Genomic DNA, 167,959 nt, shown 5'->3' with positions numbered 1-167,959 from the left:
AGCAGCGGGTGGAGGAAACCCTGCAGCGGCTGCACCTTGATCCGCATGCGGTGGTCGGCACGCTGTCGGGCGGAACCAAAAAACGCGTGGCCTTGGCACAGGCCTTGGTGGCACGCCCAGACGTACTGTTGCTGGATGAGCCGACCAACCATCTGGATCTTGATTCGATTGAATGGCTGGAGGACCTTCTGCTCGACTTTCCCGGCAGCGTTGTCACCATCACCCATGATCGATCATTCCTGGACCGGGTCGCCACGCGCATTGTGGAACTCGACCGAGGCCAGCTCCGGTCTTACCCCGGAAACTTCGCGCAGTACCAGATACAGAAAGAAGAACAGCTGGCGCAGGAGGCTGTCATCTCGGCCAAAGCCGACAAGCTTTTGGCGCAGGAAGAGGTCTGGATACGTCGTGGCGTCGAAGCACGCCGTACGCGCAGCCAGAGCCGCATCAGCCGCCTGGAGCATTTGCGTGCGCGCCGCGAAGCACGTCGCGAGGTGGTCGGCAGCGTTCGCATGGATGTGGCAACCGGTGGTTCCAATGGCTACCAGGGCAAGATCGTCGCTGAACTGGCCGGGGTGGGCAAATCGTTCGGCGACAAGACCATTGTTCGCAACTTCACGGGGACCATCCTGCGCGGCGACAAGGTGGGACTGATTGGCCCCAATGGTGCAGGCAAGACCACGCTCCTCAAGATGATCCTTGGCGAGCTCGCGCCTGACGAGGGCACCATCCGCCAGGGAGCCAACCTGCAAGTTGCGTATTTCGACCAGATGCGCCACGCGGTCAATCTGGATGCCACGCTGGAAGACTTCATCAGCCCGGGCAGCGAATGGATCGAGATTGGCAACCAGCGCAAACACGTGAAAAGCTATCTGAGCGATTTCCTGTTCTCTCCGGCCCGCGCGCACTCTCCGGTTCGCTCGCTATCGGGTGGGGAACGTAACCGCTTGCTGTTGGCGCGGCTGTTCGCCCGTCCTGCCAACGTCCTGGTGCTGGATGAACCCACCAATGATCTGGACATCGACACGCTGGATCTCCTAGAAGAGCTGCTGGAGAACTATGAAGGTACGGTCTTCCTCGTCAGCCACGACCGAACCTTTCTCGACAACGTCGTCACCAGCACCATCGCATTTGAAGGCGATGGACTGTGGCGAGAGTACGAAGGCGGCGTGCAGGACTGGCTGCTGCAATCCAAGCGCAGCAGGGCTCTCAACGCTTCAGCACCCGCCACCAAAAAGGTTGATGCGGAAAGTTTGAGCCAAAATGCCGATCAGCGCTTATCCAACAAGCCCGAACAGCTATCAAAAAAGAAGCTTAGCTACAAGGAGCAGCGCGAACTGGATCAGCTCCCGGCGCAGATCGCCAGCCTGGAATCTGAACAGCAGGCGCTCCAAGAGGCGCTGGCAGATGGGACCCTCTACAGCACCGATCCGGCGCGGGCAGCAGTCATGACCGCGAGGGCGGGCGCGATCGAAGACGAGTTGATGGCCGCACTGGAGCGCTGGACAGCCCTGTCCGCATAGCGTTAGCCGGTCGGGGAACATAGCGCGGCCCGCAGGAAACCATCCAGCCTGCAGCGCTCAAGGGCCGCGTTATTCCATCAGATGCGGTGGTGCAGCCGATCCGTAGCGCCGCGCAGACGGGTGATCAGCGCAGGCGCGATCTGCCCCAGCGGCAGAACCTCATCAGCAGCGCCATGGGCAATGGCCTCACGCGGCATGCCAAAGACAATACAGGTCGCCTCATCCTGCACATAGTTGTAGCTGCCGGCGTCCTTCATTTCGCGCATCGCAGCCGCTCCATCATTACCCATTCCAGTGAGCATGATGCCGAAGGCGTTGCGTCCAACCACTGCGGCGGCAGATTTGAACAGCACTTCCACCGAGGGCTTGTGACGATTCACGGGCGGACCATCATCCACCACCGCCACATAGTTGGCACCACTACGTGCTACATGGAACTGGGTGCCACCCGGCGCGATGTAGGCATGGCCAGGCAAGATGCGCTCGCCATTGACCGCCTCTTTGACCGTAATCTGACACAAGCCATTCAAGCGGGCAGCAAAGCTGGTGGTGAACCCTGGAGGCATGTGCTGGGTAATGACAATCGCGGGCGAATCCGCCGGCATTTGCACCAGCACCTCCTTGATAGCCTCCGTCCCCCCTGTGGAAGCACCAATGCAGATCAGCTTTTCGGTGGACAGACGGCCCAGGAGCGCCGAGGCTGGGGGCGCGACAGCAGCCCCGGCGCCGCCCCCTGCTGGCGCAGCGTCACGCACGGGTGCACGGCGGACCTGGGCGACCGCAGCCACACGGATCTTGTCCACGATCTGCGCAGCGAGATCATTGAGGCCGCTGGCCAGCCCCACCCGGGGCTTGGCCACAAAATCGACGGCCCCCAGTTCGAGCGCCTTCATGGTCACCTCGGCGCCCCGCTCCGTCAGCGTGGAAATCATCACCACTGGCATCGGGCGCAAGCGCATCAGACGCCCCAGAAAATCGATGCCATCCATCCGTGGCATCTCAACATCCAGTGTGATGACATCAGGATTGAGCTCGCGGATCATCTCGCGTGCCACCAAGGGATCGTTGGCCGTGCCAATGCACTCCATGTCCCGCTGCCGGTTGATGATCTCGGACAGCAGACTACGGACCAGCGCCGAATCGTCCACCACGATCACCCGGATTTTCCTGCTCATTAACTCACGCCTTCCTCAAAACAGATCGACAGAACCGCCCGAGGTAGTCTTTGCCACAGTAGCTGCATTGCCACGCACTTCCTGGGCCACCAGGGTTTCGGGATGTGCGTGTGCCAATCGCTTGACCATGGCCTTCCCCGTGATGGGGAAAAAAACCACCTTGCGCGGATAAATATCCAATACATCCTCGGAGACGATGGGAATCCGCTCCGTGTGCAGGTAGTTCAAAACAAAATTGGTGTTGCGCTCACCGACGTTCATGGTCGTGAAGTTGTGCATGACCTGCGCCCCGCCAAATATCTTGGCCTGCATGGTCTCGCGCCGGGCGCCCAGCTTGAGCATCTGGTTGATCAGCAATTCCATCGCGTACGAACCATAGCGGCCCGACGCATCCGCCACGTCACCATCGGGCAGCATGAAATGGTTCATCCCTCCCACATGCGCGCGGCTGTCCCACAAGCAGGCGGCAATACACGACCCCAACACGGTCATGATGATCATGTTCTCGTCGCCGACGAAATACTCACCAGGAAGCACCTTCACAGCGTTGTGCTGGAAATGATGGTCCAGGTAGAAAAAGGATGCCTCCCCAGGCTTGCGGCTGCGCGCTTTGAGATCTTGCAGCGATGATTCCCTTGCAGGACCTGCCCCCGCAGAGTAGATGTCCGCACTCAACGGCGCAATGCGAGGGGCACGGCGCCGCTCGGACGCACCAGAAGAGGCGGCGGCCGGAGAAAGAGAGGATCCTGATGGAATATTGGTCATGGGCTAGGTGCGAGGCAACATGGCAGGTCAGCGACGCTCGTACACGGTCTTGCCACGCAGCGTAAACAGGTCTCTGGACTCGCTAAAGTTTTCGGCATGCCCCACAAACAGCATGCCCCCGGGTTTCAGGACCCGGTGAATCCTTTCCAGCACGCGTCGCTGCGTGGCGGCGTCAAAGTAGATCATCACATTGCGGCAAAAGACCACATCGAAGGGCTCTTTGAACGGCCAGTCGTCCCGGATGAGGTTCACGCTCATAAAGTCAATAGCGCGGCGCAACTCCGGCTTGGCCCGCACCATCCCCAGGTTGCCACCCTTTCCCCGCAGAAAAAACTTTTGCAGGCGCTCCGGGCTCAGCCCCTTGAGACTGTCAAGGCGGTACACCCCTTGCGCCGCCGTCGCCAGCACGCGGGAATCAATGTCACTGGCAGTCAGCTTGAAAGAAGCGTTGGCTCCCAGCGCCTCGAACGCGGTCATGACAATGGAATAAGGCTCTTCTCCGGTGGATGCCGCGTTGCACCAAACCTTCCAGCTGGCAGACGGCTTGCTCCGCAGGTGCGAAGCAAAAATCTCAAAGTGGTGCTGCTCGCGGAAGAACGCAGTGAGGTTGGTGGTCAGGGCATTGATGAACTCCTGCCACTCCGGCCCGTCGTGCGTCTCCAGCCATCCCAGATAGTCGTGAAAGCTGCTGTGGCCCGTGTCCCGCAAGCGGCGTGAAAGGCGGCTATACACCATGGCGTGCTTGCCATCGTGCAAGCTGATCCCGGCCCGTTGATAGATCAAGGCCTGCACCCGCGCAAAATCTGCATTGGTCCAGACGAATTCACGCCCTTGAGCCAGCGGCCCCGACGGCGCTGCAGCAGCGGCAAACGCTGGATCCGCCCTGCCAACGGGAGGCCGGGCTATTGAAGAGGCACTGGTGGGTTGGGCCATATTGATCGTCCGACGGGAAATCCTGTTCGCTCCTAGAGATCTGCAAGCCACACCTGAAATCTGGCAGGTGCCGGGTCCACCACGTTGGTGACGGAGGAGTCCTACTCGTTGGCAGTCACCAGCCCCATGTCTACGCCGGACATGAGTTTCTCGATGTCCAGCAAAATCAGCATCCGCTCCCCCACCGACCCCAGCCCCAGGATGCAGCTGTTGTCGATGGCGCTTTCGATATCAGGCGCCGAACGGATGCTCTCAGGTGTCAGCTCCATCACGTCGCTGACGGAGTCCACCACGATTCCGACCACCCGGTTGCGGAGGTTCAGAATGATGACCACCGTGAAGCTGTTGTAGTCGGCTTGCGCGCAGTTGAACTTGAGCCGCATGTCAACGATGGGCACGATGGTGCCGCGCAAATTGACGACACCCTTGATGAAGTTAGGGGCGTTCGCAATCCGTGTAGGTGGCTCATAGCCACGTATCTCCTGCACCTTCAGGATGTCGATACCGTACTCTTCCTGGTCGAGACGGAAAGTCAGATATTCACGGGTGCCCGTTGGCACCGCCTCTGCTGTTTTACCCATCACACTCATGGTGCTTCTCCTTTCGTGACAGCGCCGTGCCCCTGGAACGGCCGCTTGAATCTAGTGGCGCGCCCTGCGCACCAAGCCGCCTGTGTCCAGAATGAGTGCGACCGTGCCGTCACCCAAGATAGTGGCCCCCGATACGTTGGGAACCTTGCGGTAGTTCGACTCCAGGTTCTTGACCACCACCTGGTGTTGGCCCAGCAACTCATCAACCAACAGCGCCACACGGCTGCCATCCGCCTCAACCACCACCATGATGTTGCTGGATTTGTTGGGATCGAAACGCGGCACCTGGAAAATTTTCTCCAGCGCAATCACCGGCATGTATTCATCGCGCACTTTCACCAGTTGCGAACCTTGGGCCACAGTGCTCACATCGTCTGCATTGACCTGGAAGGACTCCACCACCGAAGACAGCGGAAGAATGTAGACCTCATCACTCACGCCCACGGACATGCCATCCATGATGGCCAGCGTCAGCGGCAGGCGCACAGAAACCTTCATCCCGTAGCCTTCAGCGGAATCTATTTCGACCGAACCATTGAGTGCAGCGATGTTGCGCTTGACCACATCCATTCCCACTCCACGCCCGGACACATCCGTCACCTCGTCAGCCGTGGAGAAGCCGGGCGCGAAGATCAATTGCCAGACCTCCGCGTCGCTCATCTGCTCGGACACTTCAATGCCACGCTCTTGGGCCTTGCTGAGAATCTTTTCGCGCGAGAGCCCACGGCCATCGTCGCGTACCTCAATCACGATCGAGCCGCCTTGGTGAGAGGCAGACAACGTGATGGTCCCATGCTCGGATTTGCCTTTGGCCAATCGGTCTGCGGGCATCTCAATACCGTGGTCGCAACTGTTGCGCACCAAGTGAGTCAGCGGATCGGTGATCTTTTCCACCAGCCCCTTGTCCAGTTCGGTGGCTTCGCCCAGCGTCACCAGTTCCACCTTCTTGCCCAGCTTGTTGGCAAGGTCCCGGAGCATGCGGGGGAAACGGCTGAAGACAATGGACATCGGAATCATGCGGATCGACATGACCGACTCCTGAAGATCGCGGGTATTGCGATCCAGGTCAGCCAGCCCTGCCAGCAACTGCTGGTACGCCCCAGCATCCAGGCCCCGGCTGTTTTGCGCCAGCATCGCCTGGGTGATCACCAGTTCGCCCACCAGATTGATGAGCTGGTCGACCTTTTTCACATCGACCCGAATGGTCGTGGACTCCATCTGCGCCTGCATGGCAACCTTCGGCTCGCTGGCCTTGGGGGCTGCAGCAACCTTCACAGCTTGGGTTGGGGCCTGCGCTGCGTGAGGTGCATCCGCACGTGGGGCGCCAGGCGCTTCGCTGAAGAAACCGTAGGCCTCACCCCCAGCGGCGCCAGCAGCAAGGACCGTTTCTTCATCCTCGTCGGCGGCAGCGCCGGACGCTGGCGCCGCAGCTTCACGGATCAGCACCTGTTCCTTGGCCACATGAAAGGCAAACAGGTCGAGCAGATCGTCATTGGTGGAGGTGGTCTCCACCGCGAAACTCCGCGTATTGGCCTGTGGACTTTCTATGTCACGGATCGCCCCGAGGCCCGGGATATCCCGAAAAAGCTCCTTGATGGCATCCGCCTGCTCCAGTCGATCCAAGGGCCCAATCTGAATCTCCAGGGTCCGCGCCTGTCCGGCTACCGACGGTGTCACTACCTTCGGTGCTGGCGCTGGTGCTGCAGCCTGTGGAGCTGGAGTTGGAGCAGGTGCGGCTGGCGGCGGGGGCGGAGCGACAGCAGGGGCATCCCCGGGGACCAGCCCTGCAGCAAGTTCACTAATGCGACGCACCAGTGAGGTGGTGGAAACAGCTTCGCCCTGCCCACCTGCTTGGTGGCGGGCCAGCAGGCTCCGTGAGGCGTCGGCAGATTCGAGGAGCACATCCACCATCTGCGGAATCGGCTGGAGCTCGTGGCGGCGCAAGCGGTCCAGGAGAGACTCCATCTGGTGGGTCAACTCCGCAACATCCGAGAATCCAAAAGTGGCTGAACCACCCTTGATGGAATGGGCGCACCGGAAGATGCCATTGAGTTCTTCGTCATTGGCGCTACTCAAATCCAGATCCAGAAGCATCTGCTCCATCTGGTCCAGGTTTTCGCCCGCTTCCTCGAAAAAGATCTGATAAAACTGGCTCAGGTCGAAGTCAGCACCTGCACCCGATCCTTCTTGGTAAGTTTCCGCCATCATGGGCTCCTGTGTACTTGGTGATCCCGGACAACCCGACTCAGCGGATCACTTTCTGGATAACTTCAATCAGGCGATTGGGATCGAAGGGCTTGACCAACCAGCCGGTCGCGCCAGCAGTACGTCCCGCCTGCTTCATCTGATCACTGGACTCGGTGGTGAGGATCAGAATGGGAATGGTCTTGAACTTAGGGTTCTCACGCAGTTTCCGAGTGAGCCCGATCCCGTCAAGCCGGGGCATGTTCTGGTCAGCGAGCACAAGATCAATATTGTGGCTCTCGGCCTTTTCCAGGGCATCCTGCCCATCCACCGCCTCCACGACGTGATAGCCGGCACCCGTCAGAGTGAACGACACCATTTTCCGCATGGACGGTGAATCATCTACGGCAAGGATCGATTGCATGTAAGGCTCCAACTGACTTAAATATATAGGTTAACCAGTGATGTAAAGATCAGAACAGGTCCACCGAACCGGCATCCATCTCGCTCTGCGTGACAGGGTTAGGCCGGTCGGGCGCCATCTCCGCAAAGGGCGCCGCTTCTTCGCCATCTTCATTGCCCATGGCTTCGGAAGCCAAACGAAACGCGCATCCTTGAAGCACCTTGGTCGTGTGCCATATCAGCTGGGACGCCATATCCTGGAACTGCAACTCAGTCACTGCACTGCGCAGCGCAGCGCGGGCAGCTACCAGCTCCGGGGAATCTGCAACGGCAGCATCCGTCAGCACCGCGTTTGCCTCCCCAAAGCGTTCCAGCAGGTTATCGGTAGCATGGTTGAGCAGTCCTTCCAGGCGATGCAGGTCATGCATAACGACCAGCAACGAATCCTGCAGTTCTGCCGCCACCATGACGGGAACCTGGACAGCAGGTCCTCCAGACGTTGTTAGCGTAGATTGCATCGTTTCTCCATCGCGGCACGCAGCAGCAAAGCACGCAAAAACACAGAACTACGACACCCGCACAGTGGCCCCAAGCCCGTGTGCACCGTGGTGTCAGCGCCCATTGGACGCTGACGCTGAAACCATCCCAATCGGACAAACACCCTTGTTTGTTCCAATTTGTATCCTATGATAGCGCTCCTATGGTCACCATAGCATCAGACCAGACCCTCAACATCCTGCATCTTGAAGATTCACTGGCAGATCATGAGTTGACCGCATTGACCCTGCGGCGCTCCGGTCTCCACTGCCACCTCCATCGGGTGGATTCGCTCTCCGAATTCCAGCGGCTCACAGATATCCAGCCGTTCGACATCATCTTGGCAGATTACCGGCTGCCCGGCTTCACGGCATTGGACGCGTGGGCACATGTGGTGCAAAAGCCGCAACACCCCCCCTTTATCCTTCTGTCGGGAGCCATCGGCGAGGCAGCAGCTGTAGATGCGATCCGCCTGGGCATTGCCGATTACCTGCTTAAAGACGACCTTCAGCGGCTGCCGCATGTCATTGCACGCGCCCTGGAGGTTCATGAAGCCCGTCAGGCGCGCGAACTGGCTGTCTCGCAACTGGAAGCCTCGGAGCGCCGACTGGCTGACCTGACGGAACATCTGCAAACCTCGATCGAGCAGGAACGTGCGTCCATTGCCCGCGAGATCCATGACGATATCGGCGGCGCACTGACCGCCGTCAGGTTCGATGTGGCATGGATCGGACGCCATTGCACCAATACGGAGATGCAAGAGCATGCAGCCTCAGCGGCAGAGATGCTGCAGCATGCCATTGGAGCAAGCCAACGCATCATGATGAACCTGCGCCCCCCGATTCTTGAACAGGGACTGGTGGCAGCGGTGCAATGGCTTGCCGCCGGATTTGAGCGTCGCTCGGGCATTCCCGCCCGGGTTATCAGCAGCAGCGAATCTATCCGGGCCACCGCAGATATTCAGCTGGTTGCCTATCGCACAGCGCAGGAGGCGCTGACCAACATCTCCAAACACGCACATCCCCGCACAGTGCACATTGATCTCTCCGACAAAGAGGATGTCCTGACATTGGAAGTGACTGACGATGGGCAAGGCATTGACCCCTGCATGCTCGAAAAACCAAAAGCCTTTGGGCTCAAAGGCCTGCATGAGCGTGCCCGGACCGTGGGGGGATGGCTGGACATCAGCAGTCGGCCCGGCCAGGGCACGTCGGTGATCCTGTCCATACCGCTAACATCGCACGCAACACCACCAGCTCCAGGAGATGCGCAGTGATTCATGTGGTCCTGTGCGATGACCACGCCGTCTTGCGGCGTGGAATACGCGACACGCTGGCCGACGCGCCCGACATCCAGGTAACTGGCGAGGCCGGAGGATATTCCGAGTTGCGCGAGGTCTTGCGCTCCGCCGCCTGCGACGTATTGCTGCTGGACTTGAATATGCCGGGCCGCAGCGGCTTGGAGGTGCTCACCAGCTTGCGCGAAACCCATTCCGCCATCAAGGTGCTGGTGGTCTCGATGTATCCAGAAGATCAGTACGCCCTGCGCTGCCTGAAAGCTGGCGCGCAAGGATATGCCAACAAGGCAGGGGACCCGGTCGAGCTGATTGCTGCCGTGCGGACCGTCATGCAGGGACGCAAGTACCTCACGGCAGAAGTGGCGCAGATGCTCGCGGACAGCCTGGCACAGCCTACGCCGGAAGCGCCACACACGGCCTTGTCGGAGCGGGAGCTGCAAACGCTGGTCAAAATCGCGTCCGGACGCAGGCTGTCGGACATTGCAGAAGAGCTGATGCTGAGTCCAAAGACAGTGAGTGTCTACCGTTCACGGGTGCTGGAAAAGCTCAAGCTGTCCAACAATGCGGAGCTTACCGTCTACGCCATCCGAAACCAGCTGGTCTGAACCTGCCCCCAGCGCCACCTATGACTACCGCTGAGCAGCAAACAGATCGACTGCCTGCTGCATGAGCGCGAGCACGGGTTGCTCCAGTAGCGGCAGTGTGGCCACAATACCCAGCATGCCTACAGTCAACGTCACGGGGAAGCCGACCGCATAGATATTCATTTGCGGTGCCACGCGGGAAATGATGCCCAGCGTCAAATTGACAAACAGCAACAGCGCAATCATCGGCAGGGCAATCCAGAGCGCGCTGGCGAACAGCGACGAGCCCAGTTCATAAAGGCGCATCTGCCCGAGCGCCTGCAAAAAGTTTCCATCGACAGGAAAGCGGTCAAAGCTTTTCACCACGGCCATCAGGATCAGCAAGTGACCATTGATGACCACAAAAAGCAGCATGGCCATATGCCCAAAAAACCGCGCAACGGCGCTGATCTGCGCATTGGACGACGGGTCAAAGAACGACGCGAAATTCAAGCCCATCTGCAAACCGATGATTTCACCCGCCAGTTCCACGGCCGCAAACACCAGCCTGACAGAGAAACCGATCGCAAGGCCCACGGCCACCTGCTGAGCAACAGCACCAAACGCCTCACGACCATTGACGCTGATGACCGGCTGATCACCCAGCACACCCTGCGCGCACAGTGCCACCAGAAACGCCAGTCCAATTTTGACGCGCATGGGAACTGTGCGCATGGAGAACACCGGCGCGACCGAAAACACGGCCAGCACGCGCAAAAAGGGCCACAGAATGGGCGAAAGCCAAGCCATCAGCTGAGCCTCGGTGAAAGTGATCACACGATCCTCAACGGGCTTTGAAGCGGGCGTCTGGAGGACCCGGCTTCAGGAAAAAACCCATAGCTCGCCCTCTCACCGGGCTAGCCAATCATCGAAGGAATCGATTCGATGGTCCGGCGGATAAAGTCCACCAGGGTGCTGAGCATCCAGGGGCCTGCAATGGCAAAAACCACCATCGCAGCAATCAGCTTGGGAACAAACGCAAGCGTCGCTTCGTGGATCTGGGTTACGGCCTGAAAAATGCTCACGAGCAATCCCACCGCCATGACGACCCCGAGCACGGGCATCGAAATCATCAGAAGCAATGTCAGCGCGTCACGCCCGATGGTCAGCACCATTTGTGAAGTCATTGGCAGCTCCTTCAGGGTACAAAACTGGCAGCCAGCGAGCCGATCAGCAGGTTCCAGCCGTCCGCAAGCACAAACAGCATGAGCTTGAACGGCAGTGCCACCAGCACCGGAGACAACATCATCATGCCCAAAGACATGAGGATGCTCGACACCACCATGTCGATCACCAGAAACGGAATGAAGATCATGAACCCGATCTGAAACGCCGATTTCAGCTCACTGGTGACAAATGCAGGCACAAGCACCCTGAGGGGTGCAGTTTCTGCGGTCACACTGGAATCCAGTCGCGCCAAGCGGGAAAACAGGGCAAAGTCAGACTGCCGGGTCTGCTTGAGCATGAAACTGCGCATCGGCGCTTCGGCCTTTTCCAGAGCCTGTTCAAAACTGATGGTGTTATTGGTGTAAGGCACATAGGCATCCTGGTACACACGGTCCAGGGTAGGCCCCATGACAAAAAAAGTGAGAAACAGCGACAGCCCGATGATGACCTGGTTGGGCGGCGCGGACTGGGTGCCCAGCGCCTGGCGCAACAGCGACAAAACAATCACGATCCGGGTAAAGCCGGTCATCATGAGCAGCACCGCTGGCAAGAAGGAGAGCGCCGTGAAGAACAACAGTGTCTGAATAGGCACCGAGTAGCTGTTGCCAGACGGACCGCTCCCCACCACCAGCGGCAGGGACCCGGCAGACGCCTGCGCGAAGGCCAGGTCATGCCCCATGAACCCCACAGAAGCGACCGCTCCCAGCAGCGCCACGCGACGGGTGAACGATACATCAGCCATTGGCGGTGCTTCCTGGGGCGTTCACGGCGGACGCGACTGCCTGCGCGAAAGAAGGCTCCGCTCTGGGTGCCGAATGGGGGGCAGCTGACAGACCAGCAGGAAACACATGCAGACAGCTCACTTGCTGAGCGGTAACGCCCAGCACCAGCCAGGTTCGCGCATGCTCGGGCCCGACTTCCACCGTCACCACGCGCTGATGGGGGCCGACAGCCACTGCGGACAGTACCCGGGACGCGGCTCCCACACCAGCGCTGCCTGCAGCCTGCCGCTGCTGCAACCGGCGGACAAGCCAGGGCAGTAGAGCCATGGCCCCCACAAAAAGGACGACCACGACCAGCGTCTGGGTCATGCTGCCACTATCCACGACTGACCCGCCGCAAACGCTCGGAAGGCGTCACCACGTCCGTGAGGCGAATACCAAACTTGTCATTCACAACCACCACCTCGCCCTGGGCAATGAGATAGCCATTGACCAGAACGTCCATCGGCTCACCCGCGAGTGCATCGAGCTCCACGACCGAGCCTTGCGCGAGCTGAAGGATGTACTTGATGGGTACCTTGGTGCGCCCAAGCTCCACCGATAACTGGACGGGTATGTCCAGCACCATATTGATGTCGTTGACCGTGCCATCGCCACCACCGGAGAAAGGGCGTACAGGCTCACCAGACAACGGGCCACCCTGCTCCCCGTCGCCAGGCTTGTCGTCGGTGCGCTTTTGTTCTTCAAGCGCCTCGGCCCAACCCGCAAACGGGTCGTCCGCGCCAGCATCCTTGTTATCTTCTTCAGTTGACATCTTTTTCTCCCAGCCAGCTCATGTCGGCATTGCGCAGGCATTCTTCGATACGAATGGCGTACTTGGAATTGTGCGTTCCGTACTGGCACTCAAAAATGGGGACCCCACCAATCGATGCGCGAATGCGGGGTTCTCGGTCCAGCTCGATGAAATCGCCAGGCTTCATGGCCAGCAACTGCTCCACGGTGGCGTCGGCGCGTGCCAATTCGGCCACCAGGGTCACTTCGGCTGCCTGGATTTCCCGGGTGAGCACGCGGACCCAGCGGCGATCCACTTCAATGGAGTCGCCCTGGGTGGACGAATACAACACGTCACGGATCGGCTCCAGCGTCGCGTAGGGCATGCAGATGTGGATGGCGCCCGAAAGGTCCCCGATTTCCAGCTGAAACGCCGTGGATACGACGATTTCGCTGGGGGTGGCAATGTTGGCAAACTGCGGCTGCATCTCAGACCGCTGGTACTCCAGCTCCAGCGGGTAAATGCCCTGCCAAGCCTTTTTGTATTCAGCACAGATCACGTCCACCAGGCGGTTGATGACCCGTTGCTCCGTGGGCGAAAAATCCCGACCTTCAATCCGTGTCTGGAACTTGCCCACGCCGCCGTACAGTGTGTCGATGATGCCGAAAACCAGCGAGGGCTCGCACACGATCAGTCCGCTGCCGCGCAGCGGACGGATGGCCACAATGTTGAAGTTCGTGGGTACTGCCAGTTCACGCAGAAAGGCGCTGTAACGCTGCACGGATACTGTGCCCACCGAGATTTCAGGACTGCGGCGGATGAAATTGAAGAGCCCGATGCGGAAGTTGCGTGCAAACCGCTCGTTGACGATTTCCATCGTCGGCATACGCCCGCGGACGATGCGCTCCTGGCTGGAAATATCGTAGTTGCGCACGGAGCCCGCCTCCGCAACCTCCTCGACCGACTTCTGGCTCTCACCAGTAACCCCTTCGAGAAGGGCATCAACTTCTTCCTGGGAAAGAAATGAATCACTCATGACTGGTCCTCGCCCGGGTCATTGGATGATGAAGCTGGAAAAAAGCACACGGTGCACCGGGTTGCGCTCTGTGCGCCGACGCGAAGGCCGGTCCTCCGCATCCTCTTCCTTGTCGGCCGCCGCAGCGCGTGCACGCTCCGTCGGAACCGTGTAACCCAGGGGGCGGGAGACTTCCCGCAGGATGTCTGCAGCCAGCTTTTCCTTGCCTTCCCGCTGCAGCAGTTCAGTGGAAGTCCGCTGGGAAACCAGCATCAGGATGCCACTGCGTATGGAGGGCAAATACAGCTTCACCTGCTCTGCTGTCTTGGCATCTTCCAACTCCAGGGTGATACCAATCTGGGCAAACCGGTCACCGCCAGGGTCTGCCAGGTTCACCACCATGTTCTCCATGGGCAGGAACGTGGGGGCCACCTTGGGGGCCTCCTTGCGGACTGGTGCAGCCCCATCTTCTTCGTCGACATGGGAGCGGCTGGAAATGAACCAAGCCGCCGCGCCGCCACCAATCACCAGCACCGCCACCACAACGCCGATGATGATGATGAGCATCTTCTTGCTTTTGGCCGGGGCCGCTGCGGGAGTATTGGCTGACACGTTGCGGATTCCTTGCGGTGGGAGACGGGCCGGGCCCGCGCAATCCATGGGCGAGCAAAACCGGATGGCCCATTATTGGGCGGGGCTGCAACCAATAATAGCCAGAATAAAAGCCCAAAACCATGGCATTCACTGCGCTATGGACTCTGCACGCAAGCACCGGAACGGCGTTCGGTCGCGCTGCAGCAGCAAGACCTGATGGAATGCAGGAGTAGCCACCGCTGCAAAGCAACCTATCAGAAGTGCTCTGGGGTAGGGAGTAACACGGTACTCGCGTACCGCCAGCAGCGTAAAGACGCCGCGCGAGCGAGTTCCTGACCGGGGGGGCGACGCGGGCGGCAGGCGGGTAGCCCCGTCTGCCCGCCGGGCTCACACAAAGACGTCTACTGCGCGATCCGGGGCGCCACCGCGCAGCAGTGAAGCCGTGCCAGTGGGCGCTGCAGCGACCACCTTCGCCTGGCGAGCGCCATCGCGCTGGCCCTGCCGCTCAGCCCCACCCGCATCGTCACGCTGCCCCGCCGAGGTGCCAACCGACATACCCGACAGCACGAGGCCCTCACTGCGCAACAGCTCACTCAATTGCGCCATGCTGCGGTCCAGCAGCTCACGGGTCTGCGGCTGGTCGCTGCGGAACGTCACGTGGGCCTCATTGCCCGACAGTGACACCGACACCTCTACCGGCTGCCCGTCGCGGTTGAGCGTCAGTTCCGCATTCTGTGTTTTCTGGTTGACCCAATAAGCCACCTGCTCGGCGACCTGCTCCTCAACACCTGCCTGTGCGGGGTCGGCAAACACCGTGGCCCCATCCAGGGAGCCCGGCTCCACCGGCGCAGAACCGCTGCCGCTATCCAACCAAGCCCCGGCGCTGGAACGCCCCTCGCCAGAGCGGCCTCCAGCGTCCGCACCTCGCGCGGACGCTACCGGGGACAGCAACCCCTCTGCAACGGAGGCGACCACAGCGCCACCCGCCGGGTCCACCATGCCCCCAGGACTGCGATCCGATGCGCCAGCAACTGGCATCCCCACCATTCGCTCGCTGGCCATCTGCACCGCAGCCAGGGCCACGCCTTGATGGCCCGGCAACTGCTGCGCAGCGCCTCCTCCGAGGGAGCGACCTGTAGACATTTCCACTGCATCTGCCTTCTGGGCCAAGGCACTTTGCATGCGGGAGAACATCCGACCCTGCGCCATCCCGCCGACCGGCGGGAGCCCTTCCTGCAAGTCTGCCGAAGTGTCGAGCCTGGCTGTTTCAGCCACGATGCCTTGCGAAAGACCGTCCGTTCCAGGAAGGATTCCCGCCAGGGACGCCAGCCCCCCTTGGGCGCTACCCCCCTGCGCTTCCAGCCCCAATACCGCTCCGGTCTGCGCTCCGGCACTCAAAATGCTGCCGCCCTGCCCGCGCTCTGCCGCAGCAGCATCAACCCGCACATTGGCGCCGGGCACCAGCAAACCCTGCCAGGCAGCCATGGCGGAGGCCTCCATGGCCGCTTTTGCAGCGTCCGTCAAAGCCACATCGGAAGGAGCGGCTCCGGAGGCCGCCAGATCCAGCGGAGCGCCATCGCCTCCGCCCATCGCCCCATCGCCCAAAGCTGCCAGCAGCGCCAGAAAGCCGCCAGAGCTCGGTTCGTTCGCGTCCGGAGTCTGCGCTGTGGAGCGGTGCCGAGCGGCATGGGCGGACTGGGTGCCCTGGGGAGAAGAAATTTTGGTGGGTTCCATGGTCAATACTCCCGGCCCTCAGAGCCCTGAATCGCACTGCGGTACTGCAACGCAGCCCGCTCATCGGTTTGTTTCTGATCTCTTCGCATTTCGGCCAACTCCAGGTCGTGGCGCCGCTTTTCCATGACCTTGCGCAGGCTTGCCAGACGCAATTCCGCCTCCAGCAAGGCGCGCCTGGCGGCCTCCACCCGATGGGCGTGGTCTCCCACCACACCATTCTGGACACCCGCCGCATGGCCCAGGCGGTCCATGAACTGGTAGTGGTGGTACATCACCTCGGGCTTCATCGTGGTGTCGGCCTTCATGCCCCAACGCGCCTGGGTCTCCCGGGCGTAATCTTCCAGCTGGTCGAGCTGGGCACGCGCCGCCTGCTGCGCAGCCAACATGTCCTGCAGCGCCTGGCGCGCGTCGTCCCGCTTGCGTGAGGCAACTTCCACAGCGACGGCGAGCGAGTTCAGGCTGGACATGGCTGACTACCCAAGGTGTTCAATGGTCCAACACCGCTGCCATGCCCGCCACGCTCTGGTCCATCGAGGCGGCCTCGAACATGTCCTGCTGCAAGAAGGCGGCCATCTGCGGCTGCAGGCGAATGGCTTCGTCCAGGGCAGGATCGGAGCCGCTCATGTACGCCCCGACCTGCACCAGATCCCGGCTCTTCTGGTAGCGCGAATACACTGCCCGAAAGCGTCGCGCCAGATCAAAATGCCCGCGCGACACCACGTTGTGCATCACGCGGGATGCAGACTGCTCGATGTCGATGGCGGGGAAATGCCCCGTCTCGGCCAAAGCCCGCGACAGCACGATGTGCCCGTCCAGAATCGCACGCGCCGCGTCAGCGATCGGGTCTTGCTGGTCATCGCCCTCAGACAGCACCGTGTAGAAAGCCGTGATCGAGCCAACCCCGTGCAGCCCATTGCCACTGCGCTCCACCAGTTGCGGTAGCTTGGCAAAGCAGGAGGGCGGATAGCCCTTGGTGGCGGGAGGCTCACCGATGGCCAGCGCAATTTCGCGCTGCGCCATGGCATAGCGGGTGAGCGAATCCATGAGCAGCAGCACATGCTTGCCCTTGTCCCGAAAGTGCTCGGCAACCGCCGTGGCATATGCAGCCCCCTGCATGCGCAAGAGCGGCGGCGCATCAGCAGGCGCCGCCACCACCACCGATCGCGCACGGCCGTCCTCACCCAAAATGTCTTCCACGAATTCCTTGACCTCGCGCCCCCGCTCGCCAATAAGCCCCACCACGATCACATCTGCCTGTGTGTAGCGGGCCATCATGCCCAGCAAGACGCTTTTGCCCACCCCTGAACCGGCAAACAAACCCAGGCGCTGCCCACGCCCCACGGTAAGCAGGGCATTGATGGCGCGCACGCCCGTGTCCAGCGATTCGCGCACAGGGTCCCGGTCCATGGCATTGATCTGGCGGCGCCCCATGGGCTCAGACACCACGTCCTGCACGGGCCCGCCATGGTCCAGCGGCAGTCCCTGCGCATCCACCACCCGGCCCAGCAGGCCTTCGCCCATCGGCAAGCGCAGTACACCCGCACGCTGGATGGCCCGCGCGGGCTCGCCGAGACGGGGGATGGGGATGTAGGGCGCAGCGGGCACCACACTGGCACCACTGGAGAGTCCGTGGATATCTCCCGCAGGCATCAGAAAAGCGCGGTCCGCAGAAAAACCCACCACTTCTGCCAGCACGGGGGCATGCCCCGGCATCTGGACCATGCACTGCGAGCCCACGGGCACGCGGATGCCCACAGCCTCCAGCACCAGGCCCGTTAGCCGGGTCAGCGTGCCGCGCGTCTCCAGCGGCGCGCCTTCAGCGACGCGCGCACGCGCGTCGTCCATCAGGCGTGTCCAGGCAGAAGGAGATTCAACGGCCATCACTGCCCTCTTCTTCCTCTTGCCATGGCGACTGGAGCCCCAGTGCGGCAATGGCCCGCTGCCAGCGTTTGTCAAGGCTGCCGTCCACCGCCGTACCGGCTGATTCCACCAGGCAGCCGCCCGGCGGCACCGCAGCATCCGCCATCCACTGCACACCGGGGGCATCGATTTCTTCGCGCAGAGGCTGGGCCATCGCCTCCATATCTGCAGGGTTCAGGCGGACCATGGCAGGTCGCCCCTCGGTCACCAGCATGCCTACCGCCTCCCTCACCACGGGCTGCAAGGCGTTGGGGTTGACGGACAGTTCCTGGCGCACCACCTGGCGCGCAATGTCACAGGCCAGCTCCAGCAGTTGCTGGGCCATCTGCTGCTGCATGTCGATCAGGCTTGCATCGAGGGTCTGCACCACGCTCTGCAGCCGCTGCGCCGTTTCATGCCCTTGCTGGGCAATGTATTCGTCCATGCGCCGCTGCCATTCCAGCGCCGTTTGGGCCTGCCCCTGGGCAAAGCCCTCAGCGTAGGCGTCATCACATGCCTGCTGAATCAGTGCCTGCTGCGCAGCCTCATCAATTTCGGCCGGAATCTCCGCCACAGGCTCGGGCTCCGCTGGTTCAACCAGGTCGGAGCCGTCCACCGCACCAAACTTCCACTGCGTGAAATCGCCCACTTCCTCGCTGGGAATGAAGCGCGAATAAGAGCGCTGGCTAGACGAAGGCATCATCACCGCCGGATCCAATCACGATTTGACCCTCGTCGGACAAGCGACGCACGGTCTTCAGGATTTCCTTCTGCTGAGCCTCGACCTCGGACAACCGCATCGGGCCGCGCGATTCGAGGTCTTCGCGCAATGCCTCGGAGGCACGCGAGGACATGTTCGACAGGAACTTCTCGCGCAGCTCGGGCACTGCTCCCTTGAGTGCCACGATGAGCGTTTCGGACGCCACTTCCTTGAGCACAGTCTGGATCGCCTTGTCGTCGAGCTTGAGCACATCTTCGAACACGAACATCTTGTCCATAATCTTCTGGGCCAGATCGGGGTCGTAACCCCGGATGGATTCGAGCACCACGGCATCCATGTTGCCACCCAGCAGATTGATGATCTCGGCCGCAGCCTTGACACCACCCAGAGAGCTTTTGCGGATCTTGTCGCCACCCGCCAGCACCTTGAACAGCACCTCGTTCAGGTCCTTGAGCGCCGTCGGCTGAATACCTTCCAGCGTGGCCACGCGCAGCAAAATTTCACTGCGCTGACGGTCAGTGAGGTGCATCAGGATGCCCGACGCCTGGTCGCTGTCCAGGTGCACCAGGATGGCTGCGACGATCTGGGGATGTTCGTTGCGCAGCAGTTCAGCCACCGACAGTGGGTCCATCCACTTGAGGCTCTCGATGCCCGACACGTCGCCGCCCTGCAGGATGCGGTCGATGAGCAGGCCCGCCTTGTCGTCGCCCAGCGCGCGGCGCAGCACGGCGCGCACGTAATTACCGGTGTCGGACACCAGCAGGCTCTGCGCAGCAGCGGCGCCGGAGAACTTGTTGATGACCTCGTCCACTTTCTCGCGCGATACCGAGCGCATGCGCGCAATGGTTTCGCCGAGTTTCTGCACTTCCTTGGGCGAGAAGTGTTTGAACACTTCGGCAGCCTCTTCCTCGCCGAGGGACATCAGCATGATCGCGGCGTCGTTGAGTCCTTGGTCGTCCATGGTCGTCGTCCGTGGTGTCGGTGATTAGACCGGCTCGCCGTTCAGCCAGGTCTTCAGGATATTGGCCACAGCCACCGGGTTCTCCTTGGCCAGCACGCGCGCCTCTTCCAGACGCAATTGCTCCGGCGTGGCAGGAAGCACCTCGTTTTTCTTGGCCGGCGCAGGCAGCGCCGGGCGTTCGGGCGTTTCGGACTCCACGGCATCCAGCTGACCACCGGCCACCGGGATGGCACGGGGCTTGGCCGCCGCGCCAGTACCCTTGAGGGCCGGACGCACCAGGCCCATCAGCACCAGGGCCGCAAACAGCACCGCACCCACCGGCCAGGCAAACGACTTGGCCAGATCGATCACTTCAGGCTGCTTCCACAGCGGAATGTCGCTGGTTGGCGTTGCGGTCACCTGGAACGGGGTGTTCATGAGGTTGACGGAGTCGCCGCGATCCCGGTTGAAGCCAATGGTCTCGCGCACCAGCGCCGTCATCTGCTCCAGTTGCTCGGGTGTGAGCGCCTTCGACACGGTCTTGCCCTTGTCTTCCGTGGACTGGTAGTTGACCACCACCGCTGCGCTCACCCGCTTGAGGGCACCACTGCCGCCGCGCGTGACGCGCACCGTCTTGTCAACCTCGTAATTGGTGATGGATTCGCGCTTGCTGCCCACTGCTTGGGCGCCCTGAGCCTGCTGGCCGGCGGCGGTGGGCGGCGGGTTGGCGCCATTGATGGGCGCGGCAGACGGTGCAGGGGGCTGATTGGTCGTGGCGCCCGGCACGCCAGTGGGCGGCAGATTGCCTTGAGGGCCTGTGCTTTCCACCACCTGCTGGCTGCGGATGGCGCTGGCATCGGTGGCCAGGTTGGGCCGGTGCTGCTCGGAGGTGGATTCGGTCTGGGTGAAATCCACCTCGGCCGTCACCTGCGCCTTGACGTTGTCTCGGCCCACAACGGGCTCCAGGATGTCCAGGATGCGGCGGGTGTACTGCTGTTCGATCTGCTGCACATACAGCAGTTGCTGCGCATCCACACCGTTTCCAGCAGCGGTATCGGGCGACTGGGACAGCAGCTTGCCTGTATCGTCCAGCACGCTCACGGCGGACGGAGACAGCTCCGGCACGCTGGAAGCCACCAGGTGCACGATGCCCGCCAGCTGCGCCCGGTCCAGAATACGGCCCGGGTGCAGGCTCACCAGCACCGACGCCGAAGGCTTTTGCTGCTCCCGGAAAAATCCGTTCTGGTTGGGAAGCGCCAGATGCACCCGCGCACCCTGCACCGACGACAGCGCCTGGATGGAGCGCGTGAGTTCGCCCTCCAGGCCCCGCTGAAAGTTCAGGCGCTCCTGGAACTGGGTCATCCCAAATTTGCTGGATTCCATCAGTTCGAAACCCGCCACCGAACCCTTGGGCAGGCCCTGGGTGGCCAGGCGCAGGCGCACATCGTGCACGCGGTCTGCAGGGATCAGGATGGCACCACCGCCATCGGCGTGCTTGTAAGGCACATTCATCTGCGACAACTGGGCCACGATGGCACCGCCATCTTTGTCGTTCAGATTGGCAAACAGCACGCGGTAGTCAGGCTGGCGCCCCAGCACGATGGCCGCAATGGCCACCGCCACCAGCAGCGCCGCGCCCACACCCAGCCGCATGCGCTGCGCCCTGTCCAGGGCAGACAGCCGCTGCAGCCAGTTCGGGCTGGCAGGGGGGGTGAGAGGAATTTCAGCAACTGCAGACATCTTGCTTTCCAGTAGGGTGGCCCGGCAAGGACCAAAGCGTGGGGTCGATTATTCGGTCACGCCTCCAAAATGTTCGCTGGATAAGCCGCGCGTTTGGCCATCAATTCAGAGCGATGGGTCCCGGCGCGATGGCTAGGATACGCAGCATACCGCCATTCCCACGGATACAGCCATGGACCTTCGCATCTCAAGCTCTACCGCCCCGCTCACGGGCGCTGGCGTGGCGCGCCGTGCTGCAGCGCCGCAAAACGACGCAAATGACGTGGGTTTCTCGGGGGCGCTCAAAGGCGCACTGCAGTCGGTCAGCGCCGCACAAAACCGCTCTTCGAACCTGCAAACCGAGGTGCAGATGGAAAACCCCTCTGTCAGCCTCGAAGAAACCATGGTGGCGATCCAGAAGGCCCAGATCGGCTTTCAAGCCACGCTGCATGTGCGCAATCGGATGGTGCAAGCCTATACCGACATCATGAACATGCAGGTATAGCAGCGGCACGCCCCCGAGCGGCTGCGCCGCTTCCCCTCGCTCTCACAGCGCTGCGCGCTGTGGGCAAGGGAACGATGCCCTCGCTGCGGGGCGGACCTTGCTGGGCATCCCTCGCGTGGGGCGGACCTTGCTGGGCATCCCTCGCGTGGGGCGCGCCGGTATCGAGCGGTAGGGGCCTTCTTTCACTCCTATTTTTGTAGCATTTGCGCTTTGTAGGCAAGCGCTATGGGCACTTTTTATCCCCAAAGACACGCCACGCTCTTGGTACCAGGGGCTGAGCGATGCATCGCTGGCCGCGGCGAGCTGGATGCCAAGCGCCAGGAACCGTCCGCTCTCAATTTAATAGCTCCCTGCGCTTGATAGATAAGCGGCATAGCCCTATTCGCCCATGAAAAAGCCGACCTCGTGGGGTCGGCTTTTTTGCGGCTCAGCGCACGCCTCAGTGCATCATCTGCGGCTGGCCTTCGAACAGGTGTTCAAACTGCGCCAGCCAGGGCTCAGCGAGGCAGCGAATCTGGGCATCGTTGCGCAGAATGCGCTGCATGATGCGGGTCTTCTCACGTTTGTGCTCAGGCAGCAGTTCGTGCTCTTGCGATTTGAAGCGCAGTTGCTCGATCAGCACGGCGCAGGCGCCTTCGTAGCGCACCACCCCATCCCAGTCCTTGAGCTTGGCGGCCTCCAGCATCTTGGCGCTGCTGTCTTCAATCGCCTTGTAATAGTCAATCAGCATGTGTGACATGGTTATGCCTCCACCAGCACAGGCTGGCCAGTGGCGGCGGGCGCATCGGACGAAGCCGCGGTGCCGGTTTTCTTGATTTCATTCCAGCCTTGGGCCACGGGTTCGATCAGGCGCATGACTTCTTGCATGATGGCGTCGTCGTTGCGGGCGTTGGCCAGGATCAGGCGGCGCATGCAGTAGTCGTACAGCGCACCCAGGTTTTCGGCCAGTTCGCCCCCATCGACTTTGTCGAGCGAGGTGCTCAGGCCCTCCTCCAGAATGCGCACGGCCTTGGAGATGGCATTGACTTTGGCCAGCACATCACCACGCGCCAGGGCGCCACGTGCCGTGGCGATGGCATTGAGGACACCTTCATACAGCAGGCTGACCAGCTGGTGCTGGTCCATCGTGTGCATGCTGGTTTCCACATTGATACGCTGGTAAGCGTTGGCTGCACGGGGGCTGTAGGCGCTGAACATGCTGACAATCCTTCCGAGGTATTACTTAAGTTATCGGCATGTGCCAGAAAAACTGAAGCCCCTGATTAACCAGTCGATTTGTTCCAGGCAGTGACCTGCTGTGAGATATACGCGTTCAGGCCATTGAGGCTGCTCAGCTGGGTATCGAGTGCGTTATACCGCTGTGTGATGCGCTTTTCAAATGCCTCAACCTTCTCATTCACCCGCGTCTGGTCCTGGCTGTTGCGCTTGAGGCTCAGCTGCAAGGTGGCATCCTTGGATTTGAAGAAACCATCGTTGGAGAGCAGGTTGGTGGTCAGCGCCTTCAGCTGGACGGCAATGCCATCTGCAGCGCCGCCGCCGGTATTGCGGAACAGGTTTTTCACGTCGTCGGGGTTCTCGGACAGCGCCTTGGTGAGCTTGGAGGAATCAACCACCAGGTCTCCGCCCAGCTGCTGGGTAATGCCAATGTCCGCCAACCGCTGGAAAGCACCGCCCCCTGTAGTGACCGACTGGATGGCATTGCGCAGGGAGTTTTGCAGCGCCACCGCCGTCGAGTCGCCTTGCAGCAACCCTGCCGACTTGGTAGCGGCGTCGTATTTGGTGGCGTCCTGCAGCAACTGGTTGATGGCGTTGTAGGCCTTCACGAATCCATCAATGTTGGACTGGATCGCGGAGTTGTCCTTGCTCACGGTGATATCAATGGGAGCCGTCGTCACTTGCTCGGCCTTGAAGGTCACGCCCGAAATCGTGGAGGCAAACGTATTGGTGGCCGAAGACACCGCGATCCCGTTGACCGTGGCCTTGGCATTGGCGGCCGCCTGCGTGACCGTGGCACCGTTGACGAGGCGGGACAAGCCTGTGGCGTCGGTGTTGCCCGCACTCTGAGGGTCGGTGTCGCCGTCCTCCATCACACTCAGGCGAAACCCGAACTCCTCGCCGGTGCTCTTGCTGCGCAGCAGCAAGCGCTCGCCCGACGCATCACTGAGTACAGACGCCGTTACCCCTGCATTGGCCCCATTGATCTTGCTGGCCACGTCCGACAGCTTGTCGCTCGCACTGATAGTGATGTCTACGGGCTGACCGCTGCCAGGTGTGAACGACGCGGGCGCAACACTCCACTTGCCCAATTCGAGGCGCAGCGTACCGGATCCGAGCGCTCCGCCCACGGGCAGCAAAGCAGCCGATGCGGTGGCCTGCGCCTTAGCAAGGCTCTGGACCTCGACACTGAACGTGGTGGGCAGCGTGCCCCCTACGGCGGTGGCGGAAACAAATTTGGAGTCGGACGACGTGGTAGCCACGCCATTCCAACCAGTCACGCTGGTGAGCTTGCCCGCTGCATCCTGCAGCGTGGACACCAGCGACTTGATCTGTCCAAAGGCAGAAATCTTGGTATTGACCGTGGCCGCTTGCAATTTCAGCGTGTCCAGGGGCCTCTTTTCCAGGGTGACCAACTGGGAAATGATGCTCTTGACATCAAGTCCGTTCGTGCCGACGCCTGGGGATGAAATGGTTGCCATACAAACCTCCTGAACTGGTCCAACGGAAATTATGGCGCCGAACGGCGATCAAGAACGTCCGTAAACACGCCAGGAAACCCGTCTTATCCAGCGGTCCTGGCACCCGCCTTCCAAAAAGCCAAAGGGCGGCGACAGAAATCTGCCGCCGCCTGGGGTCCACCAGGGCGCTGCAACGCCCTGGCTGCCATGCCCGCCGCTTAACGCAGCAGGGCCAACACACCTTGGGGCAGCTGGTTGGCCTGGGCCACCATTGCCGTACCGGCCTGTTGCAGGATCTGGGCACGCGACAGGTTGGCCGTTTCTGCGGCGAAGTCGGCATCCAGAATACGCGAACGCGAGGAAGAAAGGTTTTCCGACGTCACTTGCAGGTTGCTGATCGATGTTTCAAAGCGCGATTGCAGAGCACCGAGCTTGGCACGCTCACCGTTGATGAAGGCCAGTGCAGAGTCCACCGTCTTCAGGGCATTGGTCGCGTTGCTGAACGTGGTCACATCCAGGTTGGCCACGGTTTGCAGGGCAGAGCCACCGTTGTCCAGCTGGTTGCTGGCCGAGGTCACAGCGAAGGACTTTTCCGAGTCCAGCGTGATGTAGCCGCCGGTGCTCACGCGCTCCGCCGTCGTGTCGGCGCCCAAAGTGCGGGCAGTACCGTTGCTAGCGCCTGCTGCGTCGTAGCCGGTCACTGTCACAGTGGCGACGTTGGCATTGGAGGTGTCGCCCACCACGATGTCATTGCCAGTTGCGTTGGTCAGGATGATCTGGCTACCGTCCGAGCTCAGCGAAGCGTTGATCCCGGTCTTGGCGGCCTGATCGTTGATCGCGGACACAGCGGCCGACAGACGGTCCGTGCCAGTGGCCGAAGTCAGCGTGAACGACACGGTACGGGCGGCACCCACGTTGTCGCCTTCCAGCGTCAACGAGTAGGAACCGGCCGATGCCATGCCGCCCAGGCGCACTTCACTGCGTGCCGTGGCAGTCACACCGGTGTCTGCCTTGAGGGCATTGATCTGGTCGGCCGTGGCCTTGGCGGTGGCGCTGGAGGTCACCGACAGAGTGCCTGTGCCCAGGTAGCCGCTGATGGCCACGGAACCGGCGGTCACGCCGTTGGCATTGGCCGTCGTACCACTGACGGGAGCCTGTGCGCCAATGCCCGAGCCGTTGGAAGCCACGTTCTGGTTGTTGCCATAGACGCTGGTGCGCAGGTTGCCTGTTGCCGCCACGATGGTCTGGTTGGCGTTGGCGCCCACTTGGAACTGTTGCGTGCCGAACGAACCGTCCAGCAGCTTGGCGCCGTTGAATTCGGTGGTTTGCGAGATGCGGTCCAGTTCGGCGACCAGCTGGCCGACTTCCGACTGCAGGGCTTGGCGGTCGCCGGCGCTGTTGGAAGCGTTGGCCGACTGCACAGCCAGTTCACGCACACGTTGCAGGATGTCGCCGGAAGCCTTCAGTGCGCCTTCAGCCGTTTGCGCCAGGGAGATACCGTCGTTCGCATTGCGAACCGCCTGGTTCAGGCCGCGGATCTGGCTGGTGAAGCGCTCCGAAATCGCCAAGCCGGCGGCATCGTCCTTGGCGCTGTTGATGCGCAGGCCCGACGACAAGCGTTGGATGGAGGTGTTGAGGGAAGTCTGGCTCGTACCCAAGTTACGTTGGGCGGTGAGCGAGGCGATGTTCGTATTGATGGTGGAAGCCATTGCAAATCTCCTGAAAGAACTGACTGAATATGGCGTTGCCGCCGACCGGGGTCGCCAGCAACACGCTGGCCTCCTGGGGTTCGCCAGTGCTCTCGGGCCATCTGGTGAACGGCGGGCCGCTTACGGACCGTTGCAATTGTTTTCGGGTTGCCGCCGGAAAACTTGAGGGGCAAACGCACAAGTTGTACGACTTTTTTGCCGCTTATCCCCCAAACGCCCAAAAGCAGCGTCTCCACAATTCATCCATCGTTCCCCCATTGACAGCCGGACGGGTGCGCTTGAACCGGCAAACAGATCCGTCTTGCGACGTTAAGGAGTTTCGCCATGGCAGCAACCATCAATACCAACATCAGCTCGCTGACCGCCCAGCGCAACCTGGGCACCAGCCAGGCGTCGCTGAACACGGCCATCCAGCGCTTATCATCCGGGCTGCGCATCAACAGCGCCAAGGACGATGCCGCCGGCTTGGCGATTTCAGAGCGCTTCACCAGCCAGATCCGGGGCCTGAACCAGGCGGTTCGCAATGCGAACGACGGTATCTCCCTGGCCCAGGTGGCCGAAGGTGCCATGGGAGCGGCCGGAAACATCCTTCAGCGTGTGCGGGAACTGGCGGTGCAGTCGGCCAACGCCTCCAACAGCGCTGGCGACCGCCAGGCCCTGCAACAGGAAGTCGGCCAATTGGTGGCAGAACTTGACCGGATTTCGCAAACCACCGAGTTCAACGGCCAGAAATTGCTAGACGGCACCTTTGGTACGCAGCAGTTCCAGGTGGGCGCCAACGCCAACCAGACCATCGTGGCAGCCACGGCCAACCTGCGCACCAGTGTGTATGGCAACAACCAGAACATTGCCTCCAACGGCTCGGGCATTGGCGCGCAAGCCGCTGTCAGCGGCACGGCCGCGGTCGTCAACGGCGTGACCGCCGGTTCCGTGGCCATCAGCGGCTACCTGGGCACAGGCACGATGTCGGTGGCATCGAACGCCACCGCCAAGACCACGGCCGACCAGATCAATGCCCTCAAGGCAGAGACCGGTGTGACTGCCACGGCACGCAGTGAAGTGCGCCTGGGCGGCATGGCCTCAGCCGGTTCCTACTCGCTGACGCTGGAAGGCGACAACGTGGGTGCTGCCCGCACCATCTCGTTCACACTGACTTCCGGTACCGGCACGGACCGCCTGTCGCCCGCCGTGTCTGCCATCAACGAGCAGTCGGCCAAGACGGGTATCAACGCCTCGCTGAGCTCGGACGGCACGCAGATCATCCTGACCAACGCCACCGGCAACAACATCGTGATCGGCGACACCGTGAATGCCAATGCAGCCACCGTGACGGTGACCGGCTACGACGCCGCCGGGGCCAGCAACGGCACAGCGCAGACACTGGCAGCCGACGCCACGGCAGAAAGCATCGCAACAGGCGGCTACATCACCCTGGATTCGGAGAAGTCCTTCGCCGTCACCTCGGCCAGCAACCAGCTGGACAATGGCGGCTCCAGCCTGCACACCGTCGCCAACCTGGATGTGACCACATTCACCAATGCGACGGACGCCCTGAAGACGGTGGATTCGGCCCTGGCCTTCATCAGCGGAGAACGAGCCAAGCTCGGCGCCATGCAGTCGCGCTTTGAGACCAGCATTGCCAGCCTGCAGATCACTTCGGAGAACCTGTCGGCATCGCGCTCGCGCATCCAGGACGCAGACTTTGCGGCAGAAACCGCCAACCTGTCGCGCGCCCAGATCCTGCAGCAGGCCGGCACGGCCATGGTGGCCCAGGCCAACCAGATTCCCCAGGGCGTGCTGTCTCTGCTCCGCCAGTAAGAAACTGTTCAAGGGCGGGCAGCGCCACAAAGGGCGCACGCCCCGCACCGCCGTGGCACACTGTGCCGCCCAGAGTCCTTTTGGTCAAAGACCGGCAGTAACGTGCACTTCAAAGCCCCTGAACAGGACGACACCCGGCTGCGTGCGGCCCTCGCGAGCGCCGACTGGCCCCTGCTGACCCGACTGTGCCGCCAGGCACTTCGTAAGAACGGCCGCAACCTCACTGCGCACCGGCTACTGGGCTTCTCGCTGAACAAGCAACGTGAGTTCGAAGCGGCGCTTCAAGCCTACCGGCAGGCCTACGTGTACTGGCCGGGCGATGCGGAACTGCTGGTCAACTACGCCAATGTACTCATCGAGCAAGCATGCAACGCCGACGCCCTGCCCCTGCTGGAAGAAGTGTGCAAATTGCGCCCCGAGCAGGCCATTGGCTGGATCAAGCTGGCCGAATGCTGCTACCTGCTGACCCAACACGACAAGGGTTTCGACGCCAGCCAGAAGGCAGCTGCCCTGGCCGAGACCCTGCACGACCGCGTTGCAGCACTCATGCAAAGCGCCATCCACCGGCGCGAGCTGGGCCAGGTGCGCGAGGCGGTCAAGGACTGCGAAACCGCCATCGCCATGCGCCCCAGCGACCCGGGCAACTACACCAACAAGCTGCTCTTCATGCTGGCCGACCCTGCGGTGGACGCCGCCCAGCTGTCAGCAGCGGCACGGCAGTACGGCACCACGTTCGAGCCACCCCTGCGGTCCGGGTGGCCGAGTTTTGCCGAGCACCGGGGATCGCCCTGGAAGCGCCTGAAGATTGGGTTCCTCTCGCCCGACTTCCGCGTGCATTCGGTCATGTACTTTGTGGAGGGGCTGCTGGCGCAGCTGGACCGGCGGCAGTTTGAAGTGTTTGCGTTCTACCTATTCCCGCGCGACGACCACGTGACCGAGCGGGTGAAGCGCCACGTCGACCATTTCGTGCGCCTGGCGGGCTTCAGCGCCCAGCACCAGGCCGAGGCCATCCGCGCCGAGGGCATCGACATCCTGATCGACCTGGCGGGCCACACAGGACTCAATGGTCTGCTGACCCTGGCCCAAAAAGCCGCCCCCGTGCAGGTGTCCTGGCTGGGGTTCCCGGCCACGACCGGGCTCACAGCCGTGGACTACAAGTTCACTGACGAGATCACCGACCCGCCTGGCGCCGAAGCACAGTACACCGAGCAGCTCTACCGCCTGCCCACGCTGTTTGCCTGCTACCGCCCCATGAGCCGCAACCCGCTATGGCGCTACCAGCCGCGTTACCAGGTGCGCCCGACCCCTGCGCTCGCCAATGGCTTCATCACCTTTGGCTCGTGCAACAACCTGGGCAAGCTCACCGACGAGGTGCTGGCCCTATGGGGCCGCGTACTCGCCGCCGTACCAGGGTCGCGCCTGCTCATTGAGGGCAAGAACCTGGACCGGCCCGATTTTGCGCAGGCGTACCGAGAGCGCTGCGAGCGCCTGGGCCTGCCCCCGGCACAGGTTGATCTGGTCGGGCTGCACAACGACAACCAGTACCTCACCTACCACCGCATCGACATCGCGCTCGACCCCTTCCCGCTGACGGGCGGCACCACCACCTTCGACGTGTTGTGGATGGGCCTGCCCATCGTGTCGATGGTGGGCGAAAGCTTCAAGAGCCGCATGGGCGTGGGCCTGCTGGCCTACCTGGGCCGCACCGAGTGGCTGGCCGAAACGGCCGAGGACTATGTGCGCATCGCCACCAGCCTGGCGGCCGACGCGCAGGCGCTGAACACCCTGCGGCAGGGGCTGCGCGCCGAGGTGGAGGCATCGGCCCTGATGCGCGAGGACATCTTCAACCACCACTTCGCCGAAGGCCTGCGCGTGATGTGGCTGCAGTGGCTAGCCCGGGCCGAACACCCGGACGACCCCGACGCCCAGGCCCAGGCGATCCAGGACTGGCTGCCCCAGCTGCCCGAGGCCTGGACCCAGCCGCCCGTTCCCGGCGTAGGCCTGAAACCCGGCCAGCGTGTGAGCCTGCACGAGGCCCACCAGCGCCTGCAGGACCTGGTGGACAAGGCCAAGGCCGCCCCACCGCCCACACCCGCCACCGGCGCAGACACCAGCGCGGGCCCAGCCCTCAAGGACCGCCACTGGATCGCCGTGACCGAGCTGGCCGAAACCGTGCTCAGCGCCATGCCCAACGACCCGGTGGCCCTGGCCTGCCTGGCCGAGGTGGAACACGCCCACGGCCACACCGAATTTGCCGTGACCTATTTGCGGCATGCCACGCAGGCGATGGGCCTGGGTTCCGGTTCCGCAGCCTGAAGCGCTCGGAGCCTGGACACAGGGATTGCCCCGACCAGACAAATGCTTCAAATTTGATAGCTGCTAGCGCTTACTCCAAAAGCGCTAGCCGGTGTTTTTATGAGATTTCCGGTCCCAAGGGGCGCGCCATCACCCCTTGCGGCGCAGAAACCCGTGCGGCGCTACCGTGACCTGCAGGCGCTGCTCCATCTCGGCGTCGATCTCGAACTCCGGGTGGTCGGCCAGCCACTGGTGCACCGCCGTCTTGGGGTTGTTGCCCACGTCCCAGGGTCGGTCGGCAAAGAACTTGGGCGGCATGTCTTCCACAAAGGTGTCGAACACCACGCAGTAGCTGCCGGGCGTCACCAAGGGCGCGTAGGCGTTGAGCTCGCCCAGCACATGGTCGTGCGTGTGCATGGAATCCAGGCACACCAGCACGCGCTGGTAGCCCTTGGCAAAGTCGCGCACCTCATGCACCACCTCGGGCGCCACAGCCGATCCCTGGATCATCGCGATGCGGCTTGCCATGGGGTGGGCTTCGATGGCGGCGCGGTTGTGGGCGCGGATGTCGATGTCCACCCCCAGCACCTTGCGGCGCGAGGCGCGTGGGTCCAGCGTGGTGCCTGCCTCGATGGCATCGCTCATGTCGAGCAGCGCCAGCAGCGAGGCGCTGAGCACCAGCGATCCGCCGTGGGCGATGCCAGTCTCGATGATCAGATCGGGCCGCACGCGCCACACCAGTTCCTGCATGGCCACCATGTCCTGCGGGTACTGGATGATGGGCCGGCCCATCCAGTCGAAGTTGTAGACATACTGCCGCTGCATGGAAGCCTGCAGCCAGTCGCGCGACAGGGTCTGGAACGCCCCATCGCTGGCATACGACTCCAGACGCGCTTGCCGCTCCAGGCGAAATTGTTCTGATGGATGCATGGTCACGCCTTTCATTTGATCAACAGGCCCTGGCCGGTGGGCATTTCCAGCACACGGTACCCGTACTTGGCAAACCAGGGGTCCTCGGCCAGCTTTTGCGCCCGGTACGCGAGCCAGCCATAGTCATCCAGAATCAGTACGGCCCCTGGAACCATGCGTTCAAACAGCACTTCCAGCGCGCCAACCTCAGCCTCCGCATTGTTCATATCGAGGTGCATGAAGGCGATCTTGCGGGGCGCGACCTCGGCCAGCACGTCGGGCACTTTGCCTTGCGTCACGGTCACGTTGCCGAAGCCGGAGAACCGCTCTTTCACCTGCGCATACAACTGCTTGCTGTGCTCCGGCATGGCATGGTGCGGGAGCGAGGGGTCGTGATCGAACAGGTCGTACAGGTAATAGTGGCGATCCTGCCGGCTGGCAAAGTCCACCGCGTCGCACACAATGCGCGCCGTTGTGCCCTTGTAGCAGGCACATTCCACAAAATCTCCCTCCAGCCGCAGCCCATTGCGCACACCCCACAGCACTGTGGATATGCGCCACAGCACGGCCTTTTCGATTTCCGTACCGGCGTGCGCATTGAACGCGCGCATCAGTGGCTCATCTTCCAGAAAACCCAAATTGCGGTGGTAGGTGAAAAGATTGTCACCCGCGTAGATGCCGTCCTGGCCGCTGATTTGGTTCACCGCTTGCTGAATGCCTTGCAGGAAGGCTGCGGGTTCCGTGGTTCCGAAAAATACCGGGTGCAAATGGTTTGCCATATCCGTTTCCCTTCTCTGTCGTAAAAAATTACCACGCCTCGCCGTCAACCAGGATGCGACGGGGCTTCCAAGCGAATTCATCGCGCAGGCGCGTCACATCGATGGGTGCGAACCCCTGCCACGGCGCAGGCTCTGTGATGGCGAAGGTCGCCGCGTGGGTGCTGGCCAGCCACTCCAGCCACTGCCGATGCGTTATCTGCACGCCGCTGGCCACGTTGTAGACACTCGCGCGGCCCGCCAGCGCAATGCGCGGCAACCCGTCGAGCAGGTCGTCCACGTGCACATAGTCCTTGGCGGACTGCGGATCGGAGCGCAGCACGATGTGGCCTTGCCGCGCCTGGCGCAGCAGGTCGGCCACCAGGTTGCCTGATGCGGTGTCCATCCCAGGGCCCACCACGTTTGACAAGCGCGCCACGCGCACCCCGGGGCGCCCGCAGGCATGGCACAGCGATTCGCCGGTGAGCTTGGTCAGGTTGTACAGGTATGACGGGTCACCCGGCAGCACGGACAGCGGGGCGTCCTCGTGCGTGGAGGCCGCCCCCATGTAGACCCGGGTGGACGACAGGTACAGCAGCGAGTCGAACTGCGCGCGCCGCAGCACCTCGGCCAGCAGGCCCACATGGGCGTCCACGGTGTCGAACGGGCGCGTGCGGAAGTCGGCGGTGAGCCCCACGCAATAGATCACATGGCCCAGCGGGCGGGTGAACACCTCGGCATCGCCGCGCGGTGGCGCCCACACGGTGTGGCCCTGGGCCCACAGGTGCGCCACCAGGCGGCTGCCGATGTAGCCCGAGGCGCCCAGCACCGTAAACGTCGAAGGGGGCAGGTCCGTCACCGACGCTCCCCCACGGCCGCCAGCGGTTGGCCCGCGTAAACGGTGTACGCCCGCAGGTCGCCGCGCACGATCGAGCCCGCGCCCACCACGCAGCCCCGCCGCAGCACGGCGCCGTCGAGCAGCACGCAGTTGGCTCCGATCCACACGTCGTCCTCAATCACAATGCCACCCTTGCTGGGCAGAAAGCCCTGCTCGCGGATCAACCGGCCACGTTCGGCATAGGCATGGTTGACCGGCGCAAAGGTGCAGTTGGCGGCAATCGCCACGTAATTACCGATCTGGATGCCGTTGCCGGTGTAGAGCACGCAGCCCGCGTTGATGACCACATGTTCGCCCACCACCAGGTCGCCGCTGCCACCCGCAGGCTTGACCTTGACGAAGCTGTCGATCAACGAGTGCGCGCCCACCACGATGCGCGTGCCGCGCACCGAGTCTTCGATGTCGGCCAGGTGCGAAACCTTGGCGGTGGGGTGCACTTCGATCACCTAGAACACCTCCAGGCGCGGCACGGCCACCACCATCTGCGCGCCCCAGCTGCGCGTGTAGTCGAGTTGCTCGGCCACCTCGCTGCGCAGGTTCCAGGGCAGGATCAGGATGCGCTGCGGCTTGTGGGCGCGCAGGTGCGCCTCGCTCACCACGGGGATGTGGCTGCCCGGCAGGTACTGGCCCTGCTTGGCGGGGTTCTTGTCCACCACGTAGGGCAGCAGGTCGGGCCGCACGCCCGCAAAATTGAGCAGGGTGTTGCCCTTGGCGGCCGCGCCGTAGGCGCCCACGGTGATGCCGTCGGCCTGGCATTGCAGCAAAAATATGAGCAGCTCGCGCTTGACCCGTATGGCCTGGGCCTGAAAATCGCTGTAAAAACCGGCGCCCAGCATGCCCGCCGCTGCCTCGGTGGCCAGCAGTTGCTGCACGCGGACGGCGCCTTCGGTCGTGGCCTGAGGGTGGCCGAGAGCGTCGGCGCGGGCGGCAAACACCCGCAGGCTACCGCCGTGGGTGGGCAGCTCCTGCACATCGATCACCACCAGGCCGTTGGCCTCAAAAATGCGCTGCACTGCCGTGAGCGACAAATACGAGTAGTGCTCGTGGTACGCCGTGTCGAACTGGCAACCCTGCACCATGCGCAGCAGGTGAGGGAACTCGAACGTCGCCACGCCATGGGGCTTGAGCAGCCGCGTGAAGCCGCCCACAAAGTCGTTGATGTCGGGTACATGGGCCAGCACGTTGTTGGCGGCGATCAGGTCGGCCTGGCGGTCGGCGGCTGCCAGCTCGTCGGCCAGCGCCACGCCAAAGAACCGATCCACCACCGCTATGCCTTTGGCGCGAGCCGCCGCCGCCGTGCTGGCCGTGGGCTCCACGCCGTAGCAGGGGATGCCGGTCGCCTGCACGTACTGCAGCAGATAGCCATCGTTCGACGCGACCTCGACCACGCGGCTCGCGGCGGTGAGGCCCAGGCGCTCGCGCATCCCCTCGACATAGGCCTGGGCATGGGCCAGCCACGACGAGGAGAACGAACTGAAATACGCGTAGTCGTCGGTGAACAGCGCCTCGCGCCCGGCGTGGTCTTCGGTCTGCACCAGCCAGCAGGTTTCGCACACCAAGAGGCGCAGGGGGAACCAGGTTTCGGGCGCGCGCAACGCGGCCTCGCTCAGGTAGGCATTGGACGGGGGCGCGCTGCCCAGGTCCAGGAACGTGAGTTGCAGCGGGCTGCCGCAGTGTCGGCACTTCACAGGCGCACTCCTTCGAATTCTTCGGTCATCCCGGGCTGGCCTGCGTCGCGGGGCGACATTTGCCCCACCGGCAGCGGCCAGGCAATGGCCAGGCGCGGGTCGAGCGGGTGCAGACCCACCTCGGCGGCGGGCGCGTAGGCCGCAGAGTGGCAATACAGCAGCTCGGCATGGTCGCTCAGCGCCTGGAAGCCATGGGCAAAACCGGGCGGGATCAGGAGCGCGTTGCCGTTGTCTGCCGATAAATGCTCGGCATGCCACTGCAAAAAGGTGGGCGAGCCCTGGCGCAGGTCCACGGCCACATCCCAGACCTCACCGCGCAGGCAGCTCACGAGCTTCATCTCGGCGTGTGGCGGCTTTTGGTAGTGCATGCCACGCACGGTGCCTTTGAGCGCCGTGTAGCTCTGGTTGATCTGGGCGATGGGCGCCGTCCAGCCCGCGCCCGCTAATTCCTCGGCGCAGAACAGGCGCGCAAAAAAGCCGCGCTCGTCCACCAGCGGCTGGCGCTGAACACGGAAAAGCCCAGCCAGCGGCAGTGGCGCCAGGGCCAGTCGGCTCATGGGCGCGCCTCCCAGGCGTCGATGTCGGCCAGGCACAGCGCGCGGGCATCGGCGCCGCCGTGTTGCTGGCGGTACCAGTTCATGGTGCGGGCCACAGCGGTATTCAGCGACCAGTGCGGGGCCACGCCCAGCACCTGGCGGGCATGGGCGGTTTCGAGCGCGAGCCAGCCGGCTTCGTGCGGGCCTTCGCTCTCGTTTTCATAGCTGGTAGCGCTTGCTGGATAGGCGGTGGAGGCCAATTCAACGACATTTTTGACCGTGGCCGCCTCGTGGGGCAGCGGGCCAAAGTTGTAGGCACCGGCCAAGGCGGGAGATTCCCACAGGCGCTGGGCCAGACGCAGGTAGGCGGCCAGCGGCTCCAGCACATGCTGCCAGGGGCGCGTGGCCTGGGGGCGGCGGATGTGCAAGGTTGCGCCCTTTTCCCAGGCGCGCACAGCGTCGGGCAGCAGGCGGTCTTGCGCCCAGTCGCCGCCGCCAATCACATTGCCCGCGCGGGCGGTGGCCACGGCGATGCCCTGTGCGGCCAGGAAAGAATCGCGGTAGCTGGCGGTGACCAGCTCGGTGGCGGCCTTGCTGGCGCTGTAGGGGTCGTGCCCGCCAAGGGCGTCGTCCTCGCGGTAGGGGTAGGCCCATTCGCGGTTGCGGTAGACCTTGTCGGTGGTGACCACCACGGCCACGCGCACGCCAGCCAGCCCGCGCAGGGCATCGAGCAAATGCGCCGTGCCCATCACGTTGGTGGAAAAGGTATCCAGCGGCGCTGCATAGCCGGGCCGCACCAGCGCCTGCGCGGCCAGGTGCAGCACGACCTCGGGCCGGGCGGCGCGCACGCGCATGGCCAGGGCCTGGGGGCTGCGGATGTCGCAAAAATGGCTTTCGATGCCCGGGATTGCCTGACCTAACTGGGCCAGCGTGAACAGATTGGGGTCGGTGGCGGGCGGCAGCGCCACGCCAGTGACCTGCGCGCCCAGGCGCTGCAGCCATAGGGCCAGCCACGCGCCCTTGAAGCCGGTGTGGCCGGTGAGCAACACGCGCTTGCCGCGCCAGAAATCGGGATCAGGGCGCATCGGGGTTACCAGCACTTCCAGGGTGCGCGGCCCGATTGCCACAGGTCTTCGAGCAGGTTCTTCTCGCGCAGCGTGTCCATGGGTTGCCAGAAGCCGGTGTGCTCAAAGGCGCGCAGCTGGTCGCTGCTGGCCAGACGGGCCATGGGTTCCAGCTCCCAGCTGGTGGCGTCGCCTTCGATGTGGTCGATCACCTCGGGCTGCAGCACAAAAAAGCCGCCGTTGATCCAGCCGCCGTCGCCACGCGGTTTTTCCTCGAACCCGGCCACGGTGTCGCCATCGCGCACCAGCGCGCCATAGCGGCCCGGGGGCTGCACGGCTGTGACTGTGGCCTGGCAGCCGTGGGCGCGGTGAAAGGCAAACTGGGCCGTCATGTCCAGGTCGGCCACGCCGTCGCCATAGGTAAAGCAGAAGGGCTCGCCCGCAGGCAGGTATTCCTGCACCCGTCGCAAACGCCCGCCGGTCATGGTGCTTTCGCCGGTGTCCACCAGCGTCACGCGCCAGGGCTCGGCGTGGCGGTGGTGCACTTCCATGCGGTTGTTGGCCATGTCAAAGGTCACGTCCGACATGTGCAGGAAGTAGTTGGCGAAATACTCCTTGATCACGTAGCCCCGGTAGCCCAGGCAGATGATGAAGTCATTGACGCCATGGGCGGCATACATCTTCATGATGTGCCAAAGGATGGGCCGCCCACCGATCTCGATCATGGGCTTGGGACGCAGGTGCGACTCTTCCGAGATGCGGGTGCCCAGGCCCCCCGCGAGCAGTACGGCTTTCATGCCCGCAGCATAGTGCAGGCCCTGCGCCACCAAAAGGCCCTGTCACTGTGGAAATACGGGCCAAATGCAGGGATTGGCACCGCGCGCCGATGGAGAGGGGTGCAAACTATTGGAATATTGCTATATTTTATATAGCAATAAACCTTCTACCACCAAGCGACAGAGGCTTTTTTTACATAATCCGCGCCCCAGAACAACCGTCAAAACTCCGGCAAAAGAGGCAAAGGTGTGGCGCTGGCGCCATTTCCCGAAGAAGGCCTGTGTTGATGGCGCTCTTGAGTGCATTCCACACTCATCAATCCGATACATTTACAGTAACCTTCGGTAAGCCGCGTTGCCAGCGGCTCCGCCCGCCCACCTGTTTAGCCCCGGCTGCCGCCCAACACGTCTACAGCATGTTCGTCATCATTGGTTACGTTGTCTGCCTAGGCTGCATCTTCGGCGTGTACATCGTGCACGGGGGAAACATCAGTGTGATCCTGAAGGCCCTGCCCTTCGAGATCGTCACCATTCTGGGCGGCGCACTGGGCGCCTTCGTGGTGAACAACCAGCCCAAGGTGATCAAGGCCACCCTGGCGGCCATTCCGATGGCACTCAAGGGCTCCAAGTACACCAAGGCCCGTTACATGGAGCTGATGGCCATGCTCTATGACATCCTGCAAAAGGCCCGCAAGGAAGGGCTGATGGCCATCGAAAAGGATGTGGAAGCGCCCCACGAGTCCGAGATCTTCAAGAAGTACCCCACCGTGGGCAGCGACCACCATGTGATCGAGTTCACCACCGACTACCTGCGCATGATGGTGTCGGGCAACCTCAACTCCCACGAGATCGAAGCGCTGATGGACAGCGAGATCGACACCCACCACCAGGAAGCCCACGCCCCCGTGGCCGCGCTGGCCCGCCTGGCCGGTGCCCTGCCCGCCTTCGGGATCGTGGCCGCCGTGCTGGGCGTGGTGAACACCATGGGCTCGGTGGGCCAGCCGCCCTCGGTGCTGGGCGGCATGATCGGCTCGGCGCTGGTGGGCACGTTCCTCGGGATCTTGCTGGCTTATGGCGTGGTGGAGCCCCTGGGCGGCCTGGTCGAGCAAAAGACGGAGGATGCCGCCAAGGAATTGCAGTGCATCAAGTCCACGCTGCTGGCCAGCATGCAGGGCTACAACCCCGCCACGGCCATCGAATTTGGCCGCAAGGTGCTTTTCTCCAGCGTCCGCCCCAGCTTTACCGAGCTGGAGGGGCATGTGAAAGGCAAGAAGTAGCGACGTCCGCGCCGCGAAACCCCAAACGCCATGGCAGAAAAAAAACTCCAGCCCATCATCATCAAGCGCATCAAGAAAGGCGGCCATGCGGTGCATGGTGGCGCCTGGAAGATCGCTTATGCCGACTTCGTGACGGCGATGATGGCGTTCTTCCTGCTGATGTGGCTGCTGGGCTCCACGGCCAAGGGCGAACTGCAGGGGATCGCCGCGTATTTCGCGTCGCCGCTCAAGGTGGCAATGACTGGCGGCGACGGCGCGGGCAACAGTTCGAGTGTGATTCCGGGCGGCGGCAACGATCTCTCGAAGGTGCACGGGCAGGTGCGGCGCTCTGATGTGGAAGAGGCCAAGCAGCGCCGCATGAGCATTGATGCCGCCCGCGCCGAGCGCGCCAAGCAGGACCTGGACCGCATCAAGGCCCTGGAGGCCAAGATCGACGCGCTCATCACCGAAAACCCGCGCCTGAACGAATACAAGTCGCAGATCCGCATCGACATCACCCCCGACGGCCTGCAGATCCAGATCATCGACGACCAGAACCGCCCCATGTTCGACAGCGGCAGCGCGTTGGTGAAACCCTACATGCGCGACATCCTGCGCGAGATCGGGGCAGCGCTGGGCGGGGTGGAAAACCGCATCAGCCTGGCCGGGCACACCGACGCCGTGCCTTACGGAAACAGCGACCGGGGCTACAGCAACTGGGAGCTGTCGGCCGACCGCGCCAATGCCTCACGCCGCGAGTTGGTGTCGGCCGGCATGCCAGACGCTAAACTGGGACGTGTGGTGGGCTTGGCGGCCAGCGATCTGCTGGAGCCAAACAACCCGCGCGCACCCGCCAACCGGCGCATCACCATCACGGTGCTGACCCGCGAGGCCGAAGAACGACTCATGGGCAAAGGGATTCCCGAAATCACTTCCAAAGAACTGCTGAATGAAAAGCGGGAAAATCCCCCCCCAAGCAGGTAACAGTTACGACTTGTCACCAAACCTGCCACCCATGACAATGCCCACAGTAATTCTCGACCGAAAGGGTCCCAAGTGACCACAGCCCTTCGTTTTTTGATCGTTGACGACTTCTCCACCATGCGGCGCATCGTGCGCAACCTGCTCAAGGAAAGCGGCTTTGCCGATGCCGACGAGGCCGAGGATGGCGTGGCCGCACTGAACAAGCTGCGCAACAGCAAGTTCGACTTCGTGGTGACGGACATCAACATGCCCAACATGAACGGTTTTCAGCTGCTGGCTGAAATCAAGAAGGACGACAAGCTCAAGCACTTGCCCGTCCTCATGGTCACGGCCGAAGCCCGCAAGGAAGACATCGTGGCAGCCGCCCAGGGTGGTGCAGCGGGCTACATCGTCAAACCCTTCACCAAGGCCACGCTGGAAGAAAAAGTGACCTTGATCCTGAAAAAGATGGGGCTATGACACCATGGACGACACACCGGACAACAGCCAGCCGCCTGCCGATGTACACCACAAGATTGGCCTGCTGACCCGCCAGCTGCACGATTCGCTCAACGAACTGGGCTATGCCGACAAGCTACGTGGCTCCATGGGCGAATTGCCCGACGCGCAAAGCCGCCTGTCGTACATCGCGCGGTTGACGGGGGAAGCGGCCGAGAAGGTGCTCAACCGCGTCGAACAGGCCAAAGCCCAGCATGACTACATCGCGGCCGAGACGCGCCGGGTCGTCAACTCGCTGGTGGCCGACCCGGTGGCGGCCGTGGCCAAGGGCGAGATCTTCAACTTCCTGACCGATGTGGAGCGCGTGACCAAGGAAGCCGACACGCACCTCACCGAAATCATGATGGCGCAGGACTTTCACGACCTCACGGGGCAGGTGATTGCCCGCGTGGTCAACCTGGCGGCCACCATTGAAGACCAGCTGGTCCAGCTGTTGATTCAAACGGCCCCACCCAACGCGCAGGTGCCCGTCGAGCCACCCCGCCCTCAGCATCTGCAGGGCCCCGTGGTGGACCCCGAGCACACCCCCGACGTGGTCACCGACCAGTCCCAGGTGGACGACCTGCTGGCCAGCCTCGGGTTCTGAGCCCGCCCGGGGCTTTTTGCGGTCAAAATGGCTGCTAGCGCTTGTCCACAAAGCGCTAGCAGCTATCTTTTTTAGTATCCCATCCCGGCACCATCCACCCTTTTTCGGGTGAGGCCACGCAGGCAAGGCCCCTTCGGCCCGCATGGAAAAGAGGGGGCTGCAGCCCCCTTATCCAGCTTTAGATTTCCGGGCTGCTCACGACAATGGCATGACACCAGCCGTCATGCCACCATGGAATCCAGCCAAGAAAAAAGCCTACCCGCGTCAGAGCGCAAGCTGCAGAAAACGCGCGAAGACGGCCAGGGAGCACGCTCGCGCGATCTCTCCCACCTGGCGATTCTGGGTGCCGGGGCCGCCTGCCTGCTGGTGCTGGCGCCCCAGCTGATGGACCACATGCAGCTGGCCATGAGCCAGCAACTGGCGTTTGACGCCGCCACCGTCATGGCGCCAGGCACCATGCTCAAGCGCCTGCAGGACATGGTGGTGGTGGGCCTGGTGGCCAGTGCAGTGTTTGCCATCCTCACCAGCGCCGCCGCCCTGATCAGCGCCATTGGCGCTGGCGGCTGGATCCTGAGCCTCAAGCCCATCACGCCCCAGTTCAACCGGCTCAACCCGATCTCGGGCCTGGCCAACCTGTTCTCCAAGCAGCAGATGGCCAACGTGGCCAAGATGGTGCTGATGACCGCGATCCTGAGCTATGTGGCCTGGAAGTTCATGGGCAACAGCATCGACACCGTGGCCATGCTGGTGCTGCAGCCCTCCCCCATGGCCATTCGCCAGCTGGCTGACTGGCTGACTTCGGGCATGAGCCTGCTGCTGCTGGTCGTATTCCTGGCCGCGCTGGTGGACGTGCCGCTGCAGGCCTACTTCTTCAAGTCGCGCCTGAAGATGTCGCACGAGGAAGTCAAGCAGGAGCACAAGGAATCCGACGGCAACCCCCACACCAAGGGCCGCATCCGCCAAAAGCAGCGCGAGATTGCCGACCGCGCCAGCGTGGGCGCAGTTCCCAAGGCCGATTTCGTGGTGATGAACCCCACCCACTATGCGGTGGCACTCAAGTACGACGAAAAGACCATGAGTGCCCCCCAAGTGATATCGCGCGGCACCGATCTCATCGCGCTCAAGATCCGCGACGTGGCCAAGGCGCACGACGTGCCCGTGCTGCAGTCGCCCATGCTGGCCCGCGCGTTGTATGCGCATGCCGAACTGGACCAGGCCATTCCCGCCACGCTCTACACCGCCGTGGCCCAGGTGCTGGCCTATGTCTACCGCCTCAAGGCCGCCCTGCGTGGCGAAGGCCGCATGCCCGACAGCCTGGTGGAGCCCTTCGTTCCGCCTGAACTTGATCCGCTGAACCGCACTCCCGTGCAAGGCGCCGCCGTATGAACACCTCCGTAACGTCTCTTCGACAATGGGCGGGCACCAATGCAGGCGCCCTTCAGGGCCTATCGGCACCACTGCTGGTGGTGGCGATCCTGGCGCTCATGGTGTTGCCCATCCCGCCCTGGCTGCTCGACGCGTTTTTCACGCTCAACATCGCCGTGGCCCTGATGGTGATGATGGTGGCGGCCTACATGCTGCGGCCGCTCGATTTCGCAGCCTTCCCCTCGGTGCTGCTGCTGACCACCCTGATGCGCCTGTCGCTGAACGTGGCCTCCACGCGCGTGGTGCTGCTCGAAGGCCACACCGGCCCCGGCGCCGCCGGTGCGGTGATCGAGGCCTTCGGCCACTTCTTGATCGGCGGCAACTTCGCCGTCGGCCTGATCGTGTTCGCCATCCTGGTGGTGATCAACTTTGTGGTGATCACCAAGGGCGCCGAGCGCATTGCCGAAGTGTCGGCACGCTTTACCCTGGACGCCATGCCCGGCAAGCAGATGGCCGTGGACGCCGACCTGAACGCGGGCCTGATCGACGAAAAGGAAGCCAAGCGCCGCCGCGCCGAAGTGGCGGAAGAAGCCAACTTTTTTGGCTCCATGGACGGTGCCTCCAAGTTCGTGCGCGGCGATGCGGTCGCCGGCATCCTGATTTTGCTCATCAACATCATCGGTGGCTTTGCCATCGGGGTTTTGCAGCACGACCTCTCGGCCAAGCAGGCGGCTGATAGCTACATCCTGCTGGCCATTGGTGATGCGCTGGTGGCACAGATTCCCGGGCTGCTGATCTCGGTGGCTGCGGCCATGGTGATCTCGCGCGTGGGCAAGGACCACGACATGGGCCGCCAGATCGTGCAGCAGCTCTTCATGTCGCCCCGCGTGCTGGGCGTGACCGCCGGCATCCTGCTGCTGCTGGGCGTGATCCCCGGCATGCCCCACATGGTGTTCCTGACCATGGGTGGCCTCTTGGGCTACGCCGCCTGGGTGCTGTACGAACGCCAGAAAGTGCCGCCCGAAGTCGAAGCACCGCCCGCCCCGGTCAGCGATGGCGAAGCCACCTGGGACGACCTGCAACCCATAGACCTGCTGGGCCTGGAGCTGGGCTACCGCCTGATCAGCCTGGTGGACAAGAGCCGCCAGGGCGACCTGCTCACCCGCATCAAGGGAGTGCGCCGCAAGTTTGCGCAAGAAGTGGGCTTCTTGCCGCCCGCCGTGCATGTGCGCGACAACCTCGAACTCAAGCCCAGCGGCTACCGCATCACGCTGCGTGGCGTGGTGGTGGGCGAAGGCGAAGCCTTCCCCGGCATGTTCCTGGCCATCAACCCCGGCGGTATCACCACGCCCCTGATCGGCACGCCCACCACCGACCCCGCTTTTGGCCTGCCAGCCCACTGGATCGACGAACGGCAGAAGGAAGCCGCACAAATGGCGGGTTTTACCGTCGTTGATTCCGAAACCGTGATGGCCACCCATTTGTCACACTTGATGCAAGTGCAAGCCGCCAAGCTTCTGAGTCGCACAGAAACCCAGCAACTGGTGGAGCACGTGGCCAAGCTGGCCCCCAAGCTCATCGAAGAAGTGGTCCCCAAAATGGTCTCCATCGCAACGTTCCAGAAGGTCCTCCAGCTGCTGCTGGAAGAGTCTGTGCACATCCGCGATATCCGGACCATCATCGAAACGCTGGCCGAGCACGCTGGTGGCATCACAGACCCGGTCGAGCTGGCCCGCCGCGTGCGCATTGCGCTGTCGCCCGCCATCGTCCAGCAGATCTACGGCCCCACCCGCGAACTCAACGTGATTGCGATCGAGCCTGGCCTGGAACGCCTGCTGGTGCAAGCCCTGGGCAACGCAGCAGGACCGGCTCTGGACCCCGGCGTGGCCGACATCCTCACGCAAAAGGCCGCCGAGGTGGCCCTCAAGCAGGAAGAGATGGGCCTGCCCGCCTGCCTGCTGGTTCCCGACCAGATCCGCAACGCCATCTCCCGCCTGGTGCGCCGTGTGGCGCCCCGGCTGCAAGTGCTTGCGCACAGTGAAATTCCAGAGACCCACACCATCCGCATTGGGCCGATCCTTAGAGGTGCATCAGCATGAACATCAAACGCTTTACCGCCCCCACCTCCCGCGAGGCATTGGCCAAGGCGCGCATGGCCTTTGGAGAGGGCACCCTCATCCTGTCCAACCGCCCCACGGCCAACGGCGTCGAGGTTGTGGCCACGGCCGAAGACACGCTGTCGGCCCTGGATGGAAGTGCAGGCGCGTCCAGCAACCCGCCCTTGCTGGCCCCCACACCGGCGCGCAGCGCCCCCCAGCGCGCCAGCCAGACCGCCGCAGCCAGCACCCTGGGCCGCAACGCAGTCGAGGAAGACACCGAGCAGCTGGCGATGAGCACGCTGTCGTTCCAGGACTACGTGCGCGAGCGCATGCTGCGCCGCCGCCACGAGGCGCTCAACGGCCCGGCCGAACCACAAACCTTGTCGGAGCGCAGCCGCGACCAAGAGCCCGAGCGCGAACGCATGCCAGCACCCGCCGTCGTGCGCCACAACCCGCTGCGCAGCATCCCCATGGACATTCCACCGGAGCCTCCACGCCGCCGGCAGGAAGCCGCCAGCGCCCACCTGGCCCAGTCGAACAACAACCAGCAAAGCGTGATGAATGAACTCCATGCCATGAGGGAGTTGATCGAAGACCGCTTTAACACCATGGCCTGGCTGGGCCAGGCGCGCCAGAACCCGATCCAGTCCAACCTCATGCTCAAGATGATCCGTGCAGGCTACTCCCCATCTTTGGCCCGCGCCGTGCTCGAGCGCATGCCGGAAGACCTGTCGGCCGCCGAGTCGGTGCGCTGGCTGATGGATGTGCTGGAGCGCAACCTCAAGACCGACCTGGCCGAGCCTCCGCTGTATGAGCAAGGCGGCATCTTCGCGATGGTGGGCTCCACCGGCGTGGGCAAGACCACGACCACGGCCAAGCTGGCCGCGCTGTGTGCGCGCATCCATGGCCCGGGCAGCGTGGGCCTGATCACTCTGGACACCTACCGTGTGGGCGCGCACGAGCAGCTGCGCAGCTACGGCCGCATGCTGGGCATCGTGGCCCATCTGGCGCACGACCGCGCCGCGCTGCAGGACCTCCTGGGCCTGCTCAGCGGCAAGAAAATGGTGCTGATCGACACCACCGGCGTGGCCCCCCGCGACCCGCGCAAGCGCGACATGCTGGACGTGCTGGATCTGCCCCACGTCAACCGCCTGCTGGTGCTCAACGCAGGCTGCCATGGCGACACGCTCGATGACGTGCTCACCGCATTCAAGACCGAAGGTTCCCAGCAAGCCATCCTGTCCAAGGTGGACGAGGCCGTGAAGCTGGGCCCCGCCATCGACGCACTGATCCGCCACCAGATGGTGCTGCGCGGCGTGACCAACGGCCAGCGTGTGCCGGAAGACTGGGAACGTGCCGATGCGCACAAGCTCATCAGCACCTCCATGCGCGCGCCTGCCAAGTCGGCCTTCGACCCCAAGGCGACCGACCTGAATTTCTTCTTCTCGCATTCGCCCGACACCATGAACGAACGGGGGCTGGTCGATGCTTGATATCGGTTTTCACCAGGCAGCCGGCCTGCACAGCTTCACCCCGCAGTCAGAGCTGCGCGTGGTGGCTGTTGCCAGCCAGGACAACGCGGGCACCGGGCTGGAGACGCTCTGGCAGATCTGCGCCAGCCTGCAGCGCCTGGGCTACCCGGTCGTGGTGCTCGACGGCACAGCGCAGGAGACGGATGAGTACCCGGGTTTGCTGCACCTGCTGCAACAAGCGCCGTGGAACGAGGGCGTCAGCCTCAACATGGGGGCCATGGCCTCATCGCTGGCAGTGATTCCCGCAGCCAAAGGCCTGCAGCGCATCAGCCGCGAGGCCAGCCGCAACGAGACCGCACCCCTGCCCTGTCTGCTGCCCTATTTCCGAACCTACGGGCTGATCGTGCTGCACGCGCCTGCGGCCACGCTGGGGCCGCTGCTGACGCACACCGCCACCGTACCGCTGGTGGTGATGGGCGACGGCTCGGCTGGTGTGCTGACCAGTTACAAGAGCCTCAAACAGATCGCGGTGCACACAGGACTGCCCTGTATGGTGGCGGCTTTGCTGCGCGGCACCACGCCCGCAGAACGGCGCAAGACCCAGCATGCGCTGATGACCTTGCAGGACTGCGCGGAACGCCACCTGGGCGGCCCGGTCCGCACGACCACCATCGCCACACAGAACCCTCAGGACCTCCAGCGCCTGGCCTTGCAACTGCTGGAAAATGCGGGCACTATCAGTGAGTCGCTGACAGCGCTGCCACCCAGCAACTTGGCAGCCATGCCTGCGCATTTTGTCCGGAGCCATTGATCTGATTTGTCCGGAGCCGTTGACTAGAGCGTGTTATGCACTTTTACGTACCCACGTTGACCCCAGAGGCCGGTGATCGCAAGGCGCAGTGCGCAGCCGAGGCCGGGGCCTTGGCAAGTGCTGCAACGCGGCGAGTGCCTGCCTCTGGGGTCAACCCGGAGGGAAAGCCGGGGCAAGGCCCGGCCACGTCGTTGCAGGCCGCTGGCAGTATTGATACTGCGGCGCGTCCTGCGTCTCGTTGTCGGGCCTTGCCCCGGCTTTCGTGGGCACGTAAAAGTGCATAACACGCTCTCTATGTACACCGCCAAAGGCCAGCTCGATCGTGATGCGATGATCCGCCAGCACGTCCCGCTGGTGCGAAGAATCGCGCACCACATGATCGCCAAGCTGCCTCCCAACGTGGAGCTGGACGACCTGATCCAGGTTGGCATGATGGGCTTGGCGGAAGCCCTGTCGCGCTACGAAGTGGCCCAGGGTGTGCAGTTCGAGACCTTTGCCACCCAGCGCATCCGGGGCGCCATGCTGGACGAACTGCGCGAGGGCGACTGGATGAGCCGCAGCTCCCGCAAGAGCCAGAAAGACATCGAACACGCCGTGCACCGGCTGGAGCAGAAGCTGGGCCGCAGCCCGCTGGAGTCTGAAATTGCCAGCGAGATGGGCATGAGCTTGGTCGAATACCAAAGCCTGCTCGGCAAGGTTCGGGGTACACAACTGGTGTATCTGGAGGACATGACGCATGGCAACGAGGACGATGACGGCTTTCTGGACCGCCATGTGGCAGACGCCGACGCAGACCCTCTGGAATTGCTGCGCGACCAACGGCTCAAGATGTCGCTGGTGAATGCCATCAAGACCCTGCCCGAACGCGAGCAGCACATCATGGGCATGTACTACGAGCACGACATGAATCTCAAGGAGATCGCGGCCGTGCTGGGGGTGACCGAATCTCGGGTGTGCCAGCTGCACAGCCAGTCCATCGCACGCCTGCGGGCCAAGATGCGGGCGCATTGACTACCCCCTGAGTCGCCTTCGGCGCCTTCCCCCTGAAGGGGGACGCCACCAGTGGCCTGGCGGAGCCAGTTCCACGGTGGCACTGGTCGGGGGCTGCGACCGTTTCAGGGGTAACCGCGCCGAGCAGACATCGAAGTTCAATCCTCCGGCCTTCACTGGTAACGGTCAAAACAATAGCTGCTTGCACTTGTAATCCGTGGCTTTGAGAGGATTTTCCTCTCAAAGCCAACAGGGACAAGCGCCAGCAGCTATCTTTTTTTGGCTCAACCAGCCGATTTGTAGATACGGGCCACGCCGGGCTTGCCGGCCTGTGCGCCCCGACCGTCGCCGTAGGTGGAGGGTGTGCCCGCCTGCGGCACCAAGCCTGCCACCTGGCGATCGGCATTCACGGCCAGGCGCGCCAGGCTTTCGCGGTGCACGGCAAGCATGTCGTCAATGGCACGGGCTCGTTTTTGCAGCTGTGCAGGCACGGGCAGACCCCTGGCTGCAGTCTGCTCAAGAACACGCGCGAACTGGGCCGCTGCATCCCGCAGGGCCACACTGTTCTTTTCCAGGGATTGGGGGTCTGCCGCGAGAAGGGCGGCGGAGACTTTTTCGATCAGCTGTTCAACAGCCGAGAGGGATTCTTCCAGGGACATGGCGCATTGTGGGGTGGATAGCGCCTGCCTGCCAAGTCTGTCAATAAAGGTGCGTGCGGGACGCTGAGGAATCAACCGCGCGAGCGGGCCAGGATTTCCTGGGCGTTGGAGAGCATCTTGTCGGCAATGGCTTCGGCGTCCACCGAGAAAGTGCCTTTTTCGATGGCAGCCCGCACCGCCTTGACCTTGCTCGCATCAAAATCACCTGTGGAACGGGATGTCTGGTCCAGCGCACGGGCAGCGGTGGAGACGGTGACGGGCACACCGGCGGTTGACACAGCCGCAGCGTCTTTGGCGGCTCCTTCAGCAGCGCTGGCAGGACTTTTGGCTTGCTTGGCAAGCCCCGTCTGCGCCAAGGCGCCCGGGAGTTCCGGTTTTTGACCAATCTTCATCGCTCTCTCCACCACCCCGTTTGATGTGGGGCACAGTAGCAATGTTTTCGACCCATTTGGCCCGGACTTTAGCCATTTATCACCGCCCCGTCATCAAAGAGCGACGACCACCGTCCCAACCTCATTCACAGTTCCACTTACTATCCTGCCATTATCCATGCGGATGCGAACAATCTGCCCCGCAGCGCCTGCCGACATGGCCTGCCCTGCGGAGGTGACTGCATAGCCGGGGCCCTGGGCAATCACCTTGACCTGGGCGCCTGCGCGAAAGAGCTGGGGGGGCCGCACCATGGTCTGGCGCAATGCCTGGCCGGCCACCAGCTGGCGCGCGGCGACCTGCCCGACCCACATTTCCGGGTTGGCCATCACGGCTGCCGACTCTTCGGCCCAGTCCACTTCCGCCTCGGTGGCGTCATTGGCGGTCAGCACCGTCCCCGGAGCCACCGGGCCGGTCAGCACCCAAGCCGGGCCAAATGCCTTGACGGTCACCGGCAGGTAAACGTTCCATGCGGTTTGCCCCTCGACACAGCGCAGCCCCAGGCGGGTGCGGCCCCACAGCCGGGCGCCCACTGGCAGGTAGGGTTCGACCCGCGCACACGGCGCCAGCCGCAGCCGCGAGTCGAGTGAGCCAACGCTCACTTCCATGCGCAGCGGCAAGCCGGAGGCCTGGTTGCGCGACATCGCGTCATCCAGCCAGCGTTGGGTCAGCGGGCCCAGGTCGGCACTGGGGTCGGCTGCCGCCTGGGCCAGCGCGGCCCCGCTGCTGCCAGCCACTGCAGTCAACCCCAGCACCACCGCCAGAGCGTGCCGAGCCACAGCACGCCGCCCGGCGATCGCCAGAGCGCCAGCGCGAACCAAAGGGGACACGAAGGGGAAAACGAAGATCGATGGCATGGGGCCTCCTGGGCATCGCAGGTCAACAGGTCTGACCGCGCGGGGCGGCAAAGACTCTTTCACGACTGGAACTATAGGCAGGCGAGCCCTGCGCAAAACCCGAAACTGCGCACCCATTTCCGCGTTCTTCGCGCTTTAGAAAAAAGCGGCGGCTTTCACAATCGAACCACGCCGGAAACCCCCAACCGGCTCCTATTGCAACCCAGGGTGTGAGGCAACCATGCTTGACAAGATGACCAACCGGCTGGACTTTCTCGGCAACGCGCTCGTGCTGCGTGCCGAGCGCCAGCGCGCCATCGCCAGCAACATCGCCAACGCTGACACCCCGGGCTACGTGGCACGCGATTTCAGCTTTGGCGATGCGATGCGCGAAGCCACGGGCTTGGGCTCGGGCGTGACCCGCCTGGCCACGGGTGGCTCGGTGGGCACCACGGGCAACCTGGGGGCCAAGGGCGCCACAGACCCCCGCCACATTCCGCTGCCAGCGGCCAGCACGGGCACCGGCGCACCCGGCACGCTGGGTTATTCCGTGCAGACCCAGCCCAGCCTGGACAACAACACGGTGGACCTGGACCGCGAGCGCGCCAACTTTGTCGACAACGCCGTGCGCTATGAAGCCACGCTGCGTTTCATCAACGGCAACGCCAAAACCATGCTCAGCGCGATCCAGGGCCAATAAGCCATCCGCAGTGCAGCGCAGAAAGCGAGTCTCCCCATGTCCATGTTCTCCATCTTCAGCGTCTCGGGCAGCGCCGTCAGCGCGCAGTCGCAGCGGCTCAACGTGGTGGCCAGCAACCTGGCCAATGTCGATGCCGTGGCAGGCCCCGACGGCCAGGCCTACAAGGCGCGCCAGGTGGTGTTCCAGACCGCCCCCATGGGCGCGGACAGCTCGGCCGGTGTGCGCGTGAGCTCCATCAACGAAAGCAACGTTCCCGGCCGCCGCGTGCACGACCCCAGCCACCCGTCGGCAGACGCGGAAGGCTATGTGACGCACTCCAACGTCAACGCCGTGGAGGAAATGGTCAACATGATCTCCGCCTCCCGCTCTTACCAGAACAACGTCGAGGTCATGAACACGGCCAAGTCGCTGCTCCTCAAGACCCTGCAGATGGGCCAGTAACTCTAGGACGCCACCATGATCCTCAACTCCGCCACCAGCGCGCCCACGGTCACCGATGCGACCGGCACCAAGGCCAACGCCGCCACCGACCCTGCAGCCGCGCAGGACCGCTTCCTGAAACTGCTGGTTGCTCAGCTGAACAACCAGGACCCGATGAACCCGCTGGACAACGCCCAGATGACCTCGCAGATTGCGCAGATCAACACGGTGACCGGCATCCAGCAGCTCAACCAGACGATGGAGAGCATGTCGGCGCAGTTCAACTCGCTGCAGGTGATGCAGGGCACGGCCCTGATTGGCCGCAACGTGATGACCGAAGGCTCGACGCTGGCTGTGGCCGACAAGGCCGGCAAAGGTGGCTTTGAGCTGGCCTCGGCCGCCACCAAGGTGAAGGTCGAGGTGATGACCGCTGGCGGCCAGGTGATCGAGACCATGGACCTGGGTGCCAAGGCTGCAGGGCGCCACACCTTCGAGTGGGATGCCAGCAAGTACACCGGCTCCACCGAGGGACTGCAGTTCCGCGTCAGTGCCGTCAATGGTTCGACCAAGATCGACAGCACGTCGCTGGCCCTGTCCAAGGTCACGGCCGCAGGTGCCGAGGACGGCCAGCTGGTGCTGACCCTGGCCAACGGAAAAACCATCAACTACAGCCAGATCAAGGCCCTGGTCTAACCCGGCCGATTCAGTGATAGCCCCCATCAGGAGAACACCATGAGTTTTCAGCAAGGCCTCTCTGGCTTGAACGCCGCCAGCAAGAACCTCGACGTCATCGGGCACAACATCGCCAACTCCAACACCGTCGGGTTCAAGGCCTCGCGGGCCGAGTTTGCCGAAATGGTGGCGTCCGCCATCGGCTCGTCCGGCGGCACCAATGCGGGCATCGGCGTCGAAGTGGGCGCGGTCTCCCAGCAGTTCACACAGGGCAATCTCACGATCACGGGCAACAGCCTGGATGTCGCCATCAACGGCAACGGCTTTTTCACGCTCACGCTGCCCGATGGCACACCCGCCTACACCCGCTCCGGCAACTTCAAGCTGGACAAGGAGGGCAACATGATCACCAACGACAACGCCAACGTGATGGGTTACCCCGTGGACCCGGTCACCGGCCTGCGTTCGGGCACCGACCCCATCCCTATGGTGTTCCCCACCTCCGAGCCCATCCCTGCCAAGCAGACCACCACGATCACGGCAGCATTCAACCTGCCGGCCACGGCCACCGATGCGGCCGGCGACCCTGCCGCCACGCCGCCCATCCCGGCCACACCGCGCGCCACCTACGGCACGTCGATCAACGTGTTCGACAGCCAGGGCGTGGCCAAGCCAGTGAGCCTGTACTTCCAGAAGACCGCCACCGACAACACCTGGGACGTGTACGACCAGCTGGACGACCCCACGGCAGTGCCTCCCGTGGTGGCAACTCCTATAGGCCAGATCACGTTTGACAACAATGGCGCCATCACGGCCCCCGTGGCCACGCCCCCCGCCACGGGCTTCGCGCTCACGCTGAACGTGAACCCGACCCCGCCCAACCCCAACAACCTGCCCGCGTTTGATGTGGCGGTGAGCCTGGACAAAGTCTCACAGAGCGGCAACAAGTTCTCGGTCTCCAACCTGAGCCAGGACGGCTACACCACGGGCGAGCTCACGGGCATCAACATCGAGAACAACGGGATGATCATGACCCGCTACTCGAACGGCGTGACCCGTGCAGAAGGCCAGCTGGCGCTGTCGAGCTTCCGCAATACGCAGGGCCTGGCTTCGGTAGGCGGCAACAACTGGGTCGCCACCTTTGAATCCGGCCAGCCGGTGGCTGGCACGGCCACCGACGGCAACTTCGGGTCGCTGCGCTCGGGCGCGCTGGAAGACTCCAACGTGGACCTGACCGCCGAGCTGGTGAACATGATGACCGCACAGCGCGCCTACCAGGCCAACGCCCAGACCATCAAGACGCAAGACCAGGTGATGTCCACCCTGGTGAACTTGCGTTGATCGGGAACGGTTCGTAAGAACTCTGCACTGAAACAGCCCTGGACAACGGAGAGCCCCCATGGACCGCATCATTTACACCGCGATGACGGGCGCCAACGCGGCCGCCCACCGGCAGGCCGTGTTGTCCAACAACCTCGCCAACGCCTCCACCCAGGGGTTTCGTGCGGAGATGTCCACCTTCCGCTCGGTCCCCATCCAGGGCGATGGCTCCAAAACCCGTGTGTTTGCGCTGGAGGCCACCTCGGGCCACGTGAGCACGCCCGGCCCCGTGCAGCGTACCGGCCGCAACCTCGACGCCATGGCCGTGGGCAATGCCTGGTTTGCCGTGCAGGGACTTGACGGTACCGAGGCCTACACCCGCGCAGGCACCTTTGAGGTGTCGGCCACGGGCCAGCTGCTCACCCCCACCGGACTGCCTGTGCTGTCCGATGGCGGCGCGCCCATTGATGTCCCGCCGGGCGCCGAAGTCACGCTGGGCTCGGATGGAACGGTCACCGCCAAGGCAGCGGGCCAGCCCGCGCAGGCCATCGGCCGCCTCAAGCTGGCCACCCCCACACCGGAAGACCCGCTCAAGCGCGGCGACGACGGCCTGTTTCGCGCCACATCGGGCGACCCCATCCCGAGCGACCCTAACGCCCGCATGCTGGCCGGCGCGGTGGAAGGCTCGAACGTGAACCCGGTCGAAAGCATGGTCGGGATGATTGCCGCATCGCGCCAGTTCGAGCAGCAGATGCGCCTGTTGCAGTCCGCCGAAACCAACGACAAGACCGCCAGCCAGTTGCTGAGCATGAACGGCTGAGGTCGCGCCCCGCGCCGCCACGCCAAAAGGAAGCACCATGATCAACTCCCTCTGGATCGCCAAGACCGGCATGTCTGCCCAGCAGACCCAGCTCGACGTCATCTCGCACAACCTGGCCAACGTCTCCACCACCGGCTACAAGCGCAACAACGCGGTGTTCGAGGATCTGATCTACCAGAACCTGCGCCAGGTGGGTGCCAACACCACCGAGCAGAACCAACTGCCCACCGGCCTGCACCTGGGCCTGGGCGTGCGCACGGTGGCCACCAGCCGCAACTTCGTTCAGGGCAGCCTGCAGGAGTCCAAGAACAACCTGGACGTGGCCATCAACGGCAATGGTTTTCTGGAAGTGACCATGCCCGACGGGACCATCGGCTACACGCGCGACGGCTCGTTCCAGGTCGATTCGCAAGGCCGCCTGGTCAACTCCAGCGGCCTGCCCGTGGCCAACGGCATCACGGTGCCCGCCAACGCCACGAGCGTGACCATCAGCGCCGATGGCGTGGTGTCGGCCACCGTACAGGGCAACACCCAGCCCCAGCCCTTGGGCAACCTGGCGATGTCGGCCTTCATCAACCCGGCCGGCCTCGAGCCCATTGGCCAGAACCTGTTCAAGGAATCGGCCGCCTCGGGCCAGCCCCAGCAGGGCACGCCCGGCACCAACGGGCTGGGTATTCTCAAGCAGGGGTTTCTGGAAGCCTCCAACGTCAACGTGGTGGAAGAGCTGGTCACCATGATCCAGGCACAGCGTGCCTATGAGATGAATTCCAAGGCCATCCAGACTTCGGACCAGATGCTGGCCAAGCTCAGCCAGCTGTGATCCCGATGCCGACACCAGGAGCGTTCGCCATGCTGCCGTTCACACGCCTTTTTGCCCTGCCCGCCGCCGTGGGCGCGCTGCTGCTCACGGGCTGCGCCGCCACCCTGTCGCCGCCGCCGCCGGTGGACATCCTGCCGACCACCCCACCACCACTGGCCGCAGTGCACCGTGCACCACCGCCCGTGACCGGGGGCCTGTTCCACAACGCCAGCTACCGCCCCGCGTTCGAAGACCGTCGCGCACGGCTGGTGGGCGACAACGTCACGATCATGATCGTCGAGAACGTGACGGCCAGCCAGAAATCCTCGTCCACCGTGGACCGTACCTCGGAGGCCTCGGCCGGCATCACCAACCTGCCTTTCGTGAAAAAGTCGCTGGCCGACCGCACCACGCTCGGCGCCGGTTCGGAAAGCACCTTCTCGGGCAAGGGTGGCACCGAAAGCGCCAACACCTTCACCGGCTCGATCACCGCCACCGTGGTGGACGTGCTGCCCAACGGCCACCTGGTCGTGACGGGCGAGAAGCAGATCGGCGTGAACCAGAACGTGGATGTGCTGCGCTTCTCGGGCACCATCGATCCGCGCGCGCTGCAGCCGGGCAGCATTGTCAACTCGACCCAGGTGGCCAATGTGCGGGTGGAATCCCGTGGCCGTGGCGCACAGAACGAAGCCCAGGCCTTGGGCTGGATGAACCGGGTCTTCAACACGATCACGCCGTTTTAGGGTTTCACCCCCTGAGGCGCTGCGCGCCTTCCCCCTCTCTCTACGCGCTGCGCGCTACGGGAGGGGGACGCCGCCAGCGCGGCGGGGCGGCCCTTGCGCGGCGGCCCGCGCTTTGGCCGCGCCAGTTTTGACGAGCACTGGGCTGCGGGATGGCTGCGATTGTGTAGTCGATCTCAAAATCGCTATCTTATTTATAGCTATTTACGCTTATCTATTAAGCGACAGCGGCCATTTTTATTCATATTTCACCTTGCAGCTTGACCCGGACCAACCGCCTAGGCGCACGGTACGCCACCGCCGTTTCCCACCCGCTCGGGAACCCATGCAATAGGCCGGTGAACCCGCTTCTTTTTGGGTTTTAGTTCCTGGCGGGGCCGCCCACAATCGGTGTCATGAAAGCCTTGTCCCACTCCCTCTTGTCACGCCCCGTGCGCGCGCTGTGGCTGTTGCTGGCCCTCGTGGCTGCTGGTGTGGCGGTGCCTGCCCATGCCTTGCGCATCAAGGAAGTGGCGGCGGTGCAGGGCGTGCGCAGCAACCAGCTGACGGGCTATGGCCTGGTGGTGGGGCTGGACGGCACGGGCGACCAGACCACGCAGATGCCTTACACCACGCAGGCCATGTCCAACTACCTGCAGCAGATGGGCATCAGCCTGCCGCCTGGCACGGCGAACCAGTTGCAGCTCAAGAACGTGGCGGCGGTGATCGTCACGGCACAGTTGCCGGCCTTTGCCCAGCCCGGGCAGATGATCGACATCAACGTGTCCTCCATGGGCAACGCCAAGTCGCTCAAGGGCGGAACGCTCATCGTCACGCCCCTGCGCGGCGCCGACGGCGAGATCTACGCCCTGGCCCAAGGCAATGTGGTGGTGGGAGGCGCGGGCGCCTCGGCGGGAGGCAGCAAGGTGCAGATCAACCACCTGAGTGCAGGCCGGGTTCCGCAAGGCGCACAGGTCGAACGCGCCGTGCCCACACCCCTCAACGAGGGCGACACCATCAACCTGGGGCTCAATGCCTCGGACTTCCAGACCGCACGCCGCGTGGCGCAGGCCATCAACACCAAACTGGGTAGCGGCCTGGCCACGGCGCTCGACGGGCGCACCGTGCAAGTGCGCGCACCGCTGGACCCCGGCGCCCGCGTGGGCTTCATCGCCGACCTGGAAGAACTGCCCCTGGAGGCGTCCACCCCCTCGGCCAAGGTCGTCATCAATGCACGCACCGGCTCGGTGGTGCTGAACCAGGCCGTGACGCTGGGCCCCTGCGCCATTGCACACGGCAACCTGTCGATCACCATCAGCTCCACGCCCGTCATCAGCCAGCCCGCTCCACTCTCGCAAGGGCAGACCGTGGTGGCGCAGCAAAGCGACATCCGCATCAACCAGGAACCGGGCAACATCATCCAGATGCCGGCTTCACCCCAGCTGGCAGACGTGGTCAAGGCGCTCAACACGCTAGGGGCCACGCCGGGCGACCTGCTGGCCATCCTGCAGGCCATCAAGGCCGCCGGCGCCCTCAACGCCGAGCTGGAAGTGATCTGACCCCGGGGAGCAACCATGGCCCTCACCCTGCCCTCGTCCAGCACCACCAGCAGCACGTCCAATGCGCTGGCGGTGGACATCCGCTCGCTCAATTCGCTCAAGTACGACGCGGGCACGGCCAACAACGCCCAGACCACGCGCGAGGTCGCCAAGCAGTTCGAGTCGCTGTTCATGCGCGAGCTGATCAAGAGCATGCGCGACGCCACGATGAAATCCGGCCTCATGGAAGGCGAGCAGGCCAACCTGGGCCAGGACATGCTGGACCAGCAGCTGTCGGTCAGCATGTCGGGCCAGCAGGGCGGGCTGTCTGAAGCGATTGCACGCCAGCTCTCGCGGCAGATGGGCGGGGCCGACGCCAATTTCTCCGTGCCTTCCACACTGAGCCTGCCGCAGGCGCTGCCCCGCACAGCGTCCTCGGCCACCGGCACACCGGCCGAGGCCACTGGACCCGCGCCCAAGGGCCGCGATGGTTTTGTGCAGCACCTCTCGGGCACCGCCGAGCGCGTGGCCCAGGAGAGCGGCATTCCGGCCAGCTTCATGCTGGGCCAGGCTGGCCACGAAACCGGCTGGGGCAAAAGCGAGATCAAACACAAGGACGGCTCCAACTCGTTCAACCTGTTCGGCATCAAGGCCGGCAAGGGCTGGACAGGCAAGGTGGCCGAGATCACCACCACCGAATACATCAACGGCAAGGCCCAGAAGGTGACGGCGAAGTTCCGCGCCTACGACTCGTACGAGGATTCGTTCCGGGACTACGCAAAGCTCATCAAGGACAGCCCGCGCTACGAGAAGGCCGAATCCGTCGCCCAGTCCGGCTCGGCCATGGCCTATGCCTCGGCGCTGCAAAAGGCGGGCTACGCCACCGACCCCGAGTACGCCAAAAAGCTCGGCGGTGCCATCAATAGCGTGCTGCGCACGCTGCGCGCGCAGGCTTGACCATGCAAACACCCCCTGAGTCGCTTCGCGCCTTCCCCCTCTCTCGCTTCGCGGGAGGGGGACGCCCCCAGCGCGGCGGGGCGGCCCTTGCGCGGGGGCACTGGCTAGGGCCGCGCGAGTCTCACGCGCTGGGGGTGCAGGCAGCGCTGGGGATCACTGAAATGCGAGGTGAGTCATGAGCTTGCTCAACGTCGGCGCCCGCGCCCTGTTGGCCAACCAGGTGGCGCTGCAGACGGCGGGCCACAACATTGCCAACGTCAACACGCCCGGCTATTCGCGCCAGACCGTGGTGCTGCAGACCGTGCAGGGCCAGTTCACGGGCGGCGGCTACATCGGCCAGGGCGTGGATGTGCAGACCATCCTGCGCAACCAGAGCGAGCTGCTCACGCGCCAGTCGGCCACGGCGGGCTCGGTGCAGTCGTCCGACATCGTGCGGGCCGAGCGCCTGCGCCAACTGCAGGAGGTCTTCAGCGGCGGCACGGCGGGCCTGGGTGCAGCCATCAATGACATGATGAATGCGTTCTCGGACGTGGTGAGCGCCCCCACGGACATCACTGCGCGCACCGTGGTGCTCACGCGCATGGACGAAACCGCCTCGCGCATGCGTGCGGCCGCCGACCGCATCAACGAAATCCAGTACACCGTGACCGAACAGCTGCAAAGCAGCATCACCGCCGTCAACAGCCTGGCCGGGCAGATGGCCAGCGTGAACGAGCAGATCGCGCGCGCCAAGGGCAATGGCCAGACTCCGAACGACCTGCTGGACCAGCGCGACCAGATCATCCGCGACATCAACCAGTACGTGCAGACCACGCAGATCCCAGCTGACGATGGCACCGTGGGCCTGTTTGTGGCGGGCAGCCAGCCGCTGGTGCTGGGCACCACGGCCACCAGCCTGTCCATCGATGACGCGACGGCCTTCCCCGGCAGCGGCCAGATCAAGCTGTTCTTCAACCGGCCCGGTGCGCCAGCCGTGGAGATGGACGAGAACGTGCTCGGCGGGGGCTCGATGTCGGGCCTGCTGCGCTTTAACAACAACGATCTGGCCGAAGGGCGCAACCTGCTGGGCCGCATGGCCATGGCCATCGGCATGACGATGAACGACCAGCACAACCTGGGCCTGACGCTGGACGGTGCGCTGGGCAAGGACCTGTTCGCGCTGCCCGCCAGCATGCCGGGCCACACCAACGGCGCGGGCGTGGGCACGGTGTCCTTCACCGGCCCCACGGAGTTCGCGGCGTCGGACTACGAAATCCGCTTTACCACCGGCACGGCCGGGCAGGTGGTGCGCTTGTCGGACGGCACGTCCACCCCGTTCACCGACGCGGCCAACCTGGCCACGCTGCAGATCGACGGCCTGAACTTCAACCTGACCACGCCCGGCAACCCCGGCGAGCGCATGTTGTTCAAGCCGTTCAGCACCGCGGCGGCCAACATCCAGTCGCTGGTGTACTCACCGCGTGATCTGGCTGCGGCCAACCCCATCAACGCGGCCATGGGCACCTCCAACGGCGGCACGCTGCAGCTGGCGGGCCTCAAAGCCACGGGCCTGCCCAACCCGCCAGGGCTGGTGCTGCCGCCCAACGCCAACCCGGCGGCGTTGCCCCCCATCCTGGGCGGTATCCAGCTGCAGTTCACGGCCGGCCCGCCCACCACATACGACGTGCTGGACCGGGGCACTGCGCCACCCACCACCATTGCCGCCGCGCAGCCCTACACGCCGGGTGCACCCATCTCGATCAACGGTTGGGAGATCAAGCTGCAGGGCAGCCCCAACACGGGCGACACCGTCGTGATCGGCAATGCATCGGACCCGCAGTACGGCGACATCTTCACGCGCAACGCGGGCAACGCGAGTGCGCTCATGGGCCTGCGGGACGTGAAGATGTTCGACGAGTCCACACTCTCCGACGGCTACGCTGGGGCCATGGCCCAGGTGGGCACCCGCACCCAGAGCGCGCTGTTCGCGGCCGAGCTGTCCACCACCATAGCGGCCAACCTGGAACGGGACCGTACGGCGATTTCGGGCGTGAACCTGGACGAGGAGGCTGCAAGGCTGATCCAATACCAGCAGGCGTACCAGGCATCGTCCAAAATGATCCAGATTGCGCAAAACATCTTTGACTCGCTGCTGCAGGGCCTCGGCCGCTGACCGCGGGACAGGAGTTAGGAGTTCGACATGAGTAACAGCATCTACCGCCTTGGCACGGCCAACATGTATGACAACGCGCTGCGCAACCTGGGCACTCGCCAGACCAACCTGTCGAACCTGCAGGAGAACCTGACCTCGGGCAAACGCGTGGTGCGGGCCAGCGATGACCCCGTGTCGGCCGCGCAGGCCGAACGCGCCATCAACCGGCTGGCGCGCATCCAGACCGAGCAGCGCGCACTGGAAACGCAGCGCAACGCCATCGCGCAGGCCGAGTCCGCCCTGGGCGACGCAGTGGACCTGGTGCAGAACTTCCGCGAACTGGTGGTGAACGCCGGCAGTGCGGCCCTGACCCCCAACGACCGCAACACCATCGCCAACCAGCTGCAAGGCCTGCGCGAGCAGCTGCTGGAAGTAGCCAACCGCAAGGACACAAACGGCGTTCCCCTGCTCAGCGCCCTGGGCAGCGCGCTCGCGCCGTTCCTCGGTCCCCTGAGCACCAGCCCCGACTACAGCTTTGAAGGACTGCCTGGCCAGACAGCCAGCAGTGGCGTGTCGATTCCCAACACCCTGGATGGCGAAGCCGCCTTCATGTTCGACCCGCAGCGCGATGGTGTCTACACCGCAGGTGTCAGCGCCATTCCCTCCAGCCGCTTCCTCAACACCACGGCGGTCACCCCCGTGGACCCGAGCCTGGTAACGGGCGACAACTACACCATCACCTTCAGCGCGGTCGGCCCGGGTGCCACACCCGGCACCACCACCGCCACCTACACGCTCACCAACACCACCACAGGCGCCGTGTCACCGGCCGTGGTGGTGCCCGACTATCCCACCGATAAGCCAGTGACCATCGCCATCACCAGCATCCCGGGCCTGAGCTTCGACATCAAGGGCAACCCTGCCACCGGGGACACCATTACCCTGCAGCCCAGCCCGAGCATGTTCAGCACCCTGGACAACGCGATCCGCGACATCCGCAGCGCCCCCGACAGCAATGCAGCGGCGCAGGCAGTGGGGCAGGCCCTGGGCAACATGGACATTGGCCTGGAACGCCTGCACAACATGCGCGGCTACGCAGGCGAGCTGCTCAACCGAGCGGACCGCATCACGGGCGACCAGGAAAAGCGCTCCATCCAGCTCGAAGGCGACCGCTCGCGGGCCGAGGATCTCGATATGATCCAGGGAATTTCAGACTTCCAGAACCAGCAGGTGGGCTACGAGGCAGCGCTCAAGTCCTATGCGCAGGTTCAGAAGCTGTCCCTGTTCAATTTCATCAGTTAAAGCGGGCCTGCCCACGCTGCACAGCCCCGGGCGGGGACAGGCCCCAACGACGAGACAACCGCCTAAGAGCACATGGTCCAATCTGTCCTTGGCAGCCTGATTCTGGGTTACCGCCCTTTGTGGAACCGCGCCCGCAAGCTCGCGGCCATCCAGCTTTATGTGCACAGCGAGGCCTCGGCCCTGGTCGATACCGCCCACCTGCTGCGCACGCTGCAGGAGTTGTGGTCTGCCAGTTCTCCCCCGATTCTGCTGTCCCCCCAAAGCCACCAGCTGTTGTCCAACATGCTGGAGCACGCGCCACGTGGCGCGCCCTGGATCGAGGTGCGCGGCAACTGGTTGTCCGACTCCACCATCTATGCGCTGGTCAAGGCCGCCCACCAGCGGGGCCTGAAGCTCGTGTGGCGCGGCGAGCTGGGTCGGCTGCCCGAGCCCGACATTGCCCAGTGCTTTGACAACAGCCTGCTCACTCTGCGCCCCGAAGACGCCGTGGCGGCCCTGAAGGCGGCCCCCGCCGCCCGCCCTGGCGGCACCCCCACGCAGCCCGCGCGCACCACCAGCCCGGTGCTGGCCGGGCAGATGTACGAGAACATTGCCAGCCGCGCGCTCATGGAGCATTGCCTGGACCAGCACAACGCCCTGGCACTGGCCGGCTGGCCCACCGAAGATGTGCTCTACAGCCTGCGCCACCATCCCCAGCAGCCATCGCACGCGGTGATCTTCAAGCTCATGAAGGCCATCGACGCAGAGCAGTCGCTGGAAACCTTTGAAGACATCATGGGCCAGGACCCGATCCTGGCGTACCGCTTCATGGTGTACACCAACTCTGCGGCCCTGGGCCTGCGCACCGGCATCGATTCGCTGCGCCGGGGCCTGGTGATGATGGGCTACGGCTCCATCAAGCGCTGGCTGTCTGACCAGCTGCCCCATGCCAGCACCGACCCCAACATGCAGCCGGTGCGCGAGGCCATGGTGATGCGTGCCCAACTCACCGCACAGCTGCTCGACGCGGGCGTGGAGAACGATCTGCGCCGCGAGATCTACCTGTGTGGTCTGCTATCGCAGATCGACGACCTGCTGGGGGAGCCGCTTGGCACCATCCTGCGCCGTCTGCCCTTGTCCGAGCGCATCTATGACGCCACGGTGCTGCGCACCGGCCCCTACACCGGTGGCCTGCAGATGGCCTGCGCGCTGGAGACCGACGACGCCAGTGCCATTCGCAACCTCTGCGAGACGTTCGAGCTGGACCTGGAAGAGGTCAACCGCGCGCTGCTGCGGGTGCTGGCCGACCTGGAAGTAGAGAGAAGATAACCCCCCTGAGCCGCTGCGCGTCTTCCCCCAAGGGGGACGCCACCGGTGGCCCGGCAAAGCCGGTTCCACGGTGGCACTGGCTGGGGCCGCGCCAGTATTTGCCGACAGCGCCAGTCTGGGACATGGGCTCAAAGGCAGTGGGTCGGCTCACCGTGCCTGCTCATCGCGCACCCGCGCAAAAGTCTTCCAGAACTCCGCCTCCTGCGTGGTCGCAAAGTTGATGCGCATGAGGGTGCTGGGTTGGCGCTCTGCATGGAACAGCGCGCCCGGCGCCAGCAGGTAGCCCTCGTCGAGCATGCGCTGCGACAGCGCGTCGGTGTCGACCCCTGTCTCCACCCAGCCAAACAGGCCCACGGGCTCGGCCGCAAAGGTGCAGCCCGCGCCCAGCGCCAGCTTCACGCTGCGTGCACGCGCAGCGTCGAGCCGCGTGCGGATGCGCTCGGCGTGGCGGCGCAGTTGGCCCTGTTCGATGCACAGGGCCAGGGCTTTTTCCAGCAGCGCGGGCGTGGTCAGCGTGGCCAGCAGTTTGGTGTCCAGCAATTGCTCCACCAGCGGGGGCGGTGCGGCCATGAAACCGATGCGCCAGTTGGGCGCGAGGATCTTGGCAAAGCCGCTCACGTAGATGGTGCGCTGCAGCCCATCGAGCGCCGTGAGGCGCGTGGCGTGCTCAGGCGCGATGTGGCTGTAGGTATCGTCCTCCACCACATGGAAGTTGTACTGGTTGGCCAGCTGCAGGATGCGATGTGCGCTGCCCGGAGACAGGCAGTAGCCCGTGGGGTTGTGGAACACGCTCACGCTCACGTAAAGCTTGGGCTCGTGCACCTCGCAGTACTTCGCCATGACCTCCAGGTCTGGCCCGTCGGCACGGCGCGGCACCGGCAGGATGTGCATGCCCAAAGCAGACAAGCGCGCAAACTCCACCGCCCAGCCGGGCTCCTCCACCATCACCGGGTCGCCCGGGCGCAGCAGCGTGCGGCTCACGATGTCGAGCGCGTGCGTGGCACCCACGGTGGTGATGATGTTTTCGGGGGCCGCATGCACATTCAGCGTGGCCAGCTTCTTGGACAGCACCCGGCGCAGCCCCGTGTCGCCCAGAGGCTCGCCGTACTGCAGCGAAAAATCATTCAACGCGCGTGTGCTGGTCACCTTGCGCACAGCGGCGGGCATGAAGGTGGACTCCAGCCAGGCAGGCGGAAACACGCCCATGCCGGGCTGCGGCTTGTCGCTGATCTTGTGGAACATGCCCCGAATCAGCGCCGTGGCGTTGACGGGAGGCGCCCCCCGCGCAGCACCGCGCCCGGCGCCGCGCGCGGCAAACCAGTGCGCGGTGCTCCAGTTGCCCATGGCACGCTCGACTTCCTGGGCGCCCGCGTCGTCGTCCTCAGCGCCCCTGTCCAGCAACCCGTTGGCCATCTCGCGCACAAAAAAGCCCCGGTTCTTGCGCGCCTCCACCAGCCCCTGCGCCAGCAATTGGTCGTACGCTGCCACCACAGTGGAAGGGCTCACGCCATGCTGCTGCGCGCACTGCCGCACCGAAGGCAGGCGTGCGCCGGGCGCCAGCAGCCGGTTGCGGATGCGCTCGCCAAAACGCGCCGACAGCTGCTCGGTCAGCGACTGGGTGGTGGTTTTCATCAGCATGGCGGTGTCCTTGTGTACTGTTATCGCAGCCAATACAGATCACGAACTGCCCTGCTTAACTGTACTGGTTGTGTACTGGCATCGAAGATTACATTGAAGCCCAGGCGCTGACAAGCCACCCGCCATAAAGCCCGGACCCACCTGCCCATGACCGCCCCCGAACTGACTGCCCTGCTGCTGTTCTGCACCGCGATGAGTTTTTCGCCGGGGCCCAACACCACCTTGTCCACTGCGCTGGCCGCGAACCTGGGCCTCAAGCGCGCCCTGCGCTTTTGCTTTGCGGTGCCCACAGGCTGGACGCTGCTCATGCTGGGCAGCGGCCTGGGCCTGGGCGCCCTGATTACCGGAGTGCCCGCGCTGCGCTGGGCCGTAACGCTGCTGGGCGTGGCCTACATGCTCTGGCTGGCCTGGAAGCTCAGCCGCGCAGGCAAGATGACCGAGATCGACACCACGCGCCTGAACGTGACCTTCTGGCAGGGCGTGGGTCTGCAGTTTGTGAACATCAAGGCCTGGATGCTGGCGCTCACGCTCAGCGCAGGCTGGGTGATCAACGCCGCAGGCCAGCCCTCGACCAATCCGGGCGAGCGCCTGGCCATCATCTGCGGGGTGATGATGGTGTTTGCGTTCACCAGCAACTTTGCCTACGCGCTCATCGGCTCGCTGCTGCGCCAGTGGCTGGCGCAGGGCCAGCGCCTGCTCTGGTTCAACCGCGCACTGGCCCTGGTGCTCGTTGCCACTGCCCTTTGGATGCTCGCGCTATGAACAACGCACAAGAACGCGAGGCGCTGGTCTGGGGGCTGGTGGGCGTCACCCTGTTTGCGGCCACGCTGCCGATGACCCGCCTCGCCGTGGGGCCCACCGACGCGCCGCAGCTGTCGCCCTGGTTCGTCACATTCGGCCGCGCTGCCGTGGCAGGGCTGCTGTCCATCGCCTACCTGTGGCTGCAGCATGCGCGCGGGCGCCTCAACCTGCCGCAGAAAGCAGAATGGCCGCTGCTGGCCATCACGGCCTTTGGCGTAATCGTGGGGTTTCCGCTGTTTCTGGCTCTGGCGTTGCGCCATGTGCCCAGCACACACGGGGCCGTGGTCACCGCCTTGCTGCCACTGTCCACCGCCTTGCTCGGCGCGCTGTGGTACCGGCAAAGGCCCTCCGCCGGATTCTGGGCCTGTGCGGTGCTGGGCAGCAGCCTGGTGCTGGGCTTCATGGTGTGGCGGGCCGGTGGCATCTACCTGGGTGCAGCCAACATCTATCTGCTCATAGCCATGACCACGGGCGCGTTCGGCTACATCGGCGGCGCCCGCCTCACGCCACGCCTGGGGGCCGAGCAGGTCATCTGCTGGGTACTGGTGTGCTCCCTGCCGCTGACCATTCCCATCGCCTGGTGGTTTGCACCGGCCGTGCCCTCGGCCATTGGCGGCATGAGCTGGCTGGGCTTTGTCTACGTGGCGCTGTTCTCGATGTGGATCGGCTTCTTCGCCTGGTACCGGGCGCTGGCACTGGGCGCCGTGCGCGTGAGCCAGATCCAGCTGATCCAGCCGTTCCTGAGCCTGCTCTTCGCCGTGCCGCTGCTGGGAGAGCGGCTGGATACCGTCACGGTGGTGTTTGCATTGGCCGTGATTGCCACCGTGTTTGTGGGCAAGAAGATGCCCGTTCACCAAGGAGCCGCCGCATGACCTCCATCGACCCGGAACAACGCCTGCAGCAGCTGGGCCTGGTGTTGCCCGCCGTGACCGCACCCCGTGGCAACTTCGACGCCTATGTCCTCGACGGCAACACGCTGTACCTGTCGGGCAAGGGCGCTCCCGCCCGCGAAGACATGGCCACCGTGCCCAAGGTAGGGCGCGAAATCAGCGCCATTGAAGCCAGGGACCATGCCCGCGAGGTGGGACTGCACCTGATCGCGACGATGAAGGCTGCACTGGGCGACCTCTCGCGGGTGCGCCGCGTGGTCAAGATGCTGGGCATGGTCAACGCCACCCCCGACTTCATGCAGCACACCGAGGTCATCAACGGCTGCTCGGACCTGCTGGTCGAGGTGTTCGGCGACGCGGGGCGGCATGCGCGCTCTGCCGTGGGCGTAGGCTCCCTGCCGCGTGGCTTCGCGGTGGAGATTGAAGCGGTGGTTTCCCTGAAAGACTGACAGCCATGCAGATACACAACATCCCGTTTGCCACCACCGACTGGTCCAGCATTCCCCGCGAAGAAAAAAGCGCACAGGCAGGCCAGGCCTTCTGGCGCACGCAGCAGTTCGGCGACATGCGCGTGCGCATGGTGGAGTACACGGCCGGATACGTTTCGGACCACTGGTGTGTCAAGGGCCATGTGCTGCTGTGCCTCAGCGGAGAATTGCACACCGAACTGGCCGACGGCCGCCGTTTCACGCTGACGCCGGGCTTGAGCTACCAGGTGGCGGACAACGCCGAGCCCCACCGTTCCAGCTCACCCCAAGGGGCAACCCTGTTCATCGTGGACTGACCAGGAAGATGGGAACTCCTGTGAAATACTCCGTGGAACACGCATTGCAGCAGCTACCTGGCCCGGCCGGCGAGCGGTTCGTGGAACTCTTGCGCCACGGCAGCATGCGCACGGAGCTGTATGCGCCATGCGGCAACGACCCGCAGCAGCCGCACGCACAGGACGAGTTGTATTTCATCCAGCGTGGAAGCGGAGAATTCGTGCAAGGTGAAGCCCGCCACCACTTTGCAGCCGGAGACGCCTTTTTTGTACCTGCGGGACAGCACCACCGCTTTGAGAATTTTTCTGACGACTTTGCAACATGGGTAGTCTTTTGGGGACCGCCCGGAGGAGAACGAGAGTGAAACTGAACGACCTTCCACAGACCAGCACCTGGACCCTGGCGCGCCGCGCCGAGCGCATGAACCCTTCGGTCATCCGCGAAATCCTCAAGGTCACGGAAAAGCCCGGCATCATCAGCCTGGCGGGCGGCCTGCCCTCGCCCAAGACTTTCCCGGTGTCGGCCTTCGCCGAAGCCTCGGCCGCCGTGCTGGCCAATGACGGCCCCGCTGCCCTGCAATACGCCGCCAGCGAAGGGTATGCCCCGCTGCGCCAGGCCATCGCGGACTTCCTGCCCTGGGATGTGGATGCCGACCAGGTGCTCATCACCACCGGCTCGCAGCAGGCGCTGGACCTGATCGCCAAGGTGCTGATCGACACCGACAGCCGCGTGCTGGTGGAAACACCCACCTACCTGGGCGCGCTGCAGGCCTTCACGCCCATGGAGCCTGCCGTGGTGTCCGTGGCCAGCGATGACGAAGGTGTGCTCATCGACGACCTGAAGGCCAAGGTGGGCAAGGGTGCCAACAAGGCGCGCTTTTTGTACGTGCTGCCCAACTTCCAGAACCCCACGGGCCGCACCATGAGCGAAGCACGCCGCGCCGCCCTGGTGCAGGCTGCCGCTGAACTGAATCTGCCGCTGGTAGAAGACAACCCCTACGGTGACCTGTGGTTTGACAACCCGCCACCCGCGCCGCTGACGGCCCGCAACCCTGAAGGCTGCATCTACATGGGCTCGTTCTCCAAGGTGCTGGCACCCGGCCTGCGCCTGGGTTTTGTGGTGGCGCCCAAGGCGGTTTACCCCAAGCTGCTGCAGGCCAAGCAGGCCGCCGACCTGCACACGCCCGGCTACAACCAGCGCCTGGTGGCCGAGGTGATGAAGGGCAATTTCCTGGACCGCCATGTGCCCACCATCCGCGCGCTGTACAAGCAGCAGTGCGAAGCCATGCTGACCGCGCTCGACAAGGAAATGCAGGGCCTGGGCGTGCAGTGGAACCGCCCCGACGGCGGCATGTTCCTGTGGGTGCGCTTGCCCGAAGGCATGAGTGCCGTCGAGCTGCTGCCCAAGGCGGTGGAGCGCAACGTGGCCTTCGTGCCCGGCGCGGCGTTTTATGCCGACAACGCCGACCCGCGCACACTGCGCCTGTCGTTCGTCACATCGACGGTAGAGCAGATTGCCACCGGCATTGCTGCGCTGGCAGCGGCGATCAGAGATGGCACCCCCTGAGTCGCTGCGCGCCTTCCCCCTCTCTCGCTGCGCGGGAGGGGAACGCACCCGGTGGCCTGGCAAAGCCAGTTCCACGGGTGCACTGGTATGGGCGCGCGTCCACCGCAAGCGTCACCGATCGAATAACCATTGTGAAAGTTGATCCAATATGCTGAGGCTCTGGGGGCGCCTGTCGTCGATCAATGTGCGCAAGGTCGTGTGGACTGCGCAGGAGCTGGGCATCACGCTGCAGCGCACCGACGCGGGCGGCCAGTACGGTATCGTGCGCGAGGCGCACTATCTGGGTCTCAACCCCAACGGCTTGGTGCCGCTGATCGAGGATGAGGACACGGGCACCGTGCTGTGGGAATCCAACCCCATCGTGCGCTACCTGTGTGCCCGGCATTCCCTGGGCAACCTGTACCCCGAAGACCTGCGCTCGCGCTTTGTGGCCGAGCAGTGGATGGACTGGCAGCAGACCACCCTGAACCCGGCCGGGCGCGATGCCTTTGTGCAGTGGATACGCACCCCAGCGGCCCAGCGGGACGACGGGCTGATTGCAGCATCCGTGGCGGCCACGGAGCCTCTGATGGGACTGCTGGATGCGCATCTGGCGCGCCAGCCCTTCATGGCGGGCGACCGGTTCACCATGGCGGACATCCCTGTGGCCTGCGAGATCCACCGATGGTGGGGCCTGCCACAAGAACGTGTGGCGCGCCCTCACCTGGAGCGGTGGTACAACACGGTCAGCACCCGGCCCGGCGCACGCGGGGTGCTGGACCAGCCCCTGTCGTGATCCCGGAGCCCCCCATGCACCAGCGTCCCTTCAAGCAAATCGATGTGTTCAGCGATCGCCCGGGTTTTGGCAACCCGGTCGCCGTGGTGCTGGATGCCGAGGGCCTGAGCGACAGCGACATGCGCCGCTTTGCGGCGTGGACCAACCTGTCGGAAACCACCTTTCTGCTGCCCGCCACCGAGGCCGGGCGCGCCGCGGGTGCCGACTACCGCCTGCGCATCTTCAGCCCCAATGGCGAACTTCCCTTTGCGGGGCACCCCACGCTGGGCACCTGCCATGCGTGGCTGCAGGCGGGCAACACGCCACGCCAGCAGGGCATGGTGATCCAGGAGTGCGCGCTGGGTTTGGTGCGTATCGCGCAGGCCGATGGCACCCTGGCCTTTGCCGCCCCGCCCCTGAAGCGCAGCGCGCCCAGCCCGGCCCTGGTGCCGCTGATTGCGAGCGCGCTGGGCCTGCGCCCCCCGCAGATCCTGGGGGCACAACTGCTGGACAACGGCCCGGTGTGGCTGGGCCTGCTGCTCGACAGCGCAGACACCGTGCTGGGCCTGCGACCGGACCACGCGCGCCTGAAAGACCTGGGCCAGGACGTGGGCGTGATCCATGTCGGCCCCACCGCCAGCGACACCGCCCAGCCCGGCGTGGTGGTGCGCGCCTTTGCCGCCCCCATGGGCAACCCCGAAGACCCGGTCACCGGCACCTTGAACGCCAGCTTGGCCGAGTGGCTGATTGCCGATGGCCTGGCGCCACGCAGCTATCTGGTCGCCCAGGGTGAATGCCTGGGCCGCGCCGGCCGCGTGCACATCCGCCAGGACGACGATCACCAGATCTGGGTAGGCGGGCGCGCAGTCACCTGCATCGAGGGCACGGTGCTGCTATGAATTTGATGGTTTCCGTGCCGCGCCCCAGCGGCTGAATTTCACGCCTGCGGGCTCCTGACGGGGCCTACCGAATCCACACCAAAAACACCGGGCACCACACCCGGTAAGCCCCCGGCGTGCCTCCACCGTCACCTCACTGGCCGTATCACCGATTTTTCTACCAAGGACCACCATGCAACAGCGCCCCTTCCAACAAGTCGATGTTTTCACCGCCCAGGCCTACCGGGGCAACCCGCTGGCCGTGGTGCTCGATGGCACGGGCCTGTCCACCGAGACCATGCAGGAGTTCACGAACTGGACCAACCTGTCCGAAGCCACCTTCTTGTTGCCACCCACTCCCGAAGGCCGCGCCGCCGGTGCCGACTACCGCGTGCGCATCTTCTGCCCCGGGCGCGAACTGCCTTTTGCCGGCCACCCCACGCTGGGCAGCTGCCACGCCTGGCTGCAGGCCGGGGGCAAGCCCCAGGTAGCAGGCAAGGTGGTGCAGGAATGCGGCGTGGGCCTGGTCACGCTGCGCCAGGATGGCGACCGCCTGGCTTTTGCCGCGCCTGCGTTGATCAAAAGCGGCCCGCTGGCGGAAGACGACGTGGCCTTGATTGCCAGGGGCCTGGGGGTGGACCGCAGCGACATCCTGCACCACGCCTGGTGCGACAACGGCCCCAACTGTCGCGGGGTGATGCTGCGCTCGGCTGAGCAGGTGCTGGCGCTCAAGCCCAACGCCAGCATCCTCGGCCAACTCGATGTGGGCGTGGTGGGACCGCGCGGAAAAGTGGGTGTCATCGGCAGCACGGACGCAGAAGGCGTCGCCTTCGAGGTGCGCGCTTTTTTCCCCGGCAACAACAGCCTGGCCGAAGACCCCGTCACCGGAAGCCTGAATGCCGCGCTGGCGCAGTGGCTCATCGGCGCCGGGCTGGCCCCCACGCAGTATGTGGCCGCCCAAGGCACCTGCCTGGGGCGCGCCGGGCGGGTGTACGTGCAGCAGGACGGCGACACCATCTGGGTGGGCGGCAGCTCGGTCACCTGCGTGTCGGGCGAGGTGCTGCTGTGACCACGGCCATCCCCCAGCACCCACCCTGCGTGGACCACCTGGTTGTGTTGGCTACGGACCTCGCCAGCGGCGTGGCATGGTGCGAGCGCACGCTGGGCATCGCCCCCACGGCGGGCGGTGAACACCCGCTGATGGGCACACACAACCGCATCATCAACGTCTCCAGCCCGGCGCATTCGCGCGTCTATCTGGAGATCATTGCTATCAATACAGCAGCACCCCCCACAATATCAGCGGGCGCAAGGCGCTGGTTTGACATGGACGATGCGGCTCTGCAGCAGCAGGTGGCAGCGCACGGCCCGCAGCTCATCCACTGGGTGGCCTCCGTGCCCGACGTGGCCGAGCGGTGTGCCGCGCTGGGGGCGCTCGACATCGAGCGCGGCGCCATCGTCACCGCCAGCCGGCCCACGCCAAACGGCCTGCTGCAATGGCAGATCACCGTGCGCGACGACGGCCTGCGCCTCATGGACGGCTGCCTGCCCACCCTCATCCAGTGGGGCGGCGTGCACCCGTGCAGCAGCCTGCCCGCCAGCGGCGTGCAACTGCAGCGGCTAACGCTGCAGCATCCGCAGGCCGCCACGCTGCAGGCCGCGTGCGAAGCGGTGGGGGTAGCAAACTGCGTCGCCATCACACCCGGCGACACGCCCCGGCTCACCGCTCAGCTCAGCACGCCACGGGGTCCGGTCACCCTCTCGTCGTTCACCCCTCAGGAGTAACCGCCATGCTTTTCTCTGTACAGGAACTGCTGCTCTTCACACTCGCCGCGCTGGTACTGGTGCTCACGCCGGGCCCCAACATGGTGTATTGCGTTTCGCGCAGCCTCACCCAGGGGCCGCGCGCCGGGCTTGTCTCGCTGACCGGGGTGGTGCTGGGTTTTGTCGTGCACCTGCTGGCAGCGGCGCTGGGCCTCACCGCGCTGCTCGCCGCCGTGCCACTGGCGTTTGACGCCATCCGCTACGCCGGTGCCGCCTACCTGCTGTGGATGGCCTGGCAGGCCGTCAAACCCGGCGGCGCTGCTCCCTTCGAGGCGCGCAACCTGCCGCACGACAGCCCGCGCACGCTGTTCCTGATGGGCTTCATGACCAACCTCCTGAACCCCAAGGTGGCCATGTTCTACCTATCGTTCTTCCCGCAGTTCCTGCACCCCGAGCGCGGCCAGCTGCTGCAACAAAGCCTGACGCTGGGCGCGGTGCAGATCAGCACCAGTGCCGCCGTGAACGCGCTGCTGGTGCTGGGTGCCGCGCGCGTGGCGCTGTTCCTCAACCGCAATGCTGCATGGATGCGTGCCCAGCGCTATTTCATGGGCACCGTCCTCGGTCTGCTCGCCCTCAAACTGTTGACTGAAAAGAAAGCCGCCGCATGAACACCCGCCTCGACCCCACCGCCCTGCTGCCCACCCTGGCCGACATCGAAGCCGCTGCCGAGGTGGTGTACCGCGACTTCGCCGCCACGCCCCAGTACCGCTGGGGCCTGCTCAGCCAGCGCCTGGGCACCGACTGCTGGCTCAAGCACGAGAACCACACGCCGGTGGGCGCCTTCAAGATCCGCGGCGGGCTGACCTACTTTGACCAGCTCGCACAACGCGGCTCGCTGCCCATGGAAGTGATCAGCGCCACACGCGGCAACCACGGCCAGAGCATGGGCTGGGCCGCGCGCCGCCACGGCGTGGCCTGCACCATCGTCGTGCCACGCGGCAATTCGGTCGAGAAAAACGCTGCCATGCGCGCACTGGGCGTCACGCTCATCGAACACGGCGACGACTTCCAGGAAGCGCGCGAACACGCCATCCAGCTCGCGGCCCAGCGCGGCGCCCACATGGTGCCCAGCTTCCACCCCGACCTGCTGCGCGGCGTGAGCACGTATTGGTGGGAGTTCTTGCGCGCCGTGCCTCAGCTCGACGTGGTGTATGTGCCCATCGGCCAAGGCTCGGGTGCGTGCTCGGCCATCGCGGCCAAGCTGGCCCTGCAGCACTCGGTGCGCGTGGTCGGCGTTGTGAGCAGCCACGCCACCACGTACGCCGATTCGCTGGCCGCCGGCCGCGTGGTCGAGGCGCCCGTCACCACCCAGCTCGCCGACGGCATGGCCTGCCGCGTGGCCGACCCCGAAGCCCTGGCCGTGATGGCCCCGCACATCGACCATATCGTGCAGGTAAGCGATACCGAAGTGGCCGCCGCCATGCGCGCCTTGTTCACCGACACGCACAACGTGGCCGAGGGTGCAGGCGCTGCGGCGCTGGCGGCAGCGCTGCAGGAACGCGACCAGCTCCAGGGCTTGCATGTGGGCCTGGCGTTGACAGGCGGCAACGTGGACGCGCCGATGTTCAGCAGCGTTCTGGCAGGCTGATCCCGTTGCACACACAAGCTACCATGCTATTCATTCAGTAGCATTGGTCGCTTGTGTGACAAGCGCCAGGGCCCTGTTCTGGCCACAATCCGCCGCATGGGAACCCTCTACCTCGTGCGCCACGGCCAGGCCTCGTTTGGCGCAGATGACTATGACGTGCTCAGCGCGCGCGGGCGCGAACAGGCCGTGCGCCTGGGCGAATACTGGCAAGCGCGGGGGATGGCGTTCGACGCCGTCATCACCGGCACGCTGCGCCGCCACACGCAAACGCTGGAAGGCATTGCCGAAGGCTTGCAGACCATGCCCCAAGTGCTTCAATTGCCGGGCCTCAACGAATACGACAGCCATGCACTCATCGCGGCCATCCACCCGCAGCCGCTGGGCAAAGCCGATACGCCCGAGTTGTACCGCGCGCACTTTCGCATCCTGTGCGACGCGCTGGCGCAGTGGATGGCGGGCGTCATCAGCCCGCAGGGCATGCCGACGTGGAACGAATTTTCTGCTGGCGTGCGCGCTGCGCTCGACCATGTGCGCCACCACCACGCGGGCCACAACGTGCTGCTGGTAAGCAGTGGCGGCCCCATTTCCACGGCCGTGGGCGAGGTGCTGGGCACCGCACCCGAGGTGACCATTGCGCTGAACATGCGCATCCGCAACAGCGCGGTGACGGAGTTCTCGATCTCGCCCAAGCGGCTGATGCTGCAGACGTTCAACACGCTGCCGCACCTGAACGAGCTGGAGCATGCGGGATGGGTGACGCATGCTTGACGCCTGCGGTCGGAATTTTGGGTGTTTTTGGCTTCTAGCGCCTATTGGATAAGCGCCAAAAGCTATGCAATTTATAGCAAACTGACATTCCTGGCCCCCCACTGCGCCCGGCAGCAGCACCGCGACTCCAGGCCGCTCCCACACCGGAATCCGTGTTGGGTAACCTTACCGCCCCTCTACAAATCCAGCGCCAGAAACCGGGTTCCCGGCACCGGGTTGAAGCTCACGGGCTCAGCCGTGACAAAGCCCAAGGATTCATAGAGCCTTTGGGCCGCAACAAATTCGGGAAGCACGTCCAGGCACATGCGCCGGTAGCCGGCCTCCCTCGCGACGCGCAGCATCTCCTCGACCAGCTTCCGCCCCAGATCCATCCCCCGGGCCACAGGCCGCACATACACGCGCTTCAACTCGCAGGTGCCATCCTCCACACGGCGCAGGGCCGCACAGCCCACCACACGGCCCTCGACGACGGCCAGCAGGACACCGCCATCGGGCTCCGCGTACTTGCCGGGCAGCTCCGCGAACTCCTGCTCATAGTCCTGAAAATCGAGATTGGCGGTCGGACTCTGGACGTACTCGCGAAAGATCGCGGTGACTGCGGGGAGATCGTCGGGGAAGATGGCGCGCCGGATCGTGGTCATGCGGGGACGGACGGGAGGGGTTGCGCAAATGCGCTCATTCGGTCTCGGGGCGCACAGTCTGCAGCGGCAGGTGCACCAGCTCCTGCAGCAGCGCCACCAATTGCCCTGCCGCAGCGTCCACCACCGCCTGCCCTCTGTCGGCCGTGGCTCCAGCCGCATTGCCCACCGCACCGGCCGGGTGGTAGTCCTGCATCTGCCAGCCCAGCTTGGCGCTTTTGCCGTTGCCCAGAATGGCGTAGCGCTCCGACCGGTCCTGCGACGTGGAGCGGAAATCCCGCGCATGCTCCATGTGCACCGTGCCGGGTGCCAAGTGCAGCATCATCGAGGTCTCGATCTCGCCCGCGTGGATGCCAAAGCGGTGCTCCTGGGCGCTGAACTGGCCTGCCACCGCCTCGGGCAGCGGCAGGCTGAACCAGCTGGCACTGTAGACGATCAGGTCGCAGCGCGTGCGCAGCTCGCGCGCCACGATGTCCATCACGCTGACCTGGCCACCGTGGCCGTTGAACAGCAGCAGCTTCTTGATGCCCGCACGGGCCACACATTCACCGATCTCGGTCCACAGCGCAATCACCGTGGCGGGAGACAGCGTGAGCGTGCCCGGAAAGCGGATGTGCTCCGGGCTCAGGCCCACGTTCTGCGGGGGCAAGAACAGCGCGGGCAGGTCGGCGGGCAGTTGCGGCAATGCAGCGTCGATCACGCCCTGCAGTAGCGTGGCGTCCACCGACAGCGGCAGGTGCGGGCCATGCTGCTCGACGGCGGCCACGGGCAACACCGCTACGACCTGATCGGCCTGGCCGCTGTGCTGCAGCGCGGCAAAGTCGCGGGTGGACAGGTCGGCCCAAAAGTGCGAGGGCAAGGAGAGTGGTGCAGATTGGGGCGCGGCGGCAGCGGTCATGCCGCGATGTTAGGGCCTGTTCCGGGGCGCGTCACTTCAGCGCCATCTTGCCCAGCCACACCAGCAGGTGTGCCACGCCCATCACCAGCAGAGCGGTGGATGCCAGACCACTGGCCCAGCTGCCCAGGCCACGGCGGCGCTGCCAGGCGCGTACCACCAGAGCCACCACCCAGCCCACCGCTGCCAGCCCGGCCCACAGCATCCACAACAGCCCCACGCCCAGGCAGCCAAAGCTCTCGCAGTACAGCGTGAAGGTGTAGTAGGACAGGCCCCCCAATGCCACGCAAAGCCCCAGCAACAGCACGTCCAGCGTGCGCGAGACCCACACCGCCCTGCGCGAAAGCGGGGCCGAAGAAGACGACTGTGGCGACGAGGGCAAGGGCGTGTTCATGAAAAACCGAAGGTGGAGCGGCGCGGGATGATGGGTGGCAGAAGCCCCTGCAGCCCAGCATAGCGCCCACCCCACCGCCGCGCGCCGCCGCCCATCCCGCTACCATCACCGCATGACCCAAGACCTCTTCCGCCAAGACGCCTACCTGCGCGAATGCAGCGCCCACATCACCGCCGTGACCGATGTCGGCATCGTGCTGGACCAGACCGTGTTCTACCCCCTGGGCGGCGGCCAGGCCGGTGACAGCGGCGTGCTGGTGCTGGCCGACGGCACCGAGATCGCCATCACCGACACCCGCAAGGGCAAGGACGCCGAAGGCAACCCCATCAGCGACATCGTGCACATCCCCGCCCCCGGGCAGGAAGACCGCGTGGCGCAGCTGGCCCAACAGGGACCAGGCACCGCCGTCACGGCCCGCATCGACTGGGAGCGCCGCCACCGCATGATGCGGCTGCACACCACCAGCCACCTGCTGTGCCATGTGGTGCCGCAGCTGGTCAACGGCTGCTCCATCACGCCCGACTATGCGCGGCTGGACTTTGCGATGACCGACCCGCTGGACAAGGAGCAGCTGACCGCCGCCATCGCCACCCTGGTGGCCGCTGCGCACCCGCTCACCGTGGCCTCGATCAGCGACGAAGAACTGGACGCCAACCCCGCGCTGGTCAAAAGCATGAGCGTGCAGCCCCCGCGCGGCACCGGGCGCATCCGCACCATCCGCATCGGTGGCGAAGACAACGCGCCGCTGATCGACCTGCAGCCCTGCGGCGGCACGCATGTGGCCAACACGTCGGAGATCGGCGCCATCGTGGTGACCAAAATCGAGAAAAAGAGCGCAACGACTCGACGGGTGGTACTGGGCTTTGCTCAGTGAGCGCAGCGACGAGCACGCTCCTCAAATGTCAACAATCTTGAGCCGCCGCAGCCCCCGGTTGCAATGGCTTACCCCGCCAGACCCACAACGGGGACAATAGCGGCCCGCGCGCGCGGCCTTTTTTGGACTTCTTGCACCCGGCTTCCTGGGGCTGCGGCGCTCACTTTTGCCTGCCGCCATGCCGATCTCCCTGCGCTCCGTCTCGTCTGCCTCCCTGCGCCAGCACCGCTGGTTCCGCCCTGTCGTCCGCGCGCTGGCGGGTTTGATCGTCCTGTGGCTGGTCACCTGGCTGGCCATTCCGCCGCTGGTCAAGGGGCCGCTGGAGCGCATTGCGTCCGAACAACTGGGCCGCACCGTCACCGTGGGGGGCATCGACTTTGAGCCCTGGAGCTTGGAATTCGCCCTGCGCGACGTGGCCGTGGCAGGTGCCAACGGCGCGCCCCCACAGCTGACCATTGGCCGAGTCTATGCCGATGGCGAGTTGCAGTCGCTGCTGCGCCTGGCGCCCGTGGTGGACGCCTTCACCATCGAAAACCCGGTGCTGCGCATCACCCACCTGGGCGACGGCCGCTATGACGTGGACGACATCATCGCCAAGGTCACCGCGCCCACCACCGAACCCGAGCCCGACAAAGGCCCCGCACGGGTGGCGCTGTACAACCTGGCACTGACGGGTGGCAGCATCGACTTCTCGGACACCGCCGTGGATAAAACCCACGAGGTGCGCGACCTGGCCCTCAAGGTGCCTTTCATCAGCACCTTGCCGTCGCAACGCGAGGTGAAGGTCGAGCCCCACCTGGCGTTCACGCTCAATGGCAGCCGGTTTGACTCGTCCGCCCAGGGCACGCCGTTTGCGCAGACCGGCCAGGCTGACGCGCAGATTCGGCTGGACGGGCTGGACCTCGCGCCCTACTTGGGCTATTTGCCAGCCAACCTGCCCGTCAAGGTGTTGGGCGCCACGCTGGATGCGGATGTGAAGGTGGCCTTTGAGCAGCACCCGCGCATGGCCGTGAAGCTGACCGGCACCGTGCAAGCCAGCGGCGTACGCATCGCAGACCGCCAGGGCGCCGACCTGCTGAGCTATGAGCGCCTGAAAGTCGACATGGCCGATGTGCGCCCTCTGGACCAGGTGGTGCGACTGCAGCATGTGGAGCTGACCGCGCCCGTGGTCACCGCCACGCGCGATGCAGCAGGCCAGATCAACCTGGCGCAACTGGCACCGCCTGCACCGCCGCCATCGGCGGTCAAGGGCAAGACCCCCGCACCTGCGGCACCTGCATCTGCTGAACCGGCGTCTTCGCCACTGGCCGGCGCCAGCGCAGCATCGGCCTCTGCCTCGCCCGCTTCCTCCAGCAAAGCCAAGGCCAAGGCCGCACCCGCCTGGGTAGTAGAAGTCGCCACCGCCGCCGTGCGCGGCGGCACCCTGCGCTGGGCCGACCAGACCACGCGCCCCGCAGCGGCCCTGCAGGCCACCGAGGTCACACTGGATGCGGCCGACGTCGCCGTCCCCTTCGCCAAACCCTTTACCTTCAAAGGCGGGCTCAACCTGCAGGGCAGCACACTCAGCTTCACCGGTGAAGCCACGGACCAGAAGGCCCAGGTCAACGCCACCCTGAACGCCCTGGCCCTGCAACTGGCCGCGCCCTATCTGGCCCAGACGCTGGAGCCCACGGTGTCCGGCCAGCTCACGGGCGATGTGGGCGTGGTGTGGCAAGCGCCCACACCGCAAGCCGCGCAGGCAGGCGCCACCGGCGTCACCCTCAAGGCAGGCCCCTTGGCGCTGGAACAACTGGCCGTCAAGCAAGGCAAGACCACCTTGGCCAGCCTGGGCAAGCTCGACATTGCCGGGGCCGAAGTGCCCCTGGACGCACGCGCCGCCACGCTGGAGCGCCTGGCCATCAGCCAGCCGCAACTGGCGGTGGAACGGGGCGCGGACGGGCGCTGGATGTTCGAGCGCTGGCTCAAGGCAGCGCCCTCCGTGCAAGGCAGCGCAACGACCGACCCAGCCCCCGCCAGCAACGCCGCGCCCTGGAAGCTGCGCGTGGCCGATTTCTCGGTGCAAGGCGGCACCGTCTCGCTGGCCGACAACGCCCAGCCGCGCCCCGTGGCGCTGGACGTGACGGCCCTGGGCATCACCGCCCGCAACCTGGCCAGCGACGGCAGCAAGCCCGAAGCCTTCACGCTCACCGCCCGCGCCGCCGCACCGGGCAAGGGCAGCAAGGCCGCGCCGGGCAAGCTCGACTACCAGGGCACGCTGGCCCTGCAGCCGCTGGCCACCCAGGGCAAGCTCGACGCCACCCGCCTGCCGCTGCACGCACTCGACGGCTACCTGGCCAGCCAACTGTCGGTAGAACTGCTGCGCGCCGATGTGGGCTACCGGGGCCAGGTGGCCCTGGCGCAGACTGACAAAGGAGTCAGCCTGCGTCTGAGCGGTGATGCCGTGGTGGAAGACCTGCAGGCCAACAGCACCGCCGCCTTCACCCCCAAGACCGAGGCCCAGGTGGGTGAGGAACTGCTGGCCTGGAAGAGCCTGAACCTGCGCGGCCTGGCCGTGGCCACCGCCCCCGGCACCGCGCCGCGCGTGGAGGTCAAGGAGACCAGCCTGGTGGACTTTTTTGCCCGGGTCACCATCAACGAGGCCGGCCGCATCAACCTGAGCGACATTGCCAAGACCCCGGCCGAGGCACGTGCGGCCAATGCGGCCAGCGCTGCGGCCAGCACGGCCGCCCCCACGGCATCGGCCCCCGCCTCAGCCGCATCGGCAACGCCCACCGCCCCTGCCCAGGCTGCGGTGGCCCAGGCCGACCCGCTGGCCCCTGTGGTGGTCTTTGGCCCCGTGAGCCTGGTCAACGGCAAGGTGCTGTTCTCGGACTTTTTCATCAAGCCCAACTACTCGGCCGACCTGTCGGAGCTGACTGGCAAGCTCAGCGCGTTCTCGTCCGAAGCCTCGGGTGGCGAGCCCGTGCTGGCCGACCTGGAGCTGCGCGGCCGCGCCGAGGGCTCGGCGTCGCTCGAAGTGACCGGCAAACTCAACCCGCTGGCCAAACCGCTGGCCCTCGACATTGTGGGCAAGGTGCGCGACCTGGAGCTGCCCCCGCTCACGCCCTATTCCGTCAAATACGCGGGCCATGGCATCGAGCGCGGCAAACTCAGCGTGGACGTGAACTACAAGGTGCTGCCCAACGGCCAGCTCACCGCCAGCAACCGGCTGGTGCTCAACCAGCTGACCTTTGGCGAGCCCGTGGAGGGCGCGCCCAACAGCCTGCCCGTGAAGCTGGCCGTGGCCCTGCTGGCTGACCGCCAGGGCGTGATCGACCTGGACCTGCCCATCAGCGGCTCGCTCAACGACCCGCAGTTCCGCATTGGCCCGGTGATCTTCAAGATCATCGTCAACCTCATCGGCAAGGCGCTGACCTCGCCCTTCAGCCTGCTGGCCAGCGCCTTCGGCAGTGGCGACGAGATGAGCCACGTGCCCTTTGCCCCTGGCAGCGCCACCCTCACACCCGAGGCGCAGCAGAACCTGGACAAGGTGGCCAAGGCCCTGGCCGACCGCCCCGCGCTCAAGATCACTGTGACCGGCACGGCCAGCCTGCAGGACGAGCGCGAAGGCCTGCGGCGCGAGAGCCTGCAACAACGGGTGCTGGCCGAAAAACGCCGCGCCAATCCGGGCGATACCGCCCCCGTATCGGCCGCCGAATACCCCGCCCTGCTCAAGGAGGTGTACCGCCGCGCCGACATCCCCAAGCCGCGCAACCTGGTCGGCCTGGCCAAGGAGCTCACGGTGCCCGAGATGGAAGCCCTGCTGCTGGCCAACCAGCCCGCCACCGAGGCCATGGCCGCCGAACTGGCCACGCAGCGCGGCCAGGCGATCCGCGCCTATCTGGTGGCGCAGAAGCTGCCAGTAGAGCGGTTGTTCGTAGCGGCCCCCAAGGCTGGCAAACAGCCCGAAAAGTGGACCCCGCGTGCGGATTTGAGCCTGGCGACACAATAGGCGCCTGGCTGGCGGAAGGTTCCGGGGAATCCCCCTCCGCCAGTCTGATCGCCCCGCAGGCAGAGCACAGGGGCGCCGGAACCAAACCCGCCCTGCCAGCTCCCACACTGCACCATGCCTTCACGCCCGCTTTACCGCCTCGCAGTTACTCTGTTTTTGATAGCTGCAAGCGCTTTATGGACGGGCGCAAATGCCCAATTCAGCCCCAAAACCAGCGGACAGGGCACCAGCGTGGTCACCACGCCCTATGTTCGCGCCGAGTTGCTGGCCCATGCGCCCCAGGGCGTGGCGCCCGGCCAGCCGCTGTGGCTGGGCCTCTCGATCACCCACCAGCCCGAGTGGCACACCTACTGGAAGAACCCTGGCGATTCTGGCCTGCCCACCGACCTGGCCTGGACGCTGCCAGCCGGTCTGGACGCGGGCGAGATCGCCTGGCCCCTGCCCAAGAAGATCCCCATCGGCACGCTGGCCAACTATGGCTACGAAGGCACGGTGCTGCTGCCCGTACCCGTCACCGTGGCCAGCAGTTTTGCCCCCAGCCCGTTGGCCAAGGACGCAACGATCAAGCTGCGCGCCTCCTGGCTGGTGTGCCGCAAGGAGTGCATTCCCGAAGAAGGCGAATTCACGCTGCAGTTGCCCATCCAGAGCACCACGGCGCTCAACGGCGCCGCCTTTGAGGCGGCCGCCAAGGCCCTGCCCCAACCCGTGCTGGCAGGCACCAACGGCATCGTGCCGGACAGCCAGGCGCAGATTGCCGACGGCAACCTGCTGAACGTCAGCGTGCAGGGCCTGCCCGTGGCGCTGCGTGGCAAGACACTGGACCTGTTCCCCGAAACCGCCGAAGTCATCGACAACGCCGCGCAGTGGAAGCAGGCCTGGAACGGCAGCGTGTGGACCGCGCAGATTCCCCTGTCTGCCCAGCGCAGCGCCAGCCCCAGCCTGATGCCCGTGGTGCTGGCCGAGCAGTCGCCCGCACATGCCACTGGCCCCGACACGCGCACCGGCTACCGCGCAGAGCTGAAGGTGCTGGGCACCTGGCCGCAGGTGGCGTCGGTTGCCAGCGTGTCGCCCGCGCTGGAGGCCGCGCTCAAGGCCAATGCTGCGCAGGCAAGCGGCGCTGCCGCGCCAGCCATGGGCTCCGGCGCCTCGTCCCTCACCCTCACGGCCGCGCTGCTGGGCGCCTTGCTTGGCGGGCTCATCCTCAACCTCATGCCCTGCGTGTTCCCGGTGCTGGCGATCAAGGTGGTGGGCTTTACCCAGCATGCGCAAGACCGGCGCGCGCACCGCGTGAGCGGCATCGCCTACACAGCGGGTGTGGTGCTGTCGTTCATCGCCCTGGGCGCCCTCATGCTGGGCCTGCGCGCGGCGGGCGAGGCGGTGGGCTGGGGATTTCAGCTGCAATCGCCCGCTGTGGTGGCATCGCTGGCGGCGCTGTTCACGCTGATCGCGCTGAACCTCGCGGGCGTGTTCGAGTTCGGGCATTTCCTGCCGTCCTCGGTGGCCAGCCTGCAGGCCCGCCACCCGGTGGCCGACAGCTTCCTCACCGGCGTGCTGGCCGTGGCCGTGGCATCCCCCTGCACGGCGCCGTTCATGGGCGCATCCCTGGGCCTGACCGCCACGCTGCCCGCGCCCCAGGCGCTGGCCGTGTTTGCGGCGCTGGGGCTGGGGCTGGCGCTGCCGTACCTGGCAGCCAGCTTTGTGCCCGCCGTGGCGCGCGCCCTGCCACGCCCCGGTGCGTGGATGGACACCTTCCGCAAGCTGATGGCCTTCCCCATGCTGGCCACTGTCGTCTGGCTGGTGTGGGTGCTGGGCCAGCAAAGCGGCATCGACGGCGCGGGGGCGCTGCTGATCCTGCTGGTGGGCCTCTCGCTGGTGGTGTGGGCGCTGTCGCTGGCGGGCCGCGCGCGGGTGTGGATGGCCAGCGTGTCCATCGCGGCCATGGCGCTACTGGTCTGGGCCTTTGCGCCGCACATCACCCACATTCCTACCGCGCAGGCCGCCACGCCCTCCACGCAGGCCTCGGCCACTGGCTGGCAGCCCTGGGAACCCGGCGCGGCCGAGCAGATCGTGGCCGGGGGCCGCCCGGTGTTTGTGGACTTCACCGCCGCCTGGTGCGTGACCTGCCAGTACAACAAGAAGACCACCCTGGCCGATGCCAATGTGCTGGCCGACCTGCAGGCCAAGAACGTCGCCCTGCTGCGTGCTGACTGGACGCGCCGCGACCCTGCCATTACGGCGGCGCTGACCCAGCTTGGACGCAGCGGCGTGCCGGTGTACGTGTTCTACCGCCCCGGCAAGCCGCCGGTGGTACTGACCGAGGTGCTCAGCGTGGACGAGGTGCGTGCCACCATCGCCCAGCTATAGCCCTCCCTGCTTTCGACCACCCGCCAACCCTTCAGGAGACCCTGCCATGAAGCTGCTTCGCCGTACGTTGATCGCCACCGCTGCCCTGGTCGCACTGGGCGCCCAGGCCGCCGCCACCGTGGGCCAGCCCGCGCCCGACTTCACGCTCAAGGACACGTCGGGCAAAACCGTGCGCCTGTCGGACTTCAAGGGCAAACACGTGGTGCTGGAATGGACCAACCCCGGCTGCCCCTTCGTGCGCAAGCACTACGACAGCGGCAACATGCCCGCCACGCAGAAAGACGCCATCGGCAAAGGCGTGGTGTGGCTGTCCATCAACTCCACCGAAAAAGCCAGCAGCGACTACCTGGAGCCCGCCAAGCTGATGGCCTGGAAGCAGGAGCGCAAGGCCGCCCCCACCGCCGTGCTGATGGACGAGGAAGGCACCGTGGGCAAAAGCTACGGCGCCCGCACCACGCCACACCTGTACATCGTCAACCCGCAGGGCGTGCTGGTGTATGCAGGCGGTATCGACAGCATCCCTTCAGCGCGCCCGGCTGACATCGAGAAGGCCACCAACTATGTGAAGGTGGGGCTGGCAGAAGCGCTGGCGGGCAAGCCGATTTCGGCGGCCACGACGCAGCCTTACGGCTGCAGCATCAAGTACAAATCGGCCAGCTGAAAAAGAACTTCAGCGCGCCACGCAGTTCACCCGCAGAGCGCGCGGACTGTGGAAGTACATGGTGTTGCCCTTGCCACGGATGTAGGTGCCGCCATCGCCGTATCCAAAACCCGACGCCACGCGCTCAGGCTGCAGCGGCACGGTGCGGCCATTCATTTCCAGCAACGCAGGGCCATCGGGCTGGGCGGGCCAGTGCACCACCATCATGGGGCCACGGTCACAGGCGTAGGTCGTGATACGCTGGACCTTGGGCACATCGGGGGCACGGGGCGGGGTGCAGGCGCTCAGGGCAAAGGTGGACAAGACAACAGCCGTGGCGACAAGGCCAGTGGTGCGGCGGGCGCGTGGTGGGTTCTGCACGGGATCTCCTCGGATTCTGGGTCGGTGCCACCGTGTTGATGGCAGTGTGGGTGGACAACGCGGGGGTCTGGCGCCGCAGCGTTTCGCCCCCATACACTGCCATGTATGAAACGCACGCCCGACACCATCAGCACCCTGCGCGATATTCTGACGCACTGCCGCACCCTTGCGGTGGTGGGACTGTCGCCCCAATGGCACAGACCCAGCTATTTCGCGGCCAAGTACATGCAGGCACATGGCTACCGCATCGTGCCGGTGAATCCGCTCGTCGCACGGGATGGCGGGCAGATCCTGGGCGAAACCGCCTACGCCAGCGTGACCGAAGCCGCTGCCGCGCTGGCGGCGCAGGGGCAGAAGATCGACATGGTGGACTGCTTTCGCAAAAGTGAGGACATCCCGCCGCTGGCCGATGAAGCCATCGCCATCGGCGCAAAGTGCCTGTGGCTGCAACTGGGGGTGTTCAACGAGGCGGCCAGGCAACGCGCCGAGGCCGCCGGGCTGCAGGTGATCGAAAACCGCTGCGTGAAGATCGAGCACGCGCGGCTGTTTGGCGGCCTGGGCTGGATGGGCGTGAACACACGGGTCATCAGCGCCAAGCGCCCGCGGCAGCTGCCTTACTAGCCAATTCGCAGCCAAGCTCAAAGCTATCAAATTCATAGCTATTAGCGCTTATCCATAAAGCGCTAGCAGCCAATTTCCTCAAAATCCCATGTCCTCAGCCCCCTCCAATGGCGCCGACCGCGAGTTCGGCTTTGGCACCCGCGCCATCCACGCCGGCGCCCAGCCCGACCCCGTGACTGGCGCACGCGCCACGCCCATCCACCAGACGACGAGCTTTGTGTTCGACAACGCCGAGCACGCCAGCAGCCTGTTCAACCTGCAGACCTTTGGCAACGTCTACAGCCGCATCAGCAACCCCACGGTGGCGGTGTTCGAGGAGCGCATTGCGAGCCTCGAAAACGGCCGTGCCGCACTGGCCTGTGCCAGCGGCATGGCCGCGCAGATGGCGGCGCTGCTGGCCATCCTGAAGACCGGGGACCACATCGTGGCGGCCAGCACGCTGTATGGCGGCACGGTGGGGCAGCTGGGCGTGGGCTTCGCGCGCTTAGGGATAGAGACCACCTTTGTGGACCCGGCCGACCCCGAGAACTTTGCCCGTGCCATGCGCCCCAACACCCGCGCCGTGTATGGCGAAACCATCGGCAACCCGCTGGTCAACGTGCTTGACATCGCCGCCGTGGCCGAGGTGGCGCATGCCCACGGCGTGCCGCTCATCATCGACAACACGGTGGCCAGCCCCTACCTGTGCAACCCGCTGGCGCTGGGCGCCGACATCGTGGTGCACAGCGCCACCAAGTACATCGGCGGCCACGGCACCACCATGGGAGGCGTGGTGGTGGAGGGGGGCAAGTTCCCGTGGGACAACGGCAAGTTCCCCGAGATGGTGGAGCCCAGCCGCGCCTACCACGGCGTGAAGTTCTACGAGACCTTTGGCGACTTTGGCTACACCATGAAGGCGCGCATGGAGGTCAACCGCACCTTCGGCGGCGTGCTCTCGCCCATGAACGCGTGGCAACTGTTGCAGGGCGCCGAGACGCTGCACCTGCGCATGCGCGAGCACTGCCGCAATGCGCTGGCCGTGGCGAAGTTTTTGCAGAGCCACCCACAGGTGGCGTGGGTCAACTACCCGGGTCTGGCGGATTCGCCGTACTACGATCTGGCGCAAAAGCAGTTTCGTGCTGTGGACGGTGCGCCGGGCGCCTCGGGCATCCTCACATTTGGCGTGAAGGGCGGCGCTGCGGCGGGCGAGAAGTTCATCGACGCCTGCGAGTTCCTGAGCCACCTCGCCAACATCGGCGACGCGAAGACGCTGGTGATTCACCCCGCATCGACCACCCACCGCCAACTGAGCGAAGAAGAGCTGGCCCGCGCTGGCGTGAGCGCGGACATGGTTCGGCTATCGGTGGGGATTGAAGACCTGGACGACATCCTGTGGGACGTTGACCAGGCACTGGCGCGCTCTCAAGGAGCCTAGATCCAGCGCCGCACATCCCGGCAGTAGTCCGCGTACTGGCGTCCAAAGCGGGCCGCCAGCTTGCGCTCTTCGAGCGGGATGTACCAGCACTGCGCGAGCACAAAAAACTGCAACACCAGCAACCACGGCGACAAAGTGCCCAGCGCCAGCGCCACACCCGCCAGGGCCAGCAGCATGCCCAGGTACATGGGGTTGCGGGTGTGTGCAAACAGGCCCGCTGTGGTGAGCGTGCCGGGCTCGCCAAAGGTGTTGATGTTGGTGCCGATTCGCTTGAACAGGCGGGCATGCCACTGGGCCATGGCCAGGCCCGCCAGCACCAGCACACCCCCAGCCATCCAGGCCAGCACGTAGGCATCGGGGGGCAGCGTGGCCAGGGGCCAGATACGCTGCAGAATCACCATCGCACCCACCGATGCAAACCAGACCACAGGGGGCAGCAGCAAACGTTGCATTCCAACTTCTCCTTGCACAATCAAGACATGGCCCGCAGTCTGCCGATGGCGTGCTGTGCTGGCGATAACCTGGGTTAACGGAGTCCTCTTTTGCCGACCTTTTCTCATTCCACCCACACGGTGCTGGAGCAACTGGCACAGGCCCCGCTGCCCGAGTGGGAGGCTCTGGACCTCGCCACCACGGTGCGGCAGCTGCGGCCGGGCGAGGTGCTGTTCCACGCGGGCGAGGCGCAGCCCCGGGTCTTTGTGGTGAACCAAGGGCTCATCAAGATGGTGTACGAGACGGCCGTAGGTGACGCCTGGGTCAAGGGGTTTGTGCCGGCCGGCATGTGTTTTGCCAGCCTCACGGCACTGCAGCCGGGCGGCGTTACCAGCTACACCGCCCTGGCGGAAGGCGGGCCCTGCACGGTGGAGCAGATCGACCATGCCGCGCTGGAAGCGCTGGCCGCGCGCCACATGGGGTGGCAACGCGCGCTGAGCAATGCCTACCGCATGTACGGCCAGCGCAAGGAGCAGCGCGAGATGGAGTTGCTCACGCTGTCGCCCGAAGAGCGCTACCGGCGCTTTCTGCAGCAGCACCCGCAGATCGCCGCCCAGGTGCGCCAGCGCGACATTGCCAGCTATGTGCGCGTGACGCCGGTGGCGCTCAGCCGCATCAAGGCGCGCATATTGCGCGGCGGCTGACGGCGGCTCAGGGTTTGGTGCCCTGCGCGGCGCCCAGGCGCTGCGACAGGCTGCGCGCGGTGTCGCGCAGATGGCCTGCGGCAGCACTGCCCGGCCCCGTCTGCAGCGTGGCGCTGGGCCCTATCACCGCCAGGCACAACACCAGCTGCCCAAACCCGTCAAACACCGGCGTTGCCAGCGCGCTGATGCCGGGCAGCAGCTGGTCAGTCACCTCGCTGATCTGGTGCTGGCGCACCGCCTCCAGTTCGGCCGCAAACGCGGGTTCATCCAGGGCCCCCGCAAACCCTTCGGCCGCCAGCGCAGCCGCTGCCCGCTCGCGCGGGCCGAAGGCTGCAAACACCTTGCCCGTGGCCGTGTGCCGCACCGAGGCCGTGGTGCCGTGGCGCATGGCCACATACACGGCGGTGGGGCCCTCTTCCACACGAATGATGGTGGGGCCGTTGTCACCCCAGACCGAGGCCGACACGGTGTAGCCGATGCGCTGGGCCAGCGCGGGCAGCTCGGCAATGGCCAGGCGCACCGGGTCCACCTGCTGCAGGCTGATCAGGCCCAGCTGCATGGCCAAGGGGCCCAGGCCGTAGTGGCCGCTCACGGCGTCCTGCTCGATCAGACCCAGCTTGCCAAAGCTCACCAGGTAGGGGTGCGCCTTGGCGGCCGTCATGTCCGCCGCGCGGGCCAGGTCCTTGAGCGCCATGCGCCGGCCGGTGCGCGCCAGCACCTTCAGCAGCTGGCCGCCCACCTCCACGCTCTGAATGCCGCGCGGGCTGCGGGGTGTGTCTTCGTCGTCGGCGGGGGGCAGGTCGGGGGTCGTGGTGGGCATGGGGCGATTGTCCACGCAGCGCAGGATCCATCCGCACCTCGGGTTTACACCTAAACAAATGCGTTAGACATGAACGAATTTCTTGCCTAACATCAACGCATTCCGTTTAGATAAACGCATTCACCATTAACAAATCACTACCATGAGCACCGTCAAAACCTTTGCCTCCGCCGCCGACCTCGAAGTGAAGAAGGTGAGCTTCGACAAGCTCTCCGACCACGCCTATGCCTACACGGCCGAGGGCGACCCCAACACCGGCATCATCATTGGCGACGATGCGGTGATGGTCATCGACACCCAGGCCACGCCGGTGATGGCGCAGGACGTGATCCGCCGCATCCGCGAGGTCACCGACAAACCCATCAAGTACGTGCTGCTCTCGCACTACCACGCGGTGCGGGTGCTGGGCGCCAGCGCTTACGGCGCCGAGCACATCATTGCCAGCGAGGACACGCGCGACCTGATCGTGGAGCGCGGCCAGTTCGACAAGGACAGCGAGATCGGCCGCTTTCCGCGCCTGTTCCAGAACGTAGAGAGCGTGCCGGACGGCCTGACCTGGCCGACCATGACCTTCAACAAGAAGATGACCCTGTGGCTGGGCAAGCTGGAGGTGCAGATCCTGCAACTGGGCCGGGGCCACACCAAGGGCGACACGGTGGCCTGGCTGCCGCAGGAAAAGATCCTGTTCAGCGGCGACCTGGTGGAGTTCGACGCCACGCCGTATGCGGGCGATGCGTACTTCCAGGACTGGCCGCAGACCCTGGACAACATCGCGGCGCTGAAGCCCGAGAAGCTGGTGCCCGGCCGGGGCGCCGCGCTGCAGACGCCCGAGCAGGTGCAGGCGGGCCTGGCGGGCACGCGCGCCTTCATCAGCGACCTGTACGAGAGTGTGAAGGCCAGCGCGGCCAAGGGCGAAGACCTGCGCAAGGTGTACGAGGCCACGTTTGCCAAGCTGCAGCCCAAGTACGGCCACTGGGTCATCTTCAACCACTGCATGCCGTTCGACGTGACCCGTGCGTACGACGAGGCCACGCAATACCCCGACCCACGCATCTGGACCGCCGAGCGCGATGTCCAGATGTGGAAAGCCCTGGAAGGCTAGGCAGAGAACAACCCCCTGAGGCGCTGCGCGCCTTCCCCCTTCTCTCGAACCGCTGCGCGATTCGGGAAGGGGACGACGCCCTCGCTGCGGGGCGGCCCTTGCTCGGCGTCCCTCGCTCAGGGCGCGCCAGTTGCAAAGGTCAGCTCTCTACATCAAGCAATCGATCAAACACAAAGGTCGTAGAACATGAACCCCAGAGACATTCCCACCGAAGCCTTCCACGCCAGTGGCGCCGAGGTGCAGGCCCTCGACTTCGGCTACGTGCGCTCGCCCGACCAGGACCGCACCACGCCCGCACAGCACCCCATCGTGGTCATCGGCGCGGGCCCCGTGGGCCTGTCGCTCGCCATCGACCTGGCCCAGCGCGGGCAGCGCGTGGTGGTGCTCGACAACGACCACAAGCTCTCCATCGGCTCGCGCGCCATCTGCTTTGCCAAGCGCACGCTGGAGATCTGGGACCGCTTGGGCGTGGGCCAGCGCATGGTGGACAAGGGCGTGTCGTGGAACCTGGGCAAGGTGTTCCTCAAAGACGAGCAGCTGTATGAATTCAATCTGCTGCCCGAAGAAGGCCACGAGCGCCCCGCCTTCATCAACCTGCAGCAGTACTACGCCGAGGCCTACCTGGTGGAGCGCGCGCTGCAGCTGCCGGGCATCGACATCCGCTGGCACAACAAGGTCACTGAGGTGCAAAGCCGCGCAGACGGCGCGCTGCTGAGCATCGACACGCCCGAGGGCGCCTACCAGATGGATGCGCAATGGCTGGTGGCCTGCGACGGCGCACGCTCGCCCACGCGGCAGATGCTGGGGCTGGAGAGCAAGGGGCGCATTTTTCAGGACCGCTTCCTGATCGCCGACGTGAAGTTGGCGGGCGATGCGGACTTCCCGACCGAGCGCTGGTTCTGGTTCGACCCACCCTTTCATCCCAACCAGAGCGTGCTGCTGCATCGCCAGCCCGACAACGTCTGGCGCATCGACTTCCAGCTGGGCTGGGACGCCGACCCCGAAGAAGAAAAGAAGCCCGAAAACATCATCCCGCGCGTGAAGGCGCTGCTGGGTGCGGATGCACAGTTTGAGCTGGACTGGGCCAGCGTCTACACCTTTGCCTGCCTGCGCATGGACCAGTTCGTGCACGGCCGCGTCGTCTTCGCGGGCGACAGCGCCCACGGCGTTTCGCCCTTTGGTGCACGGGGCGCCAACAGCGGCGTGCAGGACGCGGAGAACCTGGCCTGGAAGCTCGATTGGGTACTCCAGGGCCGCGCCAGCCCGGTGCTGGTGAATACGTACGGCCCGGAGCGCGAATACGCGGCCGACGAAAACCTGTGCAACTCCACGCGCGCCACCGACTTCATCACGCCCAAGAGCGAGGTGAGCCGCCTGTTCCGCGACGCGGCACTGCACCTGGCGCGCGAGCATGCGTTTGCAAGGCGCATCGTCAACAGCGGGCGGCTGTCGGTGCCCGCCACACTGCACCAGTCGCCGCTGAACACGCCGGATACCGACACCTTCGTGAGCACGCAGGTGCCCGGCGCCGTATTGCTGGACGCACCCTTGACGAAGCAGGGCCAGCCCACCTGGCTGCTGCGCGAGCTGGGGCCGGACTTCACGCTGCTGGTGTTTGGCCCAGCCCCTGCGTGGGCGCGTGACCTGCCCGGCGTGAAGGTGCTGCAGATCGGCATCGACGTGATGGACCACCAGGCGCTGGCCGCCCAGCGGCTGGATGCGCTGCCGCGCACCGTGTACCTGGTGCGGCCCGACCAGCATGTGTGCGCCCGCTGGCGCACGCCCACCGAAGCGGCTGTGCGCAGCGCACTGGCCCGTGCCACGGCCGCAGCCGTCTGACCAGGAAGACGACAAGGAACATGCCCATGCTGAACACCCAACCGAACCTGCAGGCCTGCGACGACTTCTATGAAGCGCTGATTGCGGCGCACCAGGGCCTGTCCACGCCCGAGAGCCACGCCATGAACGCACGCCTGGTGCTGCTGCTGGCCAACCACATCGGCGACCAGGCCACGCTGCAGCACGCGCTGCAACTGGCGCGCGGCAGTGCCGTGCCCACGGCCGACCGGCGCACCACCCCGGCCATCACACCTGTGGTGCCCACCCACGCGGTGGTGGCCTAGCCTCACCTTTTTTTACCCCACGGCTCCAGCACCGCGCAGACGGTGCGGGGCCCAGGCTTTGCCTTCATTTTTTGACAACACCACGGAGACAACACATGCAGCGCAAACACTTCCTCGCCACCCTTGCCGGGTTGACCCTGGCCACCACCCTCCCCCTGGCCCACGCCCAGGACACCAAACCGCTCGAATGGGTGGTGGGCTACGCGGCAGGTGGCGGCTCAGACATCGTGGCGCGCACGATTGCCGAATCCATGTCGGCCACGCTGGGCCGCCCCATCGTCATCAACAACAAACCCGGCGCGGGCACCAACATCGCGGCCGAGTACAGTGCGCGCAACAAGGACTTTGGCAACCTGATGTTCTCGGCCGACTTCGCCACGCTGGCGGCCAACCCGTTCTTGTTCAGCAAGCTCGCCTACAACGCCGAGAAGGACTTCCAACCCGTGGGCCTGCTGGTGCGCTTTCCGATGTTCCTGGTGGTGTCCAACAACGTGCCCGCCAAGAACCTCAAGGAATTCATGGCCTGGGCCAAGGGGCAGGCCGATGGCGTGAACTGGGCATCCGCCGGGCCGGGCAGCCCGCACCACCTGGTGGGCGAGCTGTTCCGCGAGCAAAGCGGGCTCAAGCTCACGCATGTGCCATATCGCGGCGCGGCCCCGGCCATCCAGGATGTGATCGGTGGTCAGGTACCCGCGATGTGGATCGACAGCGCCACGGTGTACCCGTTTCTCAACGGCGGCAAGGTCAAGGCCATTGGTGTGGCCAGCCCGCAGCGCGTGACGACCATGCCCGATGTGCCCACGATGTCCGAACAGGGCCTTCAAGGGTTTGAAGGTTTTGCATGGCAGGGCCTGGTGGTACCCACGGGCGCATCGGCCGATGTGGTGGCCAACTTCAGCAAGGCATTGCAGACAGCCCTGGCCGACACGCGCACCAAGGCCCGCCTGCAGGCCCTGGGTGTGGAGCCCATGCCCGGCACGGCCGCCCAGATGGGCAGCTTTGCGCGCACCGAGCGCGAAAAGTGGGGCCGAGTCATTACGAAGGTGGGCGTGAAACTCGATTAACTCCCTGAACGGCTGCGCCGGTTTCCCCCGGAGGGGACGCCATCCGTGGCCTGGCAGCGCCAGTTCCACGGTGGTGCAGGCAAATGCCACGCTCCTGTCGCAGGGCACTCAGCGGCTGCGTGCCAGCCGCCGCTTGCGCTGCAGGGCGGGCGCCAGCCACAGCAATTGCACGGTGGCATAACCCAGCGCCGCCATCACCAGGCCCAGCGTGGGCAGGCCCACCAGCAGCGGTGTGCCCAGGGCCTGCATCCAGGCGCCCAGCGCCTGCACCGAGAAGTCTCCGCCCGGCACCACGCTGCTCCACGCGGGCAAAGTCTGGGTGCCCGGCATCACCAACGCGCCCAGATAGAAGGCCAGCGCATACAGCGGCACGGTGGTGAGCGGATTGGTATAGAACGTGGCCACCCCGCCCGCCACGATGTTGCCGCGCAGCCAGGCGCAGACCAGCAGCGTGCCCGGAATCTGCAGCGGCCCGGGGATCAGCCCACAGAACAGGCCCGCCGCCACCCCGCGCGCCAGGGGCTGGCGCTGAAAGCGAAACAGCTCGCGCCGCTCCAGCCAGGGGCGCAGACGGATGAGCCAGTCCCGATCCAGGTGTGCGCGGGCGCGTGGCTCCAGGGCGCGCAGCCAGCGGCGCAATGAACAAAGCATCTGGCTTACCACTGCACTCAGTCCTTGCGCGGCAGGGCCGGAGCGCCATGGGCGCTTTCGCCCGAGCTGCGCAGCGACAGGAAGATCGAGCCAGCAATCAGCGACGCCGTCACCAGCAGCGCATAGCCGATCGGGATCTTCACAAAGTCGATGAGCAGCATCTTGCCGCCGATGAACACCAGCACCAGCGCCAGGCCATAGGCCAGCAGGTGGAAGCGGTTGGCCAGGTCAGCCAGCAGGAAGTACAGCGCACGCAGGCCCAGGATGGCAAAGATGTTGGCCGTGAGCACGATGAACGGGTCGCTGGTGATCGCGAAGATGGCCGGGATGCTGTCCACCGCAAAGATGATGTCGGTGGTGCCGATGAGCACCAGCACCACAAACAGGGGCGTGAAGTGCTTGACGCCGTTGATCATGGTGGAGAGCTTCTCGCCATCGAACTGGTCGGTGATGCGAATGCGCTTCTTCAGGAACTTGAGCACCGGGTTGGTGGCGATGTCAGGCTCCTGCCCAGCGGCAAACCACATCTTCACGCCGGTGACGACCAGGAACGCACCGAACACATACAGCAGCCAGTGGAAGGTGGCCAGCAGCCAGGCACCTGCCAGGATGAGCAGCGTGCGCAGCACGATGGCACCGATGATGCCGATGATGAGCGCGCGCTTTTGGTACTGCGGCGGCACGGCAAAGTAGCTGAACAGCATCAGGAAGACAAAGATGTTGTCCACCGACAGGCTCTTTTCGACCAGATAGCCGGTGATGAACTGCATCGAGACGGTGTTGGCAATCTCACGGCCCTGGCTTCCGTCCAGGTACCACCACAGAATGGCCACAAACACAAACGCCAGCGAGAACCACAAAAGGCTCCAGCGCGCGGCCTCGCCCATGGTGACCTTGTGCGCGCCCTGGCGCTCCATGACCAGCAGGTCCACGCCTATGGCAATGACCACGAAGACGGCAAATCCCGCCCACATCCACCACGTTCCGATCGTTTCCATCGAGTTTCTCCAAAGATGCCCTCACACGTCCGGGCAAGCCGGACGCCCAAGCCCCGGACTGTAGGGGCTGATGTACTTCTTTAAAACCTGTTATCACAGTAGTATTGGTTCGGTTTTTACGAACCAAACCCTTTTCCCTCGGAAGAACCCATGAGCCAGAGCTTCAACTACCGCCATCTTTTCTACTTCTGGGTGGTGGCCAAGGAGGGCGGTATCGCCCGCGCCGCCGAGCGGCTGGACATGGCCATGCAGACCATCAGCGCCCAGGTGCGGGAGCTTGAAAAGTCGCTGGGCGTGAGCCTGCTGCGCACCGAGGGCCGCAACCTGGTGCTCACCGATGCGGGCGTGGCCGCGCTGCACGAGGCCGACCACATCTTTGCGCTGGGCGAGCTGCTGCCCGTGCGCGTGCGCGAGGCCGCCAGCGGCAAGACGCTGCGCCTGAACCTGGGCATTTCCGACGGCATTGCCAAGCTGGCCGTGCATCGGCTGCTCACCCCCGTGCTGGACGAACCGCACCTGCGCCTGCTGTGCCATGAGGGCGAGTTCCAGCCCCTGCTGGGCGAGCTGGCGCTGCACAAGCTCGATGCCGTGCTGGCCGACCGTGCCGCGCCCCCCAACCCCGCCCTGCGCACCACCAGCCAGCTGCTGGGCACGAGCGCCATCGCCTGGTACGCGCCGCCGCTGTGGGCCGAGGCGGCGGCCAACAACTTCCCCCACAGCCTGGCCGTGGTGCCCGTGCTGCTGCCCACCGACCACGCCGCGATGCGCGCGCGCATCGACCACTGGCTGGAGCGCGAGCGCATCCGCCCGCGCATCGCGGGCGAGTTTGAAGACAGCGCCCTCTTGAGCACCTTTGCCGCCACCGGCATGGGCGTGATGCCCGCGCCGGTGTCGCTGGGCGAGCACCTGGCACAGACCCACGGACTGGTGCAGGTGGGCACCACGCCGGACGTGCAGGAGCAGTTCCACCTGATCTACAGCGCCCGCAAGGTGATGCACCCGCTGCTCACGCGGCTGCTGGAGGCGGGGAGCAGCGAATCACTCCTGAATTGATAGCAATTAGCGCTTACCCGGCAGGCGCAAGAGGCCAAAAAACCTTGTAGTCAGCGCAAAAAAACCCTGGGCCCCTTCAGTCGCGCCCTGCCCGCTCGATATGCAAGGCAGCCGATGTCGGGTCGGAAAAGCACAGCTCATGGCTGCCCGGGCACTCCACCAGGCGGAACAGGCCCAGCCGCTCCGACAGGCGCGGGTGCCAGGGCAGGCTGTGCGGCAGCGCAGTGTCCTGCTGCGCGTTGAGGTAGCTCTTGCCCACCTCCAGCGCGGCCAGCGGCACGGGCAGTTGCGCGGGTTCGGTGAAGGTGCGGTAGGGATGAGGGTTGAGCAGCGCGTAGGTGCTTTGCGCCAGGGCCTCGTCGGCATCGTTGATGAAGGCCTCGCGCCAGATGGGGTACGGCAGCATCACGGCATTGCCGCTGCTGGCCGCGACCTGGTCGAACAGCGCGCGGTAGTGCGGCGGCACCAGGTCGTTCAGGCATTCGCCTGGCTGCGGCACGAAGGCGTTCCAGTACACCAGGCGGCGGATGCGCCCAGGCAGACGCGCGGGCATGTGGCTGATGACCATGCCGCCATAGCTGTGGCCCACCAGGCGCACGTCGGTCAGGCCCTGGCCTTCGATGAAGGCCGCCAGCGAATCCACCGCATCGGCCAGGCCCGTGGCCGCGCGGTCGTCGCCGGGGCGGTTGCCTGCCAGCGTGGGGCAATGCACGGTGTGGCCGCGCGCGCGCAGGTGGGTGGCGGTGGCTTCCATCTCGGCACCGGTGTGCCAGGCGCCATGGACCAGGACATAGGTATCCGGCATGTGTGTCTCCTTGGGGTGGTGTTGCAGGACCGGGCGATCCGCCCTGCCGCTACCTTAGAAACACCTGGTGGCACGGAATGGCCTGCGCGTGCCAGTCGGCTGTGCTGGATGTGCCAGCAGACTCACCGACGGGCCGGCATGGCCGTCTCGACGGGGGAATAGCGCGTGGCCTCAGGCGCCGCGCCGCCACTGCGCGGGCGACACGCCCATGGCGCGCTGGAAGGCGCGCGCGAAATGCGAAGGGTCGGCAAAGCCGCAGCGCCGCCCAATCTCGCCCACGGCCACATGGGCCAGCTGGGGGCGGCGCAGCAGCTCGGCTGCACGCGCCAGGCGCAGTTCGCGCAAGGTGCCCGCAAAGGTGTGGCCCTGTGCCGCAAAGGCCCGGTGCAGGGTGCGCAGCGACACGCCCGCCTCCTGCGCCAGCGCCGGAGCCGAGAGGCCCGGCTGGTCGATGCGCGCCCGCAGCAGCGCACACAGATGGGCATGCAGGCTCCGCGCAGCCGTGGGGGCCGGTGGCTGGGGCGGCTCCAGCGCCGCGCACAACAGCGCCCCCAGGTGGTCGGACAGCAATGCTGGCGGCAGGGCCTGCGCCGAGGCCGGGTCACGCGCCAGCTGCACGGCCAGCGCCCCCAGGCTCTGGCCCCAGCCCTGGTCGCGCCAGGCCACACGCAGCCCGGGCGCCTCTGCCTGCTGCAGCCACTGCCCCACCCAGGCGCGCGGCAGCTGCAGCGACACACAGTGCACTCCATCAGGAAAGTGCAGTTCGTAAGGCCGTGCCGAATCCAGCAGCACCACATCGCCCGGGCGCAGGTGGGCCACATGGCCATCCTGGCGCACATGCCACGCGGTTTCGGCCTGGCCGATCAGGTAGAAAGGCAGCTGGCGGCTGCGCGCAATGCCTACGGGCGTGCGAAACACGTCCTGGGTGGAGGCGCGCACGCGGTTGACGGACAGCGTCTCCACCGGCAGGCTTTGCAGCTCCCCGCCAAACAGCGGCGCCTCGCGGGAGCTGCAATCCATTTCCAGAAACGCCTCGCAGATCGCGCCCACCCAGTAGTCCAGGCGCGCGGGCGGCGCCACCACGTCGGTGGTCCACTGGCGCAGAGCAGCGTTGTACGAAGGCGCAGGGGCAGCGGCAGGCATGGCGCCCAATCTACCGGCAAGCGGGGCGGGCAGGCAACAGGGCAAGCCCGCCCGCCCACACTCCTGACGACCTGCCCGCCAGGCTCAGCGCTGCGGCATGTCCTTCACCGAATACCCCAGGCTCACCGTGGCATCGTCAGGAATGGCGGGCATGGTCGCATTCCAGGCCTCCCACGCGGCGCGCATGGTCTGCAGGCGTTCGGGCTCCACGGGCGCGCGGTTGGCGCGCTCACGTTCATCGTCGGCCAGGTTGAACAGGTAGTCGTTGCCATCCACGCGCAGGTACTTCCACACGCCCTGGCGCATGGCGCGCTGGCCCCGGTGGTTCATGCGCCAGAACAGCGGGGGCTCGTCGATCACATTGGCATCGCGCAGCAGCGGCATCAGCGTGCGGCCGTCCAGTGGGTAGTCCGCATGCGCGGCGGCCCCTGCGGCGTCGAGCATGGTGGCCGACCAGTCCATGGTCATACAGGTCTGCGCGCTCACTCCGCCGGGGCCGATCACCGCAGGCCAGTGGGCAATCCAGGGCACGCGGATGCCGCCTTCGGTCAGGTCCATCTTGCCGCCCACCAGCGGCCAGTTGTCCGAGAAGCGCTCGCCACCGTTGTCGCTGGTGAACACCACCAGCGTGTCGCGCGCCAGGCCCTTGGCCTCCAGCAGCGCCATGATGCGGCCGATGCCCTCGTCCATGTGGTGGATCATGCGGCGGTAGGTCTCGATGTTGCCGCCGTGCAGGTGGAACAGGTTCGTCTTCACCTCCTGCGCCAGCGCCTCGTCGTCGCGGGTCTCCCAGGGCCAGTGGGGCGCGGTGTAGTGCAGGCTCAGGAAGAACGGCGTGCCGGCCTGCACGCCCGGCGCCATGCGCAGCACATAGTCGAGCGCGTGGTCGGTGATGAGGTCGGTGAGGTAGCCGTCCTGCTGCTTTTCTTCTTCGCCCAGGTACAGGTCGTGCGTGCCGGTGGAGCTGCAGTGGGTGAAGTAATCCACCCCGCCCGACATGGGACCGAAGAACTCTTCATAGCCCGAGCGCAGGGGCCCGAACGCGGGCGGGTAGCCCAGGTGCCACTTGCCCATCAGCGCCGTGCGGTAGCCCGCTGCGCGCAGCAGCGAGGGTAGCGTGGGGTGCTCGGGGGGCAGGCCCAGCGTGGTACTGCCCCGGCTCTTGCTGTTGATGGGCTCCTCGGCCGCGCCGCGCAGGCGGTACTGGTAGCGCGCCGTCATCAGCGCAAAACGCGTGGGCGAGCAGACGGGGGAGTTGGAGTAGCCCTGCGTGAGCTTGAGACCGTTGGCCGCTAGTTGATCGAGCACCGGCGACACCGGGCCAAACGCCGCGTCGCGGCCGCCATAGCAGCCCAGGTCGGCATAGCCGAGGTCGTCGGCGACGACGAAGATGATGTTAGGGCGGGTGGTCATGGTTTGAAGCCCGAGCGTTGGACCACCGGGGCCCATTGCGCGCGGTAGGCCTTGAGCATGGCTTCGGTCTGCGCCATGGTCGCCACCACGGGCTCCATCTTGGCGGCCTCGAACTTGCGCTGGGTGTCGGGGTCCTTCATCACCTCGTGGATCAGCGCGGCCAGGCGTTCGGCTTGCGCTTTGGGCATGCTCATGGGCGCAAAGAACGTGTTCCAGCCGGTGGCGGCCAGGTCCAGGCCGCTTTCCTTGAAGGTGGGGATCTTTCCATCCAGCGCACTGCGCTTGGCACCCGACACCGCCAGGATGCGGATCTTGCCCGCCTCGTGCTGGGGCAGCAGGGTGTCAAACGTGTCGAACGCCACGGGCACCTGGCCGCCGAGCAGGTCGTTGAGCAGCGGCGCGGAGCCCCGGTAGCCCACCACCTCGGCGCGCACCTTGGCGGCATCGCCCACCATCAGGCCAAAAAAGTGCGGCAGGCTGCCCGTGGCGGGCACGCCGAAGTTGGCCTTGTCGGGGTTGGCGCGCAGCCAGGCCAGCAGGTGCGGCAGCTCCTTGACAGGCACGGCGCTGCCCACGGCCACGCCGAACTCGTAGCTGTTGACATGGCTCACGGGGCGGAAGTCGCGCTCGGGGTCGTAGCCTGCGTCGGGGAACACCAGGGGCGCCACCAGCATGACGGCGGGGTTGGCCAGCAACAGCGTGGGCTGGTGGGCGGGCGCGGCTTTGACGGCCTGTGCCGACAGGCGGCCGCCCGCGCCGGTCTTGTTGTCCACAATCACAGGCGTGCCAAGCTTGCTACCCAGCTTGTCCGCCACGATGCGGGCCACGCGGTCGGTGGAGCCGCCGGGGGCGTAGCCCACCACGATGCGCAACGGGGCTTCCTGCGCTTGCGTGATGGAGGCGGCCAGGGCCAGGGCCAGCGCTATGGCCAGTACCGATGAAAGGGGTTTGCGCATCGTCGAAAAGTCTCCAGGGACAATTGCAGGGCCCTGCACCATCGCGCAGGTTGATGGGCGCACTGTATTGGCCACACAATCGATTGATCTAATCAACTATTGCACGGAAATACCCTGATGTCCGCGCCCACCCCGGCACCCCCAGGCCCCGCCGAGCCGGGCCACCGCCTGACCCATCCGGAAGCGGCCAACGACCTGTTGATGTACCGCCTGAACCGACTGCTGGCCGTCGCGGGCAGCCTGGTGGTGCGGCTGTGCGAAGGGGGCTACGGCATCACGCGGCGCGAGTGGGGGCTGCTGATGATGCTGGCGCAGCACCCGGGCATGCCCCCGGCCGAGCTGGCCCAGCGGCTGGGGCTGGACAGGTCGCGCACGTCACGCGCCATCACGTCGCTACTGGCCAAAAAGCTGCTCACCCGCGATGCGATGCCGGGCGACCGGCGCCAGGCGGTGCTATCGCTCACCCCGGCGGGGCAGGCGCTGCACGATCAGCTGTTCCCCCAGGTGAAGGCGCTTAACCAGGAACTGCTGGCGGGCCTGAACGCGGGCACGGTTCAGGCCCTGGACCACGCGCTGGCCGATATGCAAAAACGGGCGGAAGCCCTGGTAGCAAGCCGCACCGATGTGCCGCGCACTTACCGGTTGCGAGGGGGCCGGAACATCTCGCGAACAGACCAAGACTGGTGACGGCAGCGCCACCAACGGTCCTTTCCAACCCCCTGGAATCGCAGTTTCCTATTTTTCAGTATTTGCCTGAATGTCCATGAGCTGGTTCAAATCAGCTCGCAGCATTCCATTTGGATCCACAGCGGCATCGTTTGCTGAAGATCGGATTCCTGCCGCCGTAATGGCCGCCGTGACATCGGTAATAGAAATTTGAACCTGATAAAGGTTTCCATCATTTGCATACTCCTTGGTGAAAGCACAAACAGCCTCCCCTGGGTCTGCAAAGTAGATGACTGCCGCGTCGGTAGCCCGCTTAGGAATTCGCAAAAAGCTGGAATACAAAGACGCCGGTACAGGGGTTCGTGCTGAACCATTGACATAGTATTCCTCCTCCCAGTCGTCGTTCTGCATCACATAGTTGTATTTCAGCGAACTGACTTTGAGCATGGGATCACGCCCAGTACCCATCGATTCGGCAAAGATATACAGCACCTTGGTCCCACGGTACGACGCCCCATCGTACCCGGCTATAGTGCAAGCGATGGCCTCCAGATTGGTTGCGGAATGAACTCCGCCCGCGCTGATATTTTTGAGATCTGCATGTGCAAATCCAGCCGCACAAATAAACCCCAAAGAAATAATGCTTTTTTTCAACATACCCTCTCCTCCGTCGGTGAATTGACCTAGGCTTGCCACTGCTCTATACAAATAGCTACAACACGCACAAATACTAACAAACACCCACCTCAGCGTCATCCCCCGTTTTGGGGATTGACTGCACAGGGCCGCACCCAACGGTGGGACGCGTTGGCAAAGGTCGCAGCGGTGGGCGTGGCCGCTCCAGTGCATTCCTTCTGGTCCGCCTTTTCTTTGCCAACACGCCATGTCATCACCTCCGACCTCTTTGTGGAGCCCCCTGCGCCAACCCGCTTTCCGAGGCCTGTGGATCTGCGGTGGCATCTTTTTTGTGGGCAGCGGCATGCAGACCATGGCCGCTGCGTGGCTCATGGTGGAGTTGACGGGCTCGTCGTTCCTGGCGGCGCTGGTACAGACGGCCGTGTTTTTGCCCATGTTTTTGCTGGCCCTGCCTGCGGGTGTACTGGCCGACACCACCGACCGGCGCAGGCTGATATCGGGCGCGCTGATGGGACAGGTGGGCGCCTGTGCACTGCTCACGCTGCTGGTGCTGGGCGGTTGGGGCGGTCCGGCGTCGGTGCTGTTTCTGGTGTTTGTGTGTGGCTGCTGCACGGCGGTGCTGACGCCCGCGTGGAACTCATCCGTCATCGACCCGGTTCCGCGCGACGAGTGGCCCCAGGCCATCACCGCCGTGAGCATCGCCTACAACGCCGCACGCGCCGTGGGGCCTACGCTGGCCGGACTGGTGTTTGCGCAGCTGGGTGCGGGCTGGGTGTTTGCCGTCACGGTGACCACAACGCTGGTGATGTGGGAGTCCATCCGCCGCTGGCCGCCCAAGGCACACCCGCCGTCCAAGCTGCCCGCCGAGCGCCTGTGGGGCGGCACGCTCAGTGGCCTGCGTTTTGCCTGGCACTCGCGCATCATCCTGGCGCAACTGGTGCGCGTGATGGCGTTCAGCGCGGCAGGCTCGGCCCTGTGGGCGCTGCTGCCGGTGATCGCGCAGCGCCAGCTGGGCACCGGTGCGCAGGGCTTCGGGCTGCTGATGGGTTGTCTGGGTACGGGTGCCGTGGCCGTGGGCCTGGTGCTGGGGCGGCTGCGCGCGCGCTTTGGCATGGAGGTCATCGTGGGCGTGGGCGGCGTGGTGTTCGCTGCCGCCATGCTGGTGGCAGCGCTGACCAAGGTGGCGTGGGTGGTTTACGTCGCCATGCTGTTTGCGGGCGCGGCGTGGATGTCGGCGATGTCCACCTTCAACACCGCCACGCAGGCCAGTGCCCCACAGTGGGTGCGATCCCGCGCCGTGGCCATGCACATGGTGGCCGCGCTGGGCGCGTTTGCCATGGGCTCGGCATTCTGGGGCGCCGCATCCGACATCGTGGGCCTGGCTCCCACGCTGTACGTGGCCGCTGCGCTCATGGGTGTGGGGCTGCTGCTGGCACGCCCCATGCCGCTGCGCATGGGTGGGCTGCACGAAGTGACTCAGGCCACACCGTGGGATGAACTCTTCATCGAGGCTGAGCCTCTGCCCGAGGCCGGCCCCGTGGCCGTGGAGGTGGGCTACCGCATCGCCCCCGGCACCGACGCCGCCTTCCTGGACACCATCAGCCGCATGAAGGCCCCGCGCAGGCGCGACGGCGCCACATTCTGGCGGGTGTACAAGGACCTGGGTGAACCCTCGCGGTACGTGGAGCGCTTCATCGTTGAATCCTGGGCCGACTACCTGCACCAGCGCGCCCGCGCCACGATGGCCGACCAGGCGCTGGAAACCGAAGTGCGGGCGTTTTTGGCGCCGGGCGAAGTCGTGCGGATGTCGCACTACATCGCGGAGAGGTGAGTCTCCGCGCGCTGAAACTGGCGCGGCCGGGGCCAGTGCACCCGTGGAACTGGCTTTGCCAGGCCACCGGGTGCGTCCCCCTCCCGCGCAGCGAGAGAGGGGGAAGACGCGAAGCGTCTCAGGGGGAGCACTCCCGCCTGCTGCGACAATCGCAGGATGACCTTCGCCCCCCTTGCCAACGACACCTTCCTGCGTGCCTGCCGCCGCCAGGCCACCGACTACACGCCCCTGTGGCTCATGCGCCAGGCGGGGCGCTATCTGCCGGAGTACAAGGCCACGCGCGCCCAGGCCGGCAGTTTCATGGGCCTGGCCACCAATGTGGACTACGCCACTGAAGTGACCCTGCAGCCGCTGGAGCGTTTTCCGCTCGATGCGGCCATCCTGTTCAGCGACATCCTCACCGTGCCTGACGCCATGGGCCTGGGCCTGTCGTTTGCCGAGGGCGAAGGCCCGCGCTTTGCCAAAGTGGTGCGCGACGAAGCCGCCGTGGCCGAGTTGGCCGTGCCCGACATGGACAAGCTGCGCTACGTGTTCGACGCAGTTACCAGCATCCGCAAGGCCCTGAACGGCCGCGTGCCGTTGATCGGTTTTTCGGGCAGCCCCTGGACACTGGCCTGTTACATGGTCGAAGGCAAGGGCAGCGATGACTACCGCCTCGTCAAGAGCCTGATGTACAGCCGCTCCGACCTGATGCACCGCATCCTGGCCATCAACGCCGACAGCGTGGCCGCGTACCTGAACGCCCAGATCGACGCCGGAGCCCAGGCCGTGATGATTTTTGACAGCTGGGGCGGCGTGCTGGCCGACGGCGCGTTCCAGGAGTTCAGCCTGGCCTACACCACGCGCGTGCTGGCGCAATTGAAGCGCACCGGCGTGGACGGCGCCGACGTGCCGCGCATCGTCTTCACCAAGGGCGGCGGCATCTGGCTGGAAGACATGAAGGACATCGACTGCGAGGTGCTAGGCCTGGACTGGACGGCCAACCTGGGCAAGGCCCGCGCCATCGTGGGCGGCCAGCCAGGAGGCCCGGGCAAGGCGCTGCAGGGCAACATCGACCCCAACGTGCTGTTTGCGCCGCCCGCGCAGATCGTGCAACAGGTGCACAAAGTGCTCGACAGCTTCGGCAAACCCCACACCGACCGCAGCACCACCGGCCCCACCCACATCTTCAACCTGGGCCACGGCATCAGCCAGTTCACACCGCCCGAGCATGTGGCGGCGCTGGTAGAGGCGGTGCACAGCCACTCGCGCGCGCAGCGCCAGGGCTGATCCCCCGGGCGAGGGCTCCAGACCGCGCGGCGCACCCGGCAGGGACCAGGTGATGGCAATGGAACAGCCCGTACCGCCGCCAGCGGAGCCACCCACCGGCCCGCAGGCGCTGCCCGCCTCGGCCCTGCAAGCCCCACCCGGCGCGCTCGCGGACTGCGTGCGCGCCTTTTTCTGGCGCGACCTGGGCCGCCAGCCGCCCCACACCCTGGCGGACACGCGCGTGCCGCCCAGCCCCTACCCGGGCATCATCTGGCTCACGCGGGGCACGGCCCAGCTCGTGGAATGTACGGGTACGGCCACGGCAGCGGCCATGCCGGCCATCACGCTGTCGGGCGCCCACCGCCATCCTTACCACTCGGTCTCTTCCCGCGATGGCGATTCGTTCTGCCTGGCGTTCCAGCCCGGCGCGCTGGGGCTGCTGACCGGGCAGGACCTGGCGCCGCTGACCGACCGCATCACGGACGCGGTGACCTGGTTGCCCGAGGAGTGGCACCCATTCCTGGCAGCCGTCCACGCGGCGCCCGACCATGGTGCGCGCAAGGCGCTGTGTGTGGCCTTCCTCACCCCGCGCTGGGGCGCCGTGGCAGACCGGCACGCCGCCTGGCTGCAGGTGTTGCAACAAGACTGGCAGCGCGGCGCACGCCAGGCCCTGGCCACCACGCTCGGCTGGACGCCCCGGCACCTGCAGCGCCGCACACGGCAACTGGTAGGCCTGCGGCCTGGCGAGATCGAGCGCATGCTGCGGGCCGAACACGCCCTGCTGACCATGCGCGACGGCGATGCGGGTGCGCTGGATGCAGCGCTGCGCCATGGCTACGCCGACCAGGCACACTTCAGCCGCGAGGCACGCAGCCTTTTCGAACGCCCTCCTGCTGCACTCAAGGCCCACACCCAGCAGCCGGGTGACGATGCCGACTGGCTGCTGCGGCGCAGTTGAAGGGGCCGCCGCGCTTTGCGACCGCTTTACCGCTGGATCACACGGGGGCGCTTGATCTTGGCCTGCAACTGCAGGATGCCGTAGAGCAGCGCCTCGGCCGTGGGCGGGCAACCGGGCACATAGACATCCACCGGCACGATGCGGTCGCAGCCGCGCACCACCGAATAGCTGTAGTGGTAGTACCCGCCGCCGTTGGCGCACGAGCCCATCGAGATCACATAGCGCGGCTCGGGCATCTGGTCATAGACCTTGCGGATGGCGGGCGCCATCTTGTTCGTCAGCGTGCCGGCCACGATCATCAGGTCGCTATGGCGTGGGCTGGAGCGCGGAATGATGCCGAACTGGTCCAGGTCGTAGCGCGCCATGGCGGCGTGCATCATCTCGACGGCACAGCAGGCCAAGCCAAAGGTCATGAACCACAGGCTGTCGGCGCGTGCGGCCTGCACCACATCGTCCAACCGGGCCAGCACAAAACCATCGCGCTCCATGGAGGGAGCTACTGCAAGGGAAGGAGAAGAGTTGTTAGCCATGGCCGCATCGTCGCCACGCGGGCCAACGTCGTCTTGAAGCAAAGCGACATCGGCCGCCATCACCGGGTACCTGTGACGACACCAGCCCCACCGCACAGCGCCCCGGCAGGCCCTGCGACAATCCTTAGAACCTGTTCAAGATCTTCAGGTGCCGGCGAGCCCGCTTCCAAGGCGCACTTATGCACAAAATTGGAGCATCCAGCGGCCCCGCCCCACCAGAGGTGGCAACTTGTAAAAAAACTTTGCGCAACCGCTAAGTCATTGATTTATATGAATTTAAATCCCCTGCTTTTTTGACAGGCAATCCAGCCAAAGCACGGATTTTCAAGGGCTTGCGAGGCAAACCCAAGGGATATCAACAAAGTTATCCACAGAAATTTTGGATTTCTTACAAATACCCTGTGAAATCAAGCACTTGCAGGCCATATCGAATAAATGCGTGAACATGACACCCCACCGCTAGCACAAAAAGGGGGCCATCTGTCCTCTTGACGAAGCCCTCGTGTCCGACTTATGCACACCAACCGTGATGCGGCGCAACATACGTCCGTCACAACGGCTTAGCACAAAAATTCGTGGGAAATTTCTTCAGATGCTTGATTCATAACGATTTTTTTGGTGTGCCGCATTTCCGGGCAATCTGTTCGCAGCCAGCATTCATGCGGGCTGGCAGGGTGTCCGGACAGGATGTCAACAAAGTTATCCACAGAAAGTCGGGATTACTTGGGTCCCCTCATCAAATCAAGCACTTAGCACCCAAACCTCCACGCGACCTCCACAAGCCTCTGTAACCCGCCCTCTGCCGTGCCTACCCCCTCCACCATCGTCCAGGTTGCCCTGCACACCCCGTCGCACAGCGGCGTGGGCGATCTGCTGAGCTACGCCAGTGAGCACCCGCTCGCGCCCGGCACGCTGGTGCGCGTGCCGCTGGGCACCCGCGAGGTGCTGGGCGTGGTGTGGGATACCGACGAGGCCACCGGCGAGTTGCCTGACGGCGCCACGCTGCGGCCGATTGCCGGTGTGCTCGACGGTGTGGCGCCGCTGGACCTGCCTTGGCGCCGCCTGGTGGCATTCGCCGCGCGCTACTACCAGCGCGCCCTGGGCGAAGTCGCTACGGGCGCCTTGCCCCCCCAACTGCGCGACCTGCGCCCCGAACAACTCGCCCGCCGCCTGCGCCGCCCGGCCAAGGCAGGGGGCGACACTTCAAATGCTATTGAAAACATAGCACTTACCCCAGAACAGGAAAGCGCTAAGGCCCGAATTTCTGCTGAAAAAGGCCCTTTCCTGATGTTTGGCAGCACGGGCAGCGGCAAGACCGAGGTGTATTTGCGCTGTGTGCAGGAGATGCTGGAGGCCGACCCCACCGCGCAAGCCCTGGTGATGGTGCCCGAGATCAACCTGACCCCCCAGCTCGAAGAGCGCTTTGTGGGCCGCTTTGCCCCGCGCTTCGGCCCCGGTGCCGTGGTGTCGCTGCACAGCGGTATGACGAACCCACAGCGCCTCAAGAGCTGGCTGGCCGCCCATAGCGGCAGCGCACGCATCGTGCTGGGCACGCGCATGGCGGTGTTTGCCAGCCTGCCGGGACTGAAACTCATCGTGGTCGATGAAGAGCACGACCCCAGCTACAAGCAACAAGAGGGCGCGCGCTACTCGGCCCGTGATCTGGCCATCTGGCGTGGACGCGAGCAGGGCGCCAAGGTCATTCTGGGCTCGGCCACACCGTCGCTGGAGAGCTGGTACGCCAGCCGCCCCCCCACGGCCGACGACCCCGAAGGCGGCCGCTATGTGCGGCTGCACATGCCCAGCCGCATTGGTGCCGGCGCCCTGGCGCGTGTGCGCCGGGTGGACATGAACCAGCAGCCTCGGCGCACGGTGTTCAGCGCGCCGCTGCTGCAGGCCATCACCGAACGCGTGGCGCGCGGCGAACAAAGCATGGTGCTGCTGAACCGCCGGGGCTACGCCCCCGTGCTGCACTGCGTAGACTGCGGCTGGAAAAGTGACTGCCCGCACTGCAGCGCGCACCAGGTCTTCCACAAGACCGACCGCACCCTGCGCTGCCACCACTGCGGCTACACCGTGCGCGTGCCCTACCACTGCCCCACCTGTGGCAGCCCCGACATCCACCCCATGGGCCGGGGCACCGAGCAGCTCGAAGAACAACTGGGCGCCCTGCTGTCCGAAGTGCTGCGGCCCGACCGCACACCTGCGCGCATTGCCCGCATCGACGCCGACACCACCAAGGCCAAGGGTGCGCTGGAGGCGCAACTGGCGCAGGTGCACTCGGGCGAGGTGGATGTGCTGGTGGGCACGCAGATGATCGCCAAGGGGCACGACTTTCGGCGCATCACGCTGGTGGCCGCGGTGCAGCCCGATGGCGCGCTGTTCAGCAGCGACTTCCGCGCGGCCGAGCGGCTGTTTGCGCTGCTCATGCAGGCCGCAGGCCGGGCTGGGCGCGATGCGGCCTACATGGCCGCGCAAGCGGTGCATGGCACGCAGCCCGAGATGTGGGTGCAGAGTTTTCACCCCAAACATGCCGTGTTCGAAGCGCTGCGCACGCACGACTACGAGGCTTTTGCCGCCCAGCAGCTCAAGGAGCGCGAGGAGGCCGCCATGCCGCCGTTCTCGTACCAGGCGCTGGTGCGGGCCGATGCCCGCACGCAGGAGGTGGCGCAGGGTTTTCTGTCAGCAGCCACCGCCGCCGCCCACGCCGCGCAGCTGCCAGGGCTGCCCGATGGCACGGTCATCCTGTTCCCGCCCGTGCCGCTGACCATCCAGCGTGTGGCCAATGTGGAACGCGCCCAGATGCTCATGGAAAGCAGCAGCCGCGCCACCCTGCAGCGCTTTCTGGCCGCGTGGCAGCCAGTGCTGCAAACCACCCGCAGTCAGCCCGAGCACAAGGGGCTGATACGGTGGCTGGTGGATGTGGACCCGCTCGCGATATGACGCCGGTCAACCGGGCAGATTGTCGTTGTAGACCTTGATGTAACAGACTTCGTTGGGCTGCAGCACCAAGCCCACGGTGCATTCCGGCGTGAAGCCCGTGGGAGGAAGCACAACCAGTCCGGATATGACGCTGACGCCGGTCACCCGCTGCGCGCGGTCCGTCAGGTTCTGGGCGGTATAGATATGAAAGAAATCCCCGAAGAAGAGTTGGGTGCTGTGGGGAATGCTGGCCACACCGCCCGTGGTCTGGTCCAGGGCGATCTCGACCGGTGGGGGGGTTGCGATGGCGGGGTGATTCCAGAGGCTCGCTGAGAGCACTCCGCAAACCAGCAGACCCGTTGTCCAGGCCTTCAGCGCACGGCTGCCCTGGGCACGCATCGCGTGATAGGCCGCCAGGGCCAACAAAACCGCCATTCCGATCAGCCCCCATTCAGACATCGTGGGCACGTTCGAGGCCGCCAGGGGCGCGTAGGACACGCTACCCATGGATTGCGCGGCGGCGCCCTGGGCCACGAGCAATCCCACCACCGCAACGACACTAGCCCGCGCACCCAACATCACTTGCTTCATTCTGGAATCCCTTTTTTGCGTAAAACAGAAAGTGTTACAAGGGATTACTGAATCGGCAAGCAAGTTATTGCCATGCGCAGACCATCAGCGCTTGCGCAATACTTTCGGCTTCTGGAAACGATCATGACCCCCGACCACTTCACCCACGTTCTTGCCCAGGAAGGCTTTGCCGAGCCAGTACGCGTTGAGCGTGAACCTCATGGCCTTTGGGACAACCATACCCACCCGTTCGAAGCCAAGGCACTGGTGCTGGCGGGCGATATCCGCATCGTCACCGCAACCTCTGAGCGGGTGTATCGGCGTGGTGAGGTGTTTCACCTGCAGGCGAACGAGCCGCATTCGGAGTTTTATGGGCCGATGGGTGTGAGCTACCTGGTGGGGCGCAAGCCGGCGCCCTGAGTGCTGCGGGTGCGCCAATGGAGTGCAGCACACCGTCCGGTGCGCACTGCGGTATCGCACTGCGCTACTGCGGGTAGCCGCACGCGGGCCGAGCGCTGAAATCCCGCGCCATCGACGGCACTGCTGGACACATTCCATGGCACGGCCACGGTTCATACTCCACACACTCGCCATCCCAACCCCGATGCGTTCCTACTACAACCTGCTGCCCCCGCTGTGGCAGACCATTGCTGTCACCGTGGCCACCCTCGCGACCAACTGGATCTGGGGTTCGTGGTTCATCAAAACCAAGGGCACGGGCCTCGCCGCACTGATGATCTACAGCATCTTCGGGTGGCCGCTGATGTTGGCTGTCACTTACCTCATCCTGGGTTATGCCCTCAAGTTCTGCGGCGGCCTGACCTTGCTGCGCATGGCCATCGTGCTGGGCGTGGTCGGGTTGGGCTTCGCTGTATATGGGGTGCCGGGGCCGTGGAACCTGCTTCTCTGCGCCGCCGTCGCCATCCCCGTTGCGTTTCAGGCCTGGCGCACGGCACAGGACGATGCCGACCTGGAGAAGCTGTAAATGGCCGTCAAAGAGAAGCCGCCCAGCGGGCTGCTCGACAGTTTTTCGGCACCGCTGTGGGTGCGGCTAGGCCTGACAGCCCCTCGGCCCGTGTGGATCGTCAAGAGCCAGCACCGGGGCTATGACTGGATGGCCATCGAGCTCGATCACGGCGGTACGGGCTTCCAGCAAACGCGTGCCACCACCACTGTCTTTGTCGTGTGGCTACCGCACAAGTCCCAGGACTGGTACCTGCCAGGCCACCGCATCACGCCCGAGCAGCAGGTGTGCGTGGACGACACGTGCGTTTACGCTGCAGCACTGGGCCAGCAACCCCGCGTGCGCACCTGGACCCACTGGCTGGACCTGGCCGTGGACGCGGCCGAGGAGGTGATCACCACCGAAGGCATGCGCCGCGATGAAAGCCCGCAGCAGAAAGCGGAGCGGGCAGACGAAGCCAGCTGGAACCCTACCGACGTCAACCTGGTTTTGCTCTGCCTGGTGTCGATGGCAGTATTCAGCTTTCTGAACGTCATGATGCTGGTCGAGGCGTACGGCGAATGGCAACGGCACGGTGCCATCCTCGTGTGCCATCCGAAGACCTCCATCGGGACCTATCTGCAAGGCTGGAAGGCCGTGGCCTATGCCGTTTCGTTATCGGCACCCCTGCTGATAGCACTCAAGGCGCTGCACACCATGGTCACGCGCGTTCACAGGCCAAATTTTTTCTTTCGACTCTGTTTCGAAGGGCTGATCTGGGTGGGCGCCATGTATGGGCTTCACCACGCCCGGCAGGCTCTGATTGAATCGGTGCAGCGGGCTTGCTAGTCCGCCTTCAGCGCTTTTTTGACTGATCGGGTCCCAGGGCTGACACGTGCCATGGTGGACGGTGCGGACCAATGCACACGCATCCATGCGCCGCCCCACACCATGGAGCGTTCCACCGCCCTGCATCATCTCTCCAGCGCGCGGCGCCCCGGTGCCTGATAAAACTTGCATGCCGCGGACTGACCCCAGATACTGCGGCATCGCACGGCGTCACCTCGGGCCAACTGTGCTGCACGGGCTCGATAGCCCTGGGGTCAGTGCGTGCCCGATGCCCCGTGCTCCCGCTTTGTCCCTCCATAGTCAGAAAGCCCTTCCAATGACAGCCATTGTTCGTGCCCTGATCTTGCTGCTCCTCCTGGCGGGGGGAACCGCCGTGCGTGCCCAGAACCTGCTCACCAACGGCAACTTCGAGGCCGGCCTGGCTGGCTGGAGTACCTGGACGGCGCCGCCGGGCTTCTGGGACGGCACCTGGATACACAGCAACGACTGCGATATCTGGGTGCCCACCCAGTGCCCGTTCGGAGGCGCCGGAACGTCCCACGCGCAGAAAAAAGGCAGTGGCGCGGGCAATGCACACGGGGGCCTGTTCCAGACCGTGGCGGTCACGCCCGGGCGGGTGTACCGGCTGCGCGGCGCATGGTCGGGGGGCGTCACGGGCAATGCCGGCGGCAACGCCACCTGGTGGGAAGTGGTGGCCTACGACGGCGCCGTGGGCGCAGCCACCATCGACGCGGCGCCCGGCCCGCTGGATACGCTGATTGCCCGGCGCGACGTGTCGAACCTCGCGCTCAACGGCGTCTTCCAGTTCCAGTGGGAACCCTTTGACGGGACCTTTACGGCGACCTCCAGCCAGGTGACCATCGCACTCAAAACCGGCAGCTTCTTCACCTTCGACGCGGCGGGCTACCACGACGACCTGGTGCTCGAAGAAGTGGCCTCCAGCAACATCCCCGTCAACTCGCCCTGGGCGCTGGTGGTGCTTTGCCTGGGGCTGCTGGCGACCGGCGCCTGGATGCGGCGCGGCCCGGGAATGCGACGCGGGTAGAAGGCAGCGCCAAAAATTCAAGCATTTTGGGCCGCCAGCGCTTTATGGAAAAGCGCCAATAGCTATCATAAATATAGCAATCAGGTCAGCAGCGCCACCGCTGCTGAAAAGCTCAGAAACGCCAGCGCCGTGGACACCAGAATGATCCGCGCCACACGCCCATTGTTGGCGCCGAACTTTTCGGCCAGCAGCGAGACGTTGCTGGCGCTGGGCAGCGCGGCCAGCAGCACCAGCACCGTCAGCGCAAAGGGCGTGAGCGGCACCCCCATCGCCATGCCCGCCGTGCCCACGCCCCACACCAGAAGCGGGTGCACCAGGAGCTTGGCCAGCGCCACCGGCACATAGTCGCGCGCGGGCACCTGCTCGTGCTGGTTCATCTGCGAACGCGCCAGCACGGCACCGATGGTGAACAGCGCCACGGGCGAGGCCGCGTCGGCCAGCATGGCGATGGTCTTGTCCACCGGGCCAGGCAGCTTGAACTGCAGGGCCGAGGCCAGCGCCCCCAGGGCAATCGACCAGGGCATGGGATTGGTCGCCATGCCCTTGAAGGCGTTCTTCAGCGCCACCCCCACGCCGTGGGTGCCCGCACCATCCAGGCGCGAGAGCGCAATACACAGCGAGCTGGTGATGACCATGTCCACCACGATGGTGACGATGGCAGGGCCCGCGCTTTGCGCCCCCAGCAGGGCGACCAGCAGCGGCACGCCCATGAAGCCGGTGTTGGGAAAAGCGGCCACCAGCGCGCCAAAGGCTGCGTCGTTCCAGCCGATGTGCGCCTTGCGCGTGAGCGCCACCGTGGCGCCCACCATCACCAGCGCACAGAGCACATACACGCCCGCCACGGCCGGGTCCAGCAGCTGGGCGATGGGTGTGCTCGCGCCAAAGCGGTACAGCATGCAGGGCAGTGCAAAGTACAGCACGAAGGCGTTGAGCCCCGGGATGGCCGGCTGGGGAAGCACTCCGCGCCGGGCGGCGAGATAGCCGCAGAGCACCAGCGCAAAGAAGGGGAAGGTGATGAGAAGGACGGAGAGCACGGTCCCATTGTCCTTGCTGCGCCAGCGGCCAGGGTCTGCGGCGCCCGGTGTGGTCAGCGCAAAGTCAGGTGGGGGCCATCACCCATGGCGAATGCACGGCAAGGATCTCCAGCCAGCGTTGCGGTTGAAGGCGCATCCACTTCACTGCTTGCGCTGGATGATCAGGTTGCGCTTGGCGTCTTCGGGGTAGGCGAAGGTGATGGCGCCGTTCTTGACCATGCCCATGACCAGCATGTTGCGCGTGATCGCGTCCTTGTCCTGCACGCTGAAGGGCTTGTCGTAGGTGGTGACCACGCCGTAGTAGGTCTTCATCTTGCCCTCCAGCGACTCCTTGATGGCTTTGCCGGTGAGGTTGCCGTCGCGGATGCCGAGGAAGGAATACATCAGCAGGTAAGTGGCGTCGTAGGCGTTGGCCGCTGCCATGGGCACGGCCACCTTGCCATGGTACTTGCGGGTGTAGCTCGACAGGAACGATGCACGGCGCTCGTTGCTGGGCTCGGCGATGAAGGTCTGCACCATGAGCGCGCCCTCGGCCGCGTCCTTGGCGCCTTCGAGGAAGAAGGGGAAGGACAGTGGCCACGGCCCCACCTGCGGCACCTTCCAGCCCAGGGCCTTCTTGCCGTTGGCGATGGTGGCGTTTTCCGGACCCACGGTGTAGCTGTAGACCACGTTGGCGCCCGCGTTGCGCGCGGCGGTCAGCTCGGCCGTGAGGTCCTTCACCCCCAGGTCAAAACGCGCCACATGCACGGGCTTGAGGTTCTTGGCCGCCAGCGCGGCCACCACGTCGTTGTAGCCGCCTTCGCCATAGCCGGTCTTGTCGGCAAAGATGGCGACCTTGTCCCAGCCGCGCTTGACGATGTCGTCCACCAGGAAGGGCGCCTGGATCGCGTCGCGCGCCTGCACGCGGAAGATGTAGCTGTCGGGCGCGGGGTATTTGGCCGTCACGGCCGTGCCGGTGGAGCAAGGCACGATGAGCGGGCTTTTGGCGTCCTGGAACAGGTCGATGGCCTTGAGCGCCACGCCGGTGTTGCAAAAGCCGATGGTGGCGACCACTTTTTCATTGAGAAGCTCTTGCGACACCTTACGCCCCTGGTCGGGGTCGGCCGTGTCGTCCTTGATGACCAGTTCCAGCGGGCGGCCCAGATAGCCGCCCACGGCATTGATTTCGTCCACCGCCAGCTTGATGCCGTTGAGCATGGGCACGCCAAAATCGGCCGATGGCCCGGTGAACGGCCCCACGACCCCCACGCGCACAGGCACGGTGCTGCCGATCTGGGCCTGTGCCGGCAGCAGGGCCGTGCAGGCCAGTACACCGGATGCCACCACAGCGCTCCATGCGCGAAGGTGCACACAGCGGCGGCGTGCGTCCGGGATGCCCGATGCGGCGGTCTGAGCGGTGGAGGGCTGGTCAGTGGGGTTCATGGCGGGGCTCGGTTCTCTACACCAGCATCCCGGCAAGAGATGCACTGGCCTGCGAGTATCAAATTGTGAAAACAAAGCCCCTAGCGGGGTTTCCCGGAGCGTCCGGCCCGCCAGGTGCCGGTGGCGCCCACCCGTCAGGGGCCTGTCAGCCGCCCGCCCGGCACACGCGGTCCACCCCGACTGGGCACGGGCTAGACAGGCTGCCGGACCGCGCCGGTATCATTGCGCCCTTGCGCGGCCTGACCCGGCCGCGCCACCACCCGCCCCTGGGCATGCGCCGCCCACACCCGCCCTCCCTGTCCCGCTCCCCGCTGCTCTGCTGCCCTCCCTCCCATGTCTGCCGGTCTCAATCTCGCCCAGCTCCAGGCTGTTCACTACACCGACGGGGCTTGCCTCGTGCTGGCCGGGGCGGGCTCGGGCAAGACGCGGGTGATCACCATGAAGATCGCCCACATGATCGAAAAGGGCATGGACCCCAAGCGCATTGCGGCCATCACCTTCACGAACAAGGCTGCCGCCGAAATGCGCGAGCGCGCCAAGGGCCTGATCGGCCGACGCGCCAAGGATGTGCTGGTGTGCACCTTCCACGCCCTGGGCGTGCGCATGGTGCGCGAGGATGGCCATGTGCTGGGCCTCAAACCCCAGTTCAGCATCCTCGACGCCGATGACGTGACGGGCATTCTGAAAGAAGCCTCGGGTGGCACCACCGACATGGCCACGGCGCGCCAGTGGCAGTGGGTCATCAGCAAGTGGAAGAACATGGGCCTGACCTCCGAGCAGGCGCTGGCCCAGGCGGCGGACGACAACGAACGCATCATCGCCACGCTGATGGCCCGCTACGAAGAGCGCCTGGCGGCCTACCAGAGCGTGGACTTTGACGACCTGATCGGCATGCCGCTGCGGCTGCTGCGCGACTTCCCGGAGGTGCGTGCCAAGTGGCAGGCGGCCCTGGGCCATGTGCTGGTGGACGAGTACCAGGACACCAACGCCACGCAGTACGAGCTGCTCAAGCTGCTGGTGGGCGAAAAGGGGCACTTCACCGCCGTGGGCGACGACGACCAGTCCATCTACGGCTGGCGCGGCGCGACGCTGGACAACCTCAAGAAGTTGCCGGTGGACTACCCCCACCTCAAGGTCATCAAGCTGGAGCAGAACTACCGCTCCACCAGCGCCATCCTGCGTGCGGCCAACAACGTGATCGGGCCCAACCCGAAGCTGTTCCCCAAAACCCTGTTCAGCGAACTGGGCGAAGGCGAGCCCGTGCGAGTGGTGGACGCCGACAGCGAAGAACACGAAGCCGAGCGCGCCGTGGCCCGCATCCAGAGCCTGCGTGCGGCCAGCAACCCGCCGCCGGACTGGAAGAGTTTTGCCATCCTGTACCGCGCCAATCACCAGGCCAAGCCGTTCGAGAAGGCGCTGCGCAAGGCCAATATTCCGTACAAGGTGTCGGGCGGCACCAGCTTTTTCGACCGCGCCGAAATCAAGGACCTGTGCGCCTGGTTTCGCCTCTGGATCAACAACGACGACGACCCGGCGTTTCTGCGCGCCATCACCACGCCCAAGCGCGGCATCGGCCACACCACGCTGGCGGCTCTGGGCGCGTTTGCCACGCAGCACAAGCAGAGCATGTTCGGCGCGCTGTTCAACGGCATGCTGCCTGCGGCGGTGCCCAAGCGCGCCATGGACGGCCTGCACGAATTTGGCCGCTACATCAATTACCTGGAGTACAGCGCCCGCCGCACCCATGGCGCCGAAGAGGCCCGCGCCTTTCTGAACGAATGGCTCAAGGAAATTGGCTACGAGCAGCACCTGTACGACAACGAAGACAGCGAAAAAGTGGCGGCCGCCCGCTGGAGCAACGTGATGGAGTTCTGCGACTGGATGGCCCAGCGCGCGGGCGGGCAGATCGACGATACGGCCGGTGCCGTGGTGGCCAAGGAGACCAAGAGCCTGCTGGAGGTGTCGCAGACCATTGCGCTGCTGTCCACCATCAGCGAGCGCGAGCAGGAGCAGGACATGGTCACGCTCTCGACCCTGCACGCCAGCAAGGGGCTGGAGTGGCCGCATGTGGTGCTGGTGGGCGTGACCGAGGGCATGCTGCCCTTCAAGCTCGACGACGACGAAGGCCGACAGCAGAAGGTGAGCGACGACACGCTGCAGCGCCTGCAGGAAGAGCGCCGCCTGATGTACGTGGGCATCACCCGCGCCCAGCGCACCCTGGCCGTGAGCTGGACCAAGCGGCGCAAGAAGGGCCGCGAGATGGTGGCCGCGCAGCCCAGCCGCTTCATCGCCGAAATGGGCCTGGACAAGACCACCGCCCGCGAAGACCCGCGCGAGAAGCTCAAGGCATTGCGCGCCGAATTTGCGGCCAAGGCCCAGGCCACCACCGCAGCCACTGCAGCCGCAGCCGCCACCCCGGAATGAGCGCCCCACCGCAGCCACGGCACCCACCACAACGCACTCCACCCATGGCGCCCGACACCCACCGACACACGCCGCTGTTGGCAGTTGCTTTTGTTTTGATAGCTATCAGCGCTTATCCTACAAGCGCCAGTAGCCAGAATGACCCAAAATCCACGGCAGCATGCCCGTCGGCGGCAGACATGGACCACCAGCACCTGCAAGGGCGCTGGCTGGCCCAACTGCAGGGCGCAGCCCCGGATGCACCTGGCGCCACCGCCACACTGCAACTGGGCCCGCATCCCGAGCTGGCACAGAGCGTGCGTGGCACCGTGCAAAGAAATGGCGCCACGGCGCAGGTCAGCGGAGACGTCGATGGCGGCGACCTGACGCTGGAAGAATCGATCAATGGCACGAACATCAGCGCCACCTGGACAGGCCAGGTGGTCGATGGAAGTTGCGGCAAGGAAATACGCGGAACATGGAACAACGCCAACCCCACCCCTTCGGCCCCCTCGGCTCCTTTTGTGCTGCGCAAGCAGGTGGGCTGGCAATGACGGCCGCGCCAGCCTCACCCCGCCGCAGCGGCGGCCACCGGCGTGGCACGCTGGCCCTGCTGGTGGCCGCTGCGCTGGCGCCTGCCGGCGCCGCGCTGGCGCAGACCCCGCCTGCTGGCGGCTCGGCCACCCCGAGCGGCGACGCTGCCTGGCGCCGCTGCGCCGCCCTGTCCAGTGACAATCAGGCGCGCCTGGCCTGCTTTGACCAGTGGGCCACCGACCAGCAAGGCTGGAACGCGCCTGGCGCCACGGCGTCGGCCTCGACAGACGTGCCGCCCCCGGTGGACACCACGCTACCCGCCACCCGTGTGATTGACGTGGCCCGCACCGAGGGCTGCCGCGATCCGCAGTACAGCGACCTCTCGCGCTTCTGGGAACTGGAGTCGGGCAGCGACTGCGGTACCTTCAGCTTCCGGGGCTACCGGCCCATCACCGTGTCGGTGGTGGCGTCAAGCAATGTGAACCGCCAGCCCACGTCGGATGCAGCCGACCATTCGGCCACCGAGTCCACGCCCTACCGCCGCACCGAGAACCGCATCCAGCTGTCGGTGCGTACCAAGGTTGCGCAAGGGCTGCTGACCCAGGGACATCCCACGCTCAAGGACTCGGTGTGGTTCGGCTACTCCCAGCAGTCGTACTGGCAGCTGTTCACCCCCGAGATCTCGCGCCCCTTCCGCGCCACCGACCACGAGCCCGAGGTCATGTATGTCTACCCCACCACGGCACAACTGCCGTTTGGCTGGAAGTGGCGCTACAGCGGCATCGGACTGGTGCACCAGTCCAACGGCCAGAGCAAGCCCCTGTCGCGCAGTTGGAACCGCGCCTACCTGATGACGGGCATGGAGCTGGGCAACAGCGTCAGCGTGAACGCGCGCATCTGGAAGCGCATCCCCGAAAGCTCGGGCAGCGACGACAACCCCGGCATCAGTGACTACATCGGGCGGGGTGAGCTGTCGGCATTCTGGAACGTCAACAAGGAGAATACGGTGGGCGCCACGCTGCGCCACTCGTTGTCGAGCAGCGACCGGGGCTCGGTCCGCCTGGAATGGCTGCAGACCGTGGGCACGGGCCTGTTTGGCAACAAGAGCAACCTGCGCCTGCACACGCAGCTGTTCAGCGGCTACGGCGACAGCATGATCGACTACAACCGCAAGCGGACCGTATTCAGCGTGGGGTTGAGTCTGGTGGACTTCTAGAGTCCATCCCCCTGAGGCGCTGCGCACCTTCCCCCTTCTCTCGAATGGCTGCGCCATTCGGGAAGGGGGACGCAGCCCTCGCTGCAGGGCGGCCCTGGCTCGGCTGCCCGCGCCTGGGGCTGCGCCAGTCTCACAGGCTGCGCACAAGGCAAAGCGCAGCGAACTCCGCGCTGGATTGTTCACAACTCGTTACGACATCGTCCTCAAGTTTTGTGTGACGGCGCCGACAGGCCGCCACAATGGCACGCGCACAGAAACCGGCGTGGCCATCTGTGAGAGGCGTTCAAAAAGAGCCCCTTTCCCACCGTTTTACCTGCCATTGCCCGCACCGTGCGCCCTCGACAATGCCGACAAAGAGGAACACACCCATGGACATGCAATACCAGCTCAAGGCAGGCAGCTACTACCTCTACGACATGCGCGAGGCGCCCAGTGCCGTCACGGGTGAGCGCAGGTTCAAGCTCAAGACCGACACGGTGGCCATTGCGTTCGATGCGCACACGGGCGAAGTGCACCAGCATGGCAGCCCCACGCGCATCCAGTCCTGGGCCAACAACACGCGCCGCCGCCTGCGCGCCGCCGGGGCGCAGGACATGGCCAACGACATTGTGGTGGTGTCCGGCCCACTGCCGGTGGACGAACTCAACAAATGCCTGTGGGTGCGCGGCTATGTGCGCCGCATGTTCTCGCGCCTGGCCACCTTGCCCCACGGCAAGCTGCAGCGACCTGCGGAGCCGTTTCGCAAGGCAGCCTGAAACCAGGCGAGCTTCCTCAAAGATCCCGATCAAGGCCGCACACAGCGGCCCTTTTCTTTTCTGGGAGCGCTCAGGCCTCCGAGTCCTCGGCCATTTCGCTGTCTGTGTTCTCCAGCACCTCGGCGTGTTTGACGATGGTCACCGGCACCGGGCTGGCATGCGCCACCTCCTGCGACACCGAACCCAGCAGCGCACTGGTGATGGCGCCCTGGCCCTTGGCGCCGATGATGACCATGTCGCAGCCCGAGCGCTCGATCATGTCCACCAGCGTGTGCGCCACATCGCCCACACCCACATCGGTTTCATAAGCCACCCCGGCCGCGTCGAGCAGCGCGCGCGCCGGCGCCATGAGATGGTCACCCGCCTCCAGGCTGGCGGCGGCGATCAGGTCGGGGTCGCGCGTGGTCACCAGTTCGTACAGCGTGGCGGGCTCCTGCACGTTGGCCAGCACCATGGTGGCCTGGAGCCCCTGGCCCACCAGCGCCAGTGCGTGGTGCACGCCATCCAGGGAGAGTTCGGAGCCGTCCACGGCGATGAGGATTTTGAGCATGGTGTTCTCCTTGTAGTACCTTGGTCCAGTGTAGCCACGGCCTCGTCGAAAACCCGTCCATAACCTTGAGCGAGGTCAGGGTAGCCTGTCTGGGACAATGCCGCCCATCATGCTGCAGTTCGACCTCCTCAAAACCGACCCCACCAGCCACGCACGCCGTGGCACGCTCACGCTCAACCATGGCGTGGTGCAAACCCCCATCTTCATGCCCGTGGGCACCTATGGCACCGTCAAGGGCGTGATGCCCCGCAGCCTGCACGACATGGGCGCGCAGATCATCCTGGGCAACACCTTCCACCTGTGGATGCGCCCGGGCCTGGATGTGATGCAGAGCTTTGGCGGCCTGCACGGCTTTGAAAAGTGGGACAAGCCCATCCTCACCGACTCGGGCGGCTTCCAGGTCTGGAGCCTGGGGGCCATGCGCAAGATCACCGAAGAAGGCGTGACCTTTGCCAGCCCCGTGAACGGCGACAAGCTCTTCATGTCGCCCGAGGTGAGCATGCAGATCCAGACCACGCTCAACTCCGACATCGTCATGCAACTCGACGAGTGCACGCCGTACGAGACCAAGGGCCACAAGACCACCGAGGCTGAGGCGCGCAAGAGCATGGAAATGAGCCTACGCTGGGCCAAGCGCTCGCGCGATGAGTTCCAGCGGCTGGAGAACCCCAACGCCCTCTTTGGCATCGTGCAGGGCGGCATGTTCAAGAACCTGCGCCAGGAATCGCTGGAGCACCTGGTCGAGATGGACTTCCCCGGCTACGCCGTGGGCGGCGTGAGCGTGGGCGAGCCCAAGGACGAGATGCTGGACATCATGGCCCACACGCCCCACCGCCTGCCTGCGCACAAGCCGCGCTACCTGATGGGCGTGGGCACGCCCGAGGACCTGGTGCAGGGCGTGGCCGACGGCGTGGACATGTTCGACTGCGTGATGCCCACGCGCAACGCGCGCAACGGCACGATGTTCACGCGCTTTGGCGACCTGAAGATCCGCAACGCGCGCCACAAGGCCGACCACCGGCCGATGGACACCAGCTGCACCTGCTACGCTTGCGCGGGCAGTTCGGGCGTGTCGTGGGACGATGGCGGGCGCGAGGGCTTCAGCCGCGCCTACCTGCACCACCTGGACCGCTGCGGCGAGATGCTGGGCCCCATGCTGACCACCGTGCACAACCTGCACTACTACCTGAACCTGATGCGCGAGGTGCGCGAGTCGCTGGACGCGGGCACGTTCGCCGAATTCCGTGCACGCTTCAAGACCGAGCGCGCACGGGGCGTATAAGCACAGCCAATAGCTATAAAAATAATAGCTATTAGCGCTTGATAGATAAGCGCCAGAGGCCAAAATCATCCAAAAACTCCTGCACCACCTGCTGCGCTGGCCCGCCCGCATGCTGACCGGCCTGGGCAGCGGGCTGCTGGCGCTGCTGATCCTGTTCGAGGAATGGGGTTGGGAGCCGCTGCAGCGCCTGCTGGCGCGCATCGGCCGCTGGCCCGGCCTGCGCTGGATTGAAGGCTGCGTGCGCGCCCTGCCCCCCTGGGCGGCGGTAGCGGTGTTTCTGCTGCCCACGGCACTGCTGCTGCCCGTCAAGCTGCTGGCCCTGTGGGCGGTGGGCCGGGGGCATGTGGTGCTGGGCATGCTGGTGATCGTGCTGGCCAAGGTGGTGGGCACCGCCGTGGTGGCGCGGCTGTTCAGCCTGACCCAGCCCGCCCTGATGCAGCTGCACTGGTTTGCCTGGACCTATGCCCACTGGATGCGCCTCAAGCACGCGGTGCTGGAGCGCGCCCGCGCCTCTTGGGCCTGGCGCGTGGCGCGGGTAGTGCGGCGGCAATGGCGGCTGCGCTGGCACAGGCTTCGCGCCAGGTAATGTTGGGTAGCGCCAGGGTAGCGCCCGCCGCTGTTTTGCTGCCAAGATATGCGCTCCCGCCAAAGCCCTCCCCAACGTCATCCCCCACCGCCACCGCATTGCGACATGGGTATGCAGCTTGACCTCCCGACCATCCTCCTGCTCTACAAGACCGCGCTGGTGGCGGGGGCGCTGAGCATCTTTCATGTCAGCCGCCATTCGTGCCGCCCGCAAGGGCTCAAGCCCCTGGCAGCCGCCTACCTGCTGCTGGCCGTGGGTGCCGAACTGGCAGGCCAGGGTGAATATTCCATGCTGCCGCTCTGGTTCTGGACCCACACCAGCCTGCTGCTCGGGGCACTGGGGTACACCCTCTTCTGGGCAGGTGCACGGGCACTGAGCGGCCGCAGGCGCGTCCTGCCTGCGGTGCTGATACTGGTTCCCGGAGGCTGGCTGGTGCTGGGCCTGGTCACGCAGTTTCCGCTGGACAACCTGCTGCGCGCAGGCGCCTTCCACCTGACCGCCGCAGTGTCACTGACCGCGGCAGCCTGGGAGGTGTGGCGCGACCGCCGCACCGAACCCCTGCCATCGCGCCCCCTGCTGGCCGGGCTGCTCCTGGCCAGCGCGGGCACCTTTGCCCTGCAGCTGTTGTACATCGCCACGCACACCGCCAGCCCACAGGGTTTTGCGCTGGCATTCTCCGTGCAGATGTTCTGCCACTTTGGCGTTGCACTCATGGTCTCGTCCCTCTCCAACGAGCGCGCCGAAGTGCGCCTGGAAAAAGTGGCGCAGACCGACACGCTCACGGGCGTGGGCAACCGCCGCTGGGCCATGTCCATGCTGCCCGCGCGGCTGCCCGTGGGCAGCGCCATCGCGCAGCTCGACCTGGATCACTTCAAGCACATCAATGACCGCTTCGGCCATGCGGCGGGCGACCGCGTGCTGGTCGCCACGGCCGACGCACTTCGCCACCAGCTGCGCGATTCGGACCTGCTGGCCCGCATGGGCGGTGAAGAGTTCCTGGTCTACCTGCCGGACGCCAGCGCCAGTGCTGCAAGCGCCATCGCCCAGCGCCTGTGCGGGGCCGTGCAGCAGATCCGGCTGTCCGAGCTGGGCGAGGACATCCCCATCACCGTGAGCATTGGACTGGCGTGCGTGACCTCCGCCGGCGGAACCTGGGCCGACTGGCTGGCTGCGGCCGACCGGGCGCTCTACGACGCCAAGCGCGCGGGCCGCAACCGCGCGGTGACAACGCACGAGCGCACTGCCTGAAACCGGTCCTTCTCACCCGAGCCGCGCCGCCGACCTGCGGCAGAATCCCACCCCATGCCCGCACCGCCCTATGCCGCCCTGAACGAAGCGCTGGAGCTGGCCTTTAACCTGGCCCCGGTGGGCATGTGCGTAACGCGCGAGCGCAGCATCGAGATCTGCAACGACGCCTTTGCCCACATGTTCGGCCACGAGCAGGCCGAGCTGCTGGGCCAGCCGCTGGCGCCGCTGTACCCCTCGTTCGAAGAGTTCACCCACACGGGCCACCTGGGCCTGCAGGCGATGAAGGCGTCGGGAAGTTATGCGGATGAGCGCATCATGCGACGGCGCGATGGTTCGCTGTTCTGGTGCCACGTGGTGGGCCGGGCACTGGACCGGTCGGACCCGTTTGCACGGGCGGTGTGGATGTTCGAGGACATCTCGCACCGCCGCCCCGTGAGCACGCCGCTGACCCTGCGCGAGCGCGAAATCGCCCAGCACATCGTCACCGGCGCCACCAGCAAGCAGATCGGGCGCTACCTGGACATCAGCCACCGCACGGTGGACGCCCACCGCGCGCGGCTCATGCGCAAGCTGGGGGCCAGCAGCACGGGGGAGCTGGTGGCGCTGCTGCTGGGCAACACCTGAGAGCTGGCAACGATCTCACAGGCAATCATCAACAATTGTTTCCCCAGCCAACGCTGCGGAGTCTCCCGCGCACCCGGCCCGGGGACAATCGGCACTGACGCGCGCGCCGCTCCCCGCCCATCAACTGCTGCCCCCATGTACCGCCCTTTTTTGCTCCACCGCCCGCTTTCGCCGCCCCTGGCCTGGCTGGGTTTGTCCGTGCTGATCTTCGCCGCCTGCCTGGTGGGCATCTTTGCGCGGCCCATCGGTTTTCTGTCGGTCTTCTGGCCCGCCAATGCGCTGCTGCTGGGGCTGCTGGTGCGTTATCCCAGGCTGGCGCGCCCGCCAGCCTGGGTAGCTGCGGCCGTGGGCTATGTGGCGGCAGACCTGGTGACGGGCAGCTCCTGGTCCATGGCCCTGTGGCTCAACGGCGCCAACCTGCTGGGCGCCACGGCGGGCTGGCTGGTGCTGCGTCGGCTGGACGAACGCATCCGGCGCCTGCAGCGCACCATCTCTGCCCTCTACCTGCTGCTGGCTGCGCTGACCGCCAGTGCCGTGGGGGCACTGGCAGGCTGCGGCGCCGCGCCGGTCTACTTCAACAGCCCGTGGACCGACCTGCTGTCCCTGTGGTTCAGCACCGAACTCATGAACTACATGCTCATCGTGCCGGTGGTGCTGGCCGCGCCGCGCGCCGACGACCCGCCGCCCGCAACGCAGGAGGTGCCCCTGATCTGGCGTGTGGCACCCGTCAGCTCGCTGCTGCTGGCCGAAGGCGTGCGCACCGTGATCGGGGGGCCCGGCATGCTGGCCTTTGTGGTGCCAGGGCTGCTGTGGTGCGCGCTCAGCTACAGCCCGTTTGTCTCCAGCCTGCTGTCGCTGGTGGTGTGCCTGTGGACCATGGCCGGCGTGGCCACCGGCGTGCTCAACTTCACGCCAGCCCATGCCAGCGACGTGTTCTCGCTGCGTGTGGGCGTCACGCTGCTGGCACTGGGGCCGCTCGCCGTGGCATGCGCCAGCGCGGCGCGCGCCGAAGCCCTGCGCCGCCTGGACCACGCCGTGCGCCACGACGACCTGACCGGTGTGCTTGCGCGGCGCGCGTTCCTGCAGCAAGGTGAGCGCTTGCTAGCGCGATACCAGCGCGAATCTGCCGGGTTGGCCGTGTTGATGGTGGACGTGGACCACTTCAAGCAGGTCAACGACCAGCTGGGACACGATGCGGGCGACCAGCTTCTGATTGGCATCGCCCAGGCCATGACCAGTGCGCTGCGCCCCCAGGATGTTCTGGGCCGCCTGGGTGGCGAGGAGTTTGCGGTGGTGCTGCCCGATGCCTCGCCCGCCGAGGCCCACGCGATCGCAGAACGGCTGCGCACGGTGGTGGAACAGCGGCCCTTTGGTACTGCGCAAGCACCCGAGCAGCACGCCACGGTCAGCATCGGCCTGGTGCACAGCGCCTCGCTGGGCGGCGACGCCGACCTGGACACGCTGCTGCTCGCCGCCGATGCAGCGCTCTACCGGGCCAAGGCGGAGGGGCGCAACCGGGTGATGACAGGGTAGGTCCAAGCGCTCCCCCGCGCCTCCGCAAAGCGCCCCCCTGCGGGAAGGGCGCCGGTGGTACGACAGGGGCTGGCTCCATGAAAGCTCGGGCTTTCCATGCGCCGATTTCATCCGCCGAGCCCAACCAATGGGCACACGGCCCCATCAACGCGCAGGCAGACCGTCACTCCTGCGCCAACTTCACCCCCGCCCCCGTGCCGCAGGCATGGCAAAAGCGTGCAAAAGCGCTCTTGCGGGTGCTGCAGTGGCCGCAATGGTCGAACAGCCCAATGCCGCAATGCGGGCAAAAGTCGATCTTCTCGTTTTTCAGATCCACCGGCCGCTCGCAGCCAGGGCACACGCTTTTGGCCAGGCGGGCCAGGGCGACGTCGTAGCTCAGCACCTTGCGGCGCTCCTGGTCGGGCAAAGTCTCGGCCAGCTTCTGGCGCTCCAGGTAGCGGTTGAGCGCCAGGATGGCGTAGCGCCCCACCACGGCCGTCAAGGCAATGCCCACCACGTAGCGCACATAACCGCCGTAGCTGGGCAGGTAAGGCACCAACTCCACAAAGAAGGCAAACAGCGCAAAGAAGATGAAGCCCCACACAAACGGCCAGTAGGTGCTTTTACGCTTCTTGACGAACAGCCAGCCCGCAACCGCCAGCAGCGGCAGCGTGAGGGCCAGGCGATAGAGGAACACCCGCAGCTCGACCTTGCGGCGCTCGGCATTGAGCTTCACGTAGCCGTCGGACTCCATGCGGTTCAACTGCTCCTGCCGGGCGGCTGCGGTCTGGCGGGCATCGAGCGCAGCCTGCTGCTGCGCCTCGACCGCCTGCTGGGTCTTGCGTTCAGCGAGCTTGAGCACATCGAGCGCCTGGGTGCGCGCCAGCACCTCGGGGTCCTGGTCGGCGCGCTGGGTGGCGCTGCGGGTGGACAGCCAGTTGTTGAAGCTGTCCCTCTCGGCCTGCACCTCGCTGCGCACCTTGCTGCGCTGCAGCTGGGCCTGCTCCAGCGCGGTCTGCGCATCTTGCTCGGCCTGGCGCGCCGTTTTGACTTCGGCGCGCAGCTTGTCGGCTGCGGCTTTGTCCAGAAAGTCGTCCACCCGCAGCGGGGTCTCGACCTTGGGCAGATCGCCCACGATGGTGCCGCCCAAGCCGATGAGGAAGCTGGCAAACACCAGCGCCACCAACCACAGGCCCCGGCGGAACCACTTTTCGGACAGCCGCAGTGATTTGCTCATGATCGTTCCCCTCTGGAAATACTATGCATTTGATAGCTGTTAGCGCTTATCCATCAAGCGCCAGAGGCTATTTTTATTTAATTTTTTGCCGCCAACACCACCGGCGGTGCCGCCAGTTGCGCGCGCTGCAGCCAGGCCAGCACCGAATCGACGGTGACGGTCTCGATGCGGTCCGAGAACCGCTTTTCGTTAGGGTGGTCGTCAAACGCGATATTGGCCGAGCCGACCCGCCCGCCCATGCGCGTGAGCGGCCCGAGCTTGAGCGCGGTGGGCTCGTAGCCCTTGAACTGCAGCCAGGCCTGCGCCTGGTCGCGCGAGCGCACGGTGGCGGGCTCCATGGCCATCGCCAGGGTCTCCAGCGCCCACTGGTTGGACTGCTGGTATTTGCGGCCCCACGCGTAGCTGACCATGCTGTAGGGTGGGTGCTGCAGCGTCTTGGTGCGGGCTTTGTCCTGCAGCACGGCCAGCAGGCGCTGCTGCACCTCGGGCGTGGGCACAGCGTAGACGGCTTCGTAGCGCCACAGGTCGTCCAGGAAGAATTCCCCCAGGCCCTGGCGGTACAGGTGCCCCACGGCCGTGCCACATTCGTTGAGCTTGTGCGCCACGCGCCAGGGGCCTTCGGCCGTCTTGTAGGCCCAGCCCATGTGCGAGTAGCGCAGGCCGTATTTGCTCAGGTCCTGCCCCGCACGGGCCAGCGCCACCACCTGTGCGCCCGACTTGGCGTGCTCGGCATCGAGCGCGGCCGAGGTCTGCTCGGCCAGCTTCATGCCGCGCTCGATCACCTGCGGCGGCACGGGCTTGCGGGATTCGCAGGAGCGGCCCGCCTGAGCCGGGGTGGCGGCCAGGAGCGCGGCTCCGGCGAGAAACACCATGCCCACCACAGCAGGGATGCGCTGCGCAGGACCGCGACCAAGGTTCAGGGCTTTCACCATCGTGCCGCTCCTTACAGGCGCTCGTTGTGCAGCAAGGCACGACCGATGGCGTTGGGCACAAAGGCAATCGCCTCGCCCGCTGCCGACAGGATCACGCCCGTGCCGATCACGCTGCAGGTCACCACCGTGCCCACTGCGTAGGCTGAGCCCGCAACGCCACGGCCGACCACCTCCACACTCACTTGGGCGCCGTCCGAGGCACGCTCCAGCAGGTACACCGTGCCCACGGCCGAGGCCTCCACCGCCTTCACGGACAGCACCGCGCCGCCCACCGACAACGCTGCGGGCACTGCCACCACTGCGCCCGCAGCAGCGGAAGCCACAGACGCCGTGCCTACCACCGAGGCCACCGGCAACAGCGACAGCGCGGCAGAGGCCTCGCTCTGGGCGCGTGCGGGGGTTGTGGCCATCACGGCACACACCACACCGGCCGCGAGCAGAGCGCGAGACAGGCGGGCAGAGCCCCACGAAGAAAACACAGCATTCATCATCATTCACTCCTCAATATGCGGCCCCACCGCGCACCCGGGGTGCCGGAGAAACCGGGTCGAAAGACCAGAAAGAAAAATCACCCGAACAGGCGGCGGATTACCGCCTGCGCACATTCGATGCGATCAGTTCGCGCTGTGGTTCTGGGCGGCCGCCTGGGCAGCTTCGCGGCGGCCTTGCAGGCGGGCGTCCATCAGATCAGCCTCGTGGCGATCGCGCAGCATCTTGGCCAGCGTGAAGGCGGTGGTGATCAGGTACAGCCAACTCACGCCCAGGAAGGCCTTGTAGGTGACATTGATGTCCATGCTCATCAGGCCCCAACCCGTGAGGCCCATGGCTACCGCAAAGCCGCCCCACACCACCAGCTTCCACAGGGGGGTGTCGCCACCGCCACGGCGCGAAGCGCTTTCGTTGTCCCGCACAAACTTGGCCAACACAAACGCGGCCGAGAGGCAGAACACGTAGCCCATCACCATGAAGGCCTGCTCCAGTTGCTCGCCAGGCAGCCATGCCAGGCCCACGGCACACAGAAAAACCGCGATGCCGAACGAGACCCACACCTGCAACTGCCAGGCCTTGGTGTCACGCTGAACAACGATGGGAGAAGAAGACATTGCAGTGGTGCCCCGGGGGGGCGTTGGTTGAACACGGAGCGAATGGTGCCCAGACGTAACTTGCGTGTCTGCATTGAACCGTAACAGTGGCTACCCGCAGGCTATCCGGTATCGTTTGGCGGTACTTTTTCTCGAATAGCTAGCCGAAATCCGTTGTTCTGGCCCTACGCAGCCCCTGCAACGCACCTGCGCGACAGAGCCTGCAGGCCCCGCCAAAGACAATGGCAGACACCCCCGGCGTGGAAGCCCTTGATCGCTGCGCGTGCTTGCTTTTTTGATGGACGGAGACCCACACCATGACCAAACCCTTTGACCTCGTCGTCCACGGCGCCACCGGCTTCACCGGCCGCCTGGTGGTCGAATACCTGCTCCAGCGCTACCCCGCTGGCAGCGGCCTGCGCTGGGCCATGGGGGGCCGCAACGCCGACAAACTCGCCGCCGTGCGCGACGAAGTGGGCGCACCGGCCGACACTCCGCTGGTCGTGACCGACACCAGCAACCCCGCCAGCCTGCAAGCGCTGATGGATTCCACGCGCCTGGTGCTGACCACGGTAGGCCCCTACCAGCTCTATGGCAACGAACTGGTGGCCGCCTGCGCGAAGGCTGGTGTGGACTATGTGGACCTGTGCGGCGAGCCCGCCTGGATGCGCCAGATGATCGACGCGCACGAAGCTGCGGCCAAGGCCAGCGGCGCGCGCATCGTGTTCTCGTGTGGGTTCGACTCGATCCCGTTTGACCTGGGCGTATTCCTGCTGCAAAAGGAATTTGCCCAGCGCTTCGGCCACCCCGCCCCGCGCGTACGCGGCCGGGTGCGCAAGATGAAGGGCACGTTCTCTGGGGGCACGGCCGCCAGCCTCAAGGCCACCATGGCCGCGGCTGCCACCAACCCTGCGGTGCTGGATTTGCTGAAGAACCCGTTCTCTCTCACACCCGGATTTGAAGGGCCGCGCCAGCCCACCGGCCACAAACCGATGGTGGATGAGGCGTTGGGCCATGGAATCTGGGTGGCACCGTTTGTAATGGCGGCCATCAACACGCGCAACGTGCACCGCTCCAACTTCCTGCTGCAGCACGCCTACGGCACAGACTTTGTGTACGACGAAATGCTCATCACCGGCCCTGGCGAAAAGGGCGAGGCCATCGCCAACGCGGTGGCGGGCGACAAGTCGCTGGGCTCGGACAAAGGCCCCAAGCCCGGCGAAGGCCCTTCGCGCGAAGAACGTGAGAACGGGTTCTACGACGTGCTGTTCCTGGGCACCGACGATGCGGGCAACAGTTTGCGCGTGGGCGTGAAGGGTGACCGCGACCCGGGTTATGGCTCCACGTCCAAGATGATCACCGAGGCCGCCGTGTGCCTGCTGCAGGATGCCACGGCGACCCCGGGCGGCATCTGGACCACGGCGCCTGCGCTGGGCGACAAGCTGATCGCGCGACTGCAGGCCAACGCCGGGCTGGGCTTCGCCGTCGAATCGGCGTAACGCCCCAGGCTCCGCCGGTTTGTCCGTTTTTGCACCAGGACGGTCCTGAAACGCACGGCCGCCCGCCCGGTGGTCCCGCAAAATGCAGGGCATGAACACTGCTCTGCGCCCCCGTGACCTGGCCCTCGCCCTGCTCGTCATCGTCGTCTGGGGGCTGAACTTTGCGGTGATCAAAGTCGGTGTGGCCGATGTGCCGCCCATGCTGCTGGGCGCGCTGCGCTACCTGCTGGCAGCCTTCCCGGCACTGCTGTTCGTCAAGCCGCCCAAGGTGCCGCTCAGGCTGTACCTGCTGTACGGCATGACCATGGCCGTGGGCCAGTTTGCGCTGCTGTTCACCGCCATCCAGATCGGCATGCCTTCGGGCCTGGCTTCGCTGGTGCTGCAGGCGCAGTCGTTCTTCACCCTGCTGCTGGCCGCCTGGTGGCTGCGTGAGAAATGGCAGGGCAACCAGGTGGCCGGCCTGGCGCTGGCGGGTGCGGGGCTGGTGCTGATTGGCAGCGCACATGGTGCCTCGATGCCATTGGCAGGTTTTGCACTGACCGTGGCGGCCGCTGCGCTGTGGGGCTGCGGCAATATCGTCACCCGCGCCGTGGGGCGTTATGGGCCGATGAACCAGTTTGCCTTCATCGTCTGGTCCAGCGTGGTGGCGCCACTGCCTTTCGTGGCACTGTCGCTGTGGATCGACGGCCCGGGTGCCGTGCTGTCCGCCGTGCAGCACCTGTCGCTGAAATCCATGGCCGCCGTGGCCTATATCGCCTGGATTTCCACGTTGCTGGGCTTTGGCCTATGGACCTACCTCATGTCGCGCTACCCCGTGAACCGCGTGGCGCCCTTCACGCTGCTGGTGCCCGTGGTGGGCCTGACCACGGGCTGGGTGGTGTTTGGCGAGCAGTTGCTGCCTGTGCACTTTGCGGGCGCAGGGCTCTTGATGGCAGGGCTGGTGGTCAACGTGTTTGGGGGGCCCGCCTGGGCGGCCGTGATGGTGCGGCTGCGCGGCGCCCAGTGAATCCGTCCACGGCCGCTACACCGCCAGCGGCAGCTCTGTGGTCGAAAGCACATTGCGCAGCACCATGAATGAGCGCACCTGCCGCACGCCTGGCAGGTAGAGCAGCTGCTCGGCATGCAGACAGTTGAAACTGTCGTTGTCGCGCGTGCGCACGAGCATGAAGTAGTCAAACTCGCCGGTGACCACATGGCATTCCATGCAGCCGGACACCCTGGCCGCAGCCTTTTCAAACTCGGCAAATGAATCGGGCGTGGAGCGGTCCAGCACCACGCCAATCATCACCAGCATGCCCGCCCCTACGGCCTGGGGGTTGAGCAGTGCCACCACCTTGTCGATGAGCCCCAGGCGCTTGAGACGATCTACCCGGCGCAGGCAGGCGGGCGGGCTCAGGTGCACCTTTTCGGCCAATGCCACGTTCGACAGCGACGCGTCGCGCTGCAGCTGGCGCAAGATGGCTTTGTCGGTGCGGTCCAGTTCGGCCGAGACATCGGCCTGCGGCACATTCTTGACACGAACTTTTGTTGCGCACATAGATTATTCAGAGAAATATTTTCCACTCATATTCTCTTCCATAAACATTAAACGCCGTAATTCGAACAAATTTTGCAACCACGTGATGCGCGCATTTTTCTACGATGAAGGCACTGCAAGCCCCCCGCTTGCGCCTTCTCTTCATCGACCGGAAACCGCCATGAACCTGCAGAAATTTGCCCGCCACCCGCTCACCTTCGGCCCCTCGCCCATCACACCGCTGCCGCGCCTTTCGGCCCACCTGGGCGGCAAGGTGCACCTGTACGCCAAGCGCGAAGACTGCAACTCGGGCCTGGCTTTCGGCGGCAACAAAACCCGTAAGCTCGAATACCTCATCCCCGAAGCGATTGCAGGCGGCTACGACACGCTGGTGTCGATTGGCGGCATCCAGTCCAACCAGACGCGCCAGGTGGCTGCCGTGGCGGCGCACCTCGGCATGAAGTGCGTGCTGGTGCAGGAAAACTGGGTCAACTACTCCGACGCGGTGTACGACCGTGTGGGCAACATCGAGATGAGCCGCATCATGGGCGCCGATGTGCGCCTGGATGCTGCGGGCTTCGACATCGGCATCCGCCCCAGCTGGGAGCAGGCCATGGACGATGTGAAAAAGGCCGGTGGCAAGCCCTTCCCCATCCCGGCCGGTTGCTCCGAGCACCCGTATGGCGGCCTGGGCTTTGTGGGCTTTGCCGAAGAGGTTCGCCAGCAAGAGAAGGAGCTGGGCTTCCAGTTCGACTACATCGTCGTGTGCTCGGTCACGGGCAGCACGCAGGCCGGCATGGTGGTGGGCTTTGCGGCCGATGGCCGGGCGCGCAAGGTGATCGGCATCGACGCCTCGGCCAAACCCGAGAAGACCCATGCGCAGATCCTGCGCATCGCCCAAAACACCGCCAAGCTCGTGGAGCTGGGCCAGGAGTTGACCGCCGAAGACGTGGTGCTGGACACCCGCTACGGCGGCCCTGAGTACGGCCTGCCCAACGAGGGCACGCTCGAAGCCATCCGCCTGTGCGCGCGCCAGGAAGGCATGCTCACGGACCCGGTGTACGAAGGCAAGTCCATGCACGGCATGATCGACATGGTGCGCAAGGGCGAGTTCCCCGAAGGCTCCCGCGTGTTGTACGCGCACCTGGGAGGCGTGCCAGCGCTCAACGCCTACAGCTTTCTTTTTCGCAACGGCTGACGCGTCCAGCGAGCAGCACCAGCTGGCACCGCTGGCCGGGCTGTCGTTGATCTGAGTGGCCCTGGCCTCGATGCTGGAGGCCGACGCTTTTCCCCTCCAAGGAGTGCCCCATGAAGTGCTTGCAGATCGACAGACGGCGTAGCGTGATCCACTTGGCAGCAGCCCTCGCGGGGCTGGGACTCGGCACGCCGTGGCTGGCGCACGCCGAAGGCTATCCGGCCAAGCCAATACAGCTCATCGTTCCCTTCCCGCCAGGGGGCGCCGTGGACATCGTGGGTCGAACGATCAGCAAGAAGCTGGGCGACCGCCTTGGCCAGCCCATCGTGATTGAGAACAAGGCGGGTGCAGGCACTGTGGTCGGAGCGACCTTCGTGGCCAACGCACCCGCTGATGGCTACACGCTGTTGATCAGTTCGGGCTCCACGTTCACCGTGAATCCGGCGCTCAATGCCAAGCTGCCCTACGACCCCGTCAAGAGCTATGAGCCCATCGGCATGGTGGCCCGCGTGCCGCTGATCCTGCTGGCAAACCGCGAGGTGCCCGTGGGCAATCTCAAGCAGCTGATCGGGGCGGTGCAGCGCGCCCCCGACAAGTTTTCCTACGGCTCCTTTGGCAACGGCACCACCGGCCACTTCGCGGCAGAGCTGACGTGGTCTGCCGCCGGCATCAAGGTGATGCACGTGCCCTACCGAGGCAGCGCGCCCGCCATGAGCGACCTGATGGGCGGGCAGATCCCGTTCACCATCGACACCGTGGCCGCAGCGCTGCCACAGCTCAAGGCGGGCAAGATCAAGGCCATTGCCGTCACGGGTGCAACGCGGGCCACGCAACTGCCCGACGTGCCTACGGTGGCGGAAAGTGGCTTCCCCGGGTTCTCGGCCGACTCCTGGCTGGCCGTGGTTGCGCCACGCGGCTTACCCCCCGAGGCCAAGGCCAAACTGCACAAGGCCCTGGCCGACACCCTGGCGGACGCGGAGGTCCGCAGCAAGCTCATCGCCGCCGGGCTGGAGCCGTCGTACGCCACGGGCGATGCCGTGCTCACGCAGATCGAAGACGAGTTGCCACGCATGCGTGCAATTGCACAGCGCGCGCAGATCCGCGCGGATTGAACGCCGCGCGAGGCCCCTTGCTTTTGGCGTTTTTTGACTCTCAGCCCCGCAGCCAGGCCAGCATGTGCGGATAGGCCGGGGTTCCGCCCGGCAGGCCCTGCGCGGGCAGCAGGGTGAGCCCCGCAGCGGCCAGGCCCGAGGCGCCCAGGTACACCCCCAGCTCAAAGGTGGTGCGCAATCCGACGGAGCGCCCGTGGTAACCGCCGTCATGGAACAGCACGGCGGAATCCAGCCCCAGGTGCCGAGTGGCCGCCCAGGCCCAGGCCGTGGCTTCGATCTCACCACCGTGGGCCACCTCGGGCAGGTCCTGCAGCGCATCATCCAGGGTGGACCGCAGCGCCGTGGGTACCACCGCCAGGTGGCCAGCTTCATGCAGCAGGTCTCCAGGCCAGCGCAGCCGCGCCCGGTCCACACGCAGGCCACCCCGCTCGATGCGGACGCCGGGTAGAAAACTGCCTTCGGGGACCTCGGCCTCGCAGACCGCAAGGCCAATGCTGCGCAGGAAGGCCAGGATGCGGTCCGTCAATGCGCCGTGGTCCGCCGCTGCCGCTGCAGCGTTGGAGGATTCTTCGCGGCTCATGCTTGCAGCAGGTCCGCCACCCGGGTGCGCAGCAGCGCAGGCTGCACCTGCGTCGATGCCACCGGGCGGCCCACATTGAGCCCCACACGGCTGAAAAATCCCCGCCGGAACGGTCGCACCATGGCGCCGCCCTGCTCGATACGGCTGAAGTACGAGCCCCACAAATTGGTCAGCGCCATGGGGATCACGGGGGCCTCGATGCCCTCGGCACGTGCGCGCTCGATGATCTTCATGATGCCGCCCTTGAACTCCTGCAGCTGCCCGTCCTTGGTGATTCCACCTTCAGGGAAGATGGCCAGCAGGTCTCCCTCGCGCAGCACCTGCGCGGCGCGGTCGAAGGCGGCTTCGTAAGTCTTGGGGTCTTCCTTGTAGGGTGCAATCGGAATCGCCTTGGCGAGGCGAAACAGCCAGCCCAGCACCGGCACGCGGAAGATGCGGTGGTCCATCACGAAGTAGATGGGGCGCGGGCTGGCCGCCATGAGCAACACGGCATCGACAAAGCTCACATGATTGCAGGCCAGGATGGCCGCGCCCGCCGAAGGCAGGTTCTCGTCGCCCTGCACCTTGAAGCGGTACACGAAGCGCGACGACACCCAGGCCACAAACCGCAGCAGGTACTCGGGCACCAGCATGAAGATATAGAACGCCACCACCGCGTTGGCGATGCCCGTGAACAGGAAGATCTGCGGCACCGTGAAGCCCGCGCCCAACAAGGCACCGGCGATGAGCGAGCTGGCAATCATGAACAGTGCGTTCAGGATGTTGTTGGCCGCGATGATGCGTGCGCGGTGCGTGGGTTGGCTGCGCATCTGGATCAGTGCGTACATGGGCACGCTGTACAGGCCAGCAAACAGGCTGAGCAGCAGCAGATCCAGCATCACACGCCAGTGCGCGCCCTGGGCCATGAAGGCGGCCAAGCCCATGATCTCGGCAGGGGGCAGGCTGCGCGAGGCGAAGTACAGGTCGATGGAGAACACGCTCATGCCGATGGCGCCCAGCGGCACCAAGCCGATCTCGACATGGCGGCGCGAGAGCACCTCGCACAGCAGCGAGCCGATGCCGATGCCGATGGAGAACACCACCAGCAGCAGCGAGGCCACCTGTTCGTTGCCGTGCAACACCTCCTTGGCCAGGCTCGGAAACTGGCTCAGGAACACGGCGCCAAAGAACCACATCCAGCTGATGCCGAGCAGCGAGCGGAACACTGCGACGTTCTCGTGCGCCAGTTTCAGGTTGCGCCAGGTTTCCGTGAAGGGATTCCAGTTGATGGTCAGGCCCGGGTCGGTGGCGGGCAGCGAGGGAATGAACTGCGCGACCGCGCGCCCGGCCAGGGCCGCCACCACGCAGGCCACGGCCACCGTGGTGTGGCCAATGCCCGGGATGGCCACCAGCAGGCCACCGGCCACATTGCCCAGCAGGATGGCCACAAAGGTGCCCATCTCCACCATGCCATTGCCGCCGGTCAGCTCACGTTCGTTGAGCACCTGGGGCATGTAGGCGAACTTGACGGGGCCGAACAGCGTGGAGTGCACCCCCATCAGAAAGGTGCACAGCAGCAAGACGGGCACGTTGTCCGTCATGAACCCGAAGGCCGCCACCAGCATGATGGCGATCTCCATGTTCTTCACGAAGCGGATCATCTTTGTCTTGTCGTACTTGTCGGTCAGCTGCCCCGAGGTTGCCGAGAACAGCAAAAACGGCAGGATGAACAGCGCACCAATCACCAGCCCCGCCATCGCTGGCGGTAGCCACGACACGCTGAGCTGGTAGGTCACCATCACGGTGAACGCGAACTTGAAGAGGTTGTCGTTGGCCGCCCCAGAAAATTGCGTCCAGAAGAACGGCGCAAATCGCCGCTGGCGCAGCAGGGCGAACTGGTTCGGGTCCTCATGCGTCGGCACTGGCGCCGCGCTGGCTGAGGGAGTCTCGGGGTGCATGCGTTTCTCCTCGTTTCCGATGGGTTGGCTTGTTGGAATTTTCCGTGCCCGCACTTCATGCGCCTTCATGGCTCTTCATGCGCGTGATCTGCGGGCAACACCCACGGCGTGGGCGCCATTCTGCCCGGACAGCGTGACGTGCGGCGCGCTCCGTGCAGCACTGTTGCGCAATGCCGCCAGTGCCCCAGAACGTGTTTACGATCTTTTCGGGGCCGCGTTGGGACGCAATCGGGATGAGTGGATGCATCGGATGTGCCGCATGGGCTCGTGCCCATGCAAGCAGCCGGAGCGTCCAATCGCCCGATTTCGCCCCAACCCTTCGGGCAAGCACCTTGCCGGGCGGTCTGCGGCGTTGAGGCGCTTGTGGATAGCCGAGCTATCCACTGCGCACCACGCCTTGCATCCCATCCCGACAAGGTGCTTGCGCGGCCCTGAAAAGATCGTAAACACGTTCTTAGCACGGGCCAGGCCGCGCCAGCAGCAAATACATGTTTGATGCTGTGGCCTGACACCCACTGGTGGGTGGCATCAAACACCGCGTGGTCCGCCGCCTCGAACAACTTGGCCACGGCATACAGGCCAATGACCGCGCCCAAGTGCACCGCCAGCGCGCCATCGCGCCGAGGCAGACAGGCCAGCGCCAATACCACCAGCATGCCGCCCAGTTGCACTACGGCCCAGGGCATCAGGTTGCCGGTGTGTGCCCACCACAGCACGGCCAACGGCCCCGCCAGCAGCACCGCCCCCGCCATGGCCCAGCCTGCCCGTTCGCTCACGCGGCTGGCCGCCAGCCCCAGCAGTCCTGCAAACGGCAGCACCATGCCCAGCCGGTCCCACAGCAGGCCCGCATCCTGCGGTTGCCAGTGGTAAACGCTGGAGCCCACGGCCGTACACAGCAGCCCCGCAAAAAACAGGGCGGCCAGCGCGCGCGAGGCGGGATCCAGCGCTCCTGGCGCCAACCGGCGCAGCGCCCACAGGCCCCACACCCCTGAGATGGCAAACGGCAGATTGCTGAGTACATCCACCGCGCAAGGAATGCCCCACAGCGCCCGCTGGTCGGCAAAGGCATGCTGGTGTGCGCTTGCGGGCAGCACCGGGCCGAACAAGGCCAGCGCCAGCAACGCGGCCGCGCCCAGCAAGAGAGCCAGTTCAGCGCGGGTCGCGGGCTTGTGGCGCCGGGTGGGGAGAGAAATCAGAGAAGTCATGGTCGTCACATCCGTGGATGAGTGGGAATTGCCGCGCAGTGTGTTCAACCGCAGTCACCCGGACACCAGAAAGTCGCTCAGAGGGCTACCAAAGCCACTTCAGGTATTGATAATTGATACCAAGGAGCCAAAGCCCATGAGCACGACCGCCGACCTCGTCACCGCCCTGAAGAAGGAACTCAAGACCGCGCAGATGACCTACGCCGACCTGGCGTTGGCATTGGGCATGGCCGAGTCCAGCGTCAAGCGCATGCTGGCCAAGGGCGACATGCCGCTGTCGCGCATCGACGCCATCTGCCGCGCACTGGCGCTGGACTTTGCCGATCTGGCGCGGCGTGTGGCCGACGAACAGCCTCTGTTGAAAGAGCTGACGCAAGAGCAGGAAAAAGCCGTGGTGGGCGACAAGAAACTGCTGCTGATGGCGATTTGCGTGCTCAGCCAATGGACGCTGGAGCAGGTGACCACCGCCTACCGCCTCACCGAGGCCGAGGGCATCAAGTACCTCGCACAGCTCGACCGCATCGGCATCATCGAGCTGCGGCCACTGAACCGCTACCGCCTCAAGCTGGCCAAGACCTTTCGCTGGCGCCCGCATGGCCCGGTGATGAACTACTTTCGCGACCACGCGTTGTTGGACTACTTCGCGGGCGGCTTTGACGGCGCGGGCGAAGGCGTGCTGCTGGTGCACGGCAACATCAGCCGCAGCCTGGCCCCTGCGTTCATGGAGCGCATGCAGCGCGTGGCCCAGGACTTTGCCCAGCAGCACCTGGCCGACCAGAAGCTGCCCGACCGCGAGCGCGAGGGCTACACCTTGCTGCTGGCGATGCGCAGCTGGGAGTTTGAGGCGTTTGCGTCCATGCGGCGTTAATTTACTCTTATTTTGATAGCTATCAGCGCTTTACCCAAAAGAGCTAGAGGCCAATAGCACCCTAAATTTATGAGTTGAGCACAGCGCCAGCAGCTGTGCTGTGCCACCCCTGCTTGACGCAACAAACAGAAAATACTATTCTTTAAATAACAAATTTTGTTTATTTAAAGATAGTCAAATGAAAACCACCCGCCAGCAACAAGACGCCACGCGCCGCCAGATCGTGGCCAGCGCGGTGGACCTCATGACCCGCCAGGGCTTTGACGGCACGACGATGAAAGACATCGCGCGTGCAGCAGGCATTGGCGACGCCACGATCTACAAGTACTTCCCCACCAAGGACCGCATCGTGCTCGGCTACCTGGACGATGTGGTCCACCAGGCGCTGGCCGAAACCCTGCAGACGTCAGGCTTCGCGGGCTATCAGCTGCAGGAAAAGCTGCAGCGCCTGACCGACGCCGTGCTGGAGCGCCTGCTGGCCGACCGCGAATTTGTGGCCCAGGTGCGCAGTCTGGCGCGGCGCTCGCCGCTGTCGATGCTGGCCGAGCCCCTGGCGGCGCGCCAGAGCCTGCGCGAGGCCGTCGCCAGCTTTCTCGAAGCGGCAGAGGCCAGCGGCGAGATCGAGCCCTGCGACTTCAAAGGCATGGCGGGTGGGCTCTACACCGACTACCTGGCCGGTGTGGTGACCTACTGGCTGGCCGACACCTCCGACGAATTTGCCGACACCACTCAGCTGGTGGACCTTTCGCTGGGTGTGCTGGTGCAGGCACTGCGTGGCGGGCTCGTCAATCGCGTGCTGCAACTGGGCGGCTTTGTGCTGCGCAGCCAGATGGCCCGCATGGTGCAGCACAGCAGCGGCCTCATGGGGATGCTGCAGCTGGCCAAGCAGGCCATGGCCAGCGCGCCCTACAGCACTCCCCAGGCACACCAGGCCCACACGGCAAACGCCGGTTCACCCGCAGCGCCAGAGCCTTCCAAGCCGCCCCGTACGCCGCGCAAACCACGCGCGGCCAACCCAGCCCCGCCCCCCAGCACCACCGCCAAGCCTGCCGCTACGCCACGTAAGAGGAAGTCCGCATGACCACCGCCCCCACCGTGCGCGAAACGCAGGTGCCCGCAGGCACCGCCATCCATGCAAGCTTGCCCGGCGCCCATTTTTTTGATGCCTACGAGGTGGCTGACGGCCAGCCATCCCACACCGCCTTGCAGGCCTGGCTGGACGTGGTGGCCCGCACGCCGCGCTGGACACAAATGCTCATGACCGTGCGCAACAAGCTGGTGCGGCTGGTGGGCCTGAAGGACCTGGGGCAACTGCACGACGGGTACCCCCCCGCCAGCGGCAGATCGCTGCGCGAGGCCAGCAGCTACCGTGTGGGCGACCGCGTGGGCATCTTCCGCATCCGCCACCTGAGCGACACCGAAGTCGTGATGGGCCAGGACGACAGGCACCTCGACGTGCAGGTTGCACTGACCAAGCACAGCGGACGGACCGAGACCTCTGGGCCGCCGACCATGGTGCTCAGCACCGTGGTGCACATCCACAACACGCTCGGGCATGTCTACATGGCGGTGGTGACACCCTTTCACCGCCGCATCGCACGGGCCATGGTGCAACGCCTGGCAGACCATGGCACGCACTGAACCGCCGCGCACCGGCCGCCTGGCGCGCGGCACCATCACTGGCATCGCTGCCGCGCGCATCGGGATGGCCCAGCTGGGGCACCGCGTGCGCACGCCATCTGCCCAAGCGCAGGCCGACCACGAAGCCGCCCTCGGCCGCATCCTCTTTGGCGCGCTGGGCCAGTTGCGGGGCTCGGCGCTCAAGGTGTCGCAGTTGCTCAGCATGCACCCCGGCCTGCTGCCCGACGGTGTGCGGCAAGAGCTGGCGCGCGCCCACCACCAGGCCCCACCACTCAACCGCGCGCTGGTGGGCCGCGTGTTCCGCCAAGCTTTCGGGCAGGAGCCCGAGGCACTGTTTGAACACTTCGAACCCACCGCCTTCGCCGCCGCCAGCCTGGGCCAGGTGCACCGCGCGCAGCTGGCAGGCCACGGCACGGTGGCCGTGAAGGTGCAGTACCCCGGCATCGCCGCCACCATCACCAGCGACATGCAGCTCATGCGCGCCGCGCTGCGCGCCCTGGCCCATACCGACATGCCGCTGCCCGCCAACACGGTGGTGGACAGCGTGATGACCGAGATCGAGGCCACGCTGCTGCGCGAGGTGGACTACCTGCAGGAGGCCGATCAACTGCAGTGGTTTGCACAGCACGCGGTGCTGCCGGGCGTGGTGCTGGCCCAGCCCATCCTGTCGCACACCCGGGCCCAGGTGCTCACACAGCAGTTTCTGCCGGGCCAGCATCTGCAGGACTGGCTGGCCACAGAGCCCACGCAGGCGCAGCGCGACCGGGCCGGACAGCACCTGTGGGACTGGTTCATGCACTGCCTCTTTGTGCTGGGCCGAGTGCACGCCGATCCGCACCCGGGCAATTTCTTGTTCGCACCCGATGGCACCGTGGGCGTGCTGGACTTTGGCTGCACGCGCAGCCTGTCGGAGCACTTTCGCACCCAGGTGACAAAAGCATGGTCCGCACTGCTGCGCCCTCCCACCGACCCACAGCGAGACGCGCTGGTGCTGCAAGCCTACCAGGCACTCGGACTCGTCAACGCCAGCCTCACCGTGCCGGCCTACACCGCCGAACTCGCGCCCGCACTGGCTGACATGCAGGCCTGGCAGATGGAGCCCTTCACGCAACCGGTTTTCGATTTTGGCGTCAAGACGCCGCCACCCATCACCGCCGGACGGCACCAGCGCATGCTGGGCGAGCACCTGGTGCAGGTGCCCGGCGAGATGCCCGCGTTTGAGCGCATGTGGATGGGCCTCATGCACCTGCTTACGGGGCTGGGCGCGCGTGTCCACACGCATTGCCCCGCCCTTCTTCCTTCATAGGACCCCACCCACATGACCTCCCTGACCTCCCCCTCCCCTCGCTCTACGGCCATACCGCTTCGCAACCGCTGGAAGGGCCAGTGGATGCTGGCCGTGGCGGTGCTGCACACGCTGTATGCGGCCGTCGTGTTTCCGACCCAGCTGCAAGAGATCGTGCAGCGCGGCGTTTTCAACAGCGTACAAAAAGACCCGGCCGTGGGCGCCGTGGTCTGGTTTTTATTGTTCGGCGTGTTGTTCGCGTTGCTGGGCTGGGCCATCCTGCTGGCCGAACGCAACGCTGCCCTGGCGCCCGTTCCTTTGCGCGGGCTGGGTGCCGGGTTGCTGGCACTCACGGTGCTGGGCATTGTGCTCATGCCTTCCTCCGGCTTCTGGCTGGCGCTGCCGCCCGCGCTGGCGCTGTGCTGGCCTCAAAGCGCTGAAGGCGAAAAAGGCGGTTGATGCGCAGCGTCTGCACCTTCCACGGCCATCCTGATTGAACTAGAAACTGTCCATGAATACTGCGCTGGTACTGGCAGCCGGGGGCCTCGCCCTGGTGGGTGTTGCGCACTCGGTGCTGGGTGAATTGCTGGTGTTTCGCGCCCTGCGCACAGAGGGCATCGTGCCCACCGGCGGACGGCCCGTGCTGCGGGAGTGGCAGGTGCGCATTCTGTGGGGCACCTGGCACCTGGCCACCGTGCTGGGCTGGGCCCTGAGCGCCTTGATGTGGCGCCTGGGGACCGCGCCCGTGGACGCGGACCTGGGAGCCTGGGTGGCCGATGTGGCCGGGGTCGCCACGCTGGCCAGCGGCGTGCTGGTGTTCTATGCCACTGAGGGCCGACACCCTGCCTGGTTTGCCCTGCTCGTGGTGGCGGCGCTGGTGTGGTGGCGCTGAAGGGCCGCACTACGTTCACGGGGTGGGCAGCTTGCCGGAAGTGTGAGAAAAATCACGGAAACCGCTGCTGCTCCTGCTGCAGGAAACACAACTTCACAAGACTTCGCAATTCGCCTACACCGGCTTGACGCAGCATCTGCACCATGAAGTCTCCGGTTCCGCAAGGAATCATTCTGAGGAGATCACCATGGCCCGCAATGCACTCGCCGCTGTTTCCATCGCCTTGCTGTCTCTGGGCGCCGCAACGGTGGCGCAGGCACAGACCAGCGCCACTGTTGTCATCCAGTCGGGGCAGCCCCACCACTACCAGGCGCCAGCGCCCATGGTGGTGCAATACGGCCCACCACCGCCCCCCCGCCATGAAGTGGCGCCCCGCCCTCGGCACAACATGGTGTGGGTGCCCGGCTATTGGGATTGGCGCGGCCACCGCCACGTCTGGGTCCAGGGCCACTGGGTGAAGGCGCGCCCTGGTTACTACTACCGCGAGCCGCGCTGGGTGGAACACGGCGGCCGGTGGGACCTGCGCCCAGGCCGCTGGGACCGTGATGGCGACGGCATCCCCAACCGCTATGACCGTGACCGCGACGGCGATGGGGTTCCCAACCGCTACGACCGCGATCACCACGACCGAGACCGCGATGGCGTGTCCAACCGCTACGACCGCGACCGTGACGGAGACGGCGTTCCCAATCGGCACGACCGCCGCCCGGACAACCCCTACCGCAATTGAACGATTGAGAGAGTGAACAACTGAAGGAGCTGAAGGAGCGCGGAGGCTCGCAAGCCCCGCGCCCAATCCCCCTTTTGGCCTACGCCCGCCCCCGCTGAGCACCTACGTGGCGCCGCGCACCCGGCCGCCACCATGCAAAGACCGATTCCGCCAGGAATCACCCCGGAGACCACCATGACCCGCCAAACACTGACCGCAGCCACCATCGCCCTGATGGCACTGCTGCCCCTCGTACCGACACACGCGGCCATCCAGGGCACCGTCGTCATTCAGTCCGACCAACCACAGCGTGGGTACCAGCCCACGCAGACCTACCAGGTGATTCCCGCGCCCCCACCACCACGGTACGAAGCCGTGCCGCGCCCACGCCGTGGCCAAGTGTGGGAACAAGGCCATTGGGAATGGCGCGGCAACCGCCACCGCTGGGTGAAGGGCCACTGGGTACAAGCGCGCAGCGGCTACCAGTACCGGCAGCCCCAATGGGTGGAGCGCGATGGCCGCTGGGAAATGCAGCGGGGCCGCTGGGACAGTGACGGTGACGGCATTGCCGACCGCAACGACCGGGATCGCGATGGCGATGGCATCTCCAACCGTAATGACCGTGATCGCGACGGTGACGGCGTGTCCAACCGCCGCGACAGCCAGCCGGACAACCCGCGCCGCAACTGATCTGCCGCGTTCCACGATCCTCGAAACGGTTCAGTCGAATTTCACCTCGGCGCGACCGACACCAGGAAAGTCGGCAACCACCACCGTGCCCGGCGCCACCATCACGGTGCCGGTGCAGGACCCGGTGGTCACCCACTGCCCTGCGCGCAGCCCTCCCAGGCTGCGCGCGCCTTCGTTGGCCAGCCACACCAGCAGCCGCAGCGGGTCACCTGCCGGGTTACCCCAGGTGGCGTGCTGCACGGCCACCGATCCGTTCACCGACAGGCTGACCCCTTGCACAAAGGGCTGCACCGAAGCCACATCGGTCAAACCCGAACCCACGATCAGCGCCCCATGGCAGGCCTGGTCGGCCAGGCGACTCCACTCCCCTTGTTGTGCCCAGGCGGCAAAGCGCGTGTCGCACACCTCGATGGCGGCACGCACCGACACCAAGGCGGCCAGCACCTCGGCCGCGCTGTAGGGCGTGGCGCGTGCGGACAGGTCTGCGCCCAGTTCGTACACCAGCTCCGCCTCCACCCCCATCACGGCAAAGCCTATGGCCGACAAGTTGACCTCCTGGCCAGGCTGCTCCACCCACACCGAGTCGCGGGTCAGCGCCGCACGCGCGGGTTGGGCCTGGGGCGACGCGGCGCCCACCTTCCAGCCCACAATTTCGCCCCGGTCACGCACTACAGCGTCCTGCACGGCGTAGGCCTCGGCCGCATCGCGAGGGCGCAATGCAGCGGGCAGATCCAGCGGCCGGGGCGTGCGTCCCTGGCGCGCCATGGTGATCACGGCGGCGCTGGCGAAGGGGTCAAAGGCGGTATCGGGCATGGGGAAAGCGTCCTGGGGGCGAGTCAAATCGCCGGATTATGGCGACCCCATGTCGCCGCCAGCATCAGCAACGATTGCCACCCATTAGCCGCCCCAAACACCCCACCGCCGCCCGCCCCCTCCTAGAATGGCCCCCGCAGGAGAGCACGGCAGGCCACAAGGCCCACCGCTGCACCGAAGGCGCAAACTCCCATACACGCTCAGGTCCCGTACTGCACCATTTATCAAAGCCGTCTGGAGAGCCGCCCCAACCTGTCAGCAGCGTTGTGGCGCACCGAAGGAGCAAACCGCGCGCCATGTGGGCTGGGCGGTGAATCTCTCAGGTACCAAGGACAGGGGGAGCGGCAGCTTGGCGGATGCGCGCTGGCTGCTTGCTATTTAATTTATAGCTGCCAACGCACATCCATCAAGCGCTGAACCCTTAAAAGGCTTCAAAAATGCGCGTGATCGTTTTGGGCGCCGGCTTGCTCGGCGTGACTTCGGCTTATTTCCTGCAACAACTTGGCCATGAGGTCACGGTCATCGACCGCCAGGGCACGCCCGGCGCCGAGACCAGCTTTGCCAACGGCGGTCAGATCTCGGTGAGCCACGCCGAGCCCTGGGCCAACCCCAGCGCGCCGCTCAAGGTGCTGCAGTGGTTGGGCAAAGAAGACGCCCCCCTGCTGTTCCGCCTGCGCGCCGACATGCGCCAGTGGCTGTGGGGCCTGTCCTTTTTGCGCAACTGCACGCCAGCGCGCACGCGCCACAACATCGAGCAAATCGTGCGCCTGGGCACCTACAGCCGCGACACGCTGCAGCAGCTGCGCGCCGCCACCGGCATCCAGTACGACCAGCGCACGCAGGGCATCCTGCACTTCTATACCAACCATAAGGAATTCGACGGCGCGCTGGCCCCGGCCGAGCAGATGCGCCAGCTGGGCTGCGAGCGCCAGGTCATCAGCGCCGACGAGGCCGTGCGCATCGAGCCCGCCCTGGCCCATATCCGCCCGCAGCTGGCAGGCGCCACCTACACGGCCGAGGACGAATCGGGCGATGCCAACCAGTTCACGCGCGAGCTGGCCAAGATGTGCGAGGCGGCGGGCGTGCAGTTCCGCATGGGCCACCACATCACCGCATTGCGTGAAGTGGCTGGCCGCATCGACCACGTGGAAGTGACCAACGCCGAGGGCCGCTTCGAGCGCGTGCGCGGCGATGCGTTTGTGCTGGCCATGGGCTCGTTCAGCCCGCTGCTGGCGCAGCCGCTGGGCATCCAGCTGCCCATCTACCCGGCCAAGGGCTACTCGGTGACGATGCCGGTGAAAGACGCCAGCAAGGCGCACCAGGTGAGCCTGACGGACGACGAGTTCAAGCTGGTCTTCTCGCGCTACACCAGCGAACGCGGCGGTGATCGCCTGCGCATTGCAGGCACGGCCGAGCTGAACGGCTACGACCGCCACCTGAACCAGGTGCGCTGCGAGGCCATCGTGCGGCGTGTGGAACAGCTCTTCCCTGGCGCGGGCGAGGCGAGCCAGGCCCAGTTCTGGAGTGGCCTGCGCCCCGCCACGCCCAGCAACGTGCCGCTAATCGGCAAGACGAAGGTGGGCAACCTGTTCCTCAACACCGGCCACGGCACGCTGGGCTGGACGCATGCCTGCGGCTCGGGCAAGGCCCTGGCCGACATCGTGAGCGGCCGCGTGCCAGAGGTGGACTTTGCGTTCCAGGGGTTGCAGGGGCGCGCGGCGGGCGCGGCGCTGGTGCCGTCGCGCACGGCGGCCTGAAGCAGCGCGCGATTGCAGCGAGGCAACGCTGCTGCAACCGCCGCGAGAGGCCGCGCCTATTTGGCCGCGCCCGTGGCGTGCGCCACGAATTGCGCCACGGCCAACATGTCCTTTTCGCTCATGCGCTCGGCATAGGAGGGCATCACGCCGATGCCTGCCTTCAGCGCGCGCAACACGCGGCCCGCGTCGGGTTTCAGCTCATCCAGCACCGGACCCACCTGGCCCTCGGCCCCGGCGGCCTGCAGCGTGTGGCACACCGCGCAGGCGGGCTGGATCTTGGTGAACAGCTCCTTGCCGCGCGCCAGCTCGGCCGGCTCGGCGGCCCAGCTGGCACCCGCCCACAGTAACGCTAGCCCTACCAGCAAACCGCCTTGCGGCACCCGAGGCCGTTCGATAGCGGCGCGCACCCATGCCAGTGCCACCGTGGAACTGGCTCTGCCAGGCCACGGGTGGCGTCCCCCCTTCGGGGGGAAGGCGCAAAGCGCCTCAGGGGGGAGCGATGTCATGCCACGGTCACGGTGACGGCGTGGTCGCGCCAGCTGGCGTTGTTGTAGCCGCCCAGATTTTCCTCGCGCTGCTCGGCCTGCACATTGCCTGCCGTGTCGGTGGCTCGGCTGGCCAGCACATGGGTGCCCGCCTCCAGGCGCACGGGCAACGCAAACTGCCGCCAGGCAAAGGGGCCCAGGTCGGGGCCGATGAGCTTGGCCGCCAACCAGGTCTTGCCGCCATCGGCCGACACCTCCACGCCCTTGATGCCGCGCGTGCCGCCAAAGGCCACGCCATGCACCTGCACCTGTCCGGGCTTGAGTGCCCCCTTGTCGGGCAAGGGGCCGTTGATCCAGGACTTCACGCCCATCTCCCACACCGAAGGCTGGTCGGGGCTGGCTTTGGAGCCGGGGGGCGACATGCGGTAGCCGTGCGACATGATGCGCGCCTGCGACTGTGCGCTGGTAAACGCCACGCGCTTGACGTACTTGATGTTGTTCACGCCCTGGTAGCCCGGCACCACCAGCCGCAGCGGGCCGCCGTGCGCGAGCGACAGCGGCTCGCCGTTCATCTCCCAGGCCAGCAGTGCGTCGTCCATCGCCTTCACGGGCACCGAGCGCTCCACCAGTACGGTGAGCGGGTCCGCACCTTCGGGCAGTTTCTCGCCGCCCGTGCCGGTCAGGTAGGCAGCACCATCGGCCAGCCCGCCCAAGGCGGCCACCACGTTGCGCAGTGGCACGCCGCTCCAGACCACACAACCGGCAGCGCCCACCGACCAGGGCGTGCCGCTGGGCTTGCTGGGGAAAAAGCCCCGGCCATTGCCCGAGCACTGCAGCACGGTGGCCACGGTTTCCACGCCCAGCGTCTTGAGTTCGGCCAGGGTCAGGCTGCGCGGACTCTTGACCCCTTCGATCGCCACGGTCCAGGCATCGCGGTTGTCCAGGATGGCGGCGTCGGGCGCGGGCAGGTTGTTGCGCACATACAGCTGGTTGGACGGCGTGATGACACTGGTGCCAAACGCGGAGCGACGGGTTTCGAGAGTGCTGCTGCTGTGCACGATCAGCGCATCCGGTGACTTCCATCCTGCATACGCGGGCAGCGGCTTGGCAGCGGCTGCGGCCTGCTGGGCACGCGCACCGCCGGCCCATCCAGCCAGGCCCAGCGCGCTCAAGGCGGCGGCACTTCCGGCCAGCATGTGGCGTCGCGGCAGGGTCATCGAATCTTTCATGGAAACGTCTCCAAATAATGGGATGGACAAAAACTCTTTGTTGCCCCCGCCCACCCGGCAGGCACAGGGGATCGGGTCAGCCCGCATTCTGTGCGCGAGCTCTGCGCGCCGCACGCATGGCTTCGTTAGCAGGAGTAACAAAAACAAAAGATCAGAAACATTCGTACGCAGGTGCGGGGGGCCTGGGCATATTCGCGGTTTGTTTTGGGGAGAGGAACCGCGCAATGAACATCGCCAGAAAATCGACCCGCGGCCCGCTGGGACTGCTACTTGGCTTATGGCTGTGTTGCAGCGCCGCCCAGGCCCAGCTGACGGCCATCGTGGCCGTGGAGCCCACGGCCCGCAAGGCGGCGCACTCCATCCTGCGCACCTCCGCCGAATCGGGCCTGTCGAAGGCCGCGGGCCAGCCCGTGGCACTGACCACCAGCGACGACCTGGCCGACGTGATGCGCGCCACGCGCAGCGCGGGATATGACATCTTCATTGGCCCTGCCCAGGTGGCTGCGTCCGCGTTGCAACGCGGCTACGAGCTGGTGGGCGCCACGCACAAATCGGACAGATACCTGCTGGTCGGGCTGCAGCAGATCGCTGCGGTGCCTGCCATGAAAGGCCGACGGCTCTATCTGCCCCAGCAGGATTCGGTCTACACCTACATGGCGCGCGGCATGCTCAATGAGGCGGGGCTGTCGTTCCAGGACCTGCGCGCGGTGCAGTACGAGAAATTTCCCCAGGCCGGCCTGACAGCCCTGACTCTGGGCACGGCGGATGCCACTGTGGTGCGCGAGGACGACTGGGCCGAATGGTCGGCAGCGCACCCCGGCCTTGCGCGGGTGCTGGCTACATCGCAGCCGGTGCCTGGCGGGTTCTCCATCGTGGTGAAAAAAGACCTGCCGGCGGATGCGCGCAACAAGCTGGCCCAGTGGTTCAGCGCGTCGTCCTCCGCCAGCGGCCTGCCGCCAGCCTCCGTGCGCCCGGAGGCCGTTGAGTACCGACGTGTGGCCGAGCTGGGGCTGTTCACCCCCACGAGCCTGCCTGGGGTGAAGCGCATCACTGCGCGCGAGGCCCAGACCCTGCTGGTGCAGGGCGCCACGCTGGTGGACACCCGCACCGAGAAGGAATTCAAGACCAAGCGCATCCGGGGCGCCGTGTTTGCAGCGTATGTGGAAAAGAGCCTCAAGGACGTGGCCTTCAATGCCGCACAGGATGATTTCCAGGCGCTGGACAAGCTTCAGGGCGTGGACAAGGCCAAGCCGGTAATTTTTGCGTGCAATGGCGCCGAATGCTGGAAGTCCTACAAAGCTGCCAAGGTGGCCACAGCCAAGGGGTTCCAGTCGGTGTACTGGCTGCGGGGGGGACTGCCCGAGTGGGACGAAACGGGCCTCCCGACCGAAGGTGGCTAGGAGCCAGCGCAGGGTCTCTGGCCCCTGTCCTTACAATTGGTCGCTTCTCAACACCCAAGGGCGCGCAAGGCGCCCTTTGTATGGAAATAGCAATACTGTTCGCCCTCATCCTTCTCAACGGCCTGTTTGCCATGTCCGAGATCGCTCTGGTCACGGCCCGCAAAGCCCGGTTGCAAAAGCTGATTGATGAGGGCGATAGCGGCGCCGCCGCTGCCGTGAAGCTGGGCGAAGACCCCACGCGTTTTCTCTCCACCATCCAGATCGGCATCACGTCGATTGGCGTGCTGAACGGCATCGTGGGTGAGGCCGCCTTGGCTGGGCCCCTGGCGCTGTGGCTTGAAGCACTGGGCGTTCCCATGCCTTTTGGCAGCTACGCGGCCACCGGCCTGGTGGTGGTGCTGATCACGTATTTCTCTATCGTGGTGGGTGAACTGGTGCCCAAGCGCATCGGCCAGTCGTACCCCGAGACCTTTGCCCGCCTGGTGGCGCGGCCCATCAACTTTCTGGCGCTGGCCACCAAGCCGTTTGTGCTGCTGCTGTCCACCTCCACGCGCACGCTGTTGCGCCTGATGGGTGTGAAGGAAACCAGCGGCAGCCCGGTGACCGAAGAAGAGATCCACGCCATGCTGGTGGAGGGCACCACTGCGGGCGTGATCGAATCGCACGAGCACACCATGGTGCGCAATGTGTTCCGCCTGGACGACCGCCAGATCGGCTCGCTGATGGTGCCGCGTGGTGATGTGGTGTGTCTGGATATGGATGCGTCGTTTGAAGACAACCTCAAATGCATCGAAGAATCCGACCACGCACGCTTTCCGGTGGTGCGCGGCGGCATGGACAACATCCTGGGCGTGATCAACGCGCGCCAGTGGCTGTCGCGCACGCTGCGCGACAAGGCGCGCGGCGGCCTGGCCGACCAGCCGCTGCAGACAGCACTGTATGTGCCCGAAACCATCACGGGCATGGAGCTGCTGGACAACTTCCGCCTGTCGGACGTGCACATGGCGTTTGTCATCGACGAATACGGCGAGGTGCAGGGCATCGTCACGCTGCAGGACCTGATCGAGGCCATCACCGGCGAGTTTCAGCCGCGCGACCCGGAGACCTCCTGGGCGCTGCAGCGCGAGGACGGCAGCTGGCTGCTGGACGGCCACATCCCCGTGCCCGAGCTGAAAGACCGCCTGAACCTGGATACCGTGCCCGAGGAGGAACGCGGCCGCTACCACACGCTGAGCGGCATGATCATGCTGCTGACTGGCCGCCTGCCCAAGGTGACCGACACCGTGCAGTGGGAGGACTGGAAGCTCGAAGTGGTGGACATGGATGGCAAGACCATCGACAAGATCCTGGCCACGCGCCTGACCCCCGAGGAAAAGGCCGAAGCAGACGACAACGGCGCGGGCTGACCTGGCCCCCTCCATGGGGCACCGTCTCCGCCAGGGCCCGCCCTGGCGTTCTCTGCGGGCGAAACGGCTCAGTCGCTCAGCGGGCGTGCGGGTCGTCGTCAACGAAAACGGTGAGCACACCGGTGTAACCATACAAGTGGTGGTGCGCAATTTCTCCACCGGCAAAGAACCCGGCCAGCGGCACGTCACCCAGCGCGTGGCGCACGATCTGCAGCTCGGCGCTGGGCCCGCCAAAATGCGAGCCGCCCCGGCCCGAGCAGCTCACATAGATAGCCCCACAGATTCGCCGCCCTGCCTGGGGCGCCGCGCTGGCGCCTGAGGCGCTGTTGGCAGCGGCCATCTCGCCATCCGCGCTGGACGACGACACCAGCGACGCGGGCTCCAGCTCTTCGGGCGAGAGTTCTTCGCGGATCTCGGCGCAGATGCGCATGAGGTCGGCACGCGCCGCTGCCACGTTGCGCTGACAGAACGCCAGGTGCATGCCCGGCTCCACATGGTCGGCCAGGGCCACGCCCCGGCGGCTGCCGTCCAGCCCCACGATGTGGCGCACGCGTGTGTCGGTACCAAAGTGGCCTGTGCGGCGCTGGCCCTGCGGCTGTTCGCCCGCGCTGACCAGCCCGGCCAGCGTGGCGCGCACTTTGCGCAGCGCGGGCTGTGGGTCGCCACCATCCAGCGACACCTGCAGCGTATCGAGCAGCACGTCCAGCGCGGGCTCGCCATCGAGCGCGAGCACCACGTTGTCCTGCGCGGCGGTGATCGTGCGCAGCGCGCCCACGGGCTGGCAGCCCTGCGTAACGCGCGACACCAGCGCCACCCCGGCACCAAACGCCACGCCCGACAGGCCACCGTCAAACACCCCGCTGGCACCGCCCTGCCCGGCCATGTTGCCGTCGCCACCCACGGCAAACTGGACACTGCTGGTGCGGCTGGCAGAGAGGCCACCAAACAGGTAGCCCGTGTCGGTGCGTGCAGCCATCTCGGTCAGCAGCTCGGCCAGTTCGGGCGTGCGGCCATCGGCATGCACCAGGGCGGTATGGGCCATAAACCCACTGCCCGGGTGTGGCGCATGCGTGGGCAGCGGCGCCACGCCCGAGAACACGCGGTACTGGTCTGCAGGCACATCCAGCAGCATGACCGACAGCGCGGGCTCGTCAAAGTACTCGGCGTTGTTGGCCGACACGCCCACCCCCACGGTGCCGCTCCAGTCGGTGACCTCGGGCAGTTCGCCGCTCAGGTAGTCGAGCAGCGCCTGGGCGTCGTTGCCATAGTGGTCGGTGATGTAGAGCAGGCCCAGGGTGGGCGCAGCAGCGTAGTCGGGCAACGCCATCTGGGCGCGCAGCTGCGCCAGCACCAGCGCGGCGGCCATGCGCCATTGGGGGTGGGTGGCATGGCCAGTGGGAAATAGTTTCATGGTGGTGATCTCCATGCCAGGGCGGTGGCGGGCAGATATTGCACCACCTGCGGGTTGTCACACCCGCCCACGTTGGCGTCAGCCCGCTCGCTTGCGGGCGGCTGGGCTGCGGGTGCTGCTGCTGGCCTTCTTGGCGGCGGGTTTTGCCGGGGTTTTGCGGGCTGCAGGCTTCTTGGCAGCGGCGGTCTTCTTGGCGGTGCCCGATGCAGCGGCGCGCTTGGCACCGCCCTGCATGGTCTGCATGCCCTTGGCGGCAAACTGGCTGGCCATTCCGGTCGCCGTCTTCAGGGCTTCTTTGGCAAGGCCAGTGGCCATGTTCTTGGTGGTGTCGATGGCGGTCTGCTTGGCCGCATCCTTCATGGCGTTGGCGGCGATCTGCTGGAACTGACCGGTGAGTGCACCCCACCACTGCATGGGGTCCACCACGGTGGGCGCGGCAGCGGCCGACGCCTTGCTGCCTTTTGTTTTGGCCTTGGCAGGCGGGGCGGCGGGTTCGGCGTCATCACCCTCGTCTTCAGCTTCTTCTTCGGCAGCACTCACACGTCCCGTAGCGCGGGCAGCGGCACCAGCCACAGCCTCGGCGGCGCCCGTCACGGTGTCGGCGGCTTTCTGTACGCCGCTCATCACGGTGTCAGCCGTCTTGAGCTTGAAGGCGTTGGCCACGTCCCCCATGCTGAAGTTCATGCCCTTCAGGGTGGCCAGGGTCATCTTCTGCACTTCCAGCGCCTGGATGGTGGCGGCCAGCGCGCGTGAGTTCTGCTCCAGCCAGAACTGCACGGCCTTGAGTTCGTCGATGCGCTTTTCCAGCTCTTCGACGCTGATGGTGGGCGCCACCCAGTTGCTAAGGTTGGGCAACTGCGGAATGCTGCTGGACGCCCCCTTGGCCAGGCTCTGCAGAAAGTCAAAACCGGGGACAAGTTTGCCGAAACCGAAATTCGATGTATCGCTCATGGCCGCTCCGCAAGAGGTGGGTCTGTGGTGGAGTCACAGCTTACTCCAATGCGTTGCGCAGGCGAAGCGGCCGCCGATGCGGAGATGTCAGTGTTTATGCCCATTCATCATGGTGCCTGCGGTGGCGCCACCGGGTGCTGCCGTGCCCACGGGCACGGTGAGGTCGAGCTTGCTTTCCACGCCCTTGGCGTCCTGAAACACCAGGGTGAGTGGGACCGAAGCGCCTTTGGCCAGCGGCGCCTTCAGGTCCAGCAGCATGACGTGGTAGCCACCGGGCTTGAGTTCCACCGTCTTACCCGCAGGCAGGTCCAGCGCAGGCACGGCGCGCATCTTCATGATGTCGCCTTCCATCTTCATCTCGTGCACTTCGGTGATGCCCGCAGCGGGCGACTCGGCGCGCACCAGGCGGGCGCCGTCCTGGGCGGTGAGGCGCATGAACGCACCGGTGGCCTTCTGGCCCTGCACGCTGGCGCGCGCCCAAGCACCTTCGACTTTGACGGCAGCGGTCTGTGCCCATGCGGGGGTGCTGGCGAGTACAGCGGCCAGTGTGGAAACCAGGGCGGCAGTGTGAAGCAGTTTTTTCATGATGGATGCCTTTCGGTGAGTGAGAGAACGAGAAGAAGGGAAGAGGGATGGAAGGGAGAACAGGTCGTGGGCGGGACTGTCAATGATGGTGGGCAGCGGCGCCGCCCGTGGGCAGAATCTCCAGCGCTGCAGCGGGGGACTTCAGGTCCGAGAGTTTTTGCCCCGCCTTGGGCACATCGACCCAATCGTTGCGGCCTTCGGCACAGACCTGGCGCACGGGCCAGTACACGGTGCCAGCCTGCTCGGGCGCCTGGGCCACGAGCGCGAACTCATCGTAGTGCGCGCTTTGCAGCATGTCGTCCGGCGTCTTGGCCGTCCAGGTCACACGCACCACGTCTTCGGTGATGCTGCGGCCGTGGCTGGTATAGGGCTGGGCGAGCTTTTCGCGCTGTACATCGAGCGTCCAGCCCGGCTTGGGCATGGGGCGCGCGCCGCGCATGCCCGCCGGGATGTCCACCGCAATCTGCCGCGTGGGCGACGCACCGCAGCCGTGGCCCACCTTGAATGTGGCCTTGTAGCCTGCGCCCGCCGGGGCGACCTGGTATTCGAGCACCACATGGGCGGATGCAGAGCCAAAAAGGCCTCCTGCGCCTGACAGCAAAGCGATTACAGCTATCTTTTTCATAGTATTGAGAGGCATGGGATGTATTCCTTTCAGAGACTGACCTTGAGCTCAGCGAGGTAAGTGCGCTGCGGGTAGGGGTGGAAGTTCCAGAACTGGTAGTTGTTCAGGTTGTCGATGCCCACGGCGGCACTCACCTGCTGGGTAATCTGGTAGCGCACGCGTATATCGGTGGTGAAGTAGCGGCTGGCGCCCTGGTAGGCAAAACCGTTCACGTCGGTGTTGTCCAGCGTGCTGTACTGCTTGCCGCTGTAGCGCGCGCCCAGTGTGTACGACCATTTGTCGTCCGGCCGGTAGGTGGCAACGGCACTCGCGCGCCACTCGGGGATGCGCGGCTGCCACTTGCCCACGCTGGCGGGGAACTTGTCGTTGCGGGTGATCTTGGAGTCCGTCCAGGTCAGGCTGCTGCCCAGCTCCAGCCCGCGCATGAAGACATTGGTTGCCTGGTACGACAGTTCCAAGCCCTTGGTGAGGATGGCGTCCACGTTCTGCACGTTGGTCACGTTGGGTGTGACGAGCACATTGGGTTGGGAATACAACGCGTCTTTCGTGCGCTCAAAGAACGCTGTGAGGCGCAGCAAACCGTTGCCCATGTCGCGCTCGGCGGTCAGCTCGGTGGTCCAGCTTTTTTCAGGCTTCAGGTTCGGGTCGTTGTTGATGAGCGTGCCGCTGCCACTGATGCCACCCTGGTACAGCTCAGACACGGTAGGCATGCGCACCGCACGGCCGGTGGAGGCCTTGAGCACCCACAGGTCATTGGCCTGCCAGGCCACGGCGGCCTTGGGCGAGAAGTACGTCTCGTTGCGCTCGGGGTGGCTCAGCGTGGTGGTGGCATTGCCGGTCTGGCCGTTGCTGGCGCTCCAGCGTTCGGCGCGTGCGCCGAGCACAGCCTTCCACTTCGGCGCGATCTTCCAGGTGTCTTGCGCCCACAGGCCCAGCAGTTGGGTGTCGCCGTTGAAGGCCTGGTTGCGCGCGCCCGCAGCGCCATTGATCCAGTTGCTGGTGGCGTTCTCCACCGTGCGCAGCTGGTAGCTGTCGCGCTGCAGGCCAAAGTCCACAATGTGCGCGCCTTGCACCCCATCGGGCCGCCAAGTGCCCTTGGCGGCCAACGTGTTCCAGCCCGTGCCCTTGCTGTTGACGATGCGGCCCGCGCCGCCGTTCAGCGCGACCGGCAGTGCCACGGTGGCTGCACGCAGTGTGTCGGTCTGGTAGTCATACAGGCTGGCCGCTACTTCCCAGTCGAACACGCCCTTGGTGTTGCTCTTGACCGAGAGCCCGTGCATGAAGTGCGTGAGGTCTTCGTTGGAGACGTTGAAGTCCGTGGGCGCCAGCGCAAACGAGCGACCGTTGATGTTGACCGTGCCGCCGTACACCGCATTGCCGTTGGCATCGCGCAGGTAGCTGGTGGGGCGCCCCTCGGATTCGTTGTGCCACCAGCCCAGGGTGTAGGCCGCGCGCACGGTGGGCGAGAAGTCGTAGGCGATCTTGGCCTTGATGTGGTCTTGCTGCGTGTGGTACTGGGTGGCAGTGCCCAGCAGGTACCAGGGCTGTTTGCTTCGGTTGTTGCCCAGCACAGCACCGGTCACGGGCGTGCCCGCGTTGCCCACGGTGCCGGCGGACACGAGGCGCGTGGGGAAGGTGAGCGGCTGGCCTTCGCTGTCGGTCTTGTTGAAGTTGAGGAACCAGGACCAGTCGCCGTTCTTGTTGCCGACGGATGCGCTGACCTGCTTGCCCGCATAGGTGGCACTGGTGCCGTACAGGTCGAAAGGCTGGTGCTGGACGCTGACCTGTCCGTGTGCCTCGAACCTTGTTGGCATGCGCGTGACGTAGTCCACCACCGCGCCCACCGAGTTACCTGCATACGCAGCTGAGAAGGGGCCGTAGAGCACATCCACGCGCTCGATCTCCTCGGGCGTGACCAGCATCCAGCGCGGCGCGTTGGTGGGGCCGTTGCCGAGGTAATTGCTCAGCAGAATGCCGTCGGCAAACACCATGGAGCGTGCCGGGTTGCCCGTGCCCGAGGCGCGCGTGGACAGCACGGCGTGGTTGTAGTCGCCGATGTAGCGCTTGCGCACCAGCAGGCTGGGCAGGTACTTGAGGGCGTCTTCGCTGTCAGTGGCGTTGATCGAATGCTCGATCTGCTCGCGCGTCACGCCCTCGATGGTGGTGGGAATCTGCGTGGGCAGCGAGGTGGGCTGGCCGCCGCTGATGGTGACAACGCCCAGTTCCTTGACGGGGGCATTGCTGTTGCCGGCGCTGTCGACGGTCTGGGCCAACGCGGAAACACCCACGCAGAGTGCGAGGGGAAAGGCACTGGCCACGGCCAGCGCCATGCGACTTTTGCGCATGGGAACTCCTGAGTTTCAAGCCAAATAGGCTGCCAGCGCTTATCTATCAAGCGCAATCAGCTATTAAAAATATAGCAATTTCAGGAGGAGGCGGGGGGCCCACGCGGCGGCAGCGGCGCGGCGGTGCGCGCAGCAATGTGCGCGGCAGGGATGGGGCGCAGGGCATGCGCCAGGGGGTGGACCACAGGCAGCTGGGCCTGCGACACGGGAGGAGGAGCGCCGACATGCGCGCACAGGGGGCAGTCCAGCGTGTGGCTGGACATCTCCTTGGCGCCGTCATCGGTCTTGACCAGCAGCTTGATGGCGCCCGAGCCCGAACAGATCAGTTCCATCGCCTGCGGATTGACCAAGGGCGACGCCACCGCCACCCCGATGGACAACACAAACCACGCCAGCACAAGGCGGGCGAGCCAGCGAAGGCTGCAAATGGTTTGCAGGGAGGGCATGGGTGCGAATTGTAGGGGGCCTGGGTGCGCACCCCTTGACCGGGGTCATCTGCGCGACGGACTGCGCCCCCGCCCCCACCTAGGATGCGTGCTGCATTCACCACCACAACGGAGACGCCACCATGCTCACACTCTGCGGCTTTTCGGCCAGCAACTACTACAACAAGATCAAACTCGCCTTGCTCGAAAAGGGCCTGCCCTTCACCGAAGAACTGGCCTGGGTGGGCGAGACCGACCGCAGCGCCAGCCCGCTGGGCAAGGTGCCCTACCTGCGCACGCCCGAGGGGCCGCTGTGCGAATCGGCCGTGATGGCCGACTACATCGAGACAGCCCACCCACAGCCAGCGCTGATCCCCGCCAACCCCTACCAGGCCGCCAAGGTGCGCGAGCTGATCACCTTTCTGGAGTTGCATCTGGAGCTGGTGGCACGCAACCTGTATCCCCAGGCGTTTTTTGGCGGAACCGTGAGCGACACCGCCAAGGAAAAGGTGGGAGCGCAGCTTGAGAAAAACATTGCCGCCTTCGGTCAGCTTGCGAAGTTCAGCCCCTACGTGGGCGGCGACGCCTTCACCCTGGCCGACTGCGCAGCCATCGTGCACCTGCCGCTGGTCAGCTCGGCCACCAAGATCATCTATGGCCGCGACTATCTGGCCGATCTGCCTGTGCGCGAGTACCTCACGCGCATGGCAGAGCGCCCCCACGTGCAGCGCGTGAACGCCGATCGCAAGACCAACACCGCTGAAATGCTGGCGCGGCCGCCCAAGCGCTAAGAACCTGTCCTAAACCCGCCCCCAGGCGCTGGGTCTTCATCCCTTGACCTTGGTCAACCGAGGTCATCGCGCACAAGCGCACCATGCAGGTATCCGATCACCCTTGAGGAGACACCGCATGGACAAGACCCAGGCCGCCCCATTCCGCCAACAATTGCTGGCCCAGCAATCCGAGCTGCTGGCCCAGTTGGCCGCGCAGCGCGGGGGCGTCATCGGCCGCGCCGAGGCCGCTGCCGACCACTTTGGTCAGCCCGAGGACCCGCGTGCCCAACTCGCCACCGAGCGTGAACTGGAGTTTGCGCTGGACGAGCGCGAAACCACCCACCTGGCCGCCGTGGAAGCCGCTTTGGCCCGCATTGAAGCGGGTACGTACGGCGAATGCACAGACTGTGGCACCCACATCACCGCCGCACGCCTGCACGCCACCCCCGAGGCCGCACGCTGCGTGCATTGCCAGGAAAAGGCCGAGCAACACCGCCGTGCTGCGTGAGTTCGCTCACGCATTCAGGCCCCTTTTCCCTTCTTTCCCCGTTTTTTCTCGTCACTTCAAGAAAGCCGATTCATGAGCACTTTTCACGCAGTAGTCTGGATGGACCAGTCCGAAGCCCACGTGGTGATGTTCGACCGCGAGCATGCCGAGGCCCAGCGCATCAAGTCCCGCAGCCACCACAAGCACCAGGGCAAAGCCGACGACCTCACCGCTTTCTTTGCCGACGTCGCCCAGGCCTTGGCCGACACGCGTGAAGTGCTGCTGGCTGGCCCGGGCCTGGTACGCAACCAGTTCCGTGACTGGGCGGCCAAGCACCATGCTGCGGTGGCCGATGTGGTGGTGGACTCGGTGGCAGCAGACCACCCGACCGACGCCCAGCTGGTGGCCATGGCGCGCCAGTATTTCAAGAAGTTTGACAACATGGCCGCCGACCCGTCGGTCGCCTGACAGGCCTCCAGGCCGCGCCCGCAGCGCAGCCTTGGCTGCTATCCTTTACGGGATGCGCAGCCTCTTTCACCTCGCCTTTCACGTCACCGACCTGGATGCCGCGCGCCGCTTTTATGGCGGCGTGCTCGGTTGCCAGGAAGGCCGAAGCACCGATACCTGGGTGGACTTCGATTTTTTCGGCCACCAGATCTCGTTGCACTTGGGCCCCCCGTTTGCCAGTGCCCGCACCGGCCATGTGGGCGACCACCTGGTACCCATGCCGCACTTTGGCGCCATCATTGAATTGCCCGACTGGCATGCGCTGGCCGCACGGCTGAAGGCCGCCGGCACCACCTTCGTGCTGGATCCGCAGGTGCGCTTTGAGGGCCAGCCCGGCGAACAGTGGACGATGTTCTTCCACGACCCCAGCGGCAATCCGATCGAGATCAAGGGCTTTCGCTCACTGGACGCGGTGTACGCATCGTGAGCTACACCTTCGCGTCCGCCACCATCCTGCTCCTGCTGATCACCGATCCGCTGGGCAACATCCCCATCTTTGCCAATGCCCTGCGCGGCGTGGCGCCCGAGCGCCGGGCGCGGGTGATCCTGCGGGAGGTGCTGATTGCGTTTGCGCTGCTGCTGGTGTTTCTGTTTTTCGGGGCTCAGTTTCTGCAGGTGATGAACCTGAGCGATTTGTCGTTGCAGATTGCGGGTGCGGTGGTGCTGTTTCTGATCGCGCTGCGCATGATTTTTCCGTCGGCTGACGGCCCACAGGCGGAGCTGCCGGGCGAACCCTTGATCGTGCCGCTGGCCATCCCTGCCTTGGCGGGCCCCTCAGCGCTGGCCACCGTCATGCTGCTGGTAGCCCAGGCGCCGGAACGCCGCTGGGAATGGGTGGGCGCGCTGTGCGTCACCATGGCCGTGTGCGCCGTGGTGTTGCTGATGGCAGAACGCATCCAGCGCCTGGTGGGCGAACGCGTGGTGATGGCGTTTGAACGCCTGACGGGCCTGATCCTGGTCGCCATCTCGGTAGAGATGCTGATCCGGGGAATCAAGCAGCTCGCGCAGCAGCTGTAGCCGCCCCGCGCACGCAAAACTGATGGAGGGCGGGCCAAGGCCGCCCCCGGAGCACTGGCATGCGCCCGCAACTGCAGAGCGCAACCGGTGCGTGGTCTCAACGGCGTTGCAGCAGCGGGATCGAACCCAGTGCGAACACCGAGTTGGGCACGCCCACCCGCGCCATCAAGGGGCGCGGCTTGGCGCTCAGCTTGGGGCGAGGGGCTGCAGGGGCCATTTCCTCGGCCACCACACCCTTGGCATGCTGCTGCGCCACAAGGTCTTGCAAAGTCACCGACTGCAAGTACTCCATCACCCGTGCGTTGAAGGTGGACCAGAGTTCGCCCGTCATCGACTTCACTTGCGCAGCCTGGCCGGCACCCAGGCTTTGCAGATCGTCGGTCTTGAGGTTCTCGACCGCCAGGATGATCTCGGCCACTGAGATCTGGTCTGTGTTTCGGGCAAGGGTGTAACCGCCACCCGGGCCGCGTGTGCTGTCCACGAGCCCGGCACGGCGCAAGGCGCTGAACAGCTGCTCCAGGTACGACAGCGAGGTACCCTGCCGTGCGCTGATCGTCGAAAGCGCTACCGGCCGCATCTTCTGGCGCAGCGCCAGGTCGGTCATTGCCGATACCGCAAGTTGTCCTCGGGTGGTAATCCGCATCGTTGCTACTCCTTGTGAACGTTGACAGTTCCAGACCGCAGCACCAAGGGCTGCGGAAAGGGGCCAAGCGTTCAATGTAGGCGGTTTAATACTTCGCGTATATTCGTTTTATCAACGTTAATTGATCGTTTTTTACGAAGCATTTATCACCATGAACTTCAAGCATCTGCGGTATTTCTGGACGGTTGCAAAGGCCGGAGGGGTGATGCGGGCAGGCGAGCAGCTGCACACCACGCCCCAGACGCTTTCTGGGCAGATCAAACAGCTGGAGGAATGGCTGGGCCACGACCTCTTTCGCAAGCGGGGGCGTGGGCTGGAGCTCACCAGCGAGGGTCGTGTCGCCCTGGGTTACGCGGAGCAGATTTTTACGCTGGGGGACGAGCTGGAAAAATCGATCCGCCTCTCCCGCGGCCACGCCAAACCGCTGGAATTTCGCGTGGGGGTTGCAGACTCGATCGCGAAGTCCGTGGCCTATCACCTTCTGGAACCCGCCTTGGGCATGCCTGAACAGGTGCACATGACCTGCCAGGAAGGAAAATTTCCAGAACTCATCGCCCAACTGAGCCTGCACAAACTCGATCTGGTGCTGGCCGATGAACCCGTTTCCAAAAAAATCGGCGTCAAGGCGTTCAACCACCCGCTAGGAACCAGTGGCATGAGTTTTTTTTGCGCTCCTGGCCTGAAGACGCAGCTACAGGGGTCCTTTCCCCAATGCCTCCAGGGCGCCCCCATGCTCATCCAAGGCCCCATGTCTTCCGTGCGCCAACAGCTCGATCACTGGTTTAACAAATACCAATTGCAGCCACGGCTCGTGGGTGAGTTCGACGACAGTGCGTTGATGAATGCTTTCGGCCGCGAAGGCCGTGGCGTTTTCACGTCCCCGACCGTTCTGGATGAGGAAACCACCGCACAGTTTGGTGTCGAAGTGATCGGCCGCACGACGGAACTGGTCGAGGAGTTTTTTGCGATTTCTGTGGAGCGACGCATCACGCACCCCTGCGTGGCAGCAATCACCAAGGCAGCCAAGGCAGATCTGTTCGGGAAATGAGTTTGCCGGGTGCCACCCCGCGCAGGACTCCACGATCGAAGGCCTCCAGGCGGGCTCAGGATCGCCGAGGAGTCAGGTTAAGGCAGCTTTTTGCAGCCTCTCAACAAAACTCGGCCTCAGTCAGCCAGCTCATGGAGCTGCTGTGATCAGCCCTGCGGCAAACACCAAGGCTCCCCCGATAGCCCAGGGCCAGGCCCTCGTTTGTGAAAACATGCCATGCCGGATGACGGCGACATGAAAGGCCATTTGCCGGGTTGAAAGAAATCACCTGGAAAGCCAGAGTGCCAATTCCGCACGGTCCGAGAGGCAGAAACAAAAACGCCCACTGTGTAGTGGGCGTTTTGTTTAGCAGAGGCCTGCCATGTTGGTTGCGCGAGAAGGATTTGAACCTCCGACCTTTGGGTTATGAGCCCAACGAGCTACCAGACTGCTCCATCGCGCGGTAAGAAATAAATTATACCCTATTATTCAGCTGCTGCCGAATTATTTTCGGTTTCAGCAGCACGATCGACCAATTCGACCAGCGCCATGGGAGCGTTATCGCCCACACGGAAGCCCATCTTCAGAATACGGGTGTAGCCACCGGGACGCACCTTGAAACGAGGACCCAGGTCATTGAAGAGCTTGGTCACGCTATCACGGTCGCGCAGGCGGTTGAATGCAAGACGGCGGTTCGCTACGGAATCTTCCTTGGCCAGGGTGATCATGGGCTCGATCACGCGGCGCAGTTCCTTGGCCTTGGGAACGGTGGTCTTGATGACTTCGTGCTCGATGAGCGAATTCATCATGTTCTGCAGCATCGCGAGGCGGTGCGAGCTGGTACGGTTGAGTTTGCGGAGGCCGTGTCCGTGGCGCATGGTGCTTTCCTTTGAGTAATTAAATCAGGCAGCCGTATCAGGTACTGCCCGAGGCACTGTTCCCGGCGGGGAACCAAAAATTATAACTTAACGCTTGTCCAAGCCAGCTGGTGGCCAGTTTTCCAGTTTCATGCCCAGCGTGAGACCACGCGATGCGAGCACTTCCTTGATCTCGTTGAGCGACTTGCGGCCCAGGTTAGGCGTCTTGAGCAGCTCGTTCTCGGTGCGCTGGATCAGGTCACCGATGTAGTAGATGTTCTCGGCCTTCAGACAGTTGGCGGAACGAACGGTCAGTTCCAGCTCGTCCACAGGACGCAGCAGGATCGGATCGAACGTGGCATTGCCGCGCGGGCCTGCCGGTGCGTCGAACGCAGCGAGCTCGCCACCTTCGAGCTGTGCGAACACAGCCAGCTGTTCCACCAGGATCTTGGCCGAGGCGCGCACAGCGTCTTCAGCGGTGATGGCACCGTTGGTTTCGATCTCAACCACCAGCTTGTCCAGGTCGGTACGCTGCTCCACACGGGCGCTTTCCACGGTGTAGCTCACGCGCTTGACGGGCGAGAACGAAGCATCCAGCACGATGCGGCCGATCGACTTGGTCGATTCGTCAGCATAACGGCGCAGGCTGCCAGGCACGTAACCACGGCCCTTTTCCACCTTGATCTGCATGTCCAGCTTGCCGCCTGCCGACAGGTTGGCAATCACGTGATCGGGGTTGACGATCTCGACGTCATGAGGCGTCTGGATGTCGCGCGCGGTGACCACGCCTTCGCCATCCTTGCGCAGGCTCAGCGTGACTTCATCGCGGTTGTGCAGTTTGAACACCACGCCCTTGAGGTTCAAGAGGATGTTGACCACATCTTCCTGAACGCCATCGATGGACGAGTACTCGTGCAGAACGCCTGCAATGGTGACTTCCGTCGCTGCGTAACCCACCATGGACGAGAGCAGGACGCGCCGGATGGCGTTGCCCAGCGTGTGGCCGTACCCACGCTCGAACGGCTCCAGTGCGACCTTGGCACGATTGTGGCCAAGCTGCTCGACATTGATCGCCTTGGGTTTCAGCAAATTGGTTTGCATTCAGACTTCCTCTCAATACCCCCAGCTCGTTACACCGGTAAGGCTGGTGAAGCGCCTAAACCGCGATGCCTCGCGGTTCAGGGACGGTTTTCTCGAAATATGTACCGAGCGATTAGCGCGAATACAACTCAACGATCAGGGATTCGTTGATGTCGGCGCCAAACTCATCACGGTCAGGCACCTTCTTGAAGATGCCTTCAGCCTTGTCGGCATTCACTTCCACCCAGGCAGGCATACCCACTTGTGCGGCCAGTTGCAGGGCTTCCACAACGCGGTTTTGCTTCTTCGACTTTTCGCGCACAGCCACCACGTCGCCCGTCTTCACGAGGTAGGAAGCAATGTTCACGGACTTGCCGTTCACGGTAATCGCCTTGTGCGACACCAGCTGACGGGCTTCAGCACGGGTCGAACCGAAACCCATGCGGTACACGACGTTGTCGAGGCGGGATTCCAGCAGGAACAGCAGGTTGGCGCCGGTGTTGCCCTTCTTGCCTTCAGCGGCTTCGAAGTAACGGCGGAATTGCTTTTCCAGCACGCCGTACATGCGCTTGACCTTCTGCTTTTCGCGCAGTTGCAGACCGTAGTCAGAGGTACGGGCACCCGAGGTGCGGCCGTGTTGACCAGGCTTGGAGTCGAACTTGGACTTGTCGGCGATCGAGCGACGGGCGCTCTTCAGGAACAGGTCCGTGCCTTCACGGCGGGAGAGTTTGGCCTTGGGGCCGAGGTAACGTGCCACTTGAGCTTCCTTTGTGTCATCTGCCGCAAACCATTGCGGGAGCCGCCTGAGGCGCTTGCGCGTTCACAGGCGGCGGTGGGCTTAGAGAGATTAGATACGACGACGCTTCTGAGGGCGGCAGCCGTTGTGCGGCACTGGCGTCACGTCAGAAATCGACGTGATACGGATGCCCAGGGCACCCAGTGCGCGGACCGAAGATTCACGGCCAGGACCGGGACCCTTGATTTCAACGTCAAGGTTCTTGATACCTTGATCGATGGCAGCGCGGCCGGCCACTTCCGAAGCCACTTGGGCTGCGAATGGGGTGGACTTGCGCGAACCCTTGAAACCTTGTCCACCGGACGATGCCCACGACAAAGCATTGCCTTGGCGATCGGTGATCGTGATGATGGTGTTGTTGAACGAGGCGTGCACGTGTGCAATACCGTCCGAAACGTTCTTCCGGACCTTCTTGCGAACGCGCTGAGCTGCGTTATTGGCAGGAGACTTAGCCATGATGATCTTTCAATCTTTATTTCTTCAGTGCAGCTGCACCCTTGCGCGGACCCTTGCGAGTGCGAGCATTGGTACGGGTGCGCTGACCACGCATTGGCAGACCGCGGCGATGGCGGAAGCCACGATAGCAGCCGATGTCCATCAAACGCTTGATGTTCATCGTGGTTTCGCGGCGCAGGTCACCTTCAATGGTGAACTGCTCGATTTGCTCGCGAATTTTTTCCAGATCGCCGTCCGTCAGATCTTTGATCTTCTTGGAGTAAGCGATACCAGTTGCTTCGCAAATCTTGCGAGCGCGGGTGCGACCAATGCCAAAAATGGCGGTCAAACCGATTTCCGCGTGCTTGTGCGGCGGAATGTTAATGCCAGCGATACGTGCCATATGCGTCCTCTAATACTTTCCAATCAACCTTGGCGCTGCTTGTGACGCAGATCCGTGCAGATCACGCGCACCACACCCTTGCGGCGGATGATCTTGCAGTTGCGGCAGATTTTTTTGACCGAAGCCGAAACTCTCATTGCATTCTCCTAAAACTTTTCCATCCGTCCCGGCTGCTTCGCACGGAACACAATTTGTGCCCGCGAAAAATCGTGGGGCGCCAACTCAACCGATATTCAGTTCCTTGCAGGCAGTGTCGCAAGTGCAGCACTGCCTTCCTCATCATCAACCGCCTGCGTTGCCCTTGAAATTGGCTTTCTTGAGCAGCGACTCATACTGTTGCGACATCATGTAGTTCTGAACCTGGGCCATGAAGTCCATGGTCACCACCACAATGATCAACAGCGAGGTTCCACCAAAGTAGAACGGAACGTTGTACTTCAAGATCAGGAACTCTGGCAGCAAGCACACAAAGGTGATGTACACAGCGCCTGCCAATGTCAGGCGCACCAGGATCTTGTCGATATAACGGGCCGTCTGTTCACCTGGGCGAATGCCTGGAATGAACGCACCGCTCTTCTTCAGGTTGTCTGCAGTTTCACGGCTGTTGAATACCAGAGCCGTGTAGAAAAAGCAGAAGAAGATGATGGCTGCAGCATAGAACATCACGTAGATAGGCTGACCAGGAGTCAACGCACCCGAGATATCCTTCAACCAGCGCATCGATTCACCAGCACTGAACCAGTTCACCACCGTTGCTGGCAGCAAAATGATCGACGAGGCAAAGATCGGAGGAATCACGCCTGCCATGTTCAGCTTCAGGGGCAGGTGCGACGATTGGCCACCATAAACCTTGTTGCCTACTTGCCGGCGAGCGTAGTTCACCAGTATCTTGCGCTGACCTCGCTCGACAAACACCACGAAGTAAGTCACTAGACCAACGACGAGGACGATGAAGATAGCGGCCAGAATGCTCATGGCACCCGTACGAACCAGCTCAAGAAGGCCACCAATCGAACTAGGCAACCCAGCGGCGATGCCCGCAAAGATCAGGATCGAGATCCCGTTACCCAAGCCACGCTCTGTGATCTGCTCACCCAGCCACATCAGGAACATCGTGCCAGCCGTCAAGCTGACCACAGCGGTCATTCGGAACCCGAAACCGGGGCTCAGGACCAAGCCAGCAGAGCTTTCCAGCGCCACGGCAATTCCCAGCGACTGGAACAGGGCCAAGCCCAACGTGCCATAGCGGGTGTACTGAGTGATCTTCCTGCGACCGGCTTCGCCTTCCTTTTTCAACTGCTCGAATGTGGGAACCACATAGGTCATCAGCTGCATGATGATCGACGCCGAAATGTACGGCATGATCCCCAGAGCGAAAACCGTGAAGCGCGAAAGCGCACCACCGGAAAACATGTTGAACAGGTTCAGGATGCCGCCTTGCTGGCCACTGAAGAGCTGCTGGAGTTGGGCTGGATCGATGCCTGGCACAGGGATATGAGCCCCAATGCGGTACACGACCAGCGCAAGCAACAGAAAAACCAGACGACGACGGAGGTCGCCGAATTTCCCGGTCTTTGCAATTTGAGCCGCGCTAGTAGCCACAGATGCCTTCCTTCAGAGCCACACTCAGGCGACGCTGCCGCCAGCAGCTTCAATCGCTGCTTTGGCACCAGCCGTAGCACCCACGCCATTGAGCTTGACAGCCTTGGTCAGGGAACCGCTCTTAATGACCTTCACCACCTTGGCCAATTCGCCAACCAGGCCCGCTTGCTTCAGAGCGAGGACATCCACTTCGGTCAGGCCGAGTTGATCCAATGCCGTCAGCGTCACTTCTGCGTTGAACTTGAGCAAGTGCGACTTGAAGCCACGCTTGGGCAAGCGGCGTTGCAAAGGCATTTGACCGCCTTCAAAACCAACCTTGTGGTAGCCACCGGCACGAGACTTCTGACCCTTGTGACCACGGCCAGCGGTCTTGCCCAGGCCGGAGCCGATACCACGGCCTACGCGGCGCTTGGCATGCTTGGCGCCGTCTGCGGGCTTGATGCTATTGAGTTCCATGATCTATCTCTCAGAGGACTTTGACCAGATAGCTGATCTTGTTAATCATGCCGCGCACTTCGGGCGAGTCCTGCAGTTCGCTCACGCTATTGAGCTTGCGCAGACCCAGGCCACGAACGGTGGCGCGGTGCGATTCCTTGGTGCCAATCGGGCTGCGCACCAGTTGAATCTTGACGGTTTGTTGCGTTGTCATTTTCAAGCTCCGGTTCAGGCGAAGATGTCTTCGACTGTCTTGCCGCGCTTGGCCGCCACATTCGACGGGGTGGTCGAATTGACGAGCGCGTCAAACGTTGCACGGACCATGTTGTAGGGATTGGACGAACCATGGCTCTTGGCCACGATGTCAGTCACACCCAACACTTCAAAAACTGCACGCATGGGGCCGCCAGCGATGATGCCGGTACCCTTTGGAGCAGGTGCCATCATCACAACAGCAGCGCCATGGTGGCCGGTCACATTGTGGTGGATGGTGCCGTTCTTCAACGAGACCTTGACCATGTTGCGACGAGCTTCTTCCATAGCCTTTTGCACAGCAGCTGGCACTTCTTTCGACTTGCCCTTGCCCATGCCCACGCGGCCATCACCGTCGCCAACCACCGTCAGTGCGGCGAAACCGAGAATACGGCCACCCTTCACGACTTTGGTCACGCGGTTGACCGCGATCATTTTTTCGCGCAGACCGTCGTCTTGACCTTCGTTCTGCACTTTGGGTTGAAATTTAGCCATTTTGTATTCCGCTCCGCTTAGAACTGCAAGCCAGCTTCACGGGCTGCGTCGGCCAAAGCCTTGACGCGACCGTGGTAAGCAAAGCCTGCGCGATCAAATGCAACCTTCTCGACACCTGCAGCCTTCGCCTTTTCAGCGATACGCTTGCCGATGATCTGGGCTGCTGCAGCATTGCCACCCTTGCCCGAACCGCCGAGCGACTTGCGCACGTCGGCTTCCGCCGTGGATGCACTTGCCAGCACCTTGCTGCCGTCGCCGGAGATCACACTGGCGTAGATATGGAGGTTCGTACGGTTCACCGTGAGACGTGCCACGCCTTGCTGTGCAATGCGGATGCGGGTCTGGCGCGAACGACGAAGACGCTGCTCTTTCTTGGTCAACATGTTGCAGCTCCTTATTTCTTCTTGGTCTCTTTGATCGTGATCTTTTCGTCCGCGTAGCGGATACCCTTGCCCTTGTAGGGCTCAGGTGGACGAACAGCACGAATCTCAGCAGCGATCTGACCGACACGCTGACGATCTGCACCCTTGATCACCACTTCCGTGGGCGTCGGGGTGGCAACCGTGATGCCTGCGGGCATTTCGATATTGACCGGATGCGAATAGCCAACAGCCAGATTCAGCTTGGAGCCTGAGGCAGCGGCTTTGTAGCCCACACCTACCAGGCTCAGCTTCTTTTCAAAGCCTTTGCTGACACCGACCACCATGTTGTTGACCAACTGGCGAATCGTGCCGCTCATGGCATTGGCTTCGCGGGATTCGTTAGCAGGCTCAAAGCTGAGCTTGCCGTCATTGCTGGACACTTTCACCAGCGTGTTTTGCGCCAGCGACAGAGCGCCACCAGTACCCTTGACAGAGATCTGGTCATCTTTCACGGACACATCCACGCCTGCGGGGATGGTCACGGGCATTTTTCCTACTCGGGACATTTCAGTTTCTCCTCAATGCCGCGGGTTAGGCCACGTAGCAGAGCACTTCGCCACCGACACCGGTAGCACGCGCCTTGCGATCAGTCATCACGCCCTTGGGCGTCGTGACAATTGCCACACCCAGACCGTTCATGACTTGTGGAATGGAATCACGGCCTTTGTAGACACGCAGGCCAGGGCGGCTGACGCGCTCAATGCGCTCAATCACGGGGCGACCTGCGTAGTACTTCAGGGCAATTTCGAGTTCCGACTTGCCGGCTTCGGTTTTCACCTGGAAGCCGTCGATATAACCTTCGTCCTTCAGCACCTGGGCGATGGCAATCTTCACTTTGGAAGAAGGCACCAGAACCGTGGCCTTGGCGACCATCTGTGCATTACGGATGCGGGTCAGCAAGTCAGCGATGGGATCACTCATGCTCATGTTTAATCTCTCCTGCCTGCTTACCAGCTGGCTTTGGTGACACCGGGGATGTCGCCTGCAAAAGCCA

Annotated in this window: 177 protein-coding genes, 1 tRNA gene and 1 riboswitch (2 of these 179 running past the window's edge); of the genes, 91 read left to right on the top strand and 87 right to left on the bottom strand. The window is 64.9% G+C overall.

What is annotated here, in order from left to right; translation table 11 throughout:
• Nucleotides 1-1,523 carry the 3' portion of an ATP-binding cassette domain-containing protein gene (locus tag C8C93_RS23405; RefSeq protein WP_121508466.1) on the top strand. The gene continues 376 nt to the left of window position 1, outside the view, so only the last 1,523 of its 1,899 coding nucleotides appear in the window; its start codon lies beyond the left edge, outside the window; its stop codon occupies nt 1,521-1,523.
• A gap of 77 nt (nt 1,524-1,600) precedes the next feature.
• Here the strand turns inward: C8C93_RS23405 and C8C93_RS23400 are convergent, their stop codons facing one another.
• From C8C93_RS23400 to C8C93_RS23370, 7 genes are all read right to left on the bottom strand, one after another.
• Nucleotides 1,601-2,698 carry a chemotaxis response regulator protein-glutamate methylesterase gene (locus C8C93_RS23400; RefSeq protein WP_055398272.1) on the bottom strand — a complete coding sequence of 366 codons (1,098 nt, stop codon included), beginning with the start codon at nt 2,696-2,698 and terminating at the stop codon, nt 1,601-1,603.
• 15 nt (nt 2,699-2,713) lie between these two features.
• Entirely contained in the window at nt 2,714-3,463 is a 750-nt protein-coding gene (cheD, locus tag C8C93_RS23395; protein WP_199727066.1) for a chemoreceptor glutamine deamidase CheD, read from the bottom strand.
• A gap of 27 nt (nt 3,464-3,490) precedes the next feature.
• The gene (locus tag C8C93_RS23390) at nt 3,491-4,396 is read right to left on the bottom strand and encodes a CheR family methyltransferase (protein WP_121508464.1); all 906 of its coding nucleotides are present in this window, start codon (nt 4,394-4,396) and stop codon (nt 3,491-3,493) included.
• 101 nt (nt 4,397-4,497) lie between these two features.
• Nucleotides 4,498-4,986: a chemotaxis protein CheW gene (locus tag C8C93_RS23385; protein WP_010466005.1), complete on the bottom strand. Its 489-nt coding sequence runs from the start codon at nt 4,984-4,986 to the stop codon at nt 4,498-4,500.
• A 51-nt stretch (nt 4,987-5,037) separates the two neighbouring features.
• Complete coding sequence (locus C8C93_RS23380; RefSeq protein ID WP_121508952.1) at nt 5,038-7,191, bottom strand: chemotaxis protein CheW; 2,154 nt, start codon at nt 7,189-7,191, stop codon at nt 5,038-5,040.
• A gap of 40 nt (nt 7,192-7,231) precedes the next feature.
• Nucleotides 7,232-7,594 carry a response regulator gene (locus C8C93_RS23375; RefSeq protein ID WP_010466008.1) on the bottom strand — a complete coding sequence of 121 codons (363 nt, stop codon included), beginning with the start codon at nt 7,592-7,594 and terminating at the stop codon, nt 7,232-7,234.
• A 49-nt stretch (nt 7,595-7,643) separates the two neighbouring features.
• The gene (locus C8C93_RS23370) at nt 7,644-8,090 is read right to left on the bottom strand and encodes a hypothetical protein (RefSeq protein WP_010466010.1); all 447 of its coding nucleotides are present in this window, start codon (nt 8,088-8,090) and stop codon (nt 7,644-7,646) included.
• 182 nt (nt 8,091-8,272) lie between these two features.
• On the opposite strand from C8C93_RS23370, the gene C8C93_RS23365 reads away from it, so the two are divergent.
• Both C8C93_RS23365 and C8C93_RS23360 read left to right on the top strand, forming a co-directional pair.
• Nucleotides 8,273-9,385, top strand: a complete 1,113-nt coding sequence (locus C8C93_RS23365; protein WP_121508463.1) for an ATP-binding protein — start codon at nt 8,273-8,275, stop codon at nt 9,383-9,385.
• Entirely contained in the window at nt 9,382-10,011 is a 630-nt protein-coding gene (locus tag C8C93_RS23360; RefSeq protein ID WP_121421275.1) for a response regulator transcription factor, read from the top strand. The genes C8C93_RS23365 and C8C93_RS23360 overlap by 4 nt, the downstream gene beginning before the upstream one ends.
• A gap of 24 nt (nt 10,012-10,035) precedes the next feature.
• On the opposite strand, the gene fliR is transcribed toward C8C93_RS23360, so the two are convergent.
• The 13 genes from fliR to fliF form a co-directional block, all read right to left on the bottom strand.
• Nucleotides 10,036-10,806 carry a flagellar biosynthetic protein FliR gene (fliR, locus tag C8C93_RS23355; RefSeq protein WP_055398277.1) on the bottom strand — a complete coding sequence of 257 codons (771 nt, stop codon included), beginning with the start codon at nt 10,804-10,806 and terminating at the stop codon, nt 10,036-10,038.
• A gap of 80 nt (nt 10,807-10,886) precedes the next feature.
• On the bottom strand, nt 10,887-11,156 hold the full coding sequence (fliQ, locus tag C8C93_RS23350; RefSeq protein ID WP_015015801.1) for a flagellar biosynthesis protein FliQ: 270 nt from the start codon (nt 11,154-11,156) through the stop codon (nt 10,887-10,889).
• Nucleotides 11,157-11,167: 11 nt separating this feature from the next.
• Entirely contained in the window at nt 11,168-11,875 is a 708-nt protein-coding gene (fliP, locus tag C8C93_RS23345) for a flagellar type III secretion system pore protein FliP (RefSeq protein ID WP_121422887.1), read from the bottom strand.
• A 55-nt stretch (nt 11,876-11,930) separates the two neighbouring features.
• Nucleotides 11,931-12,287 (bottom strand): flagellar biosynthetic protein FliO, encoded by a 357-nt coding sequence (locus C8C93_RS23340; protein ID WP_121508462.1) that lies wholly within the window; start codon nt 12,285-12,287, stop codon nt 11,931-11,933.
• Between the two features lie 7 nt (nt 12,288-12,294).
• Nucleotides 12,295-12,732, bottom strand: a complete 438-nt coding sequence (gene fliN / locus C8C93_RS23335) for a flagellar motor switch protein FliN (protein WP_055398281.1) — start codon at nt 12,730-12,732, stop codon at nt 12,295-12,297.
• On the bottom strand, nt 12,722-13,726 hold the full coding sequence (fliM, locus tag C8C93_RS23330) for a flagellar motor switch protein FliM (RefSeq protein WP_010466026.1): 1,005 nt from the start codon (nt 13,724-13,726) through the stop codon (nt 12,722-12,724). The genes fliN and fliM overlap by 11 nt, the downstream gene beginning before the upstream one ends.
• An 18-nt stretch (nt 13,727-13,744) precedes the next feature.
• Nucleotides 13,745-14,317, bottom strand: a complete 573-nt coding sequence (gene fliL, locus C8C93_RS23325) for a flagellar basal body-associated protein FliL (RefSeq protein WP_121508461.1) — start codon at nt 14,315-14,317, stop codon at nt 13,745-13,747.
• Between the two features lie 369 nt (nt 14,318-14,686).
• On the bottom strand, nt 14,687-16,033 hold the full coding sequence (locus C8C93_RS25495) for a flagellar hook-length control protein FliK (protein WP_233559547.1): 1,347 nt from the start codon (nt 16,031-16,033) through the stop codon (nt 14,687-14,689).
• A 2-nt stretch (nt 16,034-16,035) separates the two neighbouring features.
• Complete coding sequence (gene fliJ / locus C8C93_RS23315; RefSeq protein ID WP_055398283.1) at nt 16,036-16,500, bottom strand: flagellar export protein FliJ; 465 nt, start codon at nt 16,498-16,500, stop codon at nt 16,036-16,038.
• Nucleotides 16,501-16,519: 19 nt separating this feature from the next.
• Nucleotides 16,520-17,914, bottom strand: a complete 1,395-nt coding sequence (gene fliI / locus C8C93_RS23310; RefSeq protein WP_121508460.1) for a flagellar protein export ATPase FliI — start codon at nt 17,912-17,914, stop codon at nt 16,520-16,522.
• Nucleotides 17,904-18,635 carry a flagellar assembly protein FliH gene (locus C8C93_RS23305; RefSeq protein ID WP_121508459.1) on the bottom strand — a complete coding sequence of 244 codons (732 nt, stop codon included), beginning with the start codon at nt 18,633-18,635 and terminating at the stop codon, nt 17,904-17,906. Before C8C93_RS23305 ends, fliI begins: the two co-directional genes overlap by 11 nt.
• On the bottom strand, nt 18,619-19,614 hold the full coding sequence (gene fliG, locus C8C93_RS23300) for a flagellar motor switch protein FliG (RefSeq protein WP_055398286.1): 996 nt from the start codon (nt 19,612-19,614) through the stop codon (nt 18,619-18,621). The genes C8C93_RS23305 and fliG overlap by 17 nt, the downstream gene beginning before the upstream one ends.
• Before the next feature lie 24 nt (nt 19,615-19,638).
• Entirely contained in the window at nt 19,639-21,333 is a 1,695-nt protein-coding gene (gene fliF / locus C8C93_RS23295) for a flagellar basal-body MS-ring/collar protein FliF (RefSeq protein WP_121508458.1), read from the bottom strand.
• A 172-nt stretch (nt 21,334-21,505) separates the two neighbouring features.
• Here fliF and fliE point away from each other — a divergent pair, with 172 nt between their 5' ends.
• Nucleotides 21,506-21,817, top strand: coding sequence for a flagellar hook-basal body complex protein FliE (gene fliE / locus C8C93_RS23290; RefSeq protein WP_055398288.1), 312 nt, complete (start codon nt 21,506-21,508; stop codon nt 21,815-21,817).
• 439 nt (nt 21,818-22,256) lie between these two features.
• Here the strand turns inward: fliE and C8C93_RS23285 are convergent, their stop codons facing one another.
• The 4 genes from C8C93_RS23285 to C8C93_RS23270 all read right to left on the bottom strand — a co-directional run bounded on the left by C8C93_RS23285 (nt 22,257) and on the right by C8C93_RS23270 (nt 26,201).
• Nucleotides 22,257-22,556 carry a flagellar protein FliT gene (locus C8C93_RS23285; protein ID WP_010466046.1) on the bottom strand — a complete coding sequence of 100 codons (300 nt, stop codon included), beginning with the start codon at nt 22,554-22,556 and terminating at the stop codon, nt 22,257-22,259.
• 2 nt (nt 22,557-22,558) lie between these two features.
• Nucleotides 22,559-23,014 carry a flagellar export chaperone FliS gene (gene fliS, locus C8C93_RS23280; RefSeq protein WP_055398289.1) on the bottom strand — a complete coding sequence of 152 codons (456 nt, stop codon included), beginning with the start codon at nt 23,012-23,014 and terminating at the stop codon, nt 22,559-22,561.
• Nucleotides 23,015-23,079: 65 nt separating this feature from the next.
• Nucleotides 23,080-24,513 (bottom strand): flagellar filament capping protein FliD, encoded by a 1,434-nt coding sequence (fliD, locus tag C8C93_RS23275; protein WP_121508457.1) that lies wholly within the window; start codon nt 24,511-24,513, stop codon nt 23,080-23,082.
• 197 nt (nt 24,514-24,710) lie between these two features.
• Nucleotides 24,711-26,201: a flagellin gene (locus C8C93_RS23270; protein WP_121508456.1), complete on the bottom strand. Its 1,491-nt coding sequence runs from the start codon at nt 26,199-26,201 to the stop codon at nt 24,711-24,713.
• Nucleotides 26,202-26,525: 324 nt separating this feature from the next.
• Between C8C93_RS23270 and C8C93_RS23265 the strand changes: the two genes are divergently transcribed.
• The gene (locus C8C93_RS23265) at nt 26,526-28,019 is read left to right on the top strand and encodes a flagellin (RefSeq protein WP_121508455.1); all 1,494 of its coding nucleotides are present in this window, start codon (nt 26,526-26,528) and stop codon (nt 28,017-28,019) included.
• Nucleotides 28,020-28,121: 102 nt separating this feature from the next.
• Nucleotides 28,122-30,335, top strand: coding sequence for an acetylglucosamine transferase (locus C8C93_RS23260; RefSeq protein WP_121508454.1), 2,214 nt, complete (start codon nt 28,122-28,124; stop codon nt 30,333-30,335).
• Nucleotides 30,336-30,464: 129 nt separating this feature from the next.
• Here the strand turns inward: C8C93_RS23260 and C8C93_RS23255 are convergent, their stop codons facing one another.
• From C8C93_RS23255 to rfbF, 8 genes are read right to left on the bottom strand one after another with little or no spacing between them, the layout of a single operon-like run.
• Complete coding sequence (locus tag C8C93_RS23255; RefSeq protein ID WP_121508951.1) at nt 30,465-31,244, bottom strand: cephalosporin hydroxylase family protein; 780 nt, start codon at nt 31,242-31,244, stop codon at nt 30,465-30,467.
• Between the two features lie 11 nt (nt 31,245-31,255).
• A complete protein-coding gene (locus C8C93_RS23250; protein ID WP_158603290.1) occupies nt 31,256-32,002 on the bottom strand; it encodes a class I SAM-dependent methyltransferase in 747 nt (248 codons plus the stop codon).
• A gap of 28 nt (nt 32,003-32,030) precedes the next feature.
• Nucleotides 32,031-32,837 carry an NAD(P)-dependent oxidoreductase gene (locus C8C93_RS23245; protein ID WP_121508452.1) on the bottom strand — a complete coding sequence of 269 codons (807 nt, stop codon included), beginning with the start codon at nt 32,835-32,837 and terminating at the stop codon, nt 32,031-32,033.
• Nucleotides 32,834-33,322 carry a DapH/DapD/GlmU-related protein gene (locus tag C8C93_RS23240; protein ID WP_121508451.1) on the bottom strand — a complete coding sequence of 163 codons (489 nt, stop codon included), beginning with the start codon at nt 33,320-33,322 and terminating at the stop codon, nt 32,834-32,836. Before C8C93_RS23240 ends, C8C93_RS23245 begins: the two co-directional genes overlap by 4 nt.
• A complete protein-coding gene (locus C8C93_RS23235) occupies nt 33,323-34,564 on the bottom strand; it encodes a class I SAM-dependent methyltransferase (RefSeq protein ID WP_121508450.1) in 1,242 nt (413 codons plus the stop codon).
• Complete coding sequence (locus tag C8C93_RS23230) at nt 34,561-35,121, bottom strand: dTDP-4-dehydrorhamnose 3,5-epimerase family protein (RefSeq protein WP_121508449.1); 561 nt, start codon at nt 35,119-35,121, stop codon at nt 34,561-34,563. The genes C8C93_RS23235 and C8C93_RS23230 overlap by 4 nt, the downstream gene beginning before the upstream one ends.
• Nucleotides 35,118-36,185, bottom strand: coding sequence for a CDP-glucose 4,6-dehydratase (gene rfbG / locus C8C93_RS23225; protein WP_121508448.1), 1,068 nt, complete (start codon nt 36,183-36,185; stop codon nt 35,118-35,120). The genes C8C93_RS23230 and rfbG overlap by 4 nt, the downstream gene beginning before the upstream one ends.
• 5 nt (nt 36,186-36,190) lie before the next feature.
• The gene (gene rfbF, locus C8C93_RS23220; RefSeq protein WP_121508950.1) at nt 36,191-36,961 is read right to left on the bottom strand and encodes a glucose-1-phosphate cytidylyltransferase; all 771 of its coding nucleotides are present in this window, start codon (nt 36,959-36,961) and stop codon (nt 36,191-36,193) included.
• A gap of 395 nt (nt 36,962-37,356) precedes the next feature.
• Here rfbF and motA point away from each other — a divergent pair, with 395 nt between their 5' ends.
• From motA to C8C93_RS23175, 9 genes are all read left to right on the top strand, one after another.
• Nucleotides 37,357-38,217 (top strand): flagellar motor stator protein MotA, encoded by an 861-nt coding sequence (gene motA, locus C8C93_RS23215; protein ID WP_055398297.1) that lies wholly within the window; start codon nt 37,357-37,359, stop codon nt 38,215-38,217.
• A 30-nt stretch (nt 38,218-38,247) separates the two neighbouring features.
• Nucleotides 38,248-39,180: a flagellar motor protein MotB gene (gene motB, locus C8C93_RS23210; protein ID WP_121508447.1), complete on the top strand. Its 933-nt coding sequence runs from the start codon at nt 38,248-38,250 to the stop codon at nt 39,178-39,180.
• A 72-nt stretch (nt 39,181-39,252) separates the two neighbouring features.
• Nucleotides 39,253-39,639 (top strand): chemotaxis response regulator CheY, encoded by a 387-nt coding sequence (gene cheY / locus C8C93_RS23205; RefSeq protein WP_010466076.1) that lies wholly within the window; start codon nt 39,253-39,255, stop codon nt 39,637-39,639.
• Nucleotides 39,640-39,643: 4 nt separating this feature from the next.
• The gene (locus tag C8C93_RS23200; RefSeq protein WP_121508446.1) at nt 39,644-40,264 is read left to right on the top strand and encodes a protein phosphatase CheZ; all 621 of its coding nucleotides are present in this window, start codon (nt 39,644-39,646) and stop codon (nt 40,262-40,264) included.
• Between the two features lie 231 nt (nt 40,265-40,495).
• Nucleotides 40,496-41,650: a flagellar biosynthesis protein FlhB gene (locus C8C93_RS23195; protein WP_055398300.1), complete on the top strand. Its 1,155-nt coding sequence runs from the start codon at nt 40,496-40,498 to the stop codon at nt 41,648-41,650.
• Complete coding sequence (flhA, locus tag C8C93_RS23190; protein WP_121421290.1) at nt 41,647-43,728, top strand: flagellar biosynthesis protein FlhA; 2,082 nt, start codon at nt 41,647-41,649, stop codon at nt 43,726-43,728. The genes C8C93_RS23195 and flhA overlap by 4 nt, the downstream gene beginning before the upstream one ends.
• Nucleotides 43,725-45,221, top strand: a complete 1,497-nt coding sequence (flhF, locus tag C8C93_RS23185) for a flagellar biosynthesis protein FlhF (protein ID WP_121508445.1) — start codon at nt 43,725-43,727, stop codon at nt 45,219-45,221. The genes flhA and flhF overlap by 4 nt, the downstream gene beginning before the upstream one ends.
• Complete coding sequence (locus tag C8C93_RS23180) at nt 45,214-46,011, top strand: hypothetical protein (RefSeq protein ID WP_121508444.1); 798 nt, start codon at nt 45,214-45,216, stop codon at nt 46,009-46,011. The genes flhF and C8C93_RS23180 overlap by 8 nt, the downstream gene beginning before the upstream one ends.
• A gap of 294 nt (nt 46,012-46,305) precedes the next feature.
• Nucleotides 46,306-47,022, top strand: a complete 717-nt coding sequence (locus tag C8C93_RS23175) for an RNA polymerase sigma factor FliA (protein WP_121421293.1) — start codon at nt 46,306-46,308, stop codon at nt 47,020-47,022.
• Nucleotides 47,023-47,285: 263 nt separating this feature from the next.
• Here C8C93_RS23175 and C8C93_RS23170 read toward each other — a convergent pair whose 3' ends face one another.
• The 3 genes from C8C93_RS23170 to flgA all read right to left on the bottom strand — a co-directional run bounded on the left by C8C93_RS23170 (nt 47,286) and on the right by flgA (nt 48,946).
• A complete protein-coding gene (locus tag C8C93_RS23170) occupies nt 47,286-47,660 on the bottom strand; it encodes a hypothetical protein (protein ID WP_121508443.1) in 375 nt (124 codons plus the stop codon).
• A 71-nt stretch (nt 47,661-47,731) separates the two neighbouring features.
• Nucleotides 47,732-48,052 (bottom strand): flagellar biosynthesis anti-sigma factor FlgM, encoded by a 321-nt coding sequence (gene flgM, locus C8C93_RS23165; protein ID WP_121508442.1) that lies wholly within the window; start codon nt 48,050-48,052, stop codon nt 47,732-47,734.
• 93 nt (nt 48,053-48,145) lie between these two features.
• Entirely contained in the window at nt 48,146-48,946 is an 801-nt protein-coding gene (gene flgA / locus C8C93_RS23160) for a flagellar basal body P-ring formation chaperone FlgA (protein WP_228898966.1), read from the bottom strand.
• 220 nt (nt 48,947-49,166) lie between these two features.
• Here flgA and flgB point away from each other — a divergent pair, with 220 nt between their 5' ends.
• The 12 genes from flgB (at nt 49,167) to C8C93_RS23100 (ending at nt 61,611) form a co-directional block, all read left to right on the top strand.
• Entirely contained in the window at nt 49,167-49,625 is a 459-nt protein-coding gene (gene flgB, locus C8C93_RS23155; protein WP_121508441.1) for a flagellar basal body rod protein FlgB, read from the top strand.
• A gap of 36 nt (nt 49,626-49,661) precedes the next feature.
• Nucleotides 49,662-50,066, top strand: a complete 405-nt coding sequence (flgC, locus tag C8C93_RS23150; RefSeq protein WP_121421298.1) for a flagellar basal body rod protein FlgC — start codon at nt 49,662-49,664, stop codon at nt 50,064-50,066.
• Between the two features lie 15 nt (nt 50,067-50,081).
• Nucleotides 50,082-50,738 carry a flagellar hook assembly protein FlgD gene (locus tag C8C93_RS23145; RefSeq protein WP_121421299.1) on the top strand — a complete coding sequence of 219 codons (657 nt, stop codon included), beginning with the start codon at nt 50,082-50,084 and terminating at the stop codon, nt 50,736-50,738.
• A 39-nt stretch (nt 50,739-50,777) separates the two neighbouring features.
• Nucleotides 50,778-52,058, top strand: coding sequence for a flagellar hook protein FlgE (gene flgE, locus C8C93_RS23140; protein WP_121421300.1), 1,281 nt, complete (start codon nt 50,778-50,780; stop codon nt 52,056-52,058).
• A 58-nt stretch (nt 52,059-52,116) separates the two neighbouring features.
• The gene (flgF, locus tag C8C93_RS23135; RefSeq protein WP_121508440.1) at nt 52,117-52,857 is read left to right on the top strand and encodes a flagellar basal-body rod protein FlgF; all 741 of its coding nucleotides are present in this window, start codon (nt 52,117-52,119) and stop codon (nt 52,855-52,857) included.
• A 37-nt stretch (nt 52,858-52,894) separates the two neighbouring features.
• Nucleotides 52,895-53,677 (top strand): flagellar basal-body rod protein FlgG, encoded by a 783-nt coding sequence (gene flgG / locus C8C93_RS23130; protein WP_121421302.1) that lies wholly within the window; start codon nt 52,895-52,897, stop codon nt 53,675-53,677.
• Nucleotides 53,678-53,706: 29 nt separating this feature from the next.
• Nucleotides 53,707-54,399 (top strand): flagellar basal body L-ring protein FlgH, encoded by a 693-nt coding sequence (locus tag C8C93_RS23125; RefSeq protein ID WP_121508439.1) that lies wholly within the window; start codon nt 53,707-53,709, stop codon nt 54,397-54,399.
• Between the two features lie 383 nt (nt 54,400-54,782).
• Nucleotides 54,783-55,934 carry a flagellar basal body P-ring protein FlgI gene (locus C8C93_RS23120; RefSeq protein WP_121421304.1) on the top strand — a complete coding sequence of 384 codons (1,152 nt, stop codon included), beginning with the start codon at nt 54,783-54,785 and terminating at the stop codon, nt 55,932-55,934.
• A 15-nt stretch (nt 55,935-55,949) separates the two neighbouring features.
• On the top strand, nt 55,950-56,870 hold the full coding sequence (flgJ, locus tag C8C93_RS23115; protein WP_121421305.1) for a flagellar assembly peptidoglycan hydrolase FlgJ: 921 nt from the start codon (nt 55,950-55,952) through the stop codon (nt 56,868-56,870).
• 175 nt (nt 56,871-57,045) lie between these two features.
• On the top strand, nt 57,046-59,022 hold the full coding sequence (gene flgK, locus C8C93_RS23110) for a flagellar hook-associated protein FlgK (protein ID WP_055398315.1): 1,977 nt from the start codon (nt 57,046-57,048) through the stop codon (nt 59,020-59,022).
• Nucleotides 59,023-59,049: 27 nt separating this feature from the next.
• Nucleotides 59,050-60,303, top strand: coding sequence for a flagellar hook-associated protein FlgL (gene flgL, locus C8C93_RS23105; protein WP_055398316.1), 1,254 nt, complete (start codon nt 59,050-59,052; stop codon nt 60,301-60,303).
• A 72-nt stretch (nt 60,304-60,375) separates the two neighbouring features.
• On the top strand, nt 60,376-61,611 hold the full coding sequence (locus C8C93_RS23100) for an HDOD domain-containing protein (protein WP_121508438.1): 1,236 nt from the start codon (nt 60,376-60,378) through the stop codon (nt 61,609-61,611).
• Nucleotides 61,612-61,758: 147 nt separating this feature from the next.
• Here the strand turns inward: C8C93_RS23100 and C8C93_RS23095 are convergent, their stop codons facing one another.
• Nucleotides 61,759-63,249: a PLP-dependent aminotransferase family protein gene (locus C8C93_RS23095; protein ID WP_121508437.1), complete on the bottom strand. Its 1,491-nt coding sequence runs from the start codon at nt 63,247-63,249 to the stop codon at nt 61,759-61,761.
• A 147-nt stretch (nt 63,250-63,396) separates the two neighbouring features.
• On the opposite strand from C8C93_RS23095, the gene C8C93_RS23090 reads away from it, so the two are divergent.
• From C8C93_RS23090 to C8C93_RS23030, 13 genes are all read left to right on the top strand, one after another.
• Nucleotides 63,397-64,011 carry a LysE family translocator gene (locus C8C93_RS23090; protein WP_121508436.1) on the top strand — a complete coding sequence of 205 codons (615 nt, stop codon included), beginning with the start codon at nt 63,397-63,399 and terminating at the stop codon, nt 64,009-64,011.
• Nucleotides 64,008-64,922 carry a DMT family transporter gene (locus C8C93_RS23085; RefSeq protein ID WP_121508435.1) on the top strand — a complete coding sequence of 305 codons (915 nt, stop codon included), beginning with the start codon at nt 64,008-64,010 and terminating at the stop codon, nt 64,920-64,922. The genes C8C93_RS23090 and C8C93_RS23085 overlap by 4 nt, the downstream gene beginning before the upstream one ends.
• Nucleotides 64,919-65,389, top strand: a complete 471-nt coding sequence (locus C8C93_RS23080; protein ID WP_121508434.1) for a RidA family protein — start codon at nt 64,919-64,921, stop codon at nt 65,387-65,389. The genes C8C93_RS23085 and C8C93_RS23080 overlap by 4 nt, the downstream gene beginning before the upstream one ends.
• 5 nt (nt 65,390-65,394) lie before the next feature.
• Nucleotides 65,395-65,724, top strand: coding sequence for a DHCW motif cupin fold protein (locus C8C93_RS23075; RefSeq protein WP_121421313.1), 330 nt, complete (start codon nt 65,395-65,397; stop codon nt 65,722-65,724).
• Nucleotides 65,725-65,756: 32 nt separating this feature from the next.
• On the top strand, nt 65,757-66,068 hold the full coding sequence (locus C8C93_RS23070) for a cupin domain-containing protein (RefSeq protein ID WP_233559546.1): 312 nt from the start codon (nt 65,757-65,759) through the stop codon (nt 66,066-66,068).
• Nucleotides 66,065-67,270, top strand: coding sequence for a PLP-dependent aminotransferase family protein (locus C8C93_RS23065; protein WP_199727064.1), 1,206 nt, complete (start codon nt 66,065-66,067; stop codon nt 67,268-67,270). Before C8C93_RS23070 ends, C8C93_RS23065 begins: the two co-directional genes overlap by 4 nt.
• 148 nt (nt 67,271-67,418) lie before the next feature.
• The gene (locus tag C8C93_RS23060) at nt 67,419-68,045 is read left to right on the top strand and encodes a glutathione S-transferase (protein ID WP_121508432.1); all 627 of its coding nucleotides are present in this window, start codon (nt 67,419-67,421) and stop codon (nt 68,043-68,045) included.
• Between the two features lie 14 nt (nt 68,046-68,059).
• A complete protein-coding gene (locus C8C93_RS23055) occupies nt 68,060-68,923 on the top strand; it encodes a PhzF family phenazine biosynthesis protein (protein WP_121508431.1) in 864 nt (287 codons plus the stop codon).
• A 172-nt stretch (nt 68,924-69,095) separates the two neighbouring features.
• On the top strand, nt 69,096-69,971 hold the full coding sequence (locus tag C8C93_RS23050) for a PhzF family phenazine biosynthesis protein (RefSeq protein ID WP_121508430.1): 876 nt from the start codon (nt 69,096-69,098) through the stop codon (nt 69,969-69,971).
• 29 nt (nt 69,972-70,000) lie between these two features.
• The gene (locus C8C93_RS23045; protein WP_233559545.1) at nt 70,001-70,687 is read left to right on the top strand and encodes a VOC family protein; all 687 of its coding nucleotides are present in this window, start codon (nt 70,001-70,003) and stop codon (nt 70,685-70,687) included.
• Nucleotides 70,688-70,692: 5 nt separating this feature from the next.
• Complete coding sequence (locus tag C8C93_RS23040) at nt 70,693-71,334, top strand: LysE family translocator (protein ID WP_121508429.1); 642 nt, start codon at nt 70,693-70,695, stop codon at nt 71,332-71,334.
• A complete protein-coding gene (locus C8C93_RS23035) occupies nt 71,331-72,314 on the top strand; it encodes a threonine dehydratase (RefSeq protein WP_121508428.1) in 984 nt (327 codons plus the stop codon). Before C8C93_RS23040 ends, C8C93_RS23035 begins: the two co-directional genes overlap by 4 nt.
• A gap of 96 nt (nt 72,315-72,410) precedes the next feature.
• Nucleotides 72,411-73,082, top strand: a complete 672-nt coding sequence (locus C8C93_RS23030; RefSeq protein WP_121508947.1) for a histidine phosphatase family protein — start codon at nt 72,411-72,413, stop codon at nt 73,080-73,082.
• A 176-nt stretch (nt 73,083-73,258) separates the two neighbouring features.
• Here C8C93_RS23030 and C8C93_RS23025 read toward each other — a convergent pair whose 3' ends face one another.
• Genes C8C93_RS23025 through C8C93_RS23015 form a run of 3 tightly spaced genes read right to left on the bottom strand, consistent with a single transcriptional unit; the run spans nt 73,259 to nt 75,009 of the window.
• Nucleotides 73,259-73,723 (bottom strand): GNAT family N-acetyltransferase, encoded by a 465-nt coding sequence (locus C8C93_RS23025; protein ID WP_055398331.1) that lies wholly within the window; start codon nt 73,721-73,723, stop codon nt 73,259-73,261.
• A 34-nt stretch (nt 73,724-73,757) separates the two neighbouring features.
• The gene (locus C8C93_RS23020) at nt 73,758-74,618 is read right to left on the bottom strand and encodes a creatininase family protein (protein WP_121508427.1); all 861 of its coding nucleotides are present in this window, start codon (nt 74,616-74,618) and stop codon (nt 73,758-73,760) included.
• A 31-nt stretch (nt 74,619-74,649) separates the two neighbouring features.
• A complete protein-coding gene (locus tag C8C93_RS23015; RefSeq protein ID WP_121508426.1) occupies nt 74,650-75,009 on the bottom strand; it encodes a hypothetical protein in 360 nt (119 codons plus the stop codon).
• Between the two features lie 112 nt (nt 75,010-75,121).
• On the opposite strand from C8C93_RS23015, the gene C8C93_RS23010 reads away from it, so the two are divergent.
• From C8C93_RS23010 to C8C93_RS22995, 4 genes are all read left to right on the top strand, one after another.
• Complete coding sequence (locus tag C8C93_RS23010) at nt 75,122-75,883, top strand: alanyl-tRNA editing protein (RefSeq protein ID WP_121508946.1); 762 nt, start codon at nt 75,122-75,124, stop codon at nt 75,881-75,883.
• Between the two features lie 178 nt (nt 75,884-76,061).
• Nucleotides 76,062-79,874: a DUF748 domain-containing protein gene (locus C8C93_RS23005; RefSeq protein WP_121508945.1), complete on the top strand. Its 3,813-nt coding sequence runs from the start codon at nt 76,062-76,064 to the stop codon at nt 79,872-79,874.
• A gap of 114 nt (nt 79,875-79,988) precedes the next feature.
• Nucleotides 79,989-82,238, top strand: a complete 2,250-nt coding sequence (locus C8C93_RS23000) for a protein-disulfide reductase DsbD (protein ID WP_199727063.1) — start codon at nt 79,989-79,991, stop codon at nt 82,236-82,238.
• 46 nt (nt 82,239-82,284) lie between these two features.
• Nucleotides 82,285-82,899, top strand: coding sequence for a thioredoxin family protein (locus C8C93_RS22995; protein ID WP_121421326.1), 615 nt, complete (start codon nt 82,285-82,287; stop codon nt 82,897-82,899).
• A gap of 9 nt (nt 82,900-82,908) precedes the next feature.
• On the opposite strand, the gene C8C93_RS22990 is transcribed toward C8C93_RS22995, so the two are convergent.
• Nucleotides 82,909-83,259, bottom strand: coding sequence for an MliC family protein (locus tag C8C93_RS22990; protein WP_121508424.1), 351 nt, complete (start codon nt 83,257-83,259; stop codon nt 82,909-82,911).
• Between the two features lie 105 nt (nt 83,260-83,364).
• On the opposite strand from C8C93_RS22990, the gene C8C93_RS22985 reads away from it, so the two are divergent.
• Entirely contained in the window at nt 83,365-83,880 is a 516-nt protein-coding gene (locus C8C93_RS22985; protein ID WP_121508423.1) for a CoA-binding protein, read from the top strand.
• Between the two features lie 88 nt (nt 83,881-83,968).
• Nucleotides 83,969-85,294 (top strand): O-acetylhomoserine aminocarboxypropyltransferase/cysteine synthase family protein, encoded by a 1,326-nt coding sequence (locus tag C8C93_RS22980; protein ID WP_121508422.1) that lies wholly within the window; start codon nt 83,969-83,971, stop codon nt 85,292-85,294.
• On the opposite strand, the gene C8C93_RS22975 is transcribed toward C8C93_RS22980, so the two are convergent.
• Nucleotides 85,291-85,746, bottom strand: coding sequence for an isoprenylcysteine carboxylmethyltransferase family protein (locus tag C8C93_RS22975; RefSeq protein ID WP_158603289.1), 456 nt, complete (start codon nt 85,744-85,746; stop codon nt 85,291-85,293). The genes C8C93_RS22980 and C8C93_RS22975 overlap by 4 nt on opposite strands.
• A gap of 90 nt (nt 85,747-85,836) precedes the next feature.
• Between C8C93_RS22975 and C8C93_RS22970 the strand changes: the two genes are divergently transcribed.
• Nucleotides 85,837-86,430 (top strand): Crp/Fnr family transcriptional regulator, encoded by a 594-nt coding sequence (locus C8C93_RS22970; protein ID WP_121508420.1) that lies wholly within the window; start codon nt 85,837-85,839, stop codon nt 86,428-86,430.
• 7 nt (nt 86,431-86,437) lie between these two features.
• Here the strand turns inward: C8C93_RS22970 and C8C93_RS22965 are convergent, their stop codons facing one another.
• Entirely contained in the window at nt 86,438-87,250 is an 813-nt protein-coding gene (locus C8C93_RS22965; RefSeq protein ID WP_121508419.1) for an IclR family transcriptional regulator, read from the bottom strand.
• Nucleotides 87,251-87,392: 142 nt separating this feature from the next.
• Between C8C93_RS22965 and C8C93_RS22960 the strand changes: the two genes are divergently transcribed.
• The 4 genes from C8C93_RS22960 to C8C93_RS22945 all read left to right on the top strand — a co-directional run bounded on the left by C8C93_RS22960 (nt 87,393) and on the right by C8C93_RS22945 (nt 91,539).
• Nucleotides 87,393-88,352 (top strand): MBL fold metallo-hydrolase, encoded by a 960-nt coding sequence (locus tag C8C93_RS22960; protein ID WP_121508418.1) that lies wholly within the window; start codon nt 87,393-87,395, stop codon nt 88,350-88,352.
• A 186-nt stretch (nt 88,353-88,538) separates the two neighbouring features.
• Complete coding sequence (locus C8C93_RS22955; RefSeq protein ID WP_121508417.1) at nt 88,539-90,191, top strand: FAD-dependent oxidoreductase; 1,653 nt, start codon at nt 88,539-88,541, stop codon at nt 90,189-90,191.
• 26 nt (nt 90,192-90,217) lie between these two features.
• Nucleotides 90,218-90,475, top strand: coding sequence for a DUF2783 domain-containing protein (locus tag C8C93_RS22950; protein ID WP_121508416.1), 258 nt, complete (start codon nt 90,218-90,220; stop codon nt 90,473-90,475).
• Between the two features lie 95 nt (nt 90,476-90,570).
• The gene (locus tag C8C93_RS22945; protein WP_121508415.1) at nt 90,571-91,539 is read left to right on the top strand and encodes a tripartite tricarboxylate transporter substrate binding protein; all 969 of its coding nucleotides are present in this window, start codon (nt 90,571-90,573) and stop codon (nt 91,537-91,539) included.
• A 108-nt stretch (nt 91,540-91,647) separates the two neighbouring features.
• Here C8C93_RS22945 and C8C93_RS22940 read toward each other — a convergent pair whose 3' ends face one another.
• Entirely contained in the window at nt 91,648-92,190 is a 543-nt protein-coding gene (locus C8C93_RS22940; RefSeq protein ID WP_121421334.1) for a DUF2062 domain-containing protein, read from the bottom strand.
• 17 nt (nt 92,191-92,207) lie between these two features.
• On the bottom strand, nt 92,208-93,188 hold the full coding sequence (locus C8C93_RS22935; RefSeq protein ID WP_121421335.1) for a TerC family protein: 981 nt from the start codon (nt 93,186-93,188) through the stop codon (nt 92,208-92,210).
• Nucleotides 93,189-93,338: 150 nt separating this feature from the next.
• Here C8C93_RS22935 and C8C93_RS22930 point away from each other — a divergent pair, with 150 nt between their 5' ends.
• Complete coding sequence (locus C8C93_RS22930) at nt 93,339-94,241, top strand: LysR family transcriptional regulator (protein WP_121508414.1); 903 nt, start codon at nt 93,339-93,341, stop codon at nt 94,239-94,241.
• Nucleotides 94,242-94,317: 76 nt separating this feature from the next.
• Here C8C93_RS22930 and C8C93_RS22925 read toward each other — a convergent pair whose 3' ends face one another.
• From C8C93_RS22925 to C8C93_RS22910, 4 genes are all read right to left on the bottom strand, one after another.
• Nucleotides 94,318-95,046: an alpha/beta hydrolase gene (locus tag C8C93_RS22925; RefSeq protein ID WP_121508413.1), complete on the bottom strand. Its 729-nt coding sequence runs from the start codon at nt 95,044-95,046 to the stop codon at nt 94,318-94,320.
• Nucleotides 95,047-95,217: 171 nt separating this feature from the next.
• Nucleotides 95,218-96,189, bottom strand: coding sequence for a helix-turn-helix domain-containing protein (locus C8C93_RS22920; RefSeq protein WP_121508412.1), 972 nt, complete (start codon nt 96,187-96,189; stop codon nt 95,218-95,220).
• A gap of 84 nt (nt 96,190-96,273) precedes the next feature.
• The gene (locus tag C8C93_RS22915; protein WP_121508411.1) at nt 96,274-97,602 is read right to left on the bottom strand and encodes a sulfatase; all 1,329 of its coding nucleotides are present in this window, start codon (nt 97,600-97,602) and stop codon (nt 96,274-96,276) included.
• Nucleotides 97,599-98,558 carry a Bug family tripartite tricarboxylate transporter substrate binding protein gene (locus C8C93_RS22910; protein ID WP_121508410.1) on the bottom strand — a complete coding sequence of 320 codons (960 nt, stop codon included), beginning with the start codon at nt 98,556-98,558 and terminating at the stop codon, nt 97,599-97,601. Before C8C93_RS22910 ends, C8C93_RS22915 begins: the two co-directional genes overlap by 4 nt.
• A 117-nt stretch (nt 98,559-98,675) precedes the next feature.
• On the opposite strand from C8C93_RS22910, the gene C8C93_RS22905 reads away from it, so the two are divergent.
• Entirely contained in the window at nt 98,676-99,245 is a 570-nt protein-coding gene (locus C8C93_RS22905) for a MarR family winged helix-turn-helix transcriptional regulator (protein ID WP_121508409.1), read from the top strand.
• 48 nt (nt 99,246-99,293) lie between these two features.
• Here the strand turns inward: C8C93_RS22905 and C8C93_RS22900 are convergent, their stop codons facing one another.
• Entirely contained in the window at nt 99,294-99,881 is a 588-nt protein-coding gene (locus tag C8C93_RS22900) for a hypothetical protein (protein ID WP_121508408.1), read from the bottom strand.
• Nucleotides 99,882-100,107: 226 nt separating this feature from the next.
• Here C8C93_RS22900 and C8C93_RS22895 point away from each other — a divergent pair, with 226 nt between their 5' ends.
• The 3 genes from C8C93_RS22895 to C8C93_RS22885 all read left to right on the top strand — a co-directional run bounded on the left by C8C93_RS22895 (nt 100,108) and on the right by C8C93_RS22885 (nt 103,897).
• The gene (locus C8C93_RS22895; protein ID WP_121508407.1) at nt 100,108-101,691 is read left to right on the top strand and encodes an MFS transporter; all 1,584 of its coding nucleotides are present in this window, start codon (nt 100,108-100,110) and stop codon (nt 101,689-101,691) included.
• Between the two features lie 156 nt (nt 101,692-101,847).
• Nucleotides 101,848-102,960: a uroporphyrinogen decarboxylase gene (gene hemE, locus C8C93_RS22890; protein WP_121508406.1), complete on the top strand. Its 1,113-nt coding sequence runs from the start codon at nt 101,848-101,850 to the stop codon at nt 102,958-102,960.
• A gap of 58 nt (nt 102,961-103,018) precedes the next feature.
• Nucleotides 103,019-103,897 (top strand): helix-turn-helix transcriptional regulator, encoded by an 879-nt coding sequence (locus C8C93_RS22885; RefSeq protein ID WP_233559544.1) that lies wholly within the window; start codon nt 103,019-103,021, stop codon nt 103,895-103,897.
• A 26-nt stretch (nt 103,898-103,923) separates the two neighbouring features.
• On the opposite strand, the gene C8C93_RS22880 is transcribed toward C8C93_RS22885, so the two are convergent.
• Nucleotides 103,924-104,385 carry an NADH-quinone oxidoreductase subunit B family protein gene (locus C8C93_RS22880; RefSeq protein ID WP_370110892.1) on the bottom strand — a complete coding sequence of 154 codons (462 nt, stop codon included), beginning with the start codon at nt 104,383-104,385 and terminating at the stop codon, nt 103,924-103,926.
• Between the two features lie 846 nt (nt 104,386-105,231).
• Between C8C93_RS22880 and priA the strand changes: the two genes are divergently transcribed.
• Nucleotides 105,232-107,370 carry a primosomal protein N' gene (priA, locus tag C8C93_RS22875; RefSeq protein WP_121508404.1) on the top strand — a complete coding sequence of 713 codons (2,139 nt, stop codon included), beginning with the start codon at nt 105,232-105,234 and terminating at the stop codon, nt 107,368-107,370.
• A 6-nt stretch (nt 107,371-107,376) separates the two neighbouring features.
• Here priA and C8C93_RS22870 read toward each other — a convergent pair whose 3' ends face one another.
• The gene (locus C8C93_RS22870) at nt 107,377-107,940 is read right to left on the bottom strand and encodes a midcut-by-XrtH protein (RefSeq protein ID WP_121508403.1); all 564 of its coding nucleotides are present in this window, start codon (nt 107,938-107,940) and stop codon (nt 107,377-107,379) included.
• 123 nt (nt 107,941-108,063) lie between these two features.
• On the opposite strand from C8C93_RS22870, the gene C8C93_RS22865 reads away from it, so the two are divergent.
• From C8C93_RS22865 to C8C93_RS22850, 4 genes are all read left to right on the top strand, one after another.
• Entirely contained in the window at nt 108,064-108,339 is a 276-nt protein-coding gene (locus tag C8C93_RS22865) for a cupin domain-containing protein (RefSeq protein WP_121508402.1), read from the top strand.
• Between the two features lie 184 nt (nt 108,340-108,523).
• Nucleotides 108,524-108,904 carry a hypothetical protein gene (locus C8C93_RS22860; protein WP_121508401.1) on the top strand — a complete coding sequence of 127 codons (381 nt, stop codon included), beginning with the start codon at nt 108,524-108,526 and terminating at the stop codon, nt 108,902-108,904.
• The gene (locus C8C93_RS22855) at nt 108,905-109,711 is read left to right on the top strand and encodes a hypothetical protein (RefSeq protein WP_121508400.1); all 807 of its coding nucleotides are present in this window, start codon (nt 108,905-108,907) and stop codon (nt 109,709-109,711) included.
• A 316-nt stretch (nt 109,712-110,027) separates the two neighbouring features.
• Nucleotides 110,028-110,756, top strand: coding sequence for a hypothetical protein (locus tag C8C93_RS22850; RefSeq protein ID WP_121508399.1), 729 nt, complete (start codon nt 110,028-110,030; stop codon nt 110,754-110,756).
• An 80-nt stretch (nt 110,757-110,836) separates the two neighbouring features.
• Here C8C93_RS22850 and C8C93_RS22845 read toward each other — a convergent pair whose 3' ends face one another.
• A complete protein-coding gene (locus C8C93_RS22845) occupies nt 110,837-111,790 on the bottom strand; it encodes an AEC family transporter (RefSeq protein ID WP_121508398.1) in 954 nt (317 codons plus the stop codon).
• 141 nt (nt 111,791-111,931) lie between these two features.
• Entirely contained in the window at nt 111,932-113,212 is a 1,281-nt protein-coding gene (locus C8C93_RS22840; RefSeq protein WP_121508397.1) for an ABC transporter substrate-binding protein, read from the bottom strand.
• Between the two features lie 333 nt (nt 113,213-113,545).
• Between C8C93_RS22840 and C8C93_RS22835 the strand changes: the two genes are divergently transcribed.
• The 4 genes from C8C93_RS22835 to C8C93_RS22820 all read left to right on the top strand — a co-directional run bounded on the left by C8C93_RS22835 (nt 113,546) and on the right by C8C93_RS22820 (nt 118,120).
• Nucleotides 113,546-115,636 (top strand): ATP-dependent helicase, encoded by a 2,091-nt coding sequence (locus C8C93_RS22835; RefSeq protein WP_121508396.1) that lies wholly within the window; start codon nt 113,546-113,548, stop codon nt 115,634-115,636.
• A gap of 179 nt (nt 115,637-115,815) precedes the next feature.
• Entirely contained in the window at nt 115,816-116,169 is a 354-nt protein-coding gene (locus tag C8C93_RS22830; protein WP_228899049.1) for a hypothetical protein, read from the top strand.
• Complete coding sequence (locus C8C93_RS22825; protein ID WP_121421353.1) at nt 116,166-117,365, top strand: phospholipase A; 1,200 nt, start codon at nt 116,166-116,168, stop codon at nt 117,363-117,365. The genes C8C93_RS22830 and C8C93_RS22825 overlap by 4 nt, the downstream gene beginning before the upstream one ends.
• 368 nt (nt 117,366-117,733) lie before the next feature.
• Complete coding sequence (locus tag C8C93_RS22820) at nt 117,734-118,120, top strand: hypothetical protein (RefSeq protein ID WP_055392926.1); 387 nt, start codon at nt 117,734-117,736, stop codon at nt 118,118-118,120.
• A gap of 70 nt (nt 118,121-118,190) precedes the next feature.
• On the opposite strand, the gene C8C93_RS22815 is transcribed toward C8C93_RS22820, so the two are convergent.
• Complete coding sequence (locus C8C93_RS22815; protein WP_121508393.1) at nt 118,191-118,670, bottom strand: universal stress protein; 480 nt, start codon at nt 118,668-118,670, stop codon at nt 118,191-118,193.
• A 109-nt stretch (nt 118,671-118,779) separates the two neighbouring features.
• Between C8C93_RS22815 and tgt the strand changes: the two genes are divergently transcribed.
• The 5 genes from tgt to C8C93_RS22790 all read left to right on the top strand — a co-directional run bounded on the left by tgt (nt 118,780) and on the right by C8C93_RS22790 (nt 123,943).
• The gene (gene tgt, locus C8C93_RS22810) at nt 118,780-119,952 is read left to right on the top strand and encodes a tRNA guanosine(34) transglycosylase Tgt (RefSeq protein ID WP_121508943.1); all 1,173 of its coding nucleotides are present in this window, start codon (nt 118,780-118,782) and stop codon (nt 119,950-119,952) included.
• A gap of 109 nt (nt 119,953-120,061) precedes the next feature.
• Nucleotides 120,062-120,538, top strand: coding sequence for a hypothetical protein (locus C8C93_RS22805; protein ID WP_228899054.1), 477 nt, complete (start codon nt 120,062-120,064; stop codon nt 120,536-120,538).
• 111 nt (nt 120,539-120,649) lie between these two features.
• Complete coding sequence (locus tag C8C93_RS22800) at nt 120,650-121,786, top strand: diguanylate cyclase (protein ID WP_233559543.1); 1,137 nt, start codon at nt 120,650-120,652, stop codon at nt 121,784-121,786.
• A gap of 54 nt (nt 121,787-121,840) precedes the next feature.
• Complete coding sequence (locus tag C8C93_RS22795; protein ID WP_055392918.1) at nt 121,841-122,410, top strand: LuxR C-terminal-related transcriptional regulator; 570 nt, start codon at nt 121,841-121,843, stop codon at nt 122,408-122,410.
• A 135-nt stretch (nt 122,411-122,545) separates the two neighbouring features.
• Complete coding sequence (locus C8C93_RS22790) at nt 122,546-123,943, top strand: GGDEF domain-containing protein (protein WP_121508391.1); 1,398 nt, start codon at nt 122,546-122,548, stop codon at nt 123,941-123,943.
• Nucleotides 123,944-124,106: 163 nt separating this feature from the next.
• Here C8C93_RS22790 and C8C93_RS22785 read toward each other — a convergent pair whose 3' ends face one another.
• The 4 genes from C8C93_RS22785 to C8C93_RS22770 all read right to left on the bottom strand — a co-directional run bounded on the left by C8C93_RS22785 (nt 124,107) and on the right by C8C93_RS22770 (nt 127,194).
• Complete coding sequence (locus C8C93_RS22785; protein WP_121508390.1) at nt 124,107-125,159, bottom strand: zinc ribbon domain-containing protein; 1,053 nt, start codon at nt 125,157-125,159, stop codon at nt 124,107-124,109.
• 77 nt (nt 125,160-125,236) lie between these two features.
• Entirely contained in the window at nt 125,237-126,031 is a 795-nt protein-coding gene (locus C8C93_RS22780) for a DUF2145 domain-containing protein (protein ID WP_121508942.1), read from the bottom strand.
• A 71-nt stretch (nt 126,032-126,102) separates the two neighbouring features.
• A complete protein-coding gene (locus tag C8C93_RS22775) occupies nt 126,103-126,585 on the bottom strand; it encodes a hypothetical protein (RefSeq protein ID WP_121508389.1) in 483 nt (160 codons plus the stop codon).
• A 120-nt stretch (nt 126,586-126,705) separates the two neighbouring features.
• A complete protein-coding gene (locus C8C93_RS22770) occupies nt 126,706-127,194 on the bottom strand; it encodes a YiaA/YiaB family inner membrane protein (RefSeq protein WP_121508388.1) in 489 nt (162 codons plus the stop codon).
• 296 nt (nt 127,195-127,490) lie between these two features.
• On the opposite strand from C8C93_RS22770, the gene C8C93_RS22765 reads away from it, so the two are divergent.
• Together C8C93_RS22765 and C8C93_RS22760 are read left to right on the top strand one after the other, a co-directional pair.
• Nucleotides 127,491-128,672: a trans-acting enoyl reductase family protein gene (locus tag C8C93_RS22765; RefSeq protein WP_121508387.1), complete on the top strand. Its 1,182-nt coding sequence runs from the start codon at nt 127,491-127,493 to the stop codon at nt 128,670-128,672.
• Nucleotides 128,673-128,763: 91 nt separating this feature from the next.
• A complete protein-coding gene (locus C8C93_RS22760; protein WP_121508941.1) occupies nt 128,764-129,678 on the top strand; it encodes an EamA family transporter in 915 nt (304 codons plus the stop codon).
• A 15-nt stretch (nt 129,679-129,693) separates the two neighbouring features.
• Here the strand turns inward: C8C93_RS22760 and C8C93_RS22755 are convergent, their stop codons facing one another.
• Nucleotides 129,694-130,209, bottom strand: coding sequence for an Lrp/AsnC family transcriptional regulator (locus C8C93_RS22755; RefSeq protein WP_121508386.1), 516 nt, complete (start codon nt 130,207-130,209; stop codon nt 129,694-129,696).
• A gap of 160 nt (nt 130,210-130,369) precedes the next feature.
• Between C8C93_RS22755 and C8C93_RS22750 the strand changes: the two genes are divergently transcribed.
• Both C8C93_RS22750 and C8C93_RS22745 read left to right on the top strand, forming a co-directional pair.
• Nucleotides 130,370-131,386 (top strand): 1-aminocyclopropane-1-carboxylate deaminase, encoded by a 1,017-nt coding sequence (locus C8C93_RS22750; RefSeq protein WP_055401993.1) that lies wholly within the window; start codon nt 130,370-130,372, stop codon nt 131,384-131,386.
• A gap of 110 nt (nt 131,387-131,496) precedes the next feature.
• Entirely contained in the window at nt 131,497-132,495 is a 999-nt protein-coding gene (locus C8C93_RS22745) for a tripartite tricarboxylate transporter substrate binding protein (RefSeq protein ID WP_121508385.1), read from the top strand.
• Between the two features lie 40 nt (nt 132,496-132,535).
• Here C8C93_RS22745 and C8C93_RS22740 read toward each other — a convergent pair whose 3' ends face one another.
• From C8C93_RS22740 to C8C93_RS22725, 3 genes are all read right to left on the bottom strand, one after another.
• A complete protein-coding gene (locus C8C93_RS22740) occupies nt 132,536-133,075 on the bottom strand; it encodes a hypothetical protein (protein ID WP_121508384.1) in 540 nt (179 codons plus the stop codon).
• Nucleotides 133,072-135,012 (bottom strand): MFS transporter, encoded by a 1,941-nt coding sequence (locus C8C93_RS22735; protein WP_121508383.1) that lies wholly within the window; start codon nt 135,010-135,012, stop codon nt 133,072-133,074. The genes C8C93_RS22740 and C8C93_RS22735 overlap by 4 nt, the downstream gene beginning before the upstream one ends.
• Before the next feature lie 65 nt (nt 135,013-135,077).
• Nucleotides 135,078-136,217: a hypothetical protein gene (locus C8C93_RS22725; protein WP_233559542.1), complete on the bottom strand. Its 1,140-nt coding sequence runs from the start codon at nt 136,215-136,217 to the stop codon at nt 135,078-135,080.
• A gap of 136 nt (nt 136,218-136,353) precedes the next feature.
• On the opposite strand from C8C93_RS22725, the gene C8C93_RS22720 reads away from it, so the two are divergent.
• The 8 genes from C8C93_RS22720 (at nt 136,354) to C8C93_RS22685 (ending at nt 142,302) form a co-directional block, all read left to right on the top strand.
• Nucleotides 136,354-137,085 (top strand): helix-turn-helix transcriptional regulator, encoded by a 732-nt coding sequence (locus C8C93_RS22720; RefSeq protein WP_055401999.1) that lies wholly within the window; start codon nt 136,354-136,356, stop codon nt 137,083-137,085.
• Between the two features lie 178 nt (nt 137,086-137,263).
• Nucleotides 137,264-138,166 carry a TetR/AcrR family transcriptional regulator gene (locus C8C93_RS22715; RefSeq protein ID WP_121508382.1) on the top strand — a complete coding sequence of 301 codons (903 nt, stop codon included), beginning with the start codon at nt 137,264-137,266 and terminating at the stop codon, nt 138,164-138,166.
• The gene (locus C8C93_RS22710) at nt 138,163-138,726 is read left to right on the top strand and encodes a DUF2867 domain-containing protein (RefSeq protein WP_121508381.1); all 564 of its coding nucleotides are present in this window, start codon (nt 138,163-138,165) and stop codon (nt 138,724-138,726) included. The genes C8C93_RS22715 and C8C93_RS22710 overlap by 4 nt, the downstream gene beginning before the upstream one ends.
• Entirely contained in the window at nt 138,713-140,032 is a 1,320-nt protein-coding gene (locus C8C93_RS22705; RefSeq protein ID WP_121508380.1) for an AarF/ABC1/UbiB kinase family protein, read from the top strand. Before C8C93_RS22710 ends, C8C93_RS22705 begins: the two co-directional genes overlap by 14 nt.
• 12 nt (nt 140,033-140,044) lie before the next feature.
• A complete protein-coding gene (locus C8C93_RS22700) occupies nt 140,045-140,470 on the top strand; it encodes a DUF6463 family protein (RefSeq protein WP_233559541.1) in 426 nt (141 codons plus the stop codon).
• Between the two features lie 52 nt (nt 140,471-140,522).
• On the top strand, nt 140,523-140,903 hold the full coding sequence (locus tag C8C93_RS22695) for a hypothetical protein (RefSeq protein WP_121508378.1): 381 nt from the start codon (nt 140,523-140,525) through the stop codon (nt 140,901-140,903).
• Nucleotides 140,904-141,090: 187 nt separating this feature from the next.
• Nucleotides 141,091-141,633 (top strand): YXWGXW repeat-containing protein, encoded by a 543-nt coding sequence (locus tag C8C93_RS22690; RefSeq protein WP_121508377.1) that lies wholly within the window; start codon nt 141,091-141,093, stop codon nt 141,631-141,633.
• A 174-nt stretch (nt 141,634-141,807) separates the two neighbouring features.
• Nucleotides 141,808-142,302: a YXWGXW repeat-containing protein gene (locus C8C93_RS22685; RefSeq protein ID WP_121508376.1), complete on the top strand. Its 495-nt coding sequence runs from the start codon at nt 141,808-141,810 to the stop codon at nt 142,300-142,302.
• 30 nt (nt 142,303-142,332) lie between these two features.
• On the opposite strand, the gene C8C93_RS22680 is transcribed toward C8C93_RS22685, so the two are convergent.
• Nucleotides 142,333-143,115, bottom strand: a complete 783-nt coding sequence (locus C8C93_RS22680) for a 2-keto-4-pentenoate hydratase (protein ID WP_121508375.1) — start codon at nt 143,113-143,115, stop codon at nt 142,333-142,335.
• 224 nt (nt 143,116-143,339) lie between these two features.
• Nucleotides 143,340-143,461, top strand: a riboswitch (glycine riboswitch).
• Between the two features lie 91 nt (nt 143,462-143,552).
• Here C8C93_RS22680 and C8C93_RS22675 point away from each other — a divergent pair.
• On the top strand, nt 143,553-144,872 hold the full coding sequence (locus tag C8C93_RS22675) for a D-amino acid dehydrogenase (protein ID WP_121508374.1): 1,320 nt from the start codon (nt 143,553-143,555) through the stop codon (nt 144,870-144,872).
• Between the two features lie 56 nt (nt 144,873-144,928).
• Here C8C93_RS22675 and C8C93_RS22670 read toward each other — a convergent pair whose 3' ends face one another.
• On the bottom strand, nt 144,929-145,237 hold the full coding sequence (locus tag C8C93_RS22670; RefSeq protein WP_099731962.1) for a cytochrome c: 309 nt from the start codon (nt 145,235-145,237) through the stop codon (nt 144,929-144,931).
• Nucleotides 145,238-145,374: 137 nt separating this feature from the next.
• Nucleotides 145,375-146,586 (bottom strand): sulfite oxidase, encoded by a 1,212-nt coding sequence (locus tag C8C93_RS22665; RefSeq protein ID WP_121508373.1) that lies wholly within the window; start codon nt 146,584-146,586, stop codon nt 145,375-145,377.
• Between the two features lie 224 nt (nt 146,587-146,810).
• On the opposite strand from C8C93_RS22665, the gene C8C93_RS22660 reads away from it, so the two are divergent.
• Together C8C93_RS22660 and C8C93_RS22655 are read left to right on the top strand one after the other, a co-directional pair.
• Nucleotides 146,811-147,986 carry a rhodanese-like domain-containing protein gene (locus tag C8C93_RS22660; RefSeq protein ID WP_121421383.1) on the top strand — a complete coding sequence of 392 codons (1,176 nt, stop codon included), beginning with the start codon at nt 146,811-146,813 and terminating at the stop codon, nt 147,984-147,986.
• Nucleotides 147,987-148,066: 80 nt separating this feature from the next.
• On the top strand, nt 148,067-149,392 hold the full coding sequence (locus C8C93_RS22655) for a hemolysin family protein (RefSeq protein WP_121508372.1): 1,326 nt from the start codon (nt 148,067-148,069) through the stop codon (nt 149,390-149,392).
• Between the two features lie 76 nt (nt 149,393-149,468).
• Here C8C93_RS22655 and C8C93_RS22650 read toward each other — a convergent pair whose 3' ends face one another.
• The 6 genes from C8C93_RS22650 to C8C93_RS22625 all read right to left on the bottom strand — a co-directional run bounded on the left by C8C93_RS22650 (nt 149,469) and on the right by C8C93_RS22625 (nt 155,755).
• The gene (locus C8C93_RS22650) at nt 149,469-150,803 is read right to left on the bottom strand and encodes an FIST N-terminal domain-containing protein (RefSeq protein WP_121508940.1); all 1,335 of its coding nucleotides are present in this window, start codon (nt 150,801-150,803) and stop codon (nt 149,469-149,471) included.
• A 78-nt stretch (nt 150,804-150,881) separates the two neighbouring features.
• The gene (locus C8C93_RS22645) at nt 150,882-151,754 is read right to left on the bottom strand and encodes a PhaM family polyhydroxyalkanoate granule multifunctional regulatory protein (RefSeq protein WP_055395361.1); all 873 of its coding nucleotides are present in this window, start codon (nt 151,752-151,754) and stop codon (nt 150,882-150,884) included.
• Between the two features lie 87 nt (nt 151,755-151,841).
• The gene (locus C8C93_RS22640; RefSeq protein WP_121508371.1) at nt 151,842-152,339 is read right to left on the bottom strand and encodes a copper chaperone PCu(A)C; all 498 of its coding nucleotides are present in this window, start codon (nt 152,337-152,339) and stop codon (nt 151,842-151,844) included.
• 79 nt (nt 152,340-152,418) lie between these two features.
• Nucleotides 152,419-152,979, bottom strand: a complete 561-nt coding sequence (locus C8C93_RS22635; RefSeq protein ID WP_233559540.1) for a YcnI family protein — start codon at nt 152,977-152,979, stop codon at nt 152,419-152,421.
• 14 nt (nt 152,980-152,993) lie between these two features.
• Complete coding sequence (locus C8C93_RS22630) at nt 152,994-155,309, bottom strand: TonB-dependent receptor (RefSeq protein WP_121508370.1); 2,316 nt, start codon at nt 155,307-155,309, stop codon at nt 152,994-152,996.
• Between the two features lie 80 nt (nt 155,310-155,389).
• The gene (locus C8C93_RS22625; RefSeq protein WP_121508369.1) at nt 155,390-155,755 is read right to left on the bottom strand and encodes a DUF2946 family protein; all 366 of its coding nucleotides are present in this window, start codon (nt 155,753-155,755) and stop codon (nt 155,390-155,392) included.
• Nucleotides 155,756-155,877: 122 nt separating this feature from the next.
• Between C8C93_RS22625 and C8C93_RS22620 the strand changes: the two genes are divergently transcribed.
• From C8C93_RS22620 to C8C93_RS22600, 5 genes are all read left to right on the top strand, one after another.
• Complete coding sequence (locus tag C8C93_RS22620; protein WP_121508368.1) at nt 155,878-156,525, top strand: glutathione S-transferase; 648 nt, start codon at nt 155,878-155,880, stop codon at nt 156,523-156,525.
• A gap of 118 nt (nt 156,526-156,643) precedes the next feature.
• A complete protein-coding gene (locus C8C93_RS22615; RefSeq protein WP_055395348.1) occupies nt 156,644-157,015 on the top strand; it encodes a TraR/DksA family transcriptional regulator in 372 nt (123 codons plus the stop codon).
• Nucleotides 157,016-157,087: 72 nt separating this feature from the next.
• Entirely contained in the window at nt 157,088-157,462 is a 375-nt protein-coding gene (locus C8C93_RS22610; protein WP_121421387.1) for a hypothetical protein, read from the top strand.
• Nucleotides 157,463-157,514: 52 nt separating this feature from the next.
• A complete protein-coding gene (locus C8C93_RS22605; protein WP_121508367.1) occupies nt 157,515-157,928 on the top strand; it encodes a VOC family protein in 414 nt (137 codons plus the stop codon).
• Entirely contained in the window at nt 157,925-158,518 is a 594-nt protein-coding gene (locus tag C8C93_RS22600; RefSeq protein ID WP_121508366.1) for a MarC family protein, read from the top strand. The genes C8C93_RS22605 and C8C93_RS22600 overlap by 4 nt, the downstream gene beginning before the upstream one ends.
• Nucleotides 158,519-158,615: 97 nt before the next feature.
• On the opposite strand, the gene C8C93_RS22595 is transcribed toward C8C93_RS22600, so the two are convergent.
• On the bottom strand, nt 158,616-159,161 hold the full coding sequence (locus C8C93_RS22595) for an Rrf2 family transcriptional regulator (RefSeq protein ID WP_055395341.1): 546 nt from the start codon (nt 159,159-159,161) through the stop codon (nt 158,616-158,618).
• A gap of 151 nt (nt 159,162-159,312) precedes the next feature.
• Between C8C93_RS22595 and nhaR the strand changes: the two genes are divergently transcribed.
• The gene (gene nhaR / locus C8C93_RS22590) at nt 159,313-160,209 is read left to right on the top strand and encodes a transcriptional activator NhaR (protein WP_055395375.1); all 897 of its coding nucleotides are present in this window, start codon (nt 159,313-159,315) and stop codon (nt 160,207-160,209) included.
• A gap of 365 nt (nt 160,210-160,574) precedes the next feature.
• On the opposite strand, the gene C8C93_RS22585 is transcribed toward nhaR, so the two are convergent.
• The 15 genes from C8C93_RS22585 to rpsN form a co-directional block, all read right to left on the bottom strand.
• A tRNA-Met gene (locus C8C93_RS22585) sits at nt 160,575-160,651 on the bottom strand.
• Between the two features lie 22 nt (nt 160,652-160,673).
• Nucleotides 160,674-161,066: a 50S ribosomal protein L17 gene (gene rplQ, locus C8C93_RS22580; protein WP_008906513.1), complete on the bottom strand. Its 393-nt coding sequence runs from the start codon at nt 161,064-161,066 to the stop codon at nt 160,674-160,676.
• An 87-nt stretch (nt 161,067-161,153) separates the two neighbouring features.
• Nucleotides 161,154-162,146, bottom strand: a complete 993-nt coding sequence (rpoA, locus tag C8C93_RS22575) for a DNA-directed RNA polymerase subunit alpha (RefSeq protein ID WP_008906514.1) — start codon at nt 162,144-162,146, stop codon at nt 161,154-161,156.
• Nucleotides 162,147-162,258: 112 nt separating this feature from the next.
• Complete coding sequence (rpsD, locus tag C8C93_RS22570; protein WP_055395681.1) at nt 162,259-162,882, bottom strand: 30S ribosomal protein S4; 624 nt, start codon at nt 162,880-162,882, stop codon at nt 162,259-162,261.
• A gap of 90 nt (nt 162,883-162,972) precedes the next feature.
• Nucleotides 162,973-163,377 (bottom strand): 30S ribosomal protein S11, encoded by a 405-nt coding sequence (gene rpsK, locus C8C93_RS22565; RefSeq protein WP_005793662.1) that lies wholly within the window; start codon nt 163,375-163,377, stop codon nt 162,973-162,975.
• 16 nt (nt 163,378-163,393) lie between these two features.
• On the bottom strand, nt 163,394-163,759 hold the full coding sequence (gene rpsM, locus C8C93_RS22560; protein ID WP_008906516.1) for a 30S ribosomal protein S13: 366 nt from the start codon (nt 163,757-163,759) through the stop codon (nt 163,394-163,396).
• Nucleotides 163,760-163,782: 23 nt separating this feature from the next.
• On the bottom strand, nt 163,783-163,896 hold the full coding sequence (gene rpmJ / locus C8C93_RS22555; protein WP_005793651.1) for a 50S ribosomal protein L36: 114 nt from the start codon (nt 163,894-163,896) through the stop codon (nt 163,783-163,785).
• 145 nt (nt 163,897-164,041) lie between these two features.
• A complete protein-coding gene (gene secY, locus C8C93_RS22550) occupies nt 164,042-165,361 on the bottom strand; it encodes a preprotein translocase subunit SecY (protein WP_055395679.1) in 1,320 nt (439 codons plus the stop codon).
• A gap of 24 nt (nt 165,362-165,385) precedes the next feature.
• The gene (gene rplO, locus C8C93_RS22545; RefSeq protein ID WP_121508365.1) at nt 165,386-165,817 is read right to left on the bottom strand and encodes a 50S ribosomal protein L15; all 432 of its coding nucleotides are present in this window, start codon (nt 165,815-165,817) and stop codon (nt 165,386-165,388) included.
• Between the two features lie 10 nt (nt 165,818-165,827).
• On the bottom strand, nt 165,828-166,010 hold the full coding sequence (gene rpmD / locus C8C93_RS22540) for a 50S ribosomal protein L30 (RefSeq protein WP_007861725.1): 183 nt from the start codon (nt 166,008-166,010) through the stop codon (nt 165,828-165,830).
• Nucleotides 166,011-166,024: 14 nt separating this feature from the next.
• Entirely contained in the window at nt 166,025-166,543 is a 519-nt protein-coding gene (gene rpsE / locus C8C93_RS22535; protein WP_008906520.1) for a 30S ribosomal protein S5, read from the bottom strand.
• 17 nt (nt 166,544-166,560) lie between these two features.
• Nucleotides 166,561-166,926, bottom strand: a complete 366-nt coding sequence (rplR, locus tag C8C93_RS22530; RefSeq protein ID WP_005793639.1) for a 50S ribosomal protein L18 — start codon at nt 166,924-166,926, stop codon at nt 166,561-166,563.
• Between the two features lie 11 nt (nt 166,927-166,937).
• The gene (gene rplF, locus C8C93_RS22525; protein ID WP_121508364.1) at nt 166,938-167,471 is read right to left on the bottom strand and encodes a 50S ribosomal protein L6; all 534 of its coding nucleotides are present in this window, start codon (nt 167,469-167,471) and stop codon (nt 166,938-166,940) included.
• A gap of 25 nt (nt 167,472-167,496) precedes the next feature.
• Nucleotides 167,497-167,892, bottom strand: coding sequence for a 30S ribosomal protein S8 (gene rpsH, locus C8C93_RS22520; protein WP_008906523.1), 396 nt, complete (start codon nt 167,890-167,892; stop codon nt 167,497-167,499).
• Nucleotides 167,893-167,912: 20 nt separating this feature from the next.
• Nucleotides 167,913-167,959, bottom strand: the 3' portion of a protein-coding gene (gene rpsN / locus C8C93_RS22515) for a 30S ribosomal protein S14 (protein ID WP_007861712.1). Its footprint extends 259 nt past the window's final position; the window shows 47 of its 306 coding nt (coding positions 260-306); its start codon lies beyond the right edge, outside the window; its stop codon occupies nt 167,913-167,915.

Source organism: Acidovorax sp. 93 (assembly GCF_003633835.1).
Taxonomy (GTDB): Bacteria; Pseudomonadota; Gammaproteobacteria; order Burkholderiales; family Burkholderiaceae_C; genus Acidovorax; species Acidovorax facilis.
The sequence above is the reverse complement of the archived record's forward strand: the minus strand, read 5'-3'. Positions and strand labels throughout refer to the sequence as shown.

What these genes read in the sequence shown, in the direction of transcription:
- rpsH (WP_008906523.1), bottom strand. Translation starts at nt 167,892, where the DNA reads ATGAGCATGAGTGATCCCATCGCTGACTTGCTGACCCGCATCCGTAAT.
- C8C93_RS22705 (WP_121508380.1), top strand. Translation starts at nt 138,713, where the DNA reads ATGGCACGCACTGAACCGCCGCGCACCGGCCGCCTGGCGCGCGGCACC.
- C8C93_RS22710 (WP_121508381.1), top strand. Translation starts at nt 138,163, where the DNA reads ATGACCACCGCCCCCACCGTGCGCGAAACGCAGGTGCCCGCAGGCACC.
- rpmD (WP_007861725.1), bottom strand. Translation starts at nt 166,010, where the DNA reads ATGACAACGCAACAAACCGTCAAGATTCAACTGGTGCGCAGCCCGATT.
- C8C93_RS22895 (WP_121508407.1), top strand. Translation starts at nt 100,108, where the DNA reads ATGTCATCACCTCCGACCTCTTTGTGGAGCCCCCTGCGCCAACCCGCT.
- C8C93_RS22910 (WP_121508410.1), bottom strand. Translation starts at nt 98,558, where the DNA reads ATGCGCAAACCCCTTTCATCGGTACTGGCCATAGCGCTGGCCCTGGCC.
- C8C93_RS22660 (WP_121421383.1), top strand. Translation starts at nt 146,811, where the DNA reads ATGAACATCGCCAGAAAATCGACCCGCGGCCCGCTGGGACTGCTACTT.
- rpmJ (WP_005793651.1), bottom strand. Translation starts at nt 163,896, where the DNA reads ATGAGAGTTTCGGCTTCGGTCAAAAAAATCTGCCGCAACTGCAAGATC.
- flgL (WP_055398316.1), top strand. Translation starts at nt 59,050, where the DNA reads ATGAGTAACAGCATCTACCGCCTTGGCACGGCCAACATGTATGACAAC.
- C8C93_RS23195 (WP_055398300.1), top strand. Translation starts at nt 40,496, where the DNA reads ATGGAATCCAGCCAAGAAAAAAGCCTACCCGCGTCAGAGCGCAAGCTG.
- rpsM (WP_008906516.1), bottom strand. Translation starts at nt 163,759, where the DNA reads ATGGCACGTATCGCTGGCATTAACATTCCGCCGCACAAGCACGCGGAA.
- C8C93_RS22940 (WP_121421334.1), bottom strand. Translation starts at nt 92,190, where the DNA reads ATGCTTTGTTCATTGCGCCGCTGGCTGCGCGCCCTGGAGCCACGCGCC.
- flgG (WP_121421302.1), top strand. Translation starts at nt 52,895, where the DNA reads ATGATCAACTCCCTCTGGATCGCCAAGACCGGCATGTCTGCCCAGCAG.
- C8C93_RS22755 (WP_121508386.1), bottom strand. Translation starts at nt 130,209, where the DNA reads ATGTGCGCAACAAAAGTTCGTGTCAAGAATGTGCCGCAGGCCGATGTC.
- rplO (WP_121508365.1), bottom strand. Translation starts at nt 165,817, where the DNA reads ATGGAACTCAATAGCATCAAGCCCGCAGACGGCGCCAAGCATGCCAAG.
- C8C93_RS22690 (WP_121508377.1), top strand. Translation starts at nt 141,091, where the DNA reads ATGGCCCGCAATGCACTCGCCGCTGTTTCCATCGCCTTGCTGTCTCTG.
- C8C93_RS23285 (WP_010466046.1), bottom strand. Translation starts at nt 22,556, where the DNA reads ATGTCACACATGCTGATTGACTATTACAAGGCGATTGAAGACAGCAGC.
- C8C93_RS23380 (WP_121508952.1), bottom strand. Translation starts at nt 7,191, where the DNA reads ATGGCGGAAACTTACCAAGAAGGATCGGGTGCAGGTGCTGACTTCGAC.
- C8C93_RS22620 (WP_121508368.1), top strand. Translation starts at nt 155,878, where the DNA reads ATGCTCACACTCTGCGGCTTTTCGGCCAGCAACTACTACAACAAGATC.
- C8C93_RS22640 (WP_121508371.1), bottom strand. Translation starts at nt 152,339, where the DNA reads ATGAAAAAACTGCTTCACACTGCCGCCCTGGTTTCCACACTGGCCGCT.
- C8C93_RS22790 (WP_121508391.1), top strand. Translation starts at nt 122,546, where the DNA reads ATGTACCGCCCTTTTTTGCTCCACCGCCCGCTTTCGCCGCCCCTGGCC.
- C8C93_RS22935 (WP_121421335.1), bottom strand. Translation starts at nt 93,188, where the DNA reads ATGGAAACGATCGGAACGTGGTGGATGTGGGCGGGATTTGCCGTCTTC.
- C8C93_RS22720 (WP_055401999.1), top strand. Translation starts at nt 136,354, where the DNA reads ATGAGCACGACCGCCGACCTCGTCACCGCCCTGAAGAAGGAACTCAAG.
- C8C93_RS23365 (WP_121508463.1), top strand. Translation starts at nt 8,273, where the DNA reads ATGGTCACCATAGCATCAGACCAGACCCTCAACATCCTGCATCTTGAA.
- C8C93_RS22665 (WP_121508373.1), bottom strand. Translation starts at nt 146,586, where the DNA reads ATGAAAGATTCGATGACCCTGCCGCGACGCCACATGCTGGCCGGAAGT.
- C8C93_RS22985 (WP_121508423.1), top strand. Translation starts at nt 83,365, where the DNA reads ATGAAACGCACGCCCGACACCATCAGCACCCTGCGCGATATTCTGACG.
- C8C93_RS23250 (WP_158603290.1), bottom strand. Translation starts at nt 32,002, where the DNA reads ATGGCAAACCATTTGCACCCGGTATTTTTCGGAACCACGGAACCCGCA.
- C8C93_RS23040 (WP_121508429.1), top strand. Translation starts at nt 70,693, where the DNA reads ATGCTTTTCTCTGTACAGGAACTGCTGCTCTTCACACTCGCCGCGCTG.
- C8C93_RS22835 (WP_121508396.1), top strand. Translation starts at nt 113,546, where the DNA reads ATGTCTGCCGGTCTCAATCTCGCCCAGCTCCAGGCTGTTCACTACACC.
- C8C93_RS23010 (WP_121508946.1), top strand. Translation starts at nt 75,122, where the DNA reads ATGACCCAAGACCTCTTCCGCCAAGACGCCTACCTGCGCGAATGCAGC.
- C8C93_RS22885 (WP_233559544.1), top strand. Translation starts at nt 103,019, where the DNA reads ATGGAACAGCCCGTACCGCCGCCAGCGGAGCCACCCACCGGCCCGCAG.
- C8C93_RS22795 (WP_055392918.1), top strand. Translation starts at nt 121,841, where the DNA reads ATGCCCGCACCGCCCTATGCCGCCCTGAACGAAGCGCTGGAGCTGGCC.
- C8C93_RS23015 (WP_121508426.1), bottom strand. Translation starts at nt 75,009, where the DNA reads ATGAACACGCCCTTGCCCTCGTCGCCACAGTCGTCTTCTTCGGCCCCG.
- C8C93_RS22765 (WP_121508387.1), top strand. Translation starts at nt 127,491, where the DNA reads ATGACCAAACCCTTTGACCTCGTCGTCCACGGCGCCACCGGCTTCACC.
- C8C93_RS22735 (WP_121508383.1), bottom strand. Translation starts at nt 135,012, where the DNA reads ATGCACCCCGAGACTCCCTCAGCCAGCGCGGCGCCAGTGCCGACGCAT.
- C8C93_RS23035 (WP_121508428.1), top strand. Translation starts at nt 71,331, where the DNA reads ATGAACACCCGCCTCGACCCCACCGCCCTGCTGCCCACCCTGGCCGAC.
- rpsE (WP_008906520.1), bottom strand. Translation starts at nt 166,543, where the DNA reads ATGGCTAAATTTCAACCCAAAGTGCAGAACGAAGGTCAAGACGACGGT.
- C8C93_RS22770 (WP_121508388.1), bottom strand. Translation starts at nt 127,194, where the DNA reads ATGTCTTCTTCTCCCATCGTTGTTCAGCGTGACACCAAGGCCTGGCAG.
- C8C93_RS22675 (WP_121508374.1), top strand. Translation starts at nt 143,553, where the DNA reads ATGCGCGTGATCGTTTTGGGCGCCGGCTTGCTCGGCGTGACTTCGGCT.
- flgK (WP_055398315.1), top strand. Translation starts at nt 57,046, where the DNA reads ATGAGCTTGCTCAACGTCGGCGCCCGCGCCCTGTTGGCCAACCAGGTG.
- C8C93_RS23200 (WP_121508446.1), top strand. Translation starts at nt 39,644, where the DNA reads ATGGACGACACACCGGACAACAGCCAGCCGCCTGCCGATGTACACCAC.
- fliP (WP_121422887.1), bottom strand. Translation starts at nt 11,875, where the DNA reads ATGGGGCATGACCTGGCCTTCGCGCAGGCGTCTGCCGGGTCCCTGCCG.
- C8C93_RS23265 (WP_121508455.1), top strand. Translation starts at nt 26,526, where the DNA reads ATGGCAGCAACCATCAATACCAACATCAGCTCGCTGACCGCCCAGCGC.
- fliG (WP_055398286.1), bottom strand. Translation starts at nt 19,614, where the DNA reads ATGGACGACCAAGGACTCAACGACGCCGCGATCATGCTGATGTCCCTC.
- flgF (WP_121508440.1), top strand. Translation starts at nt 52,117, where the DNA reads ATGGACCGCATCATTTACACCGCGATGACGGGCGCCAACGCGGCCGCC.
- C8C93_RS22960 (WP_121508418.1), top strand. Translation starts at nt 87,393, where the DNA reads ATGAGCACCGTCAAAACCTTTGCCTCCGCCGCCGACCTCGAAGTGAAG.
- cheD (WP_199727066.1), bottom strand. Translation starts at nt 3,463, where the DNA reads ATGACCAATATTCCATCAGGATCCTCTCTTTCTCCGGCCGCCGCCTCT.
- C8C93_RS23085 (WP_121508435.1), top strand. Translation starts at nt 64,008, where the DNA reads ATGAACAACGCACAAGAACGCGAGGCGCTGGTCTGGGGGCTGGTGGGC.
- C8C93_RS22780 (WP_121508942.1), bottom strand. Translation starts at nt 126,031, where the DNA reads ATGGTGTTTCTCGCCGGAGCCGCGCTCCTGGCCGCCACCCCGGCTCAG.
- C8C93_RS22830 (WP_228899049.1), top strand. Translation starts at nt 115,816, where the DNA reads ATGGACCACCAGCACCTGCAAGGGCGCTGGCTGGCCCAACTGCAGGGC.
- C8C93_RS23305 (WP_121508459.1), bottom strand. Translation starts at nt 18,635, where the DNA reads ATGATGCCTTCGTCTAGCCAGCGCTCTTATTCGCGCTTCATTCCCAGC.
- C8C93_RS22745 (WP_121508385.1), top strand. Translation starts at nt 131,497, where the DNA reads ATGAAGTGCTTGCAGATCGACAGACGGCGTAGCGTGATCCACTTGGCA.
- C8C93_RS23400 (WP_055398272.1), bottom strand. Translation starts at nt 2,698, where the DNA reads ATGAGCAGGAAAATCCGGGTGATCGTGGTGGACGATTCGGCGCTGGTC.
- fliF (WP_121508458.1), bottom strand. Translation starts at nt 21,333, where the DNA reads ATGTCTGCAGTTGCTGAAATTCCTCTCACCCCCCCTGCCAGCCCGAAC.
- C8C93_RS22625 (WP_121508369.1), bottom strand. Translation starts at nt 155,755, where the DNA reads ATGCCCTCCCTGCAAACCATTTGCAGCCTTCGCTGGCTCGCCCGCCTT.
- C8C93_RS22645 (WP_055395361.1), bottom strand. Translation starts at nt 151,754, where the DNA reads ATGAGCGATACATCGAATTTCGGTTTCGGCAAACTTGTCCCCGGTTTT.
- C8C93_RS23170 (WP_121508443.1), bottom strand. Translation starts at nt 47,660, where the DNA reads ATGTCCCTGGAAGAATCCCTCTCGGCTGTTGAACAGCTGATCGAAAAA.
- C8C93_RS23340 (WP_121508462.1), bottom strand. Translation starts at nt 12,287, where the DNA reads ATGACCCAGACGCTGGTCGTGGTCGTCCTTTTTGTGGGGGCCATGGCT.
- C8C93_RS23030 (WP_121508947.1), top strand. Translation starts at nt 72,411, where the DNA reads ATGGGAACCCTCTACCTCGTGCGCCACGGCCAGGCCTCGTTTGGCGCA.
- C8C93_RS22915 (WP_121508411.1), bottom strand. Translation starts at nt 97,602, where the DNA reads ATGACCACCCGCCCTAACATCATCTTCGTCGTCGCCGACGACCTCGGC.
- fliJ (WP_055398283.1), bottom strand. Translation starts at nt 16,500, where the DNA reads ATGTCCAGCCTGAACTCGCTCGCCGTCGCTGTGGAAGTTGCCTCACGC.
- flgM (WP_121508442.1), bottom strand. Translation starts at nt 48,052, where the DNA reads ATGAAGATTGGTCAAAAACCGGAACTCCCGGGCGCCTTGGCGCAGACG.
- C8C93_RS22955 (WP_121508417.1), top strand. Translation starts at nt 88,539, where the DNA reads ATGAACCCCAGAGACATTCCCACCGAAGCCTTCCACGCCAGTGGCGCC.
- C8C93_RS22610 (WP_121421387.1), top strand. Translation starts at nt 157,088, where the DNA reads ATGAGCACTTTTCACGCAGTAGTCTGGATGGACCAGTCCGAAGCCCAC.
- flgE (WP_121421300.1), top strand. Translation starts at nt 50,778, where the DNA reads ATGAGTTTTCAGCAAGGCCTCTCTGGCTTGAACGCCGCCAGCAAGAAC.
- fliQ (WP_015015801.1), bottom strand. Translation starts at nt 11,156, where the DNA reads ATGACTTCACAAATGGTGCTGACCATCGGGCGTGACGCGCTGACATTG.
- C8C93_RS23080 (WP_121508434.1), top strand. Translation starts at nt 64,919, where the DNA reads ATGACCTCCATCGACCCGGAACAACGCCTGCAGCAGCTGGGCCTGGTG.
- C8C93_RS23005 (WP_121508945.1), top strand. Translation starts at nt 76,062, where the DNA reads ATGCCGATCTCCCTGCGCTCCGTCTCGTCTGCCTCCCTGCGCCAGCAC.
- C8C93_RS23090 (WP_121508436.1), top strand. Translation starts at nt 63,397, where the DNA reads ATGACCGCCCCCGAACTGACTGCCCTGCTGCTGTTCTGCACCGCGATG.
- C8C93_RS22700 (WP_233559541.1), top strand. Translation starts at nt 140,045, where the DNA reads ATGACCTCCCTGACCTCCCCCTCCCCTCGCTCTACGGCCATACCGCTT.
- C8C93_RS23100 (WP_121508438.1), top strand. Translation starts at nt 60,376, where the DNA reads ATGGTCCAATCTGTCCTTGGCAGCCTGATTCTGGGTTACCGCCCTTTG.
- C8C93_RS23230 (WP_121508449.1), bottom strand. Translation starts at nt 35,121, where the DNA reads ATGAGCCGACTGGCCCTGGCGCCACTGCCGCTGGCTGGGCTTTTCCGT.
- C8C93_RS22855 (WP_121508400.1), top strand. Translation starts at nt 108,905, where the DNA reads ATGGCCGTCAAAGAGAAGCCGCCCAGCGGGCTGCTCGACAGTTTTTCG.
- C8C93_RS22685 (WP_121508376.1), top strand. Translation starts at nt 141,808, where the DNA reads ATGACCCGCCAAACACTGACCGCAGCCACCATCGCCCTGATGGCACTG.
- C8C93_RS22655 (WP_121508372.1), top strand. Translation starts at nt 148,067, where the DNA reads ATGGAAATAGCAATACTGTTCGCCCTCATCCTTCTCAACGGCCTGTTT.
- C8C93_RS23095 (WP_121508437.1), bottom strand. Translation starts at nt 63,249, where the DNA reads ATGCTGATGAAAACCACCACCCAGTCGCTGACCGAGCAGCTGTCGGCG.
- C8C93_RS22825 (WP_121421353.1), top strand. Translation starts at nt 116,166, where the DNA reads ATGACGGCCGCGCCAGCCTCACCCCGCCGCAGCGGCGGCCACCGGCGT.
- C8C93_RS22715 (WP_121508382.1), top strand. Translation starts at nt 137,264, where the DNA reads ATGAAAACCACCCGCCAGCAACAAGACGCCACGCGCCGCCAGATCGTG.
- C8C93_RS23000 (WP_199727063.1), top strand. Translation starts at nt 79,989, where the DNA reads ATGCCTTCACGCCCGCTTTACCGCCTCGCAGTTACTCTGTTTTTGATA.
- C8C93_RS23050 (WP_121508430.1), top strand. Translation starts at nt 69,096, where the DNA reads ATGCAACAGCGCCCCTTCCAACAAGTCGATGTTTTCACCGCCCAGGCC.
- tgt (WP_121508943.1), top strand. Translation starts at nt 118,780, where the DNA reads ATGCTGCAGTTCGACCTCCTCAAAACCGACCCCACCAGCCACGCACGC.
- C8C93_RS22615 (WP_055395348.1), top strand. Translation starts at nt 156,644, where the DNA reads ATGGACAAGACCCAGGCCGCCCCATTCCGCCAACAATTGCTGGCCCAG.
- fliS (WP_055398289.1), bottom strand. Translation starts at nt 23,014, where the DNA reads ATGTTCAGCGCCTACAGCCCCCGTGCAGCCAACGCTTACCAGCGTATC.
- C8C93_RS22865 (WP_121508402.1), top strand. Translation starts at nt 108,064, where the DNA reads ATGACCCCCGACCACTTCACCCACGTTCTTGCCCAGGAAGGCTTTGCC.
- C8C93_RS23180 (WP_121508444.1), top strand. Translation starts at nt 45,214, where the DNA reads ATGCTTGATATCGGTTTTCACCAGGCAGCCGGCCTGCACAGCTTCACC.
- C8C93_RS22880 (WP_370110892.1), bottom strand. Translation starts at nt 104,385, where the DNA reads ATGGAGCGCGATGGTTTTGTGCTGGCCCGGTTGGACGATGTGGTGCAG.
- flhF (WP_121508445.1), top strand. Translation starts at nt 43,725, where the DNA reads ATGAACATCAAACGCTTTACCGCCCCCACCTCCCGCGAGGCATTGGCC.
- C8C93_RS22980 (WP_121508422.1), top strand. Translation starts at nt 83,969, where the DNA reads ATGTCCTCAGCCCCCTCCAATGGCGCCGACCGCGAGTTCGGCTTTGGC.
- rpsK (WP_005793662.1), bottom strand. Translation starts at nt 163,377, where the DNA reads ATGGCTAAGTCTCCTGCCAATAACGCAGCTCAGCGCGTTCGCAAGAAG.
- C8C93_RS22975 (WP_158603289.1), bottom strand. Translation starts at nt 85,746, where the DNA reads ATGCAACGTTTGCTGCTGCCCCCTGTGGTCTGGTTTGCATCGGTGGGT.
- flhA (WP_121421290.1), top strand. Translation starts at nt 41,647, where the DNA reads ATGAACACCTCCGTAACGTCTCTTCGACAATGGGCGGGCACCAATGCA.
- C8C93_RS22945 (WP_121508415.1), top strand. Translation starts at nt 90,571, where the DNA reads ATGCAGCGCAAACACTTCCTCGCCACCCTTGCCGGGTTGACCCTGGCC.
- rfbF (WP_121508950.1), bottom strand. Translation starts at nt 36,961, where the DNA reads ATGAAAGCCGTACTGCTCGCGGGGGGCCTGGGCACCCGCATCTCGGAA.
- C8C93_RS23270 (WP_121508456.1), bottom strand. Translation starts at nt 26,201, where the DNA reads ATGGCTTCCACCATCAATACGAACATCGCCTCGCTCACCGCCCAACGT.
- fliI (WP_121508460.1), bottom strand. Translation starts at nt 17,914, where the DNA reads ATGGCCGTTGAATCTCCTTCTGCCTGGACACGCCTGATGGACGACGCG.
- rfbG (WP_121508448.1), bottom strand. Translation starts at nt 36,185, where the DNA reads ATGCGCCCTGATCCCGATTTCTGGCGCGGCAAGCGCGTGTTGCTCACC.
- C8C93_RS23075 (WP_121421313.1), top strand. Translation starts at nt 65,395, where the DNA reads ATGCAGATACACAACATCCCGTTTGCCACCACCGACTGGTCCAGCATT.
- rplQ (WP_008906513.1), bottom strand. Translation starts at nt 161,066, where the DNA reads ATGCGCCACGGACACGGCCTCCGCAAACTCAACCGTACCAGCTCGCAC.
- C8C93_RS23255 (WP_121508951.1), bottom strand. Translation starts at nt 31,244, where the DNA reads ATGCATCCATCAGAACAATTTCGCCTGGAGCGGCAAGCGCGTCTGGAG.
- rplF (WP_121508364.1), bottom strand. Translation starts at nt 167,471, where the DNA reads ATGTCCCGAGTAGGAAAAATGCCCGTGACCATCCCCGCAGGCGTGGAT.
- C8C93_RS23020 (WP_121508427.1), bottom strand. Translation starts at nt 74,618, where the DNA reads ATGACCGCTGCCGCCGCGCCCCAATCTGCACCACTCTCCTTGCCCTCG.
- C8C93_RS22920 (WP_121508412.1), bottom strand. Translation starts at nt 96,189, where the DNA reads ATGCCTGCCGCTGCCCCTGCGCCTTCGTACAACGCTGCTCTGCGCCAG.
- C8C93_RS23175 (WP_121421293.1), top strand. Translation starts at nt 46,306, where the DNA reads ATGTACACCGCCAAAGGCCAGCTCGATCGTGATGCGATGATCCGCCAG.
- C8C93_RS22630 (WP_121508370.1), bottom strand. Translation starts at nt 155,309, where the DNA reads ATGCGCAAAAGTCGCATGGCGCTGGCCGTGGCCAGTGCCTTTCCCCTC.
- C8C93_RS23370 (WP_010466010.1), bottom strand. Translation starts at nt 8,090, where the DNA reads ATGCAATCTACGCTAACAACGTCTGGAGGACCTGCTGTCCAGGTTCCC.
- C8C93_RS22760 (WP_121508941.1), top strand. Translation starts at nt 128,764, where the DNA reads ATGAACACTGCTCTGCGCCCCCGTGACCTGGCCCTCGCCCTGCTCGTC.
- C8C93_RS22725 (WP_233559542.1), bottom strand. Translation starts at nt 136,217, where the DNA reads ATGACTTCTCTGATTTCTCTCCCCACCCGGCGCCACAAGCCCGCGACC.
- C8C93_RS22805 (WP_228899054.1), top strand. Translation starts at nt 120,062, where the DNA reads ATGCTGACCGGCCTGGGCAGCGGGCTGCTGGCGCTGCTGATCCTGTTC.
- C8C93_RS22995 (WP_121421326.1), top strand. Translation starts at nt 82,285, where the DNA reads ATGAAGCTGCTTCGCCGTACGTTGATCGCCACCGCTGCCCTGGTCGCA.
- C8C93_RS23145 (WP_121421299.1), top strand. Translation starts at nt 50,082, where the DNA reads ATGATCCTCAACTCCGCCACCAGCGCGCCCACGGTCACCGATGCGACC.
- fliE (WP_055398288.1), top strand. Translation starts at nt 21,506, where the DNA reads ATGGACCTTCGCATCTCAAGCTCTACCGCCCCGCTCACGGGCGCTGGC.
- C8C93_RS22785 (WP_121508390.1), bottom strand. Translation starts at nt 125,159, where the DNA reads ATGAGCAAATCACTGCGGCTGTCCGAAAAGTGGTTCCGCCGGGGCCTG.
- flgC (WP_121421298.1), top strand. Translation starts at nt 49,662, where the DNA reads ATGTCCATGTTCTCCATCTTCAGCGTCTCGGGCAGCGCCGTCAGCGCG.
- C8C93_RS22750 (WP_055401993.1), top strand. Translation starts at nt 130,370, where the DNA reads ATGAACCTGCAGAAATTTGCCCGCCACCCGCTCACCTTCGGCCCCTCG.
- fliN (WP_055398281.1), bottom strand. Translation starts at nt 12,732, where the DNA reads ATGTCAACTGAAGAAGATAACAAGGATGCTGGCGCGGACGACCCGTTT.
- C8C93_RS25495 (WP_233559547.1), bottom strand. Translation starts at nt 16,033, where the DNA reads ATGGAACCCACCAAAATTTCTTCTCCCCAGGGCACCCAGTCCGCCCAT.
- C8C93_RS23385 (WP_010466005.1), bottom strand. Translation starts at nt 4,986, where the DNA reads ATGAGTGTGATGGGTAAAACAGCAGAGGCGGTGCCAACGGGCACCCGT.
- C8C93_RS23025 (WP_055398331.1), bottom strand. Translation starts at nt 73,723, where the DNA reads ATGACCACGATCCGGCGCGCCATCTTCCCCGACGATCTCCCCGCAGTC.
- flgB (WP_121508441.1), top strand. Translation starts at nt 49,167, where the DNA reads ATGCTTGACAAGATGACCAACCGGCTGGACTTTCTCGGCAACGCGCTC.
- C8C93_RS22950 (WP_121508416.1), top strand. Translation starts at nt 90,218, where the DNA reads ATGCTGAACACCCAACCGAACCTGCAGGCCTGCGACGACTTCTATGAA.
- C8C93_RS22775 (WP_121508389.1), bottom strand. Translation starts at nt 126,585, where the DNA reads ATGATGATGAATGCTGTGTTTTCTTCGTGGGGCTCTGCCCGCCTGTCT.
- C8C93_RS22650 (WP_121508940.1), bottom strand. Translation starts at nt 150,803, where the DNA reads ATGAAACTATTTCCCACTGGCCATGCCACCCACCCCCAATGGCGCATG.
- C8C93_RS22695 (WP_121508378.1), top strand. Translation starts at nt 140,523, where the DNA reads ATGAATACTGCGCTGGTACTGGCAGCCGGGGGCCTCGCCCTGGTGGGT.
- C8C93_RS23390 (WP_121508464.1), bottom strand. Translation starts at nt 4,396, where the DNA reads ATGGCCCAACCCACCAGTGCCTCTTCAATAGCCCGGCCTCCCGTTGGC.
- nhaR (WP_055395375.1), top strand. Translation starts at nt 159,313, where the DNA reads ATGAACTTCAAGCATCTGCGGTATTTCTGGACGGTTGCAAAGGCCGGA.
- C8C93_RS22800 (WP_233559543.1), top strand. Translation starts at nt 120,650, where the DNA reads ATGCAGCTTGACCTCCCGACCATCCTCCTGCTCTACAAGACCGCGCTG.
- C8C93_RS22925 (WP_121508413.1), bottom strand. Translation starts at nt 95,046, where the DNA reads ATGCCGGATACCTATGTCCTGGTCCATGGCGCCTGGCACACCGGTGCC.
- motB (WP_121508447.1), top strand. Translation starts at nt 38,248, where the DNA reads ATGGCAGAAAAAAAACTCCAGCCCATCATCATCAAGCGCATCAAGAAA.
- C8C93_RS22605 (WP_121508367.1), top strand. Translation starts at nt 157,515, where the DNA reads ATGCGCAGCCTCTTTCACCTCGCCTTTCACGTCACCGACCTGGATGCC.
- C8C93_RS22740 (WP_121508384.1), bottom strand. Translation starts at nt 133,075, where the DNA reads ATGAGCCGCGAAGAATCCTCCAACGCTGCAGCGGCAGCGGCGGACCAC.
- C8C93_RS23125 (WP_121508439.1), top strand. Translation starts at nt 53,707, where the DNA reads ATGCTGCCGTTCACACGCCTTTTTGCCCTGCCCGCCGCCGTGGGCGCG.
- C8C93_RS22930 (WP_121508414.1), top strand. Translation starts at nt 93,339, where the DNA reads ATGAGCCAGAGCTTCAACTACCGCCATCTTTTCTACTTCTGGGTGGTG.
- C8C93_RS22820 (WP_055392926.1), top strand. Translation starts at nt 117,734, where the DNA reads ATGGACATGCAATACCAGCTCAAGGCAGGCAGCTACTACCTCTACGAC.
- rplR (WP_005793639.1), bottom strand. Translation starts at nt 166,926, where the DNA reads ATGTTGACCAAGAAAGAGCAGCGTCTTCGTCGTTCGCGCCAGACCCGC.
- flgA (WP_228898966.1), bottom strand. Translation starts at nt 48,946, where the DNA reads ATGCCATCGATCTTCGTTTTCCCCTTCGTGTCCCCTTTGGTTCGCGCT.
- fliM (WP_010466026.1), bottom strand. Translation starts at nt 13,726, where the DNA reads ATGAGTGATTCATTTCTTTCCCAGGAAGAAGTTGATGCCCTTCTCGAA.
- C8C93_RS22595 (WP_055395341.1), bottom strand. Translation starts at nt 159,161, where the DNA reads ATGCGGATTACCACCCGAGGACAACTTGCGGTATCGGCAATGACCGAC.
- fliD (WP_121508457.1), bottom strand. Translation starts at nt 24,513, where the DNA reads ATGGCAACCATTTCATCCCCAGGCGTCGGCACGAACGGACTTGATGTC.
- C8C93_RS22965 (WP_121508419.1), bottom strand. Translation starts at nt 87,250, where the DNA reads ATGCCCACCACGACCCCCGACCTGCCCCCCGCCGACGACGAAGACACA.
- C8C93_RS22815 (WP_121508393.1), bottom strand. Translation starts at nt 118,670, where the DNA reads ATGCTCAAAATCCTCATCGCCGTGGACGGCTCCGAACTCTCCCTGGAT.
- hemE (WP_121508406.1), top strand. Translation starts at nt 101,848, where the DNA reads ATGACCTTCGCCCCCCTTGCCAACGACACCTTCCTGCGTGCCTGCCGC.
- C8C93_RS22905 (WP_121508409.1), top strand. Translation starts at nt 98,676, where the DNA reads ATGTCCGCGCCCACCCCGGCACCCCCAGGCCCCGCCGAGCCGGGCCAC.
- C8C93_RS22870 (WP_121508403.1), bottom strand. Translation starts at nt 107,940, where the DNA reads ATGAAGCAAGTGATGTTGGGTGCGCGGGCTAGTGTCGTTGCGGTGGTG.
- motA (WP_055398297.1), top strand. Translation starts at nt 37,357, where the DNA reads ATGTTCGTCATCATTGGTTACGTTGTCTGCCTAGGCTGCATCTTCGGC.
- C8C93_RS23060 (WP_121508432.1), top strand. Translation starts at nt 67,419, where the DNA reads ATGCTGAGGCTCTGGGGGCGCCTGTCGTCGATCAATGTGCGCAAGGTC.
- C8C93_RS22680 (WP_121508375.1), bottom strand. Translation starts at nt 143,115, where the DNA reads ATGCCCGATACCGCCTTTGACCCCTTCGCCAGCGCCGCCGTGATCACC.
- C8C93_RS23055 (WP_121508431.1), top strand. Translation starts at nt 68,060, where the DNA reads ATGCACCAGCGTCCCTTCAAGCAAATCGATGTGTTCAGCGATCGCCCG.
- C8C93_RS23375 (WP_010466008.1), bottom strand. Translation starts at nt 7,594, where the DNA reads ATGCAATCGATCCTTGCCGTAGATGATTCACCGTCCATGCGGAAAATG.
- C8C93_RS22860 (WP_121508401.1), top strand. Translation starts at nt 108,524, where the DNA reads ATGCGTTCCTACTACAACCTGCTGCCCCCGCTGTGGCAGACCATTGCT.
- flgJ (WP_121421305.1), top strand. Translation starts at nt 55,950, where the DNA reads ATGGCCCTCACCCTGCCCTCGTCCAGCACCACCAGCAGCACGTCCAAT.
- C8C93_RS22635 (WP_233559540.1), bottom strand. Translation starts at nt 152,979, where the DNA reads ATGCCTCTCAATACTATGAAAAAGATAGCTGTAATCGCTTTGCTGTCA.
- C8C93_RS22900 (WP_121508408.1), bottom strand. Translation starts at nt 99,881, where the DNA reads ATGTTGAAAAAAAGCATTATTTCTTTGGGGTTTATTTGTGCGGCTGGA.
- rpoA (WP_008906514.1), bottom strand. Translation starts at nt 162,146, where the DNA reads ATGCAAACCAATTTGCTGAAACCCAAGGCGATCAATGTCGAGCAGCTT.
- C8C93_RS22840 (WP_121508397.1), bottom strand. Translation starts at nt 113,212, where the DNA reads ATGAACCCCACTGACCAGCCCTCCACCGCTCAGACCGCCGCATCGGGC.
- C8C93_RS22850 (WP_121508399.1), top strand. Translation starts at nt 110,028, where the DNA reads ATGACAGCCATTGTTCGTGCCCTGATCTTGCTGCTCCTCCTGGCGGGG.